The organism is Photobacterium angustum, from assembly GCF_003026365.1.
GTDB lineage: Bacteria > Pseudomonadota > Gammaproteobacteria > Enterobacterales > Vibrionaceae > Photobacterium > Photobacterium angustum.
Map to the genome: position 1 here is coordinate 1 of NZ_PYOM01000003.1, position 230,686 is coordinate 230,686.

Below are 230,686 nucleotides of genomic sequence, written 5' to 3' on the forward strand. Positions count from 1 at the left end.
ATAATTAACACTAATATCATCAGTGATTGGTGAATATAAAGAATCAACGATTTGTACGAACTGTTTTCCCTTTGAGTTGATAATTCCTATCTTCATAACCCTTACACTTTTAATGAACCAATCCCTATTAATTAAAGATAGGCATAAACTCATAAACGTAAAGATTAATTTTTAAACAGAGAATAGTAACCCATTTAAAACATGTCTTTATAACAGATCCCCCTCAAGTTCATCCTTTACACTTTTCCAATGGTTCATTCTTATAGTGCGTTAGAGTGGTGACGTTTTGATTAAAAGTTGATATATTATAGATAGTTAAGGAGTATCTAATGGCAATAACAATTCGTGATATCGATAAGCATTATTATATGATTGAGTCTCTTAAATCATTAACAAATAGCAATGTTACGACTAAAGCTCTCATAAACGGTGGCTATTTAGCAGTAGACTTAGGTCAACAATTAGAAGATGAACGACTAAAAAGAATAAAGGCAGAGAGTGAACTTCAGGAATTAAAGCAAAAATTTTCATCTTATATCAAAAGTAAAGAAGAGTTATTAGATGCATTAAGATAGATTTAATAACAAGTTAAAATTATCTTTAACTTGTTATTAAACATTTCATTTCGTATTAATTTTCAATTCATCAAATCGAGTCAATTCATCATACTCTCGGCTAAATGATAAATTCGTATAACTCGCAATACAAATTTCCGCAGTATAAGAAACAATACTTCCATCAACAAGATGGCCACCAATCACCTGCCCTTCTTTATCGGCTACCGATATATGAAGATGGACATGCTGTGGTGTTAATGTCCCTGATAATGTAAGAATTTCCAGAGGGCCTAACACCTCTATTGTCTTAGACTCATCAGCCAGTCGTATAATCACTTTAGACAAGCAACCAATACCTGAGAGTAAACTTCCTGCTTGGATCTTATTATCTTGTACAAAGTGAAGAATACTCTTTTTAAGATCTGTACCTTGGGTTAATCGAAACGCGTATGGAATAATCAAAATTGACTCTTTTAAATAGTGAGTGCAATAAACACTTTATTACACTTGCTTCCTATTAAGCACGTTTACCCTTTTTCGTTGGATGAGAACTATGAGGGAAAACATTACGAATTCGTTGCTTTGTTTTACTTGGAATATCCTTTGAAAAATCAATTTTTGTAGTGAATCGATTTTTATAAACTTTGATATGGCCACTAAAAGGTGTTTTATGTGCGATTTCTTTACACGCTGTTTGAAAGCCAGTAGGTACACTCCCTTTCGTTTTTATCAGTTCGCCATTTTCAAATTTCAAAACCATAATAGGACGATCTTTAAAGACGATAAAAATAACAACTACTGCTAAAACAAGTACATATTCCATTTGCTTACTCCTTAAACGTAACCTTTAAAAGAACAGCAACCACCAAAAAGTGTTATTTATCAAAGGATTCAATGTTTAGTAGTTCTGTCAGGTTATTTTTGATATCACTAACCTGTTTGTTAGCTAGCTCTGTTCGGTTACTTTCACTGATCAAATATTCGATAGTATCGGATAATGTAGAACCTAACTCTTGCGATTTTTCTGCCAACTTTTCCCAAACACGGAAATCTAAGTCAATTGACTTCTTACGTGTATGTACTTGTTCTGCATTAAAATGGCGTTTCCTTTTTGCTCGAATCGCTTGTTTAAGTTTATTTTCAAGTGCAAGAGACATATTAGAACTTATCCATTCAATCACTTTTGTTGGTTCATGTTCTATATCTAAAAGAGCCTCAACAGCAGCTTCTGCTTCACTGCGATCAATAAAGCGTGTAATTGATTCGCCTTCCTTGTGTTTTTTTACTAAATAAGCCCATTTCCAACCGGCTTCAAGATTTTCAAGCTGCTGATATTTCATAAAATTACTATTTTCTCATCGTCAACGAAAAACACGTTACAGTGTAACCCTAGCGTTCTGAAATAACAATCATCTATATAGAATAACCGATTGTTTTTATGAATCATAAATATAGCTCATAAGTTTCTATTATGAGCTCTTTGATTGTTTTATACTGCTTACCTTTTCACAGTAACAATAGAAAGCTAAATTTATGCATGAAGAATCTTGGCGTACAATGTTTCCTGATTATAGCCAGTACCAAACAACTCTAGATCATTATAGTAATCTTGAACCCGCGACAGTTGGTACTCTTCAACCTCGACTATCAGATGCCGTACGCCGCTTCAGCGCGCTTAATTTACAGCCTCGTATTCTACGTATTACGGCGCCTGATAACACCTTGTATCGTGACTATATTATTGAACTCATAAAAAAATACCAATCTCAAAGTAATAATAATACATCTAGCTCACAAACGAGTGAAAATGAGCAACCCATCATCATTGCGGGTGATGATATTACTGCTGAAAAACTATTTGGTGCCGTCTATCCTGCTCTAGAATCAAATAGTTTAGCAAAACCAAGCGTTAAGCATGGTTTATTACACCAAGCAAATAATGGGTATTTGATTTTATCAATCACCGCCCTTCTCAGTAATCCATCGCTATGGCCGCGATTAAAAAGCGTACTAATGGACGGCATGCTAGATTGGGAAGCAGCTAACAAAAAAGTACTATGCCCATTACCAGCAGCTGAAAAAGTAAATGTTAAACTGGTAATCATTGGTGATCGCCATTTAATGGCAGAACTTGATCAGGCAGAACCAGATCTTGCTGCTGGTTTTGCTATGTATGGTGAATTTGAACAAGATCTCTTATTAAACGAATCCAATCTTGAAGATTATCTTCGTTATATAAAGGCGATTATTACCCATCATAAACTGCCGGACTTGGCTGATACTGATGCTGTGACTGCACTGCTATGTGCAGGTGCTCGTTATGCTGAAGATCAAACACGCTTACCACTTTGTTTACTTTGGCATCTAAATCTATTATCTGAAGCAAGTATAGAGACAGACGGCAAAGTTTTAACAGCTACGAATATTAAAGCCTCACTTCGCGCTAAAGAATATCGTGAGTCTTATTTACCAGAACGCGCTATTGCTGATATTCACCATGGCCAAGTCCTTATTGCTAGTGAAGGTAAAGAAGTTGGTCAAGTTAATGGTTTAACCGTGGTTGAAATGCCAGGACACCCAACAGCTTATGGCGAACCTGCTCGTATTTCTTGTGTGGTTCACTTTGGTGACGGCGATATTTCTGATGTTGAACGTAAAGTTGAACTTGGCGGAAATATTCATGCGAAAGGTATGATGATCATGCAAGCGTTTGTTGCAACAGCGCTGGATTTAGATCAAGCCCTACCTTACTCAGCGTCCATTGTTTTTGAACAGTCATACTCTGAAGTAGATGGTGACAGTGCCTCTCTTGCAGAACTCTGTGCATTAATGTCTGCGTTATCTTCACAGCCAATTAATCAGCAAATAGCGGTAACCGGTGCTGTTGACCAGTTTGGCCGTGTACAAGCTGTTGGTGGGATTAATGAAAAAATCGAAGGCTTTTATAAAGTGTGTGTTCATCGTGGTTTAACTGGTAATCAAGGTGTTATCTTACCAAAGACTAACTTGAGCAACCTTTGTTTAAATGATGAAGTCATTGAAGCAATCAAAGCCAAACAGTTCCACATCTGGGCAATAGAGAACGTTGATGAAGCGATCCCTCTTTTAACGGATAAGCCATTCCGTAGCGAGAATGATGAAGATGAAACTATTTTATCTTTGATTGAAGAAAGAATTGATTATTTTCACCATGGTGACCTTTCAAATGAGATTGGTCTGTTAAATCGCCTACGTTTACGTATATCTAACTGGTTTGTCCAGAACTGATCCGAGTTGTTTAGCTTACACGTGTAAGCTAAATTGCTCCCATACTTTTGAAGGAGTAATTGATTCTAATGACACGCCAGCATTCTTATACACACGAAGAACTTGTCGCTTGTGGCAACAGCGAACTACACGGTCCTGACTTCCCATCATTACCATCAGATAACATGCTAATGATTGACCGTATCGTAAATATCACTGATAAAGATGGTGATCACGGTAAAGGCTTTATTGTCGCTGAATTAGATATCAATCCTGACTTATGGTTTTTCAACTGTCACTTTAAAGGTGATCCTGTAATGCCTGGTTGCCTTGGGCTTGATGCAATGTGGCAACTAGTTGGATTCTTCCTTGGTTGGTCTGGCGGTGAAGGCAAAGGTCGTGCACTGGGTGTGGGTGAAGTTAAATTCACAGGTCAAATTCTACCAACAGCCAAAAAAGTAACTTATGAAATTCAGCTTAAGCGTGTTATCAACCGTAAGCTAATCATGGGTGTTGCTGATGGCCGTGTACTTGTAGACGGTAAAGAAATCTACGTTGCTAAAGATTTAAAAGTGGGTCTTTTTAAAGACACAGACAACTTCTAATCAGCTTGATTAATCTGAATATTCAGCCCTGAGGCATTTATGCTTCGGGGCTTTTTTTATCCACCAGCGTAGTAACCATCAACTTCTTCTACGTGGTTATCAGTTATATAGCTCGAACAAATAAAAACAATGACCACCTTTTATTTGCAATCATAAAGGTAGTCAAATAAGTAATAGCATAAATTTGATTGCAAACCCTACAGAGAAGATTAAGAAGATATACCAATTATGCTATCAATTATGATTGTGTATAAAAAAGCCCCTTCTCCTAAGGGGCTGCAGAATAGGGTTAACCATGAGGGAGGTTATTATTTATAGAGACCTTGTTGTAACTCTTCTCTAGCGTCTCGCCAACCACCTAGCCAGTTAGTACGGGCATCTGTACCTTGGTACGGACATGCATCTGTAGAACGGCCATTTAATCCGGCTTGATAACCTCGAGCCTGCGCACGTTCTAAACGATCCCGCTTTTGTCTCTTCATAGTTCGGTCCTCATCCTTATCTGTATATTACTTTTCATTACGATGAAGTAATGATGGAGTTTTTATGTCTCCACTAATAAAAATGGGTTATTTCGAACAATTTATCAAATTTAAAAACGAAACAAGCCCACAAAATGTGAGCTTGTTTGTATAACGTAATTTATTTAAAAAATTACTTACGACGTCTGAAACCAATAAAGCCTAACGCTGTCAAAGCTAAAATGCCAAGAGAGCCACCAGAACGTTTTACTGGCTCTTCGTCTTCTGCTTTACGAACAATAATATCTTTATCCGTCGCATTTGCCTTAGGTACAAGTTTAATCGCCACTTGTTTTTCAGCTTTTTGATTTCCATTTTTATCTAAACATTGCGCTTGTTTAGTTAAGTTTTGATAACCACCAGCACAGTAATTTGCTGTTGCTGAAATGACACCAGCGGCGTTTATATCGGTTGCAGAAATAATACGGTATGAGTTTGCTACCGTATTCGCTGCACCACCATCATTGGTTAAGTCATCTAGCATCCATACACTACCAGCCTTTAGCGGCCCTTGAGCTGTAGAGCCTGCAATGTAGGTAAATGCACGATGACGACGCTCAGAGCCGTCAATCTGGTTCTTCGTTTCTGAATCAACCCAACCTACAACCTGATCATTATCATTAATTGCTGTTGCATCACCATTTGAACCACTGAAGAATAATGAGCTTACTGACGAATCAAGGAACTTAGTCTGATTCGTTGCTTTATCAAAGATAAACATTTTTTGTGGAATCGAACGGTTTTCAGCTTTATGACTCTTTGCAATACCGACAACTTTAAAGCTCGAGTTAATATCGTTAGCCATTGTGTATTGGTAATTACGATCATCACCGGTAGTAATCGTTAAACCAGGAACAAAAGTCTGCGTCCATTTAGTTAAATCAGCATTTGGTTCAAAATATGCGGCTTGCATTACATACGAATCATCTGTATCGGCAGATGCGTAACCCACAGCAACAGGCTTATCATTAACCATTGCAACGGCATTAGCAGATGCCTGTGCAGAAACATCATCACGATCAGGGTCAACAGCTGCTAAATTTGAACTAATAACACCTGATTTAACAAGATTACCAGTATTATCAACAACCCAGAAAGCAGCTTCATTAGCAAAAGTACTAAACTGGCACTCAAACGTACTATAAAGGTTGGATGAATTATCAGCACATGCCTTTAATACATCAGAATTAAAACCTACCCCATCTAAATTGATATCGCCAGTATTAGGTTCACGAGAGCCAGGATTATTTATAAATGATGGGGCAAAAGAAGAAGAACCCACAACTAACAAATTACCGTCAGTCGTTTCTACTGCCCCATTCGCTGTCGTTTGCCCCATATTTTTAACAAATGCATCGCCCGATACAGGCGCTAATAAGGATACTGGGGTACCATCATTATTTACAAAACCACGTTTAGCAAAAGCACGAGGATTTACAGAACCATTCTTAAATACAGCTGAAGTTGACGTACCAAAACTGTAATTACCCACGATACCTTCAAGAACGGCATCAGTAGTATTTGGTTCGATATCACCTAGTGTTTTATCAATTGAAGTATAGCCACTAGCTTTGTCCGCTTTGGTTGTAACAGCCATACCATTTTTAAGCGCCAGAGCATTTGAATAGTAACCATTTAACCAGGTCTGTTGAATATGTTGTAGACCACCTAAACCTTGACCGTCTTGTGGAGAATCAACATTATAGCCATAACCGTAATACTCGTTATCAGCCCAATCTGAACAAATATCATTAGCGTAACCAAAGGTATTTTTACAGTAACTATATAGCTCATTCAAATCATCAATGAACTGACGATTCTCATTATATGCTGTGGTGTCAGACAATGGCGTGCCTTGAGTACCACGTCGAACGGTTCCCGCAACATCATATGAATCAGCATTACAGTTGTTACCTGTAAAGCAATTCTCACCTTCAGCAGACGATTTAATACCCGTAGTAAAAACTTCAACCGGAGTATCTTTTGCATTTGCTTCCGCTTCAGGAAAATAATCTAGATCTGTAACCGTTTTTGATATTTCTTCATTACCTTTATCAACAGGTACAATATCATAAACAGCAGCGCTAGCTTGGGATGCACCAGCAACGAGGATTGCAAGTGTTGATAGTTTTAACATCTTATGTGGCATTAGGATTCCTTTTGCATCGCTTCCAATTCTTCCCATCGTTCAAAGGCAACTTCAAACTCTTCTTCAAGCTTAGCTAGGCCTGTAAGGATGGCTTGTGTGTCATTTTTCGGATCGGAGAAAAACGCAGGATCATTAATTTGTTCCTGAATCTTTGCGATTTCATTTTCCAAGTCTTCAATTTTTTGCGGCAAGCCAGCTAACTCATGTTGAAGAGTAAAAGATAGCTTCTTACCTGCGCGTTTAGGTGTAACGTCTTTTTGCTTTTGTGCTTGAGCAGCTTTCTTGCTCTTCTCTAATTCGATTTTTGCAGCCTGCTCTTTTGCTTGATTGGCATAAGAATTCGCACGCTGAGATTGTGCATCATGGTAACCGCCAACGTATTCGTTAACAACGCCCTCACCTTCAAAAATCCAGCTTGTAGTCACAGTATTATCAACGAATTGACGATCGTGACTCACTAAAAGTAACGTACCTTGATAGTTGGCAAGTATATCTTCTAAAAGTTCCAATGTTTCGATATCTAAATCGTTCGTTGGTTCATCGAGAACCAGCAAATTATTGGGTTTTAAGAAGAGTTTTGCTAACAATAGTCGGTTTTTCTCACCACCAGACAGTGCTTTAACAGGTGTACGTGCACGACGAGGGTGAAATAGGAAATCTTGTAAATAACCTAGCGCATGACGAGTTTTACCGTTAATTGTTACTTCTTGCTTACCATCAGCAAGGTTATCCATTACGGTTTTCTCTGGATCGAGAATTTCACGGTACTGGTCAAAATAAGCCACTTCTAGCTTTGTACCACAGTGGAAGTCACCTTCTGTTGCTTGCAGTTTATCAAGCATCAGTTTAATTAAGGTACTCTTACCACAACCATTAGGGCCTATTAAGGCAATACGATCGCCACGCATAACATTAAAGCTGAAATCTTTAACGATTTGCTTATCACCATAGCTATAACCGATATTCTTTGCTTCAAAGACAATTTTACCTGAACGGTTCGCATCTTGTAGTTGCATATCTGCTTTACCTACAACATCACGACGCTCTGCACGTTCATTACGTAATGCTTTAAGTGCACGTACACGACCTTCATTACGAGTACGGCGCGCTTTAATACCTTGCCTTATCCACACTTCTTCTTGTGCTAGTTTTTTGTCAAATAATGCATTTTGTTCTTCTTCAACACGCAATAATTCTGCTTTTGCTTCCAAGTAACCTTCATAGTCACCAGGGAAAGAGACTAATTGACCGCGATCGAGATCAACGATACGGGTTGCCATAGAACGAATAAATGCACGGTCGTGCGAGATGAAGATAATTGAACCACGGAAGTCTTTTAAAAAACCTTCTAACCATTCAATCGTTGTTACATCAAGGTGGTTTGTTGGCTCATCAAGCAACAGAATATCAGGATCACACACTAGCGCACGAGCAAGCGCGGCTTTACGTTGCCAACCACCAGACAAATCAGTCAAAAGTGTATTCGGTTCAAGCTTCAAACTTTCAAGTACTGCTGCAATACGTGTATCTAGTTGCCAGCCGTTGTGATGGTCAACTTGCTCCTGAATACGCGATAGTTTATTAATGTTAGCTTCACTAGGATCAGCGGTGACAAGATCCAATTGGTGATGGTACTCACGCAAAACACGACCGGCATCAGCAAGACCTTCCGCTACATAATCAAATACAGACCCTTCCGCATTACGCGGTGGATCTTGTTCTAAACGAGAAACCACCAGCTCATTTTGACGTTGAATACTTCCGTCATCGAGTAATACGTCACCAGCAATCACTTTCATTAATGTTGATTTACCAGCGCCGTTACGACCAACAAGACAAACGCGTTCATGTGGCTGAAGAAGAAATTCTGCTTTATCGAGTAAAGCATGATCGCCATAGGCTAGCTGAGCGTTACTAATTTTTATAAGTGCCATCGAAATTAACCAAGCTTATTTGTTATTAACCATGTTTCTAATGAATCTTTATCAAAGGGCCAGCCTAATTCTGAGACATTATGATCATGATCTTGAATAGAGAGCACAGGTATGGTTACACCGTAACGAGAAAACAGTGCATCATCAAATGCAATATCAACAACATCAACGTTGTCTTTTTGTCCAGCCTCTACGAGCAGACGATATGCCTGCTCGCAAAGGTGGCAGCCTTCCGTGCTATAAAGTGTGATTAACACTAACCTTCCTTGTGAGTAATAATCCAGCAATTATGAATTTGCTTATTCTTTGCAAAATCTAAAGGTAGCGTTTTATTAGAAATATTCTTCGCCTGTAAGCCAAGCTCATTGATCTTATCTAAATCCATCTTGAACTGACGTTTATTGTTTGAGAAAACAATTTGGCCATCAGGACGTAGCATGCGCTTTAGGTTTTCCATTAACATGATGTGATCACGTTGAATATCAAACGTCTGCTTCATACGCTTAGAATTAGAGAACGTTGGTGGATCGATAAAAATCAAATCAAAAGTATCATCAACTTCTTGTAGCCACTGTAGACAGTCAGCCTGAACATATTCATGTTGAGGGCCTACCTGATTATTAAGCTCCATATTCTCTTGAGCCCAACGAAGGTAAGTATTCGACATATCAACTGTTGTTGTAGTCTTTGCTCCACCTACCGCAGCATGAACAGTTGCAGAACCAGTGTATGAGAACAAGTTGAGGAAATCTTTACCTGTTGCCATTTGGCCTAGCATACGACGTGTAATACGGTGATCAAGGAACAAACCTGTATCTAAGTAATCATAAAGATTAACTTTAAGTTCAACACCGTACTCTTCAACAATCATGTGACGCTCTGCACTTGATAGCTTCTGGTATTGGTTCTTACCTTTTTGACGCTCACGGACTTTAAGAATAACTTTATTGCTTTCTACACCCGTTACTTCAATTGTTGCACGCAACACATCCATAATACGACGACGTGCTGTTTCTTCAGAAACGGATTTAGGCGCCGCATATTCTTGAATGATTAAGTAATCTTTATACTTATCAATAGCAGCGTTGTAGTTAGGTAAATCAGCATCGTAAATACGGTAACATTCGATACCTTCACGTTTTGCCCATTTATCTAACTTAGTAATGTTCTTCTTAAGACGGTTAGCAAAATCAGGCGCCACCTCTTCTTGAACAATGACACCTTCAGATTGACCTTCTTCTTTCTGAACACTACCCGCAGTTATCAGGTAAGTTTTAAGTACACAATCTAATGCGCCGTTGCGTAATTTAAATTGCTTGTCTGCACGCATACGCATACAACTTAACAATTCGTTCGAACCTGAATAAATAGCAGCAACAGAGCCAGCAAAAGCAAGTTTTAAACGGTTACCAAATTCTTTGTACAATGCGATAAGTTCAGGAGTTGTACCTAAACGTTCACCATATGGAGGGTTACAAAGAATAATACCTGTCTCGAACCCTTCTGGACGAACAAGTTGCGTTGCATCGCCGTATTCAAAATCAATCAGATCTTTAACACCAGCACGACCAGCATTATCACGAGCAATCGCTAATACACGACGATCCATTTCACGACCAAAGAACTTGGTAGTTACTTTTGCAGGACCACGACGAGACTTAACCGTTGCTTCTGCATGGATCTCTAACCAAGCTTCTTGGTCAAAGTCTTTAATAGATTCAAAGCCCCAACGCTTACGTTTTAGACCTGGTGCAATTTCAGCCGCAATCATCGCAGCTTCAATCACTAATGTACCTGAACCACACATTGGATCTAACAAGGCTTGTTCTGGTGTCCAGCCACTTTTCATAACAAGTGCTGCAGCATGGGTTTCACGCAGTGGTGCTTTACCCGCTTCACTACGGTAACCACGTTGGTGTAAACCGCTACCTGCCATATCAAGACCAAGAATACCTTTCTCACCAGATAGACGCATGTGAATACGTAGATCAGGACGCTCGCGGTCAATGTTAGGACGACGTAAATCCGCTTTTGTAAATCGGTCTACAATCGCATCTTTAATTTTCATTGCACCGTATTGGCTGTTACGGATTTCACGGTTAGTACCATTAAAATCGACCACAATACGTGTATTGCTATCAAAATAGTTCATCCAGTTGATAGCTGTTGCACCTAAGTACAAATCCATATCATCACGAACGTTAAATTCACTCAGTACTTGAATGATACGTGATGAGATGCGTGTCCATAGACAACAACGGTAAGCTGTTGCTTGTTCTGCTTTGAAACGGACACCGGCATGCACAACTTGAATGTTCTGTGCACCTAATTGTTCTAATTCATCCGCCAGCAAATTTTCAAGGCCGCGGGAAGTAATCGCTAGATATTGATTCATGGAGTTCTTTTCACACTAATATTGCGTCGAATTATAACCGAAATCACAAAAAATGCCTCGTCAAAACCATAATGAAATGGCTCATTTAGGAAAAAAATTCATTCTTCAATCAGTAAGTTCACATTCAAAGAGGATGTAACAACAAACATCTCTACTTGCTTGCAAAACTTTCGACTAATACAAAGCAAAAAGTCATATTTAACGATACTCATCAAAAAAAGAACAAATCAGGAATAATAAAAACCACCAATAAAACAATTAATCACCCAAGTGAGCATTTGTTTTCTTCTTTTCATTCAGCAAATTAGAAGCAAAAAAGCATTCAACCTCACTACCTAATATTTTATTCCGCCCTTGATGGAATAAAATATTCCAAACCTATTACATGACTACTATCTAGCTATTAACGAAGAAAAAAGAGGAAGGGAATACTAGTCAGACATAATGTAACAAAGAAATTAACGTCATAACCTAACAGGTTTTCCTTAAGTAAAGCAGTAAGTATTATCTGGCTATATATGAAAATTGTGAGATCTATGACCTGTTTTTAGTGTGATTTTCAACCAAAAAAGTAGTAGATATACCTTTCTGAGTAGCGATTAAGTCAGTTAACAAACACAAATATACACTTAAACCTCTCTTGAATATCTAAAAGGAATCGCAACTATCACGCATTACAGAAATTGATGATTCGGTATGTAGATAACTGTAATTATGTTGTAATCGTTAGTTACGAAGAAAATGAATATAAAAGTGAGAGATTTGGACGATAACTATCTCAATAAAAGATAATATCTTTTTCATCATCTAATGGAGAAAAGCATGCAAATACACTAAGGGAGTCTGTATTGGACAGTAAAGGAAAGATAGCAAATTAGCCTATGATTAACGGGCTTCAACTAAAAAAGATAACAAATACTGCAATCTACAGGGGGACTGATAAGGATATACGACAAAAATATGAGATGAAGAAGCGCTAACCTACAAGCGCAAAATGTCGCTGTTCAGTTTCTACAGAACAAGGAGCCATTCTATCATTCATAACTTTAATGGTTTCGCAGAACCCCATGCTTTTAACCCCATCTAAATCAACAGTGGCAACATCAGCAAGCATACAGAGACTCGCTACCCCACTGTTTTCAATCACAACGTAATGAGCATTGCAAGAAGCGGTCATTAGAGTAATAACTTGCCCCTGTAATGGTTCTACACCTTGTTGAGGTACGAAATACCAACTTTTTGGCATCATAGGCTTATGAAAACGTCGTGCGGCTGTAGCATTTAATGCTAATTCACACTTTCTAGCTGCAGAAATTGGCAGATGAGCAATCTGCTCTTGGAAGTTTTGATAGGCTTCAATATCATCAACATTAAAAATGTCACTTACTTTCGCTTCTGGAGTAAGCAGCTTACTTGGTAACGATACACGGAAAAGCATATCATCATTCAACTCAAGCATGAGTGAATTCATTTCAGCGTCAAAATACCATTTCCATGAATTATCTGGCTTTAACACGTTACTACTCCTGAAAGACAGTGGTTTATTTTGTATCTGTGATCATATGTTTGAATTTTAGCTTAATTCTACTCGCGTACTCATAAAATAAAAGGGGAAAATAGCGGCTCTATCACGAGTAAATCCGATGTATATTTGATACAAATAGGTTGGGCACTTAACTAAAAACCCAGCCTAGTATTCACCAAGCTGGGTTTTCATATGTCAGAAGATATTTAAATTTAACACTTCATTACTAGAGAGCTCGTCAGCAGTTAGAGACCGTTTACAATATCCTTAACTAAACGTGGGCCATGATAAATAAAGCCAGAATAAACCTGTACCAGGCTTGCACCAGCCATCATCTTCTCACGAGCAGCCATTGCAGAATCAATACCACCAACACCAATGATTGGTACGGAGCCATTTAATGCTTCTGACATTTTTCGAATGACTTCAGTACTCTTATTTTGCAAAGGACGACCGCTTAAGCCCCCCGCTTCATCACAATGCTCCATCCCTTGAACCAAAGAACGATCCAATGTGGTATTTGTACCAATAACACCGTCTATATTATTACGGATCAAAGAATCACAAACCTGCTGAATCTCATGATCATCAAGATCGGGAGCGATCTTAAGTGCTAACGGAACATACTTATCATGTTCTTTCGCTAATTCCGCTTGTTTTGCTTTAAGCTGAGAAAGCAGATCATCTAACGCTTCACCATATTGTAAGCTACGTAATCCTGGTGTATTCGGTGACGAAATGTTTACTGCAATATAACCAGCATATTGATAAACTTTTTCCATACAAATAATGTAATCTTCAACACCCTTTTCAATCGGCGTGTCTTTATTTTTACCGATATTGATACCAATGATGCCGTCAAATTTTGCTTTCTTTACATTCTCAACAAGATTATCAACACCAAGGTTATTAAAACCAAAACGGTTGATAATGCCTTCTGCTGGGATCAAACGGAAAAGGCGAGGTTTATCATTACCAGGCTGTGGACGAGGAGTCACTGTCCCTACTTCAACAAAGCCAAAACCCATTTCACCAAATGCATCAATACATTCGCCGTTTTTATCAAGACCAGCCGCTAAGCCAACAGGGTTTTTAAATGTAAGCCCCATAACTTCGACAGGACGTGCAGGAAGATTTTGTCGGTAGAAAAGTTCTAATGGAGTGCCAGTAAAGCGAGAAAAGTTTTCAATAGCGAGGTCGTGTGCTTTTTCAGCATCCAACTGAAAAATAGCAGAACGTGCGATACGGTATAACATTGTAACTCCAAAATAAGTCCCGAATAAACGGGATGGTATTATTCACAGTTATTCTGTTAACTTCAATCGTTATTTTTTTGATTATTATCAAGAAAACAGTAACTTAGAAATTAAAGCTTTGTTTAACAATAAGTTATAAGTTCGTAGTTTCACAAATTATTACACATATAAGCAATCGTTTTCTTTTTAGCTCTGAAAAAAGTCTCTCATTCTTTTTAAAACCTAGTTGTTAACACTTAAGTAGTGACAATGTAACACACCCCCATCATCTTAAGTTACATTGTCACGATAGTTGTTACACCGTAACTATCATCGCCTTATTAGACAGTTACTATATAGCCTAGCTACTGGATCGGCCTTGAGTTGAGATTAAGAATCGTCAATTCACGTAAAGCGACAGAGAACTTCGCAAACTCATGGGCATTACCAACTTTAAATTCAGCCAGTACACTCTCCCATCGATCAACCGCTTTTCTATGCTGTTCCATCCATAGTGATATACTCTCTTCTGGTTTAGCCGTACTTGTCATTAAAACCGCTGTTGTTAATTGTCTTTGTTGCCAATCTAGATCTTCACGAAATGAAGCTCTTGCTAATGCTTGCCAATTATTCTCAACAGCTTGGTTTTGAACTTGCTTTAAGAACCAATGAAGTGATAGTTGCGCCCCTAGCACAAAGTACACTCTTGCAATATGTGCTATATTAACTTCTACCTCTTTAGCAATTTGCGCTATATCCATGGCCGAATACAAACTGGTTAAGCGCGAAATGTTTTTGGCCAACCGCTCAGGAACACCGTTGAGGATCAATTCATTTGCTTGCTCTTCATGCTCTACCACTTCTTCAGTTACAAGGTAACTATCTAATTCATTTCGTAACTGCTCAACAAAGGGTTGATAAAACGCAATTTGTTGTTCAATACCTAACTTGTGTTCTCTATTGCGTAGAAACCATCGTGTAACCCGACGCAGCATACGCCGTGAACGATAAAGCATGTCATATTGCGTTTGTGCTGAAACTTGATTATCTAATGCTCTAATTTCACTAAAGATCTGCTCAAATTTAAAGATCTCACGCCCTATTGAGTAAGAGGCTGAAATTTCATTTATCGTTGCACCTGTTTCTTCTTGCAGCCGAGTAACAAAGTTGCATCCCATTTCATTCGACATCAAATTAGCTAATGATGTTGCGATTAATTCACGTCGTAATGGATGGTTTTCCATTTGTGATCTGTAGTTATCTTGTAAAAATTGGGGGAAGTAAGCAGGTAAAAGACGGGAATGATAAGGATCACTGGCTATATCGTGATTGACGAGTTTTTCTTTTAACACCATTTTACCGTAAGCCACCAGCACCGCAATTTCTGGTCGTGTTAAGCCTATCCCTGCCTTTTCACGCTCTACTAATGTTTCATCATCAGGTAAATATTCAAGGCTTCGATCTAATTTACCCTGTCGCTCCAATAAATGAATAAACCGCGTTTGCTCTTTCAATAGTTGTACTTGTTGTTGCTCTGTTACTGAAATAGATTCACTTTGCCGATAAGCATCATCTAATACAATGTCAGCAACCTCATCTTCCATCTTTTCTAAAATACTATTACGCTGTTTAAATGTCAGTTCATCTGCGGTCACTAGGCTATTGAGTAAAATTTTGATGTTCACTTCATTATCTGAGCAGTCAACCCCGCCAACATTATCGATAAAATCGGTATTTACTCGACCACCAGCTTTCGCAAACTCAACTCGACCTAACTGGGTAAAGCCTAAGTTTCCCCCTTCACCTACAATCTTTGCAGCAAGTTGAGAGCCATTAACCCTAACAGCATCATTGGTGCGATCACCAACATCGGTGTGAGTCTCTTTAGTTGATTTTATGTATGTTCCTATACCTCCATTCCACAATAAATCGACCCGCATTTGTAATATAAGTTGTATCAACTCATTAGGTGTGCAACTTTGCTTACGTGTTTGCAATAAGGTTTGTAGAGCAGGAACAAGCTTGATCGCTTTACTTTTACGTGAAAATATCGCCCCGGCTTCAGATAAAATATTACGATCATAATCTTCCCAACTTGATCGTTTAAGTTCAAAAAGACGTTTGCGCTCTAACCAACTTGCAGCAGGATCCGGATCTGGATCAATAAAGATATGCTGATGATTAAAGGCTGCTAATAAGCAAATATGTTTTGATAACAACATCCCATTACCAAACACATCGCCCGCCATATCACCAATGCCGACACAACTAAAATCGGTTGTTTGGCAATCTATACCTATCTCTCTAAAATGCCGTTTAACGGACTCCCAAGCTCCCTTTGCTGTTATTCCCATTTGTTTATGATCATAACCATTAGAGCCGCCAGAAGCGAAAGCATCACCTAGCCAAAAATCATAATCAGCAGCCAGTGAATTGGCGATATCTGAAAATGTTGCCGTGCCTTTATCCGCTGCAACCACTAAATAAGGATCATCTTCATCATGACAAACGACATTTGCTGGTGGATACCGTTTTCCCTCTAAGATATTGTCTGTTACGTCTAGCAAACCACAAATAAAACGTTGATAACAATGCAACCCCTCTGCAGCTATCTCTTCACGTGTTGTTAATTGAGGTTGCCGTTTACAAATAAAGCCACCTTTCGCACCAACAGGCACAATTACCGTGTTTTTAACCTGCTGTGCTTTGACTAAACCTAATATTTCTGTGCGGTAGTCTTCTTGCCTGTCTGACCAACGTAAGCCGCCACGCGCAACTTTTCCCCCACGCAAATGGACACCTTCCACATCGGGGGCATAAACAAAAATCTCATAACGAGGAATTGGAGCTGGAATTTCAGGGATAGATGATGGATTGAGTTTGAGTGATAGCCACGCTTTTTGCTTACCGCTATCTGTTTTTTGATAAAAGTTCGTTCTGAGGGTTGCTAAGATCATATCCATATAACGACGAATGATCCTGTCATCATCTAAACTATCAACATTCTCTAATCGCTCTACGATCTTTTTGATCAACAGCTGTTCTGCTTTCTCACTATATTTCGCTTTGGGATCAAAGCGTAATTTAAACAACGACACCAAATAACAAGCCAGCTGACAATGATTAGACAGTGTTTCTTCTATATATTGCTGGCTAAATGGAAAGCCAACTTGACGCATATAGCGAGCATAACTACGTAATATGGTAATTTCTCTACCAGACAAACCAGAACGCAGCACTAAACGGTTAAAACCATCACTTTCAAGTTCTCCATGCCAAATATCAGAAAAGGCATTTTGAAAACGATCTCTTGCTTCTGATAGGTCAAATCCATTTCTGACATGGTGTAACATTGCAAAATCTAAAATCCAGTTCACCACCCCATCCGCTGTGATCACTTGATAAGGCGTCTCTCCAATAACTCTTAATCCAAGATTTTCCAACATAGGCATCACATCAGATAAGTGAATAGGTTCGTCACGGTGGAAAAGTTTTAATTTAACAATCGATGAGTCTGCAGATTCCTCTTGTGGACGATAAAACAACATACCTAATTTATTATGTTCATCGAGACTTTCTAACTGCTTTATATCGGCAACAGCAGATCCTGGTAACATTTGTTCTTTATAAGAACGAGGAAACGCTTTTGAATAATTTTTTGCAATAGGAATACCCAAGCTTTCTCCATAATTAGCAATTAGAGATTGCGTTATCCGATCTTCCCATGAGGCTATTGCCACTTCTAAATTATGCTCTATAAATTTACTATCAATATCAAAGTTATTATTATTGACCCGCACGATATAATGCGTTCTTGCTAATGAACTCTCGGTAAAATAGGTTGTAAATTCTACATCTTGACAGGAGCCTAAATATTCTTTTAATACCTTTTGTGTTTTTTGTCGAAGATCTGTGTCGTAGCGCTCTTTATCCACATAGACCATACAAGAGAAAAACCGTCCAAAAGGATCTTTTCTTACAAACAACCGCAGCATATCTCTGTTTTGCATTCTAACAACACCTATGCCAACTTCTAGCATCTCCTCTTCTTTTGCTTGGATTAACTCATCTCTTGGGTAGGTTTCTAACTCATTATTAAGTGCTTTCCAAGAATGGGATCCCGGCGTAAATCCGCTAGCTTCTAAAATACGCTTAACTCGGTTTCTTATAAGGGGAATATGAATAACCGTTTGATGATATGCTGCTGATGTATATAGACCTATAAACCGATGTTCACCTATAACCTTACCCGATTTATCGAATTTTTTTATGCCTATATAATCAATATATGCTGAGCGATGAATTCGTGATTTAGCATTGCTCTTTGTTAAAATTAATAACTCTGTATTTTTAGCTTCAAGTTGAGCAGATTCAGGTAAACTCGATAAGAACATTGTTCGGGCATGTCCAGGTTTACTTAAAAGCCCGAGCCCAGCTTGCTTATTAGGGCTTAATTTATAGTCTCCTTTTACCGCCAATAAGTCATAACAATGGTATCCCATAAATGTGAAATTATGATTTAGCAGCCAATCGAGGAATTCTATTGCTTCTTCACAATAATTTTTATTAATAGGAAGTGAAGTAGTTTTTAATGACGTTTTGATCTGTTGCATTTTATTCTTCATTGGTTCCCAATCATGAACAACCAAATCAATATCTCTTAATACAGTATCTAACTCATCGTGTATCAATTGCATTTCATTTTTTTTAGTTAAACGGTCGACCTCAATATGAAAAAGTGTTTGTAAATTTCCTTTTAGCCCACAGGCCGTCACTATATTGTTATTTTTATCACGTTCAAAACAGTAAGGACCATTTAGCATTAAATGACTGGTTAGTCCGAGCCTATTTAACGTCATTCGAACAGAATCTACGAGAAAAGGTTTATCAGGCATTACAATTTCAACAACAGTATGTGTTGATTTCCACCCATGTTGACTTAACGTCGGGTTGTAAACTCGGACTGAAATTTGCTGAGGATCATTTTTAACAAGGTGATGCCATAGGCTAAGCACTGCACCATACAAGTCAGATTCATTTCGTTGAAATAAATCATCATCAGCCAATTGATTTAAAAGACTTTTAGCAAATACCTCGACCAGTGGTTGCTGAATGTCATCAACTTTGGATTTTATTAAATCGTATACTTTTTCAAGTAATACGGGAACCACGTTGTCTGGTGCATTCATAAGAAAATCCCATAACTTTTACTACCTTAGGTAAGTATAGGTATGCAATTTTCTCTCCGAGTTTCAAATAAAATACACGATGATAATTAAGCTATGATAAGAAATATAAACACTAATCAGACAATTTAGTTAGTGTGGTCAGTTTATTATTATCATCGACAGCAACTTGGAAACGCCCTCGTACACCCATTTGGGTTAAATACGGACGTAAACGCACAGCGGGCAATTGAAGTTTTAACCCATTCTCTGTCATCACAACAGCACTACTTGCTGCACCAGAATAGTGTTGTAAGAAAACTTGATAACTAATATTCACTCGAAAAGTAAAGCTTCGCATAATCCCTTTTATCTCGTTACTCGTTCAATAGCCCAATATAGAAAAAGCCAAGCCCCTATTACACACTCACTCATAGAAAGTGTTTAGTAATAAAGTACTTGGCTCTATTATTTAGCGAATTATGATTTATTGTTCAAGCGCTTTATGCACTTTCTCAAACAGATCTTTTGCTAAGTTATCTAATGCAGCTAACTTCTCAAGCTCGCTACGCATTAATTGCTGGCGTACTTCATCGTATTGGCGATACTTTAAGAACGGTTCAATTAAACGAGAAGCTACTTGTGGGTTACTGGTATTTAATGCCGTTAGAATTTCAGTTAAGAACTCATAACCTAAACCATCTTTAGCATGGAAATGTACTGGGTTATTGGCACAGAAACTCGCAACTAAACTACGAGTACGGTTTGGATTTTTCAAACTAAACGCTGCGTGATTCATAGTATTACGCACATTTTCTAACGCATTATCAGCAGGGTTAGTGCCTTGTAGCATGAACCACTTATCCATAACCAAACCATCGTGCGTCCACTTATCACTAAAGTCTGACATTTGTGCTGCGCGACAGACTAATTGTGCATTGTTTGCAGCAGACATCGCAGCCATCGTATCAGTCATGTTGTCAGCCGCTGCATATTGTGCAGCCACTAAATCATTACCTTCAGCCGTATGTGCTAGATAAGATAAACACTTGTTACGTAATGCACGTTTAGCCATAGCACCATGATCTAAACTGTATTCGCCTTGCGCTAAACTACGATAAATCGCGAGTAACTCATCTTCCATTTCTGTTGCTAAAATTTGAGTTAACGCACCAACAACCTTATTGATTGCATCCACATCTACTTGCTTGTACCAACCCGCAATTTCATTTTCGCTTGGCAGTGTTAGCATTTCGGCAATAAACGCTGGATCTAAATTTTCATCCAGTAAAGCTCCACGGAATGCATCTACTACGGCTTCTGGTAATTGAACTGACTCACCAGCTTGAACAGCTGCCACATTCTTACGGATGTATTTTGCCAATAGCATTTGGCCAGCATCCCAGCGAGCAAACTCGTTGCGCGCGTGGATCATCAAGAAGATCAACTCTTGATCTGAGTAATCATATTCTAAGATCACAGGTGCAGAGAATTCACGTAACATCGACATAACAGGCTGTTCAGCAATATTCTCAAATACAAAAGTTTGCTCTGCTTCTTTTACATCTAATACGTTGTGAACTGGCTTACCATCTGATTGCAGTGCAATAACCTCACCTTTGCTATCGTATAGTTCGATATCAAATGGAATATGAAGTGGTAGTTTTTCTTCTTGCCCAGCTGTTGGGGCTGTGTGCTGCTTTATAGTGACGTTGTAACACTTAGTATCTGCATCATATGACGTATCAACTGTAACAACTGGCGTTCCTGCTTGGCTATACCAGCGACGGAAGCGAGACAGATCAATACCTGATGCATCTTCCATTGCTTGAACAAAATCATCACAAGTTGCAGCTGTTCCGTCATGGCGATCAAAGTACAACTTCATACCTGCTTGGAAATTTGCTTCACCCAGCAATGTATGCATCATACGGATCACTTCGCTACCCTTTTCATACACTGTTAATGTATAGAAGTTATTCATCTCAATAACTTTTTCAGGACGAATTGGGTGTGACATTGGGCCACGATCTTCAGCAAACTGTGGGCCACGTACAATACGAACATTGGCAATTCGATTTACTGGGCGAGAGCCAAGATCTGATGAGAATTCTTGATCACGGAATACAGTTAAACCTTCTTTTAAGCTTAATTGGAACCAATCACGACAAGTAACGCGGTTACCAGTCCAGTTATGGAAGTATTCATGACCGATCACAGCTTCAATACCTTGGTAATCAGTATCCGTTGCTGTTTTAGGATTTGCGAGAACGAATTTAGAGTTAAAGACATTCAAGCCTTTGTTTTCCATTGCGCCCATGTTGAAGAAATCAACCGCCACAATCATGTAGATATCTAAATCGTATTCAAGACCAAAACGCTCTTCATCCCACTTCATTGAGTTTTTCAGTGAAGTCATGGCGTAATCTGCGCGATCAAGGTTACCTTTATCAACGAAGATTTCGAGTTCTACGTTGCGACCACTCATTGTGGTGTAGTTATCACGTAAAACGTCAAAATCACCGGCCACTAAAGCAAACAGATATGAAGGTTTTGGGAATGGGTCTTGCCATTGTACCCAGTGACGACCGTTGTCTAAGTCACCTTCAGCAATACGGTTACCATTGCTTAATAAGAAAGGAAATGCTGCTTTATCCGCAATGATCTTAGTTGTAAAACGAGCCAGTACATCTGGACGATCAAGATAATAAGTAATGCGACGGAAGCCTTCAGCTTCACATTGAGTACAGAAACCACCACCTGACTTATACAACCCTTCTAATGCAGTATTTGCTTCTGGATTTACGGTTGTAACGATCGTTAAATTAAATTGAGCAGGCAGATCTGATAATGTTAGGTGGTTACTTTCTTGGGTGTATGACGTCCATGCATTGCCGTTGACAGAAATACTTACAATGGCAAGTTCATCACCATCAAGTACAAGTTGGGCATCATCATTATCACTCACACGAATAACCTTGCTTTTCGCTGTCACCGTTGTATTAGTGTCATGAAGATCAAACGTTAAATCAATATCTGTGATAGTGTAATCCGGTTGACGATAATCGGAACGATATTTAGCAGTTGGTTGTAAAGATGCCTGCTCTGTCATTATTATATTTCCTTCCATAAGGGCTCTACTAAACCTCGCATTAATTAACAGGTATTAATAGAACGACAAATAATTTTCGTTGTTTGATACTATAACGCCCAAACAAGAATTAGTATCAACTATATACGATAGTTTTTATCTCTAATGGTCAATTTCTTAGTTTTCGCTATTAAATGATTAAAAATAGATCAAATATCAATCAGCATATTTAAATCCAGCAGTTAAAGGATATAAATTAACCAATTTTTCTATAGAAACTACCATTTAAAATAAAGAAATACTGTTTTACTCACCATTAATAATAGGTTCTCTTAACTTGATAATGCATGAGCGTTTAAATTTCAAACACTAAATAACTTTGATAATGTTCACTCTTGAGCAATAAACAACCAATCCTTTTATTTCTTATATATACCCTGAAATTACTTAGTAAATATATCCTTTTATTTACAATAAATTAGCACAGACGAATCAAACGACTGCATAAATAAACTATGTCTACTTATTTATTGTCCATAACGATAAGAGAATTAAGAACTGAAAAATTATGCATAAGCTATAGATTTAAAAAGCAAACTTCATGAACCTATAAAGCCTAATGAGAATGGTTATACTTGACGAACATCACATCTTAGTTCACAATCAGTCGTAACTTAAGGCATTAATAAACTCTATTTTTTTATTAATCTTCAATAATATAACCGATTGAATAATAATAAAATCGCGTTACACATAGATTTATTATCACTTCTAATAAGTATCTATAGTCAGATATGAATAATAACAGACACAACATTGGGGTTATCGATTCCCTGCTTGATACTGATGCGTATAAATTGCATATGCAACAGGCAATTTTTCATCAATACCCATACGTTGAAGCTGTGGCTGAATTCCACTGCCGAAGCGACGAAGATCTACGCCCGTACTCTCAAGCGATCAAAGATCAAATCGCAAAACTCGCAGCGCTCTCTTTTGCTGACGATGAAATCAATTATTTATCAACATTAACTTTTTTCAGTGCTGACTATCTTGAGTATTTACGCAATTTTCAACTAAATGCAGATGATGTTTGTGTTGATGATTCTGGTGAACAACTATCTATTACCATTCGTGGTAAATGGTTGGATGTGATCTTATGGGAAGTTCCTCTTCTAGCGATTATTTGTGAAGTGCGCTGTGCACACTTATACCCAAATGCTACGCCTGAAGATGCTATCAAACAATTACAAGAAAAAATTGCACGTTTCTACCACAATGCACAAGACACAGATCTAAGTGAGTTTGCGCTGGTAGATTTTGGTACTCGACGCCGTTTTTCTAAAGCCGTGCATCATAAAGTTGTTGATTACTTAAAAGAAAACATGCCAGAGTTCAAAGGTACTTCGAACTACTATCTTGCATATACTCGTAATTTAACACCGGTTGGAACTCAAGCTCACGAATGGTTCCAAGGCCATCAGCAATTAGCTGGTGAGCTTGCTGATTCTCAACAATTAGCATTGAACCGTTGGCTACAAGAATATCCTGACGATTTAGGTATTGCGCTCACCGACTGTATCAATATGGATGCATTCTTGCGTGATTTTGATAAACGTTTATCTCAACGTTTCATCGGTTTACGCCATGATAGTGGTGATCCTATTTCTTGGGGTGAAAAAGCCATCTCACATTACAAATCGTTAGGCATTGATCCAAAAACAAAATCACTGGTGTTTTCTGATAGCCTTACACTCGATAAAGCACTAAATATCTTTAAGCATTTCAATCATCAAATAAACGTAAGTTTTGGTATTGGTACACAGCTAACCTGTGACCTACCAAATGTAAAAACATTAAACGTTGTGTTGAAACTAACGGAATGTGAAGGTCGTCCTGTAGCAAAAATTTCAGACGAACCAGGTAAAAGTATCTGTCGAGATGAAGACTATTTAGATCAGCTTCGTACTGCATTTAATCTAGCTAACGAATAAAGCTTCATCTATATTCAAATTAGAAAGGCGAACAAGTTATCTTGTTCGCCTTTTTGTTTGTATATCATAACCAATGCTACTTGTTGATATAATAAAATTATGGGATGACCTTCCCTTTCACCACTAGCATTGTCTCTACATTAATTATTCTCGTTGCAATATCGCTTCCATTCCAAAATGAGTATTAGTTAACGTTAGCGTGTCATTGCTACTTAATTCAAATTCAGAATCGTGTTGCCCATCTTCATATAGTAAAACCAGTTGATTATCTTCAATGTAATAAATACCGCGATGCTCTTTTGATTTTCCTTTATCGTTTGAAACTTCAGCGGAGAATAAAAAATCAGGGCGTAACGTGAGCGAAAGCTCTGAAATACTGTGATCAACATCAGAACCTGATATCGTTGAAGTTTTCCAATTACCCGGTAGATTTTCAGGTGCTAGCTTCGTAAATCTTGCGCCATCCAACACGAACTGGTTATAACTAAGCATATAAGTATGCATTTGATCTTCTTCGCCTTCAGTGACAAAAGTAATATTGGTTTCGTCAATATTATACTCGCCAGACCATTGTTCTATTTTTCCATCAGTACGTAGCAAACGCATTGCAAATGCATAGTCAGATTTAAACATTACATGCATTGCACGATAACTTTCACCTTCACTTTCAACGCCCGCTTCTGTTGAGCTAAACCAATACCAATTACCTAATAAAAATGGATAATCAAACTCCGTAATATCGTCGGCAATAATTGGGCGGCTAAATGCGCTAAAAAAGAATAGCACAATAATAAAGAATAGCTTTTTCATAGGCTTCCCCTGTTACTAGAACAAAGTGCATGTACTTTAAAACTAGTTGGCAAAGCTATTTTACGATGAAAAATATGCGTTAGATCACACTTAAATATGCAACAAGTCTTAGTTGTGAGATTGTTACAGTAACAGAGAAAAATAAAAAAAGCGCCCCATGAAGGAGCGCTTATTTATGTGTTGCTGGATACTATTAGCAAATTACGATGATTTAATCTTAGTTAAGTCAGCCGTAATACCAATGGCTTCATCCAAATATGCATCAGGTGCTTCATAATCTTTTGGTACCGCATCTAAATCAGCAAACGGCTTTTTACCTAGTGCTTTTTGACGCTTATTCAAACGTACCAATCGATCAGCATCTTCTTTATCTTGCTCAGCTAAACGTGTTTTTTCATTTAATGAAATACTGTTGATATCCTTTTCCTTTTTATAGGTTTTGATATCTTCATTAATGAAACCAAACTCCATATCATTTTTAATTCGTGCAAGGTGTTCTTCATTTAACTTAGGAAGAATTGACGAATAATTATGAAGTTGTTTGTATTCAGCCGGTTTAATGCTATCCCACGGTAATGCATTATCTTCTACACTTTCACCTGTTTCAGACGGATCAACCGCTGTTGGGAAAGAGATATCAGGCACAACACCTAAATTCTGAGTACTACCACCATTAATACGGTAGAACTTTTGAATTGTATATTGTACATGTCCAAGTGGCTTATCGAATAAATCATATAAATGGTTTAAAGAACGGTGCTGCTGCACAGTACCTTTACCAAACGATTGTTCTCCAAGTACCACTGCTCGACCATAATCTTGCATTGCCGCAGCAAATATTTCAGATGCCGATGCACTATAACGGTTAATTAAAACAGTTAACGGGCCATTAAAGAAAACTTGATTATCTGAATCACTGTTTACTTTTACACGACCATAACTATCACGAACTTGAACAACTGGTCCGCTTGAAATAAATAAACCACTTAATGCTGTTGCTTCAGTTAATGCACCACCGCCATTGTTACGAAGATCAATAACGACACCATCAACTTTTTGATCGTTTAGCTTAACCAATTCTTTCTTGGTATCTTCAGATAAACCGACATAGAAACTTGGTACTTCAATTACACCAATTTTCTTGCCTTCAAAAGTTTTAACTTCCGATTTAACAGCACGATCTTCAAGACGGATTTTGTCTCGAATAATAGTGACAGTGTAACTCTTGCTATTCTTACCTTCTGGTAATATATCAAGAATCACTTTACTGCCTTTCGGACCTTTGATTAATTGGACAACATCATCTAAACGCCAACCAATAATATCAACAATTTTTTCGCCATCTTGACCAACACCAATGATACGGTCACCCGCAGCTAGCTTTTTAGAGCTCGCCGCAGGCCCACCAGCAACAAGGGATTGAATCGTCGTATAATCATCTTTCACTTGCAGCACTGCTCCAATCCCTTCTAAAGAAAGGTTCATTTCTGATTGGAATTGCTCAGCATTTCGAGGAGATAGATAACTAGTGTGAGGATCAACTTCACGCGAGAAAGCATTCATGTACAACTGGAATACATCTTCACTATGGGTTTGCGTTAAACGTTTAACTGCGTTGTTATAACGTTTACCTAGTGTTTCTTGTATTTCTTTCCAGTTTTTACCAGCCAGCTTTAAGTTCAACGCATCGTATTTCACACGCTTACGCCAAATTTCATTTAACTCAGCTTGATTTTTTGGCCACTCAAGTTCAGAGCGATCAATTATAAAGTCTTCATCTTTATCGAATTTAATCTCCGTATCTAATTGCGAGATCGCAAACTGATAACGGTCAAAACGACGTTGAAGGACTTTATTAAAAATATCAAATGCACCCGATGTATCACCAGATTTCAATTGATCATCAAACTGATTTCGCCAGCGTTCGAATTGCTTTACATCAGAAGCAGTTAGAAAGCTTTTATTGTAGTCGAGCATTTCGATATAACGATCGAATACTTGACTAGAGAATTTATCATCAAGTGAAAAATGCTTGTAATGAGAACGGGTAAAACGTGATGCTACCCTCTTACTCGCAGTTGCATGTTGTTGCTCTGGTGCAAGTTGCGGCAAATCACTTAATGAATACTTAGCCTCTAAGGCTTGCGCTGAAGCTGCCAGCATCATGCCGGCAGCTATCAGTGAGAAACGGAATCGACAATTCATGCGTCGCGCATTCTCCCTTTATGAACGCAGGTGCTCCGCTTTAACAGCCATTACTAAGCCGTTATTTAAGCGAACACGCACATCGTCCTTGTTAATTTCGACAATAGTTGCCGGCATGTTACCTGAGCCCATATTCACTTGTACGTTCTTACCAACAATAACTTCGTCAGCTTTTAGTACAGGTGTAGTCTCAACTGGCTTCTTATTAACTTTAGCCGTTTTTGGCTTAATGTTCTTAGGTTTAGCAGTTTTTGCACGAGTTTTTTTCGCATCGCCTTCTTTAGCAGCTTTAGCGATAGCCTGCTCTTTACGACGAGTACGTACTTTTGCTTTGCTTTCTTCTAAGGCTTTAAGTGCGTGATCAACGTGTTCTTGCTCAAGTACATCACACTCATTTCCATCAAGATCAACACGACTTACACCAGCTTTAACGCCGTGAAGGTAACGCCAGGAAGATGTGTATTGACGTAATGCTGTACGTAGTTGAGTCTTACTTACTTTTGGATCATCACTTAAGCGCTCAGCAAGATCTTGAAAAATACCGATCTTAAGTGGTTTAGCTTCACCCTCAATAGTAAAACATTTTGGGAAACGCTCAGCAATATATGCAATAACTTCTTTACTGTTCGTTAACTTTTCAGAGTTTTCCATGGACTTTCCTGACATAAACGAGATTTGCTCGTTATTAGTGCTTTGTTCAAAAAGAAATAGTGGGGCTATTATAATTACCTAATAAGGAAAAACCACCGAAAGCATGAAATTAGAGTACTTTTTGTAGCTCTGTAACAAAAGAAACTAGACCTTGTTCATCATTTTGGTCAAATCTTGACAAATCTGGACTATCAATATCCAGCACACCAATACATTTTTCCCCTATATTTAATGGGATAACGATTTCAGATTGACTAACTGCGTCACACGCAATGTGTCCAGGAAAGGCATGAACATCATCAACACGCATTACTCGGTTATCTTTTACCGCCGTACCGCATACCCCTTTACCGACAGGAATACGAACACATGCCGGTTTTCCTTGAAATGGGCCAAGCACAAGCTCATCATTTTTTAATAAATAAAAGCCAACCCAATTTATGTTCTCTAACTCCATATTCAACAAAGCACTAATATTAGAGAGATTGGCAATAAGATCTGATTCACCTTCAACTATTGCTAAAGCTTGAAGTGTCAGACGGTTATAAAAAGAACCTGTATTTTCCATAGCATACGCCTTACATAATCGTTAAAATGAAAACACTTAACAATAATAGGAATCATTATCACTGTGAAGCATTCATTCCCTACTATGATTAATTGGTCTTGGCTTTTTATTCAAGCTAAAAAACATCGTCCCCGTCTTATCACCGCGAATATTATTGCTGTTATTGCCACCTTGATTAGCGTACCAATTCCATTACTTATGCCATTAATGGTCGATGAAGTATTACTGCATAAGCCAGCTGAAGGGATCCAATATTTAAACCACCTTCTTCCCGAGCAATGGCAATCACCTACTGGCTATATCTTATTAGTGTTATTTTTAGTTGTCTTAATGCGAACCGTAAGCCAGGCATTGAACATTTTACAAAGCCGTCAGTTCACGCTTGTATCAAAAGAGATTACCTTTAATTTACGTCAGCATTTATTGGATAAATTAGGGCGTATTAGCATGCGCCAATATGAAGAAAAAGGCAGTGGTGGCATTACTTCACATCTTGTCACTGATGTTGAGACTATCGATAAATTTGTCGGAGATACGTTAAGTCGTTTTATCATCGGCTTGCTCACCGTCGTAGGTACTGCTGGCGTTTTATTATGGTTAGATTGGCGACTCGGGTTATTTATTCTTGTCATTAACCCTGTTGTTGTTTATGCATCTAAGATGATGGGCAACCGCGTTAAAAACCTGAAGCGTCAAGAAAATCAATCTTATGAAAAATTCCAACAGCGTTTAGTTGAAGTATTAGATGGCATATACCAATTGCGCGCATCTAATCGTGAGCGTGAATTTTTGGCTCAACTAAAATCACAAGCAAATGACATACGCCACAGTGCTGATAAGTTTGCATGGCAATCAGAAGCTGCAGGACGCATCTCTTTCTTATTATTCTTGGCAGGTTTTGAAGTATTTCGCGCCGCTGCAATGTTAATGGTGCTTTTTAGTGGCTTATCTATCGGTGAAATGCTGGCTGTCTTTAGTTACTTATGGTTCATGCTTGGACCTGTACAAGAATTATTGGGGATTCAATTTTCTTGGTACAGTGCGTCTGCTGCCATGCAACGTTTAAATACGCTGTTAGCTTTAGAAGAAGAAGTTCGCCCTACTGCTTCCGTTTATCCCTTTAATCACAATGAAGCACTAGATATTAAAGTAAGAAATGTTCGTTTTTCTTATGACAACGATAAAGAAGTGCTGCGAGGTTTAAATATTGATATCCCTGCAGGAAAACGTGTTGCTCTTGTAGGTGCGTCAGGCGGCGGTAAATCAACCTTAATTCAATTACTGCTTGGCATTTACCAAAAGCAATCAGGTGATATTTTTATTAATGGGCACACGATTGAAGCGGTCAGTTATGAATCTCTTCGTGAACGTATGGCTGTTGTGCTCCAGCAGCCCGTTTTATTCAACGATACATTACGTCATAACTTAACATTAGGTGGAGACTATACTGATGATGAACTCTGGAATGCGTTAGACATTGCTCAACTAACAGACATGACAGAGCGTTTAACACACGGACTAGATACTGAAATTGGTCGACAAGGTATTCGTTTATCCGGTGGTCAGCGTCAACGTTTGGCGATCGCCCGTATGATCTTATCTAACCCTGACTTTGTCATTTTAGATGAAGCAACATCAGCGTTAGATACTTCAACAGAAGCTGCACTTCATAAAGCGCTGAATGGCTTTTTAAAAGATAAAACAACCTTAATTGTTGCCCACCGTTTATCTGCCGTTAAACAAGCTGATTTAATCTATGTCTTAGAAGATGGATTAGTCAGTCAATCAGGCACACATACAGAGTTAGTGAGCCAACATGGGTTATATCGAACACTTTACGGTTCAATTCAATCACCTAATAATGATGTTGAACAAACAGATGAACAACTTCCAGTAGCAAGAATCGGTACAAAATAATATAGTACCCTTCCTTGACGCTCATGGGCTATCATTCACTATGTTTTTACAAACGTGTGAATTTTTATTTCGTGAGCGTTTTTATATCTCGCTCTTTTGCAAAGGAAACAACGTACTATGTCGACGGCCAGACGCTGCCCCGGTTGCAATTTACTCGTGCTCCCTGAGGTTGCTCAACAAGGACACAGTGCTTACTGTCCCCGTTGCCAAACACGTTTATATCGTGGGGGAACAGCAAGATTTAATGCGGAACTGGCGATAGCCGCAGCGGGTTTAATCCTTTTTATTCCAACTATTACTTTACCATTAATCACAATACGATTATTCGGTCAGATGATCCCAGCGACACTTCCATCTGGCGCCATCACACTTTCAGAAAATTTTCCTGGCGTTGCCGCATTAATTTTATTTTGTAGCGTTATTGCTCCGCTATTAGTCATAGGGGCGGTTTTTAGCGCCCAATTTTCCCTTAAATTTCGTCACTTTACTCTATTTAAAGCATCAACATGGGTTCTTCACCATTTAAAGCAATGGGTTATGCTCGATGTCTTTTTAGTTAGTCTCGCCATTGCATGTTTTAAAGTACAAGAAGTTGCAGAAATTAATATCGGTCTCGGGCTGTACTGTCTCATCACCTTACAGATATTATTTCTCGTGTTACTAACACGTATCAGTGTTCGTCGTTATTGGGATGCGTGGCAACCTGAGAATGAACATATAAGTGATGACTTAGGCACTCTTTGTACTACATGTCATTTAACACAAGAGCACCTGACCCATTGCCGCCGTTGTAACAGTGCGTTACACGATCGTATTCCTCATTCAATTCAAAAAACATGGGCGTATTTAATTTCAGCGAGTATTTTTATCTTACCTGCGAACCTTTATCCCATTTCAATTTTCATGAATAACGGTAAGCGTATTGAAGATACTATTTTTTCAGGTGTTGCCGAACTCGTCAAAACGGGAATGACAGGCATCGCAGCAATCATCTTTATTGCCAGTATTGTTGTCCCTGTCGCGAAAATTCTAAGTTTGGCTTATATCCTTTTAGCCATTCAGTTCAAACGAAAAACACACCATCTATTACGTATGCGAATATTTCGTGCCGTGCACTGGATAGGTAAATGGTCGGTAATGGATCTTTTTGTTATCGCCATCATGGTCACATTAATCGACCGTGGACAAGTTCTTGATTTCACGCCGGGACCTGGGGCAATTGCCTTTGCCGTCGTGGTAGTATTAACAATGTTAGCAGCAGAAAGTTTAGATTCTCGCCTGATATGGGACAATTATGAACAACGATCCAAATAACGAACAACCCAAGAAGGTGAAAATTCGCCGTGATCGAGGGCTATCACCGCTGTGGCTGTTGCCGCTATTAGCATTAATACTTGCCAGTTGGTTACTGTATAAATCAGTTAATGAAGCCGGTGAACGTATTCAAATTCACTTTAACGATGCTGTGGGCTTAGTCGCAGGAAGAACGACTATTCGTTATCAAGGTCTTGAAGTCGGTATTGTACGTGATGTCAGCCTATCAAAGGATCTTAAGAGTATTTACGTTACTGCCGACATTTACCCTGAAGCGGTAAATATCCTTCGTAAAAACACCCGATTCTGGCTAGTCAAACCTAAGGCCTCAATAACCGGTATTTCAGGCTTAGATACCCTTGTTTCTGGTAACTACATTGCGTTATTACCCGGTGATGGTCCTGAAGCAACGAAATTTACAGCATTAGAAAACCAACCTGCAGATACACCATTAGAAGATGGTTTAAAACTGCAATTAAAAGCACCGAATCTTGGTTCAATCAGTATTGGTTCACAAATTTTTTATAAAAAGATCCCTGTCGGTGAGGTTTTCAACTACACCCTTAGTGATAACAAAAAAGAAGTCATTATTGATGCACTAATCAAACCTAAATATGCCAATCTGGTTACAGGTAAAAGCCGTTTCTGGAATGTAAGTGGTATGCGTGCGGATATTGGCTTTAATGGTGTTGATGTGCAATTTGAAAGCTTGTCAGCATTAATTGCTGGTGCTATCGCCTTTGATTCGCCTGATAAAGGTAAAGTCATTGAAAAAAATCATCTGTTTAAGCTCTACCCTGACATCAATACAGCCGGTCGTGGTATTGCTATCACGATAACATTGCCAGATAACAATGATATTAGCGATTCAGGTTCCCCTATCATGTACCGTGGTTTGCAGATCGGTAAAATCACCGATGTAAGCCTTGATGAAAAAACCAATAAGATTATCGCACATGCCGCAATTGAACCTAGCATGCGTGAGTACTTAAATAGCGGCTCTCGTTTATTACTCGAAGAAGCAGAAGTATCACTTAATGGTGTTAAAAATATCGGTAATCTTGTACGAGGCAATTTCTTACGTTTAATACCAGGTAAAGGCGAAACTTCACGCCAGTTTACAGCAATTACCCGTGACACCTTAGAAGAGCAGCAACCCGGCGTAGCAACCTTCAAACTATATGCTGATAAAAGTTTTGGTATTAAACGTGGCACCAAATTACGCTTTAAGGGATTAGATGTCGGACGAATCACTAATGTTGAGTTATCTGGTGAGCGTGTAAGTTTTGATGTACTAGTTCAACCTGAGTACACAAACTTAATCCGAAGCGGCAGTCGCTTTTTCGTTGATGGTGGTGTCGATGCCAGCATTTCAAGTAAAGGTATTGATGTTTCTATTCCACCAGCTGATCAATTGATCAGCAGTGCGATTAGCTTCACCTCTATTGGTAGTAAAAAAATAAACAAAAGCTACACCCTATTTAAAAGCCGAAGTCTTGCCGATCTTGCAGATGAAAAGCTGAAAGGCTATAGCAGTATTAGCTTATTTGCTGATAAGTTACCTCCTGTATCTGAAGGTAGCCCAGTACTTTACCGTAACTTACAAGTAGGTGAAGTGAGTGATTTTGCTTTAAAAGATAACGGTGTAAGCATTAAATTAAATATCGAGAAAAAATACCGTCATTTGATCACTAACCACACCGTTTTTTGGAACCGTTCAGGTATTGAAGTAGAAGCAGGATTAAATGGTGTAAAATTAGTCACAGATCCCCTATCCACACTTATTAAAGGTGGTATTGCCTTTGATAATATCGAGCAAGTGACCAACCGTATTGGCTCTAAATACAAGCTTTACCCAAGCTTAAGTTCAGCGCAGCATTTCGGACAGTTGATCACTTTAACAGCCGATGATGCACGGTCTGTCTCTAACAATACAGAGATCAAATTCCAAGGCGTAACCATTGGTAAAATCATTAACATCGAACCTAATTTTCATACAAACAACGTGAAAATACAGGCTCGTTTGTACCCTAAATACGCTCAAAAAATTGCAAAGTCAGATAGCTACTTTTGGGTTGTTAAACCCAAAATCAGCTTAAGCGGTAGTGAAAACTTGGACTCGTTACTAAGCTCTTACATTGCCGTTCAACCGGGTAAAGGTCACTTTTCTGATACCTTTAAGCTAGGCTCTGCAGAGTTGTTTAATTCCCGCGTCACGATCGTGTTAGAAAGTGAAGAGCGTGATTCGATTAGCGAAGGAACACCACTGCTTTACCGTGATATTCAAGTTGGACAAGTGGTTGATGTTTCACTCGGTGATTTAGCTGACCGCGTTATTATAAAAGCCCAACTTGAAAAGCAATACCGCCATCTAGTGCGTAAAAACACCGTATTTTGGAATACCTCTGGTGTGAATGTTGATATCGGTATTACAGGTGCCAACATAAAAGCAGGTACATTTGATAGCTTATTACGTGGTGGAATTGCCTTTGCAACACCCGAAAAGCAACCACTTGAACCACAAGTTAAAGCAGGGACTCACTTCTTACTACATAAAGAAGCAAACCCTAAATGGTTAGCATGGCGTACTGCAATTCCTGAGCGTTAACAGCTAAAATCAAACAAAATAAAGAGCACTTCGGTGCTCTTTTTTTATTCAGAAAAAGCCTTTATTACGCTTTGTATTAGCAAAAACTGCAATTCATACCAAACTGTTATAAAATCAGCATCATTAGCTAGTTAATAGAGATCCTTCCTTTGCATCCGAATATTCACATCCCTGACGCATTTATCGATTTAATCAAGCAAACCATGCCTGAGCATTTAGATATCGATGAATTTATTGCTTGTTGTAAAACACCTCTTCGTCGCAGCATTCGCGTCAATACACTTAAAATTAGTGTTGAGGATTTCTTAGCGCGTGTTGCAAATCGTGGGTGGACATTAACGCCTGTTCCTTGGTGTGATACTGGCTTTTGGATTGAACGAGAAGACGAAGATACTGTTTCTCTTGGTAATACCGCAGAGCACATGGCAGGACTTTTCTATATTCAAGAAGCCAGCTCTATGATGCCAGTTACCGCGTTACTTAAAGATAATGACGCATTAGACTGCGTATTAGATATGGCATCAGCGCCAGGTTCCAAAACCACCCAAATTGCTTCTGCGATGCAAAACCGTGGCGCACTGGTTGCCAACGAGTTAGCCGCGAGCCGTATTAAAGTACTTCATTCAAACTTACAACGCTGTGGTGTTCACAATGCGGCACTTACCCACTTTGACGGTTGCGTATTTGGCACATGGGCACCTGAGTCTTTTGATTCAATATTATTAGACGCGCCATGTTCTGGCGAAGGTGCAATTCGTAAAGATGAAGATGCTATGGCAAATTGGAGCCTAGCTTCTATTGATGAAATTGCCGAAGTACAACGCAACCTTATTGTAAGTGCCTTCCAAGCACTGAAAACTGGTGGTGTTATGGTTTATTCTACATGTACATTAAACCAGAGTGAAAACCAAGAAGTCTGTCATTTCTTAAAAGAAAAATTTGGTGACGCTGTAGAATTTGAACCACTCAATACCTTATTTGATGGTGCAGAAAAATCACTTACTGAAGACGGTTTCCTACACGTTTACCCACAGATTTTTGATAGCGAAGGTTTCTTTGTCGCTCGTATTCGTAAGCTGGCACCTGTTGAAACCGACAGTGTAAAAAAACGTATGGGTAAATTCCCATTTGCTCAGCTTAAAGAGAAAGAACAGCAAGAGATTGACCAACAGCTTAAACAGGATTTAGATATTACCTTACCTGAGCAACATGATGTTTGGTTACGTGATAAAGAGGTTTGGCTATTCCCTTCTCAACTGCGAACGTTAATCGGTGAAATTCGTTTCCAACGTATTGGTATTAAGCTCGCAGAACAACATAAGAAAGGTTATCGCTGGCAGCATGAAGCCGTAATGACATTGGCAACAGGCAAAGAATCTACAGCTATTGAACTGAATGTTGAACAAGCTAAAGAGTGGTTCATGGGACGCGATATTCGCCTAGAAATCCCAGCAGGTAAAGGTGAAGTGATTGTTACTTACCGTGATTACCCTATTGGTATTGGTAAATGGGTGAGCAACCGTATCAAAAATGGCTTACCTCGTGAATTAGTTCGCGATACTAACCTATTTGATATTTAAGATAAAAATATTGTTAATTTCATAAAGCATCGTTAATGATGATTTTATTAAATGCAATAACTGGAAAATAAACATTATTCAACTAACATTGAAAGTGTAATCAAACTCCATTTACTAACCAGTTAGCGCAAGGCTCTTACGAGAGCCATTCCCCTAGGCCCGAGACAGGAGTCGTTTCGGGCTATTTTTTGCCTCAAATGAATCGTTGTCGTTAACTTTCAAATAGCAACGTAAGCACATAAGACATTGTTAATACTTACAATAGATATAAAAAAACCGAGCATTAAGCTCGGTTTAATTTCAACTAACTATATAAGCTGAAGTATATTATATACTCTTAGCTTTCTAGTGTTGTTTAGTGTTTATGTGCAACGATCTCAGCTTTCTTTAGCTCTTTTACTGACTTGCTTACTTCACGACGCTCTTTCGAAAGCTCTGCACTGATAATGATATGATCATCAACACGATCTTCGTAGTCGCCTTTCATATTTTCAACGATTTCAACGATTTGATCGTGGCTCATATCGGCCTTAATGTAATCCATCAAGTTCTCTAACAGCTCAACACGCTTACGGTTATCACGAATCTTACGATCGTTATCTAGGATTTCGCGTTTTAGTTTGTTTTTACGACGTGTTTGGCGAACGAGTTCAAGGATGTTGTTCATGTGTAGTCCTTAGTCTGAAAATAAAACCTTGTGAAACTGATTTAATGCAAGGGATAGAAATAATGCACTTCCTAGTACATAACCGTCGAGTCTCAGTTTATTACTGAAATCGTTATATCAGAAAGTCATTCGTAAACTCAAGCAATACTCATGATTAAATGCCCAATGATGATTCTATGAACATCAACTTATGTTTCTCGCTCAAATATCGCACAAAATACTCAACAACTTTTTGATATTTTACAATAAATCGTCCTATTTTTATTAGTAATTATGACAATTAGACAATCAATGTAATGTGTAATAACAAAATGGTATCTTTTGTGAAATCTCCCACAAAAAAAGCCTTCCTGTATTTGCAAATGGCATATCAGCGCCTACTCTTGAAATAGACCAGTACTCGTTTACAACAATGCAATCTGGACAAGGATAGCTTCCTAGAAGTGTTCAAGCTCAAATAGCGTAGTAACCCGATATTGGCAACACAGTGTTTGATGTAAAGTTTATCAGGAGAGAACATGTCAAAAGCAACAGGTACCGTTAAGTGGTTTAACGAAGAGAAAGGTTTTGGTTTTATCACTCAGGATAACGGCGGTGCTGACGTATTTGTACACTTCCGTGCGATTACTGGCGATGGTTTCAAAACCCTAACTGAAGGACAAAAAGTTTCTTACGAAACAGAGCAAGGTCCTAAAGGTTTACAAGCTGCAAATGTTGAAAAAGCGTAATTACTTGCTTATCTAACGTTACGTTAGTTCACATAGCACTTGATAAAAGGGTCGTCTCGGCCCTTTTTTCGCCAACAATTAATCTCCCCATCTTACCTCCCGCACCCATAATCGACTACATAAAAGCGATTTACCAGTTAAAAATGCAAGACTAGAGCACGATTATAGATATTGATAGACTTATTATTATTCAAATTCCCGACAAGAATTAACCACCCTGATTAATAAGATATCTATTTCATAATATTCTTTGCTTTTTTTTTGTAATACGGCTCACATTATAAAGCGATAAATAAGTAACTCACTTGCTCTTTAAAATCGAAAATGGCTTAATATCAGCGTCCTATATAACAGGGCTATTTATGAAACAAAGTGAAAGAAAAACTTCGTTACACTGTTCAAACGTACACAGTTGTCCTGAAGCGCTTCAATATTCTTTTGTACATAAGTAACACATTAATTTATTTCAGGAGACATCACATGTCTAAAGCAACTGGTATCGTTAAGTGGTTCAACGATGAGAAAGGTTTCGGTTTCATCACTCAAGATAATGGCGGCGCTGACGTATTCGTTCACTTCCGTGCTATCGCTGGTGAAGGCTTCAAATCTCTAGCAGAAGGTCAAAAGGTTTCTTTTGACGTTGAGCAAGGCCAAAAAGGTCCTCAAGCTGCTAACGTTGAGCGCATCTAATCTACAACGAACAGTTGAAGAAGTAAGGGTATCTTAGGATGCCCTTTTTTATTGCCGCTGAAAAATAGTATCAATCGACTTAAGTAATATATGCATGCTTTTTACGATTTAAGCACATCTTAATTCTTGGTGAGCCACATCCAAAATAATCGTCTTCTTGCTCTATCTCTACAACCCTAATATCTGATATAGCTTTATTGTCGTGTTCTTTGGGTGAACAGTTATTAAAATTCGATTGTAATCAGCTAGCTGTGCTAATGCCTCACTCAACAACGCTTTTCCTACACCTTTCCCTTGCATCTTATTTTCAACAGCAATACCTAATATCCACGCATCCCTCTGCGTTTCTGTTTGTCTATTAAAACTTGGGCTTGAGAGTACATACCCTACTACATGTCCACACTCTGAGACGGCAACCAATAACCCACTTGGCCAACAATCATATGCTTGGCGAAATAAAAAATCGGGATAACAATGATCACCAAATAGCTCACGCTCTAATTGGTACATCGCGGTAAGATCTGATTTTTCTGCTTGTCGTATTTTATATAGCACTATCCATTGCTCCGTGACGTAGTACAGCCAATAAAAAACCAGCCCACTTGCTTAACAAAAGTCAGCAAGATGAAGGCTGGTTTTATTCAGTAAAGATTAAAAGTAATCTATTACTTGTCAGCGCGGCTCATGAACTTTTGCTCAGCCGTGTTAACTTTAATTTTTTCGCCATTCGCGATGTATTCTGGAACTTGAACAACTAGGCCAGTTGAAAGTGTAGCAGGCTTAGTACGAGCACTTGCAGAAGCACCTTTGATTGATGGATCAGTTTCAACGATAGTTAGTTCAACTGTCGCTGGAAGTTCGATTGCAACAGGCGCGCCATCAACAGTAAGAACTTCGATACCTTTCGTATCTTCAGTGATGAATAGTAGTTCTTCTGCGATTGCTTCTTTGTTGAATGAGTATGGTGTGTAATCTTCGTCATCCATAAACACATACTCTTCACCATCGATGTAAGAGAATGATGCTTTAGTACGACGGAAATCAGCTAAGTTAACCATTTCATCAGCTTTGAAGCTTACGTCTGATTTAGTACCAGTAGCTACATCATAAATACGCATTCTGTAAAGACTTGCGCCAGCACGACCACTAGGCGTTAGCTTACTAATTTCTTTAACAAGACCTACTTTACCGTTGATTTCAACAGCAGCAAATTTTTTAATGTCACTAGCCTTTGGCATGATCATAATTCCAAATAAAAATAGTTGTGAGAAATTACACCAAGATACAGATTTATAGCAAGTGTTATAGTAGTACAAATCCTATTTTTTTGCGTTTACACATAGCTTTGCTCAAGGCTTAAACAAGAACATTCAACTTTCGGCTAATTCTCGCTTTATACTCAAATGTCCTGTGAATCAGGTTCGATGAACTCTGAAGTTAAACAATGATTACTAATAAGTTTGAGTTAATAATTAAATCACTAAATTTACATACATTAAACAATAAATACTGAAAATATTAATGTCTTAACGGATCAGTGTATAGCAAAATTACTTAGCTCTATCCATTATTTTCAGGCGACAGTTCTGTCACTAAGTTACCTACTTATAGACGCTATTGTTCTCATTATGAAAAGTTTTAAGTTTACTGTAATCAAAACACTGACACTTTGTCGACAGACGTATACATTTTATAAATGTATAGTTTCAACCACACGAACTGGTAGAATTCTTTAGATTACTTCGCTTAGTTAAATAGCTGTTATCTAACTAAACAGAGGAATAAATTTGCGAGATACAATTTTAGATACACTTTTTACGGTGTTAGTTTGCTTATTTCTTGTCTTTACAGCTGTTGAGGTTTATGAAAACCAACCTGATGGCGACTTACAAGATAATGTGCAGGATTTTGAAAAAATAGCTCATGAAAAAATGATAGAGACATCACCATTTATAAAAGATTATCTTAATAGATAATCGTTATATTAATCGCTAACTCTCTATTAAAGTAGTTATCCGGTAATGAAAAATTTTCCTCAATAATGTAGTGAGTGCACTTACAAACTCATACAGTAATTACAAAACTTGTATGTGATAATTCCAACATCAGAAAGAAGGTGTTCTTTAAAAATAAAATGAAATTTCAAAAAACTAATGAATTGAAATAATTTTTCACAAAAATACAGTTATACCTTTTTCTCAAAACTAATCAATTTGATTATGGACATCAATGGTAAAAATTAAGGACATTTAACCTCAAATGATAATTTAGCATCTTAATTAAATTATTAATTTGAACGTCTTAATAACTAATAGCTTATTACGGTTTTTAAATGTTACAAATAACATTACATCTTTTAGGTACAGAGTTCGTAAAAAAAACACGGTCATACCTCTTATTACTCTCATTGTTCTGGGGCATCATTGGATTTTTTACTTTTATTGATGGTCTTGATGGAAAGGTTTTTGACGCTTTTTGCTACTTTGTAATTCTTGAAAGTATTGCTACATTAGTTATTGCACCCAATAGCCATGGTATTCACCGTAAAGTACTTTTATTGAAAGGATTATTATTTCTTTTTAGTATCACACTAGCCTTTGTTGATGTAAAAGGAAGTAATTTCATACTATCCTTAGCTTTTGGTTTAATTTATCTTTCTATCGGTGTATTTAATATTGCATCTGCTATTGTAGTACGTTTCGTAATGTGGCGAAGAGTTATAATTTGGGGTTCTATTCAAATAGGATATTCTTTATTTTTAATACTTAATTATAACTATGTTATTTCATATGTTTTAGGTTTTATTATGATGACTAGTAGTATTAGAAGTATTATTGTGCTCATCAAAAAGAATCAAAGTGAAGATAATAATTCAACAAGAACAAGCCAACTTTCTAGAAAATATAATAAATCAAACAATAATTTTGATGCAGAGATTCAAGGCTCAAGTAAACATTTAATTATTCCTTTAACGGTTCATATTTGGACACCCGAAGGTTCAGCCGAAAACCCTTATATTCCTAGACCAGTTATCAACCGTTATATTGCTGCGACAGACATTAAAGGAATAATTTCAACAGGGCATGCTGCAATCGAGCTAGGTAGTGAGCTATATATGAGTTTATACCCAAAAGATGAAATTGATCGTTCACCTAAAGAGTTTATTCGTACTTTAAAAGCAACACCAGAAAATAATGTTTTAGGACGCTACTTACCTGACTATCAATCAGAGATTTCTGAATGGTGTGAATCTAATATAAAAATTAACTTTACAAAATATAACGTACAAGCTTTAAAGCAGTTCTGGGAAAAAAATTACCACAATCCAATTTATAATTTAACTTCGAATAATTGCTCAAGCAATACTGCTTATGCATTAGAAGCTGCTCTGGAAGGTGTCTTACATAATGAAAATTCAAACATATTTACATTTTTTAAATTTATTACAAAACCTGAAGTGTGGCTTGCCGCGCAAATTCGAAACCGTGCAATCATGATGGCATGGACACCTGGTTTAGTGATGGATTATACCCGAGCATTACACTCTATTGTTCAACCTACATCAAAACCATGGCACAAATTCAGTATTTTAGAAAAAATTACAATTAGAGATTTCTTTGCCAGTAATTAATTAAAATCAAACAATTATCGAGCAACCTTATGACTAAAGTATACCTTATATTATTTATTTCTGTTATTGCTGAAACATTAGCAACCACCATGATGAAAGCGTCTGAAGGGTTTACCCGAACCGTCCCAAGCCTTATCGTTATAGTTGGTTATGCAATTTCTTTTTATGGTTTATCTCAAGTAGTTAAGGCGATGAATGTAGGTATTGCTTACGCGCTTTGGGCTGGTAGTGGTATATTTTTAGTCTCGGCACTCTCATATTTTGTATATCAGCAAAAACTTGATCTTCCAGCAATGATAGGTTTAGTACTTATTGCTGTTGGAATTATTACTATTCAACTTTTTTCTAAGTCTGTTGTACATTAATTAAAAAGTCGATTTGATAGCCGTACTTAGTTAACAGCTGAGTGCGGCTTTTTCATAAAACATATTCTTCGCTATCGAAAAAAGAGAATCATCTACCGTTTAACCTTAAGCTTTGAAACCCTCTACAAAATACTATTATACTTCTCACGCTGCAAGTAATTAATAAGCACCCCACTCGTCATTAAAATAAAATTAATGATTAAAAACGATATTTATATATTTACCACCAATGAAAAACGTTAAACTTAGATTAATTAAAGAGTATTTAAAAAATCACTTCAACTTACTAAAACACTAAATATAAACTGAGAATTATAATCATGTAATAAAACTAAAGTTTACATTCTTTATCATTAATAAAGCCCTATACCTCAGCCAAATAATAGTCATTAATATCATTTTTATTAAATACAATCAATACTACTTATTCGCTCAAGAATAGATAAGAAAGATGTTGTATTAAACACTTTCGACAGTCGGAACTGCTGACTCTAATTATTTACACATTCTTTTAAATTATCACATATTCGATTTTAGCATTACCTATATAAACTTCATTAATAGAATCTATTATACGAAAATAAGTTAGTAAAATAAAAAGCCCATAATGATAAAAATGTAATTAATCTTATCATCATGGGCCGCATTGTATTATAAATCTGTTTTGTTTAATTTTTCATTGGCATGATATTTTGAAATATCATTCATTTATGTTTTTTAAATCAGGTATTAATCTTGATAAATTTAATTCTCTTTGATGATATTCCTTTTCCAACAATGTACTTTCTAACATTTCCTTTTGACTAACCTATTTGACTTTAACTCGCTTTCAGCAACACCAGCACCGTTTATTATTAGTCTTGTGTATTCACACTCCTTTTGCAACAGGCGACAAACATTACTTTAAGTGTTTGTCTTCTTTATCATTACATAATGGAAAAGTGATTGTGAACACCGCCCCCTTTAAGATTTCGCTATCGCCAACATTTACTAAAGCGCCATGTTGTGTACAAATCTTATCAACAATAGAAAGCCCCAAGCCATGCCCACTTTTTGCTTTATTACGTGCTTTGTCCCCTACATAGAAAGGTTCAAATAAGCGGGATTGGTGTTCTTTTGCCACGCCATCACCATCATCATGTACCGATATTAGAAGTTTTTCTTGTTCTGGTTTTACAATAATCAGAATCTGTGAATAAGCGAATTTCATGCCGTTACGCACTAAATTATCCAACGCGCGATTTAATAGCGTTTCATCTGCCAATATCATGTATGATTGATTTTTCAATATGAGCTTAATGTTGATACCAGTCTCTTTCTTCCAACGTTTCACCGCAGAATCTAAAAAACCACTAACTTCGATTGGTGAGTATGCTTTCTCTAAATCAATACAATCGAGTTTGGCATAATACAAAAGCTCATCAACCATTTTTTCCATTTCTTCCGTATCATCAACAATACTTTCAATGGTTGCTTTTTGTTCATTATTTAGCGGGGTATCTTTAAGTACTTCGGCTTGCCACTGAATACGAAATATGGGCGTTCGCAATTCGTGCGCGACTGCATTAGTCAATGAACGGTTGCTTTCAATAAGATTATGAATACGATCAGCCATAAGATTAAATGACTTATTCAATGTTCCTAAAGCACTACCACCTTTAGTATCAGCTCTTGAAGATAGATCACCTTCAGCAAAACGTAATGTCGCTGCTTCAAGTTTTTTGACTCGACGAAAAATAATCATTAGGTAACCTAGCGTGTATACAATAAAACTAGCTAAAATAAATACCCAAACAAGGTCCTCTTCTAAATCAACTTTTTGCCTAACTAGCGAGTTATTGTCTGCCGCATAATAATAAATATTATTGCTACCCGCTAAACGAAACCAAAGATCTCTTTCCTCATCATGAAAAATTAAACTATCTGGATGAGTGTCAAAGTATTTCAAAACTGTACTCGGTATCTTATCCTCATGATTATAAATAGTCAGTTTTTGTAAAGAAGTATCCACATATTGCTTCATCGCATTCTGAGCAGCCTCAAGACCTTGATTCTCTGCAATAAAGGCAATTAATTGTTGATGAGCACTTGCCACGTAATCTTCTAGTACATAATCATAATCAGTATTCAAATTATAAACTATTGTTTGATTGGCGATAACACCTAGAATAAAACAAAGTACAAGTCCAAATAAGGACTCTAAATAAATACGACGCATAATTTATCTCTTTAATTATTGTAATTTGATTTTAGTTATAACCAAGTAATAAATAAAAACACATTGCGCTGACATCGAATGCTTCAGGTTTCATATAGTGGCCTTATTAACAATGACATCTTGGCGACGTAATAACAAACAAAGGTTTATATGTGAATTATTTTCCGGTAACATTTTTTAGATACTTTAATTAATATGTAAAAAAGCCTTAAGTACATAACTTAAGGCTATTATTTCAAGAAATAAAAGAATTACAGAAAGCCATGGCTTTTGAAGACGACTCAAAATAGTAACTATCATCTAATTTACAAGCCATATTTTTATTGTTTTTTTCCACCTACTTGAACGTAATCAATACCGATAATTCGATTAAGAACACCTAAGACAGAAGTTGTATCAGAGTTTGTTGATTGAACAGTTTCAACAGTTGCCCCCTCAGGTATCAGTTCCATCACACGTTCTTTTGTATTTCCAGGCACTTGAAAGCCAATTATATTAAAACTTTCAGCATGGGCTGTATAAACATCCTTATTATGAGTAATACCGGAACAACCAGTAAGTAAAACAATACCGAAACCAAAAGCAGACGAAGTCAATAACTTTCTCATGCTACACCTTAAAGTAATTTTTTAATTAAATAGAGAACGCCCTACAAGCGCGATGAAAATTATCCCTAAATTTAATTATCATTACTGTAAGTGTTTGTCGGCTCAACCCTTACAAAGTGGAAAAGTGATTGTGAACGCCGCCCCCTTTAAGATTTCACTATCGCTAACATTGACTAAAGCACCATGTTGAGTACAAATCTTATCAACAATAGAAAGCCCCAAGCCATGACCACTTTTTGCCTTATTACGGGCTTTGTCCCCTACATAAAAAGGTTCAAATAAGCGGGGTTGGTGTTCTTTTGCCACGCCATCACCATCATCATGTACCGATATTAGAAGTTTTTCTTGTTCTGGTTTTACAATAATCAGAATCTGTGAATAAGCGAATTTCATGGCATTACGGACTAAATTATCCAGTGCGCGATTTAATAGTATTTCATCTGCCAGTATCATGCAGGACTGCTTTTTCGATATAAGCTTAATTTTAATATCAGTCTCTTTCATCCAGCGTTTTATCGCGTGGTCTAAAAATCCAGAGATTTCTATAGGTGAAAGTGCTTTCTCTAAATCAATACAATCGAGTTTGGCATAATACAAAAGCTCATCAACCATTTTTTCCATTTCTTCCGTATCATCAACAATACTTTCAATGGTTGCTTTTTGTTCATTGTTTAGTGGGGTATCTTTAAGTACTTCAGCTTGCCACTGAATACGGAATATGGGTGTACGCAATTCGTGCGCGACTGCATTAGTCAATGAACGTTTGCTTTCAATAAGATTATGAATACGATCAGCCATAAGATTAAATGACTTATTCAATGTTCCTAAAGCACTGCCACCTTTAGTATCAGCTCTTGAAGATAAGTCACCTTCAGCAAAACGTAACGTTGCCGTTTCAAGTTTTTGAACACGACGGAAAATGATCATAAGATAACCAAATGTGTATACAATAAAACTCGCTAAAATAAATAGCCAACCAAGGTCATCTTCTAAATCAACTTTTTGCCTAACAAGAGTGTCATAATCGGCCGCGTAATAATAAGTATTATCACTACCCGCTAAACGAAACCAAAGATCTCTTTCTTTATCATGAAAAATTAAACTATCAGGATGAGTGTTAAAATAGTCAGAAACTGTCTTCGGTATCATGTCCGCATGATTATAAATAGTCAGTTTTTGTAGTGAGGTATCTACATATTGCTTCATCGCCTTATGGGCAGCATCAAGCCCTTGGTTCTCTGCAATGAACGCCATTAATTTTTGATGAGCACTTGCCTGACTATCTTCTAGTACAAATTCATAATCAGTATTCAGGTCATAAACTATTGTTTCATTGGCGACAACACCTAGAATAAAACAAAGTAAAAGTCCAAATAAGGACTCTAAATAAATACGACGCATAATTTATCTCTTTCAAATAATTGTATGAGCGTAGTTATGACCATGCAGTAGAAGCAAATAAATATCCTTTACCTCGAATGGTCTGAATTTTTTCTGCTGGAACTTTATCATCACCTAATAATTTTCTTAACCTTACAACTTTATTATCAATCGTACGGTCAATTCCATCATACTCAATACCACGCAATTTTTGTGTCAAATAGTCGCGTGATAATGCAGTATCTGGAGTACTGGCTAATAACCAAAGCAGTTCAAACTCACTGTCAGTAAGTGCTAAAACTTTACCTGCTAACTCACATTTCTTATATGTGTTTTTCAAGGTAAGTTGGCCAAAATGTAGGTTATTTGCATCCTCATCCGGAATAACAATAGCCTCTTGGCGACGTAACAGTGAACGAACTCTTGCTAATAAAACTCTTGGTTTAATAGGTTTAGTAACATAGTCATCAGCACCAGTCTCTAACCCAGCAACTTGATCGAAATCGTCATCGCTAGCAGTAAGGATTAGGATCTTTCCCCTGTAATGTGCACGAACCTGACGACAAATAGTGAGGCCGTCAGTTACAGGCAACATTAGATCTAACAAAACAATATCAGGCTGTTCTTCAAGAATGGTCTGTGTTGCATTACTACCATCGTCAAGTGTTTTGACATCAAAATCTTGAGCTACAAAGTATTCTTGCAACATTTTTTGAAGTTTTGAATCGTCTTCTACAATGATCATTTTTGGTTTTGTCATGCAATTACCTGCCCTTCCGTATTTTTACAAAACAAGACTGCTTTCGTTTGTCTTACCTCTATGCCAACTATTGTTGCATATTTAGTTCATATAATTCAGAAAAAATGATTTAATTGTATATTTTAAAAGCACTTTAATGGTTAATTTTAACAATTGATGTTAATTTCAAAATCAGGACCAAAAATAAACACATACTCTTACAGAGTAACGAGGGTTAATACCAAAACCAAAATTTAATTGTGAACATCATTAATCATAGTAATACAAAATAGATATATACATAAATACCATACTTTTGATTGTCTCGATTTTGATGTCTTGGTGTGATTCACTTTCTTACTTAAAATTCCTTACTTAAATAGCACCATAACTATGAGTGCAGATAAACAAAAACGAGTTGCACTTTTTCTAACGATGAAATCAGTCAGTACACTAATAAAGATTATATAAGAAAATCAAAGACACTCCTTATAATATTGCTTTATATATGAATATTATATTTTATAAAAAATCACAATGATATTATTTTATAGTTTTATTATAATTACAGAAACCTGCGATTTATTATTGATTTTATCAAAATTAAATTATTAAAAATAGCAGCACTATTCCGAACTATTAAATAACAGTAAAAATTAACATATCGATAAATAGCACAGAAAATTGAAATAATACGCATCCTCTTAAAATACATATATGGCCCAAAGAAGGTCAATAGCAAATCCATATTTTCTTTGTCTTTATATTAACCACTATATTTAACCTACAGATATAACGAAGTGATTTCTACCAGATTACAAAACCGAAACTATGGAATCCTGTGAATTAAAGATTAAAGTAAAAATTATTCAATATAACGCATCTACATTAAAGCAGTAACAATAAAAAGCATGAACTGATATGATACCCACCATTATCCCTATTGCTGTTATCGTTATAATTTGAATCACTCTAATCGGCTTAAATACCGAGAAGCAACGATGCTGCAATAGATAACATAATTACCCCTACCAGTATTTCTAACACCTTCCATGCTTTAGGCTGCTTAAATAATGGAGCTAATAAACGCGATCCGTAGCCCAACGAAAAGAAAAACACAAAAGATGCCATGATAGCCCCTAGCCCGAATTGCCACACATAAGGTTGGTATTGGGTAGAAATAGATCCAAGTAGCACAAGTGTATCTAAATACACATGCGGGTTTAACCACGTAAAAGCCAAACAAGTCAGTACCGTTTTTAATAACGAACCTGATGTTTTTTTATCAGTAAGCAAAGTATGATCCGTCATCAATGCTGATTTAAAGCTCAACAGCCCATAAACCATTAAGAAAATTGCGCCACCGTATCGCGCCACTATTTCAATATCCGGATACTTACTGACAATAACGCCAAAGCCTGCAACACCAAAGCTAATCAATAATGCATCTGATAATGCGCAAACAATACAGATGATAAACACGTATTGATTCTTAAGCCCTTGTTTCAATACAAACGCATTTTGAGAGCCAATTGCTAGTATTGAAGATAAGCCAAGCGAAAAGCCTGCAAGAAAGGTTGCCATTACAGTACATCCATGTAAAAAGTGACGAGTATTAGGTTAATACCATTTATTTGCGTAAGTTACAAAGTAGTTAATAAATCAGCAAAAAATGACTAATTTCACCCAGAAACAACAGCAATAATCCACTTACAATCACACACAAACAGAGAACTGTGTGCTTTTTGTACAAAAATACATGTAAAAACACGCCACTCTGGTTTTGCCCTTCAACAAGTCTATTTCATTATTTATTTCTAATAATCAATGCATTAGTCCGCCTCACCATAATTACAATAAAAATTAACAACAAAAAATTATCGTTTTGCGATAATTTTTTATTTATTTAGTTTTGATTTATGACTATATTAGCAACCGAACCAACGCACAAGATTCATTAAATTTATAGAGGCATATAATGAAAAAAGTTTTACTGTTACTTGCACTTAGCTCTGTTTCTGTTTTCGCACACGCAGCTCCAGCTAAACATTCTGAGCAAATGCTGGCACAAATAGATAGCATTACCGTTTATTCAGGTGACAATGTTGATAGCCAAAAACAAGCGGACAAAACAATCAATAAAGCTCTTGTACCAAACTTTGAGAAATGTGCAGTTTACTTGCCTAAAGGTGCATCAAAAGCAAGTACTACTATCACCCTATCTCGCGATGCTGATGGTAAAATGTCGATTGATTGTGTAGGCCAATAAACCCTGATAAAAATACCGACCTGATGTAGGTCGGTATTTTTGTGTAAGAGTTACTACCTAATAAATGATTAGGTCAATTATGAACTAACTGAATTTGAGTTAGTTAAATAGCAAGCTCATTTGTAGATAGAAGTGTATTAGCAAGTTATTTTGTTAAGCGGCTAAGTATTAGGAAAATTAAGGATAACGCCGTTTAAACTAATATTTCTTCATTAGAAAATATCGATCATGACTCTCTGTATAACCAGGAATCTTACCTTTAATCTCAAATCCCATTTTTTGATAAAAGTTAGGAGCCTGTATTGATAAAGTATCAACTTGTGCAGCAATACACCCTCTCATCTTTGCTTCAATTTCTGAGTGTTCCATCAACTTACGAGCTATCCCTTTATTTCTTTCTTTTTCATCAACCCAAAGTACATTAATTAAAAAATTTTTATAAATAGTAAAGCCTGTAATGCCACCAATGAGATTATTATCTTCGTCACGATAGATTACAGATAATGACTGCTTTTTCTCATAACCTAAAGTGGATTCATTATGCTTTCGTACACCAGAAATAAGTGTTTCTAAAATTAAGGCATTTTCATCATTTAGAATTTCAAAATTCAATACTTAACTCCATTTAGTTTATTACGTTATTTTTATAGCATATAAACGCACGCCTCAGCGAAATTAAAGCCATAATCAGTAAAACTGGTATAAAAAATTTGCCCACATTTTTTTATCCGCCTTAAGCAGCCTTGTTATATAGTAACTCCAATACTTTTCGACATTACTTTCGCTCTAATTTATTCCTGAATTAAGAACTACTAATCATCATGCCCAGCAATATCCTGTATATCAGTAGATTTATTGAATACGGTCCCACAGGTGGAGCAAATGTATTCGCTTTTTTCAAACACTGCTTTTTCTAAAGGCTCTCCGAAACATAGATTGAGAAACCGCTTAACTCCAGAAATAAAGCCGCTTTTAGCCTTTTGAACCTGATTAGTTTCACCTAAGGCTTGATGAATATGACGTGTTATTTTCCCACAATTATCGCAGTTCAATTGATACTCAAAATTATCCATTACGAGATTCCATTGTTTTAATTAAAGCGCCGTATACAAAAGTCTACAAACACGTACTCAACTGCAAATCTATATAAAGTCTCAATAAGGGGCGTATATCAAACCACCAAAAACATCTTGAGTTCTTTATATTCACAACACTTTGAAAAGCAGCCTCAGTAACAAAGCATCCCATTTACTGCCTTGTTCTCAGTTTGCTTTCCTAATTGGATTACATATAAATAGCAAGCTAACACCGACTATTATCCTATGCAAAACGATAAGGATATATTTCGATGGAGTTCAAAATACTACCTAGCTATGACGCTGAGAATAAACGGCAAAGATTAGTTGGCAAAACTTGCTACTCACGAACAAAGCCAACTGTTTTTGTCCACCCTTTCTAATTTGCCTTGTTATATGGAATGTGTTTCAACATCACTTTTGTCACTAACAATCCTCATTTACGTCTTCTATTTCACTCGCAAAATTAGCCGTGAGATAAATTCCTCGCTACACTGTTTCAAACTAATACAACAAGGAAAGTAAACGATGATCGAAAAAGGCCAAACATTACCAGCCGCAGTGCTCAGTGAACTCACACATGACGGTATGGTAAAACACGATACCGCAGAGCTTTTTGCCAACAAACGTGTTGTGCTGTTTGCTGTACCAGGAGCATTTACTCCTACTTGCTCTGAAGCTCATTTACCGGTTTATGTAGTGCTAGCAGATGAGATTAAGGCAACGGGTGTCGACATTATCGCTTGTGTATCCGTTAATGATGCCTTTGTAATGCAGGCTTGGGGCGAAGCGCAAAACGCATCTGAAATTATGATGTTGGGCGATGGTGATGGTAGCTTTACTAAAGCATTAGGGCTTGAAATGGATACCGAGAACTTCGGTGGTATACGTTCTCAACGTTATGCAATGGTTGTTGATAATGGCGTGGTAACTCAGCTAAACGTTGAAGAGCCGAAACAATTTGAAGCAAGTAAAGCGGAAACGATCTTAGCAAGCTTGAAGTAACCGCAATAATGCTTTAAACATCAATAATATGGTTCAGTGCCTCGGCTCTTTCTAGTTAAAAGTATATAAGAGTTGGACAATGAGTGAATTTGGTATTTATTACATATACTTATCAGATTCACTCTTTTTTATATGTGTATTTTCAAAGAATATGAACGTCTTCATACATTTGCTAATAATAAAAAAGGCTCATCAAATTAGTGACAATGTCATAATATTTCGCTGAGTTTATTTCTCAACCATTGGTTAGCTGAGTTATGTTCATCACGCTTATGCCACATCATAATGTGTTTGAAAGGTTTGGAAGAAAATGGCAATGGCAGTATTTGTAAGTTAAATAATGAGGCATATTTTTCAGCTATGAGTCGGCTAACTGGCGCAACGGCGTTGCTCTCTGACACTAATGCTAAAATTGAAACAATAGATGCGGTTTCACAGTCTAAATCTCTTGGCAGAAAGCGTTCATCAGAGAAATAATTCATTTCAAGTAAGTCTATTCGCCTTTTCTGCATGAAGATTATTTTTTCAGCATAAAACTGCGCTTGCGTGATTGTCTGTTGGATATTGGGATGATCTTTCCGACAGACTACGACAATTTCATCATCGATAAATGATTGATAGAAAAAAGACGGATTACTGCGTAAACCAATATCAATGGCTAAATCTGCTTTCTGTAAACTCAGCTGGGACAACAACTCTTCTTCTGTATTAGGCGTCATATAGAGGTTTATTTTGCAATTCCCCATTGTTGGATCGAGCTCAATTTTATTTCTAATCGTGTGCATAACCACCTCATTTACATAAATCGTAAACGTTTGGTGATTTTGCACATCAAACTCTGCGATATTACCTAACGCGCTTTGTACTGTCGTTAGCGCAGGTTCTATTTCATTCACTAATTTAATTGCGGCATGTGTTGGACTAATTCCGCGCCCTTCTCTTACAAAAAGAGGCGTCCCTAGCTGAGATTGTAATCGCTTTAATACACCACTTACCCCTGGTTGTGTTAAACCTAGTGATTCTGATGCTAATGTGATGGAACGAAGACGATACACTTCTAAAAAAACCACCAGCAAATTCAAATCTAAATTTGGTTTCATCCTTGAGCCCACCCATAACTATTCATAATGCTTTGCATAAAGCATACTTTATATATCCCGATTTTTCATTGCCTTAGACTATAAACATCAACAAATCATTGAACTTATGAAAGCCATTGCCACGGTGTTAATAAACCACACCTGACTATGACAAGCTCTTTTCATTATCACAATGAAAGCGTAATTAATCAGGAGATGCTCTATGTTCTATTACCCCCATCACCAACGTTCATCCTACCTCCTTCACCTTCTGTTTATTAGTGTATTTAGTGGTCTTTGCTTAGATTTAGGCAGCAACTTATATCTATTATTCAGTGATCACCCACTAAATAATTTTGCGAGTTTAGGCCGTTATTTAGTTTATATCACTCAAGGGCATCCACTGGTTGAAGCTATACAACAAGTGCCAGCCGTTCCCCATGATGTTCTTATCGGTTGGATTGTGCACTTTAGCGTTAGCTTAGTTTATACCGTGATTTATATTAGCTTTGTTGAGAAAGGATTGTTTCTAAAACCAAGCCTTAAAAAATCGCTTGTTTATGCATGGTCATTGTTATTTTTTCCATTAGTTGTGGTGAGTTATGCCTTTGGAGAAGGCTTTTTCCACGTTAATAGTCCCAATATGATCCACGCGATTTTGTTCTCAACTTTTTGTCATACTTGCTACGGTATTGGTTTGTATATCACTACGAAAGTCCTTTACGCTAGTCGATTAGAGATATTCAAAGAAGCGAAAGAACATCATGAAAAAGCCGCGCATTAGCGGCTTAATTACATGTGACATAAATTTCACTCTGTCGATATTATATTTCCACATTAAATATTGAGTACTTGTTTAAATAAGACTATCACATTTCAAATTTTTCAGACTAAGTCCTGAACTAACTTCACAATTAACCATATCGGGTTAATCACATCAGGTATTTCCTTCGTAAACCTGCATTTATTGCTTTAATAATTAAAGGAGAATACATGCAATATTTTTCTAAATTATTTTTCTTATCGACATTATTTTCTCTTCCTGCCGTATCTGGAGAAAGCATCACTTATGAGGTCGACGATGCCGAATATGAAGGATATTGGAGTAAAATAGACGATAATGCTCCGCTAATTCTTATGCTTCATGATTGGGATGGTTTAACTGAATACGAAGTAAAACGTACGAAGATGCTTAATAAACTTGGATATAATGTTTTTGCAATTGACCTTTTCGGTAAGGGTATTCGTCCAACAGAAATACAAGACAAAAAGCAGCACACTGGCGAGCTATATAAAGATCGACAGAAGTTACGAAAATTACTGCAAGCTGGTGCTATGGAGGCCAAAAATCAAGGCGGTAATTTAGAAAACAATGTAATGATTGGGTATTGTTTTGGTGGAGCGGCAGTATTAGAGGCAGCCCGCGCAGCATTACCCTCCAAGGCTTATGTTTCATTTCATGGTGGTTTATCAACACCAGCTGGCCAAGATTACTCTAAAACAGAATCTCCTATTATTGTTTTTCACGGTTCGGCAGATAGCATGATACCAATGGAGCAGTTTGCAAACCTAACAAATCAATTAGAGTCTCATAAAGTAACGCATGAAATGATTACCTACAGTGGTGCTCCTCATGCCTTCACTGTATTTGGATCTGAGAAATACCAAATTGAAGCTGATAAAAAATCATGGATGCGACTAACTCAAATACTAAACTCAGTCACTCAGTAATGTCTAACGTCATATATTATAGGGTTTCACAATACCTCTCCTTTAAAGAAGTTATAGTGTAACCCTCTAAAATACTAATTTATGGTAACGTTTTAATTTTAATATCATTAATAGAAACTGAAATTGTAGTTTACGCAAAATTGGATTGGCTTATCACATAGTTATTAGCCACTCGATAAAATACCAACCATATAAATCGGCATTTTTATTCTTTGAGTTTTTTGTGCGATCCTTCACGAAAGATGCATAAAATATTATAACATCTTGCTGAGTTTATTTCTCAACCACATATTTGCAGGATTATTATCACTGCGCTTATGCCATACCATAAAATGTTTAAATGGTTTTGAAACAAAAGGTAGAGGCATTGTTTGTAGGTTAAAAAGCTCCGCGTATTTTTTCGCCATTAATGCACTCACCGTCGCTATAGAATCACTTTCTGAAACCAACGCCAACATTGATAATGTTGATGCTCCCTCACAGGTTATTTCCTTCGGCATTAAGCTTTCATCAGTGAAATAATTCATTTCGAGTAAGTCCAATCGCCTTTGTTGGATCGAGATTCTTTTCTCAGACTCAAATTGTTCTCGAGAAATGGATTGATGAATTCTTGGATGCCCTTTACGACAAACAACCACAACATCATCATCAGCAAATGGCTGATAGAAGAAAGCAGAATTAGATCTTACTCCTACATCAATCGCTAAATCGGCTTTATGTAAACTTAGCTGGTGTAATAGCTCATCTTCGCTATTGGGTGTCATATGAAGATGAATCGAACAATTACCCAATGTTGTATCAGCTTCAATTTTAGAACGCACAATATGCATAATGATTTCATTTACATATACCGTAAAAGAACGGTGTGATTGAATATCAAACCCCGACACATTTCCTAATGCACTCTCTACCTGAGTTAACGCCGGTTCAACCTCGTTCGCTAATTGTATTGCTGCATGCGTCGGACTAATTCCTCTCCCTTCCCTAATAAAAAGCGGCGCATCTAACTGAGACTGTAGTCGCTTTAATGCACCACTTACTCCAGGTTGCGTTAAACCCAATGATTCTGACGCTAACGTGATGGAACGAAGCCGATACACTTCGAGGAAAACCACCAGTAAATTCAAATCTAGTTTTGACTTCATAGCTCGCTCAACACATAAGTATTAGTGATATTTTAACTAAAATATACTTTATATATTCTTATGTGTCATTACCGTAGACTACACATACTGAAAAGGCATCCTCCTTCTCAAATTAATTTTAAATACTGTTAACCAAATGAATAAATGGATTTACCTTATATAAAAAGTACGTGTAGTAACGTATTTATTGATCATTAGCATTAACTATCACGTGGCTAACAGTACAGATATCAATAAAGGTATTAAGTAATGAAAAAGACACTAAAAACTATCACTATGGCTCTTATCTTATCAGCTTCTTTCGGTGCCGCTGCAGCAGATGGTGACTTTACTGGTAATGTATCCTTTCAAGCGCCACATACGCATGCCACCAATGCTCAACGTGTCGTACAAAATGGAATTGCAGGCGACCATAGTTCAAGCATTGTATTTAAAGAAAACGCACATCAATTATCATTCGCTGAAAAGTTAGCTTCTAATGGCTAATAAGTTCACTATTCATTGAATAAACAAAGCCGCTGTAATAGCGGCTTTGTTTTTATAATTTTTATAACATGACGTTTATTGACTACTTGTTTCAAACCGTATGAAGTGCATTTCTAAATCAATATCTATATCTAACCCCAGATTGAAGTTAACACCGCTGATATTTTTTATCGCTGAAAGCCAGAACCTAAGCCCAGATTCATTTTCTTTAAGCACTCTGATCTGCCATTGGCCAGGGTAACGAGTAACCACGTCTTTAAATGCGCTTTTACCCACCCCTTGTCCTTTGAATTTTCTTAATACAAAGAACTGTTCAATATCAAATACATTTTGATTCGTGGGATACTTACGCACTAATACAAACCCAGCCAGCTCTTGATCGGCATAAATAAAATAAGGAATATGATCATCATGAGACCAATAACTATCTAAAGATTCAGCCTTAAACGTGTATACCCCCTCTGCGTTTGGACTCCACCCCATAAACTCAGACATGTCATAAACGTAATAAGGAAACATGTTTTCCAAAATATGACGTGATTCCACTTCGATTTGTTTAAGCTGTACTTCCATGTTTCTCCCGTTGCTAGAAATAACATTCTTAAATTTTAATGCTCTGTGCCTTCATACACCCACATTGATTCTGTTTTACCTGCTCGTTCAAAGCCAAGCGCTTGATAAAACGCAATGGCTTCACCATCAGCAGTCAACATTTGTTGGTGAAACCCACTGTATACAGACAACATTGCTTCCATCATTTTACGACCAATGCCCTTACCCTGATCTAAAGGGTGGACAAGCATATGAGGATAATACACAACAAGATGACCGTCAGTGATGGCGTTCCCCAATCCGACTAACTTACCGTTAGCACGAGCAGCAACCAAGGTATGAGAATTACGTAATGCAGCTAAGAGTTGCTTTGGTTTATCTGCTGAAGACCATTCATTCGCACGGTACAATGCGATAACTTCGGTTTCTTCAACCACTCCATTAAGTTCGACTTGAATATCCATCTCTGTATTCCTAATTTCTTTTATGCCAAATGTTTGTATCAACGTATTCAATATGAATGCGGCTTTAAAAACATCCTTATCCAATTGATAAAAAACGTAACATCACCAAAGGTAAAAATCTACAGGCAGTAAACATTCAACACTCATACAGTTAGCGTGGGTATTCTTATAGGGCATTATTTAATATAAAAAGATCCCGTAACATGTTTAAAAAAGTCTGCTATTGGCTTAAGCGGTTCATTAAAGATCCCTTCTCGCATTTCCTTATCGCTGGCACTATGCTGTTTATTGGTTATTCACAGTATTACTCGTCTACTTCTGTGAATACTATTTCAGTGACACCGTCACAAGTTGAGCAGCAGAAAAAAGACGATACGCTTTATTTTGGTTCCCCCCCGTCGAACATTGCATTAAACAAAGACATTAACCATGTGGTGTTAAAACAAATGCTGTCTCAACAAGCATTAAAATTAGGCTTGGAGAAAGGCGATCCAAACTTAAATGAAATGTTGATGCAACGTTACCTGTCTTATGTTTCTCAGTTAGCTAAGATCAATGCCACCAACACAACCTTATTACATCAATACTATTTAACGCATAAACAGCTTTATAAACATCCCGATATGTACTCATTGTGCTATCACTTTTTGACACCGCAAGAAGTTCAGCATCCCATTTCTACGATGGATTCTCAGCAATGTTTAAGCGATGTGAGTAAGCAGGCATTACTGGCAAAGCTAGGTACAAAAACAGTAGACGCATTAGCAGCACTAGCACCCAACCAATGGTCTACACCGATTGATACGCCTTTTGGCGCGATAGCAGTAAAGGTACTCGATTATCAAAAAGCAGGCGTATTGAGTTTTAAGCAGGCTAAGCAACAATTGGCACACGATTTGGCCCGTGATGATGTTAATAACAAAATAGCCGCCGTTATTAAGCAGTATCACATAGCGTTACCCTCAGGTTCAGATTTTACCGTTAACACAAAGACACTATTAAACAATGTATAAGCACACCTCTTATTTTATGTGGCGCTTAGTTGTTGGCACAGTCGTTGGCGTCATGCTTTCGGTAATAATGACACCATTAGCAATGGCGCATCCTTATCAGCCCTCTGTGGGTTTGATCACGCAGCTAGATAATCAACAATATAAGTTGGCATTAAAGCTTCCAGTGATTGCTGGAGAACATACGCAAATCACACCAACCTTAACTAATGGCGGTACGGTACGTTTATTGTCATCACAGCGAAGTGACAATGGTTTTGGAATGGATGAACAAGATTATTTGCTGCAACTTAAAGCGAATACATCATCACCGACTCTTGTATTTAACGGGCTAAAAACAGGCCAACTACTCACGCAGTTAACGCAAAAAGACGGACAAGTTAGTACGCTTGCGCTGTATAAAGGGCACAACCGCCTACATTTAACCGATAAGATCTCAATTTGGTCAACGATAAAGCTATTTGTCACCTTAGGTATCACCCATATATTAACGGGGATTGATCACCTAATGTTTGTGGCGGGCTTATTGTTATTTACGCGCGATTTTAAAACCTTCTTAAAAGCCATTACCTGTTTTACTTTAGCTCACAGTATTACATTAAGTTTGTCTGCACTTAATCTGGTACATATTCCAGAACCGCCAGTAGAAACGGGAATTGCACTGAGTATTTTGTTTTTGTGTTATGAGCTTACTCGCCCTTATGACAAACAACACCCAACGTTAAGTCGAAAATTTCCATGGCTCATTTCGTTTTCCTTTGGTTTGTTACATGGGTTAGGGTTTGCCAGCGCATTAAAAGAAGTCGGATTGAACCAAACCAGCATTCCGTTAGCCCTCGCCTGTTTTAATATTGGTGTGGAAATCGGGCAATTGATCTTCTTATCGTTTCTTATAATGCTATTGAAATTATGCGCTAAAGTGCCTGTATTTCATCATAAGTTCTTTCAAAAAGTGCCTTTATATACCATGGGGATAATGGCGTCTTTCTGGTTTATTCAACGGGCGTACATTATGTTCCATGTTTTATAGTGGAAGTTACAGAGAACATATATTGTATTTTTGCTGCTAGCTTGCATTAGCCAATACTGTAATAGTGGTAAAACAAAAATAAAAACTGAAGTTAATAAAGGAAGTCATCATGTATATAGCAATGAATCGTTTTAAAATCCGTTTAGGCTCTGAACAAGAATTTATCGATATCTGGAAGAACCGCGATACCTACCTAGATACCGTACCGGGTTTTCAATCATTCAACTTGCTTCAAGGTGCATCAAACGATGAGTACACGCTGTTTGCATCGCACTCAGTATGGGATTCTCGCCAAGCGTTTGAAGACTGGACACAATCAGAAGCATTCCGTAAAGCTCATGCTAATGCTCGTGGTAATAAAGACATTTATTTAGGCGCACCAAACTTTGAAGGGTTTGAAAGCTGCCTGTAATGGGTAATAAATAGCTTAACCTTCCACAATTAATACTTGATAACCCAAACACTTAGATACAAGTGTTTGGGTTTTTATTATTCGGCGGATTTAGATAACAGCCAGATAAATCAACACTAACCGCTGATGTTATAACCCACCCGATAGATCAAGGTAGTTTCCGGTAGAGAATGATGATTTCTCTGATGCTAACCAGTAAATAGCTTCTGCGACTTCTTCAGGCTCTCCACCTCTTTGCAGAGGGATTTTACTCTTCAACCTTTCTATACGTTCTGGCTCACCACCATCGGCATGCATATCGGTATGAATTAACCCCGGACGTACACAGTTTACACGGATCCCTTCGGCTGCTACTTCTAATGATAACCCTTTGGTTAAGGTATCAATTGCCCCTTTTGATGCTGCGTAATCGATATATTCATTTGGTGAGCCCGTACGTGCCGCACCGGAAGATACATTAACAATTACGCCGCCATTACCACCATGACGAGTAGACATACGCTTCACAGCTTCTCTACTACAAATAAAGTAACTAGTAACATTGTTAAACAGTATTTCGTTAATTCGATCTGCCGTCATCTCTTCTAATCGTGATTGTTGCTTTAAAATCCCAGCATTATTAACAAGAACCGATATCGCGCCTAATTCCTTATCAACAGTCGAGAACATACGAATAACGTCAGCTTCGTTAGAAACATCTGCTTGAACCGTAATACACCGACCACCTTCAGCAATAATCCCTTGGGCAAGTGTATTGGCTGCCTCTGAGTTCGATTTATAATTGATACAAACGGCATAGCCTTCTTTGGCAAATAACTTGGCCGCTGCAGCGCCAATTCCTCTACCACCACCTGTAATAACAACTACTTTTTGACCGCGCATTGATCTTCCTTTCTTATATTTGCCATACACTTCTACGCACATAAGATGAAAAATAGAGCCATTCATTTATCTCATGTCTGTTTCTGTACTGACTTTACTTCTTAATACAAATATCTGCTCCTGATCTCACGATGCTTTATCTCAACTAAACGCATCGCTTTTAAAAGCAGATAATCCACCCTACAACGCCTCATTTCACACGTAACATGTTTGTTATAATTTTATTTCCCATTATGAACCAAGTTAACATTTTGTAACTTTATTTCATAATTAAATCAATTATGAATACATTAATTGCCTGTAAGCATGTAAATAAATACTTTTAGTAACTAAAGGATTCATTGAGGGGATGTTGTTGAAAGTTTATAAGCAAAGAAGGTCGGTATTTTCAAGACAATCACAGTTAATACAAGCGTAGCTTAAGATGATTTAGGCTCTATTTTATACTTTAACCTGTATGTAATAATCTATTGAGTACCACCTAGATACTGAAGATATCTTTAAACATCACAAGATAAAAAACCACCGTGATCACTCCTAATAGCCAAGCTAATACAGTAAAAACGATGCCAAAATACATCACTTTCTCGCTAACGAACTTAGAGATCAGCTTTACAGAAAGATAAGATGAAACGATAAAACCAGAAGCGACTATCAGCAAAACAACATTGATGAGAGGATGGCTAAGACTCTCACCATGAAGCAACATATAAGTACCAATCGTAGACACAAAAGACAGTACGGGGATCAGATATAAAATCAGAAATATCGCTGCAGTACTCACATTTACTCCATCTTGGTGTATGCGCGAAGACAAGTTGCCTGCCGTTTACCTTAAAACAGCACCTTACGCACCTAGCATTGCAAGGTAAACATGCCACAACGATAGATGTTACTAGTCGTGTATTAAGTCGCAGTACTAATATGTAAATCAATCCATACATTAACTTTCAAATATATAAAGCAGAATTGTTAACGGTTATTTGATAGTTACTCATACTGTACCGTTTAAAGAACAAAATCGTAACCATTCTAATTTATCTCCCCTCCTGCCTTGCCTATTTGCCCTTAAATACGGGATACTTAATGTTATGCGAGCTTAGGGTTTTACTCTGAAGCGTTTAACGACTTAAATACAATAAACTGCTGAATTTATAAGCGGTTTTAACAACAAGCCATTGCTTAGATAAAGAGTAATAATAACAACCGTAATGGCTATGGATGATTTATGAACGATAAGAACCAAGCAACACTTTATTGGATTGACTACGAGACGTTTGGCGCAAGCCCTGCCAATGATCGCCCTTGCCAGTTTGCGGGTGTCCGTACTGATATGGACATGAACATTATTGGTGAGCCACTCGTTATTTACTGTAAGCCACCAGCAGATTACTTACCGTCACCTGAAGCGTGTTTAATCACAGGTATTACACCACAAGAAGCGATGGAAAAAGGCTTATCTGAGCCTGAGTTTATTGAAGCGATTCATGCTGAACTGTCAAAACCCAATACATGTGTCATTGGTTACAACAACGTTCGTTTTGATGATGAAGTGACGCGCTATACCTTATACCGCAACTTCTTCGATCCATACGGTTGGGCTTGGCAAAATGGTAACTCGCGTTGGGATTTATTAGATATTATGCGTACTTGTTACGCATTGCGCCCAGAGGGTGTCAACTGGCCGCTTGATGATGAAGATCGCCCTAGCTTTAAACTGGAAAAGTTATCTGTGGCCAATGGCATTGAACACGCCAATGCGCACGATGCAATGGCTGATGTTTACGCGACAATCGAGCTGGCAAAAATCATTAAAACGAATCAACCTAAGTTGTTTGATTACCTGTTTGATTTACGTCATAAGCGCAAACTACAAGAATTAATCGATATTGTTAACTTAACACCGTTAGTGCATATCTCTGGCATGTTTGGAACCGATTGTGGCAATACAAGCTGGATTGTGCCTGTGGCATGGCATCCTGATAATAAGAACGCTGTTATTACAGTGAACCTTGCGCTTGATCCTACCCCATTAATTGAGCTTGATGCCGACCAACTGCGTGAGCGTTTATATACTAAGCGTGTTGATTTAGCGCCTGATGAATTACCAGTGCCCGTTAAAGAAGTGCATTTGAACAAATGTCCTGTTCTTGCCCCAGCTAAAACATTAAAAGCAGAAGATGCCGCACGTTTAGGGATTGATAGAGAGCAATGTTTAAAGAACCTTGCCTTGATTAAGCAGCACCCTGAAATTCGTGAAAAGTTAATCGAAATGTTTAGTGTCAAACGTGAATATGCGGCTAACGATAATGTTGATGCGATGCTATACGATGGGTTCTTTTCAACAGCTGATCGTTCAACCATGGATATTATCCGTGAAACAGCACCCGATCAGTTAGCTTCACTTGAAATCAATGTCGATGACAAACGTATTAAGCCGTTGTTATTCCGCTATCGTGCCCGTAACTTCCCTATGACGCTAAGTTATGAAGAGCAAGTACGCTGGAAGCATCATTGTCAGGATTTCTTTGAAATGAATATGCCGAAGTATATGGAAAACTTTGAGGCTGTCGCCTACGAGCATGAATCTGACGAAAATAAGATGAAAGTTTTAAAATCTCTCTATGACTATGTTTCTAAATTGGTTTAAACCTTTTTATTAATACGATAGCGATAAATGAAGCCTATTACGTGATTTTCTTTTTGAATGTCGCGAATAGGCTTCTTTTTTTTAAGATTTTTATATAGTGATTTATTTGATGATTACGTCATTAACGTTAACAATTAAAGACAACATTAAAGCGGTTCACTGATTTGAGTTTATTAATAACGAAATAGTGATTATTGATACCGTTACGCTTGAGATCTATTAAACGGTAGGTGTGCACTATGACAACGCAAACCTTATTGAAATGTTATAGCTACGACACAATAGATTTTTTTCCTGAAAAGCATCTATTAATATGGAAAGATCATACGCAAACATTATTAACGCGAGAGGAATCTCGGTTATTAGAAGTGTTATGTCTCTTTGCTGGTGAAGTGATTGGGGCTGATTCACTCTACCGTAAAACATTTACGTCATTAGATGCGTTTGAAGAAACCAGTGATCACAATTATGATTTGAACTTACTACTGGTATCACTCACAGGTAAGTTACAATGTAACGGAGTAATGGCAATACCTATTCATGTTGTCCCTCACCATGGCTTCCGTGTGCCACTACCGACGAAAACATCACGTCGATTGCCTTTTACTACTCGTCCGTGCCCTAATACCGTTCCCTCTAAAAAAAAGACATTGTTATTCAACAAAGCATGGTTTAAGTATGTTGTGATTGATTTCATTTGGCTAAAAGTTACGATTCTTTTAACACTCGCTGCTCTCATTGGTCTATTTTTGTGGTATTAATCACCAATAAATATCTCATTATCTATATTTTCTTATCAATTATCTAAATGATGCTCTTTTTTGTGTGACAAACAGCGCATTTATTTGTATGATAAATTAAATTCTCTAGCATTACCTTTTTTACTATGGATTACATTCGATCTTTTGCCATTGTTATGTTTTGCTTTTTATTAGGTCAAGGCATACAACACCTTACGCACTTGCCTATTCCAGGCAGTATTATTGGCTTGTTCTTGTTGTTTTTTGGCCTTGTTACTGGCATATGCAAAACAAAATGGGTCGATAAAACCTGTAATTTACTCATCAAACACATGGCATTGTTATTCGTGCCAGTTGGGGTTGGCTTAATGAACTACCTCGGTTTAATTGAGCACAATGCAACTATCATCTTTGCGAGCACATTAGGCAGCACATTAATCGTACTGCTTGTGATCGGCCTTGCGCTTCACCATAAGGAAAAAGAGTCATGATCTGGTTAGTTGCAACGATAGTGGTATTTTACAGCATGCGCTATTTAGCGATGAAGATTCGTAATCCACTTTTCAATCCATTGCTCATTTCGCTGATTATTTTAATTGCTGCACTGCGTTGGTTGCAGGTGCCGTATGAAACCTATTTTGCTGATAACGAAATAATTAACTACTTGTTAGGTCCTGCGGTAGTGGCTTTAGCCTTGCCTTTATATCAGCAACTGCCTTTAATTAAGCGTAAGTGGAAAACTATTTTAAGTGCTTGTTTTGTTGGTAGTATCTTGTCGATGATATTTGGTACATCCATTGCTTTTTTAATGGGTGCCGATGCTCAACTTGCAGCTAGTATTTTACCTAAATCAATTACTACACCACTTGCGATGGCGGCCTCTCAGCAAATCGGGGGCATTCCTGCCATTACAGCAGCAATGGTGATTATTGTTGGTTTATTTGGTGCGGTATTAGGATATCCTGTGATGAAGCTATTTCGTATCCATCACCCTTTGGCGAAAGGTTTGTCTATCGGTACGGTATCTCATGCTTTAGGAACGGCAAAAGCTGTCGAACAAGATTATCAAGAAGGGGCATTTAGTTCATTAGCGTTAGTGATCTGTGGGATCATGACAACGTTACTCGCTCCCATCATGTTCCCTATTTTAGAACACCTATTTTTCCACTAAGTTACCCTTATCCATGCATATGAGCTTAAACACTAATTCTTATTAGTTTTAAGCTCATAATGTTTTGATAACTATTTATTACATGAAAAATTACATTTACATGTGTGATGTCGCTCTCGATAATGTATGCTTAGCTACATTATCATTATTAATGTGACGTAGATCACACTTGAATGGTAACAATTAACTTAGAATGTTTCTCCATCAACAATACGGAGTAACACCCCAATGCACGCAAAAGTTATGGATGCATTAGGTCAATTACCTAAAGAGCTTGCATCAGCTTTACGACCAATTATTGAAGATAAAGATTTCGATTCAACAATTAGTCCTGAACAATTTGAACAGTTAGTTTCCCAAACTAATTTATCTGATACTGATCTTCGTCTCGCTCTCCTTCCTGTTGCTGCTGCTTACGCTGTTGTTCCTATTTCTAATTTCTATGTTGGTGCTATTGTTCGTGGTACTTCTGGACGCTTATATTTCGGTGCAAATATGGAATTTGTAGGCGCAAGTATGGCGTGTACGATCCATGCTGAGCAATCTGCAATTAGTCATGCTTGGATCAAAGGTGAAACAGGCATTAAAGACGTAACGATTAACTACAGCCCTTGCGGCCACTGCCGTCAGTTCATGAATGAATTGAATACGGCGCAAGATTTAGTTATTCAACTTCCAGAACGTCAACCAATGACACTGCAACAATACCTGCCTGAATCTTTCGGCCCTGCTGATCTTGGGATTAAAGATGCGCTATTAAGCGACATTAATAATGGTATTACGATTGCTGAGCAATCAGAGCTTGCTGTTGCCGCTTGTGATGCAGCAAACCGCTCTCATGCACCGTACTCTAAGAACTTTAGTGGTGTTGCATTAAAAGCTAAAGATGGTCGTGTTTTTGTTGGTATGTATGCTGAAAATGCAGCATTTAACCCAAGCCTACCACCGCTTCAAGTTGCACTGATTAATATGAACATGTCAGGCTACAAGCTATCTGAACTTGTCGAAGCTGCATTAGTAGAAAGCGCAGAAAGCCTAATCAGTCAATTAGCTCGTACTCAAGCACTACTAGAAGCGCTAAATCCTGATATTCAAATGACTTATGTTGCTTACTAATCGTTAGTGCGAGCAATATTTGTTGATGTAAAACCGCCATAATAGGCGGTTTTTTATTGCCTAATGCGTTCAACTCAATCAGTTATATTGGCTATCTAAAAACAAAAGCGTATTATCTCGCTATGCTTTTTTGACGAAACCAATTTTTAATGTCTGATTCACATACCCCAGTTCATAACCCAGTCCAAGGTGCAGGATGGATGCTTTCCGCAGGCCTTGCCTTTGCGATTGTAAACAGCCTTGCACAATTTCTCAGTATTAAGCTCCATGTCTCTTCAACCACTTTTGCGTTGATCCAATACTTTGTTGCACTGGTGGCTATGCTGCCATGGCTGAGAACCATGGGTATACGACGTTCACTAAAGACAAAGCAATTCTTCCAACACTGTTTCCGTGTCTTTCTTGCCGTGATTGGTATCCAACTGTGGCTATGGGCACTTGCCTACCCTGTTCCTATTTGGCAAGGCATTGCGCTGCTTATGACTTCACCGTTATTTGCAACAATTGGCTCTGGCGTATTACTGAAAGAGAAAGTGGGCGCAGCACGTTGGTGTGCAACTCTTGCTGGCTTTATTGGTGCAATGATCATTTTAGAGCCATGGTCTGATTCATTTAGTATTGCGACATTATTGCCTGTCGGTGCTGCTGTTTTCTGGGCAGGTTATTCTCTGATGGTGAAAAAGCAATCTAATACAGAATCACCAACCACTGTTGTGATGTATTTACTTATTCTGATCACGCCATTTAACTTGTTACTGGCTCTACCTGATTTTAATATGCCAACAGGCGGTACGACATGGACATTAATCATCGCCGCTGGCCTGTTAACAGCACTTGCACAATGGGCGATAGCTAAAGCTTATGCCGTGGCTGATGCGTCATTTGTTCAACCATTCGACCACGCAAAATTACCACTAAACGTGTTAGGTGGTTGGCTTGTATTTGGTTGGGTACCACCGGGTCGATTATGGCTAGGTGCGGCAATTATTATTGCTTCTGTCGCCTTTATCACCCAGTGGGAAAAGCGCAAATAGCCAAATAACACCGTAAAGTATGAAAGATTCACTAACCGCCTTCTTGGCGGTTTTTTATTGTAAGGTCTAGAGCCTTTCTAATATTTACTATTAAATTCCATTTAAACCCCAACGCAAACGTTTGCTTAATTAAAAAAACAAGGTATTATCACGCTCAACCAACACTATCCAACATAAATAGTAAGGAATAATAATGTTAGGTACAGCTAATGGTTCAAATGCAACACGTGTTTTACTTTTAGGCTCAGGCGAGCTTGGTAAAGAAGTCGCGATTGAATGCCAGCGTTTAGGTATTGAAGTGATTGCCGCGGATCGCTACCCCAATGCGCCTGCAATGCAAGTTGCACATCGTAGCCATGTGATTGATATGCTCGATGGCGACGCGTTAAAACACATTATTGAACTAGAAAAACCCGACTTTGTTGTTCCTGAAATTGAAGCCATTGCCACTGACACGCTTGTCGAGTTAGAGCAGCAAGGTGTTAACGTTGTTCCTACCGCTAATGCGACGAAACTGACAATGAACCGAGAAGGTATTCGTTGCCTAGCTGCTGAAACCTTGTCTATTCCTACATCGCCTTATGAATTTGCCGATCAATTTGATGATTTCTCAGCAGCGGTACATCGCGTTGGTATGCCATGTGTCGTAAAACCAATTATGAGCTCATCAGGTAAAGGTCAAAGCGTGATTAAAACCGAAGCTGATATTGAATCTGCTTGGCAATACGCACAAGAAGGCGGTCGTGCCGGTGCAGGTCGTGTGATCATTGAAGGCTTTGTTGATTTTGATTACGAAATCACCTTATTAACTGTTCGTGCGGTTGATGGCGTGCATTTCTGTGCACCTATTGGTCATCGTCAAGAAGATGGGGATTACCGTGAGTCATGGCAGCCACAGCAAATGTCTGAAGCAGCATTAAAAGCGGCACAGGATGTAGCAGAAAAAGTAGTTAACGCACTTGGCGGTTTTGGTTTATTTGGTGTTGAGCTATTTATTAAAGGCGATACCGTGTTATTCAGTGAAGTCTCCCCTCGCCCACATGATACGGGTATGGTGACGCTGATTTCACAAGAACTATCAGAATTTGCGCTTCACGTTCGCGCTTTCCTTGGTTTACCCATTCAGCACATCACCCAATATGGCCCATCGGCTTCTGCAGTGATCCTTGCTGAAGGTGTATCATCAAACATCAGTTTCGATAATCTGTTACCTGCACTCTCTCGTCCACAAACACAAATCAGATTATTTGGTAAACCTGAAATTAATGGTCGTCGTCGTTTAGGTGTCGCGCTTACACGTCGAGAAGATATTGATAGTGCAGTAAATGATGCCGTTATTGCTGCTGATGATGTTGAAGTCATTTTCGATTAACCACGCTTAGCCCTACATATTACAATTTCTCTATAAGCAAAAAGGCATGTTTTCTAATAACCAGAAACCATGCCTTTATTTTATTTGTTTTTATAACAATATTTACACTTCAATTAGCCATACTTCTTCGGCAAATCGCGATAAACCACGTTGGCGACGAGGATGACTTTCATCAGCATCATCACGTTCAAGATGCGTCACTTTACAACCTGCAAATAATGCTTCAACGTCTGCTTTTGGTACAGAGAAAGGAGGCCCAGCTAATTCATCTTGTGGGTAGTCTAACGTTACCAACAAAATACGACCGCCAGTTTTAACCAACGACAATAGCTTTTCGACGTACATTTGTCGCATGTCTTCTGGCATTGCGATTAATGCTGCGCGATCATAAACCACATCAACAGGATCGATATTTAGCGTGAAGTAGTCACCTTGGTAAATCGAAATTTCATCAAACTCGTAAAGATGTTGATGACCAACACCTGTCACTAAAGGTGTATACAGGTTTTCTGCAAAAAAGGCTTTAACTGCAATATCACTCAGCTCAACTCCAATCACGTGGTCATGTTTTTGTGCTAACCACACAAGATCTTCCGACTTGCCACACATAGGGACAAACACGCGATCATCACGTTGTGCATTTAACGCCGACCAATGCTTGATCAGTAACGGGTTAACATCTGATAAGTGAAAACCAATTCGATTTTCTGCCCAGCGTGAGTGCCAAAATTCTGCATCCATTTAATGACTCGACTTTTTCTAATTAAAATAATAATGCTGAAATAATAACATATGTCAGTGCCTTTCAAAGACTGCTAACCGTCGCTTTTTATAACTTCGCAGTGACTGTCAATCTTGCTACCTTTGCGCTTAAAACGGGATAACGCTGCTGACTTCAGAGCGAGCTAAATCGCGTAATAATGTTAAACCTTGTTGTAACCGCTGCTCAGAATTAATAGCCATTAGAGACAAACGAATATGCTTCGGATCGTCGCCATTTGCATTAAAATAACGCCCACTACTGACAATTAACCCTTGGTCTTTTGCTTCCATTACAAAGCGTTCCTGTTGCCAATGTTGAGGCAACGGCCACCAGATTTGAAAGCCACTCTCATTACCATCATGACTTAAAATATCGCGGGCTATTTGTTGTCTTTTACAGGCGATTTCACGCTGGTTCTCTGCTAACTCAAAGGCTTCACCACTCTCAATTAGTTGTGTTGCAGCAATATAATTTAGCGGTGACGATAGCCAAATGTTAGCGCGAATAGTGGCCTGTAAAACCGCGATATGTGATTCGGGTACTTTTAAAAAGCCACAGCGTAAAGCAGGACTGAGGGCTTTTGATAAACCTGAAATATGAAAGCTATGCAGTGGAATGCGATTACTGATCGCGGCGATAGGATCTGGATTTAAAAAGCCGTAGATATCATCTTCAATTAACCAAATATTATTGCGTTCAATCACTGTTGCAATAGCATCTCGTCTTACGGGTGACATGGTGATGCCAGTCGGGTTTTGATGAGATGGCACGACAATAACTAATTTAGGCTGGTGTTGAGTGATCACCTGTTGCAAATCATCAGGGCACATCCCCTGCTCATCAAGTTTAACCCCTACTACATGACGACCTGCTGCTTGAGCGATCGCCATAATACCGGGATAAGTTAAGGCTTCTACCGCGATGGTATCACCAGGCTCTGTTAGCGTATGAATAAGTAACGATAAGCCATGCTGTGCGCCATTCGTCAGCAAGGTGTTATTAACGTTCCCCCCTGCTAAACCAAATTTTTTGGCCCATGTTACAGCAGCCAAACGGTGGCTCTCGTGACCTGAGTTTTCGGTGTAACCCATTAAATGACAACTGAGGTGATCTGCTGCATTCATCATGGCATCACGAAGTGGAGACAGATTTTGAGACAAGCAAGGTTGCAAGATAGAAAAGTTAAAATCAGTTTCATCATCAGCGGCTTGAATAACATCGCTGAGTCTTGATGGTGCACAAACAAATGTTCCACGCCCAACAAATGATTCCACGCGCTTTTTATCTACCAGTAACTGATATGCTTTAGCTACCGTCGCGGGTGTGGTGTTTAATTCATCCGCAAGTACGCGGTGTGTTGGCAATTTAAATCCTTTCGGATATTCACCACTTTCTATGCGTGCCTCTATTGTTTTTGCTATCTGTTTATATTTCGCGACACTCACAGTCTGATCCTATATTTATCATAACCACCAATTACTTAATCAACTTTAACCAAATCACACGTAAAATGATACATTAAATAAACAAATTGACATATGTCAATACAAGCTCTAGTGTACACAACCATCAATTGGTAACCATTGGGCTAACGATTAGCACAAATGGATAAAATCTAAAGTTACAAAGGTAGTTAAACCACTAATAACAAACGTTCAGCTTGCTATAGCTTTATGAATCTGCGCGTTGTTCGCTGATAACATATCACATAATGACATAACTCAATTTGACTGTATTTGGTAAGGAGAAACCTATGACAACAAGTATCGCTTTTATTGGTTTGGGTGTAATGGGCTTCCCAATGGCACGTCACCTGTTTAATTCAGGTTTCGACACCACTGTGTATAACCGTACAACCTCTAAAGCGCAGCAATGGGCAACGGAGTTTTCAGGACAATACAGTGAAACGCCGCGTGAAGCCGCTCAGAACCGCGATGTGGTTGCGCTTTGTGTTGGTAACGATAATGACGTTCGAAGCGTTGTATTTGGCGCTGACGGCGTTTTAGCTGGCATGAAAGCGGGCTCTACCCTTGTTGATCATACGACGACCTCTGCGGAACTTGCTGAAGAGTTGGCGAAAGCATGCTTAGCTCAAGGCGTTAACTTTATTGATGCGCCAGTTTCTGGTGGTCAAGCAGGTGCTGAAAATGGTGCACTGACTATCATGTGCGGTGGCGAACAAGCTGTTTTTGATAGCGTATTACCGATTTTAAACAGCTACGCGAAACAAGCGGTATTAGTTGGCGGTTATGGACAAGGTCAACGCTGTAAAATGGTGAATCAAATTTGTATTGCAGGTGTACTGCAAGGATTGAGTGAAGCATTAACGCTGGCACAAAAATCAAACCTTGATATCGAACAGGTTGTTAGCGTTCTAAAACATGGGGCGGCGGGCTCTTGGCAGATGGAAAATCGCGCTACAACCATGGCTGAAGACAAATTTGATTTTGGCTTTGCTATTGATTGGATGCGTAAAGATCTGGGCTTTTGTTTAGATGAAGCAAAAAAACACGATCTTGAATTACCACTGACGGACGCAGTAGATAAACGTTATGGCTTATTACAAAACGAAGGGCTAGGCAGAATGGATACATCTGTCTTAATTAAAGCTTTCAATAAAACGGTTTAATTTAATCTAAAACACAATCACTGAGACGAGATAGTGACTTTGTGAAAACCGATATTATATAACGCCAGAAAAGCGAAAGGGATGCACGCGCATCCCCTTCTGCCGACCCCGATAAACATCAAGATCAAAAATCCGTTGTCCAATTCTACATTGGAGTCATGGAATACCGATTGAATCCATTCAGCTTACGAAATTCTGAATAGTTTAATCGAATCACGACGTACTGTTACACCACGGAAAGTTACAGGCTCTAACAACGTCATTAGTTGCTTAGAAACGAAAAACTTACCACCGTAGCTACGATCGCCACCACGATTAACCCAATCAGCAAATTCATCAGCCAGACTGAACATAGAGTTACCGACTAGTAAAACAAGAACTTTAGCAACTTCGCTATCGTTCTGACGGTTAAACTCAGCGTCACGAACTTTTTTACGATATTCGTCGACAATTCTTTCAAGGCACTCAAATCTGCTCATATACACCACCATAAAAATCGAGGCGTGGATACTACTGCTCTAGCCTATTTAAATCAACCCATCGCCTTATGTTTCTTTAAAAAACTGATACTTTTTTTCAACTTGGTAACAAAGGTGATGCTATTTATCATTAAAAACACGATTTAATTTCATATTCCCGCTCTAAAAACTTAAATATCATTTCATATACATGTTTGTATAATTGAAGTTCTAGATAGAATTAATTAAGAAATACAAAACGATGACTATAAACACTAACTTTAAGCTACTAGGTAAATTAAATCGTGAATTTTTGACCATTTCAGCAATGATTGAAATTTATTGCACTCATCACCATTACGAAAAATGTAAAAAAGTTAATTTATGTCAAGACTGTGAAACTTTCAAAAGCTACGTAAAACAAAGGCTAGATCGTTGTCCTTATGGTATCAACAAGCCAACTTGCCGACAGTGCCCTATTCATTGCTACAAAGTTCAAGAAAAGGTCAAATCACAAACAATTATGCGTTATCCAGGCCCTAGAATGATGTATAAACACCCAATAATGGCTATTACACACCTAATTAATGATAAAAGAAAAGTTAAAGCACTAAATCAAGAGATGACGTCAAACAGAAAAGTAAGAAACATTGAAGAAACAATAAGTAAAAAATAAATGATGAATACGATATTTTTTCTATTTTATATTTCATTCTCTTTTAAAACTGCTAGATAGCTTGTTTACTTTGTAATCAGCCCATTTACTACTGTGCAAAAATCACACACCACTGTAATGACAAAAAATACCGAGATAAAAAGGAAACCATTAAAAATAGCCCGTATGTGCATAAATATTTCGTTTCATGACTTTTTATAAATAAAACAGACAACATGTGAATTGTAGTAACAAATGGCTGGCGTTTATTAGTAAAGGTTCATCGCTTTAAATATTTAGAGTATTTCTATCTAAAAAAGCAGCGATGGATGATCGCTGCTTTTGATAACGAATAGATTTTATTTAGTTACGGTAATAATCAATCACTTGAATTTTCACAGGCTTATTTGCACTGCTAATATCTACAGTAAATTGATCTTCATCGACAACTTTAGCATTTTTTGCCCCTTCCCCAATAACGTCAACACCTTCAATCTTGGTATATAGCTTGGTGTAATCGTAATGCATCGTTACAGTTGCGGTAACAGGTTTAGAAGCCGTTAATTCAAAAGTACAAATACCTGTAGGACAAAATACATCAATATCTTCTGCGGATGTCACCGCGATAGAATCTACATTCTTAATTGGCGTACCGGTGATTTTTGCTTCCCCACAGCCTGTTAATAATAATGCCGTTGTAACTGCAACAAGGCCAAGTTGAATTTTTTTCACACTGATATCCTCATGTATTCCGCTGAGCGGTGATCTTTGCTTACTATAACAAAGAAAGTTTTACGTAGACTATATCAAACATAACAAGTTCAATGAATTAGCATTGCTGAGACAGCGATAATAACTATCAAACATGAGTCAATAACAAGCTGGTCATGGTTTATTTTCTTTATTTAAACAAATAACACCGATTGTTTTCACTTCTGTCTATTGGCTAAACGAATGCGTAATTTATTTCTTACCAATAAACAATAAAGGTTAATTTTTAATTAACCTTATAGGCATACTATAGATATAATCACCTACAATGTGTGAATAGGCTTTCCTTTATTCACGTTATAGGCGCACCTATTTTTATTCCCACCCTATGGTGCACTCGAGGTTTCTAGGAGAAATAAATGAGTATCATTATTTTGGTCTGTTTGATCATTATTAATGGATTATTTGCTATGTCTGAGATAGCACTTGTCACAGCAAAGAAAAACCGGTTACAACGATTAGCAGATGAAGGGAATATCTCTGCTCAAAAAGCAATAGAGCTAGGTGAATCACCTACGCAGTTTCTATCAACAATGCAGATCGGTATCACTGTTATTGGTATTATGAACGGTGTTATTGGCGAAGCTGCTTTAGCTGGCCCTATTTCACATTGGTTAATTGAGTTAGGCTTTCCTACAAAATCCGTTGGCTTTACTGCTTCAGCAATTGCGGTCATTGTTTTAACGTATGTATCGATTGTTATTGGTGAATTAGTCCCTAAACGATTAGGTCAAGTAAACGCTGTTTCTATTGCGATATTTTTCGCTCGCCCAATTGCAGTTATCGCTTTTATTTCTCGTCCATTTGTATGGTTATTGGCAAACTCAACCGATTTACTGTTGCGTTTATTGGGCAAAGGAAAAGACGACAGTTCAGCACTAACAGAAGATGATATCCGTGCAGTGATCGCGGAAGGTTCTCAGTCCGGTGTGATCCACCAGCATGAACATAACATGATGCGTAACGTATTTAATTTCGATGACCGAAAAGTATCTTCAATGATGACGCCACGAAATGAAATTACTTATCTTGATTTAAATTATTCGCCTGAGAGCTATTTACAAAAATTACTCTCAAGCACGTATGCTTGCCTTCCTGTTGGAAACAACGGCTTCAGCGATTTAAAGGGCACATTAAATGCCAAGCAGTTATTACAATTTATTAATGATAATACGGCTGAAAATCCGCTATCAATTTTAGATTACTTAACCCCTCCCGTTTTCGTACCAGAAAACTGGACAGGAACAACGCTATTAGAAATGTTCCAAAGCTCAGGCACAGACTTTGCCTTCGTGGTTGATGAATATGGTGATATTCAAGGTATCGTGACTTCTCAAGATATTTTAGAGGCATTAGCCGGTAAATTTACTCCTGATAATCCAAAAGATGTTTGGTCAGAGAAAAATCCAGACGGCAGTTGGAATTTAGATGGCATGATGCCGATCACTGTATTTAAAGACTTATTAGATATTAATAAATTACCAGACGAAGAAGACGGCGGCTATCACACACTGAGCGGAATGTTAGTGTGGCTATTAGATGATTTACCTAAATTGGATGACTGTATTAGCTGGCAAGGTTGGCAATTCCGCATTCTAACATTAGAAAATAACCGTATAGATAGGATATCAGCCCAACGCTACGAATAACCCTTACCGCGATTAGAACTAATAGATTACTAAGTGAAGTTAATCCTATTTTCGTAAAAAGCCGCATCAAATGCGGCTTTTTTAATAAGAACTATAAAACATAACTGTTCTGTTCAAGAAGTATCATTACTTGTGATTTTTTAAGCTTTACCTTTGATTGCTGCTTATCAAGCAACTGATCATAAGTTTCACGCTGCGTTTGATGAAATACACCAACAGGTACAGGGTGTTGAGGATAGCTTAAGTTTGCCAACATATAAGCAAGTGATGTGTTAGTTGTATTAACTTCATGAACCAATACAGATTTGTCTGAACTATGCGTAACTTCAGGTGTTAGGCCTGATAACTTAAGTGCCATGTCTGTGCCATAAAACATAGGCTGTTTGTCTTCTAAATATAATAAGTTTTCTTTACGCTGCTTTGGTCCATTATATGGTTCGTGCACTTTATCATTGAAAATAACGCAATTTTGGAGAATTTCGATGACAGCACATCCTTTATGGTTGGCTGCTGCTTCAAAAATTGCAGCCATGTGCTTGGGATCATTATCAGAAGTTCTCGCAATAAAACTGGCATTAGCTGCCGCAGCTATCGTTAAAGGACGCAGTGGATAATCAATACTTCCTTCTGGCGTCGATTTACTCACACAACCTTGTGAACTGGTTGGTGAATATTGTCCTTTTGTTAATCCATATATTTCGTTATTAAACAATAAGATCTTTATGTCTTGATTACGGCGTATTGCATGAATAAAGTGATTACCTCCAATACTCAATGCATCACCGTCACCGGTAACAACCCATACATCGAGTTCAGGGTTCACGCTTTTAATGCCAGTCGCTATTGTTGGTGCCCTTCCGTGAATAGTATGGAAGCCATATGTATCCATATAATATGGAAATCGAGAAGAGCATCCAATACCAGAAACAAATACCGTATTGTGTTTCGTTTTATCCATTTTAGCTAAGACTGACTGCATGGTTTTTAATACATTAAAATCGCCACAGCCTTGGCACCACTTTACTTCTTGATCTGAAATATAATCTTTACGATTCAACACGTTCAACTCCAGTTTCGATCTCTTTTAACGTCTTTTTAATTGCTGTGGTTAACTCCTCAACTTTGAAGGGGGTTCCATCAGTTTTAGCGAAACCTTCAATAGGTATTGGAACTTGTGATTGAACGTATTGTTTTAGTTGTCCGTTATTTAACTCAACAACTAAAATATGTTTAAAATTGTTCAATAATTCAGAGAAATTACTAGGTAGCGGATTAATGTATTGTAAGTGAGTGTGTGCAACAGAGTAGCCGTGTTCTCGAAGCTCATTCACCGCTGTTTTGACTGATCCTAGTGTCCCTCCCCAAGAAATAACCAATAACTCGTCTAATTCAGAGCCCAGTAAAGGTTGGGTTGGAATAAAGCGGGAAATATTGCTAATTTTTAATGCTCTTTCATCACTCATTTTCTGGTGATTATTGGGTTCATAACACACTTCCCCCGTAATACTTTTCTTTTCTAATCCACCAATTCTGTGTTGCTTACCTTCAGTGCCCGGTACAACCCATTCTCGAGCCAAAGTGTCATGATCGCGTAAATATGGATAATAAGATCCTGCGACACTCACTTCTGGTTTATCCCAACAAGGAATCTCTTCCTCTGATGGTACTTTCCATGGTTCAGTACCGTTAGCAATATAGCCGTCGGTAAGGAGAACGACTGGAGTCATAAAAGTAGTTGCTAATCGACAAGCCTCAATGGCCATCGCATAACAATCACCCGGTGAAGATGCTGCTATTACAGGAAGAGGCGAATCACCATTACGCCCATACAGTGCGAAGAGGAGATCGGATTGTTCTGTCTTGGTCGGAAGCCCCGTTGATGGTCCTCCCCTTTGAACATCAACAACAACCAGAGGTAGCTCTGTCATAACGGCCAAATTGATCATTTCAGATTTTAGGCATAGTCCCGGACCTGATGTCGTGGTAACACCTAAAGCTCCAGTATAAGATGCACCTAATGCTGCCCCTGCAGCTGCAATTTCATCTTCAGCCTGAAATGTAGTCACACCAAACTGTTGATATTTCGCTAACTGATGCAAAATATCAGAAGCTGGAGTAATAGGATAAGAGCCTAAAAATAACGGTTTATCAGCAGCAAAGGATGCCGTTATTAAACCCAATGACAATGCTTCATTCCCTGACACTGAACGGTATCGTCCAGGTTCAATATTTGCTTTTCCTACCTGCCAACTCTCGCCAAAGATTTCTGTCGTATCCGCATAGTTATAACCACTTCTCAACGCTGAAATATTGGCATTTATTATCTGTGGCTGTTCAGAAAATTGATCTTTAATCCAGTTTTCAGCTTCTTCTAACGTTTGACTAAATATCCATAACGCAATACCTAACATAAAGCAGTTTTTACATCGACGAGCAACTTTTCCAGGCAGTCCTAACCCCTCAAGAGAATGAAGAGTCAGTTGTGTAAAGTCTTCAGCAATTATACGGTAAGCCTTTAATGACCCATCTGTCAGTGGATTAGCATCATAGCCTGCAAGTTTAATTAGCGAATCTCTAAACCCTGCTTTATCGACAATAAGCAGACCACCAACCTTTAAATCAGCAATATTTTTCTTAAGTGCTGCGGCATTCATAGCAATTAAAACACCACACTGATCGCCAGGTGTGTAAACATCATGATCAGCGAATTGCAATTGAAAAGACGAAACGCCCGAAACGGTGCCTGCCGGTGCTCGAATCTCAGCGGGATAATCAGGTAGCGTTACAAGCGAATTACCAAACAAACTGACACTACTTGAGAATCTATTTCCAGTAAATTGTATGCCATCGCCAGAGTCGCCTGCAAAGCGAATCACTTCTGAATCTAATGACTGCTTTGATGAAGGACTATTAAAGTTCATTATATTATTGACCTCAGTTAAATTTATCTGGCTCTTTTATCATAAGGAAGAACATATTTAAGCCATTTCGAAATCATTTAGCCTAGGATTTCTGATATAGGATAACCATTATTCTGGTCGCCTTAGTTTCCATCATATAATCAAGACGAGATCTGAGTCATGTAAAGATAATATAAAGAAAAATAGACTAACGAACCATAATTTACAACTTAAGATATTGATTTAAAAGAACAAGAAGTAAGAGTGGGCATATTAATAAAATATTAATATATAAACTAATTTATAAGAGGGTTTGAAAGCATTATTTTATTTAAATTAAAAAGCAGTGATTTACCTCTTATTTTAAAAGAATAAAATATAGTAAATAGCAGATCTTTATTTTTAAATGCTTTCAATTGATCAAAAAATAGCTCTATTTTTTTTTACTCATAAATTAATAGAGCTATTATTTACGTTGTTTAGCTATGTGACAAAAGTAAAAGTAATTACTTTTTTCTACTAGTCATAAGCTATGACTACTTTTTGTAACGTTGCTTTAAATGCCTTAATCATAAAAAACAGATAAAATACTTCAAAAGCAATACCATATAATAATAAGCCGTAGGTATCATGTTTTAAAGAATCGGGAAAAACAAAATACATAAGACCCGAGAATACAAACGTAAATGGAACGAGGTAAAAGATTAAAACTCGCCACGTTACAACCCAGCTTAACGAAAAGTATTTAATTAAAAAGTTCTTTCCGTTATTTCCGCCATTAACGATAAATAAAATAATAAAGTTAATTATAATCATTACGTCATCAGCAAGTGACTCTAATGAATCTGTTTGTGGTAAGTAATACGAATACAGCATCATCAAAATAATCGGAATCAAAACATACAACGCAGATTCCCGCTCAGTGACATTATTGTGTTTTAAATCAAGCAACAAGGCTTTTAAATTGAAAAAATACATATCCCCCTCCCTTATTGTCAATAAGCCTATCCTGTGAAGGTGGAGATAGTGATTGTAATAATTGATTAATTAGAATGAGTTATCAAAATATAACGTTTTGATGATAGCCATTACAATCGAACGTGATCATATCTGCAGTTACTGATTAATATAACGAAAGGTCAAGTTTATGCGTGGCTCATTGACACGTTTAGTTTTAGGTAATGCATGTTGCCAATACTGCTGGGTCTCTCCCGCCATTATCAGCAAAGATCCCGGTGTTAATTGAAAGGCAATTTTCTCTTTAGTGGTTTTATGTTTAAACACGAACTGCCGTGTTGCACCAAAGCTTAAAGAAGCAATAACAGGTTGATGACCTAATTCACGCTCATTGTCTTGATGCCACCCCATGTAATCTTCACCATCACGGTATAAATTACCAAGCACAGAGTTAAACCTCGTTTGCGCTTGCTGTTCACACTGTGTTTTTAAATCTAATATTGCCGATGTCCAAGGTTGTGGATGCATAGTAAGCCCTGAATAAGTATAAACAGCATCACCGATCCATGTTTGTAACCTCGGCTGAAGCACTGACTTACCAAATAGCGTTATGTGTTCTTGTTGCCAATTCAATTCGCTTTTCAGTTGCTGAAAATACTGTTCAGACCGCTGTAAATTCAAAAACTGTGGGTGCCAATAGAGTAATCCATTGTTGATTGTTATCCACTCCCCTTGCTCAGCAAATAAACCCATCGTGATATCCTAAATTCATTTAACAACAAACTATACGTTTTTAAGGTATAAAAAAGCCACAGTTAACACTATGGCTTTTAAGACATTAAGATCAATTGGATTATCGTGAAAGCATCTCGATAAGGCACACAGGTGCACCGACCTTACAACTATAACCTGTTGCTTTAATAGCGCCCGTTTCAACATTACGGTGATAGCTAATAATATCGTTAGAATGTTGATTCGCCACCAGCAACCATTCGCCATTTTGGGAAATCACAAAATCACGAGGGAATGCCCCGCCACAATCAACAGCGGCTAATTGAGTGACGTTTTCACCGTTTACATTAAAATAACTAATCTTGTTTTGAGCACGACAAGAAACATATAAAAAGCGTTCATCTGGTGATAGGTAAATAGCAGATGCCGCTTGTTTATTTTCTTCATTAGCAAGCAGTGCTTGTTGTAATACTTGCTCCCAGCAGCCATTTTGTTTTGTGATCACCACAAGCGTTTCAGACAGTTCACACACAACATAGCCGATTGATTCATCATGGCTAAAAACAAGATGTCGAGGGCCAGATCCTGCTGGCATGTTTAGTGTTTGATTTAAGGCAAATGATAATGTGTTTACGTCATAATCGTAGAAATAAATGCAATCACTGCCTAAATCAACAACAGCTAACTGATTGGTATGCTTTAGAAATGTCACTTGATGTGCATGAGGGGCTTCTTGACGATCAACATTTGGTCCACAGCCATCAACAAATAAATCTGCGATACACTCCGTCGGTTGACCTTCTTCATCTAAACCATAAACAGCGACATTACCTGAACCATAATTCGCCACCGCCAAAAGCTTATCTTTTACATCAATATGACAAGGGTAATCACCAGCAATAGCTAAAGAACAACGCGTTTTATTATCAGAAAAATGCAGTTGTGCACCACTATGTCTATCAATTTCATTAAAGGTATATAATCTGTTTTGAGTCGAAGCAAGATATGATGGATTATGCTGTTGTTGCAACATATCAGGCACTATCTCATTGTTTAACGTTAATACGCCAGATTGAGGATCAAGGGAAATGCCTACAACACCATGACTATTACTCGGTGCATCGGTATAAGTGCCTACATAAAAATGTAAAGGGGATTGTTTTGTCATGGAAACCTTCATAAATAAATGCGTTACCAATCATTAAAATGCCGCCTGAATAAACAGACGGCAACGATTTCGTTTAATGATTTTCTAAAATGTGAAGTAACTGCTCAGTTGGCGAGACGATAGCAACGATGGTTTCGTCAAATATGACGGCATTTTTATCAATAATTTGATGATAAGCCGCTACCTCTTGCTCTGATAACTGGCTTCCCTGTTTTATTTTATCAATCAGGTTCATTCCGAGATCTGCAACCGCTATAACAGCATCAGTCATAGGCATAGTATTTACAGCTGCAATATTGTTAGCAAAGATCGGTTTTGCTTGCTGCGCGGCTAACTTAACTGTCAAGTAATGCATATTTAGCGTAGCAAGGGCTGACATCTCTCCCTTATTAATACGTGAAACCAGATCTTTCATCTCATACACAGCCAAACTTTCAACAGGCAATGCATCAGCAAAACGATTTAAACGTTCATACTGGTTATATAAATCGCCTTTCGTTGGTGTCGAATTCCACTTTTCCCAATGACGTGCATAATATTGGGCGGGCTCAACGTACTTAGCTAAGGTTTGTAACGGGCTTGAATCAGTGCCATTAGCAAGACGTTTTAGCATCATGTTTGCATCCGCATGATGACGTAACCCAACAGATATCTCTGACCACGTATCGATTGCTTTCATTCGCTTATACATGCTGCGCTCATCGGTTAACGTTTGGCTTGACCACAAACGCTCTGCAATTGCGTAACTTCTCGGCCATAAACGGTGCTCAATCGTCATAGAGTCGAGATTTTCGCCCCATATTGTAATTTCACCGCCTAAAATCAGTGCTTGTTCTTTTTCAGTCAACTCTGCTGGATAGCCCCCATTAGGTTCTGGGATCTGAGTTCCTTTCATATCACTACTTGCAACAAGTTGCCCTGTTGCCGGCCAGCGCACATTACCGATTAACTGATAACTGCTGTCTGCAAGTTTGTCATTGGCAAAATCGTAATTAAATTCGGTGTATGACATGAAGTTATCGAAATGCCCTCGGAATTTGACGCCTGGCACATACTCAAGAATGTACACCTCTTCACGAGACTTACCGTTGTAGTCTGTAAACGCACGATGACTACCGTCAACAGCGGTAATAATAGTTAAGTTACCTTTACGTGGACCTCCTTTACCTCTAGGCTTCACCCACTCGTAAGTTTCGAATTCCTCACCTTGATGAAGTTTGTCATCCACAGTGATCCCTTTGGGCATAGGGTCGTTTCGATAGTGGTAGCTTGTCGGTTGTGGCTGATCTAGGTAATAACCCGTAGAAAGAATACCTTGATACCCTTCTTTTGCGGCACGACCTATACTGTCATGACCTTGCCAGCTTTGGATCACTATCGATTTGGGTAAGTCTTTATGCCAGATTTCATCCCATCCAGTCATTTTCTTACCGCGCTCTTCCAGCATCTTCTCTACTTTAGTATTTAGGTAAGACTGTAAACCGCGTTCACCATCAATATTATTATTTTGAATAAATTGCTGAATTTTCGGGTTATCACGCCACTGCTGATAATTAGGCTCATCCCCACCTATGTGGAAGTACTCATCAGGAAATAACGCGACGACTTCATCAAACACACTCGCTAACATTTCATAAAGTTCTATATTAGTAGGATCCATTAAGGGTTCAAATACACCCCATCCACGTTGCTGAGGGTATTGTTGCTTTCCTATCCCAGACATTAATTCAGGGTAAGCATGAGCCACCGCTGAAGCATGACCTGGTAATGATATTTCTGGAATAACACGAATACCTAAATTACGTGCATAATCGACAACCTGACGAATCTGATCCTTGGTATAGTAATTACCGTCGGCAGTCTCACGCCAAAGTTTTTGGTAGTTATCAAGCTGAATTCGGATTCCTTGATCGTCCCATATATGCCAATGGAAAACATTGAGTTTAGCTGATGCCATTGCGTCTAACTGGCGAAGGATCACATCAAGCTCAATGAAATGTCTTGAAGTATCGTAAGATACCCCACGCCAAGGAAAGCGTGGCTTGTCTTGAATAGAAACAGCAGGAACAAAATAACCAGTAGCGTCCGTAGAAACCATTTGAAGAAGGGTTTCTAGACCATGAAATGCACCATAAGGGCGTTCAGCATTAATTACAATTTTATCGTTACCAACATCAAGCGTGTAAGACTCGTCACTATCAATATTCTGAACATCTGATTTGGGGCGATGATGAATATTAATCACTAACGTCGCGTCTTGTTCAGATTGTGCTTGCCAGTTCAACATGGGCAACCCTGTCTGACGATAAAGTCGCTCCATGACTCTTTTAGTATTGAATTTAACACGAGGCGAATTATAACCTTTGATATAAATCGAAAAAGATTTATCCAAAGTGACTTTGCCTTCTTTAAGAGCCACATTCTGTGGATAAGGCATTAAATTTAAATCGCTATTTGGCGTCATTGCTATCGCTGCCGTTGGAAGAGTGAATATACTAGAAATAAGTAATGCTAATGTCCCTTTATACATGCGTCAGAACCTACTATTTATTTTATTGTACAACTGAAAACGTATTGCATTTTAATGCAACTAATCCGAATTACTGTTTTCACCAACATCAGCCAGCGTCTGGAAAAATTCAGCCACTGGCTCAATCACTTCTCGTATTCAAAAGAGTAACGTTACGCACTTTTTGAGGGTAAGGTTAAATGTTTCATTGCATTTTCGGGGATTATCGCACCTGAATGTTGGATCACAATCGCCGCTAAAGCATGTCCTAACGTTGCTGAATCTTGATAGCTTTGCCCTGTCACTCGCCCAGCTAAATAACCCGCAGCAAATGAGTCACCTGCTGCACAAGTATCAATCACATTACTAACTTGCTCTGCCGCAACATAAGTGTGGTAAACATACTGATCTTGCCGCCAAATAAGCAGGCAAGGTTCACAGCCTCGTTTAATCACTATTTCATTGCAGCCCATACGTAAACAGCGAGCAGCAACACTTTCATCATCTCCCCACACCAAAACATCATCGTCTTGTGTGATTAACGCGATATCAACAAGTGGTAAGATTTGGCTATACCAATGTTGCGCTTCTTCGCTCGACCATAATTTAGGGCGATAGTTATTATCAAAGATGATCTTTCCACCTGTTTTTGAAAAAGCTTCAAGCAGGTGTTTAAGTCGCAGGCGGCTTGCTTGGTCTAAAATGGCAAGACTAATACCGCTCAGGTAAAAATACTCGTATTGCTTATCTTGTAATGCAATTTCTAATTTATTCAGTGATGAGGTTGAGAAATAGCGGTTGGCTGCCGAGTTATCTCGCCAATAGAGAAAGCTACGCTCACCAACGTCATCCGTTTGTATCATGTATAAACCGGGTAATTGCTGAGCAAAGGTTTCAACCAAATTTGTGTGGATACCTTCTAGACGCCATATTTCCAACAACTCTTGAGATAATGTATCGACACCTAACCCTGTCGCATAAGAAACATGTATTGAGTGCTGGCGAGTTAATCGTGAAAGATAAAGCGCAGTATTTAATGTATCGCCACCAAAGCCTTTACGAATAGGATCGCCGCTAAGTTCGATCATACACTCACCAAAAAATGCGATTTTGGTTACAGTGGAGTTAAGCATTAATTAAAAGCTCAATATGTAAATATATAAATAAAAAAAGAGTGCCTAAATAATTGAAGAGATGGCATTTAGGCACTCCAAATAAACTTTAAATCTGGGGTTAACGGCGGTCTTCTCGGTAACAAGTCACATCGACTTCGACTTTTACATCAACAACCAAATCACACACCATGCAAATACGTGCTGGTGGATGTTCACCAAAAAATTCACGAAACACTTTATTGAAAGATTGGAAATAACGGGCATCAGTAAGCACGACTTTTACATGCATTACATCGGCAAGGGTATAGCCTGCTTCGTCCATGATATCTATACAGTTTTGGATCGCTAAACGAGACTGGTCAACGATTCCGCCTTCTACTACTTCACCATCAATCATCGGTGTTTGACCAGAGACATAAAGGAAACCTCCTGCCTCAGTTGCACGAGCAAATGGCAAGTGTTGACCTCCTGTGCCTACCCCACCTTCTACACCATAACGTTTGATTGACATACTACTCTCCACCGATAATTAGTTATTCTTTAAATTTATTTTTTAATTATTTTCTTGGGTGTTATTTCTGAATAAAAATACACCTTTCCTTGTGCCACTGACGTTGCCATTTGAATATGTTAATTGCCCATTTACAAAGACGCTTTCTATACCATTAGCAATAGATATTGGGTTTTGAAATGTGGCAGTATCTTTTATGGTATCAGGATCAAATAAAACTAAATCGGCAAACGCCCCTATTTTTATTTCACCGCGATCTTTTAATTGATATCGATTCGCCGACATTCCCGTCATTTTATGAACCGCTTCTTCTAATGAAAATAACTGCTCTTCACGGCAGTATTGACCTAACACTCGTGGGAACGCTCCCCATAAACGAGGGTGTGGCTTCGGATCATTCGGTAAGCCATCAGACCCCACCATGGTCAATTTATATTTCAAAACTCGTTTTACATCGTCTTCATCCATGCAGTGATAAACAGCCCCTGCCGGTTGTAATGCTTTTGCTGCTTCTATTAACGAAAGACTCAGCTCTTCAGCTATCACCTTTAGGGTTTTACCTGCTAGCTCTGGTTTGGATTCAGACCAAGTAATAAAAATATCAAAATCATCTGTAACTTGATTTAAATCTAACGTTGATGAACTGGCTGAGTATGGATAACAATCACAAGAAATATCTTGATATTCAGAGACTTTATCCATCAATGATAACACTTCTACCGTGCGCCCCCAGTTACCAGCTCCTGCACATTTTAAGTGAGATATGACCACAGGTACTTGTGCATACTTTCCTGTTTCAAAGGCTTCTTCCATCGCACTTATGATCGCTTCAAACTCTGTACGCATATGGGTTGTATAAATACCACCATATTGGCTTAGCACAGTTGCCAATCTCATGACTTCATCTGCGGTTGCTGCTTTTGCGCTTTGATAAGCTAATCCTGAGCTTAATCCCAATGCACCTTGCTTCATCGCTGTAGCTAAGCTGTGGCGCATAGATTTAATTTCTTCATCTGTGGCAGTACGTTGCAAATTATCCATCACGTTATTGCGTAATGTGGTGTGCCCCACCAACGCAGCAACATTCACCGCAGGCTCCGCTGCTTGCACCGCTTTTACATAATCGCCAAAGGTTGAATATTGAAAATCGTCTTTTTTTCCCAATAAGTTCATAGGCTCTGGTGGCTCGCCTTTAAGAATCGTCGGGCTCGCACTAATGCCACAATTGCCCACTATCACGGTTGTGACACCTTGGCTAATTTTAGAAAGACATTCAGGCGCACGGATCACATTGGTATCATCATGAGTATGTACATCAATAAAACCCGGTGACAACACCAATCCTTCAGCGTGAATAACCTGCTTAGCGAAATAACCATCTAATTGACCAATCGCTTGAATACGATCCTGACAAATGGCGACATCAGCAATAAACGATGCCGCGCCAGTACCGTCAACAATGACTGCTTTTTTAATGATGGTATCGCACAGCATACTGAACACGCTCTCAATTTATAAGATGCGGACATAGTAAAGAAATACGGATTTTAATCAGTGATAAAACACACAAAAAGGCAACAATTGTTTGATAGTTTCTAACACGTAATTTACCCTTCACATACTTATAAAATAATTATCAATGAGTTAAGTTATGTTAGAAAAGGTGCAACATGGATAAAAAAAAACTGAGGTATGATATAAACTACCATGACAACTGTTTTACTACGCCAAGTTTTGGTGATAAATCGCAACCAATTACGACTGAGTCAAATCGGAATTACAGCCTTATTGATGAAGAAATTGCTCTACCTGCTGCAGTAATCAAAGCCTCTTTACTGGATAATAACCTCCAGTGGATGCAACGATTTGCTAATCACCATAACGTGAAATTGGCACCTCATGGTAAAACGACCATGACACCCGCTTTTTTCCGCCAACAACTTGAAAACGGTGCGTGGGGTATCACTATTGCAAGCCCTGCTCAAGCTCAAATAGCAGTACTCAGCGGGGCAAAAAATATCATTATGGCTAATCAATTAGTGGGTCGCGCAAACATGATGATCATCTCGCAATTAATTAATCATTATGATGTCGACTTTTATTGTTGTGTCGACTCAAAACGCAATGTTGAAGCTTTGGAAGACTTCTTTGCCAACCATGAGCAAAAACTGAATATATTAATTGAAATGGGTGTTGAAGGCGGTCGCTGTGGCTGTCGCACAGAGCAAGAAATCATGGCGTTAGCACAACATATTCACCAAAGCCCCCACTTAAACTTAAAAGGGATTGAAGTATACGAAGGGGTTATTCATGGCGATAATGCAGAACAACAAGTTAGAGACTTTCTCAATCGTACTATTGCAATCACCATCCAATTACAACAAGAACACCTCATTCAAGGAATACCATTAGTCACAGGGGCTGGCTCTGCTTGGTATGACGTTGTTGCAGAGTGCTTTAATAAGCATCGAGAGCTAGAGGCTATTATTCGTCCCGGTTGTTATGCTATCCATGACACAGGCATTTATCTTGATGCGCAAAATGAAGTTATGCAGCGTGCTGAGAAAAACCAGGGGATAGCGTGTAACTTAGGTGGTGATTTAGCATCTGCACTAGAGCTTTGGGCATATGTGGTTTCTCGACCAGAGCCGAATAAAGTGATTGTCGGCTTTGGCAAACGTGATGCAGCTTTTGACGCAGGATTACCTATTCTTGAAAGAGCTTATCGTAATGGTGAGCCTGTTACTTTTGATCAGGTAAAAACAACGGATGTGATGGATCAACATGCATTTCTCTCTGTTTCAAGCGATTGCGACCTACAAGTTGGAGATGTCTTAGTCTTTTCAACTTCTCACCCTTGTCTAACCTTTGATAAATGGCGTGCTGTCGCAGTATCTGATGATAACGATCGCGTCACTCACTGGGTAAAAACGTGGTTTTAAACGTACTAATTAACGAGAGGAAAACAATGTGAGTGTAGACGTCGATATTATTTCTCAAATCACAGAGCGTTTTAGTGCCCTTCGTGACGCTGAAAAAAAAGTCGCCCAATGGATCATGGATGACATTCAAGGCGCTGCAAATGCCAGTATTACCGAATTAGCGCAAGGTGCTGATGTTAGTGAAGCTTCTATTACTCGCTTTGCTAAAGCGATTGGATGTAAGAACGTGCGCGACATGAAAATTAAACTCGCACAAAGCTTATCTGTCGGTCAGCGATTTATTCTAGAGCCACCGGATCAAGGTGGTTATCAAGGTATTTATGAATCAATCAAACAGTCATTAGATGTAAACCGCAGTTTAATTGTCGAAAAAGATATTGATACCGCTGCAGATTGGTTACACAACGCGCGGCAAGTCGTTGCTATTGGAATGGGCGGCGGTTCAACAATTGCCGCACAAGAAATGCAGCACCGTCTATTTAGATTAGGCTACCCAGTTGTAGCTTATAACGATGGGCTGTTATCACGAATGATAGCCGCAACCGCCGAAAGTAATGATGTTTTAGTAATGATTTCGTCTACCGGTTACACGCCAATCGTGGTTGAAACCGCGCAGTTAGCCAAAGAGTATGGCTTAAAAATTATTGCTATTACCCCGAATAATACCCCACTCGCGGAATTAGCCAGTTTAGTACTGCCAATCAAACATCAGGAAACAGATTTTATCTATAAACCATCGGCATCACGTTACGCTATGCTAGCACTGGTTGATGTAATATCAATGGCCATTGCCGTTAAAAACAAACGACGTTCAAGAGATAAACTACGACGGTTAAAAGTAGCACTTGATGCCCATCGCGGGGGCTTAGAACGACAGCCGCTAGGAGATTAATAAAATAAATATCTGTGACGGTTTAAAATGAAAATGCTGGGTTAACAATCTTTATCTTCAATACCAACAACAGGTGGCTCCCCATCATAATAATTTACAAAGTAAACGCCGCATTGATCGTTATAACTAAAGCCTCGAGGAAATATTTTACCGACTTTAGGTGTGGTATTTCCTGCTGGTAATGGCGGGATTTGATCACTAGGTACTGTACGTTGGTTACCCAAACCACACCATTCCGACTGGCATTGGGTATCTCGACCTCTTGTATAGGATATATCATTTAAAGTGAGTAAATAGCGCATGCTACGCATCCAGTGCCCTGTTGGATAACCCATAACAATTTCGATATTAACATCACCAGCATCTATCATTGACTTATTAGGATCATGTTCAGCGCCAAGAACAGTTGCGCGAGTATGGACAAAATCACTTGCCGTTATCAGTGAAGACTTCACACCTTTTAATAAAGCAATGCGTGCATCTCTACTGATATTTAAAAATTTAGGGGCAACGAAAACAGCAATAATTCCAACAATAACGATGATGATAACTAGTTCAATAAGACTAAAACCTCTAATTTTCACTACAGTTACCCTTTATGTGCATCAGCTTATATTATGGCGTATATCTATATCCTATTAACTAAGCAATAAATAGCAAACATAGTGGTATAAAAACGTTACCATCATCAATAGATCAAAAAAGCACAACATAAATTATATTGTGCTTTCGTATTCTTGTGTTTTAAGCGCCAAACTGCTGCAAAATGGCCTGACCAATCTGAGCTATTTCTTCGTCTCGCTCAGGAATACTCGCTTTAGTGCCTGTTAGATAAATACTGATCACTAAAGGTTGTTTTTGCTCATTCCATACCACCGCTGTAATACCACGAGAGCCATTACCACCAGCACCTGAGCGATCTGCAATCTCCCACCCTTTAGGTAGAACTGATCGCAACAAACCATTCGAGACTTTATTTGCTTCCATCCAGTCTTTCAGTTGTTGTTTTGAAGACTCGTTTAAAGCATTACCTAATACTAGATTAGTAATGGTTTTATTCATCGCATAAGGCGTAGTGGTATCGCGTTTATCGCCTGGTGTTGCCTCATTGAGTAATGGTTCAATACGATCCAATCTTGTTACACTGTCACCACCATCAATTAAGAATGTCGTTACGCCTACTGGTCCACCAATGTGACTTAGTACTAAATTCGCCGCTGAATTATCACTGGTCGTCATGGTGGCAAAACATGCCTCTTTTAATGACACTTCAGTCCCGACTTTATCTTTAAATACTGGCGCATAATCTAAAATCGAATCGGCGGTGATCTGATAGGTTTTATCCATCATGCCATTATTAATTTGGTTATCATGTAGCAACTTTGCACAAGCAAGAGTTTTAAAAGTACTCATTAATGGAAAAAGTTGATCACTATGATAGCCAAACAACTGCTTTCCTTTACCATCGAATACAGAGACACCAATTCTTGCACCTAATTGCTTTTCTGCATGCTCGATCGCTGAATTAACTGTGATGTTTTCCGCTAGGCTTACGCTAGAAAAGCCCAACAGAGAGGCTGTTAATACTGAAACAATAATGCGTTTTGATACTTTTTTTGATAAATAACTCATGTACACCTCTGATAATAGCTTTCGCATTTTATCAGTAAAAAAATCTATTAAAAGTAACGTTGGCAACATAAAGTTAATTAAAACTGGATAATAACCTATATTTTCATTTACTATTTTACTTTATACATTATTAGTATTAGTTTGATTTAGAATTTACATGACATATGTAACCATCCATATTTAAACTATTACATAAATATAATGACTATTGAACCTACTACCTTACTTGCGATTACAGTTATCTTTGTTGGATCTTACGTCCAAACAGCTATTGGCTTTGGTCTAGCAATTGTTTCAGCGCCTATTTTAATTGTTTATGCTCCACAATATGTCCCTGCCCCTATTTGCCTTATTGCCTTATTTATCTCGTTACTTAACGCCTTAAAACATCGTAGTAGCATTGAACTTGGTGGTTTAAAAATGGCAATTTTAGGGCGAGTTCCTGGATCTATTGCAGGTGCTGCTTTACTCGTTTATGTTTCGGCTCATGTCCTAACACTGTGGATTGGTTTGCTGGTTCTACTTGCAGTGGTTGTGAGTGTTTTACCTTATCGGATTGAACCGACACCTCGTCGAATGGTTATTGCTGGTTTCTTCTCAGGTTTATTCGGCACAAGCTCAGCCATTGGTGGGCCGCCGATGGCTATATTGTTACAACATCAGGAAGCCAATCAATTACGTGGGAACCTCTCTGCATTCTTTGTTTTTAGTTCTATTGTTTCTTTAGTTGCGCAAATCCCTGTTGGTTTTCTTTCCTTAGATAAACTTTGGCTCACTCTTCCTTTAATTCCAAGTGCGTGGCTGGGATATTGGTTAGCACTTAAAACGACACAGTCTCTACCAAAAGAAAAAGTTCGATATGCTGCTCTTATCTTGTGTTTAATCTGTGGCATCATTGCCATTTATGAAAGTATCTACTAGTAAATATGTACTTAATGTCACATATCACTAATATTAGTGCCAAAAGTATCAATTTAACCCAATAAAAGGATTGACCACTACCGATACAACTTGATAAACATATGTTGAAGACATTGATTTTGATAAGTTATTTAAGGGGTATAATATGGATATTGTTGTTGCCTTAACAAATGGAAAGTTTGGTATTGTTGAAGACTGTATCACGACAGATGATATTGAAGGTACTAGTATAGAGTGCTGGGTTGAAAATGACACAGGCTTCACTTACGAAGAAGCGATTGTTGCATATTGTTTATAGTCTAGTTACTTAATAGATAAGCATCTTAATAACAGATGCTTATTACTTTCATCATATTAATACGACTCTTTTCAAGAACTATTCTTTTTATTTATCTCAAATACCACGTCATGCTCATTTAGATTTACACTCCAGAAGATCTAATTACTTTATATTTACGCAATTTCACGACTCAACCTAATCGTGCTATTGATGAAATGAACAACTATTCTCAAAGTAAAACGAATCAATAGCTATTTACAATAATATGTTAGCGTATCCTAAACACGTTATTTTCCCATTACCTGATCGTACAGAAGTAATTAACCGCCTGCCCCATATTAGATCTCATTAACACATCAGCCTACATGCAAGTCTTTCTTAATACATATAAATGCCCTATCGATATTGTTTTATCTGGATTAAGAACAAACCGACAATCGACACAACTAAATGCATTGGCTGTGCTGTGGGCAATGCCGTGGATGAATGTGTCATGATCCTTCTTCTATTCACATTACTGCCATTAATTACGATGATTGATCATCCGCAGGCAACCTAGACAGTAAATTAACCATTTAATACTGTATCTGGTTTTAACCCAATCACTGTACAAACCACTGTGTGAGTTACTGTATAAACACCTGTGATATAGCGCAATATTTTAACTAATGATAATTTTCAGTTTTCATAAAGCAAAATAACAAAAACAAAAAATAGTTAAAATTAACATTTAAAATCAACACCTTAATCAAATCCAAGATCAAAAAAAAACTATAAAAGATCACACAGGACATAAAAACATTACACAAAAAACACTTGCATCAGGAGTTAAATAAAACTACTGTATACACATACAGTATGTATATATAACCACTATTTGAGGAAAGCACTAATGAACTACCACTCATCAATTACTGCTTCACAAGTATACAAGTCAACATTTGCAGCAGAATCAACCCAGCAATCATTTTCAACTGCGGTAAGACAACCAATTGAAGTGAGTTATAGTGCAGAGCAACAAACTCAATTAGCATATTTCTTACGACTATTAAAAAAAGCGAATAGTGAAAATCGTTGGATCATGTTTATTGGCTATGACGCATTAATCGATAAATCATTATTGAAAAATGCAGGTATCGACATCAACAAAGTCTTGCTGTTAAAAACACCGGCTCATCAAAGCAAACATAACTTAATGGTTAAAGCATTAGAGATGGGAAATTGCAGTGCTGTTATTGTTGCTGGTGAAATTGAACAATTTGATACTCCCCTTATAAACTCTGCAGCGACAAACGGAAAAGCGATGGCATTTGTTCTAAATAAAAATACAACAGACCACTTAACCGTGCACTAACATGAATTAAAATCGTAACAAAATGGTTAAATTGACGTATTTTTAATGCGATTAACGTTAATAAATTTAAATATCGCCCCTGTATTATCCTAAATAAACATACAAACTATCATTTTATTACGATAATAGTTTTTAGGTACCTAAAAAGCCCATATAATCTTATTAATATGATAATTAAAGATTAGGTTACAACATGGATAATAAGCTTGGATTAGGAGCGCTAACAGCACTCGTGATCGGCTCAATGATTGGTGCCGGCGTATTTAGCCTTCCTCAGAATATGGCACTCGTTGCAAGTCCAGCGGCTGTAATGATTGGATGGATGATCACCGGCATTGGCATGATCTTTCTCGCTCTATCATTTCAATACCTTTCAATTCTAAAACCTGAAATTAATAGTGGTGTGTTTGGTTACGCGCAAGCTGGTTTTGGTGACTATATCGGATTTTGTTCCGCATGGGGTTACTGGCTTAGTGCAATGCTAGCAAATGTCTCATATTTGGTGATTGTCTTTAGCACATTAGGCATGTTTTTCGATAAACCTAATGATGTTATTTTTGGACTTGGTAATACGTGGCAATCTGTTGTTGGCGCTTCTATTATCTTATGGCTAGTCTACTTCTTAATTTTGCGAGGTGTTAAAACAGCAGCAAAAATTAATATGGTAACAACCATCGCTAAATTAGTACCTCTATTCTTATTTGTCTTCTTTACCATGCTTGCCTTCAAATGGCACACATTCATTTTTGATTTTACTGGCATTGAGTTTGGTTCCAAACATGATCTACTTGATCAAGTAAAATCGACTATGTTAATCACAGTATGGGTATTTATTGGTGTTGAAGGCGCAGTCGTTGTTTCATCACGAGCTCGTGACCGGAAAGATATTGGTCGAGCAACTATTCTCGGTCTATTAACAGCACTTATTATTTATATTTTTGTAACGCTTCTTTCAATGGGTGTTATCAGCACACCAGAACTCGCTAAGTTACAAAATCCATCAATGGCTAAAGTACTAGAACACATTTTAGGCCCATGGGGAGCTGTTCTAATTGGCTGTGGCTTACTCATATCTGTATGCGGTGCTTTCCTTAGCTGGACAGTTTTAGCAACAGAAGCTCCATTCCTAGCCGCTAATAACAATGTGTTTCCTAAAGTTTATAAGAAACAAAATGAAGCCGGCACTGCTGTTACCGCATTAAATCTAACGACTATTTGTATTCAGATATCTTTATTTGCAGTGACTTTTGCCGGTGGAACCTACAATAATATTTTGGTCATTGCCTCTGAAATGATTTTAATCCCCTACTTTTTAGTTGCTGCTTATACGTTAAAAATAGCAATACAAACTAAAAATAGAGGTTCTTTACTCTGGGTTGGTATCTTTGCAACCGTATACGGTATTTGGCTACTATACGCATCTGGTTTACACCATTTGCTATTGTCTGCAATTTTATATTTACCTGGACTGTTTTTCTTTATCAAAGCAAAACGTGAACAAAATAAGCCTATTTTTGTAGGTAAAGAAATCTATTTTGTTTTATTCCTTATTACTATTTCAGCGTTTGGCATCTACTTACTTGCAACAGGAAAGTTAGTCATCTAAATTGCAACCCCAAAAAAAGCCGTATTGATAAAATCAACACGGCTTTTTTACATCATCTATTTAACTTATAACTGACGTTCATTCCAAGCTATCTCAACGCGATTTCTACCACGCTCTTTTGCCTTCATTAATGCCTCATCAGCACGCTCAATAAAGTGACTATAACCTTCATTCTCAAGTTCTGCGACACCTAAACTACAAGTCACTTTCATACCGTTATCCCATACTGCACTCTCAATACATTCACGTATTGATTCAGCAAGTTCTGCGGTAGCACCTAAAGGTGTTGCGGGGCAGAAAATAACAAATTCTTCTCCTCCCCAACGAGCAAATACATCAGATTTTCGTACACGCTTATTAATCAAACTTGCAAATCGTCGTAATACTTCATCACCTAAGCGATGACCATACTTATCATTCACTTGCTTAAAGTGGTCGATATCGATAAATATCATTGAGAAAGAAATTTTGTTATCAATAGAGTGTGTTGTAGCCTCTGCTAACCATTCATTAATTTCATGTCTATTACGAGTTCGCGTCAAGGGGTCCGTAAATGCTAACTCTTCAAACACCAAACTTTTCTCGTACAAAGCACGATTAGCATCACGTAAACGTTGTGTACGTTCTTCCGTTTCTTTAATCTTTTTTCTTAGATAAATACGATCAATAATGATAAAAAATATTGCTGTTACCACCCAAAGCGATAGCAATAATTTTACTAACACTTGTTCACTGATCCTTTCACCATAAAAAACCAGCTTATTTAATTTAATGGAATAATTAGCTTCTTTTACATAACTGCCTGTCGCAACTTCAATGATTGAAATGTTATCAAACTGCCTATTTGATTTATCAACAGGCACTTCGTAATCCGCTATCCACCATGATAAAACTTGAAAAGAACGAAGAGGAAACACGACGAGTCCTTTATCTTCTCCAGGGGCGTACTCAATTGCATTAAACTTTAGAGAAATAGGATCTGATAACTTCGCATAAGCTGGATCAAAATTACGTAAATAAATACGTACTCTTTCTCCTTCTAGAGGACTGTCATAATCAATATCAATTCCAACATGATCATAATCACTAAGGTCAATGCCTTTATCAACTGAGTCAGTCAATGAAATTGCAATCTCACAAAAAGGCCATTGCGCTTTATTAACTATATTACATTCAAGTAATGCACCACTTCTGTCTATATTTAAAGACGACTCAGTTGCACCATTTTGTGCTGTATCATCAATAATTCGGTATGTGCTATTTACAGGGGTAACTACGTACTCTTTCTTTGCACCGCCAAGTATAAACCACGCATAAACAATACAGGTGAAAATAACAAGAAAGAATACAGTATAACGGACTGGTTTTGTTAAACCTGTCATGAAAACCTCAGGGACAAATAAAGCAAAAAATATGCATGTAAGTTAATAGTGAAACTAGCAAAGCTCAGCGATAATAACAATAAGATAATCGTTAATATGCAAGCCTTACTATACTTTTAATGCTAACTATTACACAAATAAAACAATAAGTTATCTTATATTTATCATTATCGCTTAACCGTATGTTATCGTCGATTTCTATGCTTACCTCTATTCTGATGGATTTTACTTTTCGATTTCGCTCGTCGCTTTTCAGCTGCCGCACCACGGTGAACAGATTGTGTTTCTATTAATGCAGGATCAGGCTCATAACCTTCTAACCATTGTTGTGGTAGACGGCTATCTAATAACTCTTCAATCGCTTTTAATGCCCATTCTTCATCAAGACTCATCAAAGTAATCGCATGCCCTGTCATCCCTGCTCGACCTGTACGACCAATACGGTGAACATAATCTTCAGCTTTGAAAGGCATATCAAAGTTAACCACATATTCAAGTTGCTCAATGTCCAAACCTCTTGCTGCAACATCAGTCGCAACTAGTACGCGAGTCTTACCTGATTTGAAATCATCTAATGCACGTTGGCGGGCACCTTGGCTTTTATCACCATTAATCGATGATGCTTTAATTCCATCAAGACCCAGATCCTTTGCTAATTGATCAGAGCCCTGTTTAGTTTTAGTGAAAACAAGTACCTGTCGCCAATTGCGAGAACCAATTAAATACGCAAGTAATTCAGCTTTACGATGTTTATCGACAGGGTAAACCATTTGTTCAACGGTTTCAGCTGCAGTATTTGCTGGCGTCACTTCTACCATTTTAGGATTGGTGAGAATATCAAATGCTAGTTTTTTAACTTGCTTTGAAAAAGTAGCAGAGAAAAATAATGTCTGACGCTCTGCCGGCATTCGCTTCATAATACGTTGAATATCAACAATGAAGCCCATGTCTAACATACGATCTGCTTCATCTAATACAAACGTTTCAACTTCAGATAAAGAGACTGAACCATTAAAGACGTGATCAAGTAAACGTCCAGGTGTCGCGACTAAAATTTCAGCGCCTGCATTTAAGGCTTTAACTTGTACATTCATACTCGTTCCGCCATAAGCAACCGCCACTTTTATCTCGGTATATTTGGCATACGTTGTAATACTATCAAATACTTGCTGAGCTAATTCTCGTGTTGGAGTCAAAATTAAAGCACGAATTTTATTGCGTGATTTCTGATTATTTTCGATCTCTGTCGACACCTGCTCAGCTTGCGATGGTAAAGTCATTAAGCGTTGTAATAGTGGAAGTGCAAATGCTGCTGTTTTACCTGTACCAGTTTGTGCACCTGCCATTACATCGTCACCTTTCAATGCCAATGGAATTGCCTGTTGCTGCACATCTGTAGGTGTTGAATAACCTAATTCAGTCAATGCTTTTAACAAATTGGGATGAAGGTTTAGGGATTGAAACGACATAATGATTTCCTAACAGTAAAAACACTTATAACTTTCGATACAAGTAAGAGCCGTGAGTCTACCATAAAAGGAAATAAGCGATCTTTTATCAATTGAAACAATCTATAAAAGTCATCAACAATGCAGATTTAAAGAAAGGATGTTATTGGATATAAAGCCGTTTTTTTAGTCTATAAATTCGAAGTTCTCTGATAATAGTAAAAACAAAATTTATAATCACAATGATAAACAGGAAAGATGCTTGTAGTGGAGAATAGTCGAAGCTCATCATGAGATAACCTAATGCACTGAATGAAATTAAATATAATATCCACCTCAGTGGCGAGCCAAATCGTAAATCGTCGCGTTTCTTATCGTAATACACTGAAAAACGGCCTAAGAGAAAGCCAAACTTAATGTCTAAACCATAAGATTTTATCTCATAAGGCTGCGAGATTTTATTTAATACCTGTTCAAGCTCTGCAATGTCCATATTCTTTTCCTTATAGCTGTATATCAATACTAGCAATTTAAAAATAAGAAATTTAAACAGAGGTAAAATTATGAGGCTGGTTTAACAAAAAAGAGCTCTATAAGAGCCCTTTTGATTGAATCTAAACAACATTATTTAATATTTAAGAATGCCGCACCACGAACGCCACCCGCATCACCATATTTTGCCTTCACTACTTTTGGCGCAACAGCCACAGACAGTAAATATTTAGGTAAACGCTTTGGTAACTCATCGTAAATCACGTCAAAATTAGATAAACCACCACCAAGTACAACCACGTGCGGATCTAAGCCGGTAAAGATATTAGCTAAACAGATAGCAAGCAACTCTAAGAAACGTTCTACATGCTCAACTGCTTTTTCTTCACCTTCACGATAATGACCAATAATTTCAATTGCTTTTAACTTTTCACCGTAATAGTGCTGGTATAACAATTCAAAACCACGACCCGAAAGATAATTATCAATACAGCCTTTTTGACCACATCCACAACCTAATAACGGTGCATTTTCACCTAAAAACAACCATGCATCTAACGGTAATCGAGCATGGCCTAGTTCACCACCTACATGGTTTAGGCCAGAAAACACCTTGCCATCAAATACCATACCTCCGCCAACGCCAGTACCAAGGATCAAACCTAGAACTGATGGCGAATCTTTATGTTCATCATCCCACGCTTCAGATAATGCAAAACAGTTCGCATCGTTATCAAGTGCTACTTTACGACCTAGTTTCGCTTCTAAGTCTGCACGTAACGTACGTCCTTTTGCAGCAGGAATATTAGACGTTAACACGACGCCATTTCGTGCATCTTCAATACCAGGAATACCAATACCTACCAAGCCTTCACAACCAAATTTTTCATCGGCTTGTTGAACCAAAGTAACAACTATATCGATTAGCTTATTGTAATCATCACCTGGTGTTGCCACACGCTCTGTTGCTACACGCTCAAGCTTTTCATTAAATGCCCCAAATTCAATTTTGGTACCGCCGATATCAAAGCCGTAGTACATCCTATAACCTCACAAATAATGCTTAACAACACCCGACCAGTGTACAAAACTTTCACTACTTTGAAAATTATCCACACTAAGCACCACTCTATCTGTGACTAATAGCAAATTTAGCCTCATGATGAAGTGTAAAGATCTCGTTTAAAGAAAAAATTTAGCTAAATTACATAATCATCATTGGTTAAATGACAACGCCTCTCATTAACCACAAGTGACAATGTAACGTTTATATTTAATTTCCGTACTCAAGCATAAAACTTTGAAGTGTTTTTAAGGCAGAGTCATCAGGTAATAGTCGATTCATTTTACCTGTGATGTAATTTTCACGAAATACATCAAACCATAGGTCTAACATTTCAGCATTTTCATGCTCACCAAATAAATCAACAATTTTAGCAGCAACTTCTGCTGTACCTAACTGGTTATCTTTAGATGCCTCTCGCATTTTATAACGAGATGGTTTATCCGGATTTATCGATAAAACTGGGAAGTTATTTAAGTATGGACTTTTACGAAACATTTTTTTTGCTTCAGCCCAACTACCATCCAGCATGATAAATAAAGGACGTTTACCGTCTGGCAGATCAACGTTTTCGGCAACACGCTCAGGCTCTGCATATTCAGCAGGAAAAACCACATAAGGTTGCCATTGTGGATCATTAAGCAGTGCTAACATCTCTGTATTCGGTTCAGTACGAGACCAAATATAAGCGAAGGTATCTTCAAATACATCGGCAATCAAACGGCCTGTATTGCTTGGTTTTAATATCTCGTCATCAAACATTACAAGTAGAAACGCAGCATTCGATGTTGCTAATGGTCGATACTCACAAATACAGAGATGAGTACGCAGCATACATTGACGGCAACGCTCAACTTTACAACCGCGAGCTAAAAATGGACGAGTCGAACGCGCTAAACGTTCGTCATATAATGTATGTACAGTATGTATGCGCATGAAGGATAACCTGAGACAAAATGAACTGCCGCATTCTACCGAATACCATACGCAACATACAAAAATTAACTCTATCCAGTTCGTCTCTGATTATTAATTAGTCGATACTGGTGTTTCGAATGATAAGACGGCATCATTTTCATCCTCTAAATGATAACGGCTCAGCATACCTTGTTGCTGTTGTGCAATGACAGCGACACGTTCAGCTTCGTCAACAAGCGTATCAAGCTGGTGATTATTTTGTTGGGCGCGACTTGCAACCTGCTCCAAATTTTGGGCAACATGTTGTGACGCTCGTTCTTGTTGTTGTGTCGCGACGGCTATCGTCACCATTTTTTGATTGATATCTGAAATGGTATTTTTGATCAAATTTATAGCTTGTTGCACATCACTGCTACGCTCAATTGACGACATCATTTCTTTACGACTCACTAACATCGCTTCATTGACATCATCTGCAGCTTTATGAAGCGAGGCTATCGTATTGCGAATAGACTCTGTTTGTTGATTCGTTTCACTTGCCAATTGACGAACTTCATCTGCAACAACGGCAAAGCCACGACCTTGTTCTCCCGCTCTTGCTGCTTCAATGGCTGCATTCAAAGCGAGTAAATTAGTGTTATTCGCAATAGAACTAATAAGCTCTACCACTTCTGTAATTTCTTTTACGTAGTTATCTAACTCTTGCATTCGCTTTTCATTGATTGCGAATTGCTCTTCTAGCGCTAATAAGCCTTGAGTACTGCACTCTATGATCCCAACACCATTTAATGCCAACTGTTGAGCTTTTTGCGCTTGTTTTTCTGACTCAGAGCTACTTTGCGAGATCTCTCGAATAGATCCCTCAAGTTGTGTCATCGATGTTGTTACAACAGCCAATTCTTCACTTTGATTTTGTAGCGCAACACGTGAAGTTGTGGAAGCACGCATACTTAATTCAGCTGCACTGGTTAACTCATTACTGTTAGTAATTAGTTGTTGCAGTGATTCTCTATCATGATCGCAGAGATCATTGAGCACTTCTGCTAACTGAGCAAATTCGCTTGCAGCATTAGTATTTGCTTTAACTGTTAAGTTTCCTTCACTAATTTTATTTACAACGTCACTAATATGTTCAATCGACTTTCTGACTACGCGGCTTATCCATGAACCTGCAAGCACTGAAATAATTAAACCAATGATGCTAAAAATTAGGAACATTTGTCGCGCATCATTACTTGCATGTGTAAACCCATTTTCACCATTTTTAATTAAGCCATGTGATTGTTGGGTGATAACTTGGAGTAAATCCATAATCAAACTTGTTTGGTGTTTAACTTCGGTATATTTAATGCTTTGTTCTTCATCGAGTTTCAATACATTTAAGTAACGTTCAATATATCCCTGCTCGGCAAATAACTTTTTAACCATTTCAAAAGGCACAGTGAGGCTAGAAAAATCATTTATCGCAGCATTTTCACGCACCAGTTCACCCCAAGCATATTTCATCCCTGATAAATTCGTACGTTTAAGATCTTTTGCTATCAATCTTGCTTTAACTAAATCAGGCTCTGTCACTAACAACATCAAGTTACCGCTTAACTCAACAGCATGATTTAAAAAGTTAGTGACATTACTCATTGCGTACTCGTTATCAGAATACAACGTAATACCGACGCGACTCATTTCTGAACGTACGGATGAAATCGCATAGTTCATCGTTGAACGCTCAGTTGATAGCTTTTCTTTATTTAAAATAATTTCTTTTTGAATGGAATAAATATCAAACGCTAATTGATTAATAGATTCAACTTCAGACAAGTATTTTTCTGCATATTGCTTTAACCAATTTATCTTATAATTTGTTGCTAGTAGCTCTAACTCTTTACCTGCATCTTCACCTTGACTATGCATATTCTTATATATGGCAAATGTTTGATTCAGTGACTGTTCATTATGACTCATCAACATATCACTTAAGCTCTGCTCAACTTCTAATGCACTTGTCACTATGGTGGCGTTTTTTAATGACACAGGAACCGCTTGGTTGCTTAATACATCAAACTCTCGGGTCATATTATTTAACCCATTATTACCTGAAAAAGAAAGCGCTACACTGATTGTTACCAGTATTGCTAAAACAAACTGAATTCTTAAAACAACAGATAATTTTTTTGCGCGATGTACTTGCTTCATTAACCTATCCTCAGAACATTGTTAAGAGAGAAAAGTAAAAAGCAAAATGCTAACTACCAATTATTAATATTATGAATACTCTCTATGGAGCATTAAGGTAATAATTAATTGTTAAAGAAATATTTCAATTACTTATTTTATTTACATTATTATTTTTAAGGATATTCAACATGAATTAAGTCACACTTAAAGCACATTCCATATAGGGATTTTTTGAGGCTTTTATCTAATTAAATAAAGAATAAAGTTTAAAATAAATGAGATATTAAATATCTCATTCCTTTTCTGCATTTATTAAATAGATTAACTACATTAAACTTTTTTAATATATTTTTGAAATTGCTGAGTCAAATAAGTTTTTTACTAAACTAATAAAGTCTTCTAAGAAACTAATTTGCACATCAGAAGCTTCACATAACCAAATTCCTTCAAGAACTTGATTAAGATCTGCTAGGACAGCATCAGCTTCTTGCATTAACTGAAAGCGGACGTCTTGTTCAATATCAGGGTTTTGCGAAAAAACTGTCATCAATTGCGTTGCGATCAAATCAGTGACAACGTCTTCTATAGTAATGCTGTTTGCAGATACAGATAAACCTTCAAACAAGGTTAAACTTGATGCTAAATACTCAACTAAAGCTTCATATCCTTCTGTATTTACGACCAAGTTTTCCACAATACTATCCATATATAATCAGCAAATTTTTATATACTGTACTATTTATTTTTGCATTAACCAATATTTCTATTGAATTCATTGATATTTTTTACATTTGTCGCTAGTGAGGTAAATTTACCATTCGCTTGCATTATTGTCGTTTGATTTCGCCCTTTATTCTTCGATTCATACAGAGCAGAATCTGTTTGTTCTAACCATGATTCATAGTTGGTAATACCTGGATGTAACTGACACACACCTAAACTTATAGTGACATTAATTGTCTTACCATCAACAACAACATTCGCCTTTTCAACTTTTTTACGCAATCTTTCAGTAAAATAGCTTGTCATATCTGCTGTAGTTCCAGGAAGAATTACACCAAACTCTTCTCCCCCATAGCGCCCTGCTATATCACTTTGTCGTTTGGCTTTTCGAACAATATCAGCAATAGTTTTAATGACCGCATCACCAGCGACATGGCCATAAGTATCATTAACATTTTTAAAATGATCGATATCAAACATAACTAATGTCATCGGTTGATGCATTTGCTGATAATGTTCAAACTCTTCAACTAAACAATTTTCCCAGTGCCCGCGATTATAAAGCTGAGTTAATCGATCTGTGATGCTAAGATGCGTTAACTGTTCGTTTGACTCCCTTAGGTGATTTTTATTTTTTGCTATATCCGTTACATCTGTAATCGTTAAGCAGATATGAGTATATTCACCAGTCAAAGACTTCAAAGGTGTTAATGTCATGTTTTGATACATGAAATCAGCGCCTCCAGAAATTGGACTGAAATTACTAAACTTAAATACCCAAGGACGATTTTCCCAAGCAGAAAAAGATCTCATCCGTAATTTAAATGTTGAAGATATCTTATTTTTTAGCCAACTCTCAGGTAAATTCTCTACAACATCAAATAAAGGCTTACCCATTATTTGATCGGTTGATATACCGCTATATGCCTGCATAAATGTATTCCATGCATATACATTGTAATTTTTATCCAATATCACAATCCCTGCATCCAAGTGATCAAGAACCTGCATGGTTAAATGAAAATCAGCTAATGAAATATCACTCAATTTAATGTTTCCATAATCTGGTGAATAACTTTAGTGGAGTGGCTATCCATCATAAATAGTACTTCACATTCAAGATCCAGTGTTTCAGCTTTATATACGTATTCCACGGTAAAAAAATCACTCTCTTCATACTCTTTATTGCTCAAATTCATATATTCTTCCAAAATGATTGGTTGCCGAACTGAAAATGGAATACTTATTTGTTCTGATAAAGCAACGAGAAAAGAAGAAACCATGATATTACTAATATCAATAACAACTTCATTTTTATCTTCATTTGTCTGACTAAAACCCAATTTTTCGCCGAATAAAAGAATATCTTTCCCGCGTAAATCAACTAAAGCTTCACCATGAATACCACCACCAACAAACCGTTGAGCAATTGCAATTGATTGATGATCACTACGAATATCAGCAATTGTCATAGCAAGATCGCTACTTTGCATTGTTGCGACATACGGCAATGGCATTTTAATAAACTCACCAAGATGGTCTGAAATAATTGCAGCGCCACGACCGAGTGAGATATTTGCGATCTCCCTAAAGCCTTCAATATAATCTACCGATAATACATTTTCATTCGCGGTTGTATTTGTTAACTCCGTAATGTGTAAATCCGATAACAATTGTTTGAGCTTTTTCTTTTCAAATGGCTTTGACAAAAAATAATCAGCACCAAGCATCAAACAACGCCTTGCTGCTTCTTTTTGAACATCTGCAGAAATAATAACGATTGTAGGCTTATAGGCGAGAGTAGGAAGCCGTTTTAATACTTCAAAACCGTCCATAATAGGCATAGTAAGATCTAAGAAAACGACATCAATGTTATTTTTAGCTATTTTATCCAGACCATCACTACCATTTTCAGCATAATATAAATTTATGTCATAGCTATCCTTCAATAAACGCGTCATTGATTTATGGACTAGCGGTGAATCATCACAAATTAGTATATTTTTAGCCATAATAATAGATTAGATATTTTTAACATTAATAAAAATATCATAGAGATATTGCTACAAATATCTATCATTTGATTATGAAATTTAGTTGATAAGTGACATCGGTCGAATTTTTGACTTTGGTTCCAAAAATTACATTACAACAGAGTGATGAGTTTATCGATGATATTCGGATAACCTTGGCTTTATACTCTTTGAATGATGTTGTTGTTATATAAGATGACTATAAATAACTATAATTTCACGGTATTCTAGTACTGTCCATTTGGATGAATGATAATAAATTAACACTATATTAATTATGTAAGGTTTGTCAGTATGAAGGTTATTCGCTGGATTCTTGGGCGTATTATTCTTGTCCTAAATTTTATTTTTTCTCCTCGCGGGATAAAACGTTCTGCCGAGCAGCAACATGAGGTCAACAAGGCGGTAGCTCAACTCAAGCTATATCAATTTGATGCTTGCCCTTTTTGTGTAAAGGTACGTCGAGAAGCTAAGCGCCTAAGCTTACCGTTAGAAACACGTGATGCAAAGGTATCACCTTGGGAACAAGAGTTAATCGAACAAGGAGGTAAGCGTAAAGTTCCTTGTTTACGCATTGAAAACGAAGACGGAGTTGAGTGGATGTATGAGTCTAGCGATATTATTGACTATCTTCAAAAACGTTTTAATAGCTAGGTTACTGAGTTAACACTCCCCCAAAATAACCTTTCAATAACAACGACTAAAGTTCCCTCTTTTGATGCCGATAAACAATTCGTTATTGCTCTATCGGCATCTTTTCCACTTCTAAAGCAACTATTTAGTGGCTGCCTTCAACATCTTGATACAACAGGACGTACAATGAGAAAATTAAAAACCGTCACTACTGATGATATTCTATTAAAACTATGCCAATCACTTTCCGATATCTTATCTAAAGCAACAGAAACTGACGTTTCCTATTCTGCTATGGTACAAAAAATTAATAAAACAAGTTTAAAGCCTGATATTGGCTGCTTTGTTCTATTTGATGGCGGTTTTACAGGTTTAGTCGTTACAAACTTTACCAGCCATGCAGCAATGGAGCTTTATAAAGAATATATGCAACGTATGGGGATTTCTGAAGATGAGCTCGCCGTACATCATACCTCTGATGAAGTTGCGAATATTCTTGGTGAATTAATGAATCAAGTCGTTGGAGATTTTACGGGTAAGATCGGACGTGAATTAAAAGTCTCAATTACTCAAAACCAACCAAAAATGTTAGCCCTCAACAAACAAATCTTATTATCTGTTGATACCAACTTAGATCGTCCTCAAGCTCGACGTGTTAGCTTTACTACAGCCAAGAACAACATTTTCTATCTTGAATTTGCTATGGATAAAACTGAATTTATCCAATTGGAAGAGTTTGAACAAGATACTCAAGACACCGACAGCATATTTGAGTCAGCCAAGCTTGAACAACAAAAAGAAAATGCTAAAAATCAAAAATTAAATGATATTAACGACCAAGATCTTTTTGATCAGCTAGGTATTTAATCTAATAGACTTTAATAAACATTCAAAAGGCAATATATTGCTCTCATGTATTGTCTTTTCTCGAAACAAATATCGGTATGAGAGATTAATCACATTTTATATCTATTCCTCCAGCTAACCACTCTTTTTCCCTTCAGTTTAATTTACAAAATAGACTTTTAAGTTTACCTTCTTTGCGAAATTATTTGATGAGAATGCTGTAATGACATACAAGCGTATTACTAGTTTTGAATCTGGGCGACTCATTGCTTTACTCGCAATTATAGGCTTACACAGTCAAGTCTTTATGAAAACACCGTTGATTTTCGGAGAGCCCATTGTTGGTATGTTCTTAAATCAAATGAGTCGTTTTGCTGTGCCGCTATTTTTCATTATTGCAGGCTATTTTTATTACCCCAAATTAGTCGCCAGCAAGTCAAAAGAAGATGTTTTTGCAAAGTACGCAAAACCTCTGATCATTATGTGGTTAAGTTGGAGTGTTGTTTTTCTAATAATCCCTTTTAACTTTTCGATACTACTCACTGATGGTTACCTTGCCGAACGCAGTAATCACTGGAATAATTTACTAGCAAACCCACTAAATACTTTGTTTGAAGGTTCTCTTGTACACTTGTGGTACATTCCTGCTCTAATTTGCGCGATAGGCATCATAACGTTGTTACATAAATATCGCCTTGATAACCTACTATTACCTGTTGGTTTTATATTATTCATTTATGGTTGTGCTGCAGGCAGTTATGTTCCAATTACAAATATAGAAGCACCAATTTTAACCCGTAACGGTCCCTTTTTTAGTACGTTATTTGTTGTATTAGGTTATGAAATACATCGTCGCCAGATAGCATTGAATACCAAGTTAAGCCTTATTATTGCTAGTATTGGTTTTTCTGTATTTTTAATTGAGGCAAATTACCTCTATTTCTTTGCTAATGGTGCCTTTTATCATGATTTCTTATTTAGTTCACCGATATGGGCTGTAGGGATTTTCTTGTTTCTTCAAGAAAAGTCTAACTTTGGAGAACAGTTAAAACCAACAGCATTTAGTAAAGATATTTTAGGTATATACCTCTGTCACTTACTTATTGTTATTTACTTTTTTAATTTGGTTTTCATGCTTAATATCAATCCGATATTATCCAGCTTTTTAGCATTACCTTTTGCTTTTATCATTTCACTCCTCTTAGTGAAACTATTACGAAAACTTCCTTTTGGGTATCTATTAGTTCGCTAGCAGCATAAAAAAGCCCTCTCCTTTACACTTGAGGGCTTTGTTCTTTTATATATCTTTTATTTTACTGCAGCATCAAAAACCAGTTTACCTAATCGATACAATCGTAGAGCTTGCTCGTTATAATCAATACGATCGCCGTCAATACGACGACGATTCAACTGGGTATTGATACCCTCTTGATACACATCTTGAATCGTCTCTTGAAGCACATCTAAGTTATAGGTCAGTTTTTCACTACTAACAGATAATGGAATGATAATGTCGCTTTTCATCAAGTTTTGGTTGTAATTAACGGCATCTAAAATGATTTTCCCTTTATTGGTTTGGATATCATTCAAATCATAAGGGGGTAACCATTCATCAACAGGCTTCAACTTATCCACCTGATTAACTAGAACAATAATCTTTGGTGCTTTTCGATGCTGATTTTTCGGTTGTGTATAAAATTCTTCAATCATCTGTTTTAACATGATGTCAGCTTGGCGCGATGATTGATTCGCTTTAAGTACCCACAACACTACATCACTCTGCGTGACTTGTTTTAGCAGCATTTGATTAATACTCTCAGTACCGTCAATACCAGGTAGATCAATTAAATTAATCACATCGGTTCCTTCGACTTCGCAGCGATACGTTGTTGCTTTATCTGTTGAAGGTAACGCACTAATTTCTGCCGACATTTCCCCTAGTAAGCCATTAACTACAGATGATTTACCCGCACTAATTTGCCCTATTACTGCAACACGTAGTGGTTCAATAGGAACCGCTCCTGCCTGTTGATCTTTGTCATGCATTTTACTGTGCGGAACAGAAGCATCATCAAGTTTAAAGTGACCGCTATAAAGATCGATGGCGACAGAAGCGACTTCTTGTAGCAAAGTCGCTTTTAGTTTGGTTTGTACTTCTAGGCTGACATCATCAAACAGTTTACCTAACACTAATCCACGCGCCTCTGCTAACCATCCTGTAGGGGTTGCGATACGAAATAATCGATAGACATCATAGGCAGATTTCGCATAGCCCACTTTATCCTTTAATTGATAACCTTGCTGAAGGCTTTTTAAGGTTATTTTCTCAGCAAATGGCACATGCTCTTGTAAAAAATAACGATAACGACGACTCACTTCTTCCACCATGAGTAAAAACTCAGGGGCAGTAAAAGATAGGCGTTGAGCTGATTTACCTTTATTAAAACGATCTGCCACTTCTGCAACTAAAACGTATGCATGCGCTTGTAATGACTCCCACTCAGGTGCATCACTCAGTTGTTTTTGAATGATTAATGTCACTTCTTGCCACACCTGATTTTCATGTGCTCCCCATTGTGGATTACCTTCCACATGCAACGGAGCTAAATCATCACTGATCGCCTCACTCACCACCTTTTTACGGCGAATAAACCAATAAGGGACAAAAATAAGCAAACATGAAATTGCAATTAAAGCGAAAAACAGTATCCATTGGCCATTATTGATTAAAGCAATAATACCAAAACCTGATAACACGATAATCGGTAATAAAATAGCAACAGCCACCAGCGGAATAAAACCATCTGATAGCTGACTAACGAGTTGATAACTCTTATTTACGCGTTTCATTGCTATCCTTACTATCAAGGTTGTTTTGATTAACTTGCTGTTCCGCCACTTTTTTAACTGACTTAAACGCTTGTTGATACGTTGTCTTTAATAACTCTTTCGATACGGTTTCACCTTTACTGCGATGGTAAAGGTACATAGCGGCTGCACGGCCAATCGCATAAGAAGATGAGAAGCTCATTGCGGCAGCGGTAGCACTACCGACAGTTTGCCCGTAAGCGGGAATAAACTTCACTAACTGATTAACGCTTAGCTTGGAGATATATTGCAACAAGAAACCAGATCCAAGCATACTAATAAATTCTGCATAGTCTTTCTTATTCCACGTTACACCATATTGATTGGCAAGGCTGTGTAACATTTTTCCTTGAATCGCAGGAACTGTAAATAATCCAATAGCTGGGATCGCATCACTCGCGCCTGCAGCGCCTGCATACCATAAGACTTCTTTACGTAATCGCTCGAAGTTTTGCTCTTCTCTATTACTGTGTGCCTGTTTATTTGAAAGCAAACTCAACATAGGCAGCGTTTCAGAAAGCACAGCATTTAAGGTATCTAAGCCGATATACTGTTGATCATCAGGGATCAAATCAACACCAATTGGCTGATAAGTATTTAGTTGCTCGTCCGTATTTTTCGCCTGCCACACAGACTCTTTAATACCCCATATTTCCATAACTCGCTGATGGTTATAAAAAATGGCTCGCTCGCGTTCTTGGCTATCAGTCAGGCTATTGATTGCCGTATGAACAACTAATATATGTTTAATTTTTCCTGAGCGCTTAATGGTTTTTAACGCGTCAAGAACGGATGATTGTTCTGGTTCTTCAGCTTTCATGATAACGATCAGTGCATGGCTTTTACCGCTACACATCGTTATGTCCTCAGCAGGATCATAATTAGCTTCGGCTAAACCACGGGTATCTAGAAAGCGGACTAATGGGCTATCTGTTGGATGTTGGTAAACTTCTGCAGTACGTGTACACGGTTGAAAACCATTACCGATCTCAACCGCACTACTTCCTGTGATAGCTTGAATAACCGTCGATTTACCTGCACCGGTTTTACCTAGAAGCCATAATGTTGGAATATGCTTTTGCCATTCATCGAATGCAGGCTCAAGCTCTGGATTAACCGTTGGGTTAATATAATCATAAACTTTCTTGAAAAAACGATTCATTGTTTATAAATACTCAATAACGTTCAAAAACAACGACTATCGCTTTTATCAAACGATAGTTAACTACTCATCACGACCTAAATGCTTACTGCCACTAGAGCTGACTAAACTTGACACTACGATTGCCATATAAAATACGCCGACAATAGCTTCTAAATATGCGAAAACTTTCGCAATCGGAGTAACCGGTAAAATATCGCCATAACCTAATGTCGTTAAGGTAACAAAACTAAAATACGCTGCATCAGAGAAATTCTCATGCCATGGTCCTGAATTGATACCATGAATTAAATCGGGAAAAACACGGATAAGGATCAAATACGCAATCGCCCACATTAAGCCAAGCAATAAAAATAATGCCATAGAGCCAATGATCTTATTGGTATTAATTGAACCTGTGAACAAGATCTGACGCATAATAGATTTAAACGTGCCAAAAAAGAAAACAAACATCAGCGATAGCATAATAATTTCAATTTCTTCAATACCTAACAGGATCCTAGCAATCATTGCCATAATCCAGATTCCGACCAAAGATGTTAAAAAGCGAAACCATGATCTATCAAAACGTAAACTTAATAAGCAGACAACAAACGTAATGACAGTAAAGGCTTCTAACGCATATTGAACAAAACCATGGGGGATCACTTTCTCTAGTGATGCACTAATTAATAAGCTTATTAAAGCTATCGTCAGAAAAAAGAAATTATTCTGCGAGTTAATCTGTTCTATCTTTTTTTGTAACACTGCGTTCTATACTCCATGCAATGAACGACTTGATTAGACTTATCGTGCTAACCGATGATGCGCTTTGGCAAAATGGCCTGAGCAAAAAGCCCCAATAATTGAAAGCTCACCTGCTAAACATAGTGCCGCGCACACTTCTGCTAATGCTTGCGATTGGCCACTTCCATATAAACCTAATAGCTCTAAACACGCTTTTTGGCTAGGGAGATGTGTTCCTCCACCGACTGTTCCCACCATCAAATTTGGTAATGTTACAGATACACAGAGCCCATCTTGTTGATTTAGTTCCATTCGCGTTATACCAACAGAAGATTCCGCTACACATGCCGCATCTTGCCCACACGCAATATAAAATGCAGCAAGTGCATTCGCATAATGTGCATTAACACCGATAGTACCGCTTAATGCCCCGCCTACTGTCGTCATTTTACCAAAGTCGACCATTTTCTCAGGCGTTGTATGAAGATATTTCTTTACTAGCTCACGGCTTAAATGTACTTCAGCAGTCACTTTCTTCCCACGAACCGAACGTAACGTTTGTGCTGTTGCTTTTTTATCACCGGATAAATTACAGTCTAAGAATGCCTCGACTGGTTTAATAGGCGTATTAGCAAGAATATATTCAAAAACGGCATTGGTTGAAATCGTTACCATATTTTGACCAGATGCATCACCGGTTAGATATTCAAAAACTAAGTAAACATGATTACCTTCCATGCTCAAGTTAATGTCTGATAGCTTACCGTAGCGCGTAGTTGATTCGGCAATCGTTTTAAAAGTATCGTATTGTGTTGTGACCCAAGTAATAAATTTGCTCGCCTGAACCAATGATTCAAACGCAAACCCCGGTGCTCGCGTTACGCCTTCATTTAACAATATCGCACTTGCTCCCCCCGCTTCACTGATCAGTAAAGCTCCACGATGATAGGATGCAACTAATGCAGCTTCTGTTGTTGCTAATGGCACAAAATACTCACCACTAGCAAATAGACCATTTACTTTTAAAGGCCCAGCAACACCTAACGGCAACTTTACTGAGCCAATAAAGTTTTCAATGTTCTTTTCGTAGCAATGCTGTTGCTGCTGGGTTTCGGTATCATACAAAACAGTTTGAGAGTTAATGTTATTCAACACTTCCCAGCGTTTAGCTATAGTACGATCACTGATATACGGGTTACGCGGTAACTTTTTTGTTGGTGGTGTTACAATGGGATCTAGGCGTTGATGTAATTGCGAAGAAGAAAGCTGACCTAGCATGGAGGTCACATAATCCGGACGATGTAAGTTAAGTTTTGGCATGAATACAACACATTACGAAATGGAAGCGTATTATATCGCTAAACACCTCATAAACTGCTCATGCCAGATCAGACCGAGATAGAAAGACTAAGTGAAGAGACTAAAGCACCATAACATGATCGCAAAGAATACGATCCTCTTGGCAAACTAATACCATTTCAGCCATAAACTCACCTTCTGCTTTGCTGAAAAATTGCTTCCACACAATAACAACTGAGTCTGGTCTTTTAAACACTGCAACAGGAAAGCGTTCAGTAAAAAAGCCTTTTTCAGATTGGTACTTTTCACACACTTGCTTGAGGTAATCTTTCGTCACAATAGCCTTTAATCGCGGAGTAAAATCGCGAACGTGTGCTGAATGATCTTGTCTTGTTGATGCATCCATTAAGTTATCCATTATAGGTGTTGCTAACAGTAAGATTTCATCATCATCAATAAAAGTAAAATTCATTCACACCTCTTTTAAATAGGCTTAGTGTGCTTGCTTTGGATAACACGGTACATTTTCAGGTAATTGATACCAGCTCACTTTTTCACTAACCCAAACATGCATTTGTGGCTGGAACATAACATCGTCAACGCAAGCAACAGGCTTAAGTTTAAGCTTAACTGTAGAGCGATCATCAGGGTTAAAATGATAAATACGATTACCACATTCAGGGCAAAATACCGCCGTATTGGTGTTGCCACTATCGGCTTTACGACTCCACATTTTTAATTCACCACTAAATGTAATATCTTCTGCAGCAATCACAGCGGTAATACTAAACGGGCTTGTTGATAGTTTTTGGCATTCTTTGCAATGACAAGCAAAAACTTTCAATGGTTTATTTTTTAATACATAAGAAACTTGACCACACTGGCATTGCGCTGTTATTTCCACAAATCCTCTCTTACTTTCAAGTAAAATATCACATTAACAGTGCCTAGAATTTAAACTTAGATCTTGTTCACAAATATCAGATAAGAAAAAAGCCGAACTAGTCGGCTTTTTTCAATATTATTCGTATCCGGTAAGCTCCATAAAGCCTTTTCCTTTATGACTACCAGTGACCCGAATAGGTCCTTCCCAATAAGGGAAAATAAAGGGTAACCACTGTTCTCGACGAACAGCTGTTGTTTCAATCTTTATGGATTGTGATGGTATCTCAATCTCCCATATTAACGGGAACTGCTTTCCTTTAACGGAAAAATATTTTATCGGCTTCATGCGGATCTGATGATTATCAAGCTTAACTACTTTACCGTTTTTCCATGAACGAGAACCAAAAAAGTAAGGCTTTTCACCGTGTTCACGTAATTGAGAAACCATCAATGCACTGCCGTCATCAAGGTGAATAGAGAACCAATCCCATCCCTGCTGCTGTAAGCTAAGCATACTGCTACTCCATTCACGATCAAACCAACCTTGGCCTTTTACGCGATAAGTTTCGCCATCAAGCTCTAGCATCCCTTTTACATTCAAAAATGGTGCGCTGTAATAATAAGAGGCAATATCTAGCAGTGGGTGTTTACGGCTATAGCCATTATCCCCCTGCAAGACTATCGTTCCCGCTTGTGTGATATCTAAAATCGCTTTCATATTATCATCAGCAAATTCAAGTCTACCGGGAAAAGGTGAGCTATCTTTTGAACGCCATGTCCAATTATCTAACCACGCTCGAAATGGGCTTAATATCACCCCAGCTTGACCTATACCACCACGAGCAAAGCGTTCTGCTCGCCATGTTTTCTTCTTGGTTGTGATCACTGCATGCGCCATATACATTTGTGGCGTTTTCCAACCTTTGGTTTCTTCATCCCCCGTCGCCATTCGGAATAATGTCCATTGCAACGCTATTTGCTTGCCACTTTCAGATTCAAGGTTAGTGGTGAAATACCACCATTCAGCACGATACTCAGGATGTGAACCATAATCTTTAGGAAATTGCAGCTTGTTACCTTTCACTACAGGCTCAAACACATAGTCGGTTGATTGAGTCAGTGATTCCACAGATTTACTCGGTGTTTTTTGGTTATCGCAAGCATTTAAAAACAACGCTAACGTTAGGGTAACTACAACGCGACAGAGCCATATTAATGACATCTTCATTAGAATGACTCCCTTAAAGACAAGATTGCAGAGCGACGAACCAAACGCCAAACAGGCCACGCTCCAGCCACCAACAAGGCTAATAACGCTGTACCCAATGTCGTCAAATAATCCACAGGGAAATATTGCACTGGCATTGTCCAACCAAAGGAATATTTAAGCACCACATCAATTAACAGCTGGGCAAGAAACAAACCTAGCGGCAGTGCTATTAACGAGGTAATCACACCAATAAACAGTAACTGTCCACCACCAAGTAATGCCAGCTCTCGACCTGTCATTCCCATGCAACGTAACAACGCAAACTGACGTTGACGTGATACTTCCCCTGCTATTGTGGCAAAAAATAAACCACATATCGCAATGAACAAGGTTAAATGTCCAAGCGTTGAGGTCACAACAAAAGTACGATCAAAAACCCCCATCGCTTCCTTCATCAAGGCTGCATTATTACGAATACGTTCAGGCTGTAAACGGAAACGAGCACCAAGATCTGCAAGTAATTTATCTGGATTTACGTTCTTATTTAGGTGAATAGCTAATCCTACTTGCCCAGAATGCGGCCAGAAACGCTGCCACTTAGACTGTGAAATCAAAACCTGACCATAAGGGTTACCATAGTCATAGTAAATCCCTACAATTTTCCAGCCTTTATTCATCGGTGCGGGTAAATTAATGGTATCTCCCACATCCCAATGATTTTTCAGTGCTATAGACTCACTCACCATAACCGAGCGGCTTGTATGCAACGTTTTCCAATAGTCATAAGCTGTTTTTTTAACGACTAACGCTTTTTTCTCGCCAGAAGTATCACCAATACTCATGACTTGAATAGTACCAGCTTCAGACGGCGTTTCTTTTTGCCAGCTCCACCAAACTTGCGCAACTTCTGGTTGATCTTGTAACCACTTAGAAATACGTGGCGCCATGTTCATGGATGGACGTATATAAATATCAGCAGCTAACCGTTGCTCTAACCAACTTTCAGTAGTGTTTCTAAAGCTCCCCACCATGGTTTCCATACCAATATTTGATGCTAAAGCCAGCATAAATGCCATCGCTGCAACACCTCGGTAGCTCAAACTTGCCGCGGCATCATTAAAAAACCAACGTAATTGTGCTGAGCGACAAAGCTTGCCAAGCCATAAAAATAATTTCCACATCAGATATGGCATGAATAAGCCTGAAGCAATCAAGATAAATGCAATCAGCGCAAAGCCAGCAAGTTGTCCGTGAGGCAGTTGATAGATGCCAAAAGCAATCAACATGAAAATACCTGAAAACAATGCTTGCCACGCAAATTCTCGACCGCTAAAGCGAATTAAAGACAAATGTGCTGCGAGTCTTGATGGTTGGGATCTAACTAAACGGATCAAAGGCCAAGTACAGGCAAACGCACAACCAAAGAATGCAATAGCCACACTTGCCAGCCCCCACATCCAATGCCACTGAATTTGTAAGTTAACGTTAGCGCTATAAAGATCATTGAGAGATGCTGCGACACTAGGCAGTAATTGCTGAGCTAATAACAAGCCCAATAAATTACCACCTATAAGCCCTAAAACTATCCAAGCGATTAATTCAAAAATTAGCGCTTTCGCGATTTGCCCACTAGTAACGCCTAATTGGCGTAGCACACCAATCAATGGCTGACGCTGAGCAAAGGATAATGACATCGCTTGGTAAAAAATAAACAACCCTACCACAAACGATAACATGCCCATCGCAAACAAATTTAAATGAAACGCATTAGTTAAGGGCTCTAATTTCGCGCTTTGTTTACGTTCTAACGTTAATCCTGGAGGAAGAATATGAATTAACTTACTTAATTGTTTTCGGCTCATTTCTCCACAAACAACAGCGGTAAAACCAGAGCTTGGATTCAATTCTCGAAGCAGTGCAATATCAGCAATCATACGAGGTTGATTCATTGTCTCGTCTTGAATAATCTCGATTGGGCCAATTTTCTTGCCTGAATCTAATGTGATCATACTGCCATCAGACAAACCAATATAATTTGCGAGCTGCTGACCAATCATGATCGGATAAGGTGGGCGCATTAATTCAAGTAGTTTTACTCGACTTTCATCTAGCCCATCCGAGCCTGACACAGACATCATTGTAACGGGATCAATTCCTAGCAATTGAAAGTCACGTTGCTGATCTGTCACGATGCGAAGTTCTTCCATTGGCGAGCAGGTTTTCAATCCTGCTCGGCGCATTTGAATATAAAAACCCTGTGGGACTTTCATCCCCATTTGTACGTGGCGAATGCGATAAGGAAAAGGATTAGAAAAAAGTTGTTCACCTTCGCGGTAACTTTCTTTTGCTTGCTGGTTTACAGCCATAACGCCAACAAGTAAGGCAATACCCAACGTTAGGCCTAACCATACGAGAAGAATTTGAAACGGGTGACGTCGATAGTGCCCCCATAACGCATTAACTACGGGGCGTAACATGAAGTTGCCCTCCCTGCAGACGAACATGGCCTTGCATGTGTGATGCGACTTTCTTACTGTGTGTTACGACAAGTAAGGTGCAATGAAGTTTTTTAGTAAGTGATAAAAGTAACCGAATAACGGCTTCAGCGTTGCGTTCGTCAAGACTACCTGTTGGCTCATCGGCTAACAGGATCTTAGGTTCCATATAAATAGCACGTGCAATCGCTACACGTTGTTGCTGCCCTCCTGATATTTCTTCAGGATAACGCTCTAACAACTGCATAAGATCTAATGCAGAGATCAACTGACGCCATAACTTATCATCTGACGCTAATCCCTTAAGCTGACGGCAAAATTTGATATTATCGGCAACAGTTAGTGTCGGCAATAAATTATATTGCTGAAACACCAAACCAATATTATCACGCCTAAAGGTCGTTCGTTCTCGTTCTGAAATAGAATGTATGGGTATATTACCAAGCCAAATCTCCCCTTCTTCAGGAGTATCTAGCCCAGCAATTAGGTTTAACAGCGTACTTTTACCTGAACCACTTTCACCCATTAACGCAACTTGATCACCTGGCTCAAGATCTAGATTCGTTCCTTGAAGCACGAAATGAAATTCGGAGCCGTCACGGTATCCTTTGCAGAGTCCTGCGAGTCGTAACATTTATATCACCAACACTTGAGATCACATTAATTGCTTATAACTTGAGCAATTAATTAAAATAACTGAATAAATACGTCACGCATTTACGCGGCAAATTTACAGCAAATAGCACTGTCATTAAAGTTATTTCAATTGTCAAAGTCGCGATAAATAATATCACTTAACTTAAGTAACTTATTATTAATAATCTTAGCTTTTATAAAAAAGATTTAAACCGACACTTTGAATTTATAACTATGACTATCATCAATAAATTTACTGTTATGTCATTTATTATCATGAAGATAAAGACATTCATTCCAAATCGCATTTATATATCTATGCTACTTAGTAACATAAATACCCATCGTTGTTTTAAATTACGTTATACTCATCGGCTATTTCATAATCAGTAGCTTGCGAATGTATCAATTAACGTTCTCCCTAGAAGAATTTCTCACCCAATATTGGCAAAAAAAGCCAACCATTATTAAAGGTGGCTTTAAGCACTTTGTCGATCCTATCAGCCCTGACGAATTAGCGGGGCTCGCGATGGAAGAAGAAGTTGATTCTCGCTACATTGCAAAGAAAGATGACCAATGGGAAGTCCAGCATGGGCCATTAACCTTCGATAATACGCCAGAAGATAATTGGTCGTTCATCGTACAAGCCGCTAATCATTGGCATGAAGGTGCTGCACAATTAGTCACTCCTTTTCGTCAACTTCCAGGCTGGTTGTTTGACGACTTAATGATCAGTTACTCAACTCCTGGTGGCGGTGTTGGTCCTCATATTGACCAATATGATGTATTTATTGTTCAAGGCTCAGGTAAGCGTCATTGGCGTGTAGGTGAGAAACGCGATGATTATGAGGAAGAATTTCGCCATTCGGCATTACGCCAGATAAAAGGTTTTGAACCTATCATTGATGAAGTGTTAGAAACCGGAGATATTTTATATATTCCACCCGGTTTCCCACATGATGGTTATTCTGTGGAAACATCCATGAGTTTTTCTGTCGGTTTCCGTTCACCGAAAAAACAAGAGTTATTAAGCACCTTTGCTGATTTCGTGATTTCAAATGATATTGGTGATGTCCACTACCACAATCCATCACTCTCTACCCGTAGTTGTAATGGTGCTATTTCAGAGCAAGACTACCATGATCTTGAAGCCATGATGCGCAGCTTGCTTGACCACCCGCATTTGTTAAAACAATGGATGGGCGAACATTTAAGCCAAAATCGTCACGAGTTAGATATTGTTCCGTCCGATCCCGAGTGGAGTAATGAAGAAACATATCAATGCTTAATGAATGGCGATAGCTTTAATCGCATTAGCGGCTTACGTGCGTTTTATCATGATGCTCAACCTGAGATCATCTTCATCAATGGTGAACAATATACATTACCTGATGAATGCGCAGACACCGCAAAACAGTTTTGTAATGAGCAAGTCGTAACTGCTAAATCACTAGGTAATGCCATCCATCACCCAGCAGTATTAACATTATTAACTCAGCTAATTAATCTTGGTTATTGGTACTTAGCAGAATAAATAAAAACAATGTTATCGCACTAAAAATGGCCTAAATATGTCGGAGTAAACCTCTCCTATAGGCCATATTTTTAAGCGACTAAATTATTCATCCAACGTCGTGAATGTACACGAAACGATGATGCAAACCATTTGATCAGCTCTTCTAAACCCAATAAAGCATAAACCCACTCTATCGGCCAATGTAAAATAAATGCACAGAATGCGGTTACAGGAATACCGACCATCCATTGCGCAATAATATCTTGATAGAAGCAAAACTTAATATCACCACCAGCCCGTAATACACCAACAATCATCACCATTGGAATACTTTTCAACACCAGAATAATGGCAAAAATATCAAAGAAATGATCAGTTAAAGCGCGTACATCTTCTGTTAATCCTGAAAATAAGTTTAATAACGGTTGTTTAATTAAAAACATCACACATACCGTTAATAAAGCAAAGCTTAAATTAAGTAACGAAAATGCCCATGCCTTTAAATAGGCTTCATCATTTTTATTCGCACCAAGTAAATTACCAATAAATACAGCTGATGCATTTGAAATACCGATCAACATTGCAAGTGATAACGACTCAATCGGTGTGATCACCGACATTGCAGCGAGCCCATTAATACCTAATTGACCAATAATCGCATGATATACAAAAATTCCCCCCGCCCATGCAAGGTGATTAAATGTAATCGGTAATGATAGTTTAAGAAAACGCTGAATATCTTTCTTATTACAAACAGTCACAACCGTTTGAAAATTAGTCGCTAATAAATGTTTGCGTCCATATAAATAAGACGCAAGTAATACCAGTTCAATACCACCACTAAGCAACGTCGCCCATGCTGCACCTTTGATCCCCATCGCTGGCAAACCAAATTTACCAAAAATTAACACCCAATTAAGGAACATATTGGCACCAATACCAATCGCACTAAAAAAGGTACTGACGCCCGGCTGGTGCATCGAACGTAAACCCACTGCGATACCAATACCGAATGCTGCACCGAGTAAATTAAATGCCGTAATGCGTAAATACTCAGAACCTAATGCAATAACTTTTGGTGATTGTGTCGCAAGGCCCATGACCCATTCTGGCGCAAATAAAAACAATGCCGCTGCGACTGAAGCAAAACAACCGCTAATCATCACTGTCAAAGCTGTTGCTTCTCGTACTCCTTGCTTATTATTCGCCCCCCAATATTGAGCAGTTAACATCGCACCGCCTGTCGAGACGCCAAATAACATAATAATGGCAACAAAAAAGGCTTTGCCTGCAATACCAGCAGCAGCTACTTGGGCGTTGCCTAACTGTCCTAGCATTAAAATATCGACAAGACTTCGACTCGAAAACAACATTGACTGCAACGCAATAGGTAAAGCAATCCAAAATAACGAACGAAGAAAGCCTCGATCAAATTGTTGAAGAATAAGTGTTGGCATTGCAATTATCCCTAATAACAACAATCGATAGTGTAAAACCCACTATCGAATAACCTTTGGTGAAAATTACTGATGAACTATCGTGATAAAAGTAGAATAATTATCTAAAATAAAGCACACAGATAGAGAATCAATTTGACGTGAAATGTTATGCTAATCGCGAAAATAACTTGATGCCATACCTATTATTCTGAACTTGGTTACAATTAACAAAAATATAATTTTTATATCCACGATAACTCTTCTTAAGTAACACCATAAGGAAATGGAGCAATGAGGTAATGAAGAAAACAATTCTAGTGGTCGGTGCGTCAGGCTATGTTGGTAGCCATTTAGTGCCAGAATTGCTAAATCAAGGTCATCATGTTAGAGCAACTGGTCGCAACTTACAGCTGCTAAGAAAGCGTGGCTGGAATGATCTTGATAACCTTGAATTAATTTACCTTGATCTCAATGATGATAGTGACCTTACGGATCTCTTTCACGGTGTTGATATCGTTTTCTTCCTTGTGCATGGCATGAATCATGGTCATGACTTTATTGATTTTGAATTAGACTGCGCGCGCCACTTTAGCCAATATCTAGAACACAGTCAGGTTGAGCAAGTTATCTACTTGGGCGCGCTACAATCTGAAGATGCAGCTTCAACTCACCTGCTAGCTCGTAAAGAAACAGGCAATATTCTTCGTAATAGTGGAAAAACTATCGTTGAATTACGTGCTGGAATAATTATAGGCCCTGGCTCTGCCGCTTTTGAAGTGATGCGCGATTTTGTAAGTCATCTGCCTGTGATGCTAACGCCACAATGGGTCAGTTCTCGCAATTCTCCTATTGCACTTAGAAACTTGTTATTTTATTTAACTGAGCTAACTAAAAAGCCCAATAATGAAAACCTCATTTTTGATGTTGCAGGCCCCGAGCAGCTGACTTACCGCGATCAAATGGTACGTTTAGGTACACTGCTAAATAAGAAAATTCGCGTGATACCGCTTAAATTCTTAAGTCCTGCTATGGCAGCTTATTGGCTGCGTTTTATTACCTCAGTACCGACCAATATTGCGAGAGCATTAATCAACGGGTTGCAATATGATTTACCAGCAGATGGTAGCAAGTTACAGCAATACATCCCACAAGTCTTAATCAGTTACGATGATGCAATATCAGAAGCATTAGAGATGAATGATGAGATCATTGATAGTGAAATTTGGGGATTTGACCCTGATGCATTATCGCGCTGGAAATCTAATTATGGCTATTACCCTAAACAAGCGGGCTACACGTTAAAAACCGATGCGAGTGCTGAAGATTTATGGCGACAAGTTCAGCTGGTTGGTGGAAAAGAAGGTTACTTTTTTGCCAACAGTCTATGGCGTATTCGTGAATGGATGGATTCAATGATTGGTGGTAATGCTCTAGAACGTTATCGTCGTGATCCTCAACATTTACAATTGGGCGATCGCATTGACTCTTGGAAGGTGATCAGTCTTGAAGAAAACCATTTCTTATCACTCCTGTTTGGGATGAAAGCGCCTGGTTTAGGACGATTAGAATTTACCATTAATGATCATGGTGATCACCGCTCTGTTGATATTCGAGCATGGTGGCATCCGAAAGGTTTTAAAGGTCTTTTATACTGGTTTGCTATGATGCCTGCACACCTATTCATTTTTAGAGGCATGACATTACAGTTAGTCAAACGTTGTAAAGCGAAAGCGAAAGATGGTCAGATTGATACGGTATAACCTTCGCTTTGATTGTCATTTCTAAAAAATCTGATTAGTCCGTAATAAAAAAGGCCCGATAGTGCATGTTATTTCTAACAGCAATATCGGGCGTTTTTCATTTACTGTATGTCACTATCAATCGGTGATATACAGTATTATGCAGCCACTTGTTTTGTTGCACATGTCATTCTGTACGCGGCGATTGGGCCACTGATCAATGTGAACGCAATCAAGATAGAAACTGGTACAGCAGTGATCACAATGAACGATTGCAGTGCATTTAAGCCACCGTCACCTGCAAGTAATAATACCGCAGCGACTACACCCATAGTGATCGCCCAGAACAAACGATGCTTACTATCAGGTTCATTATCACCAGAAACCACCATCGCAATCGAATATGCCATTGAATCACCTGTGGTAACAACAAACGTTGTCGTCAACACAAGAAACGCAGGTAATAAAATACCGCTTAATGGCAAATTAGACAGTGATGCTAATAATACCGCAGGTAGACCACCGTCATTCAGTGGGCCAGAAATTACACCCGGTGTTTGTAGCTCAAGGAAAATACCAGTACCACCTAATACCGCGAACCAGAAATTCGTCACGATAGGCGCACCAATCGCAACCGCAAGAACTAAACCTCGAATGCTACGCCCTTCAGAAATACGTGCAATAAAGATTGCCATCATAGGTGCAAAACCGATAAACCAACCCCAGAAGAACCATGTCCACCATACATTCCAAGAAGGCTTTTCATTCGCTAAGCTAAGCTCGCCGAAATGATGAATGTAATCACCAAACGCACTACCGAACTCAGTTAAAATAAATTTCGTTGGGCCTAAGAATAGCATTGCTAGTAATAATCCAAACGCACCAATCACGTTTAAGCGTGATAGCCACTGTAGACCTTTATCCATTCCTGAAGCAGCAGAAATAGAATAAATAGACACAACGACTGCAAGGATCATTAACTGAGATTGAACGTTATTTTCAAGCCCTGTTAGTAACTCTAAACTATAACCTAACTGCGATGCTAGGAAACCAATAGGGCCAATTGTACCAGCGGCAACGGCAATAATTGAGCAAGCGTCAATTACACTACCTAACCAGTGATCTTCTAGCTTCTTTCCAAAGATAGGAAAAAGCAAAGCACGAGGACGTAATTTAACGCCATGTTCATGGTGTGCATACATTAATACAATAGTTGCCAACGTGCCCAATACAGCCCACGCTAAAAAGCCCCAGTGTAAGAACGCTTGACCAAGTGCAGGGTCGACAGCTTGTTGTGTAGATCCAACAACACCTTCAAATATCGGCGGTGGTGTAATGAAATGGTAAATTGGCTCAGCGGCAGACCAAAATACGCCACCACCAGCTAATAAAGTACACATGATCATGGCTAACCAACGGAAAGTACCGATTGTTGGTTTTTTCACGGTTCCCATCACCTTTTTACCCAAAGGGCTAAAAGCAATGGCTAAAGCAATAAGAAAGTTAACCAGCATTAAGATCTGCCAGCTATAACCAAAAGTATTGGCTGCAGATTCAAAGCTAGTTTGAATTAATGCTGTAAAACTGGACATATCAGCCAGTGCAGCAAAGATGAATAAGGAAATGAAACCAATAGTTAGAATTGGAACTAGTTTTGCTTCAAAACGAGAAGAATCTGAGTTCAAAGATGTGTTGTTACTATCAGCTATTTGACATGCATTACTTGGCATAAATATCTCACGTTGTTTGTGAGGGGCGAGAGATTAGCAGCTAAAAAGCATAAAGACCAGTCAAAAAATCCTTTATTTTCAATAAAAAAACCATGCGCTCTATCATTGTATGGCTTTTTAATTGGTAGATCATGACGTTACATATTTATGTTACAAATTTTGATTAACGATAAAAAATTGAATATTTATTATACAGACCGTATTGATAGGATAATAATTACTAAACATCAAAAGTCTTTATTGCTCTAACTATTTTTTATTTGCTGTCATTTAATACGATAGATAACCATGTAGCAATAGTCTGCTTTTTTGCATGTTAACGACTATAACCATCAGTCATAGTGATTGACACAATAATGAGAAAAGGCATCACTTTCATAGCTCATCTCTTCGACTAGGTTTATTAGTAGGTGTTGGGATATCACTTAATCGAGTCGAAGAGAGCAACTAATGAAAAATGATACATAATGAAGAAAGGTATAAATCTGAATATGTAAGAGCAGGTTAATCCACAATCAGATCATAAAAAGTCTGTGAGTTACTATGATCAATATGCAGAGTTTGATTAATAGCTGGGAGAGGAGCAGTTTGTAATCCATTTTAATCATCAATAAGAAGATAATTTCACTATCGGTAGTCCCTTCCCGCTTATTCTAAAGTGCTCTTGTTAATAATCGATCTAAAGTAAATCTAACTTTATTAAAGCCCCCCTGATTTGACCGATATGGAGAAACATCCATTGTTCATATATACAAGGATGGCAATTAGTCAGCCCCAGCAGAGAAACGCACATGTGCCATGAAACGATGAGAAAAAATATCTAAAAAACTTAATCATTAACCCTTTTTTTAATGTACTGCTTAGGTGGTCGCCCCAAGGTTCTCTTAAAGAAAGTAATAAATGCGCTTACCGATTCGTAGCCTAAATCCTCAGATATCCGCTGCACAGGCTCCCCCGATGACAGTTTTTGTAGTGCCATTACAATATGAAGCTGTCCACGCCAATTACCAAAAGTTAACCCTAATTCCTGCTTAACCAAACGCGCTAAGGTTCTTTCACTCATCGCATATTTACTTGCCCATTCGCTAACTGTACTACGATCACTTGGGTTCGCAATTAAAGCTAAAGCGATCTTTTGTAAACGAGGTTCTTCTGGAATCGGAAAATCAAACTGTTCAGAAGGCATTGTCGATAATTCATAAATTAGAACGTCAACCAATCTCGCAGTATTCCCTTCGTCTTCATAAAACTGATCGAGCTCTGCTAACTTAACTATCAACTCACGTAATAAAGGAGACACTGATAAAGTACAGGCTTTTTCTGGTAGACCAATTACATCTGGCTCAATAAATAAATTACAAATATCGATATCATCTGAAATTGTGAGACTGTGAGGCACTTGGCTTGGGATCCAAACAGCGCAATTTGTAGGAACCATCCAAATAGCATTCGCAATTTTACATCGAACACAGCCACTTAAAGGTAATACCAATTGACCTTTCCGGTGAGTGTGAAACGGGAGTTCTTCATCGACATCAGATCTTGAAAATCTCATTGCCACTGCTTTTTGAGAATACGAATCTGAATCAAACGAAGGGATAGTTTTATTTAAAGTTATATTTTTTGTCATAATTTAGTAAAATAATTGCCCTAGGGAATAATTTGTACCAAAAATATCTGAACAAAAGATGTATATCACATAAAAATAAAACGTCACACCGAATCAACTGAATATGTAGACCTGAAATCAAAGTGTTCCTTGACGTCTCATTTATTAGCAGCCTTAGTAACCTTAGCTGCTATTGGATTGATGTTTGAACAGTAAGATGTAGGTAATGCAGTTAAATATTCAGGACAAATACCGCACCTTTTACTCTATCACTATGGTGATATCTTTCACCCTTCAAGAAAATATGAAGCTTATAGGCTAACGGTTCACTCTCTATTAACTTATAGAAAAGTTGTCAATAGTGCCGCTGAGGTGGCGTGAAAAGCCAGCCAACGAGACATAAAACACCTATTTGCCATACAAATAAAGAAATAGACTATTTACCTTTGCTAAAATCAAGTCTAAATCCCGATAGAAACAAATATCTAAAAATTTAATCATTAATCCGTTTTTTAATGTATTGCTTAGGTGGTCGTCCGAGCGTTTTCTTAAAGAAAGTAATAAAAGCGCTTACTGATTCGTACCCTAAATCTTCTGATACTCGCTGTACAGGCTCCCCTGATGACAGTTTTTGTAATGCAATAACAATATGAAGCTGTCCACGCCAATTACCAAAGGTTAATCCTAATTCCTGCTTCACTAAACGCGCCAAAGTTCTTTCACTCATCGCATATTTACTTGCCCATTCACCAACAGTACTGCGATCGCTTGGATTATTAATGAGCTCTAAGGCAATGCTGTGTAATCGACTCTCACTCGGAATTGGAAAATCAAAATGTTCAGATGGCATGCTCGTTAATTCATCAATCAACACATCCGCTAACCTTGCGGTTTTAGATTCTGGTGTATAGGAGAGATCTGATTCCGTTAAACGAACAATAAGCTCACGTAAAAGTGGAGAAATAGATAATGTGCACGCTTTAGATGGCATTCCAACTACATCTGGATCAACGAATAACATACAGGTATCGGCATCAGGCGAAACACTATTACTATGAGGTACTTGGCTTGGTATCCAAACAGCACAATTAGCGGGAACCATCCAGATAGCGTCAGCAATTTTACAACGAACAAAACCACTTAAAGGAAGAACAAGTTGTCCTTTATGGTGTTGATGGACTGGGATTTCTTCATCCTTCTCTAACCCAGAAAGGCGCAATGCAACAACCTTTTGTGGGTAAAGATCGGAGTCAAACTCAGGAAAATGGATACTGTATTTCATAACTTGTCCGATTTTAGATATCTACTGTCAATATAACTCAATACAGAAAAAAATAGGAGAGGTATTATGTTATTAAAGATTTAAGGAGAGACCTATGTCACATAAAAACAAAAAAACAGTCCCTAAAGTTGCACGACCAGCATTGGTTATCCTAGGTATTTTACTTATTGCAAGTAACCTACGTGCACCACTTACAGGATTAGGACCTATTCTAGAGTTCATCTCACAAGATTTAGGTTTAAGTGCTACGCAAGCCGGTATGTTAACTACTTTGCCATTGTTGGCTTTTGCCCTATTTTCGCCGGTATCATCAGGCCTTGCACGTAAAATTGGCTTAGAGCCATCTCTTATGATAGCTCTGGTTCTTGTTGGCGGTGGTGTACTTATCCGCTCCGGTGGCTCAACCGTAATGCTATTTTTGGGTACCTGTATAATAGGTCTCGGTATAGCAATAGGTAACGTACTATTACCAAGCTTACTAAAAAGAGACTTCCCAACAAAAGTCACTACTTTGACTGCTGTATATGTATTAATCATGGGTATTGGCTCAACATTAAGCTCAAGTACAGCTATTCCAATGATGAAGCTTGCTGGTTCAATGGGAATCACTGCAATTCCACACTGGGCATTTGCTTTAGCAACCGTACTGATCTTCCCTGTTGTTTCAATTATCGTATGGTTACCACAACTAGCAGGCCATACTCGCCCTTCTGCAGATACTGCTGAGATTGATAGCCACAGTTATCTATGGCGTTCAGCTGCTGCATGGCAAGTAACTATCTTTTTAGGCTTGAACTCTTTCATCATGTACATCTTTATCAGCTGGTTACCAAGTATCCTAATTGATAACGGCTATACAGAAAACCAAGCGGGTTACTTACATGGTGTACTACAGCTTTCAACTGCTGTACCAGCACTAGTGCTTATCCCATTAATGGCAAAAATGAAAGATAAACGCGGCATGAGCTTTGCTATGGCTGTACTGGGTTTCATCGGTATCCTTGGCCTGCTTATGATGCCAGAACACGCATTAATCTGGGTAATTTGTTTTGGCTTTAGCTGTGGTGGTGGTTTTATTCTTGGTCTGTCATTTGTTGGTATTCGTACTCATGATGCTCACCAAGCAGCTGCACTATCAGGTATGGCACAATGTATGGGTTACTTACTTGCAGCAACTGGCCCTATTATTTTTGGTTCGCTACATGAATCAACACACAGCTGGGAAGTACCATTATATATGACACTTGCAGTCTGTGTTGTATGGGGATTCTTAGCACTATTTGCAGGACGCTCACACGTTATCGTTCGCTCACAAAGCGGTAAAGATATCGTTATTGATGCACCCGTTCATGAAAGTATTCACGAAGAACTTAAACGCTTAAAAAATGAATTAGCGCTAGTGACTGAAGAACGTAACGAACTTAAAAAAGCATTTAACGCAAAATTATAAAGCTCTCTTAAATTGGCAAGGACGCCAATCTCTTATTACTTATATATCGGCAGGATGCCGATATTTTTTTATCTGCATAACATACACTTATGCAATAACATCTTGTAATAACAATGATTGCCGCTAATAACAGTTAGTTTTAACGTAAGTTTTATTTCTTATGAGTTAAGTAACATGAAACTATCTTATCTTCTTACTAGTGCAGCTCTTTTTTCTCCCCTTGCACTTGCAGAATCAACACAATCACAGCCACAACAAAACGTATTTTATATCCTTGCAATCACCATCATCTTTTTAATCGCCCTTGCATGTTACCGCGTAACAAAAAACAAAGCGCGCAAGCATAAACCTGAGATACCTTCATTCATACACCATCTCATTGGTTTTGTGATCGGTTTTATTTGTTTCTATGCCTTGTTCTATTTTCTTGGGTTTTGTTTTTAATTCCATCCATCAATAGGCGAATAATAAGATGTCATATACCATTAAATTTGCGCACTATGGCTAGTGTCCTAAAGGAATTATCTCTTCTATTCATTCATCATCTAACCTAATAATAAAGCAATGTGTAATTCATACAATCTGCTGACATAACGAGCTATGAGGTCTATATCCTCAAAGAGTTAGTTTTGCTAACGGCACAATACAGTGCGTCACAGAGGAGATAGTATGAAAGGAATAACCATCGCAAGTGTTTTACTTGCCACCGTATTACTCACTGGATGTAATCAGCAACACAATCACCAAATCCACGGTACATTAACTCACGTCGGTATTGCCACTGACTTCGACTTAAACAACACCCCAGCTGTCAGTATTATCTTGTCAAAAGACACAGAACATTACTTAACTATTTCACTGAATCAGCACAGCCTTCAAACCTTACTTGCAGGTCAAAACACCCAAAACTTCAATCAAAAAAATAAAAATATTGATGCCAACTTAACTTGGGATGGGCTTTATATTATCGATAAAGCACGAGCATCAGGTATCGTGTTAGATCTAGCACATGTGAATAACACAACACATAGTGCAAAAATTCACTACACCGCCACACTTGTTAGCGCCAAGAAAGAAAGCAATAAAACCATAGAGCTTAGTGACTCATTCACTTTACCTGCTGATGATTGGAGGGTAATCCAAGAACTTAGCTCTAAGAAAACCAAATAACTAGATAAAATGACAGATTTAGTCGTTAATTAATTGAGGATTTTAACAAGGTAATGGGATATTAATGGACATCGTCGCGTGAACACGTATGATCAGCGACAATCTATTGAATCCCATATTGGAATAGCATTTTGATTAGAGAAAATGTATTTACCTCATACGAAAATTGGACAAAGCCTTTCGTATCAGAAGTCGCTGAAATCATTAACCTACTGAAAGATCATGGCTATGATGCAAAGAAGTTAGCGTTAGTCACTGGTTTGCAAGAGAAGAATGTAAGTAGCTGGACAGCGAAATACAAAAAAGAACCTTTCAATGTGTCGACTATTCCATACCCATGTTGGTGTTTCTTAGCGGCATTAATTGGCAAACAAAGCATTGCAACTAATGGCAAAGTGATCCCGGTTGAGGATATTCGTCGCGTATTACGCTTATTCAAGCCATCAGCATTTGGTGCTCGTAATACTTTTGTATGCCCAACCAACGAACAATTTGCCAAGCTAATTGATAGTGGTTTATTTGAAGAAATGACAGCACAGAATATCTGTGAGTTATTTAGTTGGAATCCAAGTCAGTTTGTTGAAAGCATTCAATCAGGCAAACTCCCTTTCCTCAATTGGTGTTTAATCATCATGATGTTAGGGATTAATATTCAAAAAATGGTGCTTAAAGACTTAGAAGCGCCATTAGAATACGTGCCAGAATAAACCTCCTTTAGTCTTCAAATTCTTAAAAACGACTGTATTAAGTTACTATATAACTTAATACAGTCGTTTTTTATTCTCAGAAACAGTCAACTGCTTAATAAGCTGCATATTATTGATATTTAAATGGATTTAGTACTATTCATTTTATCTTTTAAATATCTTACCCAACCCACCTAATATAATCGTACTTACAACGACATTTATAGCAAAACCAATGCTTATTAATAAGATACTAAGTGGGTTACAGATATAACTATTGGTATAGGTACTACAAATTGCCCCCACTTCTATAGTAAAGAAAGACCATGGCAATGCTAAATACAAAAATACGATATGTTTTTCATAAAAGAAATGATTAAGATCCGTACTTACGTACAGAGATAAAAACCAAATTATGCCGTAAATAATAGGCACCATAAATGCGATTAAAAAAATCCGTTTTTTATTCATTCACCGATTCTCTTTTTCACCTCTCTAACACCAGTTTAGCTCTATATTTCCTATCATGTTATGCCGTAACAAGCATGTTTTACGCGATTCACTTCAGGTTAAGTTACAACTGATATAGTAATAATACATTACGTATAACCATCGTTATTTCCTCCCCACTGTTTTATGCTTCTGGCAACTCTGCGCGCGGAATATCGTTACCATTATTGAGGTGACTATGGCGAAACCAACAAAACAACTAACATGGCTGCCATGGATTGCGGGTATTGCTTTTTTTATGCAGACTCTTGATGCCACAATAATAAATACAGCCATCCCCTCCTTGGCCAAAAGCTTACATGAATCGCCATTAACCATGCAGCTAACCATCATTAGCTATACTCTGACTGTTGCGATCTTAATTCCTATCAGTGGCTGGCTTGCTGATAAATTTGGCACCCGAGTTATTTTTGGCTGGGCTGTAGGCTTATTTACACTGGGGTCGTTGGCGTGTGGATTATCCAACACATTGACGCAACTGGTACTGGCTCGCATTCTCCAGGGGGTTGGTGGCGCCATGATGGTTCCTGTAGCCCGCTTAGCATTATTGCGGAGCTATCCACGAAATGAATTTGTTCATGCGTTAAACCTAGCAACAATGCCGGGATTAATCGGTCCCGTTGTCGGCCCTGTACTTGGTGGCGTATTAGTCACTTATGCAAGTTGGCATTGGATATTCTTAATAAATATCCCTGTCGGTATTATTGGACTATGGATGACCAAACGCTACATGCCTAACTTTACTTCAACTGCGAGTAAGTTTGATGGTTGGGGATTTATTCTATTTAGTTCAAGTTTAATTACTCTTTTAAGTGGCATTGAGCTCTTAACTAAATCAGAAACGGTTTTAATTCCTATTATCACTTTATTAATGGGTTTTACTCTTCTCGTCACTTATATTTATTACGCATCAAAAAAACAAAACGTACTTATTCCTTTATCACTTTTTAAGACAAGGACTTTTTCTGTTGGTATCGGTGGTAATATATTTTCTCGCTTAGGTACAGGTGCAATTCCTTTTCTTATACCACTTATGTTGCAAGTTGGGATGGGAGCCTCAGCCTTATACGCGGGATTAATGATGGTTCCCTTAGCCTTTGGCGCGTTATTAGGTAAATCGTATGTCGAAAGAACCCTTAAGCGTCTAGGCTATCGCAAGACATTATTTTGGGTCACTATTATTATTGGTATTATTACAGCAGCATTTGCCCTTATATCAGGCAAGTTATCTCTATGGTTAGCACTACCATTACTGTTTGCGTTAGGTATTGTTCGCGCAACACAATTTACCGCAATGAACACCATAACATTAGCTGATTTAGATGATAAACATACAAGTGCTGGTAACAGTATGCTAGCAGTAACACAACTACTTTCAATTAGCTTTGGTCTTGCTATCTGCGCGTGTGTTTTACACTTTTTCTCTACCTATTACGCTGGCAGTGATATGTCTCATTTTCACCAGACATTCATTGCTATGGGACTATTAACCGTTATCTCTGCTTTGTCATTTTTATCATTGCACCGCTCTGATGGTAATAACTTAATACACAGATAACATTCATACCCTCGATGAAATAAATGAGCATCTGTATTAAAAATACTGATGCTCACATCTATATATTAGTAATACACCATGAAGACAAATGAAAAATCATTATATCCTACGGCATAATCACTTTAGTCTTACGACTCTTTAATTTTAAAATCAAAGAACTGGCTTGTGCCATTATCGTTATCAGAGGCTAATACACCTTTGGTGATATTTCCTTCATGGGAAGTAATTGCGATCGATTCTACTTTTGTAATGACTTTCTTACCATCGTGTTCAACAGGCATTGCGTCCTTTGTCAGATCAATCGTTTTGCCATTAGCAAGTTGACTTAACGGTAATTCAGCAACGAAGCTTCCTAAAATATCACCATCTTGATAAGCACCGCCTGTAGCTTCAACTGATGAGGTTAAATACAACGTTTTTGTAGCTTCATCATATGTCGCACCAGATAAACCAGATTCAATACCATCGATAGCAGGAAGTTTCACTAAGTAAGACTCAATCTTATCAATATTATCTTGCTTGCCCGTCATGTAATTTTCAAATGCTGTTCTATCAACTTCAAACAACATGTTTGGGCCACTGTTGCCGCGATTAAAAATGAAGACCTTATCTTTACTGCTCGCTAAGCCTTCAATATTAATTTCTTGCTTTTGAGTGAAGTGTCCTACCTGGTGAAGTTTCTCATACAAAGGTGCCAAGTCACGCTCAATTTTAAAGCTTTTATCTTGAGCAATAACAAACCCTTTTTCTCTCACCTTCTTCTTACTGCCTGAGCCCAAAATCACATAAGCAGGTTTTCCATTAATATGTTGAACATCCATCGATTCAAAATCGGGTTTTACCTTTTTAACGATTCTGCCATCTTTACCTGTTTTATAATGCGCAATCTGTGACTCGCTCATTACTTTAAATTTATCATTCAGCGTAAATAATTGTGAACTGTCATCACCCACGGCCAAAATGTGATTGTCATGATTCACTATACCTGATGCTGATGGTAGGTTTTGTAACGTTGTCGACGTAGAAACCGTTAAATCACAAGCCAATACAGAGCCTGAAACACAAGTTGCGATAACCAGTAGAGATAGGTTTTTAAGTTTCATTACTTTTCCTCATTAATCCTTTGGCTTCTTTCTACTGGTAAATGAGGGATAACTCAAAATCATAACGTAGTTAATTGCAACAATCTGAATAAGAATCACTTTCAGTTGCATAAGTTTGCTTTTGACAAGTAATTGTTAAAAATTAATTTCAACACTTAACGATAGTGTTTGCCAATTACCCCAAGGGAATTAAAATAGCGCACATATTCACTGGGAGAATAAGATGCACAACCAACACCGCACGGCTCAACACTTGCCCTTATTTACGCTTATAACGCTATACATCATTATCTTTCTTGGTTCTGCCGGATTTTTTATTACGATCCCTGCTTATGTCAGTCTGTTTTTAACCGATCACTCACTTGAATTAGCGAAAAGTATGCCGATTGAACAGCGTCGTATGTTATTCGGTACTGTGATGTCTGCTGCTCCGTTTATTTCAATGTTTTTTACCCCTTTTATTGCCCGCTTTGCTGACAAGTTCAGTCGAAAAGCCGTAATTGCAATTTGTTTAGTCATTGCAGCTATCGGGTTTGCATTACCTATTTATGCCATTGTGGTGAGCTCGGTGATCATTTTGTTTGTCGGTAATATGATCAACAGTTTAGGCTCGGCAAGCCAACCAATTGCACAAGCGATTTTGGCTGATAACAGCGAAGGGAAAAACAAAGCAACCTTAATGAGTTTAGTGGCTGTAGTTATGACAGCTGCCATGTCATTTGGCCCTGCACTTGGCAGTAAATTATCAGCAAACTATGGTGCACAAGCGCCATTTTATGCCTGTTTGATGATCGCTCTCATTAGCTTAGTCTTAATGTTGATTATCCGTTTACCAGCGCAAAACACAGTAAAAGAAGAAAATATATTCTCATTTGTAAAACCTTTAAAACGAAGTCAAAAAGGTTTGTTGAACTGTTTGTTTATCGTGTTTATTTGTCAGTTTAGCTGGAGCCTCTATTTCCAAAATATTGCATTTATCTTCCCACAGAAATGGAATATTTCGGTAGAAAGTGCGTTTTACCAATACTTTATGATGGGAGTTGGTATCGTGATGATTTTCTCTTTGTTATTGCTCCCTCGCCTTATATTGAACCGTTTCTCTGTGTCCTCTGCACTTCGAGTAACAACAGCGCTTTCAGCATTTGGTATGTTGCTGCTAGCCATAACACCGACACCGACCAGTCATGTCTTTGCAATGATATTTACCGCTGCAATGGTAGCGCTATGTTTCCCGCTTTATATCACTGCCCTTTCAGATCGAGCGAGTGATATTGATCAAGGTTGGGCTATGGCGCTTTCTGGTGCAATGGTTGGCTTGGCGTGGACATTAACTGGCTATTTGACTGCTATGATGGTGAATGTATATCTATTACTACCAACAGCTATCGCGGTTCTTGGTTATCTATTAGCAATGGTAATGGTGCCAACTCAACAAACGACGACAGAGAAGAAAACACCATCAGAATTGGAAGCAGCATGACAAACAGCAAAACATCCTTAGAACATGTCCTTAAAGCCCATGACTTTCACCCTGTTGTACCAAAAGAGATGCAATTTGGAGCTGGCTATATTGTTGATTTAACGCCTGATAGCGATTTATGGAGTATGGTTACCGTAGAGCATAGCTTTGCTGATGAAATCGTAAACCGTGCTATTGCAACAAATGCTATGGTGGTGATTGGTCGTTATGCTGAATATCGTTTGATCTATCAAGATAAAGCTAACTTTACCGATTCCCCTGATCGTACTGTTCATATGGCGATTGATTTAGGGTTACCTGCTGGCACACCTGTTTATGCCCCTCTTGATGGTGAAGTCTTTGGTTTTGCTAACCACACCGCAGACGGTGACTATGGTCCAACCGTGATCCTAAAACATGAATTAGAAGATCATGTTTTTTATACCCTGTATGGGCATTGTGCCACTGAGTATTTATCAACCCTCACCGTAGGACAAAAAATAACAGCAGGTCAGCAATTTACAGCAATAGGTAACACGGAAGAAAATGGTGGTTGGGCGCCCCATCTGCATTTTCAAATCATCAAAGACATGGGTGATTTCAGTGATGATTATCCTGGTGTGATTGATCCTGAGCAGTTTGATTTTTACCAAGATAACTGCCCGAATCCTAATCTGATCCTAAAACGTAGCGATTTAGATTAATCTGCATACATAAAAGCGCCTATTAGCCTTCAAGCCAATAGGCGCTTTTTATTTACGCTTTTGCCAACACGACAGAATTATCATTCCACCAGCGTTGTACTGAAATATTCAATAATGCCATGGTGATAAGTACACATGCCATCATCCACTCAACACTGGCTAAATGACTCACAATAAAGGTTAACGTAAAGATCCCAACCATTTGTAATGAGCCAAACAACGCACCCGTTTGCCCTTTATGCTTAGGAAATAAATACAGCGCACTGACCGCTACGACTGAAGTTGTTAAACCTGCACCAAAACAATAGATACCCATGCCAATGATGATCATCGCAATGCTATGAAATATCACATTTGATAGTATTGTCAGCGCACCAAGCAGCATAATACAGCTTGCCACTTTAATGATTCGACCTTCTGTCGCGTTATATTTTAGAAAACGAATATAAACAATACGTGCGCACAAACTACAACCAATTAGCAACAATGAAGACATACCAAAATATTGCACAGGTAAATGGTATTGCTCTTTTGCAATAAACGCCCCCATCAAATAGAACACAAGCGCACCACTATTGGCCATCACCATCATGATTAGATAGCGTAAAAACTGCGAATTTGTTGCAATCATGGAGTAATCACGAGCAACAACACTTGGTTTTGTCGCATGAATATTCTTTTCTAAGTGGGTTTCTTTTAAACCTAAAACAATAACCACGAATAGCAGTACAGCTAACCCCAACATAAACCAGAAGCTACTATGCCAGCCAAAATGACTTTCTAAATAGCCCCCAATAGCCGGTGTTGTAGCTGGCAAGCACATAAATAAAATACTAAACCATGACATCACATCCACCAACTGCTCTTTAGTCAATGAATCTTGCATTATGGTTCGGCATAATAAGAACAATGCCCCAACACCAATACCTTGTACGGCACGCCCAATAATTAAACCTGATAGTTGATCAGCGTGTAAGCAAAGCGCTGAGCCGATAATAAATATCACCGCACCTAATATCGCGATAGGACGACGACCAAATCGCTCTGCGACAGCTCCACACACGAGTTGGCTTAAACCTAACGCAATGAAAAACGCGCTCACCGTTTGTTGTACTGCTGTCGATGACACATTCAATGCCTCAGACATCACTGGTAAGCTAGGTGCATACATATCAGAGGCAAAGAAATAGCTACACGCCATTAATAAACTGATAGAAAGTAAACGTAGTAAAGACATGACAACAATCTCCTTAATTGATGTCATTATCTTAAATAGATGTGTTTAGTCTTGTTGTTGAACTAGCGACAACGAGTTGTGATTTTTCGCCAACTTCTGGCTAGCTTTGTCTTGTTTGAAACGATTAAAGGCATGGGAAAAGGCAGATAAGCTGTTGTAACCTAAATCTAATGCAATATCTGTATGTGCGACACCTGCGCGACTCAACTGCCATGCTTTTGCCATAACCAACTGCTGTCTTATTTCACGAAATGGCTGATCAAATGTACTGATAAATAAACGATTAAGAGTACGAGAAGATGCGCCACAGTGCTCAGCAAAACGGTCTAAAGACAGTTTAATATCAGGTTCAATAGTCAGTGCTTCAATAATGGGCAGCAAGCGTTTATCAATATCATGATTACTTTGATAAGCATCGCTCTGGTAATTTTGTTTCTTGAGTTGATCAATAAATACCGCTAAATAATGGTGTTGAACATCGCTGTTGCAATCAGCACCTTGCTCAAAGCCAATATCTTGCGACTCAATTGCTGCCATCACTTGTACCATTAAGCGATTGGTCGAGATGATCGCCATCTCATTGTGAAAATGAGGAATAACATCTGGTGAAGCATGAATAATACTTAAGCTGGTATCTTTCAACACTTTCAAATGATGACGGTGATTAAGGGGCACCCAAATAAGTTGCCCACTAACAGCCAGTATGCTTTTATCCTCTGTTCTAGCAATACCGCAACCTTGGTGGATATAAAAAAGTTGAACAAAATCGTCGTGAGAATGCGGTGCTTTTTCTTCTGTTGGTGCATAACGTTTTATCGAATGAAATAACCGCATTTCTTTCCTTTGAGAGTAAACCAATAAATTCAACCAGTATTATGGCTTAGCTGACTTCATACTGTCTAACCAACCATAAACAGCCTCTAATGTTTCAGAAGATGGCATCCTATTATTACGGGCTTGGATTTGATCCACTGTATATGTCTCACTAACTCGTCCATTAACGAAATAATGCCGTTTTAAACCAATAGTAACACGCTCTGGCATGAACATTTTATAAACCAAATACTCGCCTTTAATGATTCGGTTGTGGTAAATCGCCACACAGTGGTTTTGTTCAATTCCCTCTTGTTCAAGTTCTTGATAATCGCGAATAGGTACAATATTATTATTACCTTCAAAAGGGATCACGTAAGGCTTATTTGAATTAGCATCGGGTACAAAGTTAATTCTGTGTTGCGCTACCACCCACCTATCGTGTAACGCTCGTAACTCTTCATAAGAAGTCACAGCATGAATACGTTTAATTGAATCAACATCTAATACGCGATAACCAAGTTGGAAAACATCAGATAAAATCTGATTGATTTGGAAACGCTCACGCTGATTGGTTTGCGCTAGATGTCGTCCAAGAGGCGTACCTGTTAACGTTGGCCATTGTAGATAGATCTGCAAGGTTAAATTAGTGATCGTTTTATAATGCTTGAACAATTGAAACGACATCATTTCAGGATCGAGCAAGCGGTGAATAATAATCAAAATCGAACGGGTTGAAAAATCCCCCTCAATCCGATCAAGAAAGCGCAATGCTGAACGACTCGAAGCCAAGCCAAGTTGAGCAAGGATCTCACGTTGACCTAATTCGCACAGTGATAACACTTCATCTTGATCTAACGGATATTGTTCGCATACCAAATACAATAAAGTCGGACGTTGAAGTAATAAATCTCGGGCTTTCTGGCTCAAAGCAGCAACCTTAAGCATATACACCCCAAGTTCAGCATACCCTCGGGCTTTTTCAACTAAACCAGTTGGAATACTATCTACCCACGCTTTTCCACCCTCTAATGATTCGATGTGTTCAATATAGAATGAACAACTCCCCTCTAATGGTTCTCGATGCCCATCAGGGTAAGCACGATACATAGCAAGGCAATCATGCCAGTCATAAAATTCAAGCTGAAAAGGAAAAAAGGTTAAGGCTTCATCAAATGATAAAACTAACGGCGTTGAGTGATGAAACTCTTCGCGCTCAGCACAACAAGCAAGCATAAATATCCATATATATCTGTTAGCCTTGAATGATTATTATCGTTATCTGCTCAGTTAATTTTGGCATGAAAAACAATAACAACTGATAGATATATCATGCCTTAGCGAAGTGAAGATTCAACTGAAAAACGACGAGGATGAGAACCTAGTACGAAAAATACATTCATCAATATATAGAACGGTTAACTGTTTGTTGACACTTATTCTTAGATAAAAACAATTGTTAAATTCACATTAAAATTTATTAAATAAACTTAGATTATTTGAAAGTTAGTCTTTCTGTTCACTTATAAAGTTTGTAGGGGGAAACCCAGTACAGTTTGAGAAAATCGAAAATCATTACTTATACTCAGTAATAAAGTTTGAGGGTGTAACGCCAGCCTTATCATGAAAGAAACGAATAAAAGCACTATCACTTGAAAAATCTAGCCGATGAGCAATATCTGTCACTCGCCAATTTGATGACAGTAATTCAATAGCGGCTAATAAACGCCACTGTTGACGCCAACTTTGATATGGCATTCCCACTTCTTTATTAAAAATACGGGTGATGGTTTTTGCACTCGCCCCTACTATTAGGCTGAGTTCAGCTAATGATGGAGCAACAAACGCCTCATCATCAATATCTACTAACCATGAAGATAAACGAGGATCGGCTGGAATAGGTAAATTCAAGTGACTATCTTGCGCAAAATTTAACTCTTCAATTAAGAGGTTCACCGAATTAACTTGCTCATTATTGGGTTTATCAAACTCCCAAAACGCCATACGCTCCATTAGTGCCGACATTAAAGGGTTAATATCAAATATTTTTAATTCTCTCGGCAATTGCGGTTGTAAATCTTGGTCAAAATACAAAGAACGGTAATGCGTAACATTGGATGTTTGTGCCTTGTGCTCCACTCCTGCAGGTATCCAAGCAGCGCGCATTGGCGGCAACACACATTTCACACCATTTAAACTGATTACCATGCAACCATGATGGGAGAATAACAACTGATCTTTGTTATGAGTATGGTAACCCGAGTCATGCTCCGCTATATCAGCAGCCAGTCCAACAACAAGGCCATGATAGTCATCAGCACAAAACTGATCTTCCATTTGAATATAAGCCATATATAGAGCTCCTTTTTACAACTTGTCCTTAAAGTGATACTTCTTGTTCTTATGTTAATATCATACCTTGCATTGGTAAATATATACTTATCATCATTGAAATAACAGCCTAGCACTTCACAAAAAAGCGATGGCAGTAATACTTATCATTCCCTAATTTATCCTGTTTACTAGTCTTGAGAGGATGGATGATAAAGCTTCAAGAGGAAGTCATGAATAAAAAAACAATATCGACATTATTAGCAGTTTCGCTGTTAATGTTTCCACAACTCATAGAAACGATGTATAGCCCGGCGCTAACATCCATTAAAAATCATTTTTCAGTAACAACATCAGAAGCAGCACAAGCTTTATCACTCTTCTTTATGGTATTTGCGGTAGGCGTTGTGTTCTGGGGCACCATGTGTGACGTCATTGGACGTCGTTTATCAACACTTTTAGGCATAGCTATTTGTATTGCTTCGGCGACATTTTGTTATTACTCGCCAACATTCCAAGGTTTACTTTATGGTTTTGGTGCGTGTGCCTTTGGTGCTGCTGTTGGCTCTGTATGTACTCAAACTATTTTACGTGACAGCTTTGAAGGTGCTAGTTTAACAAGAATTTTCTCTATTGCTTCGACAAGTATTGGTCTTAGCCCAGTTATTGGTATGTTACTTGGTAGCTGGCTGACAGCTCATGGTGGCTATACTTGGGTTTTCGCAGCTATGGTGATTATGCTATCGCTACTACTACTTTGGGGTGGCTTTGCATTACCAGAGACTAAACCAAACCACATTAAACGTGATAGCTTGTTTTTAGTGGCAAATAAAATGATCCGTGATGGACATATTTGGTACATCGCATTAATGGTAGGACTAGCAAACATTGCCCTGTTCTCTTATTACAGCATCGCACCATTTATGTTTGAGCACCTTGGTGCTAGCGTTAAGTTTTTTGGTAATACGAGTTTTGTTTTAGCAGCTGGTTCAATTTTAGGTTCGCTTCTCAATATTCGTTTGATCCGTAAACATATACGCGGTGATATCATCGTAATGTTATCGACATTAATGATGCTGGCAGCTGGTTTAGGTGTTTACTTACTGCAAGAAACTGTTTGGTTCTTTATTCCAATGGCATTGGTATCACTGTCTTTTGGTTTAGCATTACCTAACTTGTTTAGTACTGCTTTAATAAATTACCGAAACCACTTGGGTACAGCAGGTGCATTACTTGGCTTGTTTTATTACTTAATTATTGGTTTTGGTCTAGATCATGCGGCTCATGTCGGCAATCTAGCAATGACGTTACTCGTTTCTGGTGGTTGTTCATTCGTACTTGTACTATTAAAATTGTTCACTACAAAAACCAGTAAACAAACCAGTGAAAATGCAACAACAAGTTAATCAATAAGTGAGCTGAAATTCACCGTATAGTTAACTTCTACTAATAAAAAAGCCGCATGAGATACTCTATTTATAGAGAAGCTCATGCGGCTTTTTTCGATTATGTCCTTATAGTGACATTTGTTGTTCTTATGTTAATACCATACCAATCTTTGATAAATGTATACTCAGCATTATTGAAATAACCTTCTCGTATTTCACCTAAAACAATAGTTGTAATACATACCTTCTCGTATTTCATCTAAATCAATAGCTGTAATACATACCTTTAATGATTTATATCGTTTGCCAGTCTTTCATCGGTGGATGATCAAGCGTCAAAAAGGAAGTCATGAATAAAAAAACAATATCAACATTATTAGCAATTTCGCTGTTAATGTTTCCACAGCTCATAGAAACGATGTATAGCCCAGCGCTAACATCAATTAAGAATCACTTTTCAGTAACCACATCAGAAGCAGCTCAAGCGCTATCGATCTTCTTTATGGTCTTTGCCGTTGGTGTCGTATTCTGGGGAACCATGTGTGACGTCATTGGACGTCGTTTATCAACACTTTTAGGTATAGCAATTTGTATTGCTGCCGCACTATTTTGTTACTTTGCACCAACATTTCAGGGTTTACTTTACGGCTTTGGTGCCTGTGCTTTTGGTGCCGCAGTAGGCTCTGTATGTACCCAAACCATTTTACGAGATAGCTTTGAAGGCGAGAGTCTAGCAAGAATCTTCTCTATCGCGTCAACAAGTATTGGCCTGAGCCCTGTGATTGGTATGTTAGTTGGTAGTTGGTTGACAGCTCATGGTGGCTATACTTGGGTTTTCATAGCTATGGTGATAATGCTATCACTCCTACTACTTTGGGGTGGCTTTGCATTACCAGAGACAAAACCAAATCATATCAAACGTGATAGTTTGTTTTTAGTGGCAAAAAAAATGCTCCGTGACAGCCATATTTGGTATATCGCCTTAATGATAGGACTGGCAAATATTGCCCTGTTCTCATATTACAGCATTGCACCATTCATGTTTGAACACTTAGGGGCCAGCGTTAAGTTTTTTGGTAATACGAGTTTTGTTTTAGCAGCTGGTTCAATTTTAGGTTCGCTTCTCAATATTCGTTTGATACGTAAACATATACGTGCTGATATAATCGTAATGTTATCAACATTAATGATACTGACCGCTGGTTTGGGTGTTTACTTACTACAAGAAACTATTTGGTTCTTTATTCCCATGGCATTGGTATCACTGTCATTTGGTTTAACACTGCCTAACTTGTTAAGTACTGCTTTAGTCAATTATCGAAACCACTTAGGAACAGCTGGTGCATTACTTGGCTTGTTCTATTACTTAATTATTGGTTTTGGACTAGATCATGTCGCGCATGTCGGTAATCTAGCATTAACTTTACTCGTTTGTGGTAGTGGTTCATTTGTACTTGTACTATTAAAATTGATCGCTGTGAAAACCAGTAAACAAACCGGTGAAAACGCAACAGCAAGTTAATCGGTAAGTGAGTTGAAACTCATCGTATAGTTGTTAACTGCTATGAATAAAAAAGCCGCATGAGATACTCTATTTATAAAGATCTTCATGCGGCTTTTCTTTTTTGCTGTAAGCGATTAATTCGTTACAGTTGGTAATTCAGGTAAATGTGTACCTGCATTATCAGGGTAAATCACATACTCACCGTGAAATTTCACTTTAGATTTGTAGTCTGTGATCTTAAACAGCAATATGCCTTGCTGGTAAGCCAAATCGATAAATTGCTGTGCATTACCACGAATATAAAAAGAAAGTGGTTTTATTAATCTACCCTGCTCATTCATTGCAGACTTATATTGCGCAGCACACACCACTAATGATGCTTGACCATCTGTATGATGAGACACTTTACGGTTCACTTCATACTCGTTAGTTACTAACCAATCAGCGGCTTCTACAACACGATAAAAATCATCTATTAGTTCAGCGGTAATAACCGTTGAATGACCATCAGCATCATTTAACACGCTAAGGGTATTTTTAATACGCTCAAATTGTACTTTAAGCTGCGCATTTTTGCCCATTGTGCGAGATTGTTTCTGCCATTGCAGTAACGTCTTAGACACACAGTGATCAAAACATTGTTGTTTGATCATCTTCGTCACCCACGCGCTTAAAAAAACCGTCTCACTGACTGGGTTTTTCTGGGTTTTACCAGACTCTTGCGCAGTAACCAGTGTTGATAACCCTTCCGTTACCACATGTAGAATTTCGTTATAAAAAGAAGTCATAATTTTAGAAAATCAAAAATAAATACGGCTAAAAGAAAGCTTACGAATTTCTAAACAAGAACCAAGGTTCCTGTTAGAAATTTCCACTTATCGTACGCTACTGTCAGGTGAGATAGGTGCCAATAATAACGAGTTATACCCTAATAAAAAAGTAGCAATGTATTGAAAATTTTAACTGGTTTTATCTATCAATTAAGATGGAACCAACCAACCAATACAGAACATTAATCTGCAAGATTAATATAATTAACACTATTAACTCAGCCAATTATAATAAATACAAATTTAAAATTGCAATATAACATTACTTTTAAAGAAAAATGCTTTGTGACACTCATTCAGGTGGTGAATATGTATTTGTGAATAATCACTGTGAACATTATCAATTAACAAGGAATAAGGTTTATAGATGAAATACACTCTTTTAGCCGCTTTAATTGCTGCCACATCACTAACTGCATGTAACAGCAGTAGCAACTCTTCGGATGACTATAATGGATATGTTGCTCAGGAGCCAAAACCTGCAAAGATTACAGAGTTTCGTAATGTGGTATATGCGAGCTACATGAAAGATGCCAATGATCAGTGGTTTGATAGTCCGCATTCAAATGAAATCAGTGATCTGAATATTGCCTTCATGAACCCTAGCGCCAATATGGATAAAGAAGGGATATATCATCCTGATGGACACGTTGCAGACCTATCAACTGATAAGATAAATAAGCTTACTTCCACCATTCAAAAATTTAGAGATCAAAACCCTGATGGAAGAGTATTTATTTCCTTTGGTGGTTGGCGAGATAGTGAGAAAAATGAAAGTGACGATAACATCATTGGTCGTGACATCGTTTACGAAAAAATAGCTGCATCGCCAGAATACCGAGAAAACCTTATCAACGACATGATGGATGTTGTAAATACCTACGGTTTTGACGGTGTTGATCTTGATTGGGAGTACCCTCAAGTTGGAGATGGTGCAAATCAATATGCTGATTTTGTAAACCGTTTAGCGGATAGACTTCATGCTGAAGGTAAGTATTTCACCGCTGCGATCATTGGTAGTAAAGACAAACCTAATGACGATGGAAAAGGTGCTGGCTATCTCGATGTTGCATTAAATGCCTTTGATACGGTCCATTTAATGACTTATGACATGCAAAATGAAGATCACTCAAGCTATAAAGATTCTGTCAATGCCTTAAATTACTGGTTAATAGAGCGCCACTTAGATCCGCAACGTATTACATTAGGGTTACCCGCCTACCCTCGTCATGCCCCCACTTACGGCGCATTAGTTAAGGAAAATAAACATTATGCTTGTCGAGATACTGTAACAAAGAATAACACAACACATTATTATAACGGTTTGCCAACGATCCGCTCAAAAGTTCATTTAGCTAAAGATGACTATCATTTAGGTGGTGTCATGTTATGGGAATTGCCTTGCGATGATATTAACCCAGAAGATAAGGACCTTTCCATTATAGAAACCATCAGTGCCACCATTAAACAGGACAGTTCTTATCGCAACATTTGCGATAAAAATAAAGACGATACAGACTGGATTGTTTACCGTGAAGATGATCCAATGAAGCATTACGATTGGTAAATTAAAACAGTGTTTAAAGTAACTATTTACCTTCTATAGTTACGAAAAAGTACGCCAGAGAATCTTCTCTGGCGTACTTTTCAGCGACATCTATAAAAATATAAAAATGCTTTATGCATTTCTTGCTAAGAACCAATAAAAACCCGCAGACAATACTGCACAAACTGCCATCGTTCCTGCCATTGGCCATGCCGTACTGTCTGGCATTAACGCAACAATACTTCCGACAATGGATGCAACACCAAAACGGAATGTGCCACCTAATGAAGAAGCAGTACCAGCCATTTGAGGATAACGCGCTAGTAGACAAGCCATAGCGTTACTACCAATAATCGATAGAACACCAACAAACAACATAACAGGGATTACAACGCCCCAGAGCCCGAAATCAAGCCACTGACCAATAACAATTAACGCACCGGCAAACAGCTGAATGACTAATCCAAGTCGTAACATCCAATGGGTGCCTTTCTTCCTTACAAAACGCCCATTTATACTGGTCATTAGAATTAAGCAAATGATATTTAAACCAAAGTAAAAACCAAAGTTTTCAACACTCACACCATAAAGGTCAATATAAACAAACGAACCCGCCGTTAAGAAAGTGAACATGCCTGAAAATGAAAAGCCGCTACACAGTATCAAGCCGAGTACCACTGGATTAGACAGTAGTTTTATATAATTACGGATAATGGATAAAAAGTGGAAAGGTATACGTTTTTCTTTTGGTAATGTTTCTTTAATTTTAAAAACAATGGATAGTAATACAATAACGGCAAAAATAGCTAAAAACCAAAATACTGCTCGCCAGCCAAACCATACCGATAAATGACCACCAATCATAGGTGCAAGTAAAGGTGCCACTGTCATTACCAAAGTAACAAACGACATGGTACGAGAGAATTCTTCGCGCTCGAACATGTCACGAACTAATGCACTAATGATGACGGCTGCGGCAGCACCAGCAAAACCTTGTAAAACACGAATAACAGTAAGTTCTGTGATACTTGTACTCAATGCACCTAATACTGTTAAGACAGTAAAACTGATAGTACCGAGTAACAACATTGGACGGCGGCCATAACTGTCAGCCAAAGGTCCATGAATCAATTGACCGAAAGCAAAACCTGCGGTGAATACGGTTAATGTAACCTGAACTAAACTAGGAGAAACTAAAAAGTCTTTGGCAATGTTCGGCATTGCGGGCAGGTACATATCAATCGCTAAAGGCGTAAGCGCAGCTATTGCGCCAAGGATCAATATCAATTGCAGGCTCAACCTTGGGCTGTCTTGCTGGTTCATAGCACCTCTTATGAGCTAATATTCCATATGAAGCTTATATTTTATGATAAAACACGTAAACAGAACCTTTCTTATATGGAAAAGAGCTATTTCCTTTTCCCCATACCCTTTGCTAAACGTCTATTGTATTTATCAGATAAAATAAAAGGCATAAACATAGAAGACTAGAACAAGCCTTTATGTTTACGCCTTTCATTACAACACAGAATTTATAAAATTAAAATCACCAACTAATTATTTTAGAAATGATGCAATTTCTTCTGCTGTTAGTGGTCGGTACTCACCAGGCGCAAGATCTTCATCAAGCTCAACCGTACCGATACGCTCACGGTGTAAGCCAACAACTTTATTACCCATCGCTGCGAACATACGTTTTACTTGGTGGTACTTACCTTCAGATATTGTCAGCAACGCTTCACGCTCGCTAAGGATTTCTAATTTAGCGGGACGTGTTAATTCTTTCTCACTACGAAGTTGTACACCTGCTTCAAATTGCTTGATGTAATCTTCAGTGATTGGATCGGCCGCTTCAACAAAATAGGTCTTTGAACATAAATGGCGTGGCGAAGTGATACGGTGAGACCATTGACCATCATCTGTCACCAACACTAAACCCGTTGTATCGCCATCTAAACGTCCTGCTACGTGCATTTTCTCAGGGCTTACTTCATCGAACAAAACAAAAACCGTTGGATTGAAGTCATCAACATGAGAGCACACAAAGCCTTCTGGCTTATTAAGCATAAAGTAACGAGGACCTTGCAGCTTTAGCGGGCGACCGTTAAATTCCACATCGTTATCGTCACTGACTGAAAACGAAGCACTACGGACGATTTCGCCATCAACTTCAATCATTTTATCTCGAAGAAGTTTACCGGCTTCTTTACGGGTGATACCCAATGTGGTACCTAAGAATTTATCAAGCCTCATTAACTGGCTCCGCTAATTGCTACAAAAGAGCGGTATTATAAGAATCTAAACACAAATATGCATCAAAAAAATACGACTTAACCACTAAAATAAAAATTTAGCATTCAATTGCACATGATCGTATTAAACATAAACTAATAATTTTTTATTTTAATTCTCATCAGAGAACATTTAAATTAATGTGAAATTATTACACCAGATATATTTCCCCACAAAATCCTCGATGATATAAAAAATGAGTTGGAAAGGACCAACTCATTATTATATTTCAAAAAAGAATAATTATTATATTTAGAAGTAGTAATTAACCCCCATAGCTAATGTTTGATCATTATTCTGCGTTAATTTATCACCATCTTCATCATACTTATGATCTTTAAGATGGACATTATAATGATAGCCAACTTCAAAACCAAATTGTTGATAACGATATTCGACTCCAATTTGCGCACCAACAACTGGACCATTAAATAATATTTTTTCATCTTTATTACTTGCAAATTGGTAGCCAGCTGTACCACCTGCTAGTAAATTAATATTTTTATTAATTGGTAATATATAATCATATTGAGTAAATAAAGTATTTGTATGTTCGTAATTATTATTTTTATCTTGATCGCGTACTTTAAAATCACCAAAAGTATAGCCAAATTTAAAACGATGATGCTGCTGTAAAATCACGCCACTACCTACTGTATACTGCTTTGCTTGGTGCCCATAAAATGTATTTGTAGAGCCAGAACCATAATCAACTTTAAATGCAGGGTTATCAAGATAAGTAGCATAACTACCAAAAATAAATTGTTGTGGTGTGTCTTCGCTCGCATGAGCAGCACATGTTGCAAGTAATAGTAAAGGTAAAGCATATTTAATTGACATTTTAAATTCCTATTTTTCTAATATTAAACATTTAGTAATTAAGTTCGTCGCTATTCAAATTCATTTAAAATAATGTATATATATGTAACGTAAATATTTACATCATTTAATAGCTACCACCGATAAAAACCCTACGCCAATATTTTATTTTTAAATGTCAATTAAAGTAAAAATCATGTTATTTCCATGTCAACTGTGAATAAATTACAATCAAAAAATTGCACTATTACACTTTTGCTTAATTTCTCCTTAATAGGAATTAAATTATAGCCTAAAAAATAAAAGTTTATTTTTTCATTATAGTAAATAAAATAAAAATATCTTTAATAAAGCATTCTAATATAACTTAAAGAGTGAATAATTTTTCATAAGGATTGAATTTTTAAGCCAACTAACTCACTTAAAAAAATATTTAGAAATATTGCTGATTATTTCCTGCAGTAGACACTCTGTTTCTCAAAGGTTTGATCTCTACACTTGTTACACCTTTGTTTCCAAAATAGAATATATGGCGCTCAGCTAAACGATTGCTATAAATAAAAAGATACCGTTGGAGAATCACATCAATGAAACTGGAAGCAGTAGATTACACAGCAGAAAATGCAAAGCAGCTTTTTGTCGAATCCCTACGAGAAACGGGCTTTGGGGTACTAAAAAATCACCCTATCCAACAAACATTAGTCCAAAAAATCTATGATAAGTGGTATGACTTTTTTAATAGTGAAGAAAAAAATGCTTTTCATTTTAATGTAGAAACCCAAGACGGACTATTCCCAACCGAAGTATCAGAAACTGCCAAGGGGCATACCCAAAAAGATATTAAAGAATATTTCCACTACTACCCTTGGGGCCAATGCCCTGCTGAACTAAAACAAGATATTCAGCAGTACTATCAAGAAGCCAATGAGCTTGCGACAGAATTATTAAGTTGGGTTGAACAATATTCGCCTAATGAGGTTTCTGCTAAATACACTCAGTCACTATCAAGTATGATTGATGGCAGTGAGAAAACATTACTTCGCATCCTGCATTACCCTCCGCTACAAGGCGACGAAGAGCTAGGCGCAATTCGTGCTGGAGCCCATGAAGATATTAACTTATTAACCATTTTGCCTGCAGCTAACGAGCCGGGCCTACAAGTTAAAGCCAAAGATGGTAGTTGGATTGATGTGCCTTGTGATTTCGGTCATTTAATTATCAATATCGGTGACATGCTACAAGAAGCTTCCGGTGGTTATTTCCCATCAACAACTCACCGTGTAATAAACCCAGAAGGTGCAGATAAAACAAAATCACGTATTTCATTACCTCTGTTTTTACACCCGAAACCAGACGTTGTTCTTTCAGAAAAATACACCGCACATGAGTATTTAATGGAACGTTTACGTGAACTTGGCGTTATCTAATTTCTAAGAAATAAAGCACTACGAGTAGAAAAATGACTCTCGGCTTTGATCTCTATTTTGATCCTAAGATACGGTCAGCCGAGAGACTTCATAAAAAAATTATGAGGTTACAATCAAAAATATGAACATTTTTTCGTGTCACTTGTCTCATTATCGAAGGGTCACAAATCTATTTATTATGCAAACAATCTATTATTAGCATATCGAACAATAAATCATTTATTTCTTGATTACGTTTACATTCAGACTTTCAGATCTATAGTTCATTGATGGCCTAATTGGTTATGTATAGATCTTACTTAGGGACACCGTATGAAAATCTCGTTAACGAAACCTGTGCTTTCATCTCTTGATACTTTTCTAAAACTCATTGACGAATTATTTGCTTACGAAGCCCTACCACAAAAGGTAGAGCAAACTGCAACAGCGGTTAAACAGCTATTAGCAACACCAGAGCTTGGACAAGCTTGGTTTATTGAAGTTGAAGAAAATGGCGAAACCTGTGTCGCAGGACACCTAGTGGTAAGTTATGCCTTTAGCCTTGAACATGGCGGTAAGGTAGCTTTTATTGACCAATTCTATTTAAAGCCTGAGTGGCGACAAAAAGGGATTGGCGCATCATTAATACCACAAGTTGAAGATCGTGTTATGAACGATGGTGTTAAAGCCCTATCACTGGAAGTGAATATTGGTAACGCAGGAGCTCGTACTTTTTACGAACGCCATGGCTTTGTGCCACGTCGCCAGTTCTGTGTTATGACCAAAAACCTTGCTGAAAAAGCAGTGCCACTACACGTCGCGTCATAGTGATATTCTTTCGTTTTATGTAAAAACATGTCTTGAACTTCTTCTAAAGCCTTGCCATTCGCAGGGCTTTTTTATAAAAGCCTCGCATATGTTATTAAACAAGCATATCAATTAATTACGTGCTTATTTATAATCGTCACATCACGTATTTTCATTATATACCAAGGAATCTTATGGGTCTTTTCATCACTATCGGCGTTATTGTTATTATTACCCTTGCCTACATCAGCCTACGTAACGGTTTAATTGGTAAAAAGAACCAAGTCGCCAATGCAGAATCAAGCATTGATGTGATGCTGAAAAAACGTTTTGACTTACTACCAAATTTAATTGAGACAGCCAAAGCATATATGCATCATGAAAAGTCGGTATTAACAAAATTAACAGAGCTTCGTAGCCAAGCAAGCAATGCCACCAGCACTGACACGAAAGCCGCCTTAGACAAGCAAGTTAGCACTGCACTCTCTCACTTCCGCGTGGCTGTTGAAGCGTATCCTGAATTAAAAGCCAACGAGAATATTGATACTGTGTTGCGTTCAATGAATGAAGTTGAAGCTCAACTGTCTGCAGCGCGTCGAACTTTTAACGCATCTGTCACTAATTTTAATAATGCTGTTGAGATGTTTCCATCAAGCATTATCGCTAATCACATGAACCTAACCACCTTACCTTTATTTGATATTCCAGAAGTAGAGCGTCAAAACGTGAATGCTGCTGAACTGTTTAATAACAAATAACCCAATAATTAGGTTTCACCATGGAAGATCGTATTTCAGCCTTATACGAACAAAAGCTAAGATCACAGCTGTCCTCGCTAGAGTCTACTCGCTTACATGTCGTCAAACAGTTATGGATTGCGCTTGCGGTTGGGGGTATTACAGCTGCGATTGCAATCCCAACTGCACTTCATTTCAATTCGTTACCTTTTGGCATTATTGCGACTTTCATTGTTGCTATTTTCATGTTGGTTCGGTTTTCAAAACAGAAGCAACAATACTGCGTCAGTTATAAACAAAAGGTGATCACCGCCCTGCTGGCTAACATCAACGAAAGTTTTGATTATCAGCCTCTTGGCTCTATTTCCGAACAAGATTATAAAGCCAGCCAACTCTTTCCACAGCGTTATGATAGCTTTCGTGGTGAAGATTTTGTCCAAGGTACAATCGGTAAAACGACACTGCGTTTTTCAGAGTTAGAGACGCAAGTTAAAAAGCAGCGCGTGAATCAAAAAGAAAACCGCGAGGAATGGGAAACCATTTTTCGTGGAATATTATTTATTGCCGACGCCAATAAGCACTTCAACAGTCAGACGCTCATTTTACCGGCGAAAAACGCAGTTATTAGTGCAATTGGTGATGCCGTATCTCATCTATTTAACCACGAAAATAAACGTGTAGATCTAGAGAGTCCCCACTTTGAGCAACACTTTTCAGTCTATAGCAGCGATCAAATTGAAGCACGATACTTATTAACGCCTGCGATGATGGAACGACTAGTAGATTTTGTTACTAAAGCTAAAAATCGTATCTCGTTATCATTCATTGATAATAATGTTTATATCGCGATGAGTAGTAATAAAAACTACTTTGAGCCCGCTTTGTTTACATCTTCGGATTCACTGGAATCTGTTCAAGCGATTGCCCAAGACTTACAGTTTGTTATCGATATTGTAAGCGATTTAGATCTCAACACTCGCATCTGGACGAAGCACTAATCCGTTTATTAATAAACTATAATGGCACACTACTTATGAATAACCTCATTACTTATATTCTTGCTTTTAACGATGATGATCCTACGATTATCGATCGACAAACACAGCAGAAAACGCTTGAAGAAAATGAAACGAACATTCATTACACAGAAGAACGTGTTGCATTTCGCAATGGCACTGTGATGCTAAAAACCACTGAGTTTGATGAAACACTAGATATACTGGACGATAGTGTATGCCCTGAATGCTGGATCAATTACGAAATTATTACCCAGCCGCACAATGGAAGAATAACACCAAAGAAGAAAATCTTTACTAGCCGATGCCAAGAGTCTTTTTGGCTCAAACTTCAAAAGACACGTGCCAACCTAAACTGACAAACTGAATAATCTGTACTTAAAGCATGCAATAAAACCTTCATGCTTCTGCTGGTGGAAGTTAGTCTTTTACTTAATCATCACATTACTACTTCTAACAATATTAAGTTAACCATGATCCTCTTCCAGCTCAGTGTTAACTATGATCACAGCCATTAGGTGGAAACAGCGTAATCTGCAAGGTCTTACCTGATAATGTTACTTTTTTGCTATGACACGGTGCTATAGCGTAACGTTTACTTAATACAGAATGCTTATCAACTGCTTCTGTCGATAAAGTCATATGTAAATATTCGCCTGTTGGCCAACTTGTTTTCTTGAATACAGAGAGTACCGTCTTGATTTTCGTCTGGGGAAAAACTAGCAATTCAGGTTCATTCAACTTTTGGGATAACTGATAAGTTTTATCACTATTATCAAGTTGATAATCAATCGTATAATTATAAATAGTTTGGGCCATCACCGCTTTACTCAACAATACAATCAACACTAATACGTACTTCATATTTAACCCCTCTATAAAACTCTCACTATTCTCCCTTGTGAAATAAAACCAATACAGATACAGTTTTAAAGATAAAAACCAATACAGGTGTGATTTATGGCTAAGTATCAGCAACTTGTTAAATCGATAATAGAAGACATTAAAGATAATTCGCTTGTCGCTAATACAAAATTACCGTCATTGCGCCAATTGGCAAAACAGCATGAAGTCAGCATTTCAACAGCGGTAAATTGCTACCAAGAGCTTGAATCTCAAGGCTGGATAATTGCTAAACCTAAGCAAGGCTTTTTTGTTCGTTCGATGGATATGGGAGTCGCTCAACCTGAATTTAAACAGTTTAATAGTTACCCAACTTCTCCACGCCGAAATAAAACGCCTTACAGGGCAAATAATGGCGTGCTTGGCGTCTCATGTATGCCCATTGATAGTGAGACCATTTCTGAATTAGATCGCTGTTTTATTCGTACTCTGAAGCGTTATAGCTTAAAGATAAATCGTTATCCTGATCCTATTGGTGAACAAAGATTAAGAAAAGCAATCTCACGCCATTTCTGTGCCAAAGGGTTCCCAATTGAACATAGCCATCTTGTGATCACCCAAGGCGCTATGTCGGCAATCAATACCGCATTAGAGATCATTGCAAAACCTGGCGATACCATTGCGATTAGCTCACCTTGTTTTAGTGGTTATATGGATCTTCTGGTTAATTTACAACTGAAGGTTATCGAAATTCCATCAAATCAAAATGGGATAGATTTAAAGCAACTAGAACATCATTTACAACAGGGGAATATACAAGCAGGACTATTTTCAACCACTTTTATGAATCCTCAAGGAATCACGTTAAGTGTTGAACAAAAACAAAAGCTCGCCAAACTATCAGCTCAGTACAAAACACCAATCATTGAAGATGATGTCTATGTTGAACTGTCTCATGATAAAACAATGCCATTACCAACGAAATATTATGACAAAGATGGCTATATTATTTGGTGTGGTTCCATTTCTAAATCACTGTCTGCCAGTTACCGTTTAGGATGGTGCTTATCTGGACGCTATTTCTCTGAATTTAGTAATTATTATTCAGCAAGTTCGCGTGGCGTCTCTCAGCAGATCCAAGATGCCATTACCGAGTATTTTAATACTGGGCTATATGATAAATACATCAAACGTCAATGTTCTAACCTATCAAACAACATGTATCAATATCGCCACTATCTTAATCACCACCTCCCCCAGATCATCAAAATGAGCGATCCCAATGGCGGCATGACACTATGGATAGAAATAAAAAATCATAATGCAGAAATGTTTTCTCAACTCGTCAATGACCACCAACTAGATATAAGAGAAGGCTCTCTTTTTAGTTCTTTACCTATATATGGCAACTACATCAGAATTAATATTGGCTACCCAATAGATCAGGCACACGAGCAACTAGATCTTCTTATTAAGTTAATAAAAGCGTCACAACTGGCTTAACTTACACGCCATTTTGACACACTCCACATCTGACTTATAAAACGTATCGCCAGATGTGGTAAGCCCTAAACGCTGGTAAAAACCAATGGCACTCGTTCGTGCATCACACCAAAAATATTCTACATTAGTCGTTTTTAGATAGGTAAAAATCTCTTGGATCATCACAGTACCAATACCTTTACCTTGATATTCTGTGAGAGTGGCAAACTTACGGAGTCGAGCTCCATTTTCTTCGATAAAAACCGAAGACACACAGACAAGTTCATTATTAATAAACGCCCCAAAGTGCGTTGCTGTCTCATCCCCTTCCACTTTACAAAACGACTCAGGTTTAGACGGCCATAGAACACGATGTCGAACTGTTATTGCCTGCTGCCAGGTGATTGGTTTTATTTCCATTAACGTTAAATCCATATAAAAAAGAACCTATAACTTCTAAGCCATAGCTTCTATTAATCCTTAGCATTTAGGAGTCTTCCTTTTAAACGTAAACGTTCCTATATGACGTTTAGTTTGGTAACCCACATCGTTATAATTACCGAGAAAGATTTCAATACTATGTATAAATTTTAGTTAGCTTGTTAAACACGAAGCCTTATCTAGAGAATCACTCTAAATAAGGCTTCTGCTTAAATCAGAAATTTTAAAATAGTGTCGTGATTTTTAAACTAACACTTTATTTATGCTGGCTTAATGTGATGTTTGTATCTTGAATCAACGCATTACTTTTTGAGTTCTTAAATGCATCATCAACATCTTGAATATAGTAAACCGGTAATGATTCTTCATTTGCTACCGCTTTCCCTTCATCAGGACCTAAACACAGCATGGTTGTTGCCCACGCATCACCTTGAATAGGATCATTACCAAACACGGATGCTGAAACAAGATCATGGGTGATCGGTGCACCTGTTCTTGCATCAAGAATATGTGAGTAATCTTTTTTGCCATCCTTAAAGTTATGGTGATACGTACCTGAAGTATTAAGTGATACGCCATTCTCATCATTAATCGTCACGATTTGATAAGGATGAATACCGTCTTTTAGCGCTACAGGCTGCTCAATCGCCACACGCCACTTCTCACCCATTGGCTTATGACCTTTAATCTTCATATCGCCACCGAACTCAACCAAGTAGTTCTCAACACCATCCGACTCTAAAATTTGGCTTAAACGGCTAATCGCATAACCTTCACCCATTGAAGATAAATCAACCTGCAACTGGGGAATGGTTTTTCTAATACGAAGGTGTTCAGGATCTATTTCAATTTTATCAATACCAATGTCAGCACGTACCTTTGCAATCTCGGCGGCTGTTGGCACATTTAATTTATCGCTTTGGAATCCCCAAAGTTTATATAGCGGCTGAATAGTTGGATCATAACAACCATGACTTTCTTTATTGATCGCCTTTGCTAAAGACAACATATAAATAAAATCTTTCGAGGCAGGTTGCCACTCCGTTGAAGTGCTCTTATTAAACTTAGAAATATACGAATCACCGCGATACGTAGAATATTCTTTATCAATCGCGTCTAATGCTTTATCAAACTGGGCTTTTACCTTCGTCGATGAAACATCATCTTTAGACCAATAACTCACATGGTAGCTAGTGCCTTCTGCATAGCCTGCGATTTTTTCTAACTTTGGAGGCTCACTACAACCCGACAACATCATAGTTGCAGACAGTGTAAATAACGCAGCGCAGCTTCGCTTCAGGAAAACATTCGACGTTTTCGTAAACATACAAAAACCTTATTGATACATTAATGTATGTAAAGTTTACCAACAGTTACCAAACACTACTAGACAAAGGCAAAACACCGCATCTAACGTAACCAGCTAACAATGAATGAAGGCTTTGCCAAATCACTGGTTAAATGTACACTAGTTAGGTTTTCAGTTACGCCAGAATAGTTTCTATGTATACCCTTCGTCCTTATCAGCAAGACAGTGTTAACGCGACTATCCACTATTTTCGTAAACACAACACCCCAGCAGTATTAGCCCTACCAACAGGCGCAGGTAAAAGCCTTGTCGTCGCAGAGCTTGCACGTATTGCTCGTGGGCGCGTTCTCGTGTTAACCCACGTTAAAGAGTTGGTAGAGCAAAACCATGCCAAATATGAAAGTTACGGCTTAAAAGCCTCTATTTTTTCTGCTGGATTAGGGCGAAAAGAAACCGACCAACAAGTGGTGTTCGCTTCTGTGCAATCAATGGCAAATAGCTTAGATAAATTCAAAGAACAATTTTCATTATTGGTCATTGATGAATGCCACCGTGTACCTGACGATGAAAACAGTGCTTATCGCAAAGTTATCAAGCACGTTCAAGACGTAAACCCAAACATTAAAATTCTTGGTTTAACTGCGACACCTTATCGCTTAGGCATGGGCTGGATTTACAAATACCATACCCGAGGTCAGGTTCGTACTGAACAAGATCGCTTCTTCCGCGACTGTATTTTTGAATTACCGATCCGCTATCTATTAGACGAAGGCTTTTTAACCGAGCCCAAAATCATGGATATGGCAGTGATTGGTTATGATTTCTCATCTATTACCCCTTCATCGACAGGCCACTACAAAGAAGCCGATTTAGATAGCGTGATTGGAAAATCAGAACGTGCAACACCAATGATAATTGAACAAGTGATTGATTACGCTAAAGATCGTAAAGGTGTGATGGTATTCGCCTCAACAGTCAATCACGCCCAAGAAATCATGGGCTATTTATCAGGTGAAAATGCCGCGTTGGTTATTGGTGATACCCCTCTTGATGAACGCGATCGCATCATCAATGATTTTAAAGCGCAAAAGATTAAATACTTAGTTAACGTTTCGGTATTAACGACTGGCTTTGATGCGCCGCATGTTGATTTAATTGCTATTCTTCGCCCAACTGAATCTATCAGCTTATATCAACAAATTGTTGGTCGAGGATTACGTTTAGCTGATGGTAAAAAAGACTGTTTAGTTCTTGAATATGCTGGTAACTGTTACGATTTATACCAACCTGAAGTGGGTGATCCAAAACCCAACTCAGACAGTGAAGTCGTGATGGTACCTTGCCCTGCTTGTGGTTTTAAAAACAGTTTCTGGGGCAAACTCGATCCCGCAGGCTTCTTAGTTGAGCACTATGGACGTCGTTGCCAAGGCTATTTTGAAGATGATGAAACAGGCGAACGTGAAGAATGTGGTTATCGTTTCCGCGCCAAATACTGCGAAGAATGTGGCGCTGATAACGATATCGCCGCAAGACGCTGCCACCTTTGTGATGCGGTCATGGTTGATCCTGATAAAAAACTGCGTGAGGCGTTAAAACTGAAAGATGCCATGATCATGAAATGTAATGACATGCGCTTAGAGCCAGGCAAAAATAAATTCGATAAACCACAGTTAAAAGTGGTTTATATCGGCGATGAGGGTAATGAAATTAACGAAGTATGGACGCTTTCTAATAAAACCCAAAAACACGAGTTTCTTAAGCGTTTTATCAATCCTCATTTAGTGGATCGTCACCGCCCATTTACCGATACTGCACCAACAAAAGTTGCCAATAACGAGCACCGTTTACGTCCACCTGAAATTGTAATCGCCCGTAAAAATGGTCGATTTTGGGCTATTCGAGACAAGTTGTTCGATTTAGATCAATATCAAAAAGACTAAAGTCGTTAAGTTAAATTTAGTTTGTAACGGCATTGCCTATTGCCTATAGGTAATGCCAATTTCACAAAAACAGAAACGTGGCTGGGTTTATCCCTGCAAATTTGGCTCATTTAACTTTTTTGACCAGAAGCCTTACTATCTAAGGCTTGAAGGATCAAACATATACCAATTGAAACAACTCCAATCCAACCTGAGATAGACACCTTCTCACCAACAATGACAACAGCCAATACTGCTGCAACCACTGGCTCGAATAGAGTAAGTAGACAAGCATTACTAACATCAACATACCTTAACCCATAACCGTAGATAAGATAGCCTAAACACATTGGAATGATCGCCATATAGATCAACACAGAAGTATTATTGAAGTTGTTGAAAAGGTTCTCACCTGTGAACAATAAACTCGGCAACAACAATAGAGCGCCTCCCCCAAAAATGCTACCTAACGCCGCTTGCGATTTAATACCACTATCAATCATTCGCTTAGCTATCCATGAATAAATGGCATAACTTAAACCAGCAACTAAACCTAATACGATGCCAAATAAATAGGATATATTATTAAATTCTACTGTCCCGCCCGACTTAGCCGCTACCAACATTATGATCCCCCCCAAACCAAAAACGAAACTGACATACCATTGAATTGAAAACCTTTTAACCTTGCTAAAAAGACACTCAAGAAAAACGGTAAAAAAAGGAGCACTCGCAATCGATATCACTGTCCCAACAGTAACTCCCGACAACTTCATTGAGGTATAAAAAGCTAACGGATATACCGATAAAGCAAGACAACTTACCGCTAACAATAACTTGAGCGCCATGATCTGTTTGAAATGATGCATGATACTTCGCCAAGACAAAGCAGCTTGAATAACACCACTTGCGCCTGTTGCAAAGGCACCAATCGCCAATGGACTAAGTTGATCTGCAAAGCTGGCAGCAGTACCTGTTGTGCCCCACAATAAAGAGGCAAATAATATGGCTAACACTCCAAATTTGTATTGGCTTGTTGTTTGAATCACTAAAGAAGACATGATTTTTTCTCTACAATGATATTGAATAGAGAAAAGAATACGGAGATTGACGAAAAGATACCTTGCAGAAAAGACGTAAAAAACGTCTATATAGACGCTATTGTCGAGCTAACTCACGTGGAGACAAACCAAAATGAATTGAAAAACGGCGACTAAACGCAGATGAATCGGTATAACCGACTCGCTCAGCTATCAATTGAACGGGTAAATCAGTGTGCGTAAGTAACGCCTTCGCTTTCTCCATTCGTTGAACTTTAATGTACTGTAATGTGCTGACACCAACATTCTGTTTAAATAGTTTTTTAAACTGAGTCGGACTTAAACAGGCAATCTTCGCTAATTCATTAATCGACAAATTTTCACCTATGTTTTCAATAATATGGCTTTGTACGTCTCGAACTCTGGGATCAACAGGTTTAGCATGGGTCTGCTGTTCTAAAAGTATTGAGAAGACATTCATCATCGAGCTTTCTAATCCATTATCAACTTGGTGTTGTAACTGTTTTTCAACGAAATGGAGATAGCTTAACAGTGGTGGTGTGACTGAAAATACAACCAAGCCCCCGCTAATAAAATGCTCTGGTAAAATATCCAAATCTGCCACAATAAAACGCGCCATTTCATCAGCTTTAAAGCTATGCTGGATACCTGCAGGAATCACAACGCATTCACCCACTGTCACCTTACCGGCAAAGTTTGGCATCTCAATCGCGATATTACCGTGAATAGGCAATACCAATTGATGGTAACTCTCATGCGAGTGCGTCTCTAGTTGCTTAGTATAAGCACGAATACTAAGGCTGTTTTTCGTATCAGGCATAAATAAACACACGTAATTTCATACAGGTATGCCGAGTATAACCAGTCAAAGACACAACGCAAAGCGGTGAGGCTATTCGCTTTAACCGTCAATCACGGCCAAAAATCGTAGCCTATCTTGCTGCCACAATAATGATACAAACATTGAAAGAGCCATGATCATGAAAGTTCTTCGAGATAGAAAATGAACGGATATTTTGAAAGCTCTAGAAGTTAGTCATTAGTGAGTTAACTACTAACTCATTGTTGGACATAAATGAGTTAGATTCTTTGCTCTATTTGGGCGATTCGTATTAGAAAACATATGGAAAATCTATTTTAACTCTTGGTTTATCGAAAAAACCGTCGTCACTGATTTCATTAGCTACGATCCCTCTAGAATTTCATTTTTCGGACATTTTATATTTAGCTATCGAGCAACATATTGCCCAAATCGAGCAATAAGTTGCCCGGACGGGCAAGATCTTGCTCGATATTTAGTGGCATAAAAAAGCAAAGTTACTACTTTTCAGTAACTTAAATATTGGCACGTTCTGTGCTTTAACAGCACGTCGTCACAGCACAGGCTGTGTAATTTACTCCATCATAAAATAGGATACTAAGATGCCAACTCCTTGTTATATCTCAATCCAAGGCCAAACTCAGGGTAACATCACAGCGGGTGCATTCACGGCTGATTCTGTCGGTAACATCTATGTTGAAGGTCACGAAGACCAAATGCTTGTTCAAGAATTCAAGCACGTTGTTACTGTTCCTACTGATCCACAATCAGGTCAGCCTTCAGGTCAACGTGTTCACAAGCCATTTAAATTTACCGTGGCACTGAACAAAGCTGTGCCTCTGATGTACAACTCATTGGCATCAGGTGAAATGCTACCGTCTGTAGAGCTGAAGTGGTACCGCACATCGGTTGAAGGTAAGCAAGAGCATTACTTCACTACGACGCTAACCGATGCAACGATTGTTGATATCAACACCCACATGCCACACTGCCAAGACTCATCAAAAGAAGACTTCACTCAGCTTATCGAAGTATCAATGTCTTACCGTGCAATTAACTGGGATCACACGGTATCGGGCACATCTGGTGCTGATGACTGGCGTGCACCGCTAGAAGCGTAATCGCACTCAACTATGTATCAGCCTACACACCTGTGTAGGCTGCTTTTCGTTTATGCCTTTGCTAAATACGCCCCAAGGCCGACGTTAGCAAAGGTTTAATCACGAGGTCAGTATGGCAACAAAAACGGGTTTGCAATTTACATTTGAAGTCGATGGGCTAGATGCTGATGCCTTTGCCGTTACGCAATTTTCAGGCACTGACAACCTGTCTATGCCTTTCGCCTTTACCATCGACTTAGCCAGTCGTCACCCGGCCTATACGCCGCAAGAGACCGTCGATAACACGGCTACGCTCACGGTCTGGCGAGACGGTGAGCAGCAACAGCAATGGCATGGCATTATTCGACGCTTTACTCAGGGTGACACAGGCCATCACCACACCTTGTATCAGGTGGAATTTGTACCGCCAGCAGCCCGCCTCGCGTTGCGCCATAATAGCCGTATCTTTCAAACACAAACGGTGCCTGAAATTATCTCGGTGATACTACAAGAATTAGGGATCACCGATGTTGATTTCGTTTTAACGCGAGATTACGTGCCGCGTGAATATTGCGTCCAGTACCGTGAAACAGATTTAGCCTTTATCGACCGCATTGCCGCAGAAGAAGGCCTGTTTTACAGCTTTGTCCATGATAATAAAAAGAATACCCTGCGCTTTTCTGATGACACCCAAAGTGCCGCTCGACTGACGGCACCACTGCCTTATAACAGCCGCAGTGGTGGGCAAAGTGGCGTGCCTTTTGTACGCACCTTTGCTCGCCATACGCAAATGCGCCCATCATCTGCGCAACTCAAAGATTACAGCTTTAAAAAGCCGGCTTATAGCTTCTTACAAACAGCCAATGCAAAAGAAGCCGATTACCAGCAAGCCAATTACGAACATTACGATTACCCAGGGCGTTACAAAGATGATGCCAGCGGTAAGCCGTTTACTTCTTTTCGACTCGAATCATTACGTCGTGATGCCAATACAGCCTATGGTGAAAGTAACACCCATGGCTTAGTGGCTGGGGTGAACTTTGCCTTGCAAGAGCACGATGATGAGCAATGTAATGACGAATGGCTCGTGATGGCGGTTAACCATATGGGCACGCAACCGCAAGCATTAGAAGAAGCTGGCGGGCAAGGTGTAACGACCTATAACAATGACTTTATTGTGATACCCGGTCATCGTCCATGGCGAGCACCCTACACGGCTAAGCCTCGTGTTGATGGCCCACAAATTGCGATGGTGGTGGGCCCTGAAGGCGAAGAGATTTACTGTGATGAATACGGTCGCGTAAAAGTCCAGTTCCCATGGGACCGATACAGTAACAGTGATGACAATGCGAGTTGCTGGATACGTGTATCCCAAGGTTGGGCGGGTAGCCAATACGGCATGCTCGCACTACCCCGTATTGGTCATGAAGTGATTGTTGATTTTCTGGAGGGTGATCCCGACCAACCAATTATCACAGGCCGCACTTACCATGCGACCAACAAGCCCCCTTACCCGTTACCGGCGAATAAAACCCGCACGGTATTGCGCACGGAAACGCACCAAGGTGATGGCTATAACGAGCTGCGCTTTGAAGATCAAGCAGGCAAAGAAGAAATCTACGTTCACGCGCAAAAAGACGTGAATACCTTAGTGGAAAATGATCGCAAAGACGACATCAAACACGATTTGCACTTGGATGTAGACAATGAACGCTTCACCCACATCAAAACCCACGACCACCTAACCGTCGACGGTGAAAGCCGTACGCATATAAAAGCCGATCAAACTGTCGCGGTTGATGGCAGCTTACACATGAAACAAGGCCAAGCCTTATTGGTGGATGCAGGAAATGAAGTGCATTTGAAAGGCGGCACAAAAGTGGTGATAGAGGCAGGCGCAGAGCTGACCTTAAAAGCCGGCGGCAGCTTCATCAAAATCGATGCATCGGGTGTATCGCTCTCAGGAGCAGCCGTCAACATCAATGCAGGTGGCAGTGCGGGCAGTGGTACAGGCTATGGCGGTATTGCCCCAATGTTGCCCGGTGCCGTAGAGCCAGCTCAAGCGTTAGATGCAACAACTGCGATTAATTGGCCTCAGCAACTTGAGGCCATGAAAGGTAACGTGCCAGTTTGTGAGGTATGTATGGAGAATGCTCAATGAGTTTTACCACTAAGCTCCCTTTGCCGATCCCTGATTTTAATGTCAGCGATGAACAGCACTGTTTTCTTATTCTTGATGGCAGCCAAATTGAAAAACTTGAGGTGTTGTTACTTCAACAAGATTTACAACCTCACATTATTTGTCCAGCGCGCTTTTTACCATTAAGAGAGGTTTCAGCGTTTATTGTAAAACTGACACCAGAGGCAATGTCTTGGTTTATACAATATAACCGTGCCAATGTTGGATATATCATTCAAAGTGATGCCAATATCGAACAGCTTGCCAATAAACTATCAGACTGCTTTGAAGTGTTGTCAGCCTACGGCTCTAAGGTCTTTTTTAAAGTGGGCCAGCCAGAGGCGATAAATGTAATGTTAAGTGACCAAGCATGTCACCTTTGGGCGTATTTATCGAAGGTTTGGCTACCTACACGAGCGGGATGGGTTTTACTGAATCACGATGAAACCGTGAAAACACAATCACTTCCAGAAATCTATCCCTTGTCTGACAAACAGTGGCAACAATTAGGTGATATTACACGCCGTAATACCGCAGAAAAAGTATATCAACATTTGAATACTTACTTTCCAGCATTGCTTCAACAACAAACGGAGCCCTTACAGTGGATTAAGGGATGGTTACACAGCGCCAATGATATGCAGTTTGAAACCGATGTAGATATCTTTCACTTTTTTAATATTCTCGCACTCCTCGGGGAAGCGGTGTTTAAGACAAATCATTTCCCTCACATCAAAAAATTATTAGAAACACCATCAACCCAAACGCCGTCAATGCGCGTCGCTATTGCTGATGAACTCGCTCATAAGGAGGCCTCCCGTGCCAAGTGATGCTTATAATGCTGCCGAAATAGCAGGAACAACCAGCCCGAGCTCGCCTGCGGGTACATGTCCGTTACAATCCAAAGCTGTGGGCATTATTCCTGTCCGGTACGCGATAGATGGCGCGATGGGAGATGAGCCGTCATACCCATTACCGGAAGGTTCGGATTGGAAACCTACATTTAAGTTAAAGCACCAACACTATACGCTTCGTCAACTGCGAGATGGCTGGCTGTATGTATACAGTGAAAAGCTAAAAATTCTTCATACTTATAAAATTGAAGGCGACATATTCACAGCGCAAGATGAAGGCGGGACTTGTGCCGCATGTATAACTTATGATGGCGATGATACGCTGTGGCTCAGCTTCGCGCACCAAGAATGGACAGAGCGTCTCCTTACACTGTTCAGTGATGACAATCAATATCGCACAAAATGGATGCGCAAATTAAATATCTCAGCATTTAAGCAACAAATGCGTGGATCTCATGCGGGAATGGCAAAAAATCTCGAACCCTCAGTCGCTGATATTGGCGCTGTGAGTCAAGACATTATCAATGCCTTTGCTCATACGTCGACCCCATTAGAGGCCGACAGCGCAGCGCCCGACAGTGTGTTTAGTCAACCTAAAAAAGCGATAGCCGCTCCTACCTACCAAGTCGCACTACCCAATACTAATGTCGATAATGGTTTGTTCTTCGCACTGGAAGACCCATTAGCAGACATTACGGATATAGCATTGAAATTAGGTACATTTCATGCGCAGAAAGAACTGATATTGGGTGATGATAAAGATAAGCACAAGCTACTCATTTCAGAGTTTGTTCGCTCTATTGCCCGTGTACCCTATGATCCCAAAAATGCGTCAACGACATTACAAAAAAAACTCAAAGATAACCCGCAAGAAACGTTAAAGTTTGAAACCACTTTAAATGAGTACTTACGCTATCAATCGCCACTGAGCACCTCATCCTATGGTAGTGAAGCTTATGCTGCTAATGAACTCTCTTCCGAGTCGGCACGTATTGCGGCACTTGAAATGCTCACCAATACTTACTACTACACCCCAACGGATAAAGATATTGAAGCTTTTAAAAGCCGAGAAAAAAACATTGATGAAATCAACTGGGATGGTATGTCAGGTTTTCTTGATGAAAGGTATAACAAACTAGATGCCCTTGTTGGTAATGCATCACATTTTATTGAAGACTTAGAAAGTGCCTTTAAATTATTGGGGTGTGATGCGTTACGGGTCGGCATTGATATCGAAGATGACCAAGGGCAAAGCTACCTTAACCGGTGGTTTGAACAATTATTCCCTCTGATGACGGCAGTCTCTCAGGAGTGGGAAGCGGCTAAAAAAGAGACACTGCTCGCGTTAGCACCTTATTATTACAGCCAAGAGTTTCATACTGTCGTCCATCAGCAAATATCGAATGATATAATATCATTTTCAAATGCTAGTGATGATACTAATATGATCTCTCGTCTCGGTGAAGGCTACGGGTTGCTTAATGATGGACGTATTCCTGATACCGACGATACGCTAAAGGCTTTAATTAATAACGTTCTCAGTGCAGCCAAAAAAGCATTTTCAAAGGCAGGTAACTCCGCTTGGGAAGGGTTACTTGATGGTTTATTTCCTTTTCAGACTCATGGTGAGAATAACCTCGCTTCAGGACTCAGGTTGATTATTGCACGCAGTTTGATCAGCGATGATAGCAAGATTACGTTTTCTCAAGATTATGTCAAAAACCTTGAAGCATTCAATAGTAAATTGACCCCTTTACTGCAAACCGCTCAACGGCAATCTAGTCAACTTCATGCCCAAAATACGACGGCAATGCGTGATGCTCTGGGGGCGACGAAACAAGAAATCGCAGATCTTATTGCCAGTGATATGCCATTACTGATTAAGTTTGATAAAGAAGCCATGAAAGCCATGAATACGGCTGTAAGAACCAAACTAACAGGCTTTTTTTCAGGGCTGCGAGAGCGCACGATTTCGATGACTGGAAAAGCGAATAAGTCATTAGAAAGCATTAACGGTGCCGGTACTGTTATCGGTGGGTTTGCCGCGATCTGTAACCTTTGGAATTTAATGGTTGTGTCGAAACAAGTGACCTCAAAGCTTAATCAGGCCGGTACCCCACAAGAGCAAGCGGATGTCTATATCGAACTTGCTTCGACGGTTTCATGGACACTTTCTGCGTTTGCAGGAGTGGGACGTGATGCGCAGGTGATTGCTAATGATTTTGTTAAACTATCAGTTAATGACGCACTCAAAAAGTCTGTCAGTAATAGTAATCTTGAACAACAGGTAGTGATAAAACGCTTTGCAGCAGCTGCGAAAGTGACTGCGATATTTGGCTTATTTGCGGCGAGTACGGAAGGTTATTTAACCGTCAAGCAACTCATGAAATCGGATGATTGGTTTGAGCAAATACTATTGTCAGGTAAAGGTTTAGCCCTTGTGGCTCAAGGTATAGTTTCAGGCTTTCAATTATTTAACTTGGCGAGCCAGACTGTTATTCTCGGAGAAATTATTGCAGCCTGGATGGTCAGTACCCTATTTTATGCAGGTATTGCCTATCTCATCTTCTCGGGGCTGTATAATTATTTTCATCGCGATGAAATGCAAAAATGGTTACGAGGTTCAAGTTGGGGTAAATCACCAATAAAACAAACCGCTGAACAGGAGTTAATGGGATTAGAAGACATTATTTGGAAGCCCAATATTGAACTGACTAAAAAGAGCGTCGATATTTATTTACCGTCTTACCTTTTTGACGATGAAAAGCAGCATTACGATTTACAAGTGGTTGTAAAGAAGAAGCATCATAATACAAATTTAAGTTATGCTCCTCCTTCTGTCATCCAGGAAGAAATGAACAAACCGCAGAAAATGATGATTGACGTTACTCAAGCTAAACGCAAGAAAACGTCGAACGGTGCCTCTTACATTACAGTTCCTGTGATCTATGACGAGGGTGATACTGTTGTTATTGCGATAAACTACGACAGGGCATGGACGGAAAGTTGCCAAAGTTATGTGGGGACACTGACCTCGACAGGCACATTTGATTTAGAGAAAACTCAAGACGTTATTCGTCATCACCATGGCGTAGCTGGTCTAAAGCTCCCTACCGCAGGATAAATAAAAATGGATAAAGAACAACAAATTGAACGATTATATGCCACCGCTCCTGTTTATGAGTGGGAGCTCATCGTAAATCCAGATAGTAGTCGTACAAAAATAGCGTTTGTTTTTTTTCTAGTACTAATGCTTATTGGTCTGACTACTTTGTTTTTTAATTGGAATAGAGGTGGCCTTATGGTCGCAGGAGTGTTTGCATTTTCTGCTTTATGGGCTGCCCCTTGGATCCGCTACCTAATAAAGGCAGACAAGCGTTACTATTACGCCATCAATCAGTATGGCATTTATTTAACACAAGAAGATATTATTCCTGAAATTGCTTACACCATTGTAAGACGCTCGGCATGGGTTGGCTGCGCTATTTGTATCTTTGCAGCAATATTCATTGGGCCGATAGCATTTGTGGGGGCTGGCGGTGCGGCATTAATGTCATTTGGTATGACAAACTTTCGCCCTAAGCCATATAAACATCAATGTTTGTTCGATGGGTACGCGCAACTCGAGTATTATGAAAGCTGTAAATCTTTTATTAATACAAAAGAGAGCTTTTTTCTTTCACTGATTCCGAAACAAAAGCTGAAAGAAATAGAAAGTGTGCTCGCTAAGTTTAATGATACTTTTGAAACAGAGTATATCGATGACTTAAAAGATGCTCCTCGATTTCAAGCTCACCGAGTTATCCTAGAGGTTGTTCGATAACGAATCTTTTTTTCAACTAAACCGCTCTTTATGGGCGGTTTTTTTATAGCGTCAGTAGATTGACGAACATAAACTCTGGCTTTTATTGCTATGACCAAGTTTGAATTTCAAGCCAATTATTGCCCAGCTGGTTATAGGTGTATTCTCAGCGAGGTTAAGTGCGCCTACACCGAGATGAAATGAATGGAAACACTCAATAAAGAACAACAAATTGAACGATTATATGCCACCGCTCCTGTCTATGAGTGGGAGCTCATTGTGAATCCAAATAGTACTCGCACAAAGTTAACATATGTTTTTTTTCTTATACCAATGCTTATTGGTCTGACCGTTTTGTTTTCTACTTGGAATAGTCATGGACTTTTGATTGCAGGGGCGTTTGCATTGACTGCTTTATGGGCTGCTCCTTGGTGGCGTTATTTACTTAACGCAGACAAGCGTTACTATTACGCCATCAATCAGTATGGCATTTATTCAACAAGAGAAGATATTATTCCCGAAATTGCTTACACCATTGTAAGACGCTCGGCATGGGTAGGCTGCGCTATTTGTGTCTTTGCGGCAATATTCATTGGGCCGATAGCATTTGTGGGGGCTGGCGGTGCAGCGTTAATGTCATTTGGTATGACAAACTTTCGTCCTAAGCCATTTAAAAATCAATGTTTATTCGATGGGTATGCTAAGTTGGAATATGGCAGTAGTTGTCAATCTAGTTTAGAAACCAAAGATTGGCTTTTTGCGTCAATGATTCCGAAACAAAAGCTTAAAGAAATAGAAAGTGTGCTCGCTAAGTTTAATGATACTTTTGAAACAGAGTATATCGATGACTTAAAAGATGCACCTCGATTTCAAGCTCACCGAGTTATCCTAGAGGTTGTTCGATAACGAATCTTTTTTTCAACTAAACCGCTCTTTATGGGCGGTTTTTTTATAGCGTCAGTAGATTGACGAACATAAACTCTGGCTTTTATTGCTATGACCAAGTTTGAATTGCAAGCCAATTATTGCCCAGCTGGTTATAGGTGTATTCTCAGCGAAGTTAAGTACGCCTACACCGAGATGAAATGAATGGAAACACTCGATAAAGAACAACAAATTGAACGATTATATGCCACCGCTCCCGTCTATGAGTGGGAGTTAATCGTGAATCCAATATCTTTTCGAACACAAATGACATATTTCTTTCTTTTGTTTTCTATTTTACTTAGTGTGATATTTTTTTTGACAGACTCTGGTGCATTTTCAATTGTACCAATATTAGGAGCTGCTTTTTTATGTCCATGGTTTCGCTATTTAGTAAATGCAGACAAACGTTACTATTACGCCATTAATCAGTATGGCATTTATTTAACAGAAGAAGATATTATTCCTGAAATTGCTTACACCATTGTAAGACGTTCGGCATGGGTAGGCTGCGCTATTTGTATCTTTGCGGCAATATTCATTGGGCCGATGGCATTTGTAGGGGCTGGCGGTGCGGCATTAATGTCATTTGGTATGACAAACTTTCGTCCTAAGCCATATAAACATCAATGTTTGTTCGATGGGTACGCGCAACTCGAGTATTATGAAAGCTGTAAATCTTTTATTAATACAAAAGAGAGCTTTTTTCTTTCACTAATTCCGAAACAAAAGCTTAAAGAAATAGAAAGTGTGCTCGCTAAGTTTAATGATACTTTTGAAACAGAGTATATCGATGACTTAAAAGATGCACCTCGATTTCAAGCTCACCGAGTTATCCTAGAGGTTGTTCGATAACGAATCTTTTTTCAACGAAACCGCTCTTTATGGGCGGTTTTTTTATAGCGTCAGTAGATTGACGAACATAAACTCTGGCTTTTATTGCTATGACCAAGTTTGAATTTCAAGCCAATTATTGCCCAGCTGGTTATAGGTGTATTCTCAGCGAGGTTAAGTACGCCTACACCGAGATGAAATGAATGGAAACACTCAATAAAGAACAGCAAATTGAACGATTATATGCTACCGCTCCCGTCTATGAGTGGGAGTTAATCGTGAATCCAGATAGTGCCCGTACAAAAGTAGCATTTGTTTTTTTTCTTATACCAATGCTTATTGGTCTGACCGTTTTGTTTTTTAATTGGAATAGAGGTGGCCTTATGGTCGCAGGAATGTTTGCATTTACTGCTTTATGGGGCGCCCCTTGGATCCGCTACCTAATAAAGGCAGACAAACATTAATATTACGCCATCAATCAGTATGGTATTTATTTAACACAAGAAGATATTATTCCCGAAATTGCTTACACCATTGTAAGACGCTCGGCATGGGTAGGCTGCGCTATTTGTATCTTTGCGGCAATATTCATTGGGCCGATAGCATTTGTGGGGGCTGGCGGTGCGGCATTAATGTCATTTGGTATGACAAACTTTCGTCCTAAGCCATATAAACATCAATGTTTGTTCGATGGATACGCTAAGTTGAGAAACTATTGTGAAAATGAATACTCATTGTATACAAAGAATTACAATTATGGGTTTGATTTAATCATTCCAAATGAAAAATTAACGCCATTTATTAAAGTCATCAAACAATATAACGATACTTTTGAAGAAGAGTTTATGGATATATACAAAGATGTTAAATTTCAAGCTCATAAAGTTATCCTAGAGGTTGTTCGATAACGAATCTTTTTTTCAACTAAACCGCTCTTTATGGGCGGTTTTTTTATAGCGTTAGTAGCATGACGAACATCAACTCTGGCTTTTATTGCTATGACCAAGTTTGAATTGCAGGCCAATTATTGCCCAGCTGGTTATAGGTGTATTCTCAGCGAGGTTAAGTACGCCTACACCGAGATGAAATGAATGGAAACACTCAATAAAGAACAACAAATTGAACGATTATATGCCACCGCTCCTGTCTATGAGTGGGAGCTCATCGTGAATCCAGATAGTAGTCGTACAAAAGTAGCATTTGTTTTTTTTCTTATACCAATGCTTATTGGTCTGACCGTTTTGTTTTTTAATTGGAATAGTGACGGACTTGTGATTGCAGGAGTGTTTGCATTCACTGCTTTATGGGGCGCTCCTTGGATCCGCTACCTAATAAAGGCAGACAAACGTTACTATTACGCCATCAATCAGTATGGCATTTATTTAACAGAAGAAGATATTATTCCTGAAATTGCTTACACCATTGTAAGACGCTCGGCATGGGTTGGCTGCGCTATTTGTATCTTTGCGGCAATATTCATTGGGCCGATGGCATTTGTAGGGGCTGGCGGTGCGGCATTAATGTCATTTAGTATGACAAACTTTCGTCCTAAGCCATATAAACATCAATGTTTGTTCGGTGGGTATGCTAAGTTGAGAAACTCTGATGAAAATTATTATATTTTGAGAACAGATCCTCTGAGAACAGAAAATTCACTAGTTCCGTTAGTGATACCAAAAAATAAATTAATACCAATTATTAAAATCATCAAACAATATAACGATACTTTTGAAGAAGAGTTTTCGGATATATACAAAGGCTCTAAATTTCAAGCTCACCGAGTTATCCTAGAGGTTGTTCGATAACGAATCTTTTTTCAACGAAACCGCTCTTTATGGGCGGTTTTTTTATAGCGTCAGTAGATTGACGAACATAAACTCTGGCTTTTATTGCTATGACCAAGTTTGAATTTCAAGCCAATTATTGCCCAGCTGGTTATAGGTGTATTCTCAGCGAGACTTAGTAACTTAAAGAATACTAGACAGCAAAATATCGACGAATAACATGATTCTAATTACACGTTAAAGAAGTGGCTAAGGGAAATAATAGACTCGGGCCTGCGTCGAGGCTGCAATTTGGCATCTACACAAAGAGCGATTGTAAGCTCGGGAATAGCAATAAGCGCATGGGCATTCTAGCGTTACAGACGATCTTAATATCTAAGACAATATGTCGTAGCAGCCTTCCGTGGATATCGTTCTAGTCACGGAAGCCGAATCTAATCCAATACTGGACAAAGAACGCATGGCACAGTTAATTGAGCTGATGCCTTAATCAGATTCGTTAGCCAATAACAAAGGTAAATTCACCAGTTAAACGCCCGTCAATTCGCATGGTTTCAAACTGCAGATGATCACGGGCTTTTCCCCCCCACCATTCATTACCAGTATTACCTTTTAAGTACAGCTGGGTGGTAAGTAGCTCTTGATTGCCACGCCACAACTTAACATGAATGTGTGGCGGACGAGAAGCGTAAGGTACAGGATACAATGTCTGAAATAAGTAGCGCCCATCCGATTGAGTTTCAACCGCGCCAAACCCTGCAAAGTGAGCATCAAACATATCGTTATTTGGCTGGTTTGGGTGAGAATAGATACCTTGCCCATCACACTGCCAGATTTCTAGTTTGATGCCTGAAACAGGGTTTCCCGTTGTATCCACTACTTTCCCTTGCAATATGATGGGCTCTCCAATTAATCCTTCAGTCTGAAGTAATAAATTTGATCGAAGAGGAATACGATCGACCGGATAAAATGGTCCTTCTGCTTGTTCAGGTGTTAACTGTATCGGCGTTTTGGCCTTTAAACGTGTCGTAAAAATCAAACTCCAAAGCGCTAAAAAGTGTCGTCGTTCCATGGTTTCACCAATCGCAAGTTTTAGTTAAGTTTGGTTAACATTGAACGATTTGCCAAGACGAATGCCAGTGGATAATAAAGTTTTATCAACATCTGAAGCATTTGGACATAAAATCTTGTTACGATGTGAGGCTAGCAATACCAAAGCCTCAGCAAACCACCTTAAACACTAAAACCAGCACACATTAAAATGCCCGCATGGTGAATCACTCTAAACAACTTGTTATTTTTTCGCTGAGTACACAGTTTTAAAATGCTCTAAGACAAGCACCATATCTTCTGATGGACTGATATTGAGTTCGTCGCACTCTTTTGAAAAGAAATTCCAGTGAGCTTTTCTCCACCAGCCTAGTGTTTTGTCACCTTCACCTTCTAGTGCTGCAAACTCAGCTGTTACTTCATTGTATTTACACTTTGATACAGAGGTTACTTCTATAATGCAAACGGGTTCACCAGACCAATTAGTGACAACCTGAAGATGTCCCACTTCAGGCATAAGTTCACCTTGTTCGCTGTACCAAATATATAAACTGCATGAGGCTCGTTTTTCACCGCGTAATATGAGATCAGCGCATAGGTTTGCATTGTATTCGTCGGCACAAAAATAGTCTGAACTAAATGAGGTGTACTGTGATGCCCTTTCACAAGACAGAGAACTAAGATATTGATCGAGGTATAATTTACTTCTTTCATCCATGATGTTTACTCAAAATGTGATTAAAAATATAACGCCAACACATTACCCATCTCACCTTACAAGGTAAACGCCCAACGACGATTGATGCTTATAGTCGTGCTTTACGTCGCATTACACATCAACAAGATAAATTATCAGACACTTTAACAACCGAAGATCTTAAGCATCATTTCGTGTTATTGGTTAAAAATCATTAGTGAAGTGTAAATTAATCAGAATAGATTACATTTTTAAAATTAATAATGAGGTATTGAGTATAATTATCGGTGTCGTCGCGCGACATATTTACTTAGCTGTTATATGACTTTTCGCGCGATGATATGGATTGCCATACTTTTGTGACCTGACATAGTCGAGTTGTCGACCAGTGTAGAATTCTCAATATTGAAGTCTGTTAGTAACGCTTCAAACTCTGCTTTTGAACTATGCCACATAGATACACCTGTACCTGAGACAAAATTTAAGCTTTGGTATGAACAAAACTCAGCTAGATAAATAATACCCTGAGGTTTGAGCACTCGGTGTAGTTCGCTAAGTATATTGTCACGATAGCTTTGTTCTGGAATACAAGTTAGTACGGCACACAAAACTATCGAATCAAATTCGCCATCAGAGAAAGGCAAAACCTCAGCCGATAGATATCTTAAATCAAGCTCTGGACATTCGCTCAAACCTCGGCTCACCATTTCTTTCGATGAATCGATGCCAACGACTTCACGATAGCCAAGCTCTAATATCTGTTTTGTGATTCGTCCATATCCACACCCAAAGTCCAAAATTTTAGATTCAAGAGGTACAGATGCGACAAAATCATCAGTTGATATTTTTAAATTAAAATTGACTCGATCTGCCACAGAATCCCATTCATTCATGATTTCCTACCCTGTCATATAAAATATTGCTAACGTGAAAACTTAGTGTGCCAGACTTTGCAGCGTAGCGAAAAATGCACGCGTGCCCCCCCTCTTGCACGCTTTGTTAGGGCTTGAAACTCTCAGCAACAAACTTACTGCCCATTGACCCCATTAAGACACCTGAACCTTTGTTAATGTAGGACTTAAAGCGTAAATAACTTGCTTGAGCCTTTGGGCTTGATAGCAAAATAGAAACTAGGAAGTACCAAGAAAAATTTAAGACAAACACGCCCACCACCAATATAGATGTTGTATAAAAAGGAACTTTCATGGGTAGCATGGCTGCAAACACACTGCTAAATACAATTGCAGTCTTTGGGTTACTTAACTGTGTCGTCAATCCAAGAACTACCGCCTTAAAATGAGCAGGTTTGTTCGTTAGCTCTGCGCCATCGGAAACAACGTTGCTTTTGCTCGCGCGCCACATTTTTATCCCTAGATAACATAGATATAGACCACCAAGAACTTTGAAAGCTACGTAAAGCTCTGGCACAGCATCAAAAAGTGCAATGAGCCCCATTGAAGCAATAAATGCAAATGTACTTGCTCCCAAACCTAGACCTATTGAAATACACATGGCTTCAGATCGAGATTTTGACATAGCTGTTTGCGCAACTAAGATAAATGAAGGACCAGGTGTCATTGCACCAAAGAGTAACAGCGTAGCGATTGGCAGTAGAAATAAGTATTGCTCCAACATTTATAATCATCCTTGTACTAACTTGCGTGATTGGCCCTATCAGGACATAAATAAGCATTCTTACTTCAATGCAAAATACACCAATATAATACCTTTATCACAATTGATACAATCTATACATCATGAAGCTGATGACGTTTTTAACCTTTTAAATGATTTTTTAGAATATGGAAAGTAAGAAATATTGCTTATTAAAAACAGGGTTAAAGCGATAAATCTCTCAACTTTATTATAACTAGTTATATATAGAGACGAAAAAAGGCTAAGTAATAACTTAACCTTTTATTCACCCTATTTTTTGACAGGTTAAATAGGTAATAAGTATGTTTTCACTATCTTATTACCAGAGTCTTCATCTGTAATTAAGACTTTATTAGAAATGATTGTCATTCCTTGCGGGTTATTAACATCATCAATATCATAAACATTTATAGGTTTGTTTGATTCTTTATCTAAAACTATCAATTGCTTACCTGAGTTGTTTAATAAAATAATTGCGTTATCTGTAACTTCCATACCGGTTATTATAGGAACCTCTTTCGTTTTCATTGATATGATCTGTTCAGCGTTTAACATCATATCTTTACGGCTAAATCTTGATAACACAATAAAATCATTGACTTTATTAGGCAAAGACAAGGTTAGATATTCATTATCTAATAAAGATAATGCACTGCTACCTATATAACTTTTACTAGCTCGAACTGTCTTTAAGTTCCCTCTACCCACTTCTTTCATGCGATATGAATCATCAACAGATAGTTTTACATAACTTTTATAAACAGAAGTTACAATAACCTCTCCATTTTTATCAAAAAAAACGCCAGAGATATTATTTACATCTTTATCAAATTTTGGGTCCACTTTATATTGGCTTAATATTTTTGATGCCGTATTATCAAGTAAATAAATCCAGTTTTTATTTGTCGCAATAGCAATTACACTTCTTTTCTCATCATAACTTATCGCTGTTACTCGACCGGTAACATTAGCTGGAAGATCAGTATTTTCTATCTTCAGCAATTCGTTCGCATGTTCAAGCTTAGTGTTTACATTAGCCGTTAATGTATTAAATTCAGGTTGTTCGATGTAATTATTGGCTCTAAATGAAAAATGACTCCACGTAGGCCAATGTTTTGTTGTCCAAACCGTTTTACTTAAATCATAACTAAAACTTTGCGGGCTACCTTGTCCAATATATGGAGGTGGACCAACTTGAGTGAATGCCTGAATTACGTTTAAAAAGATAACTATAATAAAGCTATATCCTGAGAATTTATGGAACTTCCCCCATTGGATCTGTGTTGTATTTTTTAATGTATCTTCATTTGAAAAACCTAATAATAAAGACATAATTAGTAAGTTAGCTATAAATAAGAGCACTCCCCATGTATAAGCATGAGCACCCAATATTAACCCACCAAACCCCTGTCCAATATCTTGTCCAAGATGCACAGAGCTATGTAATATACTTAGCCATAACCCGTAAATACATATAAAATAATAGGTACTAATATATTTTAATCTCAAACCATATCGAGACATATATAAAGCACAAAGAGAAAGAAGTATTATTGCAATTCTTTCCTGCCAACATAATATACAAGGGTTATCACCCAGAATATAACCAAGTATCACAGTTGCAATACCAATTGGGATCACAGTTAATCCTAAAGATAAAGCAGATAAAAACAGGGATATTTGAGAGCTATTTAAACGTTTCAATTAGTAGTTCCCCATAGGTAGTATCATATTCCAACAAACGACAAGAGATAATAAAACACTAAAAATGACAGAACAAAATAAAGAAACATCACTCAAGTTTTTTCTTTTTGGATAAAATACAACTAATAATGAAGATATTAAAATTATAAATAATATTAAAAATTCCAAGCTCGCACCTTACTTATTTAATTAATAGATATCATCTATATCTGATGACTTAAAAACTATTTCTATCGGCTAAATTTATTACCGATTTCTTTATATATTCGTAATAACAATTTTGATATTAAGTGGGCATTTTTAAGCACATGGCTTTTGGTGTGCATCAAATAACGTATGAAGTCTCACCAATAAATCAACTTTATTATGAGTACTCTTAATATAAATGTAGCCACTTACCAAGTGATCATTAGACGCTAAGAGCTCACTCTTCGTGTCGATACGTCTGTCTATTTACAGAGTTCTTGTTTGTATGCAACATGAGCGACAATCGCAATATTACGAATACTTTGATTATCTAACATTTTTTATCCTCATATTGATGTGACGAATTGATCATACAGGCTGTACAAAAATACCAATAACAACATTCAGACGATAAACATCACTAATGAGACAATTGAATAGCGGCTAACGAAAAATATTCCATAGAACGCGCAAATTATTGAAGCATCCTTACAATTCACATTTCTGCATTGCAAGCTTTTGATGAAAGTTTTAGCTTGATAAAAAACGGTATTTCCATACTCCCCTGATGCGAATGCATATCTTCTTTGCTCAACACTGAGCCACATCATCGGTCGCTATAGAAAGTTTAACCATCAAAACATACAGCGTTTTGCTTTTGTTTCGATAATTACATGTAGGCCACATTATGAATACAGACGATCACGCCAATAATGCACCTTTTGGTACTTTGCTAGGTTATGCCCCAGGTGGTATTGCAATCTACTCTTCCGATTACAGTACTATCGATGAAAATGAATACACCGATGATTCCGCCATGCGTAGCTACGTTCATGGTGAATATATGGGTATGAAATGGCAATGTGTCGAGTTTGCGCGACGTTTTCTTTATATCAATTACGGGTTGGTATTTACCGATGTCGGTATGGCATATGAGATTTTTTCGTTGCGTTTCTTACGCCAAGTCGTTAACGATAAAATCTTACCACTTTACGCATTTGCCAATGGCTCTCGCCAAGCGCCTGTCGCTGGTTCATTATTGATTTGGCAAAAAGGTGGAGAGTTTCAAGAAACAGGTCACGTCGCAATTATTACTCAAATTATCGATAACAAAGTCATGATTGCTGAGCAGAACGTTACGTTTGCGCCACTGCCATTAGGTCAACAATGGACACGTGAATTAACCTTACACGTTAATGATGGCTGCTACACCATTGAAGATACGTTTGAAGACTCTGAAATTTTAGGTTGGATGGCTTATAACATCGAAGCGCATGATTGTTTACCTCAACCCTCTCCTTCACCTGAGCTACTGAATATTCAATGTGCCTATCGTGATAACCAAGCGCAATTCTCACCCCCTTGGTTAGATGAAACAGATCCGCTTGAATTAACCTACCAGCAAGCCAATAGCAAACAGTTACTTAACGATGATATTTATCGTTATTTCACCATATCTGAAAGCGCTGAGCATGAATTAGCCAAAGCCACAAACGAATTACATTTAATGTACTTACACGCCACAGATAAAGTTCTGCAAGACGATAGTTTGCTTGAATTGTTCGATATTCCGAAAATTTTATGGCCTCGTTTACGGTTATCATGGCAAAAACACCGCCATAGTATGTTAACAGGCCGCCTTGATTTCTGTATGTCTGATGATGGCTTAAAAGTGTATGAATACAATGCTGATTCCGCATCTTGTCACACGGAAGCGTGTTTGATCATTCAGAAATGGGCAGAGCAAGGTGGCGACATTACTGAAAATAGCCCTGCTGAAGATCTACTTAACGAGCTTGCCAGTGTATGGAAGTACAGCCAAGAATATGATTTTGTTCATATCATGCAAGATGATGATGCAGAGGAAGATTATCACGCATTATTCATGCAAAAAGCGTTAACCTTAGCCGGCATTGAAAGCAAAATACTCAAAGGGTTGGACGGCATACATTGGAACAATATTGGACAATTAGTCGATGACGAACAACGCTTGATTCAATGTGTATGGAAAACATGGGCATGGGAAACCGCAATGGATCAAGTGCGCGAAGTTAGCAGCACCGAATATGCCGCTGTACCTATTCACACTGGCTATCCTGATACAAAAGTGCGTTTAATCGACGTGTTACTTCGCCCTGAAGTTAAAGTGTTTGAGCCACTATGGACGGTAATACCAAGTAACAAAGCGATATTGCCTGTGCTTTGGTCTTTATTCCCCCACCATCATTATTTATTAGATACTGACTTCACCGTAACCGATGAACTGCGCCAAACTGGTTATGCCGTTAAGCCTATTGCTGGACGCTGTGGCAGCAATATTGATTTGGTTAACCACAACGATTCAGTATTGGATACAACCGATGGGAAATTTAATAATCAGAAAAACATCTACCAGCAGCTATGGTGTTTACCTAAAGTCGCCAATAAATATATTCAGGTTTGTACTTTTACTGTCGATGGGAACTATGGCGGTGTATGTTTGCGTTCAGATGATTCATTAGTAATTAAAAAAGACAGTGATATCGAACCTTTGATTGTATTGGAAGACAGTGCGTTCTTAAAATAGTAGCCTGCTTCTATATAATAAAAAAACGCACAGCTTACTTTAGGTAAAACTGTGCGTTTTTATTTATATAAGTATTAAAGGATTAAAACTTATATTCAGCAGAAATTTTGTATGAACGACCAGGTTCATAAACTTGCGTCCACGGTGTACGGTAGTTTTCATCAAACGCATTGGCGACAGTGAAATCAACCTTTAAGCCTTCCATGTTTGAGGTTGGCTCCCATGAAGCATAGAAATCAACAAGTTCATAAGACTTATAAGAACCTTCGCTATCACCTTTCGGAAGGCGATCTTGAGTGCTGGCAAAGATAGCTCGTGTACCTACTTTGGTGTCGATTTCCCAGATACCGTAGTCAACTTGCGCTACCCATTTATCGGCAGGAATATTACTTAACCACTCACCCGTATTTTCATCTTTACCACGTGTTTGACCGTACGATAGCAATGTATTTAATCTGTCATAACGGTACTGGGCAACAACTTCAAAACCTTTTAATTTAGCATTATCAATATTGTTTGAAGTACTTGTACCACCACAACCAACACCAGAACCACGGTTTGCCATCATACACGCTATCATTTCGCTACGGCTTGGTACCGTTACATCTAGATTGATAAAGTCTTTAACTTTATTTTGGAAAACGCTTGCTGTGATCAGTAACTCATCATCACCAATAAGGTTATCGAAATTAAATGTACCTTTTAATTGGATATTATGCGCCTGCTCTGGCTTCAAGTTCGGGTTCGGTACAAATACATTAGTAACAGGTCCCATTTCAAAGTGAGTACCGTCCATAAATAATTCAGACGTATTTGCAGCTCTAAATGCTTCGTCATATCTTAATGACCATGCCATCCAATTTGTTGCTTGCCAGTTAGCACCTACAGATGGAGACCAAGCATCTTGCTTATTATTTTCGAACCCTTCCGCTTTTGACTCAAACGTGTCGTAACGTAAGCCTGCATCTAGTTCAAGTGACTCTAATAGTGAGTAATTAACATGAGCAAAGCCACCTAAAGTTGTTACTTTAGCACCATCAGGAGGTGTTGGACGCCTTGAGGTTGTTACTGGACGTTTAGTATCTAACTTATCTTCATAACCATCAGCACCAATAAAGACTTGGAAGCGGTCTAAATCAGATTTATTGGTAACAGAGAAACCTGTTGTAGTAATAGAACTGATATCTTTTTCAGTATTTCCATTACCTAACTCTTTAATATCTGTATCGTTACGATAAATTCTAAAGGCACTATCAATTAGGTTACTTTCAGGGTTATAAGCATACTTTAATGTAATATTTTGATCCGTGGACGTACGGTCAATTAGTTTATCTTCTGTGCTTAATGGCTCTGTCGAGCCGACAACTGGTGGGTGTCCATCATAATCAGAAATACGGTAATCTAAACCAATACTTTGACTATCGGTAAAGTGCCAATTAAATTTAGCTAACCCCGTCTTATTAATCGCTTCAGTACCATAGAGCTTATAACCATTGCCTTGCTCCATCACACCACTGTCTTGATAACTACCAGCTAATAACCAATCTACATTATCTTGTTTGTTAGCTATCGCACCAACGGTGGTCACAACATTTCCGTTACTCTGGTAACCCGTTTTAACTTTGCCACCAAAGCCTGTATCTTCTACCAAGTCATCTGCAGTGATTGTATTTTGAATAACTACACCACCAATAGCACCTGAGCCATATAAAGAACTTACAGGGCCTTTTACTACCTCAATGTCACTGATCAAAGTTGGATCTAAGAAGAAGGATGGTCGGTGATCAAACTGGACATTTTGGCGGTTCCCATCAATGATTTGTAAGACTTTATTACCTTCTAAGCCTCGAATATTAACGGATTGATTACTCGCAACATTACCACCAACAACAGATACGTTTGGTATAAATTTTACCGCTTCAGCGACTGAGTTAACCTGCATTTCATCAAGTTCTTCGCTGCTAACTTTTGCAACCGTCCTTGTTTTATCCTGGTTAGTTTCATCAACCCTAGAAGCCGAAACAACAACCTCATCAAATTGAGAAACATCGTTGCTGGCATAAACAGATGGAGAAAGAGCCGCTACTAAAGAGCTGGCGATCAGAGTTAATTGCTTGTTCATATATCCCTACTTCACAATTTTTTATTTGTAACAAAATCTGCAAACATTATTACAAACAAAAACGATAATTACTATCATTTAGATTAAGAAATGATATTTATTTGATTCGCATTATTAGAGGGAATATTCATTCCTATATAAGCCATTTACTATTGATTACTAACATTAAGAAAGGGTGTCACGGTATAATTAACGTGTGTTTTTCGTACAAAAAGAAAACAATTAACCCATCTATTTATTTGTGATTTAATAAGTATTATTTTTCACTTTAATACGCTTGATAAACAGCAATATGATTGTTAGTATGCGCGCTCGTTTTACGACACTAAGTAAGGTCGCATTACTTAGTGAATCATTTATATCAAAGAGTATTGATTATGAAATTTAATGCAGTAGTACGTACAGATCTAGGTAAAGGTGCGAGCCGCCGCCTACGTCTTCAAGAGCAATTCCCAGGTATCATTTACGGTGGTGAAGCAGCACCAGTTGCTATCGCTCTTAAGCACAGCGATGTTATCAACCAAATGGACAAGCCTGAGTTCTACGAAGGTTTCGTACTAGTAATCGACGGTCAAGAAGTTAAAGTTAAGCCTCAAGACATTCAACGTCACCCGTTCAAGCCTAAAGTTGAACACATGGACTTCAAACGCATCTAATTGCGGGTTCATAAACGTTTTTATTAAGCACTCCTCGGAGTGCTTTTTTTATATTTAAATAATCGCATCGATATATTTACTAAAATAACGACTGTTGCGGATCATCCTCTTGCTCAATATTCTTATCTAACTCTTGCTGCAATTTAGCTCGGTGACGCCTTAATACTTGCTGTTTACGGCGACGACATATATCAAGTACCAGATGTTTTTCATCATCGGTCATTTTAAGCCAATACAAACGCTCTTCCCTACTACGGAAGCATCCTTTGCAATACCCCTTATTATTCACTTCACATATTCGCGTACAGGGACTTGGAATATCAAAAAAGTCTTTCTGTTCCATGCCTACTAAATTTCGTCATCATACCTTTAATGAGAATAATAGATTTTAATCACTCGTGCTGTTATTAAGTGAAAAACACTGACAAAATTTTGCTAATTCGTTAATTCTGTATTGATTTTATGAAAAAATAGTCAGTTATGTTGGTTGCTTTCATCACCTCAACTCTGATAAGGTTATTCAAGTTGTCATGGCTGATAACTAATTTTTACATTATATATCTAGTCATGTCCCCGAATAGATATATCAAAGGAGGGAACCATGGATTTTTTTGTACCATCGGCTAAAAACCTTGAACAAGCGGAATCTGTTTATTCCTCGATTGCTGCACATGTCTCAGCACCTATTCCGAGCGATAGTAAACGCGTAAGTAAGTTAGTTTGGTCACATGAAGGAACGGTATGTATTGGTGAGGTAGGCAAACTTCCGCCAGATATATTCCGTGCACCTGAAGAAATTCTAGCTATTTTTGAATGTGGTGATGTATACAAAATCTGTACTCAAAACCGTGGTGTGATAAATTTCGATCCTATTCTTGCTAATACTAAAGATGTATCTAAAGTTGAGTTCTTTAAATAGCTTTATTTATTAGCAATAAAAAACGCGCTTATATAGCGCGTTTTTTTATATCTTTTATTTAATATTTGTTGCCTTATTCGACGCGATCATCAGATTCTTCCGCTAAGTTTAAAAACTTTAAGCCTAAGCTAAGTAATAAAATCGAAACCGGTAAAATAAGAATTTTCCAATCAAGGTTATCGAAATTGACCAATACGGCTTCTAAGAACTTAACAAAAAGAATGATCACAATCACTTCTGCTAATACATTCTTTAAGTGCCCAATATTCGGTGTTTTGATCCAACCTAAAACATTTGTTTTATCTGCGTCTGGTGATTTCTTATTTGATATAAATAATGTAAATACGCCATGAGCAAAGATAAACAATACAAAAGCGATTAAGAATGTATCGAGTGACTTGATTAAATAATACGTCGCTATGTCTGCAGTATCTAAATGCGCTAGGCTGTTATGCGGTACTTCATTAAAAAATACCACAGCAAACGCAGTATACGTTTTCATTGCACCAACAATAAAAAGTAACAATGAACCAAGAGTAGAACAAATGATGGCTAACCAGCCTACATATCGAAAAGCATTAAATGTTTTTTTCATAATGGGGATAATCTAAAAGTTTTTCACATTATAAAGAATAAACCATAAACTACTAGTAACAATGAATATCGAAAAGAACAAACAACCATTATGGTAGTAGTTAAAACAATCCTAACTGTGGCGCTGTAATATCATCAAAATATTTACCTATAAACGGCAAGATACCATCTGCAACCGGTTTTAATTGCTTATCAATATAATGGTTATAGTCGATAGGACTTTGACGATACTCACTTGGCTCGGCACCTGATACCGTAAATACATATTCAATCGTCCCTTTATTTTGATATTGACGAGGGCGACCTAATTTTAGGTTCATTTCATCAGCTAAACGGGCTGCACGTACCTGTGGTGGTATATTTTTCTGATAGTCCGCTAAATTTCGTCTTAATCGCTTACGATAAATAAGCAAATCATCAAACTCCCCTGCTAACGTTCGCTGAGTATAATCACGGACATAATCATCAACATCCTGACCATGGAAAACCATTTGATACAGTGACTGCTGAAAATGTTGAGCTAGTGGTGTCCAGTCAGTTCGAACCGTCTCTAATCCTTTAAATACGATCTCTTCTTTACCCCCTCGCCACACTAAACCGGCATAACGTTTTTTACTACCCGTTTCTTGTCCACGAATAGTAGGCATTAAAAACTTGTGGTAATGGGTTTCATATTCAATCTCAAGAGCCGATGTTAAGCCATATTCATCACGTAGATGCGCTGTCCACCACTGATTAATATAAGCGACTAAGTCATTTCCGATAGCATTTGCATCATCTTGTGAATGGCCTTTTTTGAGTGATACAAAAGTTGAGTCGGTATCACCATAAATCACTTCATAGCCTTTAGTTTCAATTAACTCTCGAGTTAATTTCATTATTTCATGACCACGCATAGTAATCGATGAAGCTAAACGGTGATCAAAGAAACGACAGCCTGACGATCCTAATACACCATAAAATGAGTTCATGATGATTTTAATTGCTTGGGAAAACGCTTTTTCGCCATCACGTTTGGCTTGATCACGTGCAGCCCATAAATCTTCAATCATCTTCGGTAAGAAATGCTTGGTCCGATGAAAACGTCCGCCGCGAAATCCATTAATGGCTTGGTGTTCCGCTTTACCTTCTTCTTGATTTAACCCTTCTACTAGCCCCATAGGATCAATCCGAAAAGATCGGATAATCGAAGGGTATAGTGATTTAAAATCAAGAACTAATACAGAATCATACAACCCGGGTTTAGAGTCCATCACATAACCGCCGGGACTTGCAATCCAATTATCACTAACAAGGTTTGGTGCGATATAACCTGCTCTGTGTAATTGTGGCATATAAAGGTTGGTAAAGGCGGCAACTGAGCCCCCTACACGATCCAATTCAACGCCCGTTAAACGGCACCGTTCAATAGCAAAATCGAGTAAATGAGTATGCTCAAAAATGCGAGTCACTAACGCACAATCTTGTAAGTTATATTTAGCAAGTGAGAGCTTATCATGGCGAAACATATGATTAATTTCCGCCATCCGATCATGAACGTTATGAATCGCTTTACCTTCACCCAATAATTCTTGTGAAACTGACTCTAGCGACCACGAACGAAAGTTATAAGTCGCGGTTTTAAGCGTATCAATACCATCCATGACGACTCGTCCGGGAACAGTAATAAACCCTTGATTAGGATTTTGCGAAGATGGTCGATAATGTGGTGTTTGTCGTCCACGACCAATACGTAAATTAACTTTATTCCACTCAGCACGATGCAGTAATAAACGAAAATCAAAGTCGATAACGTTCCATCCAATGATCACATCAGGATCAAAAGCCATAAACCACGACTCTAACGACTGTAATAATGCCTTTTCATTTTCGACCCACTCGATGAACAATTCACTAGAATCGCTATAACCATCAGGTGCTTGCCCTACCATGATCACTCGGCTATCAGCATCGCAGTGTAAACCAATAGAATACAGTACGCCTTTTTCAGAACACTCAATATCTAACGACACGACATTCAGTGTTGGCACATAATCAACAGGTTTTACTTTAGTTTTTGTAACTTCAATATGGCCTGAACGCTGGCGCTGATCACCGGTAAAAACCAAACCGCCACGAACAAAACGTTCCATTAAGTAGCGATCTGCTAAACGAATATCTGATTCAAAAACATCAATAAGCTCAGCAGAAAGTGCTTTTACCGCAGAGAAGCCATCGCGAATAGTCTGGCAATAACAGGCAGAAACAACATGATGTTGAAAGGTTTTAAGTGGCAGATCTTTCCACTCTGTCGTGATATTCGCACTCGTTAATACCTGTTGAGCTTGCGCTTTTTGCTCTGTACGAACAAAGAAAACAGGCTTATCTCCTATAATAGACAAACGATATGGACCATTTTCTGTTTTAACCCAGAGAATGATTTCTGTTTGTCCATTAATGTCACGACTTTGGCGAGTTAAGACAAAACCCGTTGTTAACGACTGCAAATAAAACCTCTGCTGTTGATATGATCACCCGATCTTTTTTTCTATTTTTTCAAACTCTGCCACAATCCAATCACCAACATGTTCAACTAAAAACAAAGCGGCACGTTTGGGCACTTGCGGACCATTAATTAGAATTTGAATACGTTCAATATCGACTGTTTTGTAAGGATAAAAATGAAGAAAGAAGTCTGCACATTGCTGTTCACTATAAGCTAAACTCGATGTGCGATGTGCCACCAGCATAAAACAACTTCGTAGCATCTTCTTACCCACCTTTCGGCACAATGCGTTATATTCTGTCACGCTTTTCGTTGCCATGATTTTACTACGACAATCCGCAAGTACCGCTTTTATATCACTATTAAACGCTTTTGCTATCTCCCAACTCGGTTCAAACAAACCAAATTGTGTCGCCAAGCTATCGCCATAAAGGCATACGCTACAGTGCTTAAACCAAAAACCCCATTTAAAAATCGATGCCAGTGTCATCACTTCATCTCGCGTAACCACCGTCAGATCAACCTGAGTGATAACGTTATAACGATAGGCTATTTGTTGACAAAGTGAGTCTAATACACGGTTTTCTGATGCCGATAATGATCTATTAACAACCAGTGTTATATTAAGATCCGAACGTTCTGTTCTCGCGCAACGAGCGGCAACACTGCCATTAAGGTATATGCTGTGTATCTGCTCTGAAAACTCAGCCTGAAATTGTTTTACCAAAGCTAATAACACTGGCATATAAGGTGCTTGAAATGGGGTTAATTCATCAAGAACAGGTAGTCTTTTCATTACAAATACAACTCATAGACAGCTTCAATCCGTAAAAACAGCAATAACAAATCGTAATAAAAATGTAGATTTTTATGCTTTATTCTCTCTATATACTACCAAATTCAACCTATCGATAGTAAAAACTCAAAATCGCTGTTTTTCTGCTTAAATTTTCATTCAAACTATCATAGGCATCGCTTCTTACTGCGGTTTTAGTATAATCACCACTCTTACAAACAAAGAGACAGATCTTAATCTATGGAAACTCAAAACCTGATTTCTTACGATGACGTTATCGATGCGGCATACGATATTTTCTTAGAAATGGCACAAGATAACTTAGAGCCAGCAGACGTATTATTATTCACTGCACAATTTGAAGATCGTGGTGCAGCTGAAATCGTTGAAACACGTGATGACTGGGCAGAACACGCTGGTTTTGATGTGGATAAAGAGCTTTTTGCTGAAGTTATCATTGGTCTTGTTAACGAAGAAAACGATGAACTAGATGACGTGTTTGCACGCATGCTAATCAGCCGTGATCCTGAAAACAAAGGCTGTCATATTTTATGGAAACGCGATTAGACATCGTATTCCTGATATAAAAAAGGCGATATCAACATCTTTTCAATTGATGTGATATCGCCTTTTTTTACTTTCACAAAAATAATAGAGCTTAATTAACTCGCCAGTATAGTGATGTCGTGTTTCTCACTACGTCGAATCCACACCAAACTCAACACGACAATAATTGCCATTACTGAAAGTACAGCACCTAAGTTAAACTGACTTTGCGCACTCATTGCTGATGCAGCTAGTGTCGCTAAACCTGCGCCTAAATTCTGAAGCCCACCAAGCACAGCTCCAGCTGTACCAGCATGATGCGGAAACGGCTGAATTGCTAATGTGGTAGCGGCAGGAAATAAAACGCCAGCCCCAATAAAATAAATAAACGCACCACCAATTAAACTAGTAACTGTTACCAGCCCTTCCATACCTGGAATAATAATCGTAATTGCGCCTGTAAGTAATGCAAACATCCCCAAGAATAAAACGCGGTTTGTGCCTAATCGCTTCATCAGTTTATTTGAGCCCCAAGAACCCAATAAATAACCCGGTAAAGGCACAATGAATAGCCAGCTGACGGTACTCGGATCAAGTTTTAATACACTACCCAGTAATACCCCTGCTGATGCTTCAAACGTAGCGACACCTGCAAATGTGGCAATTAAACACACCACATAACCTTGGAAACGACGATTAGATAATACATAACGATAACTTACCCATACTCGCTCCGCTCGACGATTTTCTAAGGGTAATGTTTCGCCAAAAGAACGCATTAAGGCGAGCGTTACAAGTGCGCCAAAACCTAATAGGAAAATATAGATAGATTCCCAGCCTAGGTGTTCTGATAAATAGCCACCTAATACTGGTGCGATCAATGGAGAGAAGATCACCCCCATACTGACTAAACTATTTACTTTATGTAAGTCATCACCGTCATAACAATCGCGTGTAACTGTTCGGCTCATTGCACCACTTGTACCAGTACCCATACCTTGAATAAAACTAGCAAGTAGTAGTACATCAAAACTTGGGGCAACTAACGCAATAGCAGTACCGATCAAGAAAATGACCATACCGCTGATCATTACGGGACGTCGACCAATACGATCAGATAACGGCCCATAAACAAACTGCGATAAACCATAAGGAATTAAATACGCGGCCATCACTGCCTGTAAAGAAGCAGCTCTAACACCAAAGAACGTCGCCATTTCTGGAATTGCTGGGACGTACATTGTTTGGGTCATTTGCCCAACAGCAATAAAAATAATAAGTAAGAATAGGAACTTACCCATATTCGAAGACGATTGCTTAACCACAACCATTACCCTCAGACAGAATAATATTTCATAAAGAACCCGATAAAATTAAAAACGAGCTCAACAAACAGAATAAAATTCTAATTTAACAATAAATATTGAATACAACATTCAATATAAATTCTTATATTAGAACCTATGACTAAATTTAAGACGAGATGTTAATCCTGATGCTGGATTAAGACAAGAAGATATTGCTTGATTTAGCACGAATAAAATTTGAATTTGGATTACATTTTCTAATGTGTAAGTGTGGGGAATATTGTTTAGAAAAATTGTACATATACAAAAAAGCCCTGCGAGCAATACAGGGCTTATTTTTACGAACAATACGGCTTAATTTTCGAAATTAAAGCGATGATGACCATGACTTGCTTTGGTTTTAAGGTAACTTTCATTACCATCTTTCACATGCGCTTTAGTACCAACAACTTCAACAATATTGATACCATTTTCGCTTAATTCACGAATCTTTTTAGGGTTATTAGTAACAAGTCGAATCTCAGTTAAACCCAGTGCTTTCAACATATATGCCGCTTCACTGAAATCACGTAAATCGTCACCAAAACCGAGATGATTGTTCGCTTCATATGTGTTCATACCTTCACTTTGAAGCTTATAAGCATCAATTTTATTGTACAAACCAATACCACGGCCTTCTTGACGAAGATAAAGAATAATACCGCCTAACTCACCCATCTTTTCAATAGTTTCATCTAACTGTTCACCACAGTCACATCGAGATGAGTGGAAGACATCACCAGTTAAACATTCAGAATGCATACGCACCAAGGGTGCTATTGTTTTATCTGCATCTTTAAAAATAACGGCAACGTGTTCTTTACCAGACTCAAGCCCATTGAACGAAAGCAAATCTGCAGGAATATTGCTTTTTAAACCAACTTTAAAAGGCACTCTCGCCCTAACATTTACCATATTCTTCCTAAGCATTTGCTAATACTCAATCATAAGGAATGTTATTGCTTATGATGACTATCGACTTAATTTCAACCTGTGAATAATAGCGAAAATTACCACATGACAACAGTGCTGCGCTTTAAACAAAGATAATACGTGATTAATCGTTTAAAAAGATCACCAACAGGTTAAATTTATCGTACTGTGCAGCAGGAGCTCACGTATGCTACTATTAATATGTTATATTATAACACATCTAATACCTAAGCAATTTGCTCGACTATTTTATAGGTTATCAGCTAACGTCATCAATTTAGATAAAATCACATCTCCAGCAACACCTAAGCCATTATGTTCATATTCATTAGTCACCCATACTTTAGCGTGATTTAATCCTGCCACTGTTTGGCAACTTAAATCATAATCAACATACATATCATCAACATAGACAGCAGCAACAACGGGAACGGTATTGTTCACTAATTGCTGAGCATCATATAAGTTAAACCAATCATCTTTGGCTGCAAGTAACTCTGCCGCAACTTTTAGTGGTTGTAAGCAATGCAGTTGATCGAACATCCACGGGTAGACCATCTCCCCAGTGAAGAAGAAATCTTCTCCCTTTGCGTAATTAAACTGTGGGTATTCACTACGTACACGTTGTGCTGACCAGTTCGATGCTTCATGTTGGCAATAGATAGATTCATGCAAAATCGCGTAGATAGGATTTGTCTGATAGCTTTGCTCTAACAACATTTGGTTTAAAAAGCTGTAGCTCAACTCAGGTTTACCACCAACGTCAATAAAAGCTTCATCAAGAATGTAGTACATGGCTAAATCACCACCACCTCGACCTAAATTAATCCCCCACAGTTGGAATTGTTCAACAGTAAAACGTTGGCCATTAGGTAACCGAACGTCATTGTCCAATAAGAAATTAGCAATATCGACACATTGCTGTTGTGCATTTGGAAAGCGCGTAAAGAAACCATTATTTTTAGCGAGTACACGTTTATAAGTAGCACGATAAACGTTATCAGCATGCCCTGTGATCGGCGGAATACCTCCGGTTAAATAAGCACGTGTTAATGACTCAGGGTAATAAGATAAATAATGCAATGCGCAGAACCCACCAAAGCTTTGCCCTAAAATTGCCCATTGTTTAATATTTAATGCTTCACGAATAAATTCAGCATCTTTGACAATATTATTAGCGCGAAAATAGCTTAAATATTCTGTTTGCTGCTCTGACGTTTTATCAGACAATGTTTGATGAGAAATCGGAGAGCTTTTCCCTGTGCCTCGTTGATCAAGCAGTAATACGCGGTATTTCGTTAATGCTTGCTTAAGCCAACCTGAATTGCTCGTCGGGCGGGGTGATGGAAATCCAGGTCCACCTTGTAAATAAACTAACCACGGCAAATTATCATGTTCGTGGTTTTGCTTCACTACTTCCCTAGCATAAACCGTAATTTTTTCTTGATGAGAATCATTATAATTCAGCGGAACAGAAAACAAATGTGATTTAAATAATAAGCCATCAGTTTTATATATTTTTTGCATTTACTTTAACTCCATTATTAAGTTAATTAATAATACAATATTTAACACAAGGTTATATAAGCGTTAAAATATATAACTACAAGTGCTAATTTTACAGTTATTCATTCTATAAGTGTATTTATATTTGAAACAAACAGCTTAAAAATAATAGAATATACCTAATTAGAATCGATGGTGATTTCAATATTATGAATAACAATTTATTACTTCGTTGGAAGCAACCTTTAATCGTTTTTATTTTAGGTTTTTGCTTAATATTTCTAATGCAGAATGTATTAAAAGTTGTTTTATTTCAGTATGAACTTTATCACCGTGTCAATTTAAAGAATAAAATTGTAGAGCCATCGAGTCTACTATTAGATACAGGTATGAAAACGTTAGATTCTGATCTTTACCTGCCTGAACATGAAGGAATTATTGCTATAAACGGTATGGAAAAGTTGATACCAAAACTCACTTTTACCTGTTCAAAGCATGATATTAAAGAGATGAGAATAGCGAATGACATGTCTACTAATATCACTTTTTTGGGGTTAATCACGCCAGATACGAGTTGTTCAATATATGGCCTTCATTCGCCGATTAATGCTAGTTATGACAGCAAAAATGCAATTACACTAGATAACTACACCATTACTCCATACTTAGGTAGTCGAATTAAAATTATTCGACATTTTCCTAACAATAGTTACCTAATGACAATCACTGATCCGTTAAATCGTCAACTGTATTTTAATAATACCGACGAACGTAATGTTGTTATTTTTCTTGGCTATAAAGATAAGAGAATTGATATTCAATCAAAAATAAATACCAATAACCACTATCATAAATTCACAGAAAAGCTCAGTGATAATATTTACATCGATGTCTATGTTACACCTAAAGGCTTAACCGATATTGTGCATTCTGAACTTGATCTCGTAAACACTTTCCTTGGCATTTTGATCTTTATCATTTGTTTGTTTTTATGGTTACGTCCTCAACAGCGAACGATTACGATGGCTATTGAACGAGGAATTAAGAAAAAAGAATTCATACCGTATTATCAACCTATTATCAATTCAGTAACAGGTTCTATTATCGGTTGTGAGAGCTTAATTAGATGGTGTAAAGCAAATGGTGAAATTATTTCTCCTGCTATTTTTATCGATATTGCCGAACAGAATAAACAAATTTACGAGATCACTGATCTTCTGATATCACAAGTTACCAATGATATTACAAAACTAAATAATATTAGTGATGATTTTTTTATCGGTATAAATGTTGTCCCACGCCAACTTCAAAATCAAACATTTGCAACAAAACTACTGAATACTCTTTCAGCAAATAAAGTACCTAATCATCGTATTTCGATAGAAGTGACAGAGCGTACCCCTTTTACGGATTTAGCATCGGCAAAAGCCGTAATGCAACGCCTTGTTGATAACCATATAGGCATAAAATTAGATGACGCAGGAACAGGTTTCGGTGGTTTTAGCTACTTTCAAGAGTTACCTATTAACACTTTAAAAATTGACAAAATGTTTATTGATACAATCGGTACTTGTGACGTTAAAGCTAATATTTTAAACGCTATAATTAGCTTTGGAAAAGAAGCAAAATTAACGATGATTGCTGAAGGTGTAGAAACACTAGAGCAAGTTAATTATCTAAAAACCCAAGGTATATTTCTAATTCAAGGTTTCTTTTATGCAAAGCCAATGCCCTTTTCTGATTTAGAGAGATATATTGATAACAATATTAAAAAAGATAAACATTAGAGACTTATGAGAATAAAATGATATTTATTCTCATTCAATTCTTTCATATTTGAAATCTTTATTCTTTTTTTTAAATTACACAGTATAAAATTAAAAGAGTATATTTATACTATCAACGATGTAGATAATTATATCTTTATATCGTTTGCCATAAATAATAAATTTATGGCGGGAGATGATGTTCCTCCTTCAACCGCCTTTCAATAAAGGATAATGACGTCTAACAACATTCGACTCTAAATCGTCGAGGACCGTGTATTTGTTAAAATGGTTAATTATAATTTTAATTAGTTATAATAATTTTTGCATTCGGCGCGTTGTTATTTCATTTTTGTCCTCTTCTATTTTCTGCTCGATAAAGAATTATCAATTCAACACGGCTGAGCGTTATACAACTCTTCCCTACTCTGAGTTTTATAATTAGTAACGCGGTGTCTAGTGAGGCAGAGCAATGCAATACTCAACTGAAGTACAAAATATGTGTCCTATCTCTCGTGGTCCACATCACGAGTCTGCACCCATTCCTGTTGAAGGTCGTTGGGTACAACCTAAAGATGTTATTGCAATTTCTGGTGTTAGCCACGGTTGTGGTACTTGTGCACCACAACAAGGTGCTGCAAAACTAACTTTAAACGTGAAAAATGGCATCATCGAAGAAGCATTAATCGAAACTATCGGTTGTTCAGGTATGACTCACTCTGCGGCAATGGCTTCAGAAATCATCACTGGCAAAACTATCCTTGAAGCACTAAACACAGACCTTGTTTGTGATGCTATCAACGTTGCAATGCGTGAAATCTTCCTTCAATACGTTTACGGTCGTACGCAAACGGCTTTCTCTTTAGACGGTCTTCCAATTGGTGCTGGTCTAGAAGATCTTGGAAAAGGTTTACGTAGCCAAGTAGGTACGCATTACGGTACTCGTGAAAAAGGCCCTCGTTACATGGAGATGGCTGAAGGTTACGTTACTAAAATTGCACTTGATGACAACGACGAAATCATCGGCTACCGCTTTGTTAACATTGGTAAGATGATGGAATCAATCGGTAAAGGTGTTCCAGCAGATCAAGCAATGGAACAAGCAACAGGTCAATATGGTCGTTTTGACGAAGCGGTTCGCACAATCGATCCTCGTCACGAATAATCAGCCAAGCTGTTATCCATATATTTAATTACACCTAATTTGCTAAATTTATTGAGGATTTTATCATGGCTGCATTATTTGAAAGCTTTGATCGTCGTATTAACCAAATCACACCCGTTTTAGAACAATATGGTTTTGCTTCTCTTGAAGAAGCGCGTCAATACATCGAAGATAAAGGTGTTAAGGCTTACGATATTGTTAAAGAAACCCAACCTATTGCGTTTGAAAACGCATCATGGGCATATGTTCTAGGTGCTGCAATCGCACTAAAGGAAGGCGCAAAAACTGCGGCTGAAGCTGCTGAGTTTTTAGGTCAAGGTCTACAAGCATTCTGTATTTCAGGTTCTGTTGCTGACCAACGTAAAGTAGGTTTAGGTCATGGTCGCCTAGGTGCTCGTCTTCTAAGCAATGAAACTCAATGTTTTGCATTCCTAGCTGGTCACGAATCATATGCAGCAGCTGAAGGTGCAATCAAAATCGCACTAAACGCAAACAAGGTACGTACTAACCCACTACGCGTTATTCTTAACGGTTTGGGTAAAGATGCAGCTTACCTTATTGCTCGTATTAACGGCTTCAACTATGTACAAACTCAGTTCAACTACACAACAGGTGAACTTGAAATCGTTAATGAGCGTCGTTTCTCTCAAACGCAACGTGGCGAAATTAACTGTTACGGTGCTGATGATGTGCGTGAAGGTGTAGCGATTATGCACCGCGAAAATGTTGATATCTCTATTACAGGTAACTCGACTAACCCTACTCGCTTCCAACACCCAGTTGCTGGTACATACAAAAAAGAACGTCTGGAAGCAGGCCAAGATTACTTCTCAGTTGCGTCAGGCGGCGGTACTGGTCGTACTCTTCACCCAGATAACGTCGCGGCAGGTCCTGCATCTTACGGCCTAACTGACACTATGGGTCGTATGCACTCCGATGCTCAGTTTGCTGGTTCTTCATCTGTACCTGCTCACGTAGAAATGATGGGCTTAATCGGTATGGGTAACAATCCAATGGTTGGTGCAACAGTTGCTGTTGCAGTAGCAATTGAGCAAGCGCAAAACGCGTAAGCAGAAATTTAAAATCTTTATTTTCAAATAACGACAAAAGGCGGGGTTTTAATCAACCTCGCCTTTATTTTTATCAGCTAATTCTTTATTTGTTGAATCTGGATAAAAAATCTCTAAAATCCTCGGTACAAAAGAAGCTTGATAACACTTATACCTATAAAAATGCAGGCTTATAGGTATAATCGGCTGTAATTAAGTTATGTCGTATTACATCATCCAGTCTTGCACTGCATGATTGAGTTAAGGAAACATCATGATCCAAGTAGTAGGTCACAAAAACCCTGATAGTGATAGCATTTGCTCAGCACTAGTTTGTACAGCTCTTCTTAAGGCTCGCGGTCTTGAAGCAACTGCAATTCGTCAAGGCGAACTAAACCGTGAATCTCAGCATATCTTAGAAGTGGCTGGCGTTACTGCACCTGAACTACGTACAAGCGTTGCTGGCGAGAAAGTATGGTTAGTTGACTACTCTGATCTAGCTCAAGCACCTGATGATCTAGCAGAAGCTGAAGTTGTGGGTATTGTTGACCACCACCGCCTAGGTGACGTGATGACAATCAACCCATTAGAAGCTTGGATCTGGCCTGTAGGTTGTACTTGTACTGTACTATTCAACATGTTCAAGATCGAAGGTCACGAAATTACTCGTGAATTAGCGCTTCTGATGATGTCTGCAATCCTATCTGACACTGTTGGCTTCGCATCGCCAACATGTACTCAAAAAGATAAAGACGCAATTACTGAGCTTGCTCAAATCGCTGACGTACAAGATCTAAGCGCATTCATCAAGGCGCTATTAATCGCTAAAACTGACATCGAAGGTCTAACTGCATCTGAGCTAGTTGAAAAAGATCTTAAAGGCTACCCTTTCAACAACCGTGACGTTGTTGTTGGTCAAATCGAACTTGCTACGCTTGAGCAAGTAGAAGACATGATCGAAGCACTGGAAGCTGACCTACAGCGTCGTTGTGACGAAGAAAAACTAGCAATGGCTGCGCTAATGCTAACTGACATCACAACAAGCACTACTCGCCTGCTTTACAAAGGTGAGTGGAACGACACTCTAGATACGCACGCAAAAGACGGCGTTCTAATGATGGAAAATACGTTAAGCCGTAAGAAACAAGGCTGGCCTTGGCTACAAACTGTACTAGCTTAATTCTTAAGTTTTAGTACAAGCCACCAAATATTACGCGATAAGAGCTCGCTCTTATCGCGTTTTTACTCCAACACATTTATAGTTATCGATATAAACTATCATTATTGGCCGTCATTTTATTTTGAGCCAACGTTACTTCCCCCTTCATTCCCATTCTTTTTTTAAACAATTTATAATTTTACGCCTGACATTAGAGCAAATACTTTAATTTTAAGCTCATTTTATTTGTATAAAAAAACAACCTTGAGAATAAAACACAGCCAAACAAACGCTATTTATGTGACAATTGTCAAATTTACTTAGTATTCCTATTTGGTATACATATACTTCACTTTCTAAAAATAATGCTGCCATTGATCATACTTTTGGTTGAGCAAGAAGCTAATAAAAGAGAGACAGTTAATGTCCATTAAAAAACGTTATATTGCATGTGTTATTGGCGTAGCCATTTCAAGTCAAAGCTATGCTGCTGGCTATCAAGTATCAGAACATTCAGCTGCAGGTTTAGGTCGTGCCTACGCAGGCGACGCAGCCTTTGCTGACACAGCAGCCGTGCTAGCTCGTAACCCTGCCGCGATGACCTTATTTAAGCACGCAGAAGTTTCTACTGTTGCAAGTGTTGTCATACCCTCTGTTGATATTTACGATCATAGCTTTGCTCAAGGCGCAAAAAATATCGCACCTGTTAGTTTTGTTCCTGCGGGCTACTATATTCAACCAATCAATGACAAAGTAGCGGTTGGTCTTGCACTTTTCAGTAATTACGGTGTAACAACAAAGTACCCTAACGATTTCAACGCAGGGTCATTGGCAGGTAAAACGTCCCTTGAAACATTCAATTTTAATCCAAATATTGCCTACCGTTTAAATCCACACTTCAGCATCGGTGGTGGTGTTAGCCTTGTTTATGCTAATGCAGAGTTTGATCGCCGTTTAGGTGCGCTTTCACTAGAAGTTCCTAATAGCCAGCCAAGTGATAATGCAATCAACTTAAAAGGCACAAGTTGGGGCTGGGGCTGGAATATTGGCGCACTCTATGAATTAGATCAGAATAACCGTTTTGGCCTAAGCTACCGTTCACAAGTTAATCTTAACTTTGATGGTGATTTTACCGATTATTTAGGCCCAATCACTGGTAAGCCTAAGAATACGGTTGCGGCTAATCTTGCTTTACCTTTACCCGCTATTGCAGAGTTTTCTGGTTTCCATCAGTTAAATTCACAATGGGCGATCAGCTACAGCCTACAGTGGACACAGTACAACAAGTTTAAAGAAATTCGTGCCACTAGCTCGCAATGTAAGCCAGGCTTCAACGGCCAAGCCGGTACCTGTTTACTGAAAAAAGAAAACTACAAAGATACCTATCGTTGGGCTGTCGGTACGACTTACACAATGAATGATGAATGGACACTTCGTTACGGTTTTGCCCTTGACCAAAATGCAGGTCAAGCAACACTGAGTATTCCAGATACTGATCGTTACTGGTATTCAGCAGGAGCGACTTACCATTTCAACCCAAATCTGTCTGTTGATATGGGCTTATCTTATATCCATAGTAAGAAAATAACATTTGTTGAAGAGAACAGTACGTTTACCTCTCGTGGTAAAGCCTATCTTGCCGCTGCACAGCTTAACTATAGCTTTTAATGCGTTGTAACTAATAAATTATTTGGAAAAATAAAATGAAATTTAATTCAATCGCATTAATCGTCGCGTCTGCATTAAGCATGGTTGGTTGTGGGGGCGGTAGTCAAACGACCGTTAAACCAACCATTGATCCTGATATTGCAGACAGCTTAAAAGCAGAAACAAAGATTGATTTTGATTTACTGTCAGCTAATAAAACTATTGTGATCCCTAGCTATCTAGGCATGGATGCACAAGATGGCACATTAGCAACACGTGAAGGCGCAACTGCACCTGAAATAGCAATGGGACAAACCGATGGTTGGAGTACAACTCAGCCTATTACGATTAATTTTAAAGGTAAGGCACTTGATCCCGCGACTGCTGCAAATAGTTTTTACTTAATCAAATCAGGCGATCCAACCAATCCTGACGATACCACACAGCCAACACTGTTATCCCAGCAAAACGGGGACTTTATGGTAACGGTTTCAGGCAATAGCTTAATCGTTATGTTGCTTAAACCTTTAGATCCATCAAGTAACTACATGTTCGCAGTTACCGATAATCTAAAAGATGTGAATGGTGAATCGGTCGGTATGAGCAACTCCTACGCTTTACTAAAAGTCGATAGTACGCCACCAGCTGCGGCGTTAATTCCAGCCCATAAGATCACTCATGTAACAGAAGCTGATTTTGAGCAAGCTGGTGTGAGTCGTGACAATATTATCTTCTCGACTTGGTTCACTACTCTCTCATCAGGTGATGTGTTATTTGCAGCCAAAATGGCGACCGAAGAAGCGATACAATTAGGGGCTAAAAACGTATGGCAAGGATCGGCAATTGCAAACAATGTAACAGATGAGCAACTAGATAAGCTGTTTACGTTTTCTGAACCAACAAAAGTTGAAGATAAAGATAAGGTCACAGGGAATATCAGCATCTATCAAGGCACGCTTTCACTACCTTATTACTTAGATATTCGTGCAAACAAGTTTATGAATACCCCTTGGCAAAGTGGTATGCCTAGTCTTGCAAAAATTAAGTACGTATTAACTAATGGCAATGATGCTGATAAATCTGCCGTTTTAGGTCAATTATCAGATTTTAGTGTAACACCAGAAGATATGGCTGAGGTCGCAACCAACCCACAAACGCAAGTCGAAGTACTGACTAAGCTAATGGGAAAAAAAATCACCTTAGCGAATGGTAAACAACTCGATCCTGAACGCATTATTACCCGTTACAGTGCTGTACCTGAATTAAAGTCCGTTCAAACCATCAATTACACCTTGGTATTACCTAGCAATCCAAAGTGTCAAAGCCTTGGTGCTAACAACGTAACGATTTTCCAGCACGGTGTTACTGCAGATAAAAATGTATTAACGGAACATAGTGAAGGTTTACCTTCTTTAGCTGAAACTCTCGTGGGTGATCAATGTCGAGCAATTTTCGCTATCAACCAACCGCTTCATGGTGAAGATCGTGGTATTCATATCACAGATGCAAACGGAAATACTACGTACGAAAATGCATCCACCGATCCTTCCATGTATTTAAACTTGGAAAACCTGACTGTCGCCCGCGATAACTTACGTCAAAGTACAATTGATGTGGTAAATCTTCGTGCATCTATTGGACAATTATTTGCTGATATTAAGCAAAAACAAAATGATGGTGTAAATACTAAAACCGTTTCACCATTAGATATGTTAAATCCCAATAAAGGTGTGAGCTTTGCCGGACACTCATTAGGTGCAATCGTGGGTACTAACGTTGGTAGTATTGCCAATCGCCCAACAATGAATCCTGCCTTTGATCAGCAATACTTCGTGATTAATAAACTGTCACTAGCAAACCCAGGTGCAGAGATCCCTTACCTATTATTAAACTCAGGTAGTTTTGGTGGATTACTTAAAGCCGGAATTTTAAAAGGTACAATTACTAACCCAACAGAAGTAACACCTGATGTGATTGAAACAGGTAAATTCATTCAGACAATTGGGAAATGTGTTTTAACAGAGAAAAAAGACATTAGTAGTTGTTATAACGCCAATATTAGTAATCAATCTCCTGCTCTTGTCGTCAAATGGACACAAGATTATGTGAAATTTGCTTATGCAGCACAAACAGTTATGGATCCTGTCGATCCTATTAACCTTGCTCACGGCATTTCACAATCACTCCCTATCTTTGTACAAATGGTCAAAGGTGATTCCACCATTCCAAATATTACAAAGACAACTGAATTACCATATTCACCATTTACAGGCACAGAACCTTTGATTCAACAACTCAATTTATCAACAAATGGTGGCGATAAAACATGGCAAGAGTATGCCGTCGGTACACATACCTCTTTGTTAGATGCAACATCATCTAAAGAGACAACAATAACAATGCAGCACGATATGGCCAATTTCTTAAATAACTAATATCGTCAACTAATAAAGCCTTGGTTCTTTTCCAATCACAATAACTAGGGAGGATATCAAGGCTTTGTTTTACTCACATTATTGCGACTTACTCATCTCGCATGTACTGCATTAAACTGCTTTTTTCATTTAAAATATTTGAAAAACAATCTAGAAACTTACGTCCTATTATCTTTCCTTCTCGATAATCCATTTCTAAATCATCTTTGCTACTTAATAGTGCTCGACTATTCAATGACTTTTCAGGTGCGATTTGTATAACTTGTAATCCCTCCGGTGGATTAACTAAAAAATCATTCACATCTTGGTAAGTTTTATAATATTGAGCCAGCATTTCAATAACGTCGATATTATTACTCTGCCCTGCTAATTTTAATAAACGTTCAATATTAATATGTGATAGCCAACTCTTATTACCAAAAACAGGCTGCTTCAATGTATATTTACTTTGACAATCTAAATATGAAAGTTCTTTCTCTATATCTTCTTTATCTGTAATATGGACAGTGTCTTTACGGTATTGTTCACGCCACTGTTCAAATCGGTGACTTAGTTCATGATGAACCGTTTTAATTCTATCTACCGATTCATTAAGGCTGAGCTTATTAATATAATATGGTAAGTAACTTTCAACACTTTCTCGCCAATCGTCAAAGATCCCCTTATCGGTATGACTGTCATGATTAAGAGGCTCTGTTCGAATAACAATAACCAGATCTGCACCACGTCGCCATGCTTCTTTAGCAGGTACCGCAGCGCTCACACCACCATCGACCCATTCCAACTCATTCATATTAACAGGTAAATTATATAAAACAGGAATAGCACAACTCGCACGTAAAACTTCATACCAATCATCTTGATACATCGGCATATAGATATCTTTTAGGGTATCTTTACGTGTTGCACAAGCGAATGCCTGTCGATGTTGAAGAGTTCTTTTGGCGGTATGAAAATCGAGAGCTAATTCACCAGAGGGGGAAACAACTTGTAATGCCCAATCAAGATTCATTGACTGTTGTTTACTTAAGTACTTATATAAGCTAAAAAATTCATCCGTTGTTGTATAGTTTTGAATAAATTTATAACCAAAACGTGGCTGACGACTAATAAATGAAGATAAGTTGAGAGCCCCCGCAGAAGTACCTATATACAAAGCGAAAGGATCAAACTCATTGTCTAAGAAACTGTCTAAAACACCAGCTGAAAAAATACCACGCTGTCCCCCCCCCTGAACAACTAATGCTATTTTTTTATGATGCGCATAAAAAAGCTTTGATGAAAAGTGAGATATCGATTCTTCATCGAAAGCACTCAAACTAAACGGCAGATAATTCATTTCTCCCCCAAAGGTTAGAAAACACTCTGACGTAATATACGCCTTCCCCTTAATTGTTGGAATGGCTTAAAAAAACAAGTTAAAGAGAGTAAAACCCTATTTTATCTCTTTAACTTGTCATTGTATTACGCTGATAAGGCTATAGCTGCGTAACTAAAAATTGTCGATATCGTCAACGTTACTGTAACTACAGCAATTTTCAAATTACTATCCATACTTCGCACCTTAAAATCACCAGTCTTTGTAAATATAATATTCTGATAATTTGAGTATAGTTATGTTGCGCACTTGTTATCAATTAATTATACGAAATTAAGATAATTATCACATTAATATCAATAGTGTATCTGTTGCATTAAATTTGCTACAACTATCACTTATGAACATTAGATAGCAGAGTAGAAATAAGCGCATTATTTTGTAGTATTAGCCACAACCACATGCAAATAACCCTTTAAAATATTGCTCTTGTTTTCCTTTTCCCTATAAGATAGGAGCAAAACCCAACACCTTTTTGTATGATTTTGTTACAATTTACATTAAATAAATAAATCTACTATCAAATAAGTAACAAAATACTATTTTTCCATTCAATAACACCCATCGCTAATATAAAATTAAACTATATTTAAACTTTATTTTTATTCCTTGCGTTAATCACTATTACAGTAATGAATAATTGAAGAAAAGGATACATAAAATGAAACCGATTTATATTGGTTTAGTTACAGCCGTTGCAAGTTTTAATACCGTTGCAAAGCCTGTGGATTGGACACCTGGTATCAGCGGTGATATCTCGCTCTTAGCCGGATACACTAAAACAAATTCACAGTTTGACTCTGATAATACCACCTCCTCAAATTTGAATTCATCTGGTGATGATCAAAGTCACACACTTATCGCACCACTTGGTACACTTTCATATACTTTCAACAATGCTAAACAGCAAATATTTTTTGGTACTGATCGTTCTGATGTCGCATTAGGGCGCTTCCATGCTGAACTTGGCTTCCGTCAAAAACTTGAAGAAAACGGCACAGTTTCGTTAAGTTACATTCCGGGATTATTAGAATTAAAAACATGGCAAAACCCCTATTTAACAGGGAAGCCACGTGTTAAAACAGGAAGTAATGTAAAAGCGATACGTGCACAGTGGGAAAATATTGCAGATTCTATGTTCTCGGTAGATACTGCATATGGTCGTTATGAGATAGATCAAGAAAAAAGTGGAGAAGGCTCTGCTAATGATAAATCCCTACTAGATAGAAACGCAAAACTCTTTTTTGTTGAAGGAAGTTACCTACTTCCACTGAGCCGAACGCAAATGATCCGTACCGCGTTAAACTACAGCGGTATTGATGCTGATGGTAAAGCGATGTCTGCCGATATTTTTGGTGGCTCAGCAACATTTATTCAAATCTTCCAGCGTTCAAGTCTAGCCTTTACTTTAAGTTATAAGAAAGCGTTATTCGATGCAGAAAACCCTATTTTTGATAAGAAACAAGAAGACGACCGTTTAGGTGCTTTCCTTGCTTATGAATATAAACAACCATTTGGTTGGAAGAACTGGGGCTTTGTTTCGTTAGTGGGTTACAACACTACACAATCTAATATCAACTTCTATGATGAAGATACTATGCTTGTTAGCTTAGGTATGAACTACAGCTTCTAACAACAATAAATGCTGTCCCTTCTTCATTGTAAGCGATGAAAATTATGGCTCTGTTATGATACAGAGCCATAAATTTTACGAGACATAACACTACTTTTCTATTAGATTAACAGCACTTTACCAAAGTTAAAGAAACGTTACTGAGTATTATGGCTGTTAATAATCGCACTGCCGATGCATCACAAGAATCTCTGCATCGAATTTTTACAGTACCGGAAGCCCCAGATTCAACACTGGGTATGATAGAAAAAGAGCTATCAGAAAACTTAAATGAATTTCTGCGTACTCACATTGCTGCAACAGAAAAACCACTGCTAGAAATAGAGAAAGATTTTTCCGATCCAGCAATTCCTGAGATACCGAGCTTTGTCTCTGAGCACACTCAATTTCTTCTAAATAAGCTGGTCTCGCAATCAGTCCACACCTCAGCGCCAAGCTTTATTGGCCACATGACTTCTGCTCTGCCTTACTTCATGATGCCGCTCTCTAAAATCATGATCGCGCTGAATCAAAATCTCGTAAAAATCGAAACATCTAAGGCTTTCACTCCACTAGAGCGTCAGGTTTTAGGCATGCTTCATAAGCTCATCTTCAATGAAAATGAAAGCTTCTATCAGCAATGGATGCATAGTGCCGACCATTCCTTAGGTGCTTTTTGCTCTGGTGGCACAATTGCCAATATCACTGCTTTATGGGTAGCAAGAAATACGGTATTAAAACCTGACGGGGATTTTAAAGGTATTGCCCAAGAAGGATTATTTCGTGCTATGAAGCACTACGGTTATGATGATTTAACGATCTTAGTGTCTGAACGTGGTCACTACTCGTTGAAGAAATCAGCAGATGTATTAGGCATTGGTCGTGATAGCCTGATTTCAATCAAAACTGATGATAATAACCGTATCAACATCGACCACTTACAGTCGACGTTAGCGGATCTTAAACAGCGTAACATTAAACCCTTCGCCATTATTGGTATTGCAGGCACAACAGAAACAGGCAATGTTGATCCCTTAGATCAATTAGCGGATATCGCCACTGAACACGATTGTCATTTCCACGTTGATGCAGCTTGGGGCGGCGCGACATTAATGTCGAATAAATACCGTCATTTATTAAAAGGGATTGAACGCGCCGACTCCATTACAATTGATGCTCACAAGCAGTTATATATTCCTATGGGTGCTGGCATGGTGATCTTTAAAAACCCCGAGCTCATGACAGCAATTGAACATCATGCCGAATATATTTTGCGTAAAGGATCGAAAGATTTAGGTAGTCACACCCTAGAAGGTTCACGAAGTGGCATGGCTATGTTGCTATACGCTAGCATGAATATTATTAGCCGCCCTGGTTATGAGTTGTTGATTAACAATAGTATTGAAAATGCACGTTATTTTGCAGATTTAATTATACAACAAAGAGATTTTGAGTTAGTCACTGAACCTGAGCTGTGCTTACTAACCTACCGTTATGTGCCTGAAGCGACACAGCAAGCATTATTAATCGCTACAGATGAAGAACGAGAGACATTGCTAGAGTTACTTAATGACTTAACCAAGTTCATCCAGAAACGTCAGCGTGAATCCGGTAAATCATTTGTATCTCGTACACGTATTACACCGGAAAAATGGCAGCATAAGATCACAACTGTATTCCGTGTCGTACTAGCGAACCCACTCACGACAGAAACCATCTTACAAGATGTGCTAAGAGAGCAACGCCAATTAGCAAAAGAAAGCACCATTAGTCTGCCCAAAATAGAAAAGTTAACAGCAGAAATAACGAGAAAAAAGATCGAAAATCGATATAAATAGCCCGTTTATCTATATTATTTTTTTGATTATTTAGCGTTAAAGCCCAGTTTTACTGGGCTTTTTGCATTTTATAACCATTAACAATCAAAAAATTCTATGTCTATCTTATGAATAATCTGCAAATCAACTATTAACAGCACATTATTGTAGTATGAATAGCTTCAATAATCGGTCAAATATCTACTTCTATCTCTCGCATAGTGTTTCTTATTTCTAAGATAAGTATTCATTGCTTGATTTTGAGCACCGTTCAATAAATTGCCCTTTTCATATTCTGTCATTATTTTTTTGTATTGTTAACGAAATGATCTCATTATTGTTTTTTGTTTCTATTAACAATGTTAATAAGACGTTTAAAAACCAGCGCTATTTTGAGAATGGTTATCAATCTGTATTTTTGGTTAAAAAACGCGCAAAAAAATACTTATTCATTGATTGATTTATATCAAGAAATTAGCGCATTTTTTTCTAGAAAAAAGGCCATATCACAGAATGATATGGCCTTTTTATTTCAAAATGTTTCGCTTGAATATGCGACTTTTGATATCAGTTATATGTATTTATTCGAGGAAATTAATCCCCTGCAAACATATATCCTTCACCGTGAACGGTAACAAAAATCTGTGGGTTCTTTGGATCTAGCTCCATTTTAGAGCGCATACGACGAATTAAAACATCGATAGTTCTATCGTTTGGCGCTTCAACTCTGTGGCTTAACATATTTAAAATACGTTCACGACTCAACACTACATTTGGGTGTGAAGAGAAGGCCACTAATAGCTCATATTCCGCTTTAGTTAGCTTAACTGGAAGACCATTATGAGTCAGTGCTCGTTTGTTAATATCGAACTGCCATTCGCCAAAACGAATGATGTTATCTTCCTGCATTTCGACCATAGTTTCATCACGTGCTTTTTCCACTAAGGTCATGCGCCATAACAAGTTTTTCACTCGAACAAGAAGCTCTCGAAGCTCAAAAGGCTTAGTGACATAGTCATCTGCACCCATCTCTAAACCCACAATACGATCGATACTATCAGTACGTCCTGTGACCAAAATAATACCCACTTCAGAGCGGCTACGAAGCTCACGTGTAAGCATCAAACCATCTTCGCCAGGAAGGTTAATATCAAGCATGACGAGGTCGATATTTTCGGTCGCCATGATCTCTCGCATCTGTGCGCCACTATCCGCTTGGCTAACCTTATATCCTTCATTCTCGAAATACCCTACCAGCTTAGTACGGGTAACAATTTCATCTTCCACAACAAGTACGTGATGAGTCATGTTTGTCTCTTTTAGTTTTTTAGGTGTTCTTACGAAACGTTAGCACAAACCGTTGTTATTCACAATTTGTCATAAACATGAGTTTGCTATTCATTCGTGGCATTAACCTTATTCACATCGTGGAAATAAGATTACCCCATAAAATTTATAACGTCACCGTAGCTTACGGCGGGCATTCATTCTTAAATGGAATCATTCAACATGAAAAGACTTTGGCAGATGTTGACAAAACCAAGTAGCAAGTATTCGATTCTTGCTCTTGTATTTGTTGGTATTGTTATCACCCTAGTTGGTATCTTTGCTGTACATAAAGGTTTTGAACACGCATCAACCAATGAATTCTGTATCGGTTGTCATACCATGCAGCAAAACTTCGACGAGTATAAAGAATCTGTACACTTTAAAAACGCCTCTGGTGTTCGAGCTGACTGTGTGGACTGTCACCAACCTAAAGATTTAGTTGGTATGGTTCAAACTAAGCTGATGGCATCAAAAGACGTATATAACCAGTTTATTACTAAAAAGATTGATACGCCTGAAAAGTTTGAAGAGCACCGTTTAGAATTGGCTCAGATGGTATGGGATCGAATGAAAAAGCAAAATTCGAGCACCTGTAAGAGCTGTCACAATTACTCTGCAATGGATCACGCTAAGCAATCACCTGAAGCTGCTGCTGCAATGACAGACGCTGCTGCAAAAGACATGAACTGTATCGAATGTCACAAAGGTATTGCGCACGAACTACCAAACATGGCTGGTGGTTTCCAGAAGGATTACCAAAACCTTCAAGCTGAAGCGACTTCTCAAGGCGCAACAGCTGACAAGCTTTACTCTCTTGGTGAGAAAGATATGTTCGCCACTGACGATGCTAACGCTAAATCAGAAGGTAAATTACTACCAGCGTCTGAAGTAACTGTACTTGAACGTAAAGGCGACATGCTAAAAGTTGAAGTAAATGGCTGGCTAGAAAAAGCAGGTAAAGGTCGCGTTATGACAGAGTACATGGGTAAGCGCGTATTTAAAGCGACTATCCGTGGTGACATCAAAGCTAACGAGAAGATTGTTAAGGAAGAAACTGATCCAGCAACTGACATCGTATGGCAGAACGTAACGGTTCAAGCTTGGATTACTAAAGCTGACATGATCGATAGCATCCAGCCTATCTGGAACTACGCAGAAGAAATGTACGGCTCTACTTGTAACGCTTGTCACGCGGCGCCAGCACCAGGCCATTTTACTGCAAATGGCTGGATCGCAAGTCTGAAAGCCATGAGCGCATACTACCGTCTGTCTAAGACAGAAGAACGTACGCTACTGAAATATCTTCAGAACCACGGTAGCGATACAGGCGGTGCAGGCGCACACTAATCCTGTAGCCTAATAACAAATAAATGATAGGCGGGTGATATCACTATCCCCGCCCCATCGATAAAAATTAAAGTTTAAGGATTCTCCAACATATGGCGACTCAAACTAATAAAACTGGCATCTCACGCCGCCGCTTCCTATCTGGCCTTGCAATGGCAAGTGCTGCATCGGTTGTAGGTACAAGCCTTCTTGCTCCTCGTAAAGCAATGGCTGCCGAAGAAGCAAAAGCTGCGTTCTCTGGCGAAGTGTTATCTGGCTCTCACTGGGGTGCATTCCGCGCTAAAGTTGTTGACGGTGTTTGGACTGAAACAACGCCATTTGAAAAAGACAAGAACCCAACAGATATGATCCAAGCGGTACGTGAAGTGGTTTATAATCCTGCACGTGTTAAATACCCAATGGTACGTATTGATTGGCTAAAGCAAGGCTACAAGTCAGATACAACACAACGTGGTAATAACCGTTTTGTACGTGTGCCATGGTCTCAAGCGTTAGACTTCTTCTACCATGAGATGGAGCGTGTTCAGAACAACTTCGGTCCAAGTGCACTGTACTCTGGTCACACAGGCTGGCAATCAGTCGGTAAACTGCATAACGCAGGTACCATGATGAAGCGTGGTATTGGTCTTCACGGTACTACCCTAGGTAAAATGGGTGACTACTCAACAGGTGCCGCTCAGGTAATTCTTCCTTACGTTGCTGGCGCAATGGAAGTTTACGAGCAACAAACATCATGGCCACTAGTACTTGAGCACACTGACACTATCGTTATTTGGGCGTCTGACCCAATTAAAAACCTGCAAGTGGGTTGGTTAGTACCAGACCACAGCCCATACCAGTACTATGACCAGCTTGCAGAGAAAGTGAAGAATAAAGAAATCAAAGTGATCTACGTCGATCCTGTGGTTTCTAGTACTCAAAAAGTAGTTGGTGGTGAGCAGATCCGTGTTAACCCACAGACTGATGTTCCATTAATGCTTGCTATTGCACATACGCTATACACTGAAAACTTATACAACAAAGACTTCATTGCTGATTACACAACTGGCCTTGATAAGTTCATGCCTTACGTTCTTGGTAAGACTGACGGTGTTGTTAAGAACCCTGAGTGGGCTGAAAAGATCTGTGGTATCAAAGCTGATGATATCCGTGCTCTTGCGCGCACAATGGCAAGCGGCCGTACGCAAATCATCGGTGGCTGGTGTCTACAACGTATGCAGCACGGCGAACAGTACGCGTGGATGCTAGTTGTACTTGCAGCAATGCTAGGTCAAATCGGTCTACCAGGTGGTGGTTTCGGTTTCGGCTGGCACTACAATGATGCAGGTTCAATCACCTCGAATGGCCCACTAATGTCTGGCTTTAGTGGTGTTACCGGTGTTGATCCAATTCATAACGGTTCATACGACGGTTACTCTACTTTCATTCCAGTTGCTCGCTTTGTTGATTGTATCGACAACCCAGGCAAGACTATTAACTACAATGGTCAGAAGATTAAGTACCCAGTTATGAAGATGGCGATCTTCAGTGGTAACAACCCATTTGGTCACCACCAAGATCGTAACAAGATGATCAAGGCTTGGACTAAGTTAGAAACTGTTGTATCGATTGAACACCAGTGGACAGCAACTTGTCGTTTTGCAGATATCGTATTACCTGCAACAACTACATACGAGCGTAACGATATCGAGCAGTACGGTAACCACTCTAACGCAGGTATTATTGCCCTACGTAAGATTGTTGAACCAATGTACGAATCTAAAGATGACTTTGAGATTTTCCGTGAGCTATGTTCTCGTTTTAACCGCGAAGAAGCATTCACTGGCGGTAAGACGCAAATGGAAATCATTGAAGAGATCTACAACGGTGCGCGTCTGCAAGGCCGTGGCTTAGGTGTTCGTATGCCTAACTTCAAGAAGTTCTGGGATGGTGAAGGTTTCATCGAGTTCCCTGCGGGTAAAGAGTGGGTTCGCCACGAATCATTCCGTAAAGAACCTGACCTTGAACCACTAGGTACGTCTTCAGGTATGATCGAAATCTACTGTAAGACTATCGCAGATATGGGTTACAAAGACTGTCAGGGTCACCCTATGTGGTTTGAAAAGACTGAACGTAGTCATGGTGGTCCTCGCTCTGATCGCTTCCCGATCAACATGCAGAGTACGCACCCGAAAGATCGTCTACACTCACAGTTATGTTCGTCAACGGATTTCCGTGCGACTTACGCCGTTGCTGATCGCGAGCCGATCTTCATCAATACTGAAGATGCTGCTGCTCGTGGTATCAAATCTGGCGATATCGTACGTGTCTACAACGATCGTGGTCAGGTATTAGCAGGTGCTGTTGTAACAGATGATTACCTACCAGGTGTTTGTCGTCTACAAGAAGGCGCATGGTACAGCCCATTAGAAGGCGGTAAAGTGGGAACTATCTGTACTTACGGTGATCCAAACGTATTAACAGAAGACATCGGTACTTCTAGCCTAGCGCAAGCAACATCTGCTGCTGCTGCTCTAGTTCAGATCGAGAAGTACACAGGTATTGTTCCTGCAGTAACAGGCTTTAACGGTCCTACCTACGAAGAAGGTATCGACCCACTGTTCCCTGCTATGGATAAGTAATTTTATTTAACTAGTTGATTAAAATAAGGCGATGAACGAAAATTCATCGCCTTTATTTCACCTTTTTAAAATAGATTCCAATATAATGCCTCAAGTTATATTTGAATGTGTTTTATCTGTCTGGAGTGACAATGCAAGAATTTATTGCTTTCAACGAACAACGTGCAGAGATCTACTGGTGGATGTCATCACTTTTCGCTCGCGAACTCACTGATGCAGATCTGCATGAATACCACGGTGGTGAAATGTACACATTCCTTTCAGGCTTAGGCATGACCGAGGAATTAAAAGCACCCGTTGAGGCTTTTCGCGAAGTAATTAATCAATCAAACACACGTCCTGATGAGCAACTTGAACTGGCGGCAGATTTCTGTGGTTTATTCCTAAGCACACCGAAAACAGGCGCGCTACCTTACGCATCTATGTATGTAGGTACATCTGGTTTACTTAACGATAAGCCAGCACAAGATATGAATCTGCTAATGAATGATTACGCGATTGCACAGCGTAAAGAATTCAATGAGCCAGCCGATCACCTTGCTGTTGAATTGGATTTTATGGGTAACCTTATCATCATGGCTAACCAGCAAGAGACTGAAGAAAAGCGTGAAGAACTAATGCAAGCACAGCTTTCTTTTGTTAACACTATGCTGCTGAACTGGTTACCACTGTTTGTGAAAGAGTGTCAAAACCGAGATCAATTTGGCTTCTATGCTGCAGCGGCTAATTTATTATTGGCATTCTGTAAACTTGATGCTGCTTTCCTTGCTGGTGAATAATTAAGCAACATGTTAATAATTAAACCTCAGTCTCGACTGAGGTTTTTTATATCTGCCTTAAAAACACGCTAAAAAACTAAATTCAGATCAAACTACGTACATTGAGCCAACCATTGTTCCTAAAAAAGAATACAAAGGTGTAGGTGTGATTGAAGCGCTTCGTGGTTCATTAAGTCACTGGCTACGTATTAAAGACGGTTTAGTTGAAAACTATCAAGCGGTTGTTCCTACCACATGGAACGCAAGCCCAATTGATGGCAACGGCAAAATTGCACCTTATAAAGCTTCCTTAGTCGGCTTAAAGTTAGAAGATCCAACTAAGCCTCTTGAAGTTCTTCATGTGATCCACTCATTTGACCCATGTATGGCGTGTTCAGTACACGTGATGGATTACAAAGGCCAATCTTTGAGTGAATTCCGTATTCCAGCACAAGCAGTGTAAGGAAGGAATTTATGTCAACAGATACAGTGTTGTACAAACGATCCTATGTTTTCTCTTTTATTATACGCCTATGTCACTGGCTCCGTGCTTTTGCCATATTTGGTTTGGTGATCACAGGTTTTTATATTGCTTGGCCATTTTTGGTTGCGCCAGATAGCACCAACGTATTAGAGCAAGGCTGGGTACGTTTTGTTCATGAAGTGCTGGGATTTGTCCTTGTAGCCATTACCTTAATTCGTGCTTATTTGTTCTTCTTTAGTCGCAGTAATGTTTAACGTCGCTCGGTGAAAGATGCAGTAAGTCCAAATAGCTGGGTAAAACAAATCAAAGCCTATTTTTGGGTTGGACAACCACCCCATCATGGTTCTTACGGCCCGTTACAGTTAGTGGTTTATGCGGGTATTTCTATCGACGCTATTTTTTTTCATGAGTGTGACAGGCTTAACCCTATATGCCAACGTATGCCACCTTGATATGGAAGGCCTATTTTGGCTGCATGCTGAGTGGGTAACCTATGCAATGGGCGGATTAGTTAACGCCCGTGAATAGCACCACATTGTAACTTAGGCATTCATCGTGTTTGTCTTAATTCACGTTTACATGGTGATTTGGACAGGTATTCGATTCCGCAATGACTCAGCTGATGCCATTATGTCGGGTTTCGATTACCCCCGTGCACGTTAAAGATAAGAACAAGGGAAACCAGCCAGTTCATCATCATACTCACCAAACAAACACTGACCATAAAGGCCACTAGCACTGATGAAGATATTGCTACTTGTTATTGGCAATGTCTTTTACGCCGACGAAGGAGTCGGCGTACATTTCGTCAATTACCTCACCGAAAACATCTCAGCATAATTATAATCTTTCATATACATTGCCAATATATATTTATATCTACCCATTTGTATGCAACCTGATTAAAAGTGAAAATCTTGTTTATGATGTAAGTAAAATAGCATCGATTTATAATATTACTCTTATTTAAACATAAACCTTATTTGTAGCTTAATTACTACAAATAAGGTTTTTATTTGAAAATAAGTCTTACTTTATTTTTACCAAACTTATCGATTATTCAAAAAATCAGCATATTTATTAGGTTTTAATCGCAAAATATTTGTTTCCAATACTCACCTAATCAATTATTAAGCACACCGTCAAAAAAAACATAAATAATTGATTATTAATAAAAACAAAACAATCAATAATGCATACTTATCAACTAACATCACATTTCTTTTATTATTCATCACCTTTTGGATTAAAAAATAGATAGTCATAATCTATTTCCAGCCTAAAATACTCTTCCCACTGCTGTTATGCGTTCAGTTATTACGTGTCACTCAGTAAATATTTAAAAATAACAACAAAACAATTTCGTGAGACAACGAAATAACCTAGGTGGGAAATATGTTAAATCTTGCAATATCGGTTATCCCTATTTTGCTTTTAATTTGGATGATGACAAAAAAGAATGCGTTGCCTACCGCTTTTCACAGCCAGAACATCAGATTGATCTCATGGATGGCGGTACCCTTGCGCTTAGTTTGATCCCAACTTTAACCCAATACGATCATCTTATAGTGATTGATACTGTTAATGCTTCTGGTGTAGATGCTAGCGAAGTGTACTTTTTCGATTTTGATAAAGCACCACCAGAGATCGACTGGCAAGGCAGTGCCTATGAAGTAGAAATGCTGCAAACATTGATCATGATGGAATTGGTCGGCGATCGCCCTAAAACATTCGTATTAGGTGTTACCCCTACTGTACTCGAGCCGATGCATTTAGGACTAACACCTAAAATTTATGCTGCAATTCCTACCATGGAATCAGCCATTCTGAATCATTTAACGGATTTGGGTATTACGTGCGAACGTGTAAACAACATTGAGATAAATAGCTTGATCCCAACCGCTTATAAACGAGAATCAGGTACATGACAAATAGTTATACTAGACATCGTTATCAACAACTACCATCACAGCAATCCATACGTATTTTTGAGTCTGCGGCACGCCATTTGAACTTTACACTGGCGGCAGAAGAACTTTCGATTACACAAAGTGGTGTTAGCAAACAAATTAAAGGTTTAGAACGATTCTTAAATACATCTCTTTTTATAAGAAAAGGGCAAAAGATAGATTTAACAGACACTGGACGTTTATTTTATACCAGCAGCATAAAGGCATTAGACTGCCTACAACAAACTATTGACATGATTAAAGGGCAAGCTGGTCAATTACGCTTACAAGCCCCACCAACCTTTGCGAGTCGCTGGTTAATTCCACGTATGGAGCAACTTTACAAAAATCTACCTGAGCTATCGCTGCATATCGAAACGACGTGGTTACGGACTATCCAAGACTATATTCAAACAGAGCCCAACCAATTAGTCATTCATTGCTGTGTTAATTACCCATTTAATAATTTACGAGCTGAATTGCTACGTGAAGAATCACTATTTGTCGTCGTTTCACCTGATTATCTTGCCCGCAATGGTCAAATAAAGTCAGCACAAGATCTTGTTAATCATACTTTACTGCATACTCGATTAGATGGTCACATTTATTGGGAAACGTGGGCTAATGCTATGCACCTCTATGATTTAGATACAACAACAGGTTATGAATTTGAAACATTGGATATGGCATTGTCTGCTGCAGAAAATGGTTTAGGCGTTTTAGTCTGTGACTTTGTATTTGCTTTTGAGGCACTTACTAATGGGCGTCTCGTCATCCCCTTTAGCATGCCAATAGTCACGGGATTACGATATGTGCTTCTCAGTCAACCCAATAGGCACTATCAGCCATTACAGCAGAGTTACCTTAACTGGCTACATCAACAAATTAAGCAAGATAATCAGGAGATGGAACAATATCTTATAGATCTCAGCCTCGACACTTCAGAACGCATAAAAGGCATTTTATAAACACAACTTAAGCCAATGCAGAAAATTATCTAACGGGTAAATTAAAATTAGCTTTATCTAAAATCAGCATGGCGTAAGATAAAGAAAGTAATTATATATTTCTATATCAATCATTCTTAAACAACGAGAATAGCAAGAATCCATCATTTTTTTGACACTGATTGTACCTTTATCACAATTATGCAACAAGGTTAGCATGAAAAACTAGACACTAAGATCTCAAAATAATTATAATGTGATTTTAATTATATTTAGAATCATCTAAATTAATTTCATACCTAGCCGGTAATTATGCACCTTGCCTAGAAATAATCAGAAATTATTGATTATTAAACCTCATTTAACAATGGGGCTTTTTTTACCCCCTTTCACTGCCATAATTACCCTTAGATTTAATAAGGCTTACCTTTCAATTAAAAGCATAATATAGCGAACACTTTATAAGAGATACCCTCCATTTTACTGATAAAGGCCCAACAGCAATCAAAGTGACAATGCCAAATATGAGGGCATAAATACAGATATTAGACTCTGTAATAGTCCCGATATATTGTTGGTTATGAGTAAGAAATTCTGTTTTCGTGCGCTATTTTCACAAAAGATCACTAGATTTGAGATGATTCGAACAAGGCTATACGGCAACAATCAATCTTGCACCAATTTTGTTGAGTAAAAAAATTAGTTATTTATGCATACCCCCATTTTTGATTTTTTATATTGTCATACAAAATTCAAAAATATGATATAGATCAATCATCTCTCATCATTACAAGCCTAAAATCTGCACGCTATTCCCTTAGCGTATAAATATTCATAATAAACAAGGTTGATAGATGGACTCGCATGCAGCCCTTTTCGAACTAGGCAAGAAGCGTCTTGCAGAGTTACGAGCAATGAAATCTCTTCGTGAGGAATCATTCAAAGATAAATTAGAACAAAATGGCATTACCCGTCGTGACTTCATGATTTGGAGTGCCACTATTACATCCCTACTGGCTTTACCTTTACCGTTTAGCACCATGGTTGCAGAAGCTGCAGAGCTTTCCGATCGCGTGCCTCTTATCTGGTTAAGCCTTGCAGAATGTACTGGCTGTTCTGAATCACTAACACGTACAACCACTCCAGATATTAGTACCCTTTTATTTGAACATGTTTCTCTTGAGTACCAAGAAGTATTAATGGCAGCGGCTGGTCAACAAGCTGAAGAAAACCTAGAAAACGCAATGAAAGCGTACAAAGGCAAATACCTATTAGCAGCAGAAGGCGCGGTTCCTACTGCTAATAACGGTATTTATCTTACGCTTGGCAGCAAAGCTGAAACTGGTATGTCACTGATCAAGCGTGTGGCTAATGATGCAGCAGCCGTTATTTGTGTTGGTACTTGTTCTTCTTTCGGTGGTGTACAGGCAGCTCGTCCTAACCCAACAGGTGCGAAAAGCGTAGGTGCTGTGATTGATCGCCCAGTGATTAACGTTGCAGGTTGCCCACCAAACCCAGCCAATATCACGGGTACATTGATGTACTACATTATGTTTGGTCGTCTTCCTGCTCTTGATATGTTTAACCGTCCTAAGTGGGCATATGGCGCACGTGTGCATGATAACTGTGAGCGTCGTGGTCACTTTGATGCCGGTGAATTTGTAACGGAATTTGGTGATGACAACGCTAAGCAAGGTTATTGCTTATTTAAGATGGGTTGTAAAGGTCCATACACTTACAACAACTGCCCTACAGAGCGCTTTAACGCGCATACAAGCTGGCCTGTTCTTGCAGGTCATGGCTGCATTGGATGTTCTGAACCAGATTTTTGGGATGAAATGGCGTATTTCGAAAAACCATTAAGCCGTCAGCCTTTACATGGTTTAGATGCCACTGCCGATACCATTGGCGCAGTGACATTAGGCGTTACTGCTGTAGGTATTGGCGCTCACGCAGTGAGTAGTATTTTTGCAAAGAAAGTCGAGGAATAATTCATGAGCAAGCGTGTCGTAATCGATCCCATTACTCGTATCGAAGGCCACTTACGCATCGAAGTTGAACTTGATGCTAACAATGTTATTGAAAAAGCTTATGCCTCTTCAACCCTGTTCCGTGGTTTAGAGATCATCATGAAAGGCCGTACACCTTATGATGTAGGCCTATTAATGCAGCGTATTTGTGGTGTATGTACATCATCACACTACCTATGTGGCACATTAGCGGTTGAAAATGCCATTAATGCTCAAGTGCCTATTAACGCGAAATACATTCGTAGCTTGATTTTAACGTCACTTGAAATGCACGACCACATTGTTCATTTCTACCTACTACACGGCCTTGACTGGGTGGATGTGGTTTCTGCATTAAGTGCCGATCCTGCAAAAGCGGCACAAGAAGCAATGAAGTGGTCTAAAATACCAATGGCTGCGGGTGAAGGTGAACTACGTGCAGTACAAGAAAAAGTACAAGGCTTAGTAAACACAGGTAAGTTAGGTCCATTTGCTAACGCATACTGGGGCAATAAAACTTACGCTTTCACACCAGAGCAAAATCTAATTGGTTTATCTCACTACCTAAAAGCACTTGAAGTTCAACGTATTGGCGCTGAAATGATGGCAATTTGGGGTGGCAAAAACCCGCACCCACAATCTATTGTTGTTGGTGGTGTAACATGTGTTCGTGACATGTTAGATCCTGCTCGCCTGCAAGAGTTTAAACAAAAGTTTGTTCATGTCGCTGAATTTATTGAACGTGCCTATCAAGCGGACATTTTGATGGCGGCAGCTGCATTTGGCAAAGAGCCAAGTGTATTAGGCGGCTGTAACGTTAGCACTTTCATGTGTAGTGAATCTATTCAGCTAAACGAAGAAGAACAGCTATTTACTGGCGGTGTTATTCGAAACAAAGATCTTACTAAAGCAGAAAATGTTGACCTTAGCCTCATTGCTGAAGATGTGACCCACTCATGGTACAACGCTGATAAACCACAGCACCCATTTGATGGTACAACGATTCCTGAGCACACTCCGTTTATTGAACGTGACACCTTAGAAGGTAAACGTCCAACGATTAACGAAGCGGGTAAATATTCTTGGGTTAAATCACCACGCTATAACGGCGAGCCTGTTGAAGTTGGTCCACTAGCCACTATTGCAGTGAACTATGCAAAAGGTAATCCATACGTTGTACCAGTTGTTAACGAGTTCTTAAAAACAACAGGATTACCTGCTGGTGCGCTATTTACAACATTGGGTCGTACAGCTGCACGTATGCTTCATACCTTAATCATTGCACGTAATGGTTTAACTACCTTTGAATCTATGGTCGCAAACCTAAATTCAGATCAAACTACGTACATTGAGCCAACCATTGATCCTAAAAAAGAATACAAAGGTGTAGGTGTGATTGAAGCGCCTCGTGGTTTATTAAGTCACTGGCTACGTATTAAAGACGGTTTAGTTGAAAACTATCAAGCAGTTGTTCCTACCACATGGAACGCAAGCCCAATTGATGGCAACGGCAAAATTGCACCTTATGAAGCTTCTTTAGTCGGCTTAAAGTTAGAAGATCCAACTAAGCCTCTTGAAGTTCTTCGTGTGATCCACTCATTTGACCCATGTATGGCGTGTTCAGTACACGTGATGGATTACAAAGGCCAATCTTTGAGTGAATTCCGTATTCCAGCACAAGCAGTGTAAGGAAGGAATTTATGTCAACAGATACAGTGTTGTACAAACGATCCTATGTTTTCTCTTTTATTATACGTCTATGTCACTGGCTCCGTGCTTTTGCCATATTTGGTTTAGTGGTCACAGGCTTTTATATTGCTTGGCCATTCTTAGTTGCGCCTGATAGCACCAACGTATTGGAGCAAGGCTGGGTACGTTTTGTTCATGAAGTACTGGGATTTGTCCTTGTTGCTGTGACGTTAATTCGTGCTTATTTGTTCTTCTTTAGCCGCAGTAATGTCGAAAGACGTTCAGTAAAAGATGCTGTAAGTCCAAATAGCTGGGTAAAACAAATCAAAGCCTATTTTTGGGTTGGACAACCACCCCATCATGGTGCTTACGGCCCGTTACAGTTAGTGGTTTATGCGGGTATTTCTATCGCGGCTATTTTCATGTGTGTGACTGGCTTAACCCTATATGCCAACGTATACCACCTTGGTATGGGAGGCCTATTTTGGCAGCCTGCTGAGTGGGTAACCTACGCAATGGGCGGATTAGCTAACGTCCGTGAATGGCACCACATTGTAACTTGGGCATTCATCGTGTTTGTCTTAATTCACGTTTACATGGTGATTTGGACAGGTATTCGATTCCGCAATGGCTCAGCTGACGCCATTATGTCGGGCTTCGATTACCACCCAGTGCACATTGAAGATAAGAACAAGGGTAACGACCCTGTTCAGCATCAAACTCACCAAACAAACACTGACCATAAAGGCCACTAGCACTAATGAAGATATTGCTACTTGGTATTGGCAATGTCTTGTACGCCGACGAAGGAGTCGGCGTACATTTCGTCAATTACCTCACCGAAAACTACCGCTTTTCACACCCAGAACATCAGATTGATCTCGTGGATGGCGGTACCCTTGCGCATAGTTTGATCCCAACCTTAACCCAATACGATCACCTTATAGTGATTGATACCGTTAATGCTGCTGGTGTAGATGCTGGCGAAGTGTACTTTTTCGATTTTGATAAAGCGCCACCTGAGATCGATTGGCAAGGCAGTGCCCATGAAGTAGAAATGCTGCAAACATTGATCATGATGGAATTGGTCGGCGATCGCCCTAAAACATTCGTATTAGGTGTTACCCCTACTGTACTCGAGCCGATGCATTTAGGACTAACACCTAAAATTTGTGCTGCTATTCCTACTATGGAGTCAGCTATTCTGAATCATTTAACGGATTTGGGTATTACCTGCGAACGTGTAAATAATATTGAGATTAATAGCTTGATCCCAACCGCTTATAAACGAGGAGTAGATGCATGAAATTAGTTCAATTTTCGTTTAAATGCTCACGCCAAGTGCCGTTTTACGCGCAATTATGTAATGATTATTTAGCCAATGAACCTTATGAAATTACCATTGGTTTTGTCAAAAATCGTTACCTAATTGAAGCGGTTGGTGAACAAGCACAACTTGAAGCATTAGCTGAAAAAATTGCCCATGATTTCCTGCTTTCCATTTGGTTAGTTGAATCTAAAGTGGAAGAAATCACCCATCGTGAAGGCAGTGTTGTACCTCTGGTTAATACTCAACACCACTTACCTTTTTGCCAACATTGCGAACCATTGTTAGGCGATAACCAATCGCCACGATTTGGTGAGCTAGCATTACCTTGTGTATGTTGTCATGGTGAGCAGCGTTTACATCAAGCAATTAGCACCAACCAAGTAAAAGTTTGGGCTAATGATATTCTTACCACTGGCAATGTGTTATTTACCTTAACCACAGAGCAAGGTAAGCATCAGGTATTCCAACTCAGTACAACACCGGTTTTAACCTCATCGCAAGAACGCCCACAAATTCTGATCTGTAATCCTAATAATGTACCTTTGCATTTCTTTACTCCATCAGAGCACGTACTCGCGTTATCAAGCCTTGAGAAACCGCGCGTGACTGTACAACCCAGAGCACAGCATCGACAACTACAAGCCCCCTTGTATGATTTGTGTTTTAGCTATAATCGCGTACTCACAGTACTTACTGAAATTTTACGTCAACAAGGTGTTGATTTCGTATTTATTGATACCAACCATTGGCAACCTTTAATTACATGGATTGAAAAAGGTTGGAGCCAAGTCGATAGTGATCCTGAACTTGATCTTCCTGTGTCAATCAAAGCACTTGAACCCTTACACGATCAAGCCTGTATCAATGGCTTAAATGCCTATTGGCATAAACGTCGTATTCATTTCGATTATAAGTCGAATCATCCAAACGATGTCCCCTCTCATGCGCTGCCTATTTGTGCGCTGCATGGCGGTAATATTGAATCAGGAAATGGACGAAATACCGCGGTTATTTATTTTGGTCGATACGCTGCAGGTGAAATTGTTTGCCAAGATAAATTTACCCGTACAGATAGCTTTTTGGTTTTACCTAGCTTGCCACAAACAGGTCATGAAATTATTCGCCTAATGGCAACAGGAGAACAAGCAGCGATTCTTGCCAAGTTTAAAGAATCGCTACCTTATAGCTATCAAGCACTAAGTCAAATTAACCTTGCTGATAGTCATAATCAGCTATCAGGTTTATTTGCTGTTGCAGCCACCATTCTTGGCTTATCAACATCTAGTACTAATAGCATCCAATACTTAAACGATGCACTGATCGCTAAAGCATTACAGAACAGTGGTCAAAAAGGTCATCGTGTTGATTACTCATTAGATATGGTGGATGGAAAGCGCACGATTGAATGGGCAAAAACACTTGGCAGCCTAATGAGCTTTTGTTTAGTTGTTGATGAATCAGAGCTTGATAAACTTGCTTTTGGTATTATGGATTCACTGGCTGACTATATTGCTAATTGGCTCGAGCGTATAGATGAAACTACAGGTTTAAATGCTGTTGTTTTAGCTGGCAGTGATTTTGCCAATGAAGTGTTGACTGAACGTCTATCACTCCGTGTGGGTAAAAACTTTACCATTACGGTTAACCGTCAATTAGAACTCGACGGTAGTAACCTAAGTGCTGGCGCGTTATATTTAAAAATGCGTCGTCGTTAATTAAATAAAAAATAATAAAGCTCTACTGTTATAGAGCTTTATTATTAAGTTTACGTTCTAATATTTATATTCAATGGTTATTTTAAATTATGATGAACATCTATAGATGATGCATTAAGGCTTTACATGCTTTATCGCCACTACTTAACATCAATAAGTTTTTAAATTGGCAGACTTCAAACCAATTCGTTCCATGTTGATCTAATACCTCTGCTTCAAAAACATCTAAAGTAATATTATTACTACGGCTATATTGGTATAACTCAACTTTTTCACCGCCCCATACACCTTCCCATCCATCCATTGCACCTATAGATTTAAAATTTAATTGTTTTTCCTTTTTAAACCCCCAACCAACTGTTTTATCAATATTTGTTAAGACAGCCTCATCGTTAAAGCCAATGGCACTAAAATGCAGTGGGCCAACATCAACTTTTGATTTATCTTTAAACTGGCTTACTATATAAGCTGAATCTTTTTTATTTTTCGCTTGAATTAAACAGTTATGATAACTATATATGGATTTAACTTTTATCGGTTTATTATTAATAATAAGATCAGTGTTGTTCATATTTAAACAAGTTTCTTTGTTCTCTTGAGTAAAAAATGTAATCATATTAAAATCGGCATCATAGGCTGCAACACTATTTCCCATATTACTAATCACCATCGGAAATAAACCAACTTTATTGCTTTTCCACACTTCTGAGTTAAATGATGCTGCATTTCCCTTAGTTGTTAAAAGAGTAAGCACCATCACTATAATTATATTTCGCAATATTAATCCACTGTCAAAACGCAATTGATTGTTATACTTCATATCCATCCCATTTCTTACTTTGATAGTGTAACCAAAACTCACGCCATACCTCACCAGGTTGCCCAGAACCAATACAGTGATCATCAATCTTTATTACAGGTTTAATTTCTTCAATAGAATTAGAGACCCATACTTCATCAGCTTTTTCCAATGTGTTTGGATCAGGGGCTATTTCATAGACTTGATAATGCAATTTTTTAGCTATTTGCAGAATAATATGCCGTGTAATTCCTGGTAAAATATTATCAATCGGAGGAGTATAAATAACCTTATCTTTCACCATAAACAAATTACTGCTAGCAGCTTCAACTACGCATCCATTACGAATAAATAACGCTTCATCCTGTGGTCTCCCCTCTAAATAAAGTTGCCGATATGCCATTACATTCGCTAATAAGCTCGTTGCTTTTATATGACAGTTTTGCCATCGCTTATCAGTTTGTAATATTGCAGAACAACCTGGATATGAAAGATCGACAGGAGACTTAAATGGAGTTGCAAAGATCAAAATTGACGGCATACCCTTAATAGGAAAACGATGATTTCTCGATTCTTCAACTCCTCGTGTTACTTGGATATAAATCATCTGAGTTGCTTCAGCTTCAACGATTATATTAGTTATCAGCACTCGCCAATCGAGTAAACTATATGGTGATTCAATACCAACAGCGCTTAAACCATTCAATAAACGCTGAAGATGAAGCTCGCCTTCTAGCATCTTTCCGCCATATACGGGTATAACCTCATAAATACTATCACCAAATAAAAAACCACGATCAAACGGTGATATCGCAACCTCATCTAAGGGCATGTATTTACCATTAAAAAACGCTAAGCTCATATTATTCCGTTTAGTTATCACTAAATTCATCCAACTACCTAATAACATCAGGTTATGCGATACTTATGCTATAACAAAACGACTTATGGTTACCCAGACATGACAAATAGTTATACTAGACATCGTTATCAACAACTACCATCACAGCAATCCATACGTATTTTTGAGTCTGCGGCACGCCATTTGAACTTTACACTGGCGGCAGAAGAACTTTCGATTACACAAAGTGGTGTTAGCAAACAAATTAAAGGTTTAGAACGATTCTTAAATACATCTCTCTTTATAAGAAAAGGACAAAAGATAGATTTAACAGACACTGGACGTTTATTTTATACAGGCTGCATAGAAGCATTAGACTGCCTACAACAAACTATTGACACAATTCAAGGCCAAGCAGGTCAATTACGCTTACAAGCCCCACCAACCTTTGCGAGTCGCTGGTTAATTCCACGTATGGAACTACTTCACAAAAACCTACCTGAACTATCGCTGCATATCGAAACGACGTGGTTACGGACTATCCAAGACTATATTCAAACAGAGCCTAACCAACTGGTCATTCATGCTTGTATTAATTACCCATTTAATAATTTGCGAGCTGAATTACTACGAGAAGAATCACTATTTGTAGTCGTTTCGCCTGATTATCTTGCCCGCAATGGTCAGATAAAGTCAGCACAAGATCTTGTTAATCATACTTTACTGCATACTCGATTAGATGGTCACATTCATTGGGAAGCTTGGGCTAATGCTATGCAGCTCCATGATTTAGATACAACAGCAGGTTATGAATTTGAAACATTGGATATGGCATTGTCTGCTGCAGAAAATGGTTTAGGCGTCTTAGTATGTGACTTTTTATTTGCTTTTGAAGCACTAACTAATGGTCGTCTCGTCATCCCATTTCGCATGCCAATAGTCACGGGACTACGATATGTGCTTCTCAGTCAACCCAATAGGCACTATCAGCCATTACAGCAGAGTTATCTTAACTGGCTATATCAACAAATTAAGCAAGATAATCAAGAGATGGAACAATATCTTATCAATCTCAGCTTCGACACTTCAGAACGCAGAAAAGGGATTTTATAGACACAATGTTTGCCAAAGCAGCAAGTTAGCTTTATCTAAAATTAGCATGACGCAAGATAAGAAAGTAAAAACATATTTATAATCCGTCATTCTTAAATAATGAGAATAGCAAAGATCGTCATTTTTTTGACATTGATTATGCTTTGATTACAACCATGCAACAAATGTAACAGATGTAACAGATGTAACAGATGTAACAGATGTAACAGATGTAACATAATATTCTAGACATATAGGCACTAAGGTCTCAATCTGATTATCGTGTTATTCAAATTATCTTCAGGATGTTCTAGATTAACTACATACCTAGCCGGTAATTAGGCCCCTTGCCTAAAAATAATCTGAAATTATTGATTATTAAGCCTCATTTGATAATGAGGCTTTTTTTATTTCCCTTTAAACTACAAGGTTTTAGCATTTTTACATCATATTAAAATGATGATTAACAGTAATATCGGCTATTAAATAGTAGCGCTTTAAAGTTAACTAGTGACGAAAACCCATACATAATACCGTCAAAAAAACATCACTTAAGTAAATGATGTGTTATTTCATCGTTTTTATTTTGAGGATATTGGATAACATTGAGACTGTTGTAGTGGTTTGCTTGTTCAAATACGTAAGAAATTGCTCACTACCACTATCGCTTCATCTCACATAAATTAGATAAAATTGTTCTTCACTTAATCCTACTTCAGCTAAATAACCGAACTGTTCAAAAACTGTATAAAAAGCTAGACACCACAAAAGCGTTTCCCTGTAAAGTCCAAGCTTGTTAATCTCCCTTTTAGTAATCACCTCAGTTTTAAAAGATACCCAACAATAAACCCATACGCTAAATCTCAAATACAGAGAACGGGTAGCGATAGCAACATCAGAGACACAGTTGTCTTTCGTCGATTGAATCTTATTCCGCTGCAAACTCGTAACACATAAACAAGCTATGAGGATCCGGTAAATAATCAGCAAATGGTTCACAATATTCAAAACCAAACCTTTCATATAAACGACAGGCTGACTCAAAAAAATTATGTGAGCCAGTCTCTAAGCTAATAGTCTTAAACCCCATGTTACTGGCTTCAATTAAAACATGTTCTAAGAGTCTCGCTCCCACTCCTTGGTTTCTCGCATCAATCTTCGTCCGCATTGATTTCAGCTCGGCACTTTCAGCATTTAGACGTTTAATTGCAACACAACCAAGCAACATATCTTGCTTCCAACAGGTATAAAACGTCACATCCTCAGACTGAAGTGCATCTAAATCTAACGCATGAACACTATCAGCAGGCGATGTGGCATACATATCTTCTAGATGTTCCATCAATAACTGAATAACTTGTGGATGTGTTAAGTCACCAATTTTAATATCCATTTAAAATTCCTTTTACCCTAGCCTGAATTGCCAACTACATTCTTTGGAAACACGACTTATAACATCATCATATAGGGTAACCATGACTTACCCATTGTTTATAAAATGTCACCATAACGAGTTTTAAAATACTTTCTCAATTTCTCACTCGATTTATTTACTAAGAATTTAAACACTCTCTAAATTTGCGACTACGTTCAACAAAGTATGTTTCAAAAGTGAAACAAGCAACATTCCAAATAAATTGAATTAGAGATAAAAGTTTCAACATTTTTTCACCTTTCAGCGTTTATAACTTACAGCGAGTAACGACGTGGAGAAAGAAGGAAATCATCCCGCCTATTTGCATCGGTTTGGTTTGTAACCCTGCGAAATAAACAATGAATATGATTAAACAAAAACTTGTTGGTGGCATGTCTTATGCCACCTTTACTTTCCTACTCGCGCTGTATTTTACAGCCATAGTTAACCTACCTGTATATAAAGCACTGATTGTTGCTTGCACCGAGAAAGGTTCAGTCGTGATTAGTGTTACCCCATCACGTATATCGATTATTGATACTGGAATCGGATTAGAGAAAAAGCCAAGAGGTGTGGAAGGATATGGCTTAGGCTTACTCATATCCCGTGATATATGCCATAAATATGGTTATGAATTCGAGATTCTGAACAACCCACACAGTGGTTGTCGTGCGCAAATAAGCATTCAGCCTACTCAATAGTTTCACAGTATTAACAATAAAAAAGGCAGCCACTATATTCGGCAGTGCTGCCTTTATCTTATTCATAGGATTGTTGCTTTATTCCAACTCAAGTTGCATCAGTAACAAATCTTCGCCATCAATAACCTGTGTACGATTACTCTGGCAATGTCCGCAGATAATACTGCGCTCGTTATGAGTAGTTTCTTGCCCACACTCGAAACATGATAATACTAATGGTTGGATCTGCATTTCAAATATAGCGTCATGACAAACCCCTTCTAACTTAAAGGTTTGAAAGGCTGTTTCTAATAACGCTGGTTCAACACCGCTTAAAATACCGACTTTTATTGCAACACGAGTCACTTTGGTCGCGTCATTATCTTCGGCATGTTGTTCGCATTGTTCAATTAAAGCGCCAACAATGGAATATTCATGCATTAACAAATCCTCGGAAGTAACTCACCTTGTGGTAAATCAAGGTAACGACGACTGCCCCATCCGCTAGTTAAAATTACTCGACCTGCATAATCGTCACTGACTTCACCAATAATGGCAGCATCACCACACGCAGCAAATGCGCTTAATACTTCTAATGCTTTTTCAGCTTGTTCTTGTGGTAGTGCGATAATAAATGTTCCTTCGTTTGCAAGATCAAACGGTTCAAAACCGTATAACTCACAAAGGCCACGTACCTCTTCACTAACAGGTACGTCATCTTCAACCACATTGATACCAATGTCAGATGCTTGCGCCCATTCGTTAAGTACTGCAGATAAACCACCACGAGTGGCATCACGCATTGCATGAATATCAAGATCAGCAGCAATTAACGCCTCAACTGCAGGCCACAAAGTATTGCAATCACTGATAAGTTCAGATTCTAGCGTTAGCCCTTCACGTGCCATTAAAATAGCAGCGCCATGACGACCGATATCACGAGAAACAATGATTACATCGCCTTGTTTTAGGTTACGTACTGAAATACCAGATTTGATAATAGTGCCAACACCTGTGGTATTGATGAACAAACCATCCGCACAGCCTTTCGGCACAACTTTAGTATCACCACACACGATCTTAGCACCAGAAATGCTAAGCTCATTTGCCATGCTATCAACAATGGTTTTTAGATTTGCAACATCAAAGCCTTCTTCGATGATCACACTGCAACTCAAATACTGAGGTTTTGCGCCCATCATCGCAAGATCGTTCACCGTACCTGCAATGGCTAATTTACCGATATTGCCACCAGCAAAAAATAATGGTGAAACCGTAAAGGAATCGGTAGTAAAAGCCGTTTTACCATCCAGTGTTAAAACCGCAGCATCTTCTTCATTACGCAAGATGTCGTTATCAAAGGCTTTAAAGAATAACCCTTTGATCAGCTTATTCATTTCCTGACCACCGCCACCGTGACTTAATTGAATCGACTTGGTCGTAGACAGGGTTGTTAAATCAATATCAGTCATTATTAAACGCCTCGGTAACGGAAATAAGCATTACAAGCACCTTCAGAACTCACCATACAACTACCTAATGGTGTTTGCGGTGTACAACCACGTCCAAACACTTTGCAATCTTGAGGTTTAGCTAAGCCACGAAGAATATCACCACATTGACACGCTTTATGATCATCAATCGGCGTCATGGGTAAGCAATCCGCAAAACGTATTTCAGCATCACGGTGTTGGTAGGCAGCATTTAATTTCAACGCAGAATTAGCAATAGGCCCTAAACCACGCCAGCGGAAACTATCACGCACATCAAAACAACGTTTAACCGCTTGCTGAGCAACCGTATTACCCTCTTCTGTTACTGCACGCGTATATTGCACGTCAAGTTCAGGTTCACCAGCGATTTTTTGTTTAGTGATACGTAGAATAGATTCCATCACATCAACAGGCTCAAAACCTGCAACCACAACGGGTGTATTGTATTTTTCTACCAACGGACGATAAATCTTCGCCCCTTCAATCACACTCACATGTGACGGGCCAATAAACGCATTCACTTTTACCGCAGGATCAGCCATTACTGCATCAACGGCTGGCGGCACTAATACATGATTAATATGAAAATAAAGGTTATTGATTTGGCGTTGCTCAGCCAGTTCAACTAAAACTGCGGTCATAGGCGTTGAGGTTTCAAAACCAATAGCAAAGAAAACCACCTCTTTATCTGGGTTTTCTGTCGCAATGGTTAAACAATCAAGCGGATCATAAATAGGTCGAATATCACAGCCTTTAGCACGATATTGCGCCAAACTACCTTTTGAGCCCGGAACGCGGATCATATCTCCAAGAGTAACCAAAATAACGTTGGGTTGGCATGCCAGTGCAGCGGCATGATCAATACGCTCTTTAGGCATAACGCAAACAGGACAACCAGGACCATGAATAAAATCAATATTATCTGGCAGTAACTGCTTTAAACCATACTTCATGATGGTATGAGTATGGCCGCCACACACTTCCATCACTTTTAAAGGCTCTGGTAATTGTGGTGCTATCGCTTTTATTTGCTCGGCTAAACTTAGCACGGTATCAGCATCACGAAAGCCTTGATATAACTGTTTTAAGTCAAAACTCATAATGCTAACGGCCCTGCTTCAGCCAACAGTAAACGATACATTTCTAAACTTTCTTGGGCGTCTTTATCATCAATTTTGCTCATTACAAAACCAATATGGATAAGTACATAATCCCCTAACGCCAAAGGCTCAGTTAATAGATGACAGCTTACTGTGCGCTTAACCCCCATAGTATCAACTGTGACGCTATTTTCTTCAGGATGTAACTCAACCACCTGTGAAGGAATAGATAAACACATGATAATTATCCTTCAATAAGGTTGTTGTTAATCCATGAAACAAGCGGTTGGAAGCTTTCAGGATCTTTGGTTGATAATGAAATAACTTCAACATTAGGATTAAGTTTTTGTAGTTGCGCTTTTGCTTCTTCAATACTGAAATCAAAATACGGCAATAAATCACACTTAGTGATAAGAACTACATCAGCGCGACGGAACATCACTGGGTATTTTTCAATTTTATCATCGCCTTCAGGTACTGAGACCAATACGATATTTTTATGAGTGCCGACATCGTAACTCGCTGGGCAAACAAGATTACCGACGTTTTCAACGAAACAAATATCAAGATCATCTAATTCAATATGATGAAGTGCGGAATGCACCATAAATGCATCAAGGTGGCAGGCCGAACCCGTTTGAATTTGGTATGCATTAATCCCCTGCGCTTTTAATCGATCAGCGTCGCGTGATGTTTCTAAGTCACCTTCAACAACTGCATATTTCAGCGGCGTATACTGATGTAGATGTTCTAATAAGGTCGTTTTACCGCTGCCAGGGCTACTCATTAAATTAAATGCAGTCACATTTTTAGCATTAAAATGCGCACGATTGTGTGCCGCTTCTACATCATTTTTATCTAGTATTTTATGAATTACCGATAAGGTTTTTTTATCATTAAGCTGAGGGTTTGCTTGTAATTGGTGATGATGGTGATGATCACCACCAGCGAGTGAACAACCGCAATCTTGACACATAGGAGCTCCAACCGACATCAGTTTACCGACTCAACGAGAAAAAAAGGTAAACCTTAAAAGACTAAAAGGTATAAAGTGGTTATTTAATCAGCAATAACCAAAAATTTAGCTTCAATTATCTATGCTATAAGGGAATATTGCAATTGTATGACGATTTATTTGCGTAGAACTATGATTTACGATATTAGTAATAAAGGTTAATACGCAGACAATGCGAGCAATTGTCAGATTATATTCAGGCTTGCTGACTATCATCTGACAATACAAATTGAAACGCATCGTATATTAGCGATATCAACATAATTAAAGAGAAAGTCATATGCATACTAAAACATCAAGCTTAAAATCAAAGCTTCTAAAAGCTGCTGTTCCTCTAGCACTTGCATGCGTATTTACCGCAGCTCCAGCTATGGCTAAAGAGGCTGCAGTTGTTCCAGCTGCTGCTCCTCAAATTACAGCTCAACAGCAAAATATCGCTAACCGTATTGGTGTGATTCAACAAGAGCTTGCGGGTATCCGTCATCAGACTCTT

Annotated in this window: 203 protein-coding genes, 1 pseudogene and 1 riboswitch (1 of these 205 cut by a window edge); of the genes and pseudogenes, 97 read left to right on the top strand and 107 right to left on the bottom strand. The window is 38.4% G+C overall.

What is annotated here, in order from left to right:
• Positions 1–329: 329 nt before the first annotated feature.
• A complete protein-coding gene (locus CTN01_RS03490) occupies positions 330–575 on the top strand; it encodes a hypothetical protein (protein WP_005367858.1) in 246 nt (81 codons plus the stop codon).
• Positions 576–620: 45 nt separating this feature from the next.
• Here CTN01_RS03490 and CTN01_RS03495 read toward each other — a convergent pair whose 3' ends face one another.
• Genes CTN01_RS03495 through matP form a run of 3 tightly spaced genes read right to left on the bottom strand, consistent with a single transcriptional unit; the run spans position 621 to position 1,897 of the window.
• Positions 621–1,019, bottom strand: coding sequence for a PPC domain-containing DNA-binding protein (locus CTN01_RS03495; RefSeq protein WP_045149642.1), 399 nt, complete (start codon positions 1,017–1,019; stop codon positions 621–623).
• Positions 1,020–1,074: 55 nt separating this feature from the next.
• Complete coding sequence (locus CTN01_RS03500) at positions 1,075–1,380, bottom strand: DUF3634 family protein (RefSeq protein ID WP_045084095.1); 306 nt, start codon at positions 1,378–1,380, stop codon at positions 1,075–1,077.
• 52 nt (positions 1,381–1,432) lie between these two features.
• Entirely contained in the window at positions 1,433–1,897 is a 465-nt protein-coding gene (gene matP / locus CTN01_RS03505) for a macrodomain Ter protein MatP (protein ID WP_005367865.1), read from the bottom strand.
• Between the two features lie 193 nt (positions 1,898–2,090).
• Between matP and CTN01_RS03510 the strand changes: the two genes are divergently transcribed.
• Together CTN01_RS03510 and fabA are read left to right on the top strand one after the other, a co-directional pair.
• A complete protein-coding gene (locus tag CTN01_RS03510) occupies positions 2,091–3,824 on the top strand; it encodes an AAA family ATPase (protein WP_045084094.1) in 1,734 nt (577 codons plus the stop codon).
• 68 nt (positions 3,825–3,892) lie between these two features.
• On the top strand, positions 3,893–4,408 hold the full coding sequence (gene fabA, locus CTN01_RS03515) for a bifunctional 3-hydroxydecanoyl-ACP dehydratase/trans-2-decenoyl-ACP isomerase (RefSeq protein ID WP_005367874.1): 516 nt from the start codon (positions 3,893–3,895) through the stop codon (positions 4,406–4,408).
• Positions 4,409–4,716: 308 nt separating this feature from the next.
• Here fabA and rmf read toward each other — a convergent pair whose 3' ends face one another.
• From rmf to pepN, 10 genes are all read right to left on the bottom strand, one after another.
• Positions 4,717–4,890, bottom strand: coding sequence for a ribosome modulation factor (gene rmf, locus CTN01_RS03520; protein WP_005367875.1), 174 nt, complete (start codon positions 4,888–4,890; stop codon positions 4,717–4,719).
• 172 nt (positions 4,891–5,062) lie between these two features.
• Positions 5,063–7,078 carry a DUF3466 family protein gene (locus tag CTN01_RS03525; protein ID WP_045149643.1) on the bottom strand — a complete coding sequence of 672 codons (2,016 nt, stop codon included), beginning with the start codon at positions 7,076–7,078 and terminating at the stop codon, positions 5,063–5,065.
• A complete protein-coding gene (gene uup, locus CTN01_RS03530; protein ID WP_045149644.1) occupies positions 7,078–9,012 on the bottom strand; it encodes an ATP-binding cassette ATPase Uup in 1,935 nt (644 codons plus the stop codon). Before uup ends, CTN01_RS03525 begins: the two co-directional genes overlap by 1 nt.
• A 5-nt stretch (positions 9,013–9,017) precedes the next feature.
• On the bottom strand, positions 9,018–9,269 hold the full coding sequence (locus CTN01_RS03535; RefSeq protein ID WP_045129713.1) for a glutaredoxin family protein: 252 nt from the start codon (positions 9,267–9,269) through the stop codon (positions 9,018–9,020).
• Positions 9,269–11,407 carry a bifunctional 23S rRNA (guanine(2069)-N(7))-methyltransferase RlmK/23S rRNA (guanine(2445)-N(2))-methyltransferase RlmL gene (gene rlmKL, locus CTN01_RS03540; RefSeq protein ID WP_045149645.1) on the bottom strand — a complete coding sequence of 713 codons (2,139 nt, stop codon included), beginning with the start codon at positions 11,405–11,407 and terminating at the stop codon, positions 9,269–9,271. Before rlmKL ends, CTN01_RS03535 begins: the two co-directional genes overlap by 1 nt.
• Positions 11,408–12,383: 976 nt before the next feature.
• Positions 12,384–12,923, bottom strand: coding sequence for a cell division protein ZapC (locus tag CTN01_RS03545; protein ID WP_045149646.1), 540 nt, complete (start codon positions 12,921–12,923; stop codon positions 12,384–12,386).
• Between the two features lie 254 nt (positions 12,924–13,177).
• Positions 13,178–14,188 (bottom strand): quinone-dependent dihydroorotate dehydrogenase, encoded by a 1,011-nt coding sequence (pyrD, locus tag CTN01_RS03550; protein WP_045149648.1) that lies wholly within the window; start codon positions 14,186–14,188, stop codon positions 13,178–13,180.
• A gap of 344 nt (positions 14,189–14,532) precedes the next feature.
• Positions 14,533–19,356 (bottom strand): NAD-glutamate dehydrogenase, encoded by a 4,824-nt coding sequence (locus CTN01_RS03555; RefSeq protein WP_107188387.1) that lies wholly within the window; start codon positions 19,354–19,356, stop codon positions 14,533–14,535.
• Positions 19,357–19,468: 112 nt separating this feature from the next.
• Entirely contained in the window at positions 19,469–19,693 is a 225-nt protein-coding gene (locus CTN01_RS03560) for a DUF2835 domain-containing protein (protein WP_005367893.1), read from the bottom strand.
• Positions 19,694–19,819: 126 nt separating this feature from the next.
• Complete coding sequence (pepN, locus tag CTN01_RS03565) at positions 19,820–22,444, bottom strand: aminopeptidase N (RefSeq protein ID WP_045149650.1); 2,625 nt, start codon at positions 22,442–22,444, stop codon at positions 19,820–19,822.
• A 773-nt stretch (positions 22,445–23,217) separates the two neighbouring features.
• On the opposite strand from pepN, the gene pncB reads away from it, so the two are divergent.
• Entirely contained in the window at positions 23,218–24,417 is a 1,200-nt protein-coding gene (gene pncB / locus CTN01_RS03570) for a nicotinate phosphoribosyltransferase (RefSeq protein ID WP_107188385.1), read from the top strand.
• Positions 24,418–24,561: 144 nt separating this feature from the next.
• Here pncB and CTN01_RS03575 read toward each other — a convergent pair whose 3' ends face one another.
• The 4 genes from CTN01_RS03575 to CTN01_RS03590 all read right to left on the bottom strand — a co-directional run bounded on the left by CTN01_RS03575 (position 24,562) and on the right by CTN01_RS03590 (position 28,651).
• Complete coding sequence (locus CTN01_RS03575; protein ID WP_045129194.1) at positions 24,562–25,227, bottom strand: lipocalin-like domain-containing protein; 666 nt, start codon at positions 25,225–25,227, stop codon at positions 24,562–24,564.
• A gap of 201 nt (positions 25,228–25,428) precedes the next feature.
• Positions 25,429–27,432: a carboxy terminal-processing peptidase gene (gene prc, locus CTN01_RS03580; RefSeq protein WP_045149652.1), complete on the bottom strand. Its 2,004-nt coding sequence runs from the start codon at positions 27,430–27,432 to the stop codon at positions 25,429–25,431.
• An 18-nt stretch (positions 27,433–27,450) separates the two neighbouring features.
• The gene (proQ, locus tag CTN01_RS03585) at positions 27,451–28,083 is read right to left on the bottom strand and encodes an RNA chaperone ProQ (protein ID WP_005367900.1); all 633 of its coding nucleotides are present in this window, start codon (positions 28,081–28,083) and stop codon (positions 27,451–27,453) included.
• A 109-nt stretch (positions 28,084–28,192) separates the two neighbouring features.
• Positions 28,193–28,651, bottom strand: a complete 459-nt coding sequence (locus CTN01_RS03590; RefSeq protein WP_045084083.1) for a GAF domain-containing protein — start codon at positions 28,649–28,651, stop codon at positions 28,193–28,195.
• Positions 28,652–28,735: 84 nt separating this feature from the next.
• On the opposite strand from CTN01_RS03590, the gene CTN01_RS03595 reads away from it, so the two are divergent.
• The 4 genes from CTN01_RS03595 to rsmF all read left to right on the top strand — a co-directional run bounded on the left by CTN01_RS03595 (position 28,736) and on the right by rsmF (position 36,070).
• Positions 28,736–30,568, top strand: coding sequence for an ABC transporter ATP-binding protein (locus CTN01_RS03595; protein WP_045149654.1), 1,833 nt, complete (start codon positions 28,736–28,738; stop codon positions 30,566–30,568).
• A gap of 117 nt (positions 30,569–30,685) precedes the next feature.
• Positions 30,686–31,882, top strand: coding sequence for a paraquat-inducible protein A (locus tag CTN01_RS03600; RefSeq protein ID WP_045149655.1), 1,197 nt, complete (start codon positions 30,686–30,688; stop codon positions 31,880–31,882).
• Complete coding sequence (locus CTN01_RS03605; RefSeq protein ID WP_045149656.1) at positions 31,863–34,490, top strand: PqiB family protein; 2,628 nt, start codon at positions 31,863–31,865, stop codon at positions 34,488–34,490. The genes CTN01_RS03600 and CTN01_RS03605 overlap by 20 nt, the downstream gene beginning before the upstream one ends.
• A 149-nt stretch (positions 34,491–34,639) precedes the next feature.
• A complete protein-coding gene (rsmF, locus tag CTN01_RS03610; protein ID WP_045149657.1) occupies positions 34,640–36,070 on the top strand; it encodes a 16S rRNA (cytosine(1407)-C(5))-methyltransferase RsmF in 1,431 nt (476 codons plus the stop codon).
• A 355-nt stretch (positions 36,071–36,425) separates the two neighbouring features.
• On the opposite strand, the gene CTN01_RS03615 is transcribed toward rsmF, so the two are convergent.
• Positions 36,426–36,737 carry a DUF496 family protein gene (locus CTN01_RS03615; protein WP_005367912.1) on the bottom strand — a complete coding sequence of 104 codons (312 nt, stop codon included), beginning with the start codon at positions 36,735–36,737 and terminating at the stop codon, positions 36,426–36,428.
• Positions 36,738–37,255: 518 nt separating this feature from the next.
• On the opposite strand from CTN01_RS03615, the gene cspE (CTN01_RS03620) reads away from it, so the two are divergent.
• Entirely contained in the window at positions 37,256–37,465 is a 210-nt protein-coding gene (gene cspE / locus CTN01_RS03620) for a transcription antiterminator/RNA stability regulator CspE (RefSeq protein WP_005367915.1), read from the top strand.
• Between the two features lie 480 nt (positions 37,466–37,945).
• The gene (gene cspE, locus CTN01_RS03625; RefSeq protein ID WP_005367917.1) at positions 37,946–38,155 is read left to right on the top strand and encodes a transcription antiterminator/RNA stability regulator CspE; all 210 of its coding nucleotides are present in this window, start codon (positions 37,946–37,948) and stop codon (positions 38,153–38,155) included.
• 168 nt (positions 38,156–38,323) lie between these two features.
• Here the strand turns inward: cspE (CTN01_RS03625) and CTN01_RS03630 are convergent, their stop codons facing one another.
• Together CTN01_RS03630 and efpL are read right to left on the bottom strand one after the other, a co-directional pair.
• Positions 38,324–38,710: a GNAT family N-acetyltransferase gene (locus CTN01_RS03630; protein ID WP_052666680.1), complete on the bottom strand. Its 387-nt coding sequence runs from the start codon at positions 38,708–38,710 to the stop codon at positions 38,324–38,326.
• 110 nt (positions 38,711–38,820) lie between these two features.
• Positions 38,821–39,393, bottom strand: coding sequence for an elongation factor P-like protein EfpL (efpL, locus tag CTN01_RS03635; protein WP_005367920.1), 573 nt, complete (start codon positions 39,391–39,393; stop codon positions 38,821–38,823).
• 549 nt (positions 39,394–39,942) lie between these two features.
• Between efpL and CTN01_RS03640 the strand changes: the two genes are divergently transcribed.
• From CTN01_RS03640 to CTN01_RS03650, 3 genes are all read left to right on the top strand, one after another.
• Positions 39,943–40,131, top strand: a complete 189-nt coding sequence (locus CTN01_RS03640; RefSeq protein WP_045149658.1) for a hypothetical protein — start codon at positions 39,943–39,945, stop codon at positions 40,129–40,131.
• Positions 40,132–40,487: 356 nt separating this feature from the next.
• On the top strand, positions 40,488–41,786 hold the full coding sequence (locus CTN01_RS03645) for a membrane protein (RefSeq protein ID WP_045149660.1): 1,299 nt from the start codon (positions 40,488–40,490) through the stop codon (positions 41,784–41,786).
• Positions 41,787–41,815: 29 nt separating this feature from the next.
• On the top strand, positions 41,816–42,151 hold the full coding sequence (locus CTN01_RS03650; RefSeq protein WP_045084078.1) for a DMT family transporter: 336 nt from the start codon (positions 41,816–41,818) through the stop codon (positions 42,149–42,151).
• Between the two features lie 898 nt (positions 42,152–43,049).
• Here the strand turns inward: CTN01_RS03650 and CTN01_RS03655 are convergent.
• The 5 genes from CTN01_RS03655 to CTN01_RS03675 all read right to left on the bottom strand — a co-directional run bounded on the left by CTN01_RS03655 (position 43,050) and on the right by CTN01_RS03675 (position 48,680).
• On the bottom strand, positions 43,050–44,369 hold the full coding sequence (locus tag CTN01_RS03655) for a sensor histidine kinase (protein ID WP_045149661.1): 1,320 nt from the start codon (positions 44,367–44,369) through the stop codon (positions 43,050–43,052).
• A 320-nt stretch (positions 44,370–44,689) separates the two neighbouring features.
• Complete coding sequence (locus CTN01_RS03660; protein ID WP_045149663.1) at positions 44,690–44,977, bottom strand: hypothetical protein; 288 nt, start codon at positions 44,975–44,977, stop codon at positions 44,690–44,692.
• A 102-nt stretch (positions 44,978–45,079) separates the two neighbouring features.
• Positions 45,080–46,378: a sensor histidine kinase gene (locus CTN01_RS03665; RefSeq protein ID WP_045185132.1), complete on the bottom strand. Its 1,299-nt coding sequence runs from the start codon at positions 46,376–46,378 to the stop codon at positions 45,080–45,082.
• A gap of 34 nt (positions 46,379–46,412) precedes the next feature.
• The gene (locus tag CTN01_RS03670) at positions 46,413–47,117 is read right to left on the bottom strand and encodes a response regulator (RefSeq protein WP_005367927.1); all 705 of its coding nucleotides are present in this window, start codon (positions 47,115–47,117) and stop codon (positions 46,413–46,415) included.
• A gap of 960 nt (positions 47,118–48,077) precedes the next feature.
• Positions 48,078–48,680: a LysE/ArgO family amino acid transporter gene (locus CTN01_RS03675; RefSeq protein WP_045149665.1), complete on the bottom strand. Its 603-nt coding sequence runs from the start codon at positions 48,678–48,680 to the stop codon at positions 48,078–48,080.
• Positions 48,681–49,074: 394 nt separating this feature from the next.
• On the opposite strand from CTN01_RS03675, the gene CTN01_RS03680 reads away from it, so the two are divergent.
• On the top strand, positions 49,075–49,365 hold the full coding sequence (locus CTN01_RS03680; RefSeq protein WP_045149666.1) for a hypothetical protein: 291 nt from the start codon (positions 49,075–49,077) through the stop codon (positions 49,363–49,365).
• Positions 49,366–49,563: 198 nt separating this feature from the next.
• Here CTN01_RS03680 and CTN01_RS03685 read toward each other — a convergent pair whose 3' ends face one another.
• Both CTN01_RS03685 and CTN01_RS03690 read right to left on the bottom strand, forming a co-directional pair.
• Positions 49,564–49,977: a GNAT family N-acetyltransferase gene (locus CTN01_RS03685; protein ID WP_045149667.1), complete on the bottom strand. Its 414-nt coding sequence runs from the start codon at positions 49,975–49,977 to the stop codon at positions 49,564–49,566.
• 200 nt (positions 49,978–50,177) lie between these two features.
• The gene (locus tag CTN01_RS03690) at positions 50,178–50,438 is read right to left on the bottom strand and encodes a hypothetical protein (protein WP_045132451.1); all 261 of its coding nucleotides are present in this window, start codon (positions 50,436–50,438) and stop codon (positions 50,178–50,180) included.
• A gap of 531 nt (positions 50,439–50,969) precedes the next feature.
• Here CTN01_RS03690 and CTN01_RS03695 point away from each other — a divergent pair.
• Positions 50,970–51,446, top strand: coding sequence for a peroxiredoxin (locus tag CTN01_RS03695; RefSeq protein ID WP_045149669.1), 477 nt, complete (start codon positions 50,970–50,972; stop codon positions 51,444–51,446).
• 209 nt (positions 51,447–51,655) lie between these two features.
• Here the strand turns inward: CTN01_RS03695 and CTN01_RS03700 are convergent, their stop codons facing one another.
• The gene (locus CTN01_RS03700) at positions 51,656–52,546 is read right to left on the bottom strand and encodes a LysR family transcriptional regulator (protein WP_045149670.1); all 891 of its coding nucleotides are present in this window, start codon (positions 52,544–52,546) and stop codon (positions 51,656–51,658) included.
• A 202-nt stretch (positions 52,547–52,748) separates the two neighbouring features.
• On the opposite strand from CTN01_RS03700, the gene CTN01_RS03705 reads away from it, so the two are divergent.
• Positions 52,749–53,309 carry a DUF2938 family protein gene (locus CTN01_RS03705; RefSeq protein WP_045149672.1) on the top strand — a complete coding sequence of 187 codons (561 nt, stop codon included), beginning with the start codon at positions 52,749–52,751 and terminating at the stop codon, positions 53,307–53,309.
• 209 nt (positions 53,310–53,518) lie between these two features.
• Positions 53,519–54,256 (top strand): dienelactone hydrolase family protein, encoded by a 738-nt coding sequence (locus tag CTN01_RS03710; RefSeq protein WP_045149674.1) that lies wholly within the window; start codon positions 53,519–53,521, stop codon positions 54,254–54,256.
• Positions 54,257–54,510: 254 nt separating this feature from the next.
• On the opposite strand, the gene CTN01_RS03715 is transcribed toward CTN01_RS03710, so the two are convergent.
• Entirely contained in the window at positions 54,511–55,401 is an 891-nt protein-coding gene (locus CTN01_RS03715) for a LysR family transcriptional regulator (RefSeq protein WP_045084529.1), read from the bottom strand.
• 249 nt (positions 55,402–55,650) lie between these two features.
• Here CTN01_RS03715 and CTN01_RS03720 point away from each other — a divergent pair, with 249 nt between their 5' ends.
• A complete protein-coding gene (locus CTN01_RS03720) occupies positions 55,651–55,887 on the top strand; it encodes a hypothetical protein (RefSeq protein ID WP_045149675.1) in 237 nt (78 codons plus the stop codon).
• A gap of 75 nt (positions 55,888–55,962) precedes the next feature.
• Here the strand turns inward: CTN01_RS03720 and CTN01_RS03725 are convergent, their stop codons facing one another.
• Both CTN01_RS03725 and CTN01_RS03730 read right to left on the bottom strand, forming a co-directional pair.
• Positions 55,963–56,460: a GNAT family N-acetyltransferase gene (locus CTN01_RS03725; protein ID WP_045149677.1), complete on the bottom strand. Its 498-nt coding sequence runs from the start codon at positions 56,458–56,460 to the stop codon at positions 55,963–55,965.
• Positions 56,461–56,495: 35 nt separating this feature from the next.
• Entirely contained in the window at positions 56,496–56,903 is a 408-nt protein-coding gene (locus CTN01_RS03730; RefSeq protein ID WP_045149678.1) for a GNAT family N-acetyltransferase, read from the bottom strand.
• A 203-nt stretch (positions 56,904–57,106) separates the two neighbouring features.
• On the opposite strand from CTN01_RS03730, the gene CTN01_RS03735 reads away from it, so the two are divergent.
• From CTN01_RS03735 to hmuQ, 3 genes are all read left to right on the top strand, one after another.
• A complete protein-coding gene (locus tag CTN01_RS03735; RefSeq protein WP_045149679.1) occupies positions 57,107–57,916 on the top strand; it encodes a peptidylprolyl isomerase in 810 nt (269 codons plus the stop codon).
• Complete coding sequence (locus tag CTN01_RS03740) at positions 57,909–58,943, top strand: HupE/UreJ family protein (RefSeq protein WP_107342085.1); 1,035 nt, start codon at positions 57,909–57,911, stop codon at positions 58,941–58,943. The genes CTN01_RS03735 and CTN01_RS03740 overlap by 8 nt, the downstream gene beginning before the upstream one ends.
• Before the next feature lie 109 nt (positions 58,944–59,052).
• Positions 59,053–59,355, top strand: a complete 303-nt coding sequence (gene hmuQ / locus CTN01_RS03745; RefSeq protein ID WP_023932054.1) for a heme-degrading protein HmuQ — start codon at positions 59,053–59,055, stop codon at positions 59,353–59,355.
• Between the two features lie 129 nt (positions 59,356–59,484).
• On the opposite strand, the gene CTN01_RS03750 is transcribed toward hmuQ, so the two are convergent.
• Positions 59,485–60,237 (bottom strand): SDR family oxidoreductase, encoded by a 753-nt coding sequence (locus CTN01_RS03750; protein WP_045149691.1) that lies wholly within the window; start codon positions 60,235–60,237, stop codon positions 59,485–59,487.
• Positions 60,238–60,718: 481 nt separating this feature from the next.
• Positions 60,719–61,021: a hypothetical protein gene (locus tag CTN01_RS03755; protein ID WP_045149692.1), complete on the bottom strand. Its 303-nt coding sequence runs from the start codon at positions 61,019–61,021 to the stop codon at positions 60,719–60,721.
• Between the two features lie 444 nt (positions 61,022–61,465).
• Between CTN01_RS03755 and sbcB the strand changes: the two genes are divergently transcribed.
• The 7 genes from sbcB (at position 61,466) to purT (ending at position 68,320) form a co-directional block, all read left to right on the top strand.
• Entirely contained in the window at positions 61,466–62,887 is a 1,422-nt protein-coding gene (gene sbcB / locus CTN01_RS03760) for an exodeoxyribonuclease I (protein ID WP_045084523.1), read from the top strand.
• A 239-nt stretch (positions 62,888–63,126) separates the two neighbouring features.
• Positions 63,127–63,648 carry a hypothetical protein gene (locus tag CTN01_RS03765; protein ID WP_045128413.1) on the top strand — a complete coding sequence of 174 codons (522 nt, stop codon included), beginning with the start codon at positions 63,127–63,129 and terminating at the stop codon, positions 63,646–63,648.
• A 125-nt stretch (positions 63,649–63,773) separates the two neighbouring features.
• Entirely contained in the window at positions 63,774–64,118 is a 345-nt protein-coding gene (locus CTN01_RS03770; protein ID WP_005367971.1) for a CidA/LrgA family protein, read from the top strand.
• Positions 64,115–64,798 (top strand): CidB/LrgB family autolysis modulator, encoded by a 684-nt coding sequence (locus CTN01_RS03775; protein WP_045149693.1) that lies wholly within the window; start codon positions 64,115–64,117, stop codon positions 64,796–64,798. Before CTN01_RS03770 ends, CTN01_RS03775 begins: the two co-directional genes overlap by 4 nt.
• Positions 64,799–65,026: 228 nt before the next feature.
• On the top strand, positions 65,027–65,914 hold the full coding sequence (gene cdd / locus CTN01_RS03780) for a cytidine deaminase (RefSeq protein ID WP_005367973.1): 888 nt from the start codon (positions 65,027–65,029) through the stop codon (positions 65,912–65,914).
• A 149-nt stretch (positions 65,915–66,063) separates the two neighbouring features.
• Entirely contained in the window at positions 66,064–66,948 is an 885-nt protein-coding gene (locus tag CTN01_RS03785) for a DMT family transporter (RefSeq protein ID WP_005367974.1), read from the top strand.
• Positions 66,949–67,141: 193 nt separating this feature from the next.
• Complete coding sequence (gene purT, locus CTN01_RS03790; RefSeq protein ID WP_045130712.1) at positions 67,142–68,320, top strand: formate-dependent phosphoribosylglycinamide formyltransferase; 1,179 nt, start codon at positions 67,142–67,144, stop codon at positions 68,318–68,320.
• 102 nt (positions 68,321–68,422) lie between these two features.
• On the opposite strand, the gene CTN01_RS03795 is transcribed toward purT, so the two are convergent.
• Complete coding sequence (locus CTN01_RS03795; RefSeq protein ID WP_045149694.1) at positions 68,423–69,061, bottom strand: thiopurine S-methyltransferase; 639 nt, start codon at positions 69,059–69,061, stop codon at positions 68,423–68,425.
• Between the two features lie 129 nt (positions 69,062–69,190).
• Entirely contained in the window at positions 69,191–70,528 is a 1,338-nt protein-coding gene (locus CTN01_RS03800; protein ID WP_045149696.1) for an aminotransferase-like domain-containing protein, read from the bottom strand.
• 308 nt (positions 70,529–70,836) lie between these two features.
• Here CTN01_RS03800 and CTN01_RS03805 point away from each other — a divergent pair, with 308 nt between their 5' ends.
• Entirely contained in the window at positions 70,837–71,712 is an 876-nt protein-coding gene (locus CTN01_RS03805; protein WP_045084517.1) for an NAD(P)-dependent oxidoreductase, read from the top strand.
• Between the two features lie 185 nt (positions 71,713–71,897).
• On the opposite strand, the gene CTN01_RS03810 is transcribed toward CTN01_RS03805, so the two are convergent.
• A complete protein-coding gene (locus CTN01_RS03810) occupies positions 71,898–72,191 on the bottom strand; it encodes a hypothetical protein (protein ID WP_005367981.1) in 294 nt (97 codons plus the stop codon).
• 241 nt (positions 72,192–72,432) lie between these two features.
• Between CTN01_RS03810 and CTN01_RS03815 the strand changes: the two genes are divergently transcribed.
• Complete coding sequence (locus CTN01_RS03815; protein ID WP_080896223.1) at positions 72,433–72,846, top strand: nitrous oxide-stimulated promoter family protein; 414 nt, start codon at positions 72,433–72,435, stop codon at positions 72,844–72,846.
• Between the two features lie 342 nt (positions 72,847–73,188).
• Here CTN01_RS03815 and CTN01_RS03820 read toward each other — a convergent pair whose 3' ends face one another.
• Positions 73,189–73,557 (bottom strand): LptM family lipoprotein, encoded by a 369-nt coding sequence (locus CTN01_RS03820; protein ID WP_045084516.1) that lies wholly within the window; start codon positions 73,555–73,557, stop codon positions 73,189–73,191.
• Positions 73,558–73,955: 398 nt separating this feature from the next.
• Here CTN01_RS03820 and CTN01_RS03825 point away from each other — a divergent pair, with 398 nt between their 5' ends.
• Positions 73,956–75,245 (top strand): hemolysin family protein, encoded by a 1,290-nt coding sequence (locus CTN01_RS03825; RefSeq protein ID WP_045149698.1) that lies wholly within the window; start codon positions 73,956–73,958, stop codon positions 75,243–75,245.
• Positions 75,246–75,336: 91 nt separating this feature from the next.
• On the opposite strand, the gene CTN01_RS03830 is transcribed toward CTN01_RS03825, so the two are convergent.
• The 9 genes from CTN01_RS03830 to CTN01_RS03870 form a co-directional block, all read right to left on the bottom strand.
• Positions 75,337–76,305, bottom strand: coding sequence for a 2-oxoacid:ferredoxin oxidoreductase subunit beta (locus CTN01_RS03830; protein ID WP_052666682.1), 969 nt, complete (start codon positions 76,303–76,305; stop codon positions 75,337–75,339).
• The gene (locus tag CTN01_RS03835) at positions 76,292–78,166 is read right to left on the bottom strand and encodes a 2-oxoacid:acceptor oxidoreductase subunit alpha (RefSeq protein ID WP_045149700.1); all 1,875 of its coding nucleotides are present in this window, start codon (positions 78,164–78,166) and stop codon (positions 76,292–76,294) included. The genes CTN01_RS03830 and CTN01_RS03835 overlap by 14 nt, the downstream gene beginning before the upstream one ends.
• A 498-nt stretch (positions 78,167–78,664) precedes the next feature.
• The gene (locus CTN01_RS03840; protein WP_045149704.1) at positions 78,665–79,123 is read right to left on the bottom strand and encodes a hypothetical protein; all 459 of its coding nucleotides are present in this window, start codon (positions 79,121–79,123) and stop codon (positions 78,665–78,667) included.
• A gap of 138 nt (positions 79,124–79,261) precedes the next feature.
• A complete protein-coding gene (locus CTN01_RS03845; RefSeq protein WP_045149705.1) occupies positions 79,262–79,855 on the bottom strand; it encodes an alpha-ketoglutarate-dependent dioxygenase AlkB family protein in 594 nt (197 codons plus the stop codon).
• Positions 79,856–79,955: 100 nt separating this feature from the next.
• On the bottom strand, positions 79,956–81,002 hold the full coding sequence (locus tag CTN01_RS03850) for a lactonase family protein (RefSeq protein ID WP_045149707.1): 1,047 nt from the start codon (positions 81,000–81,002) through the stop codon (positions 79,956–79,958).
• Positions 81,003–81,075: 73 nt separating this feature from the next.
• Positions 81,076–83,532 carry a family 20 glycosylhydrolase gene (locus CTN01_RS03855; RefSeq protein ID WP_107342086.1) on the bottom strand — a complete coding sequence of 819 codons (2,457 nt, stop codon included), beginning with the start codon at positions 83,530–83,532 and terminating at the stop codon, positions 81,076–81,078.
• Positions 83,533–83,684: 152 nt separating this feature from the next.
• Positions 83,685–84,644: a sugar kinase gene (locus CTN01_RS03860; RefSeq protein ID WP_045149708.1), complete on the bottom strand. Its 960-nt coding sequence runs from the start codon at positions 84,642–84,644 to the stop codon at positions 83,685–83,687.
• 100 nt (positions 84,645–84,744) lie between these two features.
• Entirely contained in the window at positions 84,745–85,137 is a 393-nt protein-coding gene (locus tag CTN01_RS03865) for a RidA family protein (RefSeq protein WP_005368015.1), read from the bottom strand.
• Positions 85,138–85,179: 42 nt separating this feature from the next.
• A complete protein-coding gene (locus tag CTN01_RS03870; RefSeq protein WP_045149710.1) occupies positions 85,180–86,631 on the bottom strand; it encodes an N-acyl-D-amino-acid deacylase family protein in 1,452 nt (483 codons plus the stop codon).
• 176 nt (positions 86,632–86,807) lie between these two features.
• Between CTN01_RS03870 and CTN01_RS03875 the strand changes: the two genes are divergently transcribed.
• Both CTN01_RS03875 and CTN01_RS03880 read left to right on the top strand, forming a co-directional pair.
• A complete protein-coding gene (locus tag CTN01_RS03875; RefSeq protein ID WP_107342087.1) occupies positions 86,808–88,079 on the top strand; it encodes an amino acid deaminase in 1,272 nt (423 codons plus the stop codon).
• A 28-nt stretch (positions 88,080–88,107) separates the two neighbouring features.
• Positions 88,108–88,971: a MurR/RpiR family transcriptional regulator gene (locus CTN01_RS03880; protein ID WP_045149714.1), complete on the top strand. Its 864-nt coding sequence runs from the start codon at positions 88,108–88,110 to the stop codon at positions 88,969–88,971.
• A gap of 41 nt (positions 88,972–89,012) precedes the next feature.
• On the opposite strand, the gene CTN01_RS03885 is transcribed toward CTN01_RS03880, so the two are convergent.
• On the bottom strand, positions 89,013–89,555 hold the full coding sequence (locus CTN01_RS03885; RefSeq protein WP_005368025.1) for a prepilin-type N-terminal cleavage/methylation domain-containing protein: 543 nt from the start codon (positions 89,553–89,555) through the stop codon (positions 89,013–89,015).
• Positions 89,556–89,715: 160 nt separating this feature from the next.
• On the bottom strand, positions 89,716–90,603 hold the full coding sequence (gene bla, locus CTN01_RS03890; protein WP_045149750.1) for a class A beta-lactamase: 888 nt from the start codon (positions 90,601–90,603) through the stop codon (positions 89,716–89,718).
• A 201-nt stretch (positions 90,604–90,804) separates the two neighbouring features.
• Between bla and CTN01_RS03895 the strand changes: the two genes are divergently transcribed.
• The 4 genes from CTN01_RS03895 (at position 90,805) to CTN01_RS03905 (ending at position 94,764) form a co-directional block, all read left to right on the top strand.
• Positions 90,805–91,524: a sulfite exporter TauE/SafE family protein gene (locus CTN01_RS03895; RefSeq protein ID WP_005368027.1), complete on the top strand. Its 720-nt coding sequence runs from the start codon at positions 90,805–90,807 to the stop codon at positions 91,522–91,524.
• Between the two features lie 145 nt (positions 91,525–91,669).
• Positions 91,670–91,822 (top strand): hypothetical protein, encoded by a 153-nt coding sequence (locus CTN01_RS22715; RefSeq protein ID WP_162836223.1) that lies wholly within the window; start codon positions 91,670–91,672, stop codon positions 91,820–91,822.
• Between the two features lie 874 nt (positions 91,823–92,696).
• Positions 92,697–93,158 (top strand): SulA-like leucine-rich domain-containing protein, encoded by a 462-nt coding sequence (locus tag CTN01_RS03900; RefSeq protein WP_045149715.1) that lies wholly within the window; start codon positions 92,697–92,699, stop codon positions 93,156–93,158.
• Between the two features lie 193 nt (positions 93,159–93,351).
• Entirely contained in the window at positions 93,352–94,764 is a 1,413-nt protein-coding gene (locus CTN01_RS03905) for a basic amino acid/polyamine antiporter (RefSeq protein WP_045084501.1), read from the top strand.
• Between the two features lie 65 nt (positions 94,765–94,829).
• Here the strand turns inward: CTN01_RS03905 and CTN01_RS03910 are convergent, their stop codons facing one another.
• From CTN01_RS03910 to CTN01_RS03950, 9 genes are all read right to left on the bottom strand, one after another.
• The gene (locus tag CTN01_RS03910; protein ID WP_045149716.1) at positions 94,830–96,146 is read right to left on the bottom strand and encodes a GGDEF domain-containing protein; all 1,317 of its coding nucleotides are present in this window, start codon (positions 96,144–96,146) and stop codon (positions 94,830–94,832) included.
• A 185-nt stretch (positions 96,147–96,331) separates the two neighbouring features.
• The gene (locus tag CTN01_RS03915) at positions 96,332–97,615 is read right to left on the bottom strand and encodes a DEAD/DEAH box helicase (RefSeq protein ID WP_045149717.1); all 1,284 of its coding nucleotides are present in this window, start codon (positions 97,613–97,615) and stop codon (positions 96,332–96,334) included.
• 142 nt (positions 97,616–97,757) lie between these two features.
• Entirely contained in the window at positions 97,758–98,087 is a 330-nt protein-coding gene (locus tag CTN01_RS03920) for a hypothetical protein (protein WP_045128430.1), read from the bottom strand.
• A 131-nt stretch (positions 98,088–98,218) separates the two neighbouring features.
• Positions 98,219–99,127: an N-acetylglucosamine kinase gene (gene nagK, locus CTN01_RS03925; RefSeq protein ID WP_045128431.1), complete on the bottom strand. Its 909-nt coding sequence runs from the start codon at positions 99,125–99,127 to the stop codon at positions 98,219–98,221.
• Positions 99,128–99,359: 232 nt separating this feature from the next.
• Positions 99,360–100,085 (bottom strand): tRNA-uridine aminocarboxypropyltransferase, encoded by a 726-nt coding sequence (locus CTN01_RS03930; protein WP_045149718.1) that lies wholly within the window; start codon positions 100,083–100,085, stop codon positions 99,360–99,362.
• Between the two features lie 93 nt (positions 100,086–100,178).
• Complete coding sequence (locus CTN01_RS03935) at positions 100,179–102,260, bottom strand: methyl-accepting chemotaxis protein (RefSeq protein WP_045150916.1); 2,082 nt, start codon at positions 102,258–102,260, stop codon at positions 100,179–100,181.
• Between the two features lie 322 nt (positions 102,261–102,582).
• The gene (locus CTN01_RS03940) at positions 102,583–102,927 is read right to left on the bottom strand and encodes a DUF3802 family protein (protein WP_039872447.1); all 345 of its coding nucleotides are present in this window, start codon (positions 102,925–102,927) and stop codon (positions 102,583–102,585) included.
• 65 nt (positions 102,928–102,992) lie between these two features.
• Complete coding sequence (locus CTN01_RS03945; RefSeq protein ID WP_045128433.1) at positions 102,993–104,012, bottom strand: GGDEF domain-containing protein; 1,020 nt, start codon at positions 104,010–104,012, stop codon at positions 102,993–102,995.
• The gene (locus CTN01_RS03950; protein ID WP_005368055.1) at positions 104,009–104,977 is read right to left on the bottom strand and encodes a response regulator; all 969 of its coding nucleotides are present in this window, start codon (positions 104,975–104,977) and stop codon (positions 104,009–104,011) included. The genes CTN01_RS03945 and CTN01_RS03950 overlap by 4 nt, the downstream gene beginning before the upstream one ends.
• Before the next feature lie 315 nt (positions 104,978–105,292).
• Between CTN01_RS03950 and CTN01_RS03955 the strand changes: the two genes are divergently transcribed.
• From CTN01_RS03955 to CTN01_RS03965, 3 genes are all read left to right on the top strand, one after another.
• Positions 105,293–105,652 carry a glutathione S-transferase N-terminal domain-containing protein gene (locus CTN01_RS03955; protein ID WP_045149720.1) on the top strand — a complete coding sequence of 120 codons (360 nt, stop codon included), beginning with the start codon at positions 105,293–105,295 and terminating at the stop codon, positions 105,650–105,652.
• A gap of 165 nt (positions 105,653–105,817) precedes the next feature.
• Entirely contained in the window at positions 105,818–106,498 is a 681-nt protein-coding gene (locus tag CTN01_RS03960) for a DUF3334 family protein (RefSeq protein WP_045149721.1), read from the top strand.
• A gap of 202 nt (positions 106,499–106,700) precedes the next feature.
• Complete coding sequence (locus tag CTN01_RS03965) at positions 106,701–107,729, top strand: acyltransferase (protein ID WP_045149722.1); 1,029 nt, start codon at positions 106,701–106,703, stop codon at positions 107,727–107,729.
• Positions 107,730–107,785: 56 nt separating this feature from the next.
• Here the strand turns inward: CTN01_RS03965 and CTN01_RS03970 are convergent, their stop codons facing one another.
• The 9 genes from CTN01_RS03970 to CTN01_RS04010 all read right to left on the bottom strand — a co-directional run bounded on the left by CTN01_RS03970 (position 107,786) and on the right by CTN01_RS04010 (position 117,756).
• The gene (locus tag CTN01_RS03970) at positions 107,786–109,327 is read right to left on the bottom strand and encodes a GTPase family protein (protein WP_045128435.1); all 1,542 of its coding nucleotides are present in this window, start codon (positions 109,325–109,327) and stop codon (positions 107,786–107,788) included.
• A complete protein-coding gene (locus tag CTN01_RS03975) occupies positions 109,311–110,507 on the bottom strand; it encodes a YcjF family protein (protein ID WP_045149723.1) in 1,197 nt (398 codons plus the stop codon). The genes CTN01_RS03970 and CTN01_RS03975 overlap by 17 nt, the downstream gene beginning before the upstream one ends.
• Positions 110,508–110,570: 63 nt before the next feature.
• Positions 110,571–111,254 (bottom strand): potassium channel family protein, encoded by a 684-nt coding sequence (locus CTN01_RS03980; protein ID WP_045149724.1) that lies wholly within the window; start codon positions 111,252–111,254, stop codon positions 110,571–110,573.
• Between the two features lie 39 nt (positions 111,255–111,293).
• A complete protein-coding gene (locus tag CTN01_RS03985) occupies positions 111,294–112,553 on the bottom strand; it encodes a hydroxymethylglutaryl-CoA reductase (protein ID WP_045084488.1) in 1,260 nt (419 codons plus the stop codon).
• Between the two features lie 100 nt (positions 112,554–112,653).
• Positions 112,654–113,004, bottom strand: coding sequence for a hypothetical protein (locus tag CTN01_RS03990; protein WP_045084487.1), 351 nt, complete (start codon positions 113,002–113,004; stop codon positions 112,654–112,656).
• Between the two features lie 21 nt (positions 113,005–113,025).
• Positions 113,026–113,436, bottom strand: a complete 411-nt coding sequence (locus CTN01_RS03995) for a GFA family protein (RefSeq protein WP_045084486.1) — start codon at positions 113,434–113,436, stop codon at positions 113,026–113,028.
• A gap of 117 nt (positions 113,437–113,553) precedes the next feature.
• Positions 113,554–114,645: a lipocalin-like domain-containing protein gene (locus tag CTN01_RS04000; RefSeq protein WP_045084485.1), complete on the bottom strand. Its 1,092-nt coding sequence runs from the start codon at positions 114,643–114,645 to the stop codon at positions 113,554–113,556.
• Entirely contained in the window at positions 114,645–117,104 is a 2,460-nt protein-coding gene (locus CTN01_RS04005) for an ABC transporter permease (RefSeq protein WP_107342088.1), read from the bottom strand. The genes CTN01_RS04000 and CTN01_RS04005 overlap by 1 nt, the downstream gene beginning before the upstream one ends.
• Complete coding sequence (locus CTN01_RS04010; RefSeq protein ID WP_045149725.1) at positions 117,085–117,756, bottom strand: ABC transporter ATP-binding protein; 672 nt, start codon at positions 117,754–117,756, stop codon at positions 117,085–117,087. The genes CTN01_RS04005 and CTN01_RS04010 overlap by 20 nt, the downstream gene beginning before the upstream one ends.
• Before the next feature lie 402 nt (positions 117,757–118,158).
• On the opposite strand from CTN01_RS04010, the gene CTN01_RS04015 reads away from it, so the two are divergent.
• Positions 118,159–119,292 carry a ribosomal protein uL16 3-hydroxylase gene (locus CTN01_RS04015; RefSeq protein WP_107342089.1) on the top strand — a complete coding sequence of 378 codons (1,134 nt, stop codon included), beginning with the start codon at positions 118,159–118,161 and terminating at the stop codon, positions 119,290–119,292.
• 71 nt (positions 119,293–119,363) lie between these two features.
• Here CTN01_RS04015 and CTN01_RS04020 read toward each other — a convergent pair whose 3' ends face one another.
• Positions 119,364–120,731, bottom strand: coding sequence for an MATE family efflux transporter (locus CTN01_RS04020; protein WP_045149726.1), 1,368 nt, complete (start codon positions 120,729–120,731; stop codon positions 119,364–119,366).
• Between the two features lie 281 nt (positions 120,732–121,012).
• Between CTN01_RS04020 and CTN01_RS04025 the strand changes: the two genes are divergently transcribed.
• Positions 121,013–122,473: an SDR family oxidoreductase gene (locus CTN01_RS04025; protein WP_045149727.1), complete on the top strand. Its 1,461-nt coding sequence runs from the start codon at positions 121,013–121,015 to the stop codon at positions 122,471–122,473.
• Positions 122,474–122,610: 137 nt separating this feature from the next.
• On the opposite strand, the gene CTN01_RS04030 is transcribed toward CTN01_RS04025, so the two are convergent.
• From CTN01_RS04030 to CTN01_RS04045, 3 genes are all read right to left on the bottom strand, one after another.
• On the bottom strand, positions 122,611–124,182 hold the full coding sequence (locus tag CTN01_RS04030; RefSeq protein ID WP_045084480.1) for a BCCT family transporter: 1,572 nt from the start codon (positions 124,180–124,182) through the stop codon (positions 122,611–122,613).
• An 829-nt stretch (positions 124,183–125,011) separates the two neighbouring features.
• Positions 125,012–125,812 carry an AraC family transcriptional regulator gene (locus CTN01_RS04040; protein ID WP_080890424.1) on the bottom strand — a complete coding sequence of 267 codons (801 nt, stop codon included), beginning with the start codon at positions 125,810–125,812 and terminating at the stop codon, positions 125,012–125,014.
• A 472-nt stretch (positions 125,813–126,284) separates the two neighbouring features.
• Positions 126,285–127,073, bottom strand: a complete 789-nt coding sequence (locus tag CTN01_RS04045; protein ID WP_045084479.1) for an AraC family transcriptional regulator — start codon at positions 127,071–127,073, stop codon at positions 126,285–126,287.
• A 94-nt stretch (positions 127,074–127,167) separates the two neighbouring features.
• Here CTN01_RS04045 and CTN01_RS04050 point away from each other — a divergent pair, with 94 nt between their 5' ends.
• From CTN01_RS04050 to mdtD, 5 genes are all read left to right on the top strand, one after another.
• Positions 127,168–128,523 carry a CynX/NimT family MFS transporter gene (locus tag CTN01_RS04050; RefSeq protein ID WP_005368096.1) on the top strand — a complete coding sequence of 452 codons (1,356 nt, stop codon included), beginning with the start codon at positions 127,168–127,170 and terminating at the stop codon, positions 128,521–128,523.
• 174 nt (positions 128,524–128,697) lie between these two features.
• On the top strand, positions 128,698–128,967 hold the full coding sequence (locus tag CTN01_RS04055; RefSeq protein WP_045128444.1) for a membrane protein: 270 nt from the start codon (positions 128,698–128,700) through the stop codon (positions 128,965–128,967).
• 225 nt (positions 128,968–129,192) lie between these two features.
• Positions 129,193–129,693 (top strand): hypothetical protein, encoded by a 501-nt coding sequence (locus CTN01_RS04060; RefSeq protein WP_045084478.1) that lies wholly within the window; start codon positions 129,193–129,195, stop codon positions 129,691–129,693.
• Between the two features lie 131 nt (positions 129,694–129,824).
• Complete coding sequence (locus CTN01_RS04065) at positions 129,825–130,400, top strand: hypothetical protein (RefSeq protein WP_005368102.1); 576 nt, start codon at positions 129,825–129,827, stop codon at positions 130,398–130,400.
• Between the two features lie 667 nt (positions 130,401–131,067).
• Complete coding sequence (mdtD, locus tag CTN01_RS04075) at positions 131,068–132,447, top strand: multidrug transporter subunit MdtD (RefSeq protein ID WP_045149728.1); 1,380 nt, start codon at positions 131,068–131,070, stop codon at positions 132,445–132,447.
• A gap of 128 nt (positions 132,448–132,575) precedes the next feature.
• Here the strand turns inward: mdtD and CTN01_RS04080 are convergent, their stop codons facing one another.
• Entirely contained in the window at positions 132,576–133,550 is a 975-nt protein-coding gene (locus CTN01_RS04080) for a DUF6929 family protein (protein ID WP_045084476.1), read from the bottom strand.
• Positions 133,551–133,773: 223 nt separating this feature from the next.
• On the opposite strand from CTN01_RS04080, the gene CTN01_RS04085 reads away from it, so the two are divergent.
• Both CTN01_RS04085 and CTN01_RS04090 read left to right on the top strand, forming a co-directional pair.
• The gene (locus CTN01_RS04085) at positions 133,774–135,030 is read left to right on the top strand and encodes an MFS transporter (RefSeq protein ID WP_045149729.1); all 1,257 of its coding nucleotides are present in this window, start codon (positions 133,774–133,776) and stop codon (positions 135,028–135,030) included.
• Positions 135,027–135,713 (top strand): peptidoglycan DD-metalloendopeptidase family protein, encoded by a 687-nt coding sequence (locus CTN01_RS04090; protein ID WP_045149730.1) that lies wholly within the window; start codon positions 135,027–135,029, stop codon positions 135,711–135,713. Before CTN01_RS04085 ends, CTN01_RS04090 begins: the two co-directional genes overlap by 4 nt.
• Positions 135,714–135,765: 52 nt before the next feature.
• Here the strand turns inward: CTN01_RS04090 and CTN01_RS04095 are convergent, their stop codons facing one another.
• The 4 genes from CTN01_RS04095 to CTN01_RS04110 all read right to left on the bottom strand — a co-directional run bounded on the left by CTN01_RS04095 (position 135,766) and on the right by CTN01_RS04110 (position 140,115).
• A complete protein-coding gene (locus CTN01_RS04095; protein ID WP_045149731.1) occupies positions 135,766–136,950 on the bottom strand; it encodes an MFS transporter in 1,185 nt (394 codons plus the stop codon).
• Between the two features lie 45 nt (positions 136,951–136,995).
• Positions 136,996–137,784, bottom strand: coding sequence for a helix-turn-helix domain-containing protein (locus CTN01_RS04100; RefSeq protein ID WP_045149732.1), 789 nt, complete (start codon positions 137,782–137,784; stop codon positions 136,996–136,998).
• A 39-nt stretch (positions 137,785–137,823) separates the two neighbouring features.
• Positions 137,824–138,999: a PcfJ domain-containing protein gene (locus CTN01_RS04105; RefSeq protein WP_045149733.1), complete on the bottom strand. Its 1,176-nt coding sequence runs from the start codon at positions 138,997–138,999 to the stop codon at positions 137,824–137,826.
• A 339-nt stretch (positions 139,000–139,338) separates the two neighbouring features.
• Positions 139,339–140,115 carry an AraC family transcriptional regulator gene (locus CTN01_RS04110; protein WP_045149734.1) on the bottom strand — a complete coding sequence of 259 codons (777 nt, stop codon included), beginning with the start codon at positions 140,113–140,115 and terminating at the stop codon, positions 139,339–139,341.
• A gap of 212 nt (positions 140,116–140,327) precedes the next feature.
• On the opposite strand from CTN01_RS04110, the gene CTN01_RS04115 reads away from it, so the two are divergent.
• Entirely contained in the window at positions 140,328–141,500 is a 1,173-nt protein-coding gene (locus CTN01_RS04115; RefSeq protein WP_045149735.1) for an MFS transporter, read from the top strand.
• A gap of 331 nt (positions 141,501–141,831) precedes the next feature.
• Positions 141,832–143,004: an MFS transporter gene (locus tag CTN01_RS04120; protein ID WP_045149736.1), complete on the top strand. Its 1,173-nt coding sequence runs from the start codon at positions 141,832–141,834 to the stop codon at positions 143,002–143,004.
• A gap of 116 nt (positions 143,005–143,120) precedes the next feature.
• Here the strand turns inward: CTN01_RS04120 and CTN01_RS04125 are convergent, their stop codons facing one another.
• Entirely contained in the window at positions 143,121–143,774 is a 654-nt protein-coding gene (locus CTN01_RS04125; RefSeq protein ID WP_045149737.1) for a DUF2913 family protein, read from the bottom strand.
• A 409-nt stretch (positions 143,775–144,183) separates the two neighbouring features.
• Here CTN01_RS04125 and CTN01_RS04130 point away from each other — a divergent pair, with 409 nt between their 5' ends.
• Positions 144,184–145,383 (top strand): glycosyl hydrolase family 18 protein, encoded by a 1,200-nt coding sequence (locus CTN01_RS04130; protein WP_045149738.1) that lies wholly within the window; start codon positions 144,184–144,186, stop codon positions 145,381–145,383.
• A gap of 111 nt (positions 145,384–145,494) precedes the next feature.
• On the opposite strand, the gene CTN01_RS04135 is transcribed toward CTN01_RS04130, so the two are convergent.
• The 3 genes from CTN01_RS04135 to CTN01_RS04145 form a co-directional block, all read right to left on the bottom strand.
• Entirely contained in the window at positions 145,495–146,685 is a 1,191-nt protein-coding gene (locus CTN01_RS04135) for a Bcr/CflA family multidrug efflux MFS transporter (RefSeq protein ID WP_045149739.1), read from the bottom strand.
• Between the two features lie 234 nt (positions 146,686–146,919).
• Positions 146,920–147,615 (bottom strand): 16S rRNA pseudouridine(516) synthase RsuA, encoded by a 696-nt coding sequence (rsuA, locus tag CTN01_RS04140; RefSeq protein ID WP_045149740.1) that lies wholly within the window; start codon positions 147,613–147,615, stop codon positions 146,920–146,922.
• A 291-nt stretch (positions 147,616–147,906) separates the two neighbouring features.
• The gene (locus tag CTN01_RS04145; protein WP_045149741.1) at positions 147,907–148,494 is read right to left on the bottom strand and encodes a hypothetical protein; all 588 of its coding nucleotides are present in this window, start codon (positions 148,492–148,494) and stop codon (positions 147,907–147,909) included.
• A gap of 566 nt (positions 148,495–149,060) precedes the next feature.
• On the opposite strand from CTN01_RS04145, the gene CTN01_RS04150 reads away from it, so the two are divergent.
• The 5 genes from CTN01_RS04150 to CTN01_RS04170 all read left to right on the top strand — a co-directional run bounded on the left by CTN01_RS04150 (position 149,061) and on the right by CTN01_RS04170 (position 152,798).
• The gene (locus tag CTN01_RS04150; RefSeq protein ID WP_005368137.1) at positions 149,061–149,900 is read left to right on the top strand and encodes an isopenicillin N synthase family dioxygenase; all 840 of its coding nucleotides are present in this window, start codon (positions 149,061–149,063) and stop codon (positions 149,898–149,900) included.
• 312 nt (positions 149,901–150,212) lie between these two features.
• Positions 150,213–150,707: a GNAT family N-acetyltransferase gene (locus CTN01_RS04155; RefSeq protein WP_045149742.1), complete on the top strand. Its 495-nt coding sequence runs from the start codon at positions 150,213–150,215 to the stop codon at positions 150,705–150,707.
• Between the two features lie 173 nt (positions 150,708–150,880).
• Positions 150,881–151,444, top strand: coding sequence for a LemA family protein (locus CTN01_RS04160; RefSeq protein ID WP_045149743.1), 564 nt, complete (start codon positions 150,881–150,883; stop codon positions 151,442–151,444).
• Between the two features lie 20 nt (positions 151,445–151,464).
• Complete coding sequence (locus CTN01_RS04165) at positions 151,465–152,421, top strand: DUF3137 domain-containing protein (protein ID WP_107342090.1); 957 nt, start codon at positions 151,465–151,467, stop codon at positions 152,419–152,421.
• Positions 152,422–152,456: 35 nt separating this feature from the next.
• The gene (locus CTN01_RS04170) at positions 152,457–152,798 is read left to right on the top strand and encodes a hypothetical protein (RefSeq protein ID WP_045130672.1); all 342 of its coding nucleotides are present in this window, start codon (positions 152,457–152,459) and stop codon (positions 152,796–152,798) included.
• 136 nt (positions 152,799–152,934) lie between these two features.
• Here the strand turns inward: CTN01_RS04170 and CTN01_RS04175 are convergent, their stop codons facing one another.
• Complete coding sequence (locus tag CTN01_RS04175; protein ID WP_045128458.1) at positions 152,935–153,303, bottom strand: hypothetical protein; 369 nt, start codon at positions 153,301–153,303, stop codon at positions 152,935–152,937.
• Between the two features lie 96 nt (positions 153,304–153,399).
• On the opposite strand from CTN01_RS04175, the gene CTN01_RS04180 reads away from it, so the two are divergent.
• Positions 153,400–154,785 (top strand): aminotransferase-like domain-containing protein, encoded by a 1,386-nt coding sequence (locus CTN01_RS04180; protein ID WP_107342091.1) that lies wholly within the window; start codon positions 153,400–153,402, stop codon positions 154,783–154,785.
• Here the strand turns inward: CTN01_RS04180 and CTN01_RS04185 are convergent.
• Positions 154,771–155,199: a GNAT family N-acetyltransferase gene (locus CTN01_RS04185; RefSeq protein ID WP_080890435.1), complete on the bottom strand. Its 429-nt coding sequence runs from the start codon at positions 155,197–155,199 to the stop codon at positions 154,771–154,773. The genes CTN01_RS04180 and CTN01_RS04185 overlap by 15 nt on opposite strands.
• 262 nt (positions 155,200–155,461) lie before the next feature.
• Positions 155,462–156,532: an FAD:protein FMN transferase gene (locus CTN01_RS04190; RefSeq protein WP_045084754.1), complete on the bottom strand. Its 1,071-nt coding sequence runs from the start codon at positions 156,530–156,532 to the stop codon at positions 155,462–155,464.
• A gap of 176 nt (positions 156,533–156,708) precedes the next feature.
• Between CTN01_RS04190 and radD the strand changes: the two genes are divergently transcribed.
• A complete protein-coding gene (gene radD, locus CTN01_RS04195) occupies positions 156,709–158,454 on the top strand; it encodes a DNA repair helicase RadD (protein ID WP_045149744.1) in 1,746 nt (581 codons plus the stop codon).
• Between the two features lie 110 nt (positions 158,455–158,564).
• Here the strand turns inward: radD and CTN01_RS04200 are convergent, their stop codons facing one another.
• Positions 158,565–159,494, bottom strand: a complete 930-nt coding sequence (locus CTN01_RS04200) for a DMT family transporter (RefSeq protein ID WP_045149745.1) — start codon at positions 159,492–159,494, stop codon at positions 158,565–158,567.
• Between the two features lie 97 nt (positions 159,495–159,591).
• Positions 159,592–160,314 (bottom strand): helix-turn-helix domain-containing protein, encoded by a 723-nt coding sequence (locus tag CTN01_RS04205; RefSeq protein WP_045149746.1) that lies wholly within the window; start codon positions 160,312–160,314, stop codon positions 159,592–159,594.
• A 602-nt stretch (positions 160,315–160,916) separates the two neighbouring features.
• Between CTN01_RS04205 and CTN01_RS04210 the strand changes: the two genes are divergently transcribed.
• The 10 genes from CTN01_RS04210 to CTN01_RS04250 all read left to right on the top strand — a co-directional run bounded on the left by CTN01_RS04210 (position 160,917) and on the right by CTN01_RS04250 (position 171,812).
• A complete protein-coding gene (locus tag CTN01_RS04210; protein ID WP_006645511.1) occupies positions 160,917–161,435 on the top strand; it encodes an Hcp family type VI secretion system effector in 519 nt (172 codons plus the stop codon).
• A gap of 112 nt (positions 161,436–161,547) precedes the next feature.
• Positions 161,548–163,575: a type VI secretion system Vgr family protein gene (locus CTN01_RS04215; RefSeq protein ID WP_107342092.1), complete on the top strand. Its 2,028-nt coding sequence runs from the start codon at positions 161,548–161,550 to the stop codon at positions 163,573–163,575.
• Positions 163,572–164,423 carry a DUF4123 domain-containing protein gene (locus CTN01_RS04220; RefSeq protein ID WP_045150626.1) on the top strand — a complete coding sequence of 284 codons (852 nt, stop codon included), beginning with the start codon at positions 163,572–163,574 and terminating at the stop codon, positions 164,421–164,423. The genes CTN01_RS04215 and CTN01_RS04220 overlap by 4 nt, the downstream gene beginning before the upstream one ends.
• Positions 164,413–167,571 (top strand): toxin VasX, encoded by a 3,159-nt coding sequence (locus CTN01_RS04225; protein ID WP_045150625.1) that lies wholly within the window; start codon positions 164,413–164,415, stop codon positions 167,569–167,571. The genes CTN01_RS04220 and CTN01_RS04225 overlap by 11 nt, the downstream gene beginning before the upstream one ends.
• Before the next feature lie 6 nt (positions 167,572–167,577).
• Positions 167,578–168,270: a hypothetical protein gene (locus CTN01_RS04230; protein WP_107188467.1), complete on the top strand. Its 693-nt coding sequence runs from the start codon at positions 167,578–167,580 to the stop codon at positions 168,268–168,270.
• Between the two features lie 183 nt (positions 168,271–168,453).
• The gene (locus CTN01_RS04235; RefSeq protein WP_045150658.1) at positions 168,454–169,155 is read left to right on the top strand and encodes a hypothetical protein; all 702 of its coding nucleotides are present in this window, start codon (positions 168,454–168,456) and stop codon (positions 169,153–169,155) included.
• 183 nt (positions 169,156–169,338) lie between these two features.
• Positions 169,339–170,028, top strand: coding sequence for a hypothetical protein (locus CTN01_RS04240; RefSeq protein ID WP_107188468.1), 690 nt, complete (start codon positions 169,339–169,341; stop codon positions 170,026–170,028).
• Positions 170,029–170,210: 182 nt separating this feature from the next.
• Complete coding sequence (locus tag CTN01_RS23160; RefSeq protein ID WP_346245257.1) at positions 170,211–170,471, top strand: hypothetical protein; 261 nt, start codon at positions 170,211–170,213, stop codon at positions 170,469–170,471.
• Between the two features lie 144 nt (positions 170,472–170,615).
• Positions 170,616–170,915 carry a hypothetical protein gene (locus CTN01_RS23165; RefSeq protein ID WP_346245259.1) on the top strand — a complete coding sequence of 100 codons (300 nt, stop codon included), beginning with the start codon at positions 170,616–170,618 and terminating at the stop codon, positions 170,913–170,915.
• Between the two features lie 183 nt (positions 170,916–171,098).
• The gene (locus tag CTN01_RS04250; protein ID WP_045150682.1) at positions 171,099–171,812 is read left to right on the top strand and encodes a hypothetical protein; all 714 of its coding nucleotides are present in this window, start codon (positions 171,099–171,101) and stop codon (positions 171,810–171,812) included.
• A 478-nt stretch (positions 171,813–172,290) separates the two neighbouring features.
• Here CTN01_RS04250 and CTN01_RS04255 read toward each other — a convergent pair whose 3' ends face one another.
• The 5 genes from CTN01_RS04255 to CTN01_RS04275 all read right to left on the bottom strand — a co-directional run bounded on the left by CTN01_RS04255 (position 172,291) and on the right by CTN01_RS04275 (position 176,898).
• Positions 172,291–172,863, bottom strand: coding sequence for a dioxygenase family protein (locus CTN01_RS04255; RefSeq protein WP_045150339.1), 573 nt, complete (start codon positions 172,861–172,863; stop codon positions 172,291–172,293).
• A 222-nt stretch (positions 172,864–173,085) separates the two neighbouring features.
• Positions 173,086–173,559 carry an ASCH domain-containing protein gene (locus tag CTN01_RS04260; protein WP_039860246.1) on the bottom strand — a complete coding sequence of 158 codons (474 nt, stop codon included), beginning with the start codon at positions 173,557–173,559 and terminating at the stop codon, positions 173,086–173,088.
• Between the two features lie 296 nt (positions 173,560–173,855).
• Positions 173,856–174,431 carry a class I SAM-dependent methyltransferase gene (locus CTN01_RS04265; RefSeq protein ID WP_045150340.1) on the bottom strand — a complete coding sequence of 192 codons (576 nt, stop codon included), beginning with the start codon at positions 174,429–174,431 and terminating at the stop codon, positions 173,856–173,858.
• Between the two features lie 106 nt (positions 174,432–174,537).
• Positions 174,538–175,173: a LysE family translocator gene (locus CTN01_RS04270; protein ID WP_045150341.1), complete on the bottom strand. Its 636-nt coding sequence runs from the start codon at positions 175,171–175,173 to the stop codon at positions 174,538–174,540.
• A gap of 306 nt (positions 175,174–175,479) precedes the next feature.
• Positions 175,480–176,898, bottom strand: coding sequence for a disulfide bond formation protein B (locus CTN01_RS04275; RefSeq protein WP_208598953.1), 1,419 nt, complete (start codon positions 176,896–176,898; stop codon positions 175,480–175,482).
• Between the two features lie 874 nt (positions 176,899–177,772).
• Between CTN01_RS04275 and gss the strand changes: the two genes are divergently transcribed.
• Entirely contained in the window at positions 177,773–179,650 is a 1,878-nt protein-coding gene (gene gss / locus CTN01_RS04280; RefSeq protein WP_045150343.1) for a bifunctional glutathionylspermidine amidase/synthase, read from the top strand.
• Positions 179,651–179,732: 82 nt separating this feature from the next.
• Here gss and CTN01_RS04285 read toward each other — a convergent pair whose 3' ends face one another.
• Positions 179,733–181,772, bottom strand: coding sequence for a TonB-dependent hemoglobin/transferrin/lactoferrin family receptor (locus CTN01_RS04285; protein ID WP_045150344.1), 2,040 nt, complete (start codon positions 181,770–181,772; stop codon positions 179,733–179,735).
• A 377-nt stretch (positions 181,773–182,149) separates the two neighbouring features.
• On the opposite strand from CTN01_RS04285, the gene rplY reads away from it, so the two are divergent.
• Positions 182,150–182,428, top strand: coding sequence for a 50S ribosomal protein L25 (rplY, locus tag CTN01_RS04290; RefSeq protein ID WP_045150345.1), 279 nt, complete (start codon positions 182,150–182,152; stop codon positions 182,426–182,428).
• A 79-nt stretch (positions 182,429–182,507) separates the two neighbouring features.
• Here rplY and CTN01_RS04295 read toward each other — a convergent pair whose 3' ends face one another.
• Positions 182,508–182,771 carry a DUF1289 domain-containing protein gene (locus tag CTN01_RS04295; RefSeq protein WP_080890437.1) on the bottom strand — a complete coding sequence of 88 codons (264 nt, stop codon included), beginning with the start codon at positions 182,769–182,771 and terminating at the stop codon, positions 182,508–182,510.
• A gap of 258 nt (positions 182,772–183,029) precedes the next feature.
• On the opposite strand from CTN01_RS04295, the gene CTN01_RS04300 reads away from it, so the two are divergent.
• Positions 183,030–183,347, top strand: a complete 318-nt coding sequence (locus CTN01_RS04300) for a hypothetical protein (protein ID WP_045150346.1) — start codon at positions 183,030–183,032, stop codon at positions 183,345–183,347.
• A gap of 73 nt (positions 183,348–183,420) precedes the next feature.
• Here CTN01_RS04300 and CTN01_RS04305 read toward each other — a convergent pair whose 3' ends face one another.
• From CTN01_RS04305 to CTN01_RS04315, 3 genes are all read right to left on the bottom strand, one after another.
• Entirely contained in the window at positions 183,421–183,942 is a 522-nt protein-coding gene (locus CTN01_RS04305; RefSeq protein WP_045150347.1) for a YqhA family protein, read from the bottom strand.
• Between the two features lie 100 nt (positions 183,943–184,042).
• Positions 184,043–186,427, bottom strand: coding sequence for a DNA polymerase II (locus CTN01_RS04310; protein WP_045150348.1), 2,385 nt, complete (start codon positions 186,425–186,427; stop codon positions 184,043–184,045).
• 24 nt (positions 186,428–186,451) lie between these two features.
• Entirely contained in the window at positions 186,452–187,222 is a 771-nt protein-coding gene (locus CTN01_RS04315; protein ID WP_045150349.1) for a hypothetical protein, read from the bottom strand.
• Positions 187,223–187,462: 240 nt separating this feature from the next.
• On the opposite strand from CTN01_RS04315, the gene CTN01_RS04320 reads away from it, so the two are divergent.
• The gene (locus tag CTN01_RS04320) at positions 187,463–187,789 is read left to right on the top strand and encodes an HI1450 family dsDNA-mimic protein (RefSeq protein ID WP_005368211.1); all 327 of its coding nucleotides are present in this window, start codon (positions 187,463–187,465) and stop codon (positions 187,787–187,789) included.
• A 95-nt stretch (positions 187,790–187,884) separates the two neighbouring features.
• Here CTN01_RS04320 and emrD read toward each other — a convergent pair whose 3' ends face one another.
• The 3 genes from emrD to CTN01_RS04335 all read right to left on the bottom strand — a co-directional run bounded on the left by emrD (position 187,885) and on the right by CTN01_RS04335 (position 191,574).
• Positions 187,885–189,099: a multidrug efflux MFS transporter EmrD gene (gene emrD, locus CTN01_RS04325; protein ID WP_045150350.1), complete on the bottom strand. Its 1,215-nt coding sequence runs from the start codon at positions 189,097–189,099 to the stop codon at positions 187,885–187,887.
• 330 nt (positions 189,100–189,429) lie between these two features.
• Positions 189,430–190,029 carry a GTP cyclohydrolase II gene (locus CTN01_RS04330; protein WP_045150351.1) on the bottom strand — a complete coding sequence of 200 codons (600 nt, stop codon included), beginning with the start codon at positions 190,027–190,029 and terminating at the stop codon, positions 189,430–189,432.
• 267 nt (positions 190,030–190,296) lie between these two features.
• Complete coding sequence (locus CTN01_RS04335) at positions 190,297–191,574, bottom strand: alpha/beta fold hydrolase (protein WP_045150352.1); 1,278 nt, start codon at positions 191,572–191,574, stop codon at positions 190,297–190,299.
• A gap of 188 nt (positions 191,575–191,762) precedes the next feature.
• Here CTN01_RS04335 and CTN01_RS04340 point away from each other — a divergent pair, with 188 nt between their 5' ends.
• The 6 genes from CTN01_RS04340 (at position 191,763) to CTN01_RS04365 (ending at position 200,774) form a co-directional block, all read left to right on the top strand.
• On the top strand, positions 191,763–193,340 hold the full coding sequence (locus CTN01_RS04340) for an EAL domain-containing protein (RefSeq protein WP_045150353.1): 1,578 nt from the start codon (positions 191,763–191,765) through the stop codon (positions 193,338–193,340).
• Between the two features lie 162 nt (positions 193,341–193,502).
• Positions 193,503–193,570, top strand: a riboswitch (Fluoride riboswitch).
• Between the two features lie 221 nt (positions 193,571–193,791).
• On the top strand, positions 193,792–194,484 hold the full coding sequence (locus CTN01_RS04345) for an iron-sulfur cluster assembly scaffold protein (RefSeq protein ID WP_005368217.1): 693 nt from the start codon (positions 193,792–193,794) through the stop codon (positions 194,482–194,484).
• Between the two features lie 65 nt (positions 194,485–194,549).
• Entirely contained in the window at positions 194,550–195,554 is a 1,005-nt protein-coding gene (locus tag CTN01_RS04350) for a GGGtGRT protein (RefSeq protein WP_045150354.1), read from the top strand.
• 253 nt (positions 195,555–195,807) lie between these two features.
• A complete protein-coding gene (locus CTN01_RS04355) occupies positions 195,808–196,713 on the top strand; it encodes a manganese-dependent inorganic pyrophosphatase (RefSeq protein WP_045150358.1) in 906 nt (301 codons plus the stop codon).
• 402 nt (positions 196,714–197,115) lie between these two features.
• The gene (locus CTN01_RS04360) at positions 197,116–198,360 is read left to right on the top strand and encodes an outer membrane protein transport protein (protein ID WP_107342094.1); all 1,245 of its coding nucleotides are present in this window, start codon (positions 197,116–197,118) and stop codon (positions 198,358–198,360) included.
• Positions 198,361–198,395: 35 nt separating this feature from the next.
• Positions 198,396–200,774 (top strand): VolA/Pla-1 family phospholipase, encoded by a 2,379-nt coding sequence (locus CTN01_RS04365; protein WP_045150359.1) that lies wholly within the window; start codon positions 198,396–198,398, stop codon positions 200,772–200,774.
• An 88-nt stretch (positions 200,775–200,862) separates the two neighbouring features.
• On the opposite strand, the gene CTN01_RS04370 is transcribed toward CTN01_RS04365, so the two are convergent.
• A complete protein-coding gene (locus tag CTN01_RS04370; protein WP_107188470.1) occupies positions 200,863–202,113 on the bottom strand; it encodes a patatin-like phospholipase family protein in 1,251 nt (416 codons plus the stop codon).
• 700 nt (positions 202,114–202,813) lie between these two features.
• On the opposite strand from CTN01_RS04370, the gene CTN01_RS04380 reads away from it, so the two are divergent.
• Both CTN01_RS04380 and panP read left to right on the top strand, forming a co-directional pair.
• On the top strand, positions 202,814–203,785 hold the full coding sequence (locus CTN01_RS04380; protein WP_045150361.1) for a DUF2860 domain-containing protein: 972 nt from the start codon (positions 202,814–202,816) through the stop codon (positions 203,783–203,785).
• Positions 203,786–203,934: 149 nt separating this feature from the next.
• Positions 203,935–205,602, top strand: a complete 1,668-nt coding sequence (gene panP, locus CTN01_RS04385) for a pyridoxal-dependent aspartate 1-decarboxylase PanP (protein WP_045150363.1) — start codon at positions 203,935–203,937, stop codon at positions 205,600–205,602.
• 573 nt (positions 205,603–206,175) lie between these two features.
• Here panP and torR read toward each other — a convergent pair.
• Positions 206,176–206,889 carry a two-component system response regulator TorR gene (gene torR / locus CTN01_RS04395; protein ID WP_045084784.1) on the bottom strand — a complete coding sequence of 238 codons (714 nt, stop codon included), beginning with the start codon at positions 206,887–206,889 and terminating at the stop codon, positions 206,176–206,178.
• A gap of 201 nt (positions 206,890–207,090) precedes the next feature.
• Between torR and torC the strand changes: the two genes are divergently transcribed.
• From torC to CTN01_RS04460, 13 genes and pseudogenes are all read left to right on the top strand, one after another.
• Positions 207,091–208,257 carry a pentaheme c-type cytochrome TorC gene (gene torC, locus CTN01_RS04400; protein ID WP_107188472.1) on the top strand — a complete coding sequence of 389 codons (1,167 nt, stop codon included), beginning with the start codon at positions 207,091–207,093 and terminating at the stop codon, positions 208,255–208,257.
• 92 nt (positions 208,258–208,349) lie between these two features.
• Positions 208,350–210,878 (top strand): trimethylamine-N-oxide reductase TorA, encoded by a 2,529-nt coding sequence (gene torA, locus CTN01_RS04405; protein WP_045150369.1) that lies wholly within the window; start codon positions 208,350–208,352, stop codon positions 210,876–210,878.
• Positions 210,879–211,009: 131 nt separating this feature from the next.
• Positions 211,010–211,657, top strand: a complete 648-nt coding sequence (gene torD / locus CTN01_RS04410; protein ID WP_045131018.1) for a molecular chaperone TorD — start codon at positions 211,010–211,012, stop codon at positions 211,655–211,657.
• 76 nt (positions 211,658–211,733) lie between these two features.
• Positions 211,734–212,099: pseudogene (locus CTN01_RS04415) on the top strand (nickel-dependent hydrogenase large subunit); the annotation flags it as partial.
• Positions 212,100–212,110: 11 nt separating this feature from the next.
• Complete coding sequence (locus CTN01_RS22950) at positions 212,111–212,374, top strand: cytochrome b/b6 domain-containing protein (RefSeq protein WP_230627035.1); 264 nt, start codon at positions 212,111–212,113, stop codon at positions 212,372–212,374.
• Positions 212,375–212,492: 118 nt separating this feature from the next.
• Positions 212,493–212,648 carry a hypothetical protein gene (locus CTN01_RS22955; RefSeq protein ID WP_249033671.1) on the top strand — a complete coding sequence of 52 codons (156 nt, stop codon included), beginning with the start codon at positions 212,493–212,495 and terminating at the stop codon, positions 212,646–212,648.
• A gap of 836 nt (positions 212,649–213,484) precedes the next feature.
• Complete coding sequence (locus tag CTN01_RS04430) at positions 213,485–214,048, top strand: hydrogenase maturation protease (RefSeq protein ID WP_249033672.1); 564 nt, start codon at positions 213,485–213,487, stop codon at positions 214,046–214,048.
• Positions 214,045–215,037: a LysR substrate-binding domain-containing protein gene (locus CTN01_RS04435; protein ID WP_107176756.1), complete on the top strand. Its 993-nt coding sequence runs from the start codon at positions 214,045–214,047 to the stop codon at positions 215,035–215,037. The genes CTN01_RS04430 and CTN01_RS04435 overlap by 4 nt, the downstream gene beginning before the upstream one ends.
• An 833-nt stretch (positions 215,038–215,870) precedes the next feature.
• Positions 215,871–217,007, top strand: a complete 1,137-nt coding sequence (locus CTN01_RS04440) for a hydrogenase small subunit (RefSeq protein WP_045131158.1) — start codon at positions 215,871–215,873, stop codon at positions 217,005–217,007.
• Between the two features lie 3 nt (positions 217,008–217,010).
• Positions 217,011–218,714: a nickel-dependent hydrogenase large subunit gene (locus CTN01_RS04445; protein WP_107131385.1), complete on the top strand. Its 1,704-nt coding sequence runs from the start codon at positions 217,011–217,013 to the stop codon at positions 218,712–218,714.
• An 11-nt stretch (positions 218,715–218,725) separates the two neighbouring features.
• Positions 218,726–219,469 (top strand): Ni/Fe-hydrogenase, b-type cytochrome subunit, encoded by a 744-nt coding sequence (cybH, locus tag CTN01_RS04450; protein WP_107176770.1) that lies wholly within the window; start codon positions 218,726–218,728, stop codon positions 219,467–219,469.
• Positions 219,470–219,474: 5 nt separating this feature from the next.
• The gene (locus CTN01_RS04455) at positions 219,475–220,020 is read left to right on the top strand and encodes a HyaD/HybD family hydrogenase maturation endopeptidase (RefSeq protein ID WP_045150627.1); all 546 of its coding nucleotides are present in this window, start codon (positions 219,475–219,477) and stop codon (positions 220,018–220,020) included.
• A complete protein-coding gene (locus tag CTN01_RS04460; protein ID WP_045150628.1) occupies positions 220,017–221,759 on the top strand; it encodes a Kae1-like domain-containing protein in 1,743 nt (580 codons plus the stop codon). Before CTN01_RS04455 ends, CTN01_RS04460 begins: the two co-directional genes overlap by 4 nt.
• 100 nt (positions 221,760–221,859) lie before the next feature.
• On the opposite strand, the gene CTN01_RS04465 is transcribed toward CTN01_RS04460, so the two are convergent.
• The gene (locus CTN01_RS04465; protein WP_244156140.1) at positions 221,860–222,585 is read right to left on the bottom strand and encodes a hypothetical protein; all 726 of its coding nucleotides are present in this window, start codon (positions 222,583–222,585) and stop codon (positions 221,860–221,862) included.
• A complete protein-coding gene (locus CTN01_RS04470; RefSeq protein ID WP_107342095.1) occupies positions 222,569–223,420 on the bottom strand; it encodes an aminotransferase class IV in 852 nt (283 codons plus the stop codon). The genes CTN01_RS04465 and CTN01_RS04470 overlap by 17 nt, the downstream gene beginning before the upstream one ends.
• A gap of 99 nt (positions 223,421–223,519) precedes the next feature.
• Here CTN01_RS04470 and CTN01_RS04475 point away from each other — a divergent pair, with 99 nt between their 5' ends.
• On the top strand, positions 223,520–224,512 hold the full coding sequence (locus tag CTN01_RS04475) for a LysR substrate-binding domain-containing protein (RefSeq protein ID WP_107342096.1): 993 nt from the start codon (positions 223,520–223,522) through the stop codon (positions 224,510–224,512).
• A 907-nt stretch (positions 224,513–225,419) separates the two neighbouring features.
• Here CTN01_RS04475 and CTN01_RS04480 read toward each other — a convergent pair.
• Positions 225,420–225,884, bottom strand: coding sequence for a GNAT family N-acetyltransferase (locus CTN01_RS04480; RefSeq protein ID WP_045129355.1), 465 nt, complete (start codon positions 225,882–225,884; stop codon positions 225,420–225,422).
• Between the two features lie 380 nt (positions 225,885–226,264).
• Between CTN01_RS04480 and CTN01_RS04485 the strand changes: the two genes are divergently transcribed.
• Positions 226,265–226,606 carry an ATP-binding protein gene (locus CTN01_RS04485; protein WP_045150593.1) on the top strand — a complete coding sequence of 114 codons (342 nt, stop codon included), beginning with the start codon at positions 226,265–226,267 and terminating at the stop codon, positions 226,604–226,606.
• A 78-nt stretch (positions 226,607–226,684) separates the two neighbouring features.
• Here the strand turns inward: CTN01_RS04485 and CTN01_RS04490 are convergent, their stop codons facing one another.
• From CTN01_RS04490 to hypB, 5 genes are read right to left on the bottom strand one after another with little or no spacing between them, the layout of a single operon-like run.
• Positions 226,685–227,026 carry a hydrogenase maturation nickel metallochaperone HypA/HybF gene (locus CTN01_RS04490; protein ID WP_005368244.1) on the bottom strand — a complete coding sequence of 114 codons (342 nt, stop codon included), beginning with the start codon at positions 227,024–227,026 and terminating at the stop codon, positions 226,685–226,687.
• Positions 227,026–228,057, bottom strand: coding sequence for a hydrogenase expression/formation protein HypE (hypE, locus tag CTN01_RS04495; protein ID WP_045083436.1), 1,032 nt, complete (start codon positions 228,055–228,057; stop codon positions 227,026–227,028). Before hypE ends, CTN01_RS04490 begins: the two co-directional genes overlap by 1 nt.
• Positions 228,058–228,059: 2 nt before the next feature.
• A complete protein-coding gene (gene hypD / locus CTN01_RS04500) occupies positions 228,060–229,178 on the bottom strand; it encodes a hydrogenase formation protein HypD (protein WP_045083437.1) in 1,119 nt (372 codons plus the stop codon).
• Positions 229,175–229,417: a HypC/HybG/HupF family hydrogenase formation chaperone gene (locus CTN01_RS04505; protein ID WP_005368247.1), complete on the bottom strand. Its 243-nt coding sequence runs from the start codon at positions 229,415–229,417 to the stop codon at positions 229,175–229,177. The genes hypD and CTN01_RS04505 overlap by 4 nt, the downstream gene beginning before the upstream one ends.
• A 5-nt stretch (positions 229,418–229,422) precedes the next feature.
• On the bottom strand, positions 229,423–230,154 hold the full coding sequence (gene hypB / locus CTN01_RS04510) for a hydrogenase nickel incorporation protein HypB (protein WP_005368248.1): 732 nt from the start codon (positions 230,152–230,154) through the stop codon (positions 229,423–229,425).
• Between the two features lie 319 nt (positions 230,155–230,473).
• Between hypB and CTN01_RS04515 the strand changes: the two genes are divergently transcribed.
• On the top strand, positions 230,474–230,686 hold the beginning of the coding sequence (locus tag CTN01_RS04515) for a hypothetical protein (protein WP_045083439.1). Its footprint extends 354 nt past the window's final position; only the first 213 of its 567 coding nucleotides appear in the window; the start codon lies at positions 230,474–230,476; the stop codon falls past the right edge of the window.

Excerpts from the sequence above, each read along its gene's own strand:
- CTN01_RS03960 (WP_045149721.1), top strand. The coding sequence starts at position 105,818 with ATGAGAAAATTAAAAACCGTCACTACTGATGATATTCTATTAAAACTA.
- CTN01_RS04215 (WP_107342092.1), top strand. The coding sequence starts at position 161,548 with ATGGCAACAAAAACGGGTTTGCAATTTACATTTGAAGTCGATGGGCTA.
- rplY (WP_045150345.1), top strand. The coding sequence starts at position 182,150 with ATGAAATTTAATGCAGTAGTACGTACAGATCTAGGTAAAGGTGCGAGC.
- CTN01_RS04350 (WP_045150354.1), top strand. The coding sequence starts at position 194,550 with ATGGCTGCATTATTTGAAAGCTTTGATCGTCGTATTAACCAAATCACA.
- CTN01_RS04105 (WP_045149733.1), bottom strand. The coding sequence starts at position 138,999 with ATGCTTGCTTGTTGTGCTGAGCGCGAAGAGTTTCATCACTCAACGCCG.
- CTN01_RS04010 (WP_045149725.1), bottom strand. The coding sequence starts at position 117,756 with ATGTTACGACTCGCAGGACTCTGCAAAGGATACCGTGACGGCTCCGAA.
- CTN01_RS03895 (WP_005368027.1), top strand. The coding sequence starts at position 90,805 with ATGACTATTGAACCTACTACCTTACTTGCGATTACAGTTATCTTTGTT.
- CTN01_RS04085 (WP_045149729.1), top strand. The coding sequence starts at position 133,774 with ATGCACAACCAACACCGCACGGCTCAACACTTGCCCTTATTTACGCTT.
- pepN (WP_045149650.1), bottom strand. The coding sequence starts at position 22,444 with ATGACAGAGCAGGCATCTTTACAACCAACTGCTAAATATCGTTCCGAT.
- CTN01_RS04440 (WP_045131158.1), top strand. The coding sequence starts at position 215,871 with ATGGACTCGCATGCAGCCCTTTTCGAACTAGGCAAGAAGCGTCTTGCA.
- CTN01_RS03525 (WP_045149643.1), bottom strand. The coding sequence starts at position 7,078 with ATGCCACATAAGATGTTAAAACTATCAACACTTGCAATCCTCGTTGCT.
- CTN01_RS04480 (WP_045129355.1), bottom strand. The coding sequence starts at position 225,884 with ATGGATATTAAAATTGGTGACTTAACACATCCACAAGTTATTCAGTTA.
- CTN01_RS03730 (WP_045149678.1), bottom strand. The coding sequence starts at position 56,903 with ATGGATATTCAAGTCGAACTTAATGGAGTGGTTGAAGAAACCGAAGTT.
- CTN01_RS04490 (WP_005368244.1), bottom strand. The coding sequence starts at position 227,026 with ATGCATGAATATTCCATTGTTGGCGCTTTAATTGAACAATGCGAACAA.
- mdtD (WP_045149728.1), top strand. The coding sequence starts at position 131,068 with ATGGCGAAACCAACAAAACAACTAACATGGCTGCCATGGATTGCGGGT.
- torA (WP_045150369.1), top strand. The coding sequence starts at position 208,350 with ATGGCGACTCAAACTAATAAAACTGGCATCTCACGCCGCCGCTTCCTA.
- CTN01_RS04210 (WP_006645511.1), top strand. The coding sequence starts at position 160,917 with ATGCCAACTCCTTGTTATATCTCAATCCAAGGCCAAACTCAGGGTAAC.
- CTN01_RS03920 (WP_045128430.1), bottom strand. The coding sequence starts at position 98,087 with ATGGACATTGCAGAGCTTGAACAGGTATTAAATAAAATCTCGCAGCCT.
- CTN01_RS03870 (WP_045149710.1), bottom strand. The coding sequence starts at position 86,631 with ATGCTGTGCGATACCATCATTAAAAAAGCAGTCATTGTTGACGGTACT.
- CTN01_RS04150 (WP_005368137.1), top strand. The coding sequence starts at position 149,061 with ATGAAACTGGAAGCAGTAGATTACACAGCAGAAAATGCAAAGCAGCTT.
- CTN01_RS04170 (WP_045130672.1), top strand. The coding sequence starts at position 152,457 with ATGAATAACCTCATTACTTATATTCTTGCTTTTAACGATGATGATCCT.
- torD (WP_045131018.1), top strand. The coding sequence starts at position 211,010 with ATGCAAGAATTTATTGCTTTCAACGAACAACGTGCAGAGATCTACTGG.
- CTN01_RS04145 (WP_045149741.1), bottom strand. The coding sequence starts at position 148,494 with ATGTCAATTAAATATGCTTTACCTTTACTATTACTTGCAACATGTGCT.
- rlmKL (WP_045149645.1), bottom strand. The coding sequence starts at position 11,407 with ATGAATCAATATCTAGCGATTACTTCCCGCGGCCTTGAAAATTTGCTG.
- CTN01_RS03670 (WP_005367927.1), bottom strand. The coding sequence starts at position 47,117 with ATGACAAAACCAAAAATGATCATTGTAGAAGACGATTCAAAACTTCAA.
- hypE (WP_045083436.1), bottom strand. The coding sequence starts at position 228,057 with ATGACTGATATTGATTTAACAACCCTGTCTACGACCAAGTCGATTCAA.
- CTN01_RS22715 (WP_162836223.1), top strand. The coding sequence starts at position 91,670 with ATGGATATTGTTGTTGCCTTAACAAATGGAAAGTTTGGTATTGTTGAA.
- CTN01_RS04265 (WP_045150340.1), bottom strand. The coding sequence starts at position 174,431 with ATGAATGAATGGGATTCTGTGGCAGATCGAGTCAATTTTAATTTAAAA.
- cspE (WP_005367917.1), top strand. The coding sequence starts at position 37,946 with ATGTCTAAAGCAACTGGTATCGTTAAGTGGTTCAACGATGAGAAAGGT.
- CTN01_RS04345 (WP_005368217.1), top strand. The coding sequence starts at position 193,792 with ATGCAATACTCAACTGAAGTACAAAATATGTGTCCTATCTCTCGTGGT.
- CTN01_RS04025 (WP_045149727.1), top strand. The coding sequence starts at position 121,013 with ATGAAGAAAACAATTCTAGTGGTCGGTGCGTCAGGCTATGTTGGTAGC.
- CTN01_RS03600 (WP_045149655.1), top strand. The coding sequence starts at position 30,686 with ATGTCGACGGCCAGACGCTGCCCCGGTTGCAATTTACTCGTGCTCCCT.
- CTN01_RS04255 (WP_045150339.1), bottom strand. The coding sequence starts at position 172,863 with ATGGAACGACGACACTTTTTAGCGCTTTGGAGTTTGATTTTTACGACA.
- CTN01_RS03785 (WP_005367974.1), top strand. The coding sequence starts at position 66,064 with ATGTCTGATTCACATACCCCAGTTCATAACCCAGTCCAAGGTGCAGGA.
- CTN01_RS04305 (WP_045150347.1), bottom strand. The coding sequence starts at position 183,942 with ATGAAAAAAACATTTAATGCTTTTCGATATGTAGGCTGGTTAGCCATC.
- CTN01_RS03605 (WP_045149656.1), top strand. The coding sequence starts at position 31,863 with ATGAACAACGATCCAAATAACGAACAACCCAAGAAGGTGAAAATTCGC.
- CTN01_RS03875 (WP_107342087.1), top strand. The coding sequence starts at position 86,808 with ATGGATAAAAAAAAACTGAGGTATGATATAAACTACCATGACAACTGT.
- CTN01_RS03930 (WP_045149718.1), bottom strand. The coding sequence starts at position 100,085 with ATGCGCATACATACTGTACATACATTATATGACGAACGTTTAGCGCGT.
- CTN01_RS03905 (WP_045084501.1), top strand. The coding sequence starts at position 93,352 with ATGGATAATAAGCTTGGATTAGGAGCGCTAACAGCACTCGTGATCGGC.
- rmf (WP_005367875.1), bottom strand. The coding sequence starts at position 4,890 with ATGAAGAGACAAAAGCGGGATCGTTTAGAACGTGCGCAGGCTCGAGGT.
- CTN01_RS03700 (WP_045149670.1), bottom strand. The coding sequence starts at position 52,546 with ATGAAACCAAATTTAGATTTGAATTTGCTGGTGGTTTTTTTAGAAGTG.
- rsuA (WP_045149740.1), bottom strand. The coding sequence starts at position 147,615 with ATGAGGCTTGATAAATTCTTAGGTACCACATTGGGTATCACCCGTAAA.
- CTN01_RS04365 (WP_045150359.1), top strand. The coding sequence starts at position 198,396 with ATGAAATTTAATTCAATCGCATTAATCGTCGCGTCTGCATTAAGCATG.
- CTN01_RS04205 (WP_045149746.1), bottom strand. The coding sequence starts at position 160,314 with ATGCCTGATACGAAAAACAGCCTTAGTATTCGTGCTTATACTAAGCAA.
- CTN01_RS04260 (WP_039860246.1), bottom strand. The coding sequence starts at position 173,559 with ATGGATGAAAGAAGTAAATTATACCTCGATCAATATCTTAGTTCTCTG.
- CTN01_RS04080 (WP_045084476.1), bottom strand. The coding sequence starts at position 133,550 with ATGAAACTTAAAAACCTATCTCTACTGGTTATCGCAACTTGTGTTTCA.
- panP (WP_045150363.1), top strand. The coding sequence starts at position 203,935 with ATGGCTGTTAATAATCGCACTGCCGATGCATCACAAGAATCTCTGCAT.
- bla (WP_045149750.1), bottom strand. The coding sequence starts at position 90,603 with ATGAGTTATTTATCAAAAAAAGTATCAAAACGCATTATTGTTTCAGTA.
- CTN01_RS04505 (WP_005368247.1), bottom strand. The coding sequence starts at position 229,417 with ATGTGTTTATCTATTCCTTCACAGGTGGTTGAGTTACATCCTGAAGAA.
- torR (WP_045084784.1), bottom strand. The coding sequence starts at position 206,889 with ATGACTCATCACGTACTTGTTGTGGAAGATGAAATTGTTACCCGTACT.
- efpL (WP_005367920.1), bottom strand. The coding sequence starts at position 39,393 with ATGCCAAAGGCTAGTGACATTAAAAAATTTGCTGCTGTTGAAATCAAC.
- CTN01_RS04005 (WP_107342088.1), bottom strand. The coding sequence starts at position 117,104 with ATGTTACGCCCCGTAGTTAATGCGTTATGGGGGCACTATCGACGTCAC.
- CTN01_RS04030 (WP_045084480.1), bottom strand. The coding sequence starts at position 124,182 with ATGCCAAGTAATGCATGTCAAATAGCTGATAGTAACAACACATCTTTG.
- CTN01_RS03965 (WP_045149722.1), top strand. The coding sequence starts at position 106,701 with ATGACATACAAGCGTATTACTAGTTTTGAATCTGGGCGACTCATTGCT.
- CTN01_RS03910 (WP_045149716.1), bottom strand. The coding sequence starts at position 96,146 with ATGACAGGTTTAACAAAACCAGTCCGTTATACTGTATTCTTTCTTGTT.
- CTN01_RS03590 (WP_045084083.1), bottom strand. The coding sequence starts at position 28,651 with ATGGAAAATACAGGTTCTTTTTATAACCGTCTGACACTTCAAGCTTTA.
- CTN01_RS04120 (WP_045149736.1), top strand. The coding sequence starts at position 141,832 with ATGAATAAAAAAACAATATCAACATTATTAGCAATTTCGCTGTTAATG.
- CTN01_RS03560 (WP_005367893.1), bottom strand. The coding sequence starts at position 19,693 with ATGCGAAGCTTTACTTTTCGAGTGAATATTAGTTATCAAGTTTTCTTA.
- CTN01_RS03645 (WP_045149660.1), top strand. The coding sequence starts at position 40,488 with ATGTTACAAATAACATTACATCTTTTAGGTACAGAGTTCGTAAAAAAA.
- CTN01_RS03990 (WP_045084487.1), bottom strand. The coding sequence starts at position 113,004 with ATGAATTTTACTTTTATTGATGATGATGAAATCTTACTGTTAGCAACA.
- CTN01_RS04235 (WP_045150658.1), top strand. The coding sequence starts at position 168,454 with ATGGAAACACTCAATAAAGAACAACAAATTGAACGATTATATGCCACC.
- CTN01_RS03825 (WP_045149698.1), top strand. The coding sequence starts at position 73,956 with ATGAGTATCATTATTTTGGTCTGTTTGATCATTATTAATGGATTATTT.
- CTN01_RS03845 (WP_045149705.1), bottom strand. The coding sequence starts at position 79,855 with ATGGGTTTATTTGCTGAGCAAGGGGAGTGGATAACAATCAACAATGGA.
- CTN01_RS03770 (WP_005367971.1), top strand. The coding sequence starts at position 63,774 with ATGGATTACATTCGATCTTTTGCCATTGTTATGTTTTGCTTTTTATTA.
- radD (WP_045149744.1), top strand. The coding sequence starts at position 156,709 with ATGTATACCCTTCGTCCTTATCAGCAAGACAGTGTTAACGCGACTATC.
- CTN01_RS04135 (WP_045149739.1), bottom strand. The coding sequence starts at position 146,685 with ATGAACCAGCAAGACAGCCCAAGGTTGAGCCTGCAATTGATATTGATC.
- CTN01_RS03740 (WP_107342085.1), top strand. The coding sequence starts at position 57,909 with ATGTATAAGCACACCTCTTATTTTATGTGGCGCTTAGTTGTTGGCACA.
- CTN01_RS03690 (WP_045132451.1), bottom strand. The coding sequence starts at position 50,438 with ATGGATAATTTTGAGTATCAATTGAACTGCGATAATTGTGGGAAAATA.
- CTN01_RS04470 (WP_107342095.1), bottom strand. The coding sequence starts at position 223,420 with ATGAGCTTAGCGTTTTTTAATGGTAAATACATGCCCTTAGATGAGGTT.
- matP (WP_005367865.1), bottom strand. The coding sequence starts at position 1,897 with ATGAAATATCAGCAGCTTGAAAATCTTGAAGCCGGTTGGAAATGGGCT.
- CTN01_RS04125 (WP_045149737.1), bottom strand. The coding sequence starts at position 143,774 with ATGACTTCTTTTTATAACGAAATTCTACATGTGGTAACGGAAGGGTTA.
- cdd (WP_005367973.1), top strand. The coding sequence starts at position 65,027 with ATGCACGCAAAAGTTATGGATGCATTAGGTCAATTACCTAAAGAGCTT.
- emrD (WP_045150350.1), bottom strand. The coding sequence starts at position 189,099 with ATGGTTGTGGTTAAGCAATCGTCTTCGAATATGGGTAAGTTCCTATTC.
- fabA (WP_005367874.1), top strand. The coding sequence starts at position 3,893 with ATGACACGCCAGCATTCTTATACACACGAAGAACTTGTCGCTTGTGGC.
- CTN01_RS03915 (WP_045149717.1), bottom strand. The coding sequence starts at position 97,615 with ATGTCGTTTCAATCCCTAAACCTTCATCCCAATTTGTTAAAAGCATTG.
- cspE (WP_005367915.1), top strand. The coding sequence starts at position 37,256 with ATGTCAAAAGCAACAGGTACCGTTAAGTGGTTTAACGAAGAGAAAGGT.
- CTN01_RS03655 (WP_045149661.1), bottom strand. The coding sequence starts at position 44,369 with ATGCGTCGTATTTATTTAGAGTCCTTATTTGGACTTGTACTTTGTTTT.
- CTN01_RS03970 (WP_045128435.1), bottom strand. The coding sequence starts at position 109,327 with ATGAAACGCGTAAATAAGAGTTATCAACTCGTTAGTCAGCTATCAGAT.
- CTN01_RS03975 (WP_045149723.1), bottom strand. The coding sequence starts at position 110,507 with ATGAATCGTTTTTTCAAGAAAGTTTATGATTATATTAACCCAACGGTT.
- CTN01_RS04240 (WP_107188468.1), top strand. The coding sequence starts at position 169,339 with ATGGAAACACTCGATAAAGAACAACAAATTGAACGATTATATGCCACC.
- sbcB (WP_045084523.1), top strand. The coding sequence starts at position 61,466 with ATGAACGATAAGAACCAAGCAACACTTTATTGGATTGACTACGAGACG.
- CTN01_RS03735 (WP_045149679.1), top strand. The coding sequence starts at position 57,107 with ATGTTTAAAAAAGTCTGCTATTGGCTTAAGCGGTTCATTAAAGATCCC.
- CTN01_RS03500 (WP_045084095.1), bottom strand. The coding sequence starts at position 1,380 with ATGGAATATGTACTTGTTTTAGCAGTAGTTGTTATTTTTATCGTCTTT.
- CTN01_RS03805 (WP_045084517.1), top strand. The coding sequence starts at position 70,837 with ATGACAACAAGTATCGCTTTTATTGGTTTGGGTGTAATGGGCTTCCCA.
- CTN01_RS03935 (WP_045150916.1), bottom strand. The coding sequence starts at position 102,260 with ATGAAGCAAGTACATCGCGCAAAAAAATTATCTGTTGTTTTAAGAATT.
- CTN01_RS03835 (WP_045149700.1), bottom strand. The coding sequence starts at position 78,166 with ATGAACTTTAATAGTCCTTCATCAAAGCAGTCATTAGATTCAGAAGTG.
- CTN01_RS03840 (WP_045149704.1), bottom strand. The coding sequence starts at position 79,123 with ATGTATTTTTTCAATTTAAAAGCCTTGTTGCTTGATTTAAAACACAAT.
- CTN01_RS03650 (WP_045084078.1), top strand. The coding sequence starts at position 41,816 with ATGACTAAAGTATACCTTATATTATTTATTTCTGTTATTGCTGAAACA.
- pyrD (WP_045149648.1), bottom strand. The coding sequence starts at position 14,188 with ATGTTATACCGTATCGCACGTTCTGCTATTTTTCAGTTGGATGCTGAA.
- CTN01_RS03510 (WP_045084094.1), top strand. The coding sequence starts at position 2,091 with ATGCATGAAGAATCTTGGCGTACAATGTTTCCTGATTATAGCCAGTAC.
- CTN01_RS04000 (WP_045084485.1), bottom strand. The coding sequence starts at position 114,645 with ATGAAGATGTCATTAATATGGCTCTGTCGCGTTGTAGTTACCCTAACG.
- CTN01_RS03750 (WP_045149691.1), bottom strand. The coding sequence starts at position 60,237 with ATGCGCGGTCAAAAAGTAGTTGTTATTACAGGTGGTGGTAGAGGAATT.
- CTN01_RS03775 (WP_045149693.1), top strand. The coding sequence starts at position 64,115 with ATGATCTGGTTAGTTGCAACGATAGTGGTATTTTACAGCATGCGCTAT.
- CTN01_RS04045 (WP_045084479.1), bottom strand. The coding sequence starts at position 127,073 with ATGAAATACAGTATCCATTTTCCTGAGTTTGACTCCGATCTTTACCCA.
- uup (WP_045149644.1), bottom strand. The coding sequence starts at position 9,012 with ATGGCACTTATAAAAATTAGTAACGCTCAGCTAGCCTATGGCGATCAT.
- CTN01_RS03665 (WP_045185132.1), bottom strand. The coding sequence starts at position 46,378 with ATGCGTCGTATTTATTTAGAGTCCTTATTTGGACTTTTACTTTGTTTT.
- cybH (WP_107176770.1), top strand. The coding sequence starts at position 218,726 with ATGTCAACAGATACAGTGTTGTACAAACGATCCTATGTTTTCTCTTTT.
- CTN01_RS03615 (WP_005367912.1), bottom strand. The coding sequence starts at position 36,737 with ATGAACAACATCCTTGAACTCGTTCGCCAAACACGTCGTAAAAACAAA.
- CTN01_RS04020 (WP_045149726.1), bottom strand. The coding sequence starts at position 120,731 with ATGCCAACACTTATTCTTCAACAATTTGATCGAGGCTTTCTTCGTTCG.
- CTN01_RS03850 (WP_045149707.1), bottom strand. The coding sequence starts at position 81,002 with ATGACAAAACAATCCCCTTTACATTTTTATGTAGGCACTTATACCGAT.
- CTN01_RS04485 (WP_045150593.1), top strand. The coding sequence starts at position 226,265 with ATGAATATGATTAAACAAAAACTTGTTGGTGGCATGTCTTATGCCACC.
- CTN01_RS04220 (WP_045150626.1), top strand. The coding sequence starts at position 163,572 with ATGAGTTTTACCACTAAGCTCCCTTTGCCGATCCCTGATTTTAATGTC.
- CTN01_RS04295 (WP_080890437.1), bottom strand. The coding sequence starts at position 182,771 with ATGGAACAGAAAGACTTTTTTGATATTCCAAGTCCCTGTACGCGAATA.
- CTN01_RS03765 (WP_045128413.1), top strand. The coding sequence starts at position 63,127 with ATGACAACGCAAACCTTATTGAAATGTTATAGCTACGACACAATAGAT.
- CTN01_RS22955 (WP_249033671.1), top strand. The coding sequence starts at position 212,493 with ATGCGGGTATTTCTATCGACGCTATTTTTTTTCATGAGTGTGACAGGC.
- CTN01_RS04060 (WP_045084478.1), top strand. The coding sequence starts at position 129,193 with ATGAAAGGAATAACCATCGCAAGTGTTTTACTTGCCACCGTATTACTC.
- CTN01_RS03675 (WP_045149665.1), bottom strand. The coding sequence starts at position 48,680 with ATGGCAACCTTTCTTGCAGGCTTTTCGCTTGGCTTATCTTCAATACTA.
- CTN01_RS04460 (WP_045150628.1), top strand. The coding sequence starts at position 220,017 with ATGAAATTAGTTCAATTTTCGTTTAAATGCTCACGCCAAGTGCCGTTT.
- proQ (WP_005367900.1), bottom strand. The coding sequence starts at position 28,083 with ATGGAAAACTCTGAAAAGTTAACGAACAGTAAAGAAGTTATTGCATAT.
- CTN01_RS04270 (WP_045150341.1), bottom strand. The coding sequence starts at position 175,173 with ATGTTGGAGCAATACTTATTTCTACTGCCAATCGCTACGCTGTTACTC.
- CTN01_RS04160 (WP_045149743.1), top strand. The coding sequence starts at position 150,881 with ATGGGTCTTTTCATCACTATCGGCGTTATTGTTATTATTACCCTTGCC.
- CTN01_RS04355 (WP_045150358.1), top strand. The coding sequence starts at position 195,808 with ATGATCCAAGTAGTAGGTCACAAAAACCCTGATAGTGATAGCATTTGC.
- CTN01_RS04185 (WP_080890435.1), bottom strand. The coding sequence starts at position 155,199 with ATGGATTTAACGTTAATGGAAATAAAACCAATCACCTGGCAGCAGGCA.
- CTN01_RS04175 (WP_045128458.1), bottom strand. The coding sequence starts at position 153,303 with ATGAAGTACGTATTAGTGTTGATTGTATTGTTGAGTAAAGCGGTGATG.
- CTN01_RS04055 (WP_045128444.1), top strand. The coding sequence starts at position 128,698 with ATGAAACTATCTTATCTTCTTACTAGTGCAGCTCTTTTTTCTCCCCTT.
- CTN01_RS04250 (WP_045150682.1), top strand. The coding sequence starts at position 171,099 with ATGGAAACACTCAATAAAGAACAACAAATTGAACGATTATATGCCACC.
- CTN01_RS04050 (WP_005368096.1), top strand. The coding sequence starts at position 127,168 with ATGTCACATAAAAACAAAAAAACAGTCCCTAAAGTTGCACGACCAGCA.
- CTN01_RS03860 (WP_045149708.1), bottom strand. The coding sequence starts at position 84,644 with ATGCTTAACTCCACTGTAACCAAAATCGCATTTTTTGGTGAGTGTATG.
- CTN01_RS04155 (WP_045149742.1), top strand. The coding sequence starts at position 150,213 with ATGAAAATCTCGTTAACGAAACCTGTGCTTTCATCTCTTGATACTTTT.
- CTN01_RS04285 (WP_045150344.1), bottom strand. The coding sequence starts at position 181,772 with ATGAACAAGCAATTAACTCTGATCGCCAGCTCTTTAGTAGCGGCTCTT.
- CTN01_RS03695 (WP_045149669.1), top strand. The coding sequence starts at position 50,970 with ATGATCGAAAAAGGCCAAACATTACCAGCCGCAGTGCTCAGTGAACTC.
- CTN01_RS03575 (WP_045129194.1), bottom strand. The coding sequence starts at position 25,227 with ATGAAAAAGCTATTCTTTATTATTGTGCTATTCTTTTTTAGCGCATTT.
- purT (WP_045130712.1), top strand. The coding sequence starts at position 67,142 with ATGTTAGGTACAGCTAATGGTTCAAATGCAACACGTGTTTTACTTTTA.
- CTN01_RS04335 (WP_045150352.1), bottom strand. The coding sequence starts at position 191,574 with ATGCAAAAAATATATAAAACTGATGGCTTATTATTTAAATCACATTTG.
- CTN01_RS03705 (WP_045149672.1), top strand. The coding sequence starts at position 52,749 with ATGTTCTATTACCCCCATCACCAACGTTCATCCTACCTCCTTCACCTT.
- CTN01_RS04130 (WP_045149738.1), top strand. The coding sequence starts at position 144,184 with ATGAAATACACTCTTTTAGCCGCTTTAATTGCTGCCACATCACTAACT.
- CTN01_RS04165 (WP_107342090.1), top strand. The coding sequence starts at position 151,465 with ATGGAAGATCGTATTTCAGCCTTATACGAACAAAAGCTAAGATCACAG.
- CTN01_RS03795 (WP_045149694.1), bottom strand. The coding sequence starts at position 69,061 with ATGGATGCAGAATTTTGGCACTCACGCTGGGCAGAAAATCGAATTGGT.
- gss (WP_045150343.1), top strand. The coding sequence starts at position 177,773 with ATGAATACAGACGATCACGCCAATAATGCACCTTTTGGTACTTTGCTA.
- hypB (WP_005368248.1), bottom strand. The coding sequence starts at position 230,154 with ATGTGTCAAGATTGCGGTTGTTCACTCGCTGGTGGTGATCATCACCAT.
- CTN01_RS03855 (WP_107342086.1), bottom strand. The coding sequence starts at position 83,532 with ATGTATAAAGGGACATTAGCATTACTTATTTCTAGTATATTCACTCTT.
- hmuQ (WP_023932054.1), top strand. The coding sequence starts at position 59,053 with ATGTATATAGCAATGAATCGTTTTAAAATCCGTTTAGGCTCTGAACAA.
- CTN01_RS03950 (WP_005368055.1), bottom strand. The coding sequence starts at position 104,977 with ATGGCTAAAAATATACTAATTTGTGATGATTCACCGCTAGTCCATAAA.
- CTN01_RS22950 (WP_230627035.1), top strand. The coding sequence starts at position 212,111 with ATGTCAACAGATACAGTGTTGTACAAACGATCCTATGTTTTCTCTTTT.
- CTN01_RS04095 (WP_045149731.1), bottom strand. The coding sequence starts at position 136,950 with ATGTCTTTACTACGTTTACTTTCTATCAGTTTATTAATGGCGTGTAGC.
- CTN01_RS04040 (WP_080890424.1), bottom strand. The coding sequence starts at position 125,812 with ATGACAAAAAATATAACTTTAAATAAAACTATCCCTTCGTTTGATTCA.
- prc (WP_045149652.1), bottom strand. The coding sequence starts at position 27,432 with ATGAATTGTCGATTCCGTTTCTCACTGATAGCTGCCGGCATGATGCTG.
- CTN01_RS04015 (WP_107342089.1), top strand. The coding sequence starts at position 118,159 with ATGTATCAATTAACGTTCTCCCTAGAAGAATTTCTCACCCAATATTGG.
- torC (WP_107188472.1), top strand. The coding sequence starts at position 207,091 with ATGAAAAGACTTTGGCAGATGTTGACAAAACCAAGTAGCAAGTATTCG.
- CTN01_RS03815 (WP_080896223.1), top strand. The coding sequence starts at position 72,433 with ATGACTATAAACACTAACTTTAAGCTACTAGGTAAATTAAATCGTGAA.
- CTN01_RS04360 (WP_107342094.1), top strand. The coding sequence starts at position 197,116 with ATGTCCATTAAAAAACGTTATATTGCATGTGTTATTGGCGTAGCCATT.
- CTN01_RS03985 (WP_045084488.1), bottom strand. The coding sequence starts at position 112,553 with ATGCCAAAACTTAACTTACATCGTCCGGATTATGTGACCTCCATGCTA.
- CTN01_RS23160 (WP_346245257.1), top strand. The coding sequence starts at position 170,211 with ATGGAAACACTCAATAAAGAACAGCAAATTGAACGATTATATGCTACC.
- CTN01_RS04230 (WP_107188467.1), top strand. The coding sequence starts at position 167,578 with ATGGATAAAGAACAACAAATTGAACGATTATATGCCACCGCTCCTGTT.
- CTN01_RS04435 (WP_107176756.1), top strand. The coding sequence starts at position 214,045 with ATGACAAATAGTTATACTAGACATCGTTATCAACAACTACCATCACAG.
- CTN01_RS03865 (WP_005368015.1), bottom strand. The coding sequence starts at position 85,137 with ATGTCAATCAAACGTTATGGTGTAGAAGGTGGGGTAGGCACAGGAGGT.
- CTN01_RS03810 (WP_005367981.1), bottom strand. The coding sequence starts at position 72,191 with ATGAGCAGATTTGAGTGCCTTGAAAGAATTGTCGACGAATATCGTAAA.
- CTN01_RS04315 (WP_045150349.1), bottom strand. The coding sequence starts at position 187,222 with ATGAAAAGACTACCTGTTCTTGATGAATTAACCCCATTTCAAGCACCT.
- CTN01_RS04100 (WP_045149732.1), bottom strand. The coding sequence starts at position 137,784 with ATGCGGTTATTTCATTCGATAAAACGTTATGCACCAACAGAAGAAAAA.
- CTN01_RS04300 (WP_045150346.1), top strand. The coding sequence starts at position 183,030 with ATGGATTTTTTTGTACCATCGGCTAAAAACCTTGAACAAGCGGAATCT.
- CTN01_RS03725 (WP_045149677.1), bottom strand. The coding sequence starts at position 56,460 with ATGGAAGTACAGCTTAAACAAATCGAAGTGGAATCACGTCATATTTTG.
- CTN01_RS04200 (WP_045149745.1), bottom strand. The coding sequence starts at position 159,494 with ATGTCTTCTTTAGTGATTCAAACAACAAGCCAATACAAATTTGGAGTG.
- CTN01_RS04090 (WP_045149730.1), top strand. The coding sequence starts at position 135,027 with ATGACAAACAGCAAAACATCCTTAGAACATGTCCTTAAAGCCCATGAC.
- CTN01_RS04180 (WP_107342091.1), top strand. The coding sequence starts at position 153,400 with ATGGCTAAGTATCAGCAACTTGTTAAATCGATAATAGAAGACATTAAA.
- CTN01_RS04115 (WP_045149735.1), top strand. The coding sequence starts at position 140,328 with ATGAATAAAAAAACAATATCGACATTATTAGCAGTTTCGCTGTTAATG.
- CTN01_RS04370 (WP_107188470.1), bottom strand. The coding sequence starts at position 202,113 with ATGAATTATCTGCCGTTTAGTTTGAGTGCTTTCGATGAAGAATCGATA.
- CTN01_RS03900 (WP_045149715.1), top strand. The coding sequence starts at position 92,697 with ATGAACTACCACTCATCAATTACTGCTTCACAAGTATACAAGTCAACA.
- CTN01_RS03490 (WP_005367858.1), top strand. The coding sequence starts at position 330 with ATGGCAATAACAATTCGTGATATCGATAAGCATTATTATATGATTGAG.
- CTN01_RS04110 (WP_045149734.1), bottom strand. The coding sequence starts at position 140,115 with ATGGCTTATATTCAAATGGAAGATCAGTTTTGTGCTGATGACTATCAT.
- CTN01_RS04340 (WP_045150353.1), top strand. The coding sequence starts at position 191,763 with ATGAATAACAATTTATTACTTCGTTGGAAGCAACCTTTAATCGTTTTT.
- CTN01_RS04380 (WP_045150361.1), top strand. The coding sequence starts at position 202,814 with ATGAAACCGATTTATATTGGTTTAGTTACAGCCGTTGCAAGTTTTAAT.
- CTN01_RS04445 (WP_107131385.1), top strand. The coding sequence starts at position 217,011 with ATGAGCAAGCGTGTCGTAATCGATCCCATTACTCGTATCGAAGGCCAC.
- CTN01_RS04330 (WP_045150351.1), bottom strand. The coding sequence starts at position 190,029 with ATGGTAAATGTTAGGGCGAGAGTGCCTTTTAAAGTTGGTTTAAAAAGC.
- CTN01_RS03955 (WP_045149720.1), top strand. The coding sequence starts at position 105,293 with ATGAAGGTTATTCGCTGGATTCTTGGGCGTATTATTCTTGTCCTAAAT.
- hypD (WP_045083437.1), bottom strand. The coding sequence starts at position 229,178 with ATGAGTTTTGACTTAAAACAGTTATATCAAGGCTTTCGTGATGCTGAT.
- CTN01_RS03660 (WP_045149663.1), bottom strand. The coding sequence starts at position 44,977 with ATGAGAAAGTTATTGACTTCGTCTGCTTTTGGTTTCGGTATTGTTTTA.
- CTN01_RS03710 (WP_045149674.1), top strand. The coding sequence starts at position 53,519 with ATGCAATATTTTTCTAAATTATTTTTCTTATCGACATTATTTTCTCTT.
- pncB (WP_107188385.1), top strand. The coding sequence starts at position 23,218 with ATGAATAATAACAGACACAACATTGGGGTTATCGATTCCCTGCTTGAT.
- CTN01_RS03680 (WP_045149666.1), top strand. The coding sequence starts at position 49,075 with ATGAAAAAAGTTTTACTGTTACTTGCACTTAGCTCTGTTTCTGTTTTC.
- CTN01_RS03715 (WP_045084529.1), bottom strand. The coding sequence starts at position 55,401 with ATGAAGTCAAAACTAGATTTGAATTTACTGGTGGTTTTCCTCGAAGTG.
- nagK (WP_045128431.1), bottom strand. The coding sequence starts at position 99,127 with ATGTACTACGGCTTTGATATCGGCGGTACCAAAATTGAATTTGGGGCA.
- CTN01_RS04455 (WP_045150627.1), top strand. The coding sequence starts at position 219,475 with ATGAAGATATTGCTACTTGGTATTGGCAATGTCTTGTACGCCGACGAA.
- CTN01_RS03595 (WP_045149654.1), top strand. The coding sequence starts at position 28,736 with ATGATTAATTGGTCTTGGCTTTTTATTCAAGCTAAAAAACATCGTCCC.
- CTN01_RS04320 (WP_005368211.1), top strand. The coding sequence starts at position 187,463 with ATGGAAACTCAAAACCTGATTTCTTACGATGACGTTATCGATGCGGCA.
- CTN01_RS04190 (WP_045084754.1), bottom strand. The coding sequence starts at position 156,532 with ATGTTTACGAAAACGTCGAATGTTTTCCTGAAGCGAAGCTGCGCTGCG.
- CTN01_RS03555 (WP_107188387.1), bottom strand. The coding sequence starts at position 19,356 with ATGAATGCACCAGACAACGTGGTTCCCGTATTACTTGAAAAAGTATAC.
- CTN01_RS04475 (WP_107342096.1), top strand. The coding sequence starts at position 223,520 with ATGACAAATAGTTATACTAGACATCGTTATCAACAACTACCATCACAG.
- CTN01_RS04465 (WP_244156140.1), bottom strand. The coding sequence starts at position 222,585 with ATGGATATGAAGTATAACAATCAATTGCGTTTTGACAGTGGATTAATA.
- CTN01_RS03720 (WP_045149675.1), top strand. The coding sequence starts at position 55,651 with ATGAAAAAGACACTAAAAACTATCACTATGGCTCTTATCTTATCAGCT.